Origin of the sequence: Pseudomonas songnenensis, assembly GCF_003696315.1 — a bacterium.
Lineage (GTDB): Bacteria > Pseudomonadota > Gammaproteobacteria > Pseudomonadales > Pseudomonadaceae > Stutzerimonas > Stutzerimonas songnenensis.
Window position 1 is genome coordinate 456,576 of the sequence record NZ_RFFN01000003.1, and the last position, 229,740, is coordinate 686,315.

Annotated in this window: 205 protein-coding genes, 2 tRNA genes and 1 pseudogene (1 of these 208 cut by a window edge); 107 read left to right on the forward strand and 101 right to left on the reverse strand. The window is 65.0% G+C overall.

Annotated features, from left to right (window positions below; all coding sequences use genetic code 11):
* Positions 1–26: 26 nt before the first annotated feature.
* Positions 27–935, reverse strand: coding sequence for a LysR substrate-binding domain-containing protein (locus EA798_RS10790; RefSeq protein WP_122098939.1), 909 nt, complete (start codon positions 933–935; stop codon positions 27–29).
* A gap of 162 nt (positions 936–1,097) precedes the next feature.
* Here EA798_RS10790 and EA798_RS10795 point away from each other — a divergent pair, with 162 nt between their 5' ends.
* Both EA798_RS10795 and EA798_RS10800 read left to right on the forward strand, forming a co-directional pair.
* A complete protein-coding gene (locus EA798_RS10795; RefSeq protein WP_122098940.1) occupies positions 1,098–2,522 on the forward strand; it encodes an aspartate ammonia-lyase in 1,425 nt (474 codons plus the stop codon).
* An 88-nt stretch (positions 2,523–2,610) separates the two neighbouring features.
* On the forward strand, positions 2,611–3,870 hold the full coding sequence (locus EA798_RS10800; RefSeq protein ID WP_122098941.1) for a dicarboxylate/amino acid:cation symporter: 1,260 nt from the start codon (positions 2,611–2,613) through the stop codon (positions 3,868–3,870).
* Positions 3,871–3,891: 21 nt separating this feature from the next.
* On the opposite strand, the gene pdxR is transcribed toward EA798_RS10800, so the two are convergent.
* A complete protein-coding gene (gene pdxR / locus EA798_RS10805; RefSeq protein ID WP_122098942.1) occupies positions 3,892–5,361 on the reverse strand; it encodes a MocR-like pyridoxine biosynthesis transcription factor PdxR in 1,470 nt (489 codons plus the stop codon).
* A gap of 95 nt (positions 5,362–5,456) precedes the next feature.
* Between pdxR and EA798_RS10810 the strand changes: the two genes are divergently transcribed.
* Entirely contained in the window at positions 5,457–6,089 is a 633-nt protein-coding gene (locus EA798_RS10810; RefSeq protein WP_122098943.1) for an FMN-binding negative transcriptional regulator, read from the forward strand.
* A gap of 13 nt (positions 6,090–6,102) precedes the next feature.
* Positions 6,103–6,543, forward strand: coding sequence for a GNAT family N-acetyltransferase (locus EA798_RS10815; RefSeq protein WP_122098944.1), 441 nt, complete (start codon positions 6,103–6,105; stop codon positions 6,541–6,543).
* Between the two features lie 4 nt (positions 6,544–6,547).
* On the opposite strand, the gene EA798_RS10820 is transcribed toward EA798_RS10815, so the two are convergent.
* Positions 6,548–7,366 (reverse strand): helix-turn-helix domain-containing protein, encoded by an 819-nt coding sequence (locus tag EA798_RS10820; protein WP_106156418.1) that lies wholly within the window; start codon positions 7,364–7,366, stop codon positions 6,548–6,550.
* Positions 7,367–7,536: 170 nt separating this feature from the next.
* Here EA798_RS10820 and EA798_RS10825 point away from each other — a divergent pair, with 170 nt between their 5' ends.
* The 3 genes from EA798_RS10825 to EA798_RS10835 all read left to right on the forward strand — a co-directional run bounded on the left by EA798_RS10825 (position 7,537) and on the right by EA798_RS10835 (position 10,987).
* Positions 7,537–8,958 (forward strand): alanine/glycine:cation symporter family protein, encoded by a 1,422-nt coding sequence (locus EA798_RS10825; protein ID WP_122099129.1) that lies wholly within the window; start codon positions 7,537–7,539, stop codon positions 8,956–8,958.
* 108 nt (positions 8,959–9,066) lie between these two features.
* The gene (locus tag EA798_RS10830; RefSeq protein ID WP_122099130.1) at positions 9,067–10,050 is read left to right on the forward strand and encodes an asparaginase; all 984 of its coding nucleotides are present in this window, start codon (positions 9,067–9,069) and stop codon (positions 10,048–10,050) included.
* Positions 10,051–10,177: 127 nt separating this feature from the next.
* Positions 10,178–10,987 carry a substrate-binding periplasmic protein gene (locus EA798_RS10835; RefSeq protein ID WP_122098945.1) on the forward strand — a complete coding sequence of 270 codons (810 nt, stop codon included), beginning with the start codon at positions 10,178–10,180 and terminating at the stop codon, positions 10,985–10,987.
* Positions 10,988–11,004: 17 nt separating this feature from the next.
* On the opposite strand, the gene EA798_RS10840 is transcribed toward EA798_RS10835, so the two are convergent.
* From EA798_RS10840 to EA798_RS10865, 6 genes are all read right to left on the reverse strand, one after another.
* Positions 11,005–11,703: a carbonic anhydrase gene (locus EA798_RS10840; protein WP_106156423.1), complete on the reverse strand. Its 699-nt coding sequence runs from the start codon at positions 11,701–11,703 to the stop codon at positions 11,005–11,007.
* Positions 11,704–11,742: 39 nt separating this feature from the next.
* Positions 11,743–12,651, reverse strand: coding sequence for a glutaminase B (gene glsB / locus EA798_RS10845; RefSeq protein ID WP_106156425.1), 909 nt, complete (start codon positions 12,649–12,651; stop codon positions 11,743–11,745).
* Positions 12,652–12,715: 64 nt separating this feature from the next.
* The gene (locus tag EA798_RS10850) at positions 12,716–13,018 is read right to left on the reverse strand and encodes a DUF3240 family protein (RefSeq protein ID WP_106156427.1); all 303 of its coding nucleotides are present in this window, start codon (positions 13,016–13,018) and stop codon (positions 12,716–12,718) included.
* A gap of 1 nt (position 13,019) precedes the next feature.
* On the reverse strand, positions 13,020–13,961 hold the full coding sequence (locus EA798_RS10855) for a sodium-dependent bicarbonate transport family permease (RefSeq protein WP_106156429.1): 942 nt from the start codon (positions 13,959–13,961) through the stop codon (positions 13,020–13,022).
* Positions 13,962–14,150: 189 nt separating this feature from the next.
* A complete protein-coding gene (gene oadA, locus EA798_RS10860) occupies positions 14,151–15,959 on the reverse strand; it encodes a sodium-extruding oxaloacetate decarboxylase subunit alpha (protein WP_122098946.1) in 1,809 nt (602 codons plus the stop codon).
* A gap of 10 nt (positions 15,960–15,969) precedes the next feature.
* Positions 15,970–17,385 (reverse strand): acetyl-CoA carboxylase biotin carboxylase subunit, encoded by a 1,416-nt coding sequence (locus EA798_RS10865; protein WP_106156433.1) that lies wholly within the window; start codon positions 17,383–17,385, stop codon positions 15,970–15,972.
* 252 nt (positions 17,386–17,637) lie between these two features.
* Between EA798_RS10865 and EA798_RS10870 the strand changes: the two genes are divergently transcribed.
* Positions 17,638–18,582: a LysR family transcriptional regulator gene (locus EA798_RS10870; protein ID WP_167462946.1), complete on the forward strand. Its 945-nt coding sequence runs from the start codon at positions 17,638–17,640 to the stop codon at positions 18,580–18,582.
* Here the strand turns inward: EA798_RS10870 and EA798_RS10875 are convergent.
* Both EA798_RS10875 and hexR read right to left on the reverse strand, forming a co-directional pair.
* Positions 18,527–18,739, reverse strand: a complete 213-nt coding sequence (locus tag EA798_RS10875) for a PA3496 family putative envelope integrity protein (RefSeq protein ID WP_122098948.1) — start codon at positions 18,737–18,739, stop codon at positions 18,527–18,529. The genes EA798_RS10870 and EA798_RS10875 overlap by 56 nt on opposite strands.
* 102 nt (positions 18,740–18,841) lie before the next feature.
* Positions 18,842–19,708: a transcriptional regulator HexR gene (hexR, locus tag EA798_RS10880; RefSeq protein ID WP_015278722.1), complete on the reverse strand. Its 867-nt coding sequence runs from the start codon at positions 19,706–19,708 to the stop codon at positions 18,842–18,844.
* A gap of 159 nt (positions 19,709–19,867) precedes the next feature.
* Here hexR and zwf point away from each other — a divergent pair, with 159 nt between their 5' ends.
* The 8 genes from zwf (at position 19,868) to trhP (ending at position 28,561) form a co-directional block, all read left to right on the forward strand.
* Positions 19,868–21,292: a glucose-6-phosphate dehydrogenase gene (zwf, locus tag EA798_RS10885; RefSeq protein ID WP_244221273.1), complete on the forward strand. Its 1,425-nt coding sequence runs from the start codon at positions 19,868–19,870 to the stop codon at positions 21,290–21,292.
* Positions 21,293–21,912: 620 nt separating this feature from the next.
* Positions 21,913–22,428: a diaminobutyrate acetyltransferase gene (ectA, locus tag EA798_RS10890; protein WP_122098950.1), complete on the forward strand. Its 516-nt coding sequence runs from the start codon at positions 21,913–21,915 to the stop codon at positions 22,426–22,428.
* Positions 22,425–23,702: a diaminobutyrate--2-oxoglutarate transaminase gene (gene ectB, locus EA798_RS10895; RefSeq protein WP_019407431.1), complete on the forward strand. Its 1,278-nt coding sequence runs from the start codon at positions 22,425–22,427 to the stop codon at positions 23,700–23,702. The genes ectA and ectB overlap by 4 nt, the downstream gene beginning before the upstream one ends.
* A gap of 10 nt (positions 23,703–23,712) precedes the next feature.
* Positions 23,713–24,114: an ectoine synthase gene (locus EA798_RS10900; protein WP_013981379.1), complete on the forward strand. Its 402-nt coding sequence runs from the start codon at positions 23,713–23,715 to the stop codon at positions 24,112–24,114.
* 68 nt (positions 24,115–24,182) lie between these two features.
* A complete protein-coding gene (thpD, locus tag EA798_RS10905) occupies positions 24,183–25,091 on the forward strand; it encodes an ectoine hydroxylase (protein WP_122098951.1) in 909 nt (302 codons plus the stop codon).
* Positions 25,092–25,246: 155 nt separating this feature from the next.
* Entirely contained in the window at positions 25,247–26,677 is a 1,431-nt protein-coding gene (locus EA798_RS10910) for an aspartate kinase (RefSeq protein ID WP_122098952.1), read from the forward strand.
* Between the two features lie 164 nt (positions 26,678–26,841).
* Positions 26,842–27,060, forward strand: a complete 219-nt coding sequence (locus EA798_RS10915; RefSeq protein ID WP_122098953.1) for an HP1242/YdcH family protein — start codon at positions 26,842–26,844, stop codon at positions 27,058–27,060.
* A gap of 127 nt (positions 27,061–27,187) precedes the next feature.
* Positions 27,188–28,561: a prephenate-dependent tRNA uridine(34) hydroxylase TrhP gene (trhP, locus tag EA798_RS10920; RefSeq protein WP_122098954.1), complete on the forward strand. Its 1,374-nt coding sequence runs from the start codon at positions 27,188–27,190 to the stop codon at positions 28,559–28,561.
* A 5-nt stretch (positions 28,562–28,566) separates the two neighbouring features.
* Here trhP and EA798_RS10925 read toward each other — a convergent pair whose 3' ends face one another.
* Entirely contained in the window at positions 28,567–31,398 is a 2,832-nt protein-coding gene (locus EA798_RS10925) for a putative bifunctional diguanylate cyclase/phosphodiesterase (RefSeq protein ID WP_122098955.1), read from the reverse strand.
* 251 nt (positions 31,399–31,649) lie between these two features.
* Here EA798_RS10925 and uvrD point away from each other — a divergent pair, with 251 nt between their 5' ends.
* From uvrD to EA798_RS10940, 3 genes are all read left to right on the forward strand, one after another.
* The gene (gene uvrD, locus EA798_RS10930; RefSeq protein ID WP_106156457.1) at positions 31,650–33,839 is read left to right on the forward strand and encodes a DNA helicase II; all 2,190 of its coding nucleotides are present in this window, start codon (positions 31,650–31,652) and stop codon (positions 33,837–33,839) included.
* 55 nt (positions 33,840–33,894) lie between these two features.
* Positions 33,895–34,998 carry a TRAP transporter substrate-binding protein gene (locus EA798_RS10935; RefSeq protein ID WP_106156459.1) on the forward strand — a complete coding sequence of 368 codons (1,104 nt, stop codon included), beginning with the start codon at positions 33,895–33,897 and terminating at the stop codon, positions 34,996–34,998.
* 176 nt (positions 34,999–35,174) lie between these two features.
* The gene (locus EA798_RS10940; protein WP_015278734.1) at positions 35,175–36,017 is read left to right on the forward strand and encodes a Tim44 domain-containing protein; all 843 of its coding nucleotides are present in this window, start codon (positions 35,175–35,177) and stop codon (positions 36,015–36,017) included.
* Positions 36,018–36,178: 161 nt separating this feature from the next.
* On the opposite strand, the gene EA798_RS10945 is transcribed toward EA798_RS10940, so the two are convergent.
* Both EA798_RS10945 and EA798_RS10950 read right to left on the reverse strand, forming a co-directional pair.
* Entirely contained in the window at positions 36,179–37,129 is a 951-nt protein-coding gene (locus EA798_RS10945) for an alpha/beta fold hydrolase (RefSeq protein ID WP_122098956.1), read from the reverse strand.
* 37 nt (positions 37,130–37,166) lie between these two features.
* Positions 37,167–37,595, reverse strand: coding sequence for an organic hydroperoxide resistance protein (locus EA798_RS10950; RefSeq protein WP_122098957.1), 429 nt, complete (start codon positions 37,593–37,595; stop codon positions 37,167–37,169).
* Between the two features lie 116 nt (positions 37,596–37,711).
* Between EA798_RS10950 and EA798_RS10955 the strand changes: the two genes are divergently transcribed.
* From EA798_RS10955 to EA798_RS11000, 9 genes are all read left to right on the forward strand, one after another.
* A complete protein-coding gene (locus tag EA798_RS10955) occupies positions 37,712–38,548 on the forward strand; it encodes an AraC family transcriptional regulator (protein ID WP_122098958.1) in 837 nt (278 codons plus the stop codon).
* Positions 38,549–38,703: 155 nt separating this feature from the next.
* Entirely contained in the window at positions 38,704–41,778 is a 3,075-nt protein-coding gene (gene fdnG / locus EA798_RS10965) for a formate dehydrogenase-N subunit alpha (RefSeq protein ID WP_147456783.1), read from the forward strand.
* Positions 41,778–42,716, forward strand: coding sequence for a formate dehydrogenase subunit beta (gene fdxH, locus EA798_RS10970; protein ID WP_026012601.1), 939 nt, complete (start codon positions 41,778–41,780; stop codon positions 42,714–42,716). The genes fdnG and fdxH overlap by 1 nt, the downstream gene beginning before the upstream one ends.
* 57 nt (positions 42,717–42,773) lie before the next feature.
* Positions 42,774–43,397, forward strand: a complete 624-nt coding sequence (locus EA798_RS10975; RefSeq protein WP_122098960.1) for a formate dehydrogenase subunit gamma — start codon at positions 42,774–42,776, stop codon at positions 43,395–43,397.
* 124 nt (positions 43,398–43,521) lie between these two features.
* Complete coding sequence (fdhE, locus tag EA798_RS10980) at positions 43,522–44,439, forward strand: formate dehydrogenase accessory protein FdhE (protein ID WP_122098961.1); 918 nt, start codon at positions 43,522–43,524, stop codon at positions 44,437–44,439.
* Positions 44,436–45,845, forward strand: a complete 1,410-nt coding sequence (gene selA / locus EA798_RS10985; protein WP_122098962.1) for an L-seryl-tRNA(Sec) selenium transferase — start codon at positions 44,436–44,438, stop codon at positions 45,843–45,845. Before fdhE ends, selA begins: the two co-directional genes overlap by 4 nt.
* Positions 45,842–47,758: a selenocysteine-specific translation elongation factor gene (gene selB / locus EA798_RS10990; protein ID WP_122098963.1), complete on the forward strand. Its 1,917-nt coding sequence runs from the start codon at positions 45,842–45,844 to the stop codon at positions 47,756–47,758. Before selA ends, selB begins: the two co-directional genes overlap by 4 nt.
* A 39-nt stretch (positions 47,759–47,797) precedes the next feature.
* Positions 47,798–47,893, forward strand: a tRNA-Sec gene (locus EA798_RS10995).
* Between the two features lie 132 nt (positions 47,894–48,025).
* Positions 48,026–48,343, forward strand: coding sequence for a hypothetical protein (locus EA798_RS11000; protein ID WP_122098964.1), 318 nt, complete (start codon positions 48,026–48,028; stop codon positions 48,341–48,343).
* Between the two features lie 79 nt (positions 48,344–48,422).
* Here the strand turns inward: EA798_RS11000 and EA798_RS11005 are convergent, their stop codons facing one another.
* Positions 48,423–48,887: a glycine cleavage system protein H gene (locus EA798_RS11005; RefSeq protein ID WP_122098965.1), complete on the reverse strand. Its 465-nt coding sequence runs from the start codon at positions 48,885–48,887 to the stop codon at positions 48,423–48,425.
* The gene (locus EA798_RS11010) at positions 48,884–49,258 is read right to left on the reverse strand and encodes a DsrE family protein (protein ID WP_122098966.1); all 375 of its coding nucleotides are present in this window, start codon (positions 49,256–49,258) and stop codon (positions 48,884–48,886) included. Before EA798_RS11010 ends, EA798_RS11005 begins: the two co-directional genes overlap by 4 nt.
* 149 nt (positions 49,259–49,407) lie before the next feature.
* Between EA798_RS11010 and cfaB the strand changes: the two genes are divergently transcribed.
* Positions 49,408–50,589 (forward strand): C17 cyclopropane fatty acid synthase CfaB, encoded by a 1,182-nt coding sequence (gene cfaB / locus EA798_RS11015; protein WP_122098967.1) that lies wholly within the window; start codon positions 49,408–49,410, stop codon positions 50,587–50,589.
* 39 nt (positions 50,590–50,628) lie between these two features.
* On the opposite strand, the gene EA798_RS11020 is transcribed toward cfaB, so the two are convergent.
* From EA798_RS11020 to EA798_RS11030, 3 genes are all read right to left on the reverse strand, one after another.
* Complete coding sequence (locus EA798_RS11020; RefSeq protein WP_122098968.1) at positions 50,629–51,480, reverse strand: universal stress protein; 852 nt, start codon at positions 51,478–51,480, stop codon at positions 50,629–50,631.
* Between the two features lie 14 nt (positions 51,481–51,494).
* Positions 51,495–52,982 (reverse strand): SulP family inorganic anion transporter, encoded by a 1,488-nt coding sequence (locus EA798_RS11025; protein WP_122098969.1) that lies wholly within the window; start codon positions 52,980–52,982, stop codon positions 51,495–51,497.
* A 289-nt stretch (positions 52,983–53,271) separates the two neighbouring features.
* Entirely contained in the window at positions 53,272–54,483 is a 1,212-nt protein-coding gene (locus EA798_RS11030; RefSeq protein WP_122098970.1) for a cyclic di-GMP phosphodiesterase, read from the reverse strand.
* A gap of 203 nt (positions 54,484–54,686) precedes the next feature.
* Between EA798_RS11030 and EA798_RS11035 the strand changes: the two genes are divergently transcribed.
* Entirely contained in the window at positions 54,687–56,450 is a 1,764-nt protein-coding gene (locus EA798_RS11035) for a sensor histidine kinase (RefSeq protein ID WP_122098971.1), read from the forward strand.
* A 31-nt stretch (positions 56,451–56,481) separates the two neighbouring features.
* Positions 56,482–57,825 (forward strand): sigma-54-dependent transcriptional regulator, encoded by a 1,344-nt coding sequence (locus EA798_RS11040; protein ID WP_122098972.1) that lies wholly within the window; start codon positions 56,482–56,484, stop codon positions 57,823–57,825.
* A 287-nt stretch (positions 57,826–58,112) separates the two neighbouring features.
* Here the strand turns inward: EA798_RS11040 and EA798_RS11045 are convergent, their stop codons facing one another.
* From EA798_RS11045 to EA798_RS11055, 3 genes are all read right to left on the reverse strand, one after another.
* Complete coding sequence (locus EA798_RS11045) at positions 58,113–59,354, reverse strand: RNA polymerase sigma factor (RefSeq protein ID WP_122098973.1); 1,242 nt, start codon at positions 59,352–59,354, stop codon at positions 58,113–58,115.
* Between the two features lie 2 nt (positions 59,355–59,356).
* The gene (locus EA798_RS11050) at positions 59,357–59,713 is read right to left on the reverse strand and encodes a YciI family protein (protein WP_106156502.1); all 357 of its coding nucleotides are present in this window, start codon (positions 59,711–59,713) and stop codon (positions 59,357–59,359) included.
* An 88-nt stretch (positions 59,714–59,801) separates the two neighbouring features.
* Entirely contained in the window at positions 59,802–60,260 is a 459-nt protein-coding gene (locus tag EA798_RS11055) for a YybH family protein (RefSeq protein ID WP_106156504.1), read from the reverse strand.
* Between the two features lie 290 nt (positions 60,261–60,550).
* On the opposite strand from EA798_RS11055, the gene EA798_RS11060 reads away from it, so the two are divergent.
* The 3 genes from EA798_RS11060 to EA798_RS11070 are packed head-to-tail and all read left to right on the forward strand — an operon-like array spanning position 60,551 to position 64,136.
* Positions 60,551–62,791 (forward strand): TonB-dependent receptor, encoded by a 2,241-nt coding sequence (locus EA798_RS11060; protein WP_122098974.1) that lies wholly within the window; start codon positions 60,551–60,553, stop codon positions 62,789–62,791.
* Complete coding sequence (locus tag EA798_RS11065; RefSeq protein ID WP_122098975.1) at positions 62,791–63,918, forward strand: PepSY-associated TM helix domain-containing protein; 1,128 nt, start codon at positions 62,791–62,793, stop codon at positions 63,916–63,918. The genes EA798_RS11060 and EA798_RS11065 overlap by 1 nt, the downstream gene beginning before the upstream one ends.
* Positions 63,915–64,136, forward strand: coding sequence for a hypothetical protein (locus tag EA798_RS11070; RefSeq protein ID WP_106156510.1), 222 nt, complete (start codon positions 63,915–63,917; stop codon positions 64,134–64,136). The genes EA798_RS11065 and EA798_RS11070 overlap by 4 nt, the downstream gene beginning before the upstream one ends.
* On the opposite strand, the gene EA798_RS11075 is transcribed toward EA798_RS11070, so the two are convergent.
* Both EA798_RS11075 and EA798_RS11080 read right to left on the reverse strand, forming a co-directional pair.
* A complete protein-coding gene (locus EA798_RS11075; protein ID WP_122098976.1) occupies positions 64,099–66,885 on the reverse strand; it encodes a response regulator in 2,787 nt (928 codons plus the stop codon). The genes EA798_RS11070 and EA798_RS11075 overlap by 38 nt on opposite strands.
* Positions 66,882–68,039 (reverse strand): acyl-CoA dehydrogenase family protein, encoded by a 1,158-nt coding sequence (locus tag EA798_RS11080; RefSeq protein WP_122098977.1) that lies wholly within the window; start codon positions 68,037–68,039, stop codon positions 66,882–66,884. Before EA798_RS11080 ends, EA798_RS11075 begins: the two co-directional genes overlap by 4 nt.
* A gap of 123 nt (positions 68,040–68,162) precedes the next feature.
* Between EA798_RS11080 and EA798_RS11085 the strand changes: the two genes are divergently transcribed.
* Entirely contained in the window at positions 68,163–69,356 is a 1,194-nt protein-coding gene (locus EA798_RS11085) for a lactonase family protein (RefSeq protein ID WP_122098978.1), read from the forward strand.
* 11 nt (positions 69,357–69,367) lie between these two features.
* Here the strand turns inward: EA798_RS11085 and EA798_RS11090 are convergent, their stop codons facing one another.
* The 12 genes from EA798_RS11090 to flgB are packed head-to-tail and all read right to left on the reverse strand — an operon-like array spanning position 69,368 to position 79,880.
* Positions 69,368–70,405: a hypothetical protein gene (locus tag EA798_RS11090; RefSeq protein ID WP_122098979.1), complete on the reverse strand. Its 1,038-nt coding sequence runs from the start codon at positions 70,403–70,405 to the stop codon at positions 69,368–69,370.
* Positions 70,406–70,421: 16 nt separating this feature from the next.
* Complete coding sequence (gene flgL / locus EA798_RS11095) at positions 70,422–71,330, reverse strand: flagellar hook-associated protein FlgL (protein WP_122098980.1); 909 nt, start codon at positions 71,328–71,330, stop codon at positions 70,422–70,424.
* Between the two features lie 21 nt (positions 71,331–71,351).
* Entirely contained in the window at positions 71,352–72,731 is a 1,380-nt protein-coding gene (gene flgK / locus EA798_RS11100) for a flagellar hook-associated protein FlgK (protein WP_122098981.1), read from the reverse strand.
* Positions 72,728–73,840 (reverse strand): lytic transglycosylase domain-containing protein, encoded by a 1,113-nt coding sequence (locus EA798_RS11105; RefSeq protein WP_106156526.1) that lies wholly within the window; start codon positions 73,838–73,840, stop codon positions 72,728–72,730. Before EA798_RS11105 ends, flgK begins: the two co-directional genes overlap by 4 nt.
* A gap of 8 nt (positions 73,841–73,848) precedes the next feature.
* Positions 73,849–74,961, reverse strand: a complete 1,113-nt coding sequence (locus EA798_RS11110) for a flagellar basal body P-ring protein FlgI (protein ID WP_106156528.1) — start codon at positions 74,959–74,961, stop codon at positions 73,849–73,851.
* 13 nt (positions 74,962–74,974) lie between these two features.
* On the reverse strand, positions 74,975–75,643 hold the full coding sequence (flgH, locus tag EA798_RS11115; protein ID WP_015278779.1) for a flagellar basal body L-ring protein FlgH: 669 nt from the start codon (positions 75,641–75,643) through the stop codon (positions 74,975–74,977).
* Positions 75,643–76,428 (reverse strand): flagellar basal-body rod protein FlgG, encoded by a 786-nt coding sequence (gene flgG / locus EA798_RS11120; RefSeq protein WP_014595446.1) that lies wholly within the window; start codon positions 76,426–76,428, stop codon positions 75,643–75,645. Before flgG ends, flgH begins: the two co-directional genes overlap by 1 nt.
* 14 nt (positions 76,429–76,442) lie before the next feature.
* Positions 76,443–77,171, reverse strand: a complete 729-nt coding sequence (locus tag EA798_RS11125) for a flagellar basal body rod protein FlgF (RefSeq protein WP_122098982.1) — start codon at positions 77,169–77,171, stop codon at positions 76,443–76,445.
* Between the two features lie 9 nt (positions 77,172–77,180).
* Positions 77,181–78,371 (reverse strand): flagellar hook protein FlgE, encoded by a 1,191-nt coding sequence (gene flgE, locus EA798_RS11130; RefSeq protein WP_122098983.1) that lies wholly within the window; start codon positions 78,369–78,371, stop codon positions 77,181–77,183.
* A gap of 50 nt (positions 78,372–78,421) precedes the next feature.
* The gene (locus EA798_RS11135; RefSeq protein ID WP_106156534.1) at positions 78,422–79,087 is read right to left on the reverse strand and encodes a flagellar hook capping FlgD N-terminal domain-containing protein; all 666 of its coding nucleotides are present in this window, start codon (positions 79,085–79,087) and stop codon (positions 78,422–78,424) included.
* Complete coding sequence (gene flgC / locus EA798_RS11140) at positions 79,087–79,515, reverse strand: flagellar basal body rod protein FlgC (protein WP_014595442.1); 429 nt, start codon at positions 79,513–79,515, stop codon at positions 79,087–79,089. Before flgC ends, EA798_RS11135 begins: the two co-directional genes overlap by 1 nt.
* Positions 79,515–79,880, reverse strand: coding sequence for a flagellar basal body rod protein FlgB (flgB, locus tag EA798_RS11145; RefSeq protein WP_122098984.1), 366 nt, complete (start codon positions 79,878–79,880; stop codon positions 79,515–79,517). Before flgB ends, flgC begins: the two co-directional genes overlap by 1 nt.
* Before the next feature lie 86 nt (positions 79,881–79,966).
* Between flgB and flgA the strand changes: the two genes are divergently transcribed.
* From flgA to EA798_RS11165, 4 genes are all read left to right on the forward strand, one after another.
* Complete coding sequence (gene flgA / locus EA798_RS11150; protein WP_167462938.1) at positions 79,967–80,767, forward strand: flagellar basal body P-ring formation chaperone FlgA; 801 nt, start codon at positions 79,967–79,969, stop codon at positions 80,765–80,767.
* 171 nt (positions 80,768–80,938) lie between these two features.
* Positions 80,939–81,775, forward strand: coding sequence for a lateral flagellin LafA (lafA, locus tag EA798_RS11155; RefSeq protein WP_122098985.1), 837 nt, complete (start codon positions 80,939–80,941; stop codon positions 81,773–81,775).
* A 370-nt stretch (positions 81,776–82,145) separates the two neighbouring features.
* On the forward strand, positions 82,146–82,976 hold the full coding sequence (locus tag EA798_RS11160) for a transcriptional regulator (RefSeq protein ID WP_122098986.1): 831 nt from the start codon (positions 82,146–82,148) through the stop codon (positions 82,974–82,976).
* Complete coding sequence (locus EA798_RS11165; protein ID WP_106156543.1) at positions 82,973–83,455, forward strand: hypothetical protein; 483 nt, start codon at positions 82,973–82,975, stop codon at positions 83,453–83,455. The genes EA798_RS11160 and EA798_RS11165 overlap by 4 nt, the downstream gene beginning before the upstream one ends.
* 54 nt (positions 83,456–83,509) lie before the next feature.
* Here the strand turns inward: EA798_RS11165 and EA798_RS11170 are convergent, their stop codons facing one another.
* The 17 genes from EA798_RS11170 to EA798_RS11250 form a co-directional block, all read right to left on the reverse strand.
* Positions 83,510–84,448: an OmpA family protein gene (locus tag EA798_RS11170; RefSeq protein WP_106156545.1), complete on the reverse strand. Its 939-nt coding sequence runs from the start codon at positions 84,446–84,448 to the stop codon at positions 83,510–83,512.
* Positions 84,445–85,317, reverse strand: coding sequence for a flagellar motor stator protein MotA (gene motA / locus EA798_RS11175; protein ID WP_106156547.1), 873 nt, complete (start codon positions 85,315–85,317; stop codon positions 84,445–84,447). The genes EA798_RS11170 and motA overlap by 4 nt, the downstream gene beginning before the upstream one ends.
* A 4-nt stretch (positions 85,318–85,321) precedes the next feature.
* Positions 85,322–86,056 (reverse strand): FliA/WhiG family RNA polymerase sigma factor, encoded by a 735-nt coding sequence (locus EA798_RS11180; RefSeq protein WP_015278791.1) that lies wholly within the window; start codon positions 86,054–86,056, stop codon positions 85,322–85,324.
* A gap of 11 nt (positions 86,057–86,067) precedes the next feature.
* Complete coding sequence (locus EA798_RS11185; protein WP_122098987.1) at positions 86,068–86,517, reverse strand: flagellar basal body-associated FliL family protein; 450 nt, start codon at positions 86,515–86,517, stop codon at positions 86,068–86,070.
* 36 nt (positions 86,518–86,553) lie between these two features.
* Positions 86,554–87,711 (reverse strand): flagellar hook-length control protein FliK, encoded by a 1,158-nt coding sequence (locus EA798_RS11190; protein WP_244221269.1) that lies wholly within the window; start codon positions 87,709–87,711, stop codon positions 86,554–86,556.
* Entirely contained in the window at positions 87,708–88,025 is a 318-nt protein-coding gene (locus EA798_RS11195; protein ID WP_106156554.1) for a hypothetical protein, read from the reverse strand. The genes EA798_RS11190 and EA798_RS11195 overlap by 4 nt, the downstream gene beginning before the upstream one ends.
* Positions 88,009–88,404 carry a flagellar export chaperone FliS gene (gene fliS / locus EA798_RS11200; RefSeq protein ID WP_014595430.1) on the reverse strand — a complete coding sequence of 132 codons (396 nt, stop codon included), beginning with the start codon at positions 88,402–88,404 and terminating at the stop codon, positions 88,009–88,011. The genes EA798_RS11195 and fliS overlap by 17 nt, the downstream gene beginning before the upstream one ends.
* Entirely contained in the window at positions 88,404–89,675 is a 1,272-nt protein-coding gene (fliD, locus tag EA798_RS11205) for a flagellar filament capping protein FliD (RefSeq protein ID WP_122098988.1), read from the reverse strand. Before fliD ends, fliS begins: the two co-directional genes overlap by 1 nt.
* A 470-nt stretch (positions 89,676–90,145) precedes the next feature.
* On the reverse strand, positions 90,146–90,586 hold the full coding sequence (locus tag EA798_RS11210) for a flagella synthesis protein FlgN (RefSeq protein WP_015278797.1): 441 nt from the start codon (positions 90,584–90,586) through the stop codon (positions 90,146–90,148).
* Complete coding sequence (flgM, locus tag EA798_RS11215; protein WP_122098989.1) at positions 90,583–90,858, reverse strand: flagellar biosynthesis anti-sigma factor FlgM; 276 nt, start codon at positions 90,856–90,858, stop codon at positions 90,583–90,585. The genes EA798_RS11210 and flgM overlap by 4 nt, the downstream gene beginning before the upstream one ends.
* 143 nt (positions 90,859–91,001) lie before the next feature.
* Positions 91,002–91,424: a flagellar FliJ family protein gene (locus EA798_RS11220; protein WP_106156562.1), complete on the reverse strand. Its 423-nt coding sequence runs from the start codon at positions 91,422–91,424 to the stop codon at positions 91,002–91,004.
* Entirely contained in the window at positions 91,421–92,755 is a 1,335-nt protein-coding gene (fliI, locus tag EA798_RS11225; RefSeq protein ID WP_014595425.1) for a flagellar protein export ATPase FliI, read from the reverse strand. The genes EA798_RS11220 and fliI overlap by 4 nt, the downstream gene beginning before the upstream one ends.
* A 3-nt stretch (positions 92,756–92,758) precedes the next feature.
* Complete coding sequence (gene fliH / locus EA798_RS11230; RefSeq protein ID WP_122098990.1) at positions 92,759–93,457, reverse strand: flagellar assembly protein FliH; 699 nt, start codon at positions 93,455–93,457, stop codon at positions 92,759–92,761.
* Position 93,458: 1 nt separating this feature from the next.
* On the reverse strand, positions 93,459–94,526 hold the full coding sequence (locus EA798_RS11235) for a FliG C-terminal domain-containing protein (RefSeq protein WP_106156568.1): 1,068 nt from the start codon (positions 94,524–94,526) through the stop codon (positions 93,459–93,461).
* Positions 94,498–96,174 carry a flagellar basal-body MS-ring/collar protein FliF gene (gene fliF, locus EA798_RS11240; protein WP_106156570.1) on the reverse strand — a complete coding sequence of 559 codons (1,677 nt, stop codon included), beginning with the start codon at positions 96,172–96,174 and terminating at the stop codon, positions 94,498–94,500. Before fliF ends, EA798_RS11235 begins: the two co-directional genes overlap by 29 nt.
* 20 nt (positions 96,175–96,194) lie before the next feature.
* Positions 96,195–96,515, reverse strand: coding sequence for a flagellar hook-basal body complex protein FliE (fliE, locus tag EA798_RS11245; protein ID WP_106156572.1), 321 nt, complete (start codon positions 96,513–96,515; stop codon positions 96,195–96,197).
* Positions 96,516–96,535: 20 nt separating this feature from the next.
* Positions 96,536–97,915 carry a sigma-54 dependent transcriptional regulator gene (locus EA798_RS11250; protein WP_122098991.1) on the reverse strand — a complete coding sequence of 460 codons (1,380 nt, stop codon included), beginning with the start codon at positions 97,913–97,915 and terminating at the stop codon, positions 96,536–96,538.
* Positions 97,916–98,350: 435 nt separating this feature from the next.
* Between EA798_RS11250 and EA798_RS11255 the strand changes: the two genes are divergently transcribed.
* The 7 genes from EA798_RS11255 to EA798_RS11290 all read left to right on the forward strand — a co-directional run bounded on the left by EA798_RS11255 (position 98,351) and on the right by EA798_RS11290 (position 105,646).
* Positions 98,351–99,190, forward strand: coding sequence for a FliM/FliN family flagellar motor switch protein (locus EA798_RS11255; RefSeq protein ID WP_122098992.1), 840 nt, complete (start codon positions 98,351–98,353; stop codon positions 99,188–99,190).
* The gene (fliN, locus tag EA798_RS11260; protein WP_122098993.1) at positions 99,187–99,558 is read left to right on the forward strand and encodes a flagellar motor switch protein FliN; all 372 of its coding nucleotides are present in this window, start codon (positions 99,187–99,189) and stop codon (positions 99,556–99,558) included. Before EA798_RS11255 ends, fliN begins: the two co-directional genes overlap by 4 nt.
* Entirely contained in the window at positions 99,555–100,310 is a 756-nt protein-coding gene (fliP, locus tag EA798_RS11265) for a flagellar type III secretion system pore protein FliP (RefSeq protein WP_122098994.1), read from the forward strand. The genes fliN and fliP overlap by 4 nt, the downstream gene beginning before the upstream one ends.
* A 1,034-nt stretch (positions 100,311–101,344) precedes the next feature.
* Complete coding sequence (locus EA798_RS11275; protein WP_014595416.1) at positions 101,345–101,617, forward strand: flagellar biosynthetic protein FliQ; 273 nt, start codon at positions 101,345–101,347, stop codon at positions 101,615–101,617.
* Between the two features lie 21 nt (positions 101,618–101,638).
* Positions 101,639–102,418, forward strand: coding sequence for a flagellar biosynthetic protein FliR (gene fliR, locus EA798_RS11280; RefSeq protein WP_106156587.1), 780 nt, complete (start codon positions 101,639–101,641; stop codon positions 102,416–102,418).
* On the forward strand, positions 102,411–103,553 hold the full coding sequence (flhB, locus tag EA798_RS11285; RefSeq protein ID WP_106156589.1) for a flagellar type III secretion system protein FlhB: 1,143 nt from the start codon (positions 102,411–102,413) through the stop codon (positions 103,551–103,553). Before fliR ends, flhB begins: the two co-directional genes overlap by 8 nt.
* The gene (locus EA798_RS11290; protein ID WP_122098995.1) at positions 103,550–105,646 is read left to right on the forward strand and encodes a flagellar biosynthesis protein FlhA; all 2,097 of its coding nucleotides are present in this window, start codon (positions 103,550–103,552) and stop codon (positions 105,644–105,646) included. The genes flhB and EA798_RS11290 overlap by 4 nt, the downstream gene beginning before the upstream one ends.
* 27 nt (positions 105,647–105,673) lie before the next feature.
* Here the strand turns inward: EA798_RS11290 and EA798_RS11295 are convergent, their stop codons facing one another.
* Positions 105,674–106,015 carry a PilZ domain-containing protein gene (locus EA798_RS11295; RefSeq protein ID WP_106156593.1) on the reverse strand — a complete coding sequence of 114 codons (342 nt, stop codon included), beginning with the start codon at positions 106,013–106,015 and terminating at the stop codon, positions 105,674–105,676.
* Between the two features lie 183 nt (positions 106,016–106,198).
* Positions 106,199–106,408: a hypothetical protein gene (locus tag EA798_RS11300; RefSeq protein WP_122098996.1), complete on the reverse strand. Its 210-nt coding sequence runs from the start codon at positions 106,406–106,408 to the stop codon at positions 106,199–106,201.
* A 185-nt stretch (positions 106,409–106,593) separates the two neighbouring features.
* Here EA798_RS11300 and EA798_RS11305 point away from each other — a divergent pair, with 185 nt between their 5' ends.
* Both EA798_RS11305 and EA798_RS11310 read left to right on the forward strand, forming a co-directional pair.
* Positions 106,594–108,015: an iron-containing redox enzyme family protein gene (locus tag EA798_RS11305; protein ID WP_122098997.1), complete on the forward strand. Its 1,422-nt coding sequence runs from the start codon at positions 106,594–106,596 to the stop codon at positions 108,013–108,015.
* 23 nt (positions 108,016–108,038) lie between these two features.
* Positions 108,039–108,986, forward strand: a complete 948-nt coding sequence (locus tag EA798_RS11310) for a methyltransferase (protein WP_122098998.1) — start codon at positions 108,039–108,041, stop codon at positions 108,984–108,986.
* 102 nt (positions 108,987–109,088) lie between these two features.
* On the opposite strand, the gene EA798_RS11315 is transcribed toward EA798_RS11310, so the two are convergent.
* The 4 genes from EA798_RS11315 to EA798_RS11330 all read right to left on the reverse strand — a co-directional run bounded on the left by EA798_RS11315 (position 109,089) and on the right by EA798_RS11330 (position 112,949).
* Positions 109,089–110,021, reverse strand: a complete 933-nt coding sequence (locus EA798_RS11315; RefSeq protein ID WP_122098999.1) for an AEC family transporter — start codon at positions 110,019–110,021, stop codon at positions 109,089–109,091.
* Between the two features lie 128 nt (positions 110,022–110,149).
* Entirely contained in the window at positions 110,150–110,668 is a 519-nt protein-coding gene (locus EA798_RS11320; protein WP_122099000.1) for a transcriptional regulator, read from the reverse strand.
* Between the two features lie 66 nt (positions 110,669–110,734).
* Positions 110,735–111,907 (reverse strand): zinc-dependent alcohol dehydrogenase, encoded by a 1,173-nt coding sequence (locus EA798_RS11325; protein ID WP_106156606.1) that lies wholly within the window; start codon positions 111,905–111,907, stop codon positions 110,735–110,737.
* Positions 111,908–112,088: 181 nt separating this feature from the next.
* Positions 112,089–112,949, reverse strand: coding sequence for an NAD(P)H-binding protein (locus tag EA798_RS11330; protein ID WP_122099001.1), 861 nt, complete (start codon positions 112,947–112,949; stop codon positions 112,089–112,091).
* Between the two features lie 134 nt (positions 112,950–113,083).
* Here EA798_RS11330 and EA798_RS11335 point away from each other — a divergent pair, with 134 nt between their 5' ends.
* The 3 genes from EA798_RS11335 (at position 113,084) to EA798_RS11345 (ending at position 117,559) form a co-directional block, all read left to right on the forward strand.
* On the forward strand, positions 113,084–114,004 hold the full coding sequence (locus tag EA798_RS11335) for a hydrogen peroxide-inducible genes activator (RefSeq protein WP_014822082.1): 921 nt from the start codon (positions 113,084–113,086) through the stop codon (positions 114,002–114,004).
* 4 nt (positions 114,005–114,008) lie between these two features.
* Positions 114,009–116,081 (forward strand): ATP-dependent DNA helicase RecG, encoded by a 2,073-nt coding sequence (gene recG, locus EA798_RS11340; RefSeq protein ID WP_122099002.1) that lies wholly within the window; start codon positions 114,009–114,011, stop codon positions 116,079–116,081.
* 74 nt (positions 116,082–116,155) lie between these two features.
* Positions 116,156–117,559, forward strand: coding sequence for an aminoacyl-tRNA deacylase and HDOD domain-containing protein (locus tag EA798_RS11345; protein WP_122099003.1), 1,404 nt, complete (start codon positions 116,156–116,158; stop codon positions 117,557–117,559).
* Between the two features lie 65 nt (positions 117,560–117,624).
* Here EA798_RS11345 and EA798_RS11350 read toward each other — a convergent pair whose 3' ends face one another.
* From EA798_RS11350 to gspE, 9 genes are all read right to left on the reverse strand, one after another.
* Positions 117,625–118,140, reverse strand: a complete 516-nt coding sequence (locus tag EA798_RS11350; protein WP_122099004.1) for a type II secretion system protein M — start codon at positions 118,138–118,140, stop codon at positions 117,625–117,627.
* On the reverse strand, positions 118,140–119,273 hold the full coding sequence (gene gspL, locus EA798_RS11355; RefSeq protein WP_122099005.1) for a type II secretion system protein GspL: 1,134 nt from the start codon (positions 119,271–119,273) through the stop codon (positions 118,140–118,142). Before gspL ends, EA798_RS11350 begins: the two co-directional genes overlap by 1 nt.
* A 3-nt stretch (positions 119,274–119,276) precedes the next feature.
* Complete coding sequence (gene gspK, locus EA798_RS11360) at positions 119,277–120,266, reverse strand: type II secretion system minor pseudopilin GspK (protein WP_122099006.1); 990 nt, start codon at positions 120,264–120,266, stop codon at positions 119,277–119,279.
* Positions 120,263–120,976, reverse strand: a complete 714-nt coding sequence (gene gspJ, locus EA798_RS11365; protein ID WP_106156624.1) for a type II secretion system minor pseudopilin GspJ — start codon at positions 120,974–120,976, stop codon at positions 120,263–120,265. Before gspJ ends, gspK begins: the two co-directional genes overlap by 4 nt.
* Entirely contained in the window at positions 120,973–121,392 is a 420-nt protein-coding gene (gene gspI, locus EA798_RS11370; protein ID WP_122099007.1) for a type II secretion system minor pseudopilin GspI, read from the reverse strand. The genes gspJ and gspI overlap by 4 nt, the downstream gene beginning before the upstream one ends.
* Positions 121,389–121,958 carry a type II secretion system minor pseudopilin GspH gene (gene gspH / locus EA798_RS11375; protein WP_106156630.1) on the reverse strand — a complete coding sequence of 190 codons (570 nt, stop codon included), beginning with the start codon at positions 121,956–121,958 and terminating at the stop codon, positions 121,389–121,391. Before gspH ends, gspI begins: the two co-directional genes overlap by 4 nt.
* Positions 121,959–121,961: 3 nt before the next feature.
* Positions 121,962–122,396 (reverse strand): type II secretion system major pseudopilin GspG, encoded by a 435-nt coding sequence (gene gspG / locus EA798_RS11380; RefSeq protein WP_122099008.1) that lies wholly within the window; start codon positions 122,394–122,396, stop codon positions 121,962–121,964.
* 5 nt (positions 122,397–122,401) lie between these two features.
* The gene (gene xcpS, locus EA798_RS11385) at positions 122,402–123,616 is read right to left on the reverse strand and encodes a GspF family T2SS innner membrane protein variant XcpS (protein WP_102839232.1); all 1,215 of its coding nucleotides are present in this window, start codon (positions 123,614–123,616) and stop codon (positions 122,402–122,404) included.
* 126 nt (positions 123,617–123,742) lie between these two features.
* A complete protein-coding gene (gene gspE / locus EA798_RS11390) occupies positions 123,743–125,257 on the reverse strand; it encodes a type II secretion system ATPase GspE (RefSeq protein ID WP_122099009.1) in 1,515 nt (504 codons plus the stop codon).
* Between the two features lie 521 nt (positions 125,258–125,778).
* Here gspE and EA798_RS11395 point away from each other — a divergent pair.
* The 3 genes from EA798_RS11395 to EA798_RS11405 are packed head-to-tail and all read left to right on the forward strand — an operon-like array spanning position 125,779 to position 128,671.
* A complete protein-coding gene (locus tag EA798_RS11395) occupies positions 125,779–126,900 on the forward strand; it encodes a Re/Si-specific NAD(P)(+) transhydrogenase subunit alpha (RefSeq protein ID WP_122099010.1) in 1,122 nt (373 codons plus the stop codon).
* Between the two features lie 13 nt (positions 126,901–126,913).
* Positions 126,914–127,231 carry an NAD(P) transhydrogenase subunit alpha part 2 gene (locus tag EA798_RS11400; RefSeq protein WP_003284152.1) on the forward strand — a complete coding sequence of 106 codons (318 nt, stop codon included), beginning with the start codon at positions 126,914–126,916 and terminating at the stop codon, positions 127,229–127,231.
* A gap of 3 nt (positions 127,232–127,234) precedes the next feature.
* Positions 127,235–128,671, forward strand: coding sequence for an NAD(P)(+) transhydrogenase (Re/Si-specific) subunit beta (locus EA798_RS11405; protein ID WP_013981323.1), 1,437 nt, complete (start codon positions 127,235–127,237; stop codon positions 128,669–128,671).
* A 69-nt stretch (positions 128,672–128,740) separates the two neighbouring features.
* On the opposite strand, the gene mdaB is transcribed toward EA798_RS11405, so the two are convergent.
* Positions 128,741–129,331, reverse strand: a complete 591-nt coding sequence (gene mdaB, locus EA798_RS11410; RefSeq protein ID WP_122099011.1) for an NADPH:quinone oxidoreductase MdaB — start codon at positions 129,329–129,331, stop codon at positions 128,741–128,743.
* 119 nt (positions 129,332–129,450) lie between these two features.
* Entirely contained in the window at positions 129,451–130,440 is a 990-nt protein-coding gene (locus tag EA798_RS11415; RefSeq protein WP_122099012.1) for a bile acid:sodium symporter family protein, read from the reverse strand.
* Between the two features lie 88 nt (positions 130,441–130,528).
* On the opposite strand from EA798_RS11415, the gene EA798_RS11420 reads away from it, so the two are divergent.
* The 6 genes from EA798_RS11420 to EA798_RS11445 all read left to right on the forward strand — a co-directional run bounded on the left by EA798_RS11420 (position 130,529) and on the right by EA798_RS11445 (position 134,833).
* Positions 130,529–131,329, forward strand: a complete 801-nt coding sequence (locus EA798_RS11420) for an AraC family transcriptional regulator (protein ID WP_167462940.1) — start codon at positions 130,529–130,531, stop codon at positions 131,327–131,329.
* A gap of 154 nt (positions 131,330–131,483) precedes the next feature.
* Positions 131,484–131,684: a DUF1127 domain-containing protein gene (locus EA798_RS11425; RefSeq protein ID WP_106156647.1), complete on the forward strand. Its 201-nt coding sequence runs from the start codon at positions 131,484–131,486 to the stop codon at positions 131,682–131,684.
* A gap of 114 nt (positions 131,685–131,798) precedes the next feature.
* Positions 131,799–132,116 (forward strand): DUF2388 domain-containing protein, encoded by a 318-nt coding sequence (locus EA798_RS11430; RefSeq protein WP_122099014.1) that lies wholly within the window; start codon positions 131,799–131,801, stop codon positions 132,114–132,116.
* Positions 132,117–132,224: 108 nt separating this feature from the next.
* Positions 132,225–132,521: a DUF2388 domain-containing protein gene (locus EA798_RS11435; RefSeq protein ID WP_122099015.1), complete on the forward strand. Its 297-nt coding sequence runs from the start codon at positions 132,225–132,227 to the stop codon at positions 132,519–132,521.
* A gap of 42 nt (positions 132,522–132,563) precedes the next feature.
* Complete coding sequence (locus EA798_RS11440; protein WP_106156653.1) at positions 132,564–132,884, forward strand: DUF2388 domain-containing protein; 321 nt, start codon at positions 132,564–132,566, stop codon at positions 132,882–132,884.
* Positions 132,881–134,833 (forward strand): DUF7844 domain-containing protein, encoded by a 1,953-nt coding sequence (locus EA798_RS11445; RefSeq protein WP_122099016.1) that lies wholly within the window; start codon positions 132,881–132,883, stop codon positions 134,831–134,833. The genes EA798_RS11440 and EA798_RS11445 overlap by 4 nt, the downstream gene beginning before the upstream one ends.
* A gap of 88 nt (positions 134,834–134,921) precedes the next feature.
* On the opposite strand, the gene EA798_RS11450 is transcribed toward EA798_RS11445, so the two are convergent.
* The 6 genes from EA798_RS11450 to polA all read right to left on the reverse strand — a co-directional run bounded on the left by EA798_RS11450 (position 134,922) and on the right by polA (position 146,435).
* Positions 134,922–135,875, reverse strand: a complete 954-nt coding sequence (locus EA798_RS11450; RefSeq protein ID WP_122099017.1) for a hypothetical protein — start codon at positions 135,873–135,875, stop codon at positions 134,922–134,924.
* Between the two features lie 41 nt (positions 135,876–135,916).
* A complete protein-coding gene (locus EA798_RS20755) occupies positions 135,917–137,167 on the reverse strand; it encodes a hypothetical protein (RefSeq protein ID WP_242504661.1) in 1,251 nt (416 codons plus the stop codon).
* Positions 137,164–140,373, reverse strand: a complete 3,210-nt coding sequence (locus EA798_RS11460) for a toxin VasX (protein ID WP_122099018.1) — start codon at positions 140,371–140,373, stop codon at positions 137,164–137,166. Before EA798_RS11460 ends, EA798_RS20755 begins: the two co-directional genes overlap by 4 nt.
* A complete protein-coding gene (locus tag EA798_RS11465) occupies positions 140,370–142,460 on the reverse strand; it encodes a type VI secretion system Vgr family protein (protein ID WP_122099019.1) in 2,091 nt (696 codons plus the stop codon). Before EA798_RS11465 ends, EA798_RS11460 begins: the two co-directional genes overlap by 4 nt.
* Positions 142,461–142,644: 184 nt before the next feature.
* On the reverse strand, positions 142,645–143,163 hold the full coding sequence (locus EA798_RS11470) for an Hcp family type VI secretion system effector (RefSeq protein WP_003286458.1): 519 nt from the start codon (positions 143,161–143,163) through the stop codon (positions 142,645–142,647).
* 527 nt (positions 143,164–143,690) lie between these two features.
* Positions 143,691–146,435 carry a DNA polymerase I gene (gene polA, locus EA798_RS11475; RefSeq protein WP_122099020.1) on the reverse strand — a complete coding sequence of 915 codons (2,745 nt, stop codon included), beginning with the start codon at positions 146,433–146,435 and terminating at the stop codon, positions 143,691–143,693.
* A gap of 76 nt (positions 146,436–146,511) precedes the next feature.
* On the opposite strand from polA, the gene EA798_RS11480 reads away from it, so the two are divergent.
* From EA798_RS11480 to ppnN, 3 genes are all read left to right on the forward strand, one after another.
* Positions 146,512–146,796 carry a DUF2782 domain-containing protein gene (locus tag EA798_RS11480; protein WP_003291686.1) on the forward strand — a complete coding sequence of 95 codons (285 nt, stop codon included), beginning with the start codon at positions 146,512–146,514 and terminating at the stop codon, positions 146,794–146,796.
* A gap of 25 nt (positions 146,797–146,821) precedes the next feature.
* Positions 146,822–147,775, forward strand: coding sequence for a homoserine kinase (locus tag EA798_RS11485; RefSeq protein WP_122099021.1), 954 nt, complete (start codon positions 146,822–146,824; stop codon positions 147,773–147,775).
* Positions 147,776–148,018: 243 nt separating this feature from the next.
* Entirely contained in the window at positions 148,019–149,392 is a 1,374-nt protein-coding gene (gene ppnN, locus EA798_RS11490) for a nucleotide 5'-monophosphate nucleosidase PpnN (protein WP_106156669.1), read from the forward strand.
* A 76-nt stretch (positions 149,393–149,468) separates the two neighbouring features.
* On the opposite strand, the gene EA798_RS11495 is transcribed toward ppnN, so the two are convergent.
* The 5 genes from EA798_RS11495 to EA798_RS11515 form a co-directional block, all read right to left on the reverse strand.
* Positions 149,469–150,176 carry a TSCPD domain-containing protein gene (locus tag EA798_RS11495; RefSeq protein WP_106156671.1) on the reverse strand — a complete coding sequence of 236 codons (708 nt, stop codon included), beginning with the start codon at positions 150,174–150,176 and terminating at the stop codon, positions 149,469–149,471.
* A 61-nt stretch (positions 150,177–150,237) separates the two neighbouring features.
* On the reverse strand, positions 150,238–152,385 hold the full coding sequence (locus EA798_RS11500; RefSeq protein WP_122099022.1) for an adenosylcobalamin-dependent ribonucleoside-diphosphate reductase: 2,148 nt from the start codon (positions 152,383–152,385) through the stop codon (positions 150,238–150,240).
* A gap of 203 nt (positions 152,386–152,588) precedes the next feature.
* Positions 152,589–152,744: a 50S ribosomal protein L33 gene (rpmG, locus tag EA798_RS11505; RefSeq protein WP_003284185.1), complete on the reverse strand. Its 156-nt coding sequence runs from the start codon at positions 152,742–152,744 to the stop codon at positions 152,589–152,591.
* A gap of 11 nt (positions 152,745–152,755) precedes the next feature.
* Positions 152,756–152,992: a 50S ribosomal protein L28 gene (gene rpmB, locus EA798_RS11510; RefSeq protein ID WP_015278852.1), complete on the reverse strand. Its 237-nt coding sequence runs from the start codon at positions 152,990–152,992 to the stop codon at positions 152,756–152,758.
* A 298-nt stretch (positions 152,993–153,290) separates the two neighbouring features.
* Entirely contained in the window at positions 153,291–154,916 is a 1,626-nt protein-coding gene (locus EA798_RS11515; RefSeq protein WP_122099023.1) for an AMP-binding protein, read from the reverse strand.
* 169 nt (positions 154,917–155,085) lie between these two features.
* On the opposite strand from EA798_RS11515, the gene EA798_RS11520 reads away from it, so the two are divergent.
* Positions 155,086–155,871: an IclR family transcriptional regulator gene (locus tag EA798_RS11520; RefSeq protein ID WP_058063334.1), complete on the forward strand. Its 786-nt coding sequence runs from the start codon at positions 155,086–155,088 to the stop codon at positions 155,869–155,871.
* A 3-nt stretch (positions 155,872–155,874) separates the two neighbouring features.
* On the opposite strand, the gene EA798_RS11525 is transcribed toward EA798_RS11520, so the two are convergent.
* A complete protein-coding gene (locus EA798_RS11525) occupies positions 155,875–156,453 on the reverse strand; it encodes a TetR/AcrR family transcriptional regulator (protein ID WP_102820385.1) in 579 nt (192 codons plus the stop codon).
* A gap of 99 nt (positions 156,454–156,552) precedes the next feature.
* Between EA798_RS11525 and EA798_RS11530 the strand changes: the two genes are divergently transcribed.
* Together EA798_RS11530 and EA798_RS11535 are read left to right on the forward strand one after the other, a co-directional pair.
* Positions 156,553–157,437, forward strand: a complete 885-nt coding sequence (locus tag EA798_RS11530; RefSeq protein WP_122099024.1) for an alpha/beta hydrolase family protein — start codon at positions 156,553–156,555, stop codon at positions 157,435–157,437.
* Between the two features lie 147 nt (positions 157,438–157,584).
* Entirely contained in the window at positions 157,585–158,943 is a 1,359-nt protein-coding gene (locus EA798_RS11535) for a spinster family MFS transporter (protein WP_106156680.1), read from the forward strand.
* 241 nt (positions 158,944–159,184) lie between these two features.
* Here the strand turns inward: EA798_RS11535 and EA798_RS11540 are convergent, their stop codons facing one another.
* The 5 genes from EA798_RS11540 to gabD form a co-directional block, all read right to left on the reverse strand.
* Complete coding sequence (locus EA798_RS11540) at positions 159,185–160,327, reverse strand: acyl-CoA dehydrogenase family protein (protein WP_122099025.1); 1,143 nt, start codon at positions 160,325–160,327, stop codon at positions 159,185–159,187.
* Between the two features lie 12 nt (positions 160,328–160,339).
* Positions 160,340–161,536, reverse strand: a complete 1,197-nt coding sequence (locus EA798_RS11545; protein WP_122099026.1) for an acyl-CoA dehydrogenase family protein — start codon at positions 161,534–161,536, stop codon at positions 160,340–160,342.
* 43 nt (positions 161,537–161,579) lie between these two features.
* Positions 161,580–163,685: a 3-hydroxyacyl-CoA dehydrogenase NAD-binding domain-containing protein gene (locus EA798_RS11550; protein WP_122099027.1), complete on the reverse strand. Its 2,106-nt coding sequence runs from the start codon at positions 163,683–163,685 to the stop codon at positions 161,580–161,582.
* Positions 163,686–163,907: 222 nt separating this feature from the next.
* The gene (locus EA798_RS11555; protein WP_122099028.1) at positions 163,908–165,113 is read right to left on the reverse strand and encodes an HDOD domain-containing protein; all 1,206 of its coding nucleotides are present in this window, start codon (positions 165,111–165,113) and stop codon (positions 163,908–163,910) included.
* Between the two features lie 153 nt (positions 165,114–165,266).
* Complete coding sequence (gene gabD / locus EA798_RS11560) at positions 165,267–166,715, reverse strand: NADP-dependent succinate-semialdehyde dehydrogenase (RefSeq protein ID WP_122099029.1); 1,449 nt, start codon at positions 166,713–166,715, stop codon at positions 165,267–165,269.
* A 311-nt stretch (positions 166,716–167,026) separates the two neighbouring features.
* Between gabD and EA798_RS11565 the strand changes: the two genes are divergently transcribed.
* Positions 167,027–167,479, forward strand: coding sequence for a c-type cytochrome (locus tag EA798_RS11565; RefSeq protein ID WP_011911346.1), 453 nt, complete (start codon positions 167,027–167,029; stop codon positions 167,477–167,479).
* A gap of 36 nt (positions 167,480–167,515) precedes the next feature.
* Here EA798_RS11565 and EA798_RS11570 read toward each other — a convergent pair whose 3' ends face one another.
* On the reverse strand, positions 167,516–168,217 hold the full coding sequence (locus EA798_RS11570; protein ID WP_122099030.1) for a cytochrome b/b6 domain-containing protein: 702 nt from the start codon (positions 168,215–168,217) through the stop codon (positions 167,516–167,518).
* Between the two features lie 161 nt (positions 168,218–168,378).
* Here EA798_RS11570 and EA798_RS11575 point away from each other — a divergent pair.
* From EA798_RS11575 to dctM, 18 genes and pseudogenes are all read left to right on the forward strand, one after another.
* Positions 168,379–168,455 (forward strand) — tRNA-Arg (locus EA798_RS11575).
* A gap of 98 nt (positions 168,456–168,553) precedes the next feature.
* A pseudogene (locus EA798_RS11580) lies at positions 168,554–168,916 on the forward strand (hypothetical protein); the annotation flags it as partial.
* A gap of 176 nt (positions 168,917–169,092) precedes the next feature.
* Positions 169,093–170,241, forward strand: a complete 1,149-nt coding sequence (locus EA798_RS11585; RefSeq protein WP_122099031.1) for an ABC transporter permease — start codon at positions 169,093–169,095, stop codon at positions 170,239–170,241.
* Positions 170,238–171,023 (forward strand): ABC transporter ATP-binding protein, encoded by a 786-nt coding sequence (locus EA798_RS11590; RefSeq protein ID WP_122099032.1) that lies wholly within the window; start codon positions 170,238–170,240, stop codon positions 171,021–171,023. The genes EA798_RS11585 and EA798_RS11590 overlap by 4 nt, the downstream gene beginning before the upstream one ends.
* Before the next feature lies 1 nt (position 171,024).
* The gene (locus EA798_RS11595; protein WP_122099033.1) at positions 171,025–171,963 is read left to right on the forward strand and encodes an MlaD family protein; all 939 of its coding nucleotides are present in this window, start codon (positions 171,025–171,027) and stop codon (positions 171,961–171,963) included.
* A complete protein-coding gene (locus EA798_RS11600) occupies positions 171,960–172,580 on the forward strand; it encodes an ABC-type transport auxiliary lipoprotein family protein (RefSeq protein WP_122099034.1) in 621 nt (206 codons plus the stop codon). The genes EA798_RS11595 and EA798_RS11600 overlap by 4 nt, the downstream gene beginning before the upstream one ends.
* Positions 172,581–172,697: 117 nt before the next feature.
* A complete protein-coding gene (locus EA798_RS11605; RefSeq protein ID WP_122099035.1) occupies positions 172,698–173,774 on the forward strand; it encodes an HlyD family secretion protein in 1,077 nt (358 codons plus the stop codon).
* Positions 173,771–176,512 carry a ribosome-associated ATPase/putative transporter RbbA gene (gene rbbA / locus EA798_RS11610; RefSeq protein WP_122099036.1) on the forward strand — a complete coding sequence of 914 codons (2,742 nt, stop codon included), beginning with the start codon at positions 173,771–173,773 and terminating at the stop codon, positions 176,510–176,512. The genes EA798_RS11605 and rbbA overlap by 4 nt, the downstream gene beginning before the upstream one ends.
* A gap of 1 nt (position 176,513) precedes the next feature.
* On the forward strand, positions 176,514–177,641 hold the full coding sequence (locus tag EA798_RS11615) for an ABC transporter permease (RefSeq protein WP_122099037.1): 1,128 nt from the start codon (positions 176,514–176,516) through the stop codon (positions 177,639–177,641).
* A 201-nt stretch (positions 177,642–177,842) separates the two neighbouring features.
* Positions 177,843–178,913 (forward strand): dTDP-glucose 4,6-dehydratase, encoded by a 1,071-nt coding sequence (gene rfbB / locus EA798_RS11620; RefSeq protein ID WP_122099038.1) that lies wholly within the window; start codon positions 177,843–177,845, stop codon positions 178,911–178,913.
* Positions 178,910–179,782, forward strand: a complete 873-nt coding sequence (gene rfbA, locus EA798_RS11625) for a glucose-1-phosphate thymidylyltransferase RfbA (RefSeq protein ID WP_106157144.1) — start codon at positions 178,910–178,912, stop codon at positions 179,780–179,782. Before rfbB ends, rfbA begins: the two co-directional genes overlap by 4 nt.
* Positions 179,779–180,324 carry a dTDP-4-dehydrorhamnose 3,5-epimerase gene (gene rfbC, locus EA798_RS11630; protein WP_106157141.1) on the forward strand — a complete coding sequence of 182 codons (546 nt, stop codon included), beginning with the start codon at positions 179,779–179,781 and terminating at the stop codon, positions 180,322–180,324. Before rfbA ends, rfbC begins: the two co-directional genes overlap by 4 nt.
* Positions 180,321–181,235, forward strand: a complete 915-nt coding sequence (rfbD, locus tag EA798_RS11635; RefSeq protein ID WP_122099039.1) for a dTDP-4-dehydrorhamnose reductase — start codon at positions 180,321–180,323, stop codon at positions 181,233–181,235. The genes rfbC and rfbD overlap by 4 nt, the downstream gene beginning before the upstream one ends.
* 126 nt (positions 181,236–181,361) lie before the next feature.
* Positions 181,362–183,167: a sensor histidine kinase gene (locus EA798_RS11640; protein ID WP_122099040.1), complete on the forward strand. Its 1,806-nt coding sequence runs from the start codon at positions 181,362–181,364 to the stop codon at positions 183,165–183,167.
* The gene (locus EA798_RS11645) at positions 183,164–184,558 is read left to right on the forward strand and encodes a sigma-54-dependent transcriptional regulator (protein ID WP_122099041.1); all 1,395 of its coding nucleotides are present in this window, start codon (positions 183,164–183,166) and stop codon (positions 184,556–184,558) included. The genes EA798_RS11640 and EA798_RS11645 overlap by 4 nt, the downstream gene beginning before the upstream one ends.
* Before the next feature lie 342 nt (positions 184,559–184,900).
* Positions 184,901–185,896, forward strand: a complete 996-nt coding sequence (gene dctP / locus EA798_RS11655; RefSeq protein ID WP_106157129.1) for a C4-dicarboxylate TRAP substrate-binding protein DctP — start codon at positions 184,901–184,903, stop codon at positions 185,894–185,896.
* Positions 185,897–186,158: 262 nt separating this feature from the next.
* Entirely contained in the window at positions 186,159–186,785 is a 627-nt protein-coding gene (locus EA798_RS11660; protein ID WP_106157126.1) for a TRAP transporter small permease, read from the forward strand.
* Positions 186,785–188,065, forward strand: coding sequence for a C4-dicarboxylate TRAP transporter large permease protein DctM (dctM, locus tag EA798_RS11665; protein ID WP_106157124.1), 1,281 nt, complete (start codon positions 186,785–186,787; stop codon positions 188,063–188,065). The genes EA798_RS11660 and dctM overlap by 1 nt, the downstream gene beginning before the upstream one ends.
* 68 nt (positions 188,066–188,133) lie before the next feature.
* On the opposite strand, the gene EA798_RS11670 is transcribed toward dctM, so the two are convergent.
* On the reverse strand, positions 188,134–188,742 hold the full coding sequence (locus EA798_RS11670; protein WP_122099043.1) for a 2OG-Fe(II) oxygenase: 609 nt from the start codon (positions 188,740–188,742) through the stop codon (positions 188,134–188,136).
* A gap of 156 nt (positions 188,743–188,898) precedes the next feature.
* On the opposite strand from EA798_RS11670, the gene EA798_RS11675 reads away from it, so the two are divergent.
* Positions 188,899–189,663 (forward strand): DUF2059 domain-containing protein, encoded by a 765-nt coding sequence (locus EA798_RS11675; protein ID WP_122099044.1) that lies wholly within the window; start codon positions 188,899–188,901, stop codon positions 189,661–189,663.
* Between the two features lie 13 nt (positions 189,664–189,676).
* Here EA798_RS11675 and bipL read toward each other — a convergent pair whose 3' ends face one another.
* Positions 189,677–190,615, reverse strand: coding sequence for a phospholipase BipL (gene bipL, locus EA798_RS11680; RefSeq protein WP_106157116.1), 939 nt, complete (start codon positions 190,613–190,615; stop codon positions 189,677–189,679).
* 85 nt (positions 190,616–190,700) lie between these two features.
* On the opposite strand from bipL, the gene EA798_RS11685 reads away from it, so the two are divergent.
* The 6 genes from EA798_RS11685 (at position 190,701) to EA798_RS11710 (ending at position 197,300) form a co-directional block, all read left to right on the forward strand.
* Complete coding sequence (locus EA798_RS11685) at positions 190,701–191,270, forward strand: DUF6436 domain-containing protein (protein WP_106157113.1); 570 nt, start codon at positions 190,701–190,703, stop codon at positions 191,268–191,270.
* A 115-nt stretch (positions 191,271–191,385) separates the two neighbouring features.
* The gene (locus EA798_RS11690) at positions 191,386–193,449 is read left to right on the forward strand and encodes a TonB-dependent receptor plug domain-containing protein (RefSeq protein WP_122099045.1); all 2,064 of its coding nucleotides are present in this window, start codon (positions 191,386–191,388) and stop codon (positions 193,447–193,449) included.
* On the forward strand, positions 193,449–194,441 hold the full coding sequence (locus tag EA798_RS11695) for an ABC transporter substrate-binding protein (protein WP_122099046.1): 993 nt from the start codon (positions 193,449–193,451) through the stop codon (positions 194,439–194,441). The genes EA798_RS11690 and EA798_RS11695 overlap by 1 nt, the downstream gene beginning before the upstream one ends.
* Positions 194,438–195,229 (forward strand): ABC transporter permease, encoded by a 792-nt coding sequence (locus EA798_RS11700; protein WP_106157106.1) that lies wholly within the window; start codon positions 194,438–194,440, stop codon positions 195,227–195,229. The genes EA798_RS11695 and EA798_RS11700 overlap by 4 nt, the downstream gene beginning before the upstream one ends.
* On the forward strand, positions 195,226–196,050 hold the full coding sequence (locus tag EA798_RS11705) for an ABC transporter ATP-binding protein (protein WP_122099047.1): 825 nt from the start codon (positions 195,226–195,228) through the stop codon (positions 196,048–196,050). Before EA798_RS11700 ends, EA798_RS11705 begins: the two co-directional genes overlap by 4 nt.
* Entirely contained in the window at positions 196,044–197,300 is a 1,257-nt protein-coding gene (locus EA798_RS11710; protein WP_122099048.1) for an NnrS family protein, read from the forward strand. Before EA798_RS11705 ends, EA798_RS11710 begins: the two co-directional genes overlap by 7 nt.
* A gap of 198 nt (positions 197,301–197,498) precedes the next feature.
* On the opposite strand, the gene EA798_RS11715 is transcribed toward EA798_RS11710, so the two are convergent.
* From EA798_RS11715 to EA798_RS11755, 8 genes are all read right to left on the reverse strand, one after another.
* Positions 197,499–198,401 carry an ABC transporter permease subunit gene (locus EA798_RS11715; RefSeq protein ID WP_106157099.1) on the reverse strand — a complete coding sequence of 301 codons (903 nt, stop codon included), beginning with the start codon at positions 198,399–198,401 and terminating at the stop codon, positions 197,499–197,501.
* Entirely contained in the window at positions 198,398–199,294 is an 897-nt protein-coding gene (locus EA798_RS11720; RefSeq protein WP_106157097.1) for an ABC transporter permease subunit, read from the reverse strand. The genes EA798_RS11715 and EA798_RS11720 overlap by 4 nt, the downstream gene beginning before the upstream one ends.
* Entirely contained in the window at positions 199,291–200,442 is a 1,152-nt protein-coding gene (gene potA, locus EA798_RS11725) for a polyamine ABC transporter ATP-binding protein (RefSeq protein ID WP_106157094.1), read from the reverse strand. Before potA ends, EA798_RS11720 begins: the two co-directional genes overlap by 4 nt.
* A gap of 150 nt (positions 200,443–200,592) precedes the next feature.
* Positions 200,593–201,678: a polyamine ABC transporter substrate-binding protein gene (locus tag EA798_RS11730; RefSeq protein WP_122099049.1), complete on the reverse strand. Its 1,086-nt coding sequence runs from the start codon at positions 201,676–201,678 to the stop codon at positions 200,593–200,595.
* A gap of 267 nt (positions 201,679–201,945) precedes the next feature.
* On the reverse strand, positions 201,946–203,043 hold the full coding sequence (locus EA798_RS11740; protein ID WP_106157089.1) for a polyamine ABC transporter substrate-binding protein: 1,098 nt from the start codon (positions 203,041–203,043) through the stop codon (positions 201,946–201,948).
* A 219-nt stretch (positions 203,044–203,262) separates the two neighbouring features.
* Positions 203,263–204,621, reverse strand: a complete 1,359-nt coding sequence (locus tag EA798_RS11745; protein WP_122099051.1) for an aspartate aminotransferase family protein — start codon at positions 204,619–204,621, stop codon at positions 203,263–203,265.
* An 85-nt stretch (positions 204,622–204,706) separates the two neighbouring features.
* Positions 204,707–206,065, reverse strand: a complete 1,359-nt coding sequence (locus EA798_RS11750) for a glutamine synthetase family protein (protein ID WP_106157085.1) — start codon at positions 206,063–206,065, stop codon at positions 204,707–204,709.
* A 41-nt stretch (positions 206,066–206,106) separates the two neighbouring features.
* The gene (locus tag EA798_RS11755) at positions 206,107–206,853 is read right to left on the reverse strand and encodes a gamma-glutamyl-gamma-aminobutyrate hydrolase family protein (protein ID WP_122099052.1); all 747 of its coding nucleotides are present in this window, start codon (positions 206,851–206,853) and stop codon (positions 206,107–206,109) included.
* A 237-nt stretch (positions 206,854–207,090) separates the two neighbouring features.
* Here EA798_RS11755 and EA798_RS11760 point away from each other — a divergent pair, with 237 nt between their 5' ends.
* From EA798_RS11760 to EA798_RS11780, 5 genes are all read left to right on the forward strand, one after another.
* Positions 207,091–208,467 (forward strand): glutamine synthetase family protein, encoded by a 1,377-nt coding sequence (locus tag EA798_RS11760; protein WP_085990603.1) that lies wholly within the window; start codon positions 207,091–207,093, stop codon positions 208,465–208,467.
* 59 nt (positions 208,468–208,526) lie between these two features.
* Entirely contained in the window at positions 208,527–209,177 is a 651-nt protein-coding gene (locus EA798_RS11765) for a TetR/AcrR family transcriptional regulator (RefSeq protein ID WP_122099053.1), read from the forward strand.
* A 132-nt stretch (positions 209,178–209,309) separates the two neighbouring features.
* Positions 209,310–210,191, forward strand: coding sequence for an N-carbamoylputrescine amidase (aguB, locus tag EA798_RS11770; RefSeq protein WP_122099054.1), 882 nt, complete (start codon positions 209,310–209,312; stop codon positions 210,189–210,191).
* Positions 210,192–210,285: 94 nt separating this feature from the next.
* A complete protein-coding gene (gene aguA / locus EA798_RS11775) occupies positions 210,286–211,392 on the forward strand; it encodes an agmatine deiminase (RefSeq protein WP_122099055.1) in 1,107 nt (368 codons plus the stop codon).
* Between the two features lie 41 nt (positions 211,393–211,433).
* On the forward strand, positions 211,434–211,838 hold the full coding sequence (locus EA798_RS11780; RefSeq protein ID WP_122099056.1) for a VOC family protein: 405 nt from the start codon (positions 211,434–211,436) through the stop codon (positions 211,836–211,838).
* A gap of 20 nt (positions 211,839–211,858) precedes the next feature.
* On the opposite strand, the gene EA798_RS11785 is transcribed toward EA798_RS11780, so the two are convergent.
* A complete protein-coding gene (locus EA798_RS11785) occupies positions 211,859–212,857 on the reverse strand; it encodes a GGDEF domain-containing protein (RefSeq protein ID WP_106157069.1) in 999 nt (332 codons plus the stop codon).
* Positions 212,858–212,985: 128 nt separating this feature from the next.
* Positions 212,986–214,176 carry a delta-9 fatty acid desaturase DesA gene (gene desA / locus EA798_RS11790; protein ID WP_122099057.1) on the reverse strand — a complete coding sequence of 397 codons (1,191 nt, stop codon included), beginning with the start codon at positions 214,174–214,176 and terminating at the stop codon, positions 212,986–212,988.
* A gap of 356 nt (positions 214,177–214,532) precedes the next feature.
* Here desA and EA798_RS11795 point away from each other — a divergent pair, with 356 nt between their 5' ends.
* The 10 genes from EA798_RS11795 (at position 214,533) to EA798_RS11840 (ending at position 229,466) form a co-directional block, all read left to right on the forward strand.
* Positions 214,533–217,490: a PAS domain S-box protein gene (locus EA798_RS11795; protein ID WP_122099058.1), complete on the forward strand. Its 2,958-nt coding sequence runs from the start codon at positions 214,533–214,535 to the stop codon at positions 217,488–217,490.
* Positions 217,491–217,538: 48 nt separating this feature from the next.
* Positions 217,539–217,925 (forward strand): response regulator, encoded by a 387-nt coding sequence (locus EA798_RS11800; protein WP_122099059.1) that lies wholly within the window; start codon positions 217,539–217,541, stop codon positions 217,923–217,925.
* A 74-nt stretch (positions 217,926–217,999) separates the two neighbouring features.
* Entirely contained in the window at positions 218,000–220,411 is a 2,412-nt protein-coding gene (locus EA798_RS11805; protein ID WP_122099060.1) for an ATP-binding protein, read from the forward strand.
* Positions 220,412–220,798 carry a response regulator gene (locus tag EA798_RS11810; RefSeq protein ID WP_015278921.1) on the forward strand — a complete coding sequence of 129 codons (387 nt, stop codon included), beginning with the start codon at positions 220,412–220,414 and terminating at the stop codon, positions 220,796–220,798. It begins immediately after the preceding gene.
* Positions 220,791–222,428, forward strand: coding sequence for a diguanylate cyclase (locus EA798_RS11815; RefSeq protein WP_122099061.1), 1,638 nt, complete (start codon positions 220,791–220,793; stop codon positions 222,426–222,428). Before EA798_RS11810 ends, EA798_RS11815 begins: the two co-directional genes overlap by 8 nt.
* A 128-nt stretch (positions 222,429–222,556) precedes the next feature.
* Entirely contained in the window at positions 222,557–225,433 is a 2,877-nt protein-coding gene (locus EA798_RS11820) for a CHASE3 domain-containing protein (protein WP_122099062.1), read from the forward strand.
* Positions 225,430–225,819, forward strand: coding sequence for a response regulator transcription factor (locus EA798_RS11825; protein WP_122099063.1), 390 nt, complete (start codon positions 225,430–225,432; stop codon positions 225,817–225,819). The genes EA798_RS11820 and EA798_RS11825 overlap by 4 nt, the downstream gene beginning before the upstream one ends.
* Positions 225,816–226,952 (forward strand): YaiO family outer membrane beta-barrel protein, encoded by a 1,137-nt coding sequence (locus tag EA798_RS11830; protein ID WP_122099064.1) that lies wholly within the window; start codon positions 225,816–225,818, stop codon positions 226,950–226,952. The genes EA798_RS11825 and EA798_RS11830 overlap by 4 nt, the downstream gene beginning before the upstream one ends.
* The gene (locus EA798_RS11835; RefSeq protein WP_106157048.1) at positions 226,942–228,066 is read left to right on the forward strand and encodes a HEAT repeat domain-containing protein; all 1,125 of its coding nucleotides are present in this window, start codon (positions 226,942–226,944) and stop codon (positions 228,064–228,066) included. Before EA798_RS11830 ends, EA798_RS11835 begins: the two co-directional genes overlap by 11 nt.
* A complete protein-coding gene (locus EA798_RS11840) occupies positions 228,063–229,466 on the forward strand; it encodes a glycosyltransferase family 2 protein (RefSeq protein ID WP_122099065.1) in 1,404 nt (467 codons plus the stop codon). The genes EA798_RS11835 and EA798_RS11840 overlap by 4 nt, the downstream gene beginning before the upstream one ends.
* Positions 229,467–229,563: 97 nt before the next feature.
* On the opposite strand, the gene EA798_RS11845 is transcribed toward EA798_RS11840, so the two are convergent.
* On the reverse strand, positions 229,564–229,740 hold the 3' portion of the coding sequence (locus tag EA798_RS11845; RefSeq protein WP_122099066.1) for an aldehyde dehydrogenase. 1,317 nt of this gene lie beyond the right edge of the window; the window shows 177 of its 1,494 coding nt (coding positions 1,318–1,494); the start codon falls outside the window, past its right edge; the stop codon is at positions 229,564–229,566.

The window sequence follows — 229,740 nt, forward strand, 5'->3', positions numbered from 1 at the left end:
GCGTTAGGTGCCTAGATAGAGCCTTTTCAAGAGAGCGCGGCAGCCCGGGCCTCCAGTCGTCGCCAGAGCAATCGCACCGCGCCCTTGCGCATCAGCGAGCAGCGATACAGGCGGATCTCCAGTGGCACGCGCCATTGCTCGCTGCCGCAGATCGCCAGCTCGCCGCGTTCGAGCTCCGGCTCGACGCTCAGCCGCGGCACCCAGGCAATGCCCAGCCCCTGCAGCGCCATGCTCTTGAGGCTGTCGGCCATGGCCGTCTCGTAAACGGTGGTCGAACGCAGCGCACGCTGGCGCAGCAGCAGATTCACCGAACGACCGAGAAAGGCGCCGGCGCTGTAGGCCAGCAGCGGCACCGTCTGCCCACTGTCGACGTCATACAGCGGAACGCCGTCGGCATCCACCGCACAGACCGGCAGCATCTCGGTGCGCCCCAGGTGCAGCGAGGGAAACAGTTCCGGGTCGAGCTGCAGCGCGGCATCCGGATCGTAGTAGGCGAGGATCAGATCGCAGCCGCCCTCGCGCAGCACATGCACGGCTTCGCCGACGTTGGTGGCGATCAGTCGGGTAGCCAGGTTCAGCCCGTCGTGACGCAGGCCGGCGATCCACGCCGGGAAGAAGCCCAGCGCCAGCGAGTGCGCCGCGGAAATCTGCAGCACCTCGCCCTGCTGGCCGTCGACATGGTGCAGATGGCGCACCACCTCACCGAGCTGCTCGACCATGTTGCGCGCACTGACCAGGAACAGCTGACCGGCCTCGGTCAGCTCGATCGGCGTGCGCGAACGGTTGATCAGCTGCAGGCCGAGCGCCTCTTCCAGCGAGCGTATCCGCCGGCTGAACGCAGGCTGGGTGACGAAGCGGCGTTGCGCGGCCTGGGAGAAGCTGCGGGTCGCCGCCAGTGCCACGAAATCCTCCAGCCACTTGGTTTCCAGATTCACCTGAACATCCCTCGATACGATTGTGACCGATACAAAGTCACAGCCACATTATGCCGTTTCAGCATAGGGCAGCCGCCAACGGCATTGGCCGCCAAACACCTGAAAGCCTTATTTTAGGCGCACTGCAGCACTGCCTGCGCCTACCGAAGCCACATTACCATCATGTCCGAAGTTGCATCATCGCGAGTCGAAAAAGACCTGCTTGGCACCCTACCCGTTCCTTCCGACGCCTACTACGGCATCCAGACCCTGCGCGCACTGCACAACTTCCGCCTCTCCGGCGTGCCGTTGGCGCATTACCCGAAGCTGATCGTCGCCCTGGCGATGGTCAAGCAGGCCGCCGCAGACGCCAACCGCGAGCTGGGCTACCTGCCCGAAGCCAAGCACGTGGCCATCAGCCAGGGCTGTGCACGCCTGATTCGCGGCGAATTCCATGAGCAGTTCGTGGTGGACATGATCCAGGGCGGCGCCGGCACCTCGACCAACATGAACGCCAACGAGGTGATCGCCAACCTCGGTCTTGAGGCCATGGGCCACGCCAAGGGTGAATACCAGTACCTGCACCCGAACAACGACGTGAACATGGCGCAGTCGACCAACGACGCCTATCCCACCGCCATTCGCCTGGGCCTGTTGCTCGGCCACGATACGCTGCTGGCCAGCCTGGAGAGCCTTTGCGAGGCGCTAACCGGCAAGGGCCACGCCTTTGCCCACGTGCTGAAGATGGGCCGCACCCAGCTGCAGGACGCCGTGCCGATGACCCTCGGCCAGGAATTCCATGCCTTCGCCACCACCCTCGGCGAAGACCTGCAGCATCTGCGCGGTTTCGCCCCGCAACTGCTGCTCGAAGTGAACCTCGGCGGCACCGCGATCGGCACCGGCATCAATGCCGATCCACGCTATCAGGCCATCGCCGTGCAGCGCCTGGCCCAGATCAGCGGCCAGCCGCTGCGCCAGGCCGCCGACCTGATCGAAGCCACCTCGGACATGGGCTCGTTCGTGCTGTTCTCCGGCATGCTCAAGCGCCTGGCGGTGAAACTGTCGAAGATCTGCAACGACCTGCGCCTGCTCTCCAGCGGCCCGCGCACCGGCTTCAACGAAATCAATCTGCCGCCGCGCCAGCCGGGCAGCTCGATCATGCCGGGCAAGGTCAATCCGGTGATCCCCGAGGCGGTCAACCAGGTCGCCTTCGAAGTGATCGGCAACGACCTGGCGCTGACCATGGCCGCCGAAGGCGGACAGCTGCAGCTCAACGTCATGGAGCCGCTGATCGCCTACAAGCTGTTCGATTCGATCCGCCTGCTGCAGCGCGCCATGGACATGCTGCGCGAGCATTGCATCGAAGGCATCACCGCCAACGAAGCGCGTTGCCGCGAGCTGATGGAAAGCTCCATCGGCCTGATCACCGCGCTGAACCCCTACATCGGCTACGACAACAGCACCCGCCTGGCCCGCGAGGCCCTGCTCGGCGGCCGCAGCGTGCTGGAGCTGGTGCGCGAAGAGCGGCTGCTGGACGACGCCATGCTGGCCGAGATCCTGCGCCCGGAAAACATGATCGCGCCACGCCTGGCACCGCTGGCGGTCTGATCCACACCGCGCCCGGCATATAGCCGGGCGCTTGCTTTACGGGCCGCCAGCCCGGCCCGTTCGCACAATAAAAACAACAGGAAGACCCATGACTCAGAGTACGACCCTCTCCACTCCCCTGCGCCTGCTCGTCCGCCTGCCGCTCTGGCAGCAGATCCTCATCGGCCTGGCCCTCGGCGTCGCCGCCGGCATGGCCTTCGGCGCAGACGCGCAGCTGCTGGCACCGATCGGCACGCTGTTTCTCAATGCGATCAAGATGCTCATCGTGCCGCTGGTGTTCGTCTCGCTGGTAGCCGGCATCACCTCGATGCAGGACAGCGCCAAGCTTGGCCGTATCAGTCTGAAGACCATCGCCATCTATCTGGTGACCACCGCCTTCGCGGTGAGCATCGGCCTGCTGTTCGGCGCGCTGTTCAGCCCCGGTGAGGGGATGAACATGGTCGCCAGTGGCAGCGAACAGGCCAAGCAGGCGCCCTCGCTGGTGTCCATTCTGGTGGGCCTGGTGCCGGCCAACCCGGTCACCGCCTTCGCCGAAGGCAACATCCTGCAGATCATTGTCTTCGCCATCGCCCTGGGCGTCAGCATCAACCTGATCGGCGAGCGCGGCGCGCCGGCGGTGCGCCTGTTCGATGCGCTGGCCGAGACCTTCTACAAACTCACCGACCTGGTGATGCGCGTCGCGCCGATCGGCGTCTTCGCCCTGACCGCAGGCGTGGTCGGCAGCCATGGTGCCGAAGTACTGCTGCCACTGGCGGGCGTGATCGGGGTGATCTACCTGGCCAGCATCGCCCACGTGCTGCTGGTCTACGGCGGCCTGCTCGGCCTGCTGGCGCGGCTCAACCCGCTGCGTTTCTTCCAGGGCATCGCCCCGGCGCTGGCAGTGGCTTTCAGTACGTCGAGCAGCTCCGGCACCCTGCCGGTGTCCATCGAATGCGCACGCAAGAACCTCGGCGTGTCAGAAGGTGTCGCGGGCTTCGTCCTGCCGGTGGGCGCGACCATCAACATGGATGGCACGGCGATCTATCAGGGCGTGCTGGCACTGTTCATCGCCCAGGCTTTCGGCATCGACCTCAGTGCCGGGCAGTACGCGATGATCATCCTCACCGCGACGCTGGCCTCCATCGGCACCGCCGGCATCCCCGGCGCCGGGCTGATCATGCTCGGGCTGGTGCTCACCGCCGCCGGCCTGCCGCTCGAAGGCGTGGCGCTGATCGCCGGCATCGACCGCATCCTCGACATGGCGCGCACCACGGTGAACGTCGCCGGCGACCTGATGACCACCACGCTGGTCGGTCGCAGCGAGCAGGAGCTCGACCGCGCGATCTACGACAGCAGCAACAAGGAGTGAGGGCCGTCCGAAGACCTGCCGCTAGCTCGGCAGGTCCCAGGCGTGACTCAGGCGTTGCAGCGCGGCGATGATTTCCACTTCCGGAACCGCCGCAAAGCCCAGCACCAGGCCGCCCGGTGCGCCTCTCGGCGCCTGACCGTCCAGCCAGTAGTCGGCCAGCCCGTTCATTTCCACCTCGGCCGCTCGCGCCGCAGCAACCAGCTCGGCTTCGCGGGCGTGGCTGTGCACCGGCACGCACAGATGCAGCCCGGCATCCACCGCCGGCAACGCGCCGCAACCAGGGATCGCCTCTGGCCAGTGCTGCAACAGGGTGTCGCGGCGCACCCGGGCGGCCTGGCGCATACGGCGCACGTGACGCTGAAAATGGCCGGCGGCGATGAACTCGGCCATCACCATCTGGCTGCCAACGTCCGAGTGACGCATATCCAATGCGCGGCGACGGGCGAAGGCCTCGGCCAGGCCGGGAGGCAACACCAGGTAGCCGAGGCGCAGCGCGGGGAAGGTGATCTTGCAGAAGGTGCCGACGTAGAGCACCCGCCCCTGCCGGTCCAGCGCCGCCAAAGGCGTCAACGGCGTGCCGCTGTAACGGTACTCGCCGTCGTAGTCGTCCTCGACGATCCAACCCTCGTTGCGTTCGGCCCACGCGAGCAATTCCAGGCGCCGCGCCAGCGACAGGGTCACACCGGTCGGGTACTGATGCGAGGGCGTGACATAGGCCAGCCGACAGCCTTCGATCTGCGCGAGGGCGGCGGTATCCAGTCCCTCGCCATCCACCGCGACCCCACACAGCTCGGCGCCAGCCACGGCGAAGGCATGGCCGGCGGCGCGGTAGCCGGGGTTTTCCAGCGCCACGCGATCGCCAGGCTGCACCAGCAGCTGGGCGCAGAGGCTGATGCCCTGCTGCGCGCCGCAGGTAATCACCACCTGGGACGGATCGCAGTTCAGCCCGCGGCTGCTGCGCAGGTAGGCCGCTACCAGTTCGCGCAAGGCAGGCTCACCCGCCGGGTCGCCATACCCCAGGCGCGCTGACGATGGCTTGCGCCAGAAGCGCGCCGTGAGCCGCGCCCAGGTTTCGAAGGGGAATAGATCGAAGGCCGGCACGCCGATGCGAAAGGCCCTCGGCGCACCGCTCACGGGTAGCGCAAGGTGATTGCGCTGCAGGCGCAACAGCGCCTCGGTCGGCGCCAGTTCGGAAGCAGGCGCTTGCGTCAGCGGCCGCGCGCTGCCGAGCTCCACCACGTAAGTGCCATCGCCTACACGGCCCTCGATGTAGCCCTCGGCGTAGAGCTGATCGAACGCCCGGGTAACGGTGTTGCGTGACACCGCCAGCAATGCCGCCAGATCGCGACCGGCCGGCAGCCGACTTCCTCCAGCCAGACGCCCGTCGAGGATGCGCTCGCGCAGGGCCTGATAGAGCTGGCGTGTCAGCCCCTGACTGCGCTCCAGACAAATGCCGGAAAGATCGACAGGCAATGGGGGTGTGGTCGGCATAGGTCGCATTGGCTCTATCAAAGTCACAAGTAATGGATCTTACAGCGGGCCAATATCCTGCCTAGCATGACGCCACCACGCCAGAGACTGTCGCCATGTACCTGCCCGCCGCCTTTCGCCAGGATGATCGTTATGAACTGCATCGTCAGATGCGCGCCACGCCGTTCGCCCTGCTCACCACCGCGGGCACGGACGGCGTGCAGGCCAGCCACCTGCCGCTGCTGCTGGAACCGGACGAAGGCGAGTTCGGCACGCTCTACGGGCACTTCGCCAAGGCCAATCCGCACTGGCGCAAGCTGCAGGACGGCTGCGAAGCGCTAGCCGTGTTCAGCGGCCCTGACGCCTACATCAGCCCCAGCTGGTATCCGACCAAAGCGGAACACGGCAAGGTCGTACCGACCTGGAACTACATCGCCGTGCATGCCCGCGGCCCGGTGCGGCTGATTGAGGATCGCAAGAGCCTGCTGCAGATCGTCAGCCGCCTCAGCGATCAGCATGAAGCCAGCCGCCCACAGCCCTGGGCCGTAAGCGATGCACCAGACGACTACCTGGACGCCATGCTGCGCGCCATCGTCGGCTTCGCCCTGCCGATTCGCCGACTGGAGGGCAAGTGGAAGCTCGGGCAGAACCGCTCGCCTGCGGACCAGGCCGGGGTTCGCCAGGGCCTGGCCGCCTCGCTCGATCCACGCGACCTGGCCCTGGCCGCGCGCATGCCCATCACCGACTGAAGAGGAATGCACTGTGCCTGAGATCCGCCCTATCACCGCTGCCGACCACACTGTCTGGAGAGAACTCTGGCAGAACTACCAACGCTTCTACGCCGCTGCGATTGCCGAGCAGACCAGCGACCTCACCTGGCAGCGCTTCCTCGATCCAGCCGAGCCGATGCATGCCGCGTTGGCCTGGCATGACGGCCACGCCATCGGCCTGGTGCACTGGATCTTCCATCGCAGCTGCTGGACCCGCGGTGACTACTGCTACCTGCAGGATCTCTACGTGGCCGAGGGCACCCGCGGCAAAGGCACCGGTCGGGCGCTGATCGAGCACGTCTACGCCCAGGCCGCAGCCGCTGGCGCCTCGCGCGTCCACTGGCTGACCCAGGAGACCAACTATACTGGGCGCATGCTCTACGACCGCATCGCCGAACGCTCGGGCTTCATCCAGTACCGCAAGATCCTCTGAGCCTTCACTCGATGCCGAACAGCCCGTTCTCCACATGCGGCGTCGCCAGGCGCTCGCGGATGTCCGGGTCGATGCGCGGGTCGTCCGGGCTGTAGAGCATCACCTGGCGATAGGCGCTGACCCGGTTGATCTCGCGGCCCAGGTATTCCCACACCACCGAGGTGCACGCCGGCGTGCGGCGGTCGCCGGAGGAGACGCCGGTCTTCAGGCCGTTGAGGCGCGTGATGCGGCTCTTGAAGCTGGGAATGAGGATGGTCTGGCTCATCTCGTTGAGCGTCAGCGATTCGTAGTCGATCAGGAACAGCCGGTCCTGCAGGCCGAACGCGGCACCCAGGTAGCGGCAGCGCACCCAGTCCTCGGCGTCGCCGAGGGTCGGGCTGGCGCGTTCCTGGCGTTCCTGGCGCTCGAACAGGTACAGGCCGTTTTCCTCGCGCAGGTGGACCAGCGACAGCAGGATGCTGCCCGGTACCGACATGCAGTTGGCGTATTCGAAGTAGTAGCCGCAGTAGCGCGCGAGGCTCGTGGCGTGCTCGCGCAGCGGCTGCAGCAGCGTCAGCAACGGGTCGGTTCGCGGCTGCGCCTGGGCTTCCGGATGGCGGGCGCCGACCAGCCGGGCGAACTGTTCCGGCGGCATCTCCAGCTCGTAGCCTTCGACGCCGAAGAAGTCGCCGATGCGCTTGAGATTGAACGGTGTCGGCCGGCTCTGCCCGCCCAGGTACTTGTTGAATTGCGCCCGATTGATGGCCAGCTTGCGGCACACCTCGGCAATCGAGCGGTAGTGGCTGCAGAGCAACTTGAGGTTTTCGGCAAGGTGGGAGGTCACAGCGATGCCCTGAAGTCTGGCGCGAGTGCCGCCATTCTAGCATCAGGTCGCGTCACATCGCGGCCACCTGCGAAATTGTCCTGCCGCCCCTACTGTTGAAACATCCCCCGCTTGCACGGCGCAGCGGCGCGCGCCGGCACCCTAACAACGACAACAAGGTGAACATCGCCATGCTCGACCTTCTAAACGACCTTATCTGGAGCAAGCTGCTGATCGTCATGCTGATCGGTCTCGGTCTGCTCTTCACGATTCGCTCCGGCTTCGTCCAGTTCCGCTATTTCGGCAACATGTTCACGATCTTCGGCCACGCCTTCGAGCGTCAGCCGGGACAGCTCTCTTCCTTCCAGGCCCTGATGCTCTCGGTCGCCGGCCGGGTCGGCGCCGGCAACATCGCCGGCGTCTCCGTGGCGATCATGCTCGGCGGCCCGGGCGCGATCTTCTGGATGTGGGTGGTGGCGCTGGTGGGCATGGCGACCAGCTACTTCGAGTGCTCGCTGGCACAGCTGTACAAGCGTCGCGAGCCCGACGGCACCTACCGCGGCGGCCCGGCGTTCTACATCCAGCATGGCCTCGGCCAGCGCTGGCTGGGCATCGTGGTCTCGATCCTGCTGCTGATGACCTTCGGCTTCGGTTTCAACGCCGTACAGTCGTTCACCGTCGCCAGCTCGCTGCACGACACCTTCGGCGTACCGACCGTGGCCAGCGGCATCGCGCTGACCCTGGTCATCGCCGGCATCATCTTCGGCGGCATCCGCCGCATCGCCAAGTGGGCCGACGTGCTGGTGCCGGTCATGGCGTTCTCCTACCTGGGCATGGCGCTGTTCGTCATCGGCAGTAATTTCAGCGCGATTCCGGAAACCTTCGGCCTGATCTTCCGTAGCGCCTTCGGTCTGGAGCAGGCCTTCGCCGGCGGCATCGGCGCGGCGATCCTGATGGGCGTCAAGCGTGGCCTGTTCTCCAACGAGGCAGGCCTGGGCAGCGCGCCGAACGTCGCCGCGGTGGCCGAGGTCAAGCACCCGGTAGCGCAGGGCATCGTGCAGTCACTGTCGGTGTTCATCGACACCATCATCCTGTGCAGCTGCACCGCATTGATCATCCTGCTCTCCGGCGTCTACGAGCCGGGCATGGACCAGGCTGGCGTGGTGCTGACCCAGACCGCCGTCGCGGCCGTAGTCGGCGAGTGGGGCCGGGTGTTCGTCAGCGTCGCGCTGCTGCTGTTCGTGTTCACCACGCTGATCTACAACTACTACCTGGGCGAGAACGCGCTGGGCTTCTTCACCGAGAAGCGCATGCCGGTGGTGATCTATCGCATCCTGGTGGTCATCCTCGTGCTCTGGGGTTCGGTACAGGATCTGGGCACCGTGTTCGCCTTCGCCGACGTGACCATGGGCCTGCTGGCGATCGCCAACCTGATCGCCGTGACCCTGCTGTTCAAGGTCGGCCTGCGCCTGATGCGCGACTATGATCGCCAGATCCGCGCCGGCATCGAGCAGCCCGTGCTCGATCCGAAAGACTTCGCCGACCTGGATCTCGATCCTGCCGTGTGGAAGGCCAACATGTCGGCCACGCCTGGCACCGCCGAGCACCGCTAAACGCTCGCGACGCGACCGGCCAGCCCCTGTGCTGAATTCTGCACAAGGGCTGGCACCATCCGCCCCATTTTTTTCTGATGGCCTGCGCCGACTGAGCGAGGTGTGCGCGTGAACGAATCAATCGACCGTCTGCTGGTGCTCTACACCGGCGGCACCATCGGCATGCAACAGAGCGCCGCCGGGCTGATGCCGGCCTCCGGTTTCGAAACCCGTATGCGCGAACAGCAGGCCGGCGAGCCGGGGCCGCTGCCGAACTGGACGTTCCAGGAACTGCAGCCGCTGCTGGACAGCGCCGACATGCAGCCACGCCACTGGCTTGAGATGGCACGGACCATCCGCGAGGCAGCCACACAAGGCCGTTGCGACGCGGTCCTGCTGTTGCATGGCACCGACACCCTGGCTTACAGCGCCGCTGCCTTGTCCTTTCTGCTGCTCGATCTCGAAGTACCGGTGCTGCTGACTGGCGCCATGCTGCCGGCAGGCAGCGAGGGCAGCGATGCCTGGCCCAACCTGTTCGGCGCCATGCGCGCATTGCAGGCGGGCCGCGTTAAGGGCGTACGCCTGTTCTTCAACGGCGTGCTGCTGCACGGTGCGCGGGTCAGCAAACTGCGCAGCGACGCCTTCGATGCCTTTGCCGAAGCGCCGCGCAAGCGGTCAGCGGCAGTGGTCAGCGAACGCCCGCCCGTGCTGCTACCGCAGCAGCCGGCAGAGGTCGTGGTGCTGCCGCTGTATCCCGGCGTTGGCGCTGCCCAGGTTCGAGCACTGGTGGCCAGTGGCGCCCAGGCGCTGCTGCTGGAGTGCTATGGCAGCGGTACCGGCCCGGCCGGCGACGCCGACTTCGTCGAAGCGCTGCGCACGGCGCACGGACAGGGCGTGGTGCTGGCGGCGATCAGCCAGTGCCCGGGCGGCCACGTCGACTTCGGTGTGTACGCCACCGGCAGCGGCCTGCGCGACGCCGGCCTGATCTCCGGCGGCGGCATGACCCGCGAGGCGGCGCTGGGCAAGCTGTTCGCCCTGCTCTGCGCCGGTCTCGATCAGCACCAGGTCGAGCACTGGTTCTGCCGCGACCTGTGCGGCGAAATGGCCGACTGACAACCACCGCCACCGCAGAATGCGCGCTGTCCCGCAGCGCGGGTGCTGTCGGGTAGCGGGAGTGGCCCGGCACCGCTAACCTTGCTCGCGCCAACAACAAATAAAAAAGCGTCAAGGAGCCGATGCCATGGCCAGATCCCGAACTGCCGGGGCGCTGTTCGCCCTGCTCATCAGCGCTGCGTTCACCGCCCAGGCCGAACTGCCCGCCAATTACGCAATCACCCTGCAGACCGACACATTTCCGCCCTTCAACATGGGTCCCAACAGCAAGAGCTTCGCCCGTGGCGACGACGTGCAGGGCATCGATGCCGATACGGTGCGCGACATCTTTCGCCGTGCCGGCATCGCCTACAACCTGACCCTGCGCGGCCCATGGAACCGGCTCTACGAGCAGACCCGCCAGCAGTCCGCCCACGGCCTGTTCTCGGTGGCGCGGACGCCGCAGAATGCCGGGCTGTTCAAGTGGGTCGGCCCGCTGGCCCACCATGACAGCGTGCTGCTGGCGCCGGCCGGCAAGGGCCTGAAGTTCGACAGCCTGGCACAGGCCCAGGGCTACCAGATCGGCGGCCACGCCAATGGCAGCGTCAGCCTGTACCTGGAAAGCCAGGGCATCACCACCAGCAACAGCCTCAACGACGCGGAGAACCTGCGCAAACTGCTGACCGGGCGCATCGACCTTTGGGCGGTGGCCGATCCGGTATGGCGCTATTACGCCCAGCAGCAGGGCGTGGATGAAAGCCAGTTGCAGGTGGTGCTGAGCTATCGCAGCGAGCCCATGTACCTGGCGCTCAGTCCCGACACCCCGGAGGAGGTCGTCAGCCGCCTGCAGAACGCTCTCGACGAAGTGATTGCCGAGGGCTACGCCGGTTGCAGCAAGACACCGGATCTGTGTTACCTGATCCAGAACCGCAGCAAGACCCTCGCCGGCAGCCGCTGACGCCTGGCGACTGCGTCTCAGCTCTGCTGGTAGCGCGGCCGCGGCGTGGCCATCGGCAACGGACCGTCGCCGATCACGCGCCATTCGCCGCGCTCGGCATCGTAGGCGCGGATCGCGCTGGTTTCGATGTCGTACAGCCAGCCGTGGATGAACAGCTGACCGCTGGCCAGCCGCGCCGCCACCGACGGATGAGTGCGCAGATGATCGAGCTGCGCCACCACGTTCTCCTCGGTGAGGATGCCCAGGGTGTTGTGGTCGGCACAGCCACAGTTCTGCTCGACGACGATCTTCGCCACCTCGGCATGGCGCAGCCAGGCCTTCACCGTTGGCATGCGCTTCAGCTCGGCGGGGTTGAGCACAGCCTTCATCGCGCCGCAATCGGAATGGCCACAGACGATGATGTGCTGCACGCCGAGGGCCATCACCGCGAACTCGATGGCCGTCGAAACACCGCCGTTCATCTGTCCATAGGGCGGCACCACGTTGCCGACGTTGCGCGTGACGAACAGGTCGCCAGGCGAACTCTGGGTGATCAGCTCGGGGATGATTCGTGAATCGGCGCAGGTAATGAACATGGCCCGGGGCGTCTGTTCGTGGGCGAGCTTCTTGAACAGCTCGCGCTGCTCGGGGTAGACCTCTTCACGAAAACGCCGGACTCCGGAGACGATCTGCTCAAGGGCCTCCTGAGCGGTTTCGCTCCTCCTTTCGTCACTCATTGCTCGGTTCTCTCCTTAGGGTTAACGGGTTGCGCTGCATCAGAACACCGACCAGCCGATGCGCTGCGACAGCGCCTCGAGCGCGGCCATGCCGATCAGCGAATTGCCCGCGGCGTTCAGCTCGGGCGACCACACGCAAACGGTGAAGCGCCCCGGCACCACCGCAACGATGCCGCCACCGACGCCGCTCTTGCCGGGCAGGCCGACGCGGTAGGCAAAGTTGCCGGCCTCGTCGTACAGGCCGCTGGTAGCCATGATGGCGTTGACCTGCTTGGCCTGACGCGGCGTCAGGATCACCTCGCCGCTCTGCGGACAGCTGCCTTCGCGGGCGAGGAAGGCGAACGCACGGGCCAGATCGATGCAGTTCATGCGCAGCGCACAATGATGAAAATAGCTGCGCAGCACCGCCTCCACATCGTTGTGGAAGTTGCCGAAGGCCTGCATCAGGTAAGCCATGGCGGCGTTGCGCGCACGGTGCTGGTACTCGGACTCGGCAACGCGCGTGTCCGAAACGATCTGCCGGTTGCCGGACAGATGCCGGACGAAGTCGCGCATCGACAACTCTGGGGTGGCGAAGCGCGACTGGTTGACGTCGCAGATCACCAGCGCACCGGCGTTGATGAACGGATTGCGCGGCCGGCCGCGCTCGAACTCGAGCTGCACCAGCGAATTGAACGGCTGTCCGGAGGGTTCGTGGCCGAGGCGTTCCCACAGTGACTCACCGCGGTGTCCGATGGCCTGCACCAGGCTGAACACCTTGGAAATGCTCTGGATCGAGAACGGCGTTTGCGCGTCGCCGGCCTCGAACACCTCGCCATCGGCACTGCACACGGCGATGCCGAGCTGATCGGCCGGAACGTCCGCCAGTGCCGGAATATAACTGGCCACGCGCCCCTGCCCGAGCAGCGGGCGCACCTCGTCGAGAATCTCCTGCAGCAGGGCTTGCATCGGCAGCTCCATCGGTCCTGGGTCGAAGGTGGACGTCCGCCGGTCGAGGGGCATCACAGACGATTCAGAACTTCTCGGGCCGCAATACGGCAACCTCGGCGAGGTAGCAGACCATGGCGAAATGTTCGTAGTAGCGGGCCTGCAGATGTTCGGCGATGCGCTCGGCAACCTCGCGGCTGCAGATCACCTCCACGCGGATATTGCCGTCGGTGTCCCAGCCCGCACTGCGCACGCCGCGGCTGCCGCTACCGCGGGCGTCCGATAGCGTCCAGCCGGGCGCGCCAAGGGTTTTCAGGTCGGCGACCAGTTTGTGTTCCAGCGCCGCTTCGCAGATCACGGTCAGCAGCGTTCGGTTGTGCGCGTTCATCTCAGAACCCCCAGGCGATCAGCCGCTCGGCCAGGGCCAGGTAGAGCGGTATGCCGATCAGGATGTTGAACGGAAAGGTGATGCCCAGCGAAGCAGTCAGCGACAGTGACGGATTGGCTTCCGGTACCGCCAGACGCATCGCCGCCGGCACCGCGATGTAGGACGCACTCGCCGCCAGGGTGGCGAGCATCGCCGTACCGCCCAGCGACAGGCCCATGAAGCGCGCCAGCATGGCGCCGATCAGCGCGCCGATCAGCGGCATGATCAGGGCGAAGGCGGCGAGCTTGATGCCGTAACGCTTGAGCGAGCCCAGCTGACCGGAGGCGATCAGGCCCATCTCCAGCAGGAAGAACGCCAGCACCGGTTTGAACATGCTGGTGTACAGGGGTTCGAGCGGCTTGATCGCCTCCTTGCCGGCAATCGCGCCGATCAGCAGGCCGCCAAGCAGCAGCATGATGCTCTTGCCGAGGAAGATTTCGCGGCCCAGCTCCTTCCAGTCGGTGTCGCGCGAGACGCCCTTGGCCAGCAGGATGCCGACCAGAATCGCCGGGATTTCCAGAATCGCCACGAACAGCGGCATGTAGCTCTCGAAGAAGATCTCCCGCGCGGCCAGGTAAGCCACCACCACCGCGAAGGTACCGGCGCTCACCGAACCATAGTGCGCCGCTACCGCCGCTGCGTTGACCCGGTCGAAGCGCAGGCCGCGCAGCAGGACGAAGGCCAGGATCGGCAACAGCACACCCAGCGCCAGCACCAGCATCGACTGGCCGAGCAACGCGGCACTGGCCTGTTCGGCCAGTTCCACCCCGCCGTGCAGACCGATGGCCAGCAACAGCACGATGGACAGCGTCTCGTAGAGTGCCGGGGGCAGTTTCAACTCGCTCTTCACCAGCCCGGCGAACAGGCCGAAGACGAAGAACAGCACTACGGGGTCGATACCCATCTACATTCTCCACAGCTCGGAAATTGAACCGCTCCCTGGTAGACATTGGCTCGAAAAAAAGGAGCCACCCGGGCTCCCAAAGGGGACCTGCTGCCAGCGCCTTGCGTTTCGCCGCCCGCGGCACAGTGCCGGCAAGCGGATCGAAACGACGCTGGCGTGGCGCGATCGACTCGCCACGCCACCCTTCACTCAGCCCTCGATCTCTATCAAGACTTCTCCCGGGTTCACCCGGTCACCTTTGGCGACGTGAATTGCCTTCACGGTGCCGGCAATCGGCGCCTGGATTTCGGTTTCCATCTTCATCGCCTCGCTGACCAGTACCGTCTGGCCGGCCTTAACCGCATCGCCTACGGCAACCAGCACGTCGACCACGTTGCCCGGCATGGTGGTACTCACATCACCGGGCGCACTGGCCTGCTTGCGCTGACTGCCGCCGGCACCGACGAAGGCGTTGAGCGGCTCGAACACCACCTCTTCCGGCATGCCGTCGATGGACAGGTAGAAGTGTCGCTTGCCCTCGCCCTTGACGCCGACGCCAGTGATGTCGACCCGATAGGTTTCACCGTGGACATCGATGACGAACTCGGTGGGCACGCCACCCTGCGCCGGCGCCGCGGCGGTGCCCGGAATCGGCAGCAGCACCTCCGGTTGCAGCGTACCGGCTTCGCGCTCCTCGAGGAACTTGCGCCCGATATCGGGAAACATCGCGTAGGTCAGTACGTCTTCTTCACTCTTGGCCAGCGCGCCGACTTCCTTGCGCAGCTTGTCCAGCTCGGGCGCGATCAGATCAGCCGGACGGCATTCGATCACTTCCTCACTGCCGATGGCCTGGAAGCGCAGGTGCTCGCAGACCGGCGCCGGCGCCTTGCCGTAACGGCCCTGCAGGTAGTACTTCACCTCGGTGGTGATGGTCTTGTAGCGCTCGCCGGCGAGCACGTTGAAGAACGCCTGGGTGCCGACGATCTGCGAAGTCGGCGTGACCAGCGGCGGGTAGCCAAGGTCCTTGCGCACCTTGGGGATCTCCGCCAGCACTTCATCCATGCGGTGCAGTGCGCCCTGCTCCTTGAGCTGGTTGGCCAGGTTGGAAATCATCCCGCCGGGCACCTGGTTGACCTGCACGCGGGTGTCGACGCCGGTGAATTCGCTTTCGAACTGGTGGTACTTCTTGCGCACGGCATAGAAGTACAGGCCGATCTCCTGCAGCAGTTCCAGATCGAGGCCGGTGTCGTAGGGCGTACCTCGTAGCGCGGCGACCATCGACTCGGTGCCCGGATGGCTGGTGCCCCAGGCCATGGAAGAAATGGCGGTGTCGATGTGGTCGGCACCATTCTCGATGGCCTTGAGCTGGCACATGCTGGCCACACCAGCGGTGTCGTGGGAATGGATGAACACCGGCAGGTCGATCTCGGCCTTCAGCGCGCGGACCAGATCGCCAGTGGCGAACGGGGTCAGCAGGCCAGCCATGTCCTTGATCGCGATGGAGTCGACGCCCATGTCGCGCATGGCCCGCGCCTGTTCGACGAACAGCTCGACGGTGTGCACCGGGCTGGTGGTGTAGGCGATGGTGCCCTGGGCGTGCTTGCCGGTCTTCTTCACCGCGCGGATCGCGGTTTCCAGGTTACGCACGTCGTTCATCGCATCGAAGATGCGGAACACGTCGATGCCGTTGGCCGCCGCGCGGGCACAGAACGCTTCGACCACATCGTCGCTGTAGTGACGGTAGCCGAGCAGGTTCTGCCCGCGCAGCAGCATCTGCAGGCGGGTATTGGGCAGTGCGGCCTTGAGCTGACGCAGACGCTCCCAGGGGTCTTCCTTGAGAAAGCGCACGCAGGCATCGAAGGTGGCGCCGCCCCAGACTTCCAGCGACCAGTAGCCGACGCGGTCGAGCTTGTCGCAGATCGGCAGCATGTCCTCGGTGCGCATGCGGGTGGCCAGCAGGGACTGGTGGGCGTCACGCAGGATGGTGTCGGTGACGGTGATTTTTTTCTGGGCAGTCATGGTGCGTTCCTCACAGGCCTGCGTGGGCAGCAATGGCGGCGGCAATGGCCAGGGCCAGCTCGCCCGGCTTGCGTTTGATCGAGTAGTTCAGCAGTTCCGGATGGTTGTCGACGAAGCTGGTGTTGAACTGGCCGCTGCGGAAATCCGGGTTGGCGAGAATCTGCTGGTAGTAGGTGGCGGTGGTCTTCACGCCCTGTACGCGCATGTCGTCCAGCGCGCGCGAACCACGGGCCAGCGCCTCCTCCCAGGTCAGCGCCCAGACCACCAGCTTCAGGCACATCGAGTCGTAGTACGGCGGAATGGTGTAGCCGGTGTAGATCGCCGTGTCGGTGCGCACGCCAGGGCCACCGGGCGCGTAGTAGCGGGTGATCTTGCCGAAGCAGGGCAGGAAGTTGTTGCGCGGATCCTCGGCATTGATGCGGAACTGCAGGGAGAAGCCACGATGCTGGATGTCTTCCTGCTTGACCGACAGCGGCTGGCCGGAGGCGATGCGGATCTGCTCGCGCACGATGTCGATGCCGGTGATTTCCTCGGTGATGGTGTGCTCCACCTGCACCCGGGTGTTCATCTCCATGAAGTACACCTCGCCATCGGCGAGCAGGAACTCCACGGTACCGGCGTTCTCGTAGCCCACGGCCTTGGCGGCGCGCACCGCCAGATCGCCGATGTAGGCGCGCTGCTCGGGGGTCAGCTGCGGGCTGGGAGCGATCTCGATGAGCTTCTGGTTGCGCCGCTGGATCGAGCAGTCGCGCTCGAACAGGTGCACGGTGTTGCCGAAGGAGTCGGCAAGGATCTGCGCCTCGATATGTTTGGGCTCGACGATGCACTTCTCCAGGAACACTTCGGCGCTGCCGAAGGCCTTGGTCGCCTCGGAGATCACCCGCGGATAGGCCGATTCCAGCTCCGCCTGCGAATTGCAGCGGCGAATGCCGCGACCGCCACCGCCCGAGGTGGCCTTGAGCATCACCGGATAGCCGATGCGCTCGGCTTCGCGCAGCGCCTCGGCGAGGTCCCTGACGTTGCCTTCGGTGCCCGGCGTGACCGGCACGCCGGCCCTGATCATGCTGCGCCGCGCTTCGGTCTTGTCGCCCATGCGGCGAATCACGTCTGCCGAAGGACCGACAAACTTGATTCCACGCTCGGCGCAGATGTCCGCCAGTTCGGCATTCTCGGAGAGGAAGCCGTAGCCCGGATGCAGCGCATCACAGCCGGTTTCCACCGCCAGGTTCACCAGCTTGCGCGGGTTCAGGTAACCGGCCAGCGGGTCCTCGCCGATGAAATGCGCCTCATCGGCACGTTTGACATGCAGGGCATGGCGGTCGGCTTCGGAAAATACCGCCACCGAGCGGACACCCATTTCGGCACAGGCGCGAACGATGCGCACCGCGATTTCCCCGCGGTTGGCGATCAGCAGCTTCTTGATCACGCTGTCTTCCCTCGGATCGTTGAGCAGGCGACCCGCGTGCGGGTCATGATCACTCGTATTGCAACGAGCCGTTTCACCCTACGCCCGCCGGGGTAATTACTGAAAATGAATAATTGTTTGCCTGATAATAAGTAATTACTTATACATGGCCGTCAACAGAACGTTATCTGGCCGAACGGTCAATCCCGCTGCGCCATTCGAGCGCCGTTTCGACATCAAGAAATCGCGGAGAACGTGATGCGAAAATCACTGATGCGCATGACATTGCGCCAGCTTCAGGTATTCCGCGCCGTCTGTGAGACGCTCTCCTACAGTCGCGCCGCCGAAGAAATGGCGCTGACCCAGCCAGCCGTCAGCCTGCAGATTCGCCAGCTGGAAGAACTGGTCGGGCAACCGCTGTTCGAGTACGTCGGCAAGAAGCTCTACCTGACCGATGCCGCCGACGCGCTGCAGCGCGCCAGCACGGATATCTTCGGCCGGCTGGACAGCCTCGACATGCAACTGTCGGATCTGCAGGGCTCGCTGCAGGGCCAGCTCAACCTCGCCGTGGAATCCAGCGCCAAGTACATCACGCCGCATCTGTTCGCCGCATTCAAACGCCTGCACCCTGAGGTCAGCCTGCAACTGGTGGTGGTGAACCATGCCCAGGCGGTCAAGCGCCTGTCGGTCAGCCGTGACGACCTGCTGATCATGTCCCAGGTGCCCACCGACATGGACCTGGAGTTCATGCCCTTCCTGAACAACCCGATCATCGCCGTGGCGCCCCCCGGACATCCGCTGTGCCACGCCGCCACGCTTTCCCTGCAGGACCTCACCGGCTACCCGCTACTGGTGCGCGAACCAGGCTCCGGTACACGACGGGCCGGCGAAGACTATCTGCGCCAGAAACGCGCGCATTTCGCCCAGACCATCCAGGTCGCGTCGCTGGACGCGCTGCGTGAATGCGTGGTGGCAGGCCTTGGCCTGGCACTGCTACCCCGGCACGCGGTGCACCTGGAACTGGCCAGCGGACTGCTGCGCGAACTGCCGGTGGCGGAGCTGCCGCTGTACCGCAGCTGGTGCGTGGTGCATCCGCGCAGCAAGCGCCTGAGCCCGGTGGCCCAGGCATTCTTCGCCTTCCTCCGTGAAGAGCGTGCGCAGATCAGTGTGCTGGCGGAGCGCTTCGCCGGGTCGCCGACGACGACCGCAACGAACTGAGCACCAGCGCATCGGCGTAATCGTTCAGTTCGGCATGCAGCTGGCGCTGCTCGGTGTAGCTCTCGATGGCGCGGCGAAAACGCATGCGGCGTTCATCCTGCTGCTTGCGGCGGGACTTGCTGTCGAGCTGGCTGTTGTCGTCGGTGTGCCGGAGCATGAGTGATCTCCCAGAACAGGTAACGGGAGATCAGCATCGACGCCGTGAATGACAACCTGAAGTCAGCGCCATGACGCGCCGATGAAAAGACGCGGCGCAGCTTCAGTCGTCGTGCGACTTGACCTTCTGCGGCGACAGACGAAGGCTGCGCAGGCTGCGCTTGACGCTCTTGAGGTGATTGACCAGGCTCGGCCCGCGGGCCATCGCGACACCCATCGCCAGCACGTCGATCACCACCAGGTGGGCGATGCGCGAAGTCAGCGGGGTGTAGATCTCGGTGTCTTCCTGCACGTCGATCGCCAGGTTGATGGTGGCCAGCTCGGCCAGCGGGGTCTGGCTCGGGCACAGGGTGATCAGGGTAGCGCCCGACTCACGCACCACGTTGGCGGTGATCAGCAGATCCTTGGAGCGACCGGACTGCGAGATGCAGATCGCCACATCGGTGGGCTTGAGCGTCACCGCCGACATGGCCTGCATGTGCGGATCGGAATAGGCCGCGGCCGACAGCAGCAGGCGGAAGAACTTGTGCTGCGCATCGGTGGCCACCGCACCGGAGGCGCCGAAGCCGTAGAACTCGACGCGCTCGGCCTTGGCCATCGCCGCAATGGCGCGCTGCAGCGCTTCGGGGTCGAGCCGCTCGCGCACTTCCATCAGCGTGTGCAGGGTGGTGTCGAAGATCTTCAGCGCAAAGTCGGCCACCGAGTCGTTCTCGCTGATGGCGAACTGACCGAAGCTCGCGCCGGCGGCCAGGCTCTGGGCCAGCTTGAGCTTCAGATCCTGGAAGCCGAGACAACCGATGGCGCGGCAGAAGCGCACGATGGTCGGCTCGCTGACACCGACCACATGAGCCAGGTCGGCCATCGAACTGTGCATCACCGATGCCGGATCGAGCAGGACATGGTCGGCCACTTTCAGCTCCGACTTCCGTAGCAGGCTTCTCGACTGGGCGATGTGTTGCAGCAGATTCACGTTGCGGACTCGCTATGCTCACTCTGAGGGCCGATTCAGGCGCGACAGGCGCCGCTCGGTCGTCAGCGGGTTGTAGTGGGGCGGTAGTTATACTACAAGCCTCGCCATGCCGCCCATTTTTTGGCCTCTAGGAGTGCTTCTGTGTCGATTTCCTGTGACATGCTCGTGTTCGGCGGAACCGGTGACCTGACTCTGCACAAACTGCTGCCGGCGCTCTACCACCTGCACCGCGACGGCCGCCTTCACGCCGACGTGCGCATCCTCGCCCTGGCGCGCAAGAAGCTCGACCGCGACGGCTACCTAGCCCTGGCCGAACGCCACTGCCGCGCCCAGGTCGCTCGCGCCGATTTCAGCCCGGACACCTGGCAGGCCTTCGCCCAGCGCCTCGACTATTTCGCCATGGACGCCTCCCAGCGCGGTGACTACGTGCGCCTGGCCCAGTACCTCGGCAAGGCTGAAGGTCGCGTCCGTGTGTATTACCTGGCCACCGCGCCGGATCTGTTCGAGCCCATCGCCGCCAACCTGGAAAGCGCAGGACTCGCCGGTGACGATGCGCGCATCGTGTTGGAAAAACCCATCGGCCACTCGCTGGATTCGGCCCTGGAGATCAACGAAGCGATCGGTGCGGTGTTCCCCGAAGCGCGCATCTACCGGATCGACCACTACCTGGGCAAGGAAACGGTGCAGAACCTCATGGCGCTGCGCTTCGCCAACGCGCTGTTCGAGCCGATCTGGCGCGCCGGGCATATCGACCACGTGCAGATCACCGTCGCCGAAACCCTCGGCGTGGAGAACCGTGGCGGCTACTACGACAACGCCGGTGCCATGCGCGACATGCTGCAGAACCATCTCTTGCAACTGCTCTGCCTGGTGGCGATGGAGGCGCCGGTGCGGTTCGACGCCAAGCACATCCGCGGCGAGAAGGTGAAGGTGCTCGAGGCGCTCAAGCCCATCACCGGCAACGACGTGCTGGACAAGACCGTGCGCGGCCAGTACGGCGCCGGCCGCATCGGCGGCCACGACGTGCAGGCGTACTACTTCGAGCCCAACATCGACAACGACAGCGACACGGAAACCTTCGTCGCGGTGAAGGCCGAGATCGACAACTGGCGCTGGGCCGGCGTGCCCTTCTACCTGCGCACCGGCAAACGCATGGCGCGTAAACGCTCGGAAATCATCATCACCTTCAAGCAGGTGCCGCATCTGCTGTTCAGCAAGGGCGAAGTGAATCGCCTGGTGATCAGTCTGCAGCCGGAAGAAAGCATCAGCCTGCAGCTGATGGCCAAGGCACCCGGCAAGGGCATGCAGCTCGAGCCGGTGGAGCTGGATCTGAACCTTGCGCACGCCTTCAGCAGCACCCGCCGCTGGGAAGCCTACGAGCGCCTGCTGCTGGACGTGATCGAGGGCGATTCGACCCTGTTCATGCGCCGCGACGAAGTGGAAGCGGCCTGGAACTGGGTCGACCCGATCCTGCGCGGCTGGGGCAGCTACTACCGCAAACCGCGGCCGTATCCCGCCGGCGAAGACGGCCCGGAACAGGCCCACCAGTTCATCGAGCGCCAGGGGCATCGCTGGTGGCAGTGAAGTCGGCCTGAGCAACTCCCGTGCAACTTCGCCACAGCGCCCGCATTACGTGCGCTAGAGCGGATATAGGAACTTTGCGGAACCCGGTGAATATGGCGGCGACAACTAGCCTGAGCAACTGGCATCGCCGCCTCATTATCTGCCTGCATATTCACGATATATCGGATGGACATAATTGGCCGCGCGCCGCAGGTAACTACTGATTCTCAGGCGCCGATTACTTGCCGACATGAAGCGCTACACTCCGCCGCTCTCCACCTTCCGCTCACCATTCGCACAAACGGGGGCATTCGCGGCGTCATCCCGAGCCCACAACCCAGCATGAACGCTGGCTCTCAGCCGCGTCAGCTCGTTCATCGAAGAACTTTTGCAGTTCCTCGCCATCGAACTTCCCGGGCCAGTTCAGCAAAGTATCAGCGTAACTTCTGCGTATCAAAAAGAAACAGACTGAAACATTCGCCTCGCCATAGCCGCTATCACGCGGGCTCCAGCGCTATATGCAAGTCCTCGCACTTCGCATATCGGGAAGTTCGGGTTGAGAATATTTTCTCGATATGCCTACCCTAAAAAGGAATTCAATCAACAACCCCAAAGGCATTGTTTTGAGTTTCCCCACCGTAATGCTCCGTCGCCCAACCGACGGCGACGGTTACAACCTCCATCAGCTGGTGGCGCGCTGCCAGCCCCTCGATACCAATTCGGTCTACTGCAACCTGCTGCAGTGTTCGGATTTCGCTGACACCGCCATCGCCGCAGAGAACGCCCAGGGCGAGCTGGTCGGTTTCATCTCGGGTTATCGCCCCCCTGCCCGCCCGGACACCCTGTTCGTCTGGCAGGTCGCCGTCGACAGTTCGATGCGCGGTCAGGGCCTGGCCCTGCGCATGCTGCTGGCGCTGACGGCCCGGGTGGCCCGTGAGCACGACGTGCGCTTCATGGAAACCACCATTTCCCCGGACAACGCGGCGTCGCAGGCACTGTTCAAGCGGGCCTTCGATCGGCTGGGTGCCGACTGCACCACGCGCACGCTGTTTTCCCGCGCCACGCATTTCGCCGGTCAGCACGAGGACGAGGTGCTCTACCGCGCCGGCCCGTTCACCGTTTCCCATCTAGAAGAAGAGCTCAAGGAGCACGCATGAAAACTTTTGAACTGAATGAATCCAGGGTTCGCAGCTACTGCCGTTCCTTCCCCGTGGTCTTCAAGCAGGCCCAGGGCGCCGAACTGGTCACTCAGGACGGCAAGCGCTACATCGACTTCCTCGCTGGTGCCGGCACGCTCAACTACGGGCACAACCACCCGGTGCTCAAGCAGGCGCTGCTCGAGTACATCGAGAGCGACGGCATCACCCACGGCCTGGACATGTACACCGAAGCCAAGGAGCGTTTCCTCGAGACCTTCAACCGGCTGATCCTCGAGCCGCGCGGCATGGGCGACTACCGCATGCAGTTCACCGGCCCGACCGGCACCAACGCGGTCGAGGCGGCGATGAAGCTGGCGCGCAAGGTCACCGGGCGCAACAACATCATCAGTTTCACCAACGGCTTCCACGGCTGCAGCATTGGCGCGCTGGCCGCCACCGGCAACCAGCATCACCGCGGCGGCTCCGGCATCGGCCTCTCCGACGTCAGCCGCATGCCCTACGCCAACTATTTCGGCGACAAGACCAACACCATCGGCATGATGGACAAGCTCTTGTCCGACCCATCCAGCGGGATCGACAAGCCCGCCGCGGTGATCGTTGAGGTGGTGCAGGGCGAAGGCGGCCTGAACACCGCGTCGGCCGAATGGATGCGCAAGCTCGAGAAGCTCTGCCGCAAGCACGAGATGCTGCTGATCGTCGATGACATCCAGGCCGGCTGCGGCCGCACCGGGACTTTCTTCAGCTTCGAAGAAATGGGCATCCAGCCGGATATCGTCACGCTGTCCAAGTCGCTGTCCGGCTACGGCCTGCCGTTCGCCATGGTGTTGCTGCGCCAGGAACTGGACCAGTGGAAGCCGGGCGAACACAACGGCACCTTCCGCGGCAACAACCATGCATTCGTCACGGCGGCCGCGGCGGTCGAGCACTTCTGGCAGAACGACACGTTCGCCAACAGCGTGAAGGCCAAGGGCAAGCGCATCGCCGACGGCATGCAGCGCATCATCCGTCGCCACGGCCCGGATTCGCTGTTCCTCAAGGGCCGCGGGATGATGATCGGCATCAGCTGCCCCGATGGCGAGATTGCCGCCGCAGTGTGCCGCCACGCCTTCGAAAACGGCCTGGTGATCGAGACCAGCGGCGCCCACAGCGAAGTGGTCAAGTGCCTCTGCCCGCTGATCATCAGCGATGAGCAGATCGACAAGGCACTTTCCATCCTCGACAAGGCATTTGCCGCCGTGATGAGCGAGCAGACCGAGAACCAAGCTTCCTGAGGTATCCGCCATGATCGTCAGAACCCTCGCCGAGTGCGAAAAGACCGACCGCAAGGTCCACAGCCAGACCGGCACCTGGGACAGCACGCGCATGCTGCTCAAGGACGACAAGGTGGGATTCTCCTTCCACATCACCACCATCTACGCCGGCAGCGAGACGCACATCCACTACCAGAACCACTTCGAGTCGGTGTACTGCATCAGCGGCAATGGCGAGATCGAGACCATTGCCGACGGCAAGATCTACAAGATCGAGCCGGGCACGCTGTACGTGCTGGACAAGCATGACGAGCACCTGCTGCGAGGCGGCAGCGAAGACATGAAGCTGGCCTGCGTCTTCAACCCGCCGCTCAACGGGCGCGAAGTGCATGACGAAAGCGGCGTCTATCCGCTGGAGGCCGAAACCGTCTGATACCGGTTTAACCGGGGCGGCCACCGCGCCGCCCCGCCATTACAAGAAAGGAGGTAAGCGTGAACCCTATGCAAGCCGACCTGTATCCCTCGCGCCAGGAAGACCAGCCCAGCTGGCAGGAACGCCTGGATCCGGTCGTCTACCGCAGCGACCTGGAGAATGCGCCGATCGCGGCAGAGCTGGTCGAACGCTTCGAGCGCGACGGCTACCTGGTCATCCCCAATCTGTTCAGCGCCGACGAAGTCGCGGTGTTTCGCGCCGAACTCGAGCGCATGCGCCAGGACCCGGCCGTCGCCGGTTCCGGCAAGACCATCAAGGAACCCGATAGCGGCGCAATTCGCTCGGTGTTCGCCATCCACAAGGACAACGAGCTGTTCGCCCGCGTGGCTGCCGACGAGCGCACCGCCGGCATCGCCCGCTTCATCCTTGGCGGCGACCTGTACGTGCATCAGTCGCGGATGAACTTCAAGCCCGGCTTCACCGGCAAGGAGTTCTACTGGCACTCGGACTTCGAGACCTGGCACGTCGAAGACGGCATGCCGCGCATGCGCTGCCTGTCCTGCTCGATCCTGTTGACCGACAACGAGCCGCACAACGGCCCGCTGATGCTGATGCCCGGCTCGCACAAGCACTACGTGCGCTGCGTCGGCGCCACACCGGAAAATCACTACGAGAAATCCCTGCGCAAGCAGGAGATCGGCATCCCCGACCAGAACAGCCTGAGCGAGCTGGCCGGCCGCTTCGGCATCGACTGCGCCACCGGCCCGGCCGGCAGCGTGGTGTTCTTCGACTGCAACACCATGCACGGCTCCAACGGCAACATCACGCCCAGCGCCCGCAGCAATCTGTTCTATGTCTACAACCACGTGGATAATGCCGTGCAGGCGCCATTCTGCGAGCAGAAACCCCGTCCGGCCTTCGTCGCCGAGCGCGAGAAATTCAAGCCGCTGGAAATTCAGCCGCAACAGTATCTCTGAGGCGATCGGGCGCGTCTGATGACGGGCCCGTTTCCCCGGTTAGGCCGACGCTCATACCGGCCCAGGGATGAATTCATTTTCAGCTCGTTGATCGACAGGTGCGCCAGCCGCGCCGGGCCCGTCAACGGCCTGCCAGATTCGGACGCAATATAAAGATGCATACCGTAGAAAAGATCGGCGGCACGTCGATGAGCCGCTTCGAGGAAGTTCTCGACAATATCTTCATCGGCCGCCGGGAAGGCGCGGCGCTGTATCAGCGCATCTTCGTCGTGTCGGCCTACAGCGGCATGACCAACCTGCTGCTGGAACACAAGAAGACCGGCGAGCCCGGTGTCTATCAGCGTTTCGCCGATGCGCAGAACGAAGGCGCCTGGCGCGAGGCGCTGGAACAGGTGCGCCAGCGCATGCTGGAAAAGAACGCCGAGCTGTTCAGCTCCGAGTACGAACTGCACGCCGCCAACCAGTTCATCAACTCGCGCATCGACGATGCCAGCGAGTGCATGCACAGCCTGCAGAAGCTCTGCGCCTACGGCCACTTCCAGCTCTCCGAACACCTGATGAAGGTGCGCGAGATGCTCGCCTCCCTCGGCGAAGCGCACAGCGCCTTCAACTCGGTGCTGGCGCTCAAGCAGCGCGGCGTCAATGCACGCCTGGCCGACCTCACCGGCTGGCAGCAGGAAGCGCCGCTGCCGTTCGAGGAAATGATCGCCAGCCATTTCTCCGGCTTCGACCTGAGCCGCGAACTGGTGGTCGCCACCGGCTATACCCATTGCGCCGAAGGCCTGATGAACACCTACGACCGCGGCTACAGCGAGATCACCTTCGCCCAGATCGCCGCTGCCACCGGTGCCCATGAGGCGATCATCCACAAGGAATTCCACCTCTCCTCGGCCGACCCGAACCTGGTCGGCGCCGACAAGGTGGTCACCATCGGCCGCACCAACTACGACGTCGCCGACCAGCTGTCGAACCTCGGCATGGAGGCGATCCACCCGCGTGCGGCCAAGACCCTGCGTCGCGCCGGTGTCGAGCTGCGCATCAAGAATGCCTTCGAGCCCGAGCATGGCGGCACGCTGATCAGCCAGGACTACAAGTCCGAGAAGCCCTGCGTCGAGATCATCGCCGGGCGCAAGGACGTCTTCGGCATCGAGGTGTTCGACCAGGACATGCTCGGCGACATCAGCCACGACATGGAGATCAGCAAGCTGCTCAAGCAGCTCAAGCTCTATGTGGTGAACAAGGATTCCGACGCCAACAGCATCACCTACTACGCCTCCGGTTCGCGCAAGCTGATCAACCGCGCCGCGCGGCTGATCGAGGAGCACTACCCGGCCGCCGAGGTCACCGTGCACAACCTGGCGATCGTTTCGGCGATCGGCTCGGACCTCAAGGTCAAGGGCATCCTGGCCAAGACCGTGGCCGCCCTGGCCGAGGCCGGCATCAGCATCCAGGCGATCCACCAGTCGATCCGTCAGGTGGAAATGCAGTGCGTGGTCAACGAAGAGGACTACGACGCTGCGATCGCCGCGCTGCACCGCGCACTGATCGAGCCGGAAAACCACGGCGACGTGATCGCCGCGGCCTAAGCGCAGCGTCACCTGAAGCGCCGGGCTCGTCCCGGCGTTTTGCTGTCCGGCGCATGACGCCGATCAATACCGCAGGCACCGCGCAGGATGAGTATGGAGACAAGAAGCACGTCACGCTTTACGCCTGACCTGCTCGCCGGCTTATCCACCATGCAGGAGTTGCCATGTTTCCCGAGTACCGCGACCTGATCACCCGTCTCAAGGCCGACAACAAGACCTTTGCCCGCCTGTTCGATGAGCACAACGAGCTGGATCAACGGGTCAAGAACATCGAAGCGCACATCGTGCCCGGCACCGACAGCGAGGTGGAAAACCTGAAGAAGGAGAAACTGCAGCTCAAGGACCGTCTCTACCAGATGCTCAAGGACGCGTCTGCCGCCTGACCCCCCGGCGCCCCGCCCAGGCGGGGCGTCCCTGGCCTCATTGCAAATATCGCGGACGACGCGCAATCGGCCGGCAAGCGCAGTAAAATGCCGCGCTTCTCCGATGCCCTCCTGCGAGTCACGCGCCATGAGCACCCCCTACCGCACCGAGCTGCTGTCGCCCGCCGGCACGCTAAAATCCATGCGCTACGCCTTCGCCTACGGCGCCGATGCGGTGTACGCCGGGCAGCCGCGTTACAGCCTGCGTGTGCGCAACAACGAGTTCGACCACGCCAACCTCAAGCTCGGCATCGACGAGGCCCACGCGCTGGGCAAGCAGTTCTACGTGGTGGTCAACATCGCCCCGCACAACGCCAAGCTGAAGACCTTCATCAAGGACCTGGAGCCGGTGGTGGCGATGGGCCCGGATGCGCTGATCATGTCCGATCCCGGCCTGATCATGCTGGTGCGCCAGCATTTCCCGCAGATGACCATTCACCTCTCCGTGCAGGCCAACGCGGTGAACTGGGCGACGGTGAAGTTCTGGGAAAGCCAGGGCGTCAGCCGCGTGATCCTCTCCCGCGAGCTGTCGCTGGAGGAGATCGGCGAGATCCGCGAGCAGGTACCGGGCATGGAGCTGGAAGTGTTCGTCCACGGCGCGCTGTGCATGGCCTACTCCGGCCGCTGCCTGCTGTCGGGCTACATCAACAAGCGCGATCCCAACCAGGGCAGCTGCACCAACGCCTGCCGCTGGGAGTACAAGACCCACGAAGCGAAGGAGAACGAGATCGGCGACATCGTGCACAAGTACGAGCCGATCGCCGTGCAACAGGCCGAGCCGAGCAGCCCTGAACCGACCCTAGGCGTCGGCGCGCCAACCGATGAAGTGTTCCTGCTCGAAGATAGCAGCCGTCCGGGCGAATTCATGTCCGCCTTCGAGGACGAGCACGGCACCTACATCATGAACTCCAAGGACCTCCGTGCCGTGCAGCACGTCGAGCGCCTGGTGCAGATGGGCGTGCACTCGCTGAAGATCGAGGGCCGCACCAAGAGCCACTACTACGTGGCGCGCACCGCGCAGGTCTACCGCAAGGCCATCGACGATGCGCTCGCCGGCCGGCCATTCGACAAGTCGCTGATGGATACCCTCGAATCCCTCGCCCACCGTGGCTACACCGAGGGCTTCCTGCGCCGCCATGTGCATGACGAATACCAGAACTACGAACGCGGCTTCTCGCTCTCCGAGCGCCAGCAGTTCGTTGGCGAGCTGACCGGCGAGCGGCGCAACGGTCTGGCTGAAGTGACGGTGAAGAACCGTTTCACCGTTGGCGACAAGCTGGAGCTGATGACGCCGCAGGGCAACCTGAACCTGCGCCTGGAGCAACTGGAGAACAAGCGCGGCGAAGCCATCGAGGTGGCCCCGGGCGACGGTCACACCGTCTACCTGCCGGTGCCGGAAGACGTGGACCTGCGCTACGCGCTGCTGATGCGCGAGCTCGAAGGCAGCACCACCCGCGGCTGACGCCGCTAGCGCAGCAACTCGGCGAACTGTTCGGCCGGCACCGGCGGGCTGAGCAGGTAGCCCTGAATCTCGTCGCAGTGGTTGGCCTTGAGGAAGTCCATCTGCGCCTGGGTTTCGACCCCCTCGGCCACCACCTTGCGTTCCAGGCTGTGGACCATGGCGATGATCGCCCGGGTAATCGCTGCGTCCTGGCTGGAATGCTCCAGCTCGCTGATGAAGGAACGGTCGATCTTCACGTAGTCCACCGGGAAGCGCTTGAGGTAGCTCAGCGACGAGAAACCGGTGCCGAAGTCGTCGATGGCCAACTTCACACCCAGCGCGCGCAGCTGTTCGCTGATGCTGATGGCATTGTCGATGTCGTCGAGCAGCTGGCTCTCGGTCAGCTCCAGTTCCAGCATGGTCGCCGGCAACCCGGTTTCCTCCAGCACCTGACGCACCAGGCTGACGAAGTTGCCCTGGCGTAGCTGCTTGACCGACAGATTCACCGATACGCGGATCGCGGCCAGCCCGTCCTGCTGCCACTGGCGCGCCTGACGGCAGGCCTCGCGCAACACGAACTCGCCAAGCGGAATGATCAGCCCGGTTTCTTCGGCCAGCGGAATGAATTGCGCCGGCGCCACCAGCCCCAGCTCCGGGTGACGCCAGCGCACCAGTGCCTCGGCGGCTTCCAGGCTGTCGTCCGCGAGGCTCAGCCGCGGCTGGTAGAACACCTCCAGCTGCCCCACCTCCAGTGCCTTGCGCAGCTGATTCTCCAGCTGCAGGTACTGCATGCTCGAGGCCTGCGGCCGGTCGGTGAAGAACTGCAGGGTGTTACCGCCCAGATGCTTGGCCTGCTGCATGGCGATGTTCGCCTGGCGCAGCAGCACCTCTGCATCGCGGCTGTTGTCCGGCAACAGGCTGACGCCGATGGAAGCACTGATCACCAGCTCCTGCTCGTCGATGATCATCGGCTTGCGGATCCGCTGCAGCACCCGGCTGCCGAGATGCGCCAGGCTGCTGAGGCTGCCGTAGGCATCGAGCAGCACGACGAACTCGTCGCCGGACAGGCGCGCAATGGTGTTCGCTTCCGTCAGGGTCATGGACAACCGACGCGAGACTTCGCGCAGCAACGCATCGGCCGCCTCATGACCGAGGCTTTCGTTGAGCAGCTTGAAGCGGTCCAAATCGATGTACAGCACCGCCAGATTGCGCCCGCTACGCCGGACGCGCTGGCAGGCCTCATGCAGGCGCTCCTTGAACAGGCCGCGGTTGGCCAGGCCGGTCAGGTCATCGTAATGGGTCAGGTAGCGCAGGCGCTCCTCGATCTTGCGCCGCACGCTGAGATCGGAAATGAACGCGACCACGTGGGTAACGCTGTTGCCGGCATCGCGTACTTCGCGCAGCTGCACCCACTGCGGGTAGATCTCCCCGCTCTTGCGCATCTCGATCAGCTCGCCCTGCCACTGGCCGTGGCGCTCCAGTGCGTCGCGCATCGCCGCGTACTGGCGCTGGCTTTCCGGCGAGCCGGCGATTCGCGCGATGCTGCGGCCGAGCAGTTCCTCGCGCTCATAGCCGGAGAGCGCGCAGCACGCGTCATTGACGGCCAGCACCCGGTAATTGGCGTCCATGATCACCATGCCTTCGCTGGCCGCCTCGAACACCGTGGCGGCCAGGCGTTGCTGCTCGGCCTGGCGGCGGACCTCACTGATGTCGCGGCGGGTGCCGATCATGCGCAGCGCGCGGCCGGAAGCATCGCGCTGGATCACCCGGCCTCGATCCTCGAGGCAGAGCTCGCTGCCATCGGCGCGCAGCGCGCGATATTCGACGGCGAACTGCTCGGTTTCGCCCTTCAGGTGAGCAATCAGGGTGGCACGCACGCGGTCCAGGTCGCCCGGATGGATGTCCGGCAGCGGCGAGCCATTATCGTCGTGGCGTTGCTGCCGCCCGATGCCGAACACCACTTCCAGACGGGAATAGTGCACCCGGTTGTGCTGCAGGTCCCAGTCCCACAAGCCAAGCCCGCTCGCATCCAGCGCCAGATTCAACCGGGCCTCGCTCTCGCCGAGCTCTGCGGTTCGCTCGTCCACGCGCTGCTCGAGACTGTCGTAGGCGCGCTGCAGCTGCTGCTCGGCGTGACGGCGCTGCTCGACCTCCTTGGCCAGCCTGACGTTCAGTCGCTCAGAATCGCGCCCAACCTTCTCCAGCCGCTCGATCAACTGCAGCTTGTGCCAGCGCTGCTCCAGACTGTCGCTGAGCAGACGGCTGATCTGCCAGGCAATCAGGCTGAGCGTCGCCAGCACGATCAACGCCAGCAGACCCCAGCCCTGCTGCAGCGGATGACCGCTGTTGACCAGCAGCAAGCCGGTCGGCAACAGGCTCGGCACGGCGAAACTGAAGAACGCGGGTAGGCTGACGCCATAGGCGACACTGGCGGCTACCACCACCGAGCCGATCAGACCATAGAGCAGCGCCTGGGTAACGAACGCATCGGCCGGCACCAGCGCGACCATGGCATAACAGAGACTCAGGGCAGAGGCTGCACTGCCCAGCATGAAGCGCCAACGCCAGTACGGCGCGGCCTGCAACTCGGTGCTGGCGCGGTTGAACGCCATGACTTGCTGCAGTCGCAACAGACCCAAGGCGAGCATCCATGACAGCCAGACAGCTAGCCCGACACCCGCCTGCTCGCCCCACAGCACAACGCCACAAGCCAGCGTGGTCAGCAACAGCAGCACGGCGGGGAGGCGGGAGCCGCGGTAGAGCAGCCGCGTACGCTCAGCGGTCTGATCGAACAGCGCTTGCGCATCAGGCAGAAGCTGGGCCGATGCAGGGCAAGCGGCTCTAACGAAATCGGTCATGGCTGTTGTTCTAATAGTAGCTGCACCCGAATGAGGCTCCTCGGAAACCACGGGCGATAATGGCACGTTGCTAGCGTTGCGTCATACGGCGACACGTCGGAAAAAGTGTCGAAGCTCACATTCGCCGACCGGCGGACGCAGGCTGATGCACCCTTCCCAGCCGCCCCGGGGCGCCCTTTCCGGACCCGAAACGGCGCGGCAACGGACCACAGGAACGAGCGCAGCGCGGGCATTTCCAATAGAATGCCGCGATGCATGACGATCTCTCTCTCCTCCTGAATTCCCTCAACGATGCTCAGCGCCAGGCCGTGGCCGCGCCGCTGGGACGTCAACTGGTATTGGCTGGCGCTGGCTCGGGCAAGACCCGCGTACTGGTGCACCGGATCGCCTGGCTGAATCAGGTCGAACGCGCCTCGCTGCACTCGATCCTGTCGGTGACCTTCACCAACAAGGCTGCCGCCGAGATGCGCCAGCGCATTGAGCAGTTGCTGCACGTCAACCCGCAGGGCATGTGGGTCGGCACCTTCCACGGCCTGGCCCACCGCCTGCTGCGGGCGCACTGGCAGGAAGCCAAGCTGGCGCAGAATTTCCAGATCCTCGACTCCGATGACCAGCAACGCCTGGTCAAGCGGGTGATCCGTGAACTCGGCCTCGATGAGCAGCGCTGGCCGGCACGGCAGGCCCAGTGGTGGATCAACGCGCAGAAGGATGAAGGCCTGCGGCCGCGCAACATCCAGGCCGGCGGCGATCTGTTCCTCGCCACCCAGCTGAAGATTTACGAAGCCTACGAAGAGGCCTGCGCCCGCGCCGGCGTCATCGACTTCTCCGAGCTGCTGCTGCGTGCCCTGGACCTGTGGCGCGACCACCCCGGCCTGCTCGAGCACTACCAGCGGCGCTTCCGCCATGTGCTGGTGGATGAGTTCCAGGACACCAACGCCGTGCAGTACGCCTGGCTGCGCCTGCTGGCCAAGGGCGGCGAAAGCCTGATGGTGGTCGGCGACGACGACCAGTCGATCTACGGCTGGCGCGGCGCGCGGATCGAGAACCTGCATCAGTTCAGCGCCGATTTCCCTGACGCCGAAACCATCCGTCTGGAGCAGAACTACCGCTCCACCGCCTGCATCCTCAAGGCGGCGAACGCGCTGATCGCCAACAATCAGGGCCGTCTCGGCAAGGAACTCTGGACCTCCGGCTGCGAGGGCGAGCCGATCAGCCTGTACGCCGCGTTCAACGAGCACGACGAAGCGCGCTACGTGGTCGAGAGCATCGAGAAGGCCATCCGCGACGGCATGAGCCGCAGCGAGATCGCCATCCTCTACCGCTCCAACGCCCAGTCGCGGGTGCTGGAAGAGGCGCTGCTGCGCGAGAAGATCCCCTACCGCATCTACGGCGGCCAGCGCTTCTTCGAGCGCGCCGAGATCAAGAACGCCATGGCCTACCTGCGCCTGATCCAGACCCGCGACAACGACGCGGCGCTGGAGCGGGTGATCAACGTGCCGGCCCGCGGCATCGGTGAGAAGACCGTCGAATGCCTGCGCCAGTTGGCGCGTGAGCAGGGCCTGTCGATGTGGGCGGCGCTGCATCAGGCGGTCGGCACCAAGGCGGTTTCCGGCCGTGCGGCCAGTGCACTGAACGGCTTCGTCGAGCTGGTCGACACCCTGGCGCTGAAGGTCGAAGGCATGCAGCTGCACAACATGGCGCAGCTGGTCATCGAACAGTCCGGCCTGCTGGCCTATCACCGCGACGAGAAGGGCGAGAAGGCCCAGGCGCGGGTAGAGAACCTCGAGGAACTGGTTTCCGCCGCACGCGCCTTCGACAGCTACAGCGAAGAGGACGACGACGTCCAGTCGCCGCTGGCCGCCTTCCTCGACCACGCCTCGCTGGAGGCCGGCGAACAGCAGGCCGGCGACCACGAGGACAGCGTGCAGCTGATGACCCTGCACAGTGCCAAGGGCCTGGAGTTCCCGCTGGTGTTCCTGGTCGGCATGGAAGAAGGCCTGTTCCCGCACAAGATGAGCCTGGAGGAATCCGGCCGTCTGGAAGAGGAACGCCGCCTGGCCTACGTCGGCATCACCCGCGCCATGCAGCAGCTGGTGATCACCTACGCCGAAACCCGCCGGCTCTACGGCAGCGAGACCTACAACAAGATCTCCCGTTTCGTCCGCGAAGTGCCGCCTGCGCTGATCCAGGAAGTGCGCCTGAGCAATACCGTGACGCGCTCGTTCAGTGGCAAGAGCATGAGCGGCTCCTCGCTGTTCGACGGCGCCGGCGTGCCGGAAACGCCGTTCAGCCTCGGCCAGCGCGTGCGTCATTCGCTGTTCGGCGAAGGCACCATCCTCAACTTCGAAGGCTCCGGTGCCCAGGCCCGGGTGCAGGTGAATTTCGAAGACGAGGGCAGCAAATGGCTGATGCTCAGTTACGCAAAACTTGAAGCCCTATGAGGTTGACGCTAACGTCAACGCCTCATACAACAAGAAAGACCAAGGAAACCGACCCATGAAACGCCGCCATCTGTTCGGTGCTGCCGCTGCCTTGCTTGCTACCCTCGGCCTTGCCGGCTGCAATGACGACAAGAACGTCGAAAACGCCGGCCAACAAGCCGCCAGCGAACCCGCCAAAACCTACACCTGGAAAATGGTCACCGCCTGGCCGAAGAACTACCCGGGCCTGGGCACCGCCGCCGAGCGCCTGGCCGACCGCGTCAAGGTGATGAGCGACGGCCGCCTGACCATCAAGGTTTACGCTGCCGGCGAGCTGGTGCCGGCGCTGGAAGTGTTCGATGCCGTTTCCCGCGGCACCGCCGAACTGGGTCACGGCGCCGCCTACTACTGGAAAGGCAAGGTCCCGACCGCGCAGTTCTTCACATCGGTCCCGTTCGGGCTGTCCGCCATCGAAATGAACGCCTGGCTCAGCAAAGGCGACGGCCAGAAGTTCTGGGAGGAAGCGTATGCACCCTTCGGCGTGAAGCCGATGGTGGTCGGCAACACCGGCATGCAGATGGGCGGCTGGTACAACAAGGAAATCAATGCACTGGGCGACCTGCGCGGGCTGAAGATCCGCATGCCGGGCCTGGGCGGCGAAGTGCTGGCGCGCCTCGGCGCAACCACCGTGAACCTGCCTGGCGGCGAAGTGTTCACCGCGCTGCAGACCGGCGCCATCGACGCCACTGACTGGGTCAGCCCGTACAACGATCTGGCCTTTGGTCTGCACAAGGCGGCCAAGTACTACTACTACCCGGGCTGGCAGGAGCCGCAGGCGGTGCTGGAACTGCTGGTCAACCAGAAGGCGATGGATACCCTGCCCGAGGACCTGCAGGCCATCCTCACCGAGGCAACCCGTGCGGCCAGCCGCGACATGATGGACGACTACGTCTACAACAACGCCCTGGCGCTGGAACAGCTCAAGCAGCAGGGCGTGGAGCTCAAGCGCTTCCCTGACGAAGTGCTCGACGCCATGCAGGAGCAGTCGGAGCTGGTGCTTGGCGAGCTGGCCGCGCAGAGCGAGCTGAACGGCCGTATCTGGGCCTCGATGAAAGCCTTCCAGGAACAGGTCAAGCCGATGCACGAGATCTCCGAGAAAGAACTGTACAACTGGCGTTGAGCCAGCTGCAGCACAAGAAACGGAGCCGTCAGGCTCCGTTTTCGCATCTTGCCCTGTGCTCAACCGGCGCGACCAACGGTCGCAAGCAAAAGCCGGTAACATACTGCCGCTGGCCAACCCCTGCCGGCCTCGGCAGGATGGCGCGCGTACTCCACTCTTTTCAGCGGGAACACTCAATGCAACGTGTGCTTAGCATCTTCATGGCGCTGTGTATCAGCCTGACCTTCGCGCTCGACGCCCACGCCAAGCGCTTCGGCGGCGGCAAGAGCTTCGGCTCGGCGCCCAGCCACCAGACCCGCCAGGCGCCTCAGCAGACCCAGGCAGCACCGAACCAGGCTGGCCGTCAGACGCCCGCTGCTGCCAGCGGCGCTTCGCGCTGGCTCGGCCCGTTGGCCGGCCTGGCCGCCGGTGGCCTGCTCGCCTCGATGTTCATGGGCGACGGCTTCGAAGGCATCCAGTTCATGGATATCCTGATCTTCGGCGTGATCGCATTCCTGCTGTTCCGCTTCCTCGCCGCCCGCCGTCGCCAGCAGCAGCCTGCCATGGCCGGCCATGCCCCGATGCAGCGTGAAATGCCGCAGCAGCCTGCGACCTCCATCTTCGGTGGCAGCGCCGCCCCGGTTGCCGCCGCTCCGGTGATCAACGCCCCGGCCTGGTTCAACGAGCAGAGCTTCGTCGCTGCGGCCCGCGAGCACTTCCTCTCGCTGCAGCAGCACTGGGACGCCAACGAGATGGACAAGATCTCCGAGTTCGTTACCCCTCAGCTGCTGGGCTTCCTCAAGCAGGAGCGCGCCGAGATCGGTGATGCCTATCAGTCGACCTACATCGACGATCTGCAGATCCAGCTCGACGGCGTCGACGACGATGCCGAAAAGACCACCGCCACCCTGACCTTCAGCGGTGTATCGAAGACCTCGCGCTTCGACCAGGGCGAGCCGTTCAGCGAAAGCTGGCGCATGGAACGTGCCCAGGGCGAGAACCAGCCCTGGCTGGTCGCCGGTATCCGTCAGAACGCCTGACCGGCACCATTCCGGAACCCACACCGGCCTGCCTCCGGACAGGCCACGAAGACCCCGCCCCGGCGGGGTTTTTCGTTTCTGCCGCGCCCTCCTGCGACCTTTTGCTGTGCAAAAAAAACCGGCCGCGGAGCTAACCGCGGCCGGCACAGCGACGCATCCGATCATTTCCTGAGAAAGTCCAGCAGGTCCTGATTGAAGCGCCCCTTGTGGGTGTCGGTGAGGCCGTGCGGCGCGCCGGGATAGACGATCAGCTTCGCACCCTTGATCAGTGCGGCGGATGCCTTGCCCGAGCTGTCCAGCGGCACGATCTGGTCATCGTCGCCGTGGATCACCAGCGTCGGCACGTCGAACTTCTTCAGGTCGCCGCGGAAATCGGTGGCCGAGAAAGCGGCGATGGAGTCGTAGGTGTTCTTGTGCCCGGCCTGCAGCCCCTGGGCGCGCCAGTTGTCGATCAGCCCCTGGGAAACCTTCGCACCCGGACGATTGAAGCCATAGAACGGGCCCGAGGCGAGGTCGAGATACAGCTGTGCGCGATCCTCCAGCGATGCCTTGCGGATGCCGTCGAAGACTTCCAGCGGCAGGCCACCCGGGTTATCCGCGGTTTTCAGCATCATCGGCGGCACGGCGCTGACCAGCACGGCCTTTTTTACCCGCCCAGTGCCGTGCCGACCAATGTAGCGCGCCACCTCCCCGCCACCGGTGGAGAAGCCCACCAGGGTGACCGCCTTCAAATCGAGCGCTTCGATCACCGCGGCCAGGTCATCGGCGTAGTGATCCATGTCGTTGCCTTGCCACGGCTGACTGGAGCGCCCATGACCGCGGCGGTCGTGAGCGACCACGCGATAGCCTTCGGATGCGAGGAACAGCATCTGCGATTCCCAGCTGTCCGAATTGAGCGGCCAGCCATGGCTGAAGGTGACCACCGGACCATCCTTCGGGCCCCAGTCCTTGTAGTACAGCTGCACGCCATCGGCCGTGGTGATGGTGCTGGCGGTGCGGACGCTGGCGATGCTGGATGTCGGTTGCGTCGCCTGCATCGGCTGCGCGGCGAAGGCCGGCTGCATCGCGATGGCCAGCAGCGGGAGGGTGAAGGTACGGATGATGGCATTCATGGCGTGTGTCTCCTGTTCGTAATTACGATGGGCTGGATCAATCGGCGAGGATCAGGGTTACGTCGATGTTGCCGCGGGTGGCATTGGAGTACGGGCAGACCACGTGGGCCTGCTCGACCAACTCCTGCAACACGTCGCGGGCGATGCCGGGGGCACTGATGGTCAGCTCGGCCTCGATGCCGAAGCCGGTGGGGATCTGGCCGATGCCGACCTTGCCGGTGATGCGCGTATCCGCCGGCAGCGTGACCTTCTGCTTGCCGGCGACGAACTTCAGCGCACCGAGAAAGCAGGCCGAGTAACCGGCGGCGAACAGCTGCTCGGGATTGGTGCCGGGGCCGCCAGCGCCGCCCAGTTCACGCGGCGTGGACAGTTGCACGTCGAGCGCCTGGTCGGACGAACTGGCGCGGCCTTCGCGGCCGCCGGTGGCGGTTGCAGTGGCGGTGTAGAGGATCTTCTCGATGGACATGATGGTGACTCCTGTTTCTGGTTGCCGGAGCGGTGCTGCCCGGTAAGCGCTATTCTCCTCAGCACGAAAAACTATTGGTGACGTAAAGTCTTTGAAAATTGATCAGGAGTACAAAGATGGCTGACCGCCTCGCCGCACTGATGACGCACTTCCCGATGCGCGCCCAGGTGTTCAACACCGGGCCGCTGTGCGGCATCAACACGTTGCAGAGCGATGGCGTGCACGGGCAGCTGCACCTGGTTCGCCGCGGCGAGGTGGAGGTCCGCTACGGCCGGGAGACGCTGCACGTCACGCAGCCGAGCCTGCTGCTGTTCCCGCGACCGCTGACGCATCGCTTCATCACCGCGCCGGACCGCGAGGTGGATATGGTCTGCGCGAACCTGACGTTCGAGGGGGGCAGCGCCAACCCGATCGCCTCTGCCCTGGCCGATCTGGTCTGCCTGCCGCTGGATGGCGTGTGGGGCGCCGAGCCGGTGCTCTCGCTGCTGTTCGAGGAAGCCTTCGAGCAGCGCTGCGGGCGCATGGCGCTGGTGGAGCGGCTGGTAGAGGTGGTGATGATCCAGATCCTGCGTCAGCTGATGGAAAGCGACGAGGTCAGCGGCGGCCTGCTCTCCGGCCTCGCCCATCCGCGTCTGCGCAACGCGCTGGTGGCGATGCACGAAGCGCCCGCCCAGGACTGGACGCTCGACAACCTCGCCGGCGTCGCCGGAATGTCGCGTAGCGCCTTCGCCACCACCTTCCGCGAAACGCTCGGGCAGACGCCCGGCCAGTATCTGCAGGGCTGGCGCGTGCGCCTGGCGCAGAAAGCGCTGCAGCGCGGGCGGCCGCTGAAGGTGATCGCCACCGAGGTCGGCTACGGCAGCGAAGCGGCGCTGTCACGGGCATTCAAGGCGCAAGCCGGACAAACGCCGCGGGAATGGAAGAACCAGCTTGCCGCCTCGACCAGCGCCTGAACGCGGCGCGCGACCACCACAGGCCGAACGACTGGCTACATGTGCAGCCGCGATTCCGGGAATTAATTCTTCACTTTCTGAAAGCTTGGCTAAGCTCCTTGGCAGACGCCGGCAAAGCATCGGCGTTCCAGCCTGATAAGAAAGGAGAACCTGCGATGGATATGAACCGTCGACAGTTCTTCAAGGTCTGCGGTGTGGGCCTTGGGGCGTCGAGCATGGCGGCATTGGGCATGGCCCCACCAACGGCATATGCCGAGTCGATCCGGCATTTCAAACTGACCAACACCCGTGAAACCCGCAACACCTGCCCCTACTGCTCCGTCGGTTGCGGGCTGATCCTCTACAGCCAGGGCAGCGGCGGCAAGAACGTCGCACAGAACATCATCCACATCGAAGGCGACTCCGATCACCCGGTCAACCGCGGCACGCTCTGCCCGAAGGGCGCGGGCCTGCTGGACTTCGTTCACAGCCCCAACCGCCTGACCCATCCGGAAGTCCGAGAAGCCGGCAGCAACGAGTGGAAGCGCATCGAGTGGAGCGAAGCCCTCGACCGCATCGCCCGGCTGATGAAGGACGACCGCGACGCCAACTTCATCGAGCGCAACGACAAGGGCCAGACGGTCAACCGCTGGCTGACTACCGGTTTCCTCGCCGCCTCGGCATCATCCAACGAGGCCGGCTACATCACCCACAAGGTGGTTCGATCACTCGGCATATTGGCGTTCGACAACCAGGCACGTGTCTGACACGGCCCGACGGTGGCAAGTCTTGCCCCGACGTTTGGCCGCGGCGCGATGACCAATCACTGGAGTGATATCCAGAACGCCGATCTGATCCTGATCATGGGCGGTAACGCCGCCGAAGCGCACCCGTGCGGCTTCAAATGGGTCACCGAAGCCAAGGCGCGCAACAAGGCCCGGCTGGTCGTGGTCGATCCGCGCTTCACCCGTTCGGCCTCGGTGGCCGACATGTATGCGCCGATCCGCACCGGCACGGACATCGCCTTCCTCGGCGGGCTGATCAACTACCTGCTGGAAAACGACAAGATCCAGCACGAGTACGTGGTCAACTACACCGATGTCTCGTTCATCGTGAAGGAAGGCTTCGGCTTCGAGAACGGCCTGTTCAACGGCTACGACGCCGACCGCCGCGCCTACCCGGACAAATCAGCCTGGAGCTACGAGCTGGACGAGGACGGCTTCGCCCGCGTCGACAAGAGCCTCACCCATCCGCGCTGCGTCTATAACCTGCTCAAGCAGCACTACAGCCGCTACACGCCGGAGGTGGTCAGCAACATCTGCGGCACGCCGCAGGACAAGATGCTGCAGATCTGGGAGACCATCGCCGAGACCTCGGCCCCGGGCAAGGTCATGACCATCATGTACGCCCTGGGCTGGACGCAGCACTCGGTGGGCTCGCAGATGATCCGCACCGGCGCCATGGTGCAGCTGCTGCTCGGCAACATCGGCATGCCCGGTGGTGGCATGAATGCCCTGCGCGGCCACTCCAACATCCAGGGCCTGACCGACCTGGGCCTGCTCTCCAACCTGTTGCCGGGCTACATGACGCTGCCGCTGGAGGCCGAGCAGGACTACACCGCCTACATCACCAAGCGCACCGCCAAGCCGCTGCGCCCGGGGCAGCTGTCCTACTGGCAGCACTACGAGAAATTCCACGTCAGCCTGATGAAGGCCTGGTACGGCAGGAACGCCACCGCGGAGAACAACTGGGGCTACGACTGGCTGCCAAAGCTGGATATCCCCGGCTACGACGTGCTCAAGGTGTTCGACATGATGTACCAGGGGCAGGTCAACGGCTATTTCTGCCAGGGCTTCAACCCCATCGCCTCGTTCCCCAACAAGGCGAAGGTGAGCGCGGCGCTGGCCAAGCTCAAGTACCTGGTGATCATGGACCCGTTGGCCACCGAGACCTCGGAGTTCTGGCGCAACGCCGGCGAGTACAACGACGTCGACACCGCCAGCATCCAGACCACGGTGTTCCGCCTGCCGACCACCTGCTTTGCCGAGGAGGACGGCTCGCTGGTCAACAGCGGCCGCTGGCTGCAGTGGCACTGGAAGGCCGCCGAGCCACCGGGACAGGCGAAGACCGACGTGGTGATCATGGGCGGGCTGTTCCATCGCCTGCGCGAGCTCTACCGCAAGGAAGGCGGCGCCTATGCCGAGCCACTGATGAACATCGATTGGGGCTATCGCCAGCCGGAAGAACCGAGCGCCGAGGAAATTGCCCAGGAGTACAACGGCAAGGCACTGGCCGACGTCTTCGACCTGCAGACAGGCGCCCAGCTGGCCAAGGCCGGCGAGCTGCTGCCGGGCTTCGGCCTGCTGCGCGCCGACGGCACCACCTCGAGTGGCTGCTGGATCTTCTGCGGCTCCTGGACCCAGGCCGGCAACCAGATGGCCCGCCGCGACAACGCCGACCCCTACGGCATGGGCCAGACGCTGGGCTGGGCCTGGGCCTGGCCGGCCAACCGGCGCATCCTCTACAACCGCGCCTCGGCCGATCCGGCGGGCAATCCGTGGGATGCGCAGAAGAAGCGCCTGGTGTGGTGGGACGGCGGCAAGTGGGGCGGCACCGACGTGCCGGACTTCAAGGTCGATTCACGGCCGGAAGATGGCATGAATCCGTTCATCATGAACCCCGAGGGGGTGGCACGGCTGTTCGCCGTGGACAAGATGAACGAGGGGCCATTCCCCGAGCACTACGAGCCGTTCGAAACGCCGATCGGACGCAACCCGCTGCATCCGGGCAACGCGCAGGCGATCAGCAACCCCGCCGCGCGGGTGTTCAAGAACGACATGGAGCTGTTCGGCACCGCCGAGGACTTCCCCTATGCCGCCACCACCTACCGACTGACGGAGCACTTCCACTTCTGGACCAAGCATTGCCGGCTCAACGCGATCACCCAGCCCGAGCAGTTCGTCGAGATCGGCGAGGTGCTGGCCAACGAGCTGGGCATCAAGGCCGGCGAGCGGGTCAAGGTGTCGTCCAACCGCGGCTTCATCAAGGCGGTGGCGGTGGTGACCAAGCGCATCAAGCCGCTGACGGTAGACGGGCAGACGGTGCACCAGATCGGCATCCCGCTGCACTGGGGCTTCGCCGGGGTGGCGCGCAACGGTTACCTGACCAACACGCTGACGCCGTTCGTCGGTGACGCCAACACCCAGACGCCGGAGTTCAAGTCGTTCCTGGTCAACGTGGAGAAGGCATGATGGCTACTCAAGACGTGATTGCCCGCTCCGCCACGACCACCGAGCGGCCGTCGATCCGCGAGATCGGCGAAGTGGCGAAACTGATCGACACCTCCAAGTGCATCGGCTGCAAGGCCTGCCAGGTGGCGTGCTCGGAATGGAACGACCTGCGCGACGAGGTCGGCACCAGCCACGGGACCTACGACAACCCGATCGACCTCACGGCCGAATCCTGGACGGTGATGAAGTTCGCCGAGTACGAGAACCCCGGCAGCGGCAACCTCGAATGGCTGATCCGCAAGGACGGCTGCATGCATTGCGCCGACCCGGGCTGCCTCAAGGCCTGCCCGGCGCCGGGGGCGATCGTGAAGTACGCCAATGGTATCGTCGACTTCAACCAGGACCACTGCATCGGCTGCGGCTACTGCATCACCGGTTGCCCGTTCGACATCCCGCGCATTTCCGAGAAGGACAAGAAGGCCTACAAGTGCACGCTCTGTTCCGACCGCGTGTCGGTCGGCCTTGAGCCGGCCTGCGTGAAGACCTGCCCCACAGGGGCCATCGTCTTCGGCAGCAAGGAGGACATGAAGGAGCATGCCGCCGGGCGCATCGCCGACCTCAAGGAACGCGGTTTCGACCAGGCCGGCCTGTACGACCCCGATGGCGTCGGCGGTACGCACGTGATGTACGTTCTGCACCATGCCGATCAGCCCTCGCTGTACAACGACCTGCCGAACGAGCCCACCATCAGCCCGCTGGTCAGCCTGTGGAAGGGCGTGACCAAGCCCCTCGCCCTGCTGGGCATGGGCGCGGCGGTGCTGGCCGGCTTCTTCCACTACACGCGGGTCGGCCCGATCCGCGTCGAGGAAGAGGACGACAAGGCCGAACTCAGCGAGCCCGTGGTGCACCAGGTCGATCCTTCGGTGCATGTGGTCGATCCCAAGGAGCCGCGACCCTGACCGCGCGGCCCCGTTCGCGGGGCCGCCTTCGGTGTCCGCTCGCTCAAGGAGTCAACGATGAACAACAACGAGATCGAACGCTACAACCCCTCGCAACGGACCAACCACTGGATCGTCGCGATTCTCTTCGTGCTCGCCGCGCTGTCCGGCCTGGCACTGTTTCATCCGGCGCTGTTCGGCCTCTCCGGGCTGTTCGGCGGCGGCACCTGGACGCGCATCCTGCACCCCTTCCTCGGGGTCGCGATGTTCGTCTTCTTCCTCTGGCTGGCGATCCGCTTTGCCGGGCACAACCGCATCGAGGCGCGGGATCGCCAGTGGCTCAGGCAGATCAACGACGTGGTGCACAACCGCGAGGAAAAGCTGCCGGAAGTCGGCCGCTACAACGCCGGGCAGAAGGTGCTGTTCTGGATGCTGATCCTCAGCATGCTGGTGCTGCTGCTCAGCGGCATCGTCATCTGGCGCGAATACTTCAGCAGCTTCTTCGGCATCGTCTCGCTGCGCTGGGCCAGCCTGCTGCATGCCATCGCCGCCTTCGTGCTGATCGTCAGCATCATCGTGCATATCTACGCCGCGATCTGGATCAAGGGCTCGATGGGCGCGATGCTCTACGGCACCGTCAGCCGCGCCTGGGCGCGCAAGCACCATCCGGCCTGGTACCGGGAGATCAACCAGCGCAAGTAAGCCTGCCAAGCGCCGGAGATTCCCGCCGCCGCGGGAATCTTCGCCCGTGCATGCCATCGAAAGCCGAGCGACAACCGCTGACGGACTATGCTGTTCGGCATAACCACAAGAAAAGGAGTCCTGCGTGGCAGGCACCATTCTAGAGCCCGGGCAGATCGAAGCCGCTGCCAGCAAACCACCCTTCACCAACCTGCCGCCGCGCGATCTGTTCGCCCTGCGCAGCGCGCGTCTGACCAAGCTCGCCGAAGATCATCCGCTGGCCGACTACCTGCGCCTGCTCGCCGGCGTATGCCAGGCACAGCAGCAGGTGCTGGACAACCCGCCCGCCACTGCGCCGCTCGACCCTGCGCGCAACCGCGAATGCTTCAAGCACGCCATGCCGCCGCTGGCCGCCGACACCCTGGTGCGCGAAGGGGCGTGGCTGCCGCTGCTCGATGCCTGGCTGGATGCCTTCGCGGTGCCGGACAACCTGTCGGTCATCGCTGCCATCGACCAGCTGCGCCGCGCCGACAGCGGCCAGCGCAAGGCCTGGGCCGTGGCGCTGGTCAGCGGGCAGTACGACAGCCTGCCGCCGGCGCTGGTGCCCTTTCTCGGCGCCGCGCTGCAACTAGCCTGGACCCACTGGCTGCTCCAGCTCGACCTCTCCGACCTGCGCGAACGCGAAGACCAGACACTCTGCCCCTGCTGCGGCGCACCACCCATGGCCGGCATCATCCGCCACCGCGGGCAGCTCAACGGCCTGCGCTACCTGGTCTGCTCCCTGTGCGCCTGCGAATGGCACTACGTGCGCCTGAAATGCAGCCACTGCCGCAGCACCAAGAAGCTCGACTACCTGCACTTCGAAGGCTCGCCCAACGGCATCAAGGCCGAGGCCTGCCCCGAATGCAACGGCTACCTCAAGCAGCTCTATCTGGAGCTGGCACCGGAAGGCGAAAGCCTGTCCGCCGACCTGGCGACGCTGGACCTCGACCTGCTGCTGGCCGATCAGGGCTACAACCGCCAGGCACCCAACCTGCTGCTGGCACCGGGTAACGAGGCATGAGCAGCAGCCACCTGCCCTCGGTGGACAGGCTGCTGCGTGACCCGGCCTGCCAGCCACTGCAGCAGCGCTATGGTCGTCAGGCCCTGCTGGCGACGCTGCGCGACCTGCTCGACGAACTGCGCGAACCGGCTCGCCGTGGCCAGCTGGCCGCGCTGGAACTGTCCGAAGCGGTGCTCGCCGGGCGCGCCGGCGAACGCCTGGCCAGCCAGCACAAGAGCCGCGTGCGCCGAGTGTTCAACCTCACCGGCACAGTGCTGCACACCAACCTCGGTCGCGCCCTGCTGCCGGATGAAGCCATCGAGGCGATCACCCTTGCGGCGCGCTACCCGCTCAACCTGGAATTCGATCTTGCCACCGGCAAGCGCGGCGACCGCGACGACCTCATCGAAGGACTGATCCGCGAACTGACCGGCGCCGAGGCGGTCACCGTGGTGAACAACAACGCCGCCGCCGTGCTGCTGGCCTTGAACAGCCTAGGTGCACGCAAGGAAGGCATCATTTCCCGTGGCGAGCTGATCGAGATCGGCGGCGCCTTCCGCATCCCCGACATCATGGCCCGCGCCGGCGTGAAACTGCATGAAGTCGGCACCACCAACCGCACGCACGCCAAGGACTACGAAGCGGCCATCAACCCGCGCTCAGGGCTGTTGATGCGCGTGCATACCAGCAACTACAGCGTGCAGGGTTTCACTGCCAGCGTCGCCACCGCCGAGCTGGCGCGCATCGCCCATGCCCACGATCTGCCGTTGCTGGAAGATCTGGGCAGCGGCAGCCTGCTCGACCTCTCGCGCTGGGGCCTGCCCAAGGAGCCGACGGTGCAGGAAGCGCTGCGCGACGGCGCCGATATCGTCACCTTCAGCGGCGACAAGCTGCTCGGCGGCCCGCAGGCCGGGCTGATCGTCGGCAGCAAGGCGCTGATCCAGAAGATCAAGAAGAACCCGCTCAAGCGCGCCCTGCGCGTCGACAAGCTGACCCTTGCCGCACTGGAAGCGGTGCTCAACCTCTATCGCGACCCCGACCGCCTCGCCGAACGCCTCACCAGCCTGCGCCTGCTCAGCCGCCCGCAGACGGAGATCCGCACCCAGGCCGAACGCGTCGCCCCGGCGCTGACCGCCGTGCTCGGCGAGAGCTGGCAAGTCGCAGTAACCGATGCCCTGGGCATGATCGGCAGCGGTGCGCAGCCGGTGGCCCGCCTGCCCAGCGCCGCCCTGTGCATCCGTCCGCAACAGCCCAAGCGCCTGCGCGGCCGCAGTCTGCGCCAGCTTGAAGAAGCGCTGCGCTGCCTGCCGATTCCGGTGCTCGGGCGCATTGACGACGACGCCCTCTGGCTCGACCTGCGCCAGCTGGACGACGAACCGGCCTTCCTCCAGCAACTGACGCACCTGCAAGAGGAGCTGGCCCGTTGATCGTCGGTACCGCCGGCCATATCGACCATGGCAAGACCGCACTGCTCCACGCCCTCACCGGGCAACAGGGCGACCGCCGCCGCGAGGAGCGCGAGCGTGGCATCACCATCGACCTCGGCTATCTCTACGCCGACCTCGGCGAAGGCAGCCTCACCGGTTTTATCGACGTGCCGGGCCACGAGCGCTTCGTGCACAACATGCTGGCCGGCGCCAGCGGCATCGACTGCGTGCTGCTGGTGGTCGCCGCTGACGATGGCGTCATGCCGCAGACCCGCGAACACCTCGCCATCGTCGAGCTGCTCGGCATCCGCCGGGCACTGGTGGCGCTGACCAAGATCGATCACGTCGAGCCGGCGCGCATCACCGAAGTCGCGCAACAGATCGAAAACCTGCTGGCTGCCGGAGCACTGGCCGGAACGCCGATCTTTCCGGTCTCCAGCATTCGCGGCGATGGCATCGACGCCCTGCGTGCCACTCTGATCGACGAGGCCGCGCGCACCGCCGCCCGCAGCGACAGCGGCCACTTCCGCCTGGCCATCGACCGCGCCTTCAGCGTCACTGGCGCTGGCGTGGTGGTCACCGGCACCGCCTTTGCCGGGCGCGTGCGAATCGGCGACGAATTGCTGCTCGGCCCCGCCGGCAAACGCGTGCGCGTCCGCGGTCTGCATGCGCAGAACCGCGAAGCGGACGAAGCCCATGCCGGCCAGCGCGTCGCGTTGAATCTCGCCGGTGAGCGGCTGGCAGTGGAGCAGATCCATCGCGGCGACTGGCTGCTGCACCCACTGCTGCACGCGCCGACCCAACGCATCGACGTCGACTTCCAGCTGCTGCCGGGCGAAGCCCACGAGCTCAAGCACTGGACGCCGGTGCACGTGCACCTCGGCGCCCAGGACGTCACCGCGCGTGTCGCCCTGCTCGAAGGCACGAGCCTGGCGCCGGGCGAACGCGCCTTCGCCCAGCTACTGCTCAACGCACCGAGCCACGCTGTACATGGCGACCGCATCGTCCTGCGCGACCAGTCCGCCCAGCGCACCCTTGGCGGTGGCCGTGTGCTCGACCCCTTTGCACCGCCACGCAATCGCCGTCGTGCCGCGCGGCTGGAGCAACTTCGCGCCCTCGACCAGCCGAGCCTGGAGCAGGCATTGCCGCCACTGCTCGCCAGCGCCACCAATGGCATCGACCCGCAAGGCCTGGAACGCCAGTTCAACCGCCCGCGCGATGGCTGGCAGCTGCCGCACGGCGTACTGGAAGTCGGCACGCGATTGGGGCCACGGCTTTTCGATCAGGCCCGCTGGGACGAACTCGAAGCCACCCTGCTCGCCGCCCTGCAACGCTTTCACGAAGAACAACCCGACGAACTCGGCCCCGACCGCGACCGCCTGCGTCGCTACGCCGTGCCGCAGCTGGAGCGGCCGGTATTTATCGCCCTGCTGGAGCAGGAGCTAGCCGCCGGCCACATCGAAACCAGCGGCCCGTGGCTGCACCGCCCCGATCACCGGGTGCGCCTGAGCGATGCGGAAGAAGATTTGAAAGCACGCCTGTGGCCATTGCTCGAAGCCGGCCAGTTCGACCCACCCTGGGTCCGCGACCTGGCACGCGACCTCGGCGTCGACGAAACACAGATGCGCAACCTGCTACGCAAGCTCGCCCGCCTCGGCCTGCTGCAACAGGTGGTGAAAGATTTGTTCTACCCCGAGTTCACCATTCGCCAACTCGCGGGGCATGTACTGCAACTGGAAGCACAAAGCGGCGTGATCCGCGCCGCCGCCTTCCGCGACCGCATCCAGCTCGGCCGCAAACGCAGCATCCAGCTGCTCGAACACTTCGACCGCATCGGCCTCACCCGCCGCTTCGGCAACGAACGCAAAGTCCGCCAGGACAGCGCCTTGGCGATCCAGTCAGGCCTGGGGTAGGCTGGTCGCCGCTTCCTTTCTCACATCAAGACCAGATAAGGAAGGCAATCGCACCCGGTGGTGCGGCCGGGCTTCAAACCCGGTTGGGGGCGGCAGCCGTTCCCGGGTGAGTTCGACTCTCACTGCCTTCCGCCATCCACCCCCGCTCCATCCTCGCCGTCACGCCGCGACAGCCCGCCTCACTTCGCAATATCAAAAAGCCATCGCACTCCAGCGCGAAGCGCGTCACAATCGCGGTTTTTCTTTCCAGGGACAGGAGAGGCCGTAGTGGGTAATTCGCCGGATGAGCGTCGTGCGTTGCATGCGCTGCGTGACCATATCGACTGCCTGCTGGCCGAAGGAGCGTCCGTCGTCGGGCGCGACCCGGTGCAGCTGAGCTTTCAGGGCCGGACGTTGACGGTGCAGCACGGGATACTGCTCAACGAGAACGGCCACCAGGACCTGATCGAGACGTTGGCCGAGCTGGAGTGGACGAACAAGCGCACTCGCGATCTGGCCATCGATATCTGCATCCGCCAGCTGGATCATGCGATCAAGGCGAGTTGCTTCGAGGTGCTGGACAGCTCGACGCCGGAAAAGCCCTGAGAGGTCTGGCGCAACACGGTCAGCGTCTTTGCGCGGTGTTTGAGATGGTTTGAAGTCATCTACCGCGCCTCCAGTACCGCTATTTCCACCGCAACGCCTGCACATGGGCGTTGGCCGGGTCGAAGTTGTCGAGCCGCATGCGTTCGGCGATGGCGGCTTCGGCGGCCTTGCCCAGCGGGAACTCCTCGCGCATCGCACTCCAGTCTTCCGGCCTCAGGCGGACCATCCAGCCATCGCCGTAACAATCCTGATTGATCAGCGCCGGTCTCTCGAGTAGCGCTTCGTTGACGGCCAGCAGTTCACCGGCGAGCGGGCTGCGCGCCGAGGATGCGGCCTTGGCGAATTCCACCACACCAAAGCTGCGCTCGCGCTCGATGCGGGCGCCGACGCGCTTGGGGGTGAAGGCGAATATCTGGCCGTAGAGTGCGCAGCCGTATGCAGTCAGGCCGAGGGTGACGCTGCCGTCTACCTCTTCACGCAGCCACAGGCTGTGCTCCGGGGCGTAACGCAGCGCGTCGGGGAATTCGAGACCCTGCACATTCATAGCGTCAGCACCCGGTCGTACTCAAGGATCATCTGCGCCAGCTCGCCGCCGCTGGAAATTTCGTCCAGTTCGGCGATCAGCGTCGCAGGGTCGACCTGCATGCCCGGCTGCCGGCACATCAGCAGGCGTGCGCCGGCCTGTTTGGCGTTGCGGATGAAGTGCCGGACCGGCTCGCCGCCTTCGACCGCCACCAGGGTTTCAGCAATGTCCCGCCGAGCCAGCTGCACTCCCTCGCCGGTGAGGTAGAGAGTGACTTGCGCGTCCATGCAGGCCAGCAGTGTGGCGATATGAAAGGGCGCGGCGCAGCGCGCCGGAGTGCTGGGGCCACTGGCGACCAGGATCAGCACGCGTTGTGAACAGGCGGACGCCATACGACCTCGTCTGGCAAAGCTGTGAACTCGGGCGATCGGCTGCACGTTCGCAGCCATTGAGCCCATAGCATGAAACTATCATCACCATAGCCTACAGTTTTCACTTCATGGTCTAGGATTTTCACGGATGCACTAGAAGGAGATGGAGCATGCTGGCGACATTGCTACCGGCCCTGAAAGAACTCGCCTTGCCGCTGAAGCTGCAACTGTGGGACGGCAAAGAGATCGACATCGGGCCAACCCCCTGCGTCACCCTGGTAATCAAGGACCCGAATCTGGTGACTCGGTTGGCGCAGCCAAGCCTGGACGTGCTCGGTGCGGCCTACGTCGAAGGTCAGATCGACCTGCTTGGGCCAGTGCATGAGGTGATCCGCATCGGCGACGTGATCACCCGGGCGCTGGGCGAGGACGACTTTCCACTGCCTTCGCGCGAGGCGCACGACAAGGCGACCGACGCCGAGGCCATTTCCTATCACTACGACCTGTCCAACGATTTCTACCGGCTCTGGCTGGACAAGGACATGGTCTATTCCTGCGCCTATTTCGAAACCGGTAGCGAGGACCTGGAACAGGCCCAGCAGGCCAAGCTGCGCCACCTGTGCCGCAAGCTGCGGCTCAAGCCTGGTGAACGTCTGCTGGATGTCGGCTGCGGCTGGGGCGGCCTGGCTCGCTATGCCGCCCGCGAGTTCGGCGCGAAGGTATTCGGCATCACCTTGAGCCGCGAGCAGCTCGAGCTGGCCCGCGAACGGGTGGCCGAGGATGGGCTGCAGGATCGGGTCCAGCTGGAGCTGATGGACTATCGCGATCTGCCGCAGGATGGCCGTTTCGACAAGGCCGTCAGCGTCGGCATGTTCGAGCATGTCGGCCATGCCAACCTGCCGCTGTACTGCCAGCGGCTGTTCGACGCCGTGCGCCCCGGCGGGCTGGTGATGAACCACGGCATCACCGCCCGGCACATCGACGGCCGCCCGGTGGGGCATGGCGCCGGCGAATTCATTGATCGCTACGTCTTCCCCCACGGTGAGCTGCCGCATCTGGTGAACATCAGCAGCTGCATCAGCGATGCCGGCCTGGAAATCGTCGACGTGGAAAGCCTGCGCCTGCACTACGCACGCACGCTGGATTTCTGGAGTGAGCGGCTGGAGGCGCGGCTGGAACAGGCCAAACGGATGGTTCCCGAGCGCGCGTTGCGCATCTGGCGCCTCTATCTGGCCGGTTGCGCCTATGGCTTCCGCCACAACTGGATCAACCTGCACCAGATCCTCGCCAGCAAGCCGCTGGCCGATGGCTCCCACGAACTGCCGTGGAGCCGCGCGGACCTTTACCGCTGACCGCGCCGCGCCCGCGGACGGGTACGCAGCGAACGGTGATCAGCGCAGCAACAGCAGCGGCGTGGGGGTGGTGCGGATCATGTTGGTGGTGGTGCTGCCGACGAAGAACTGGCGAATGCGCGAGTGACCGTAGGCGCCCATCACCAGCAGGTCGATATCGTGCTCGGCCTGATAGGCATGCAGGGTCGGCTCGACTTCACCGGCGCGGATGGCGATTTCCACGTTGAAGCCTGCGGCAGTCAGCACGCCACGGGCGTTTTCCAGCTGCGCCTGGTTGTCGTCGGTGTCGGCCGCGACCATCACCAGATGGATCGGCATGCCCTTGAACAGCGGGCTGCCGGCGAGCATTTCCACGCCCTTGCGGCTGGTGGCGCTGCCGTCGAAGGCAAGCATCACGCTCTGCGGTGCGCTGAAATCGTTGGGGGCAACCAGAATCGGCCGCTGCATGGTGCGGATGACGTTCTCCAGCTGGCTGCCGATGTGCTGGATGGCATCGCCGCTGTCCTCGCCCTGGCGACCGATGACCAGCAGGCGCGTCTCGTCCTGCAGATCACGCAGGGATTCGACCAGATCACCGTGGCGCTGCCGGCACTCGGGCTGGGCGACTCCGGCGGAGATCGCTCGCTGGCGTGCCGAATCGAGCATCATCCGGCCCTCTTCCAGCGCCAGCTTGGCCCGCTTCTCGTCCAGCGTGGCCAGCTCCTGCAGGAGGAACTCGCGGCTGCCCAGGCCGATGATGCCGCTCAGATCGCCCGACACCGGATACTGCTGGCGGTCGAGCACGTGCAGCAGCGTCAGAGGCGCATCCAGGCGCTTACTGGCCCAGGCCGAATAGTCGCAAACCGCCGCGGCCTGCGGTGATCCGTCGATACAAGCCATTACGTGGGTCATTATTGTTCTCCTGGTCAGTGGCTCATGAGCTGGTCGATGGCCTCGGGTTTGTCATGCACACCGAAGCGGTCGACGATGGTGGCGCTGGCTTCGTTCAGACCCAGCACTTCGACCTCGGTGCCTTCGCGACGGAACTTGATGACCACCTTGTCCAGCGCCGCCACGGCGGTGATGTCCCAGAAATGTGCGCGGGACAGGTCGATGGTGACCTTGCCGAGCGCTTCCTTGAAATCGAACGCACCGGTGAATTTGTCCGATGAGCTGAAGAATACCTGCCCGATCACCTTGTAGGTGCGCTGATTGCCGGCGGCATCCAGCTCCGCTCCGATGTGCAGGTAGTGGCCGACCTTGTTGGCAAAGAACATCGCCGCCAGCAGCACACCCGCCAGAACACCGTAGGCCAGGTTGTGGGTGAAGACCACCACCACCACGGTGACGACCATGACGATGTTGGTGGAAAGCGGATAGCGCTTGAGGTTGCGCAGCGAATCCCAACTGAAGGTGCCGATCGACACCATGATCATCACCGCCACCAGCGCGGCCATGGGGATCTGCCCGACCCAGTCGCTCAAGAACACCACCATCAGCAACAGCACCACGCCGGCGATCAGCGTGGACAAACGGGTGCGGCCGCCGGATTTCACGTTGATCACCGACTGGCCGATCATCGCGCAGCCGGCCATGCCGCCGAACAGACCGGAGACGATGTTGGAAACACCCTGCCCTTTGCATTCGCGGTTCTTGTCACTGGAGGTGTCGGTGAGGTCGTCGACGATGGTCGCGGTCATCAGCGACTCCAGCAGGCCGACCACGGCCAGCGCGGCGGAGTACGGGAAGATGATCGCCAGGGTTTCGAAGGTCAGCGGCACCTCCGGCCAGAGGAAGACCGGCAGGGTGTCAGGCAGGTCGCCCATGTCGGCGACAGTACGAATATCCAGGCCGAAGTACATGGCCACCGCCGTCATCGAGAGGATGCACACCAGCGGCGACGGGATGACCTTGCCGACCTTCGGCACATAAGGGAACAGGTAGATGATGCCCAGGCCCGCGGCGGTCATGGCGTAGACGTGCCAGGTGACGTTCGTCAGCTCCGGCAACTGCGCCATGAAGATCAGAATCGCCAGCGCGTTGACGAAACCGGTGACCACCGAGCGCGAGACGAAGCGCATCAGCGAACCCAGGCGCAGGTAGCCGGCGCCGATCTGCAGCACACCGCACAGCAGCGTTGCCGCCAGCAGGTACTGCAGGCCGTGCTCGCGCACCAGCGTCACCATCAGCAGCGCCATGGCGCCGGTGGCAGCAGAAATCATCCCCGGCCGGCCGCCGACAAAGGCGATCACCACGGCGATACAGAAAGAGGCATACAGGCCGACCCGCGGATCGACCCCGGCGATGATGGAGAAGGCGATCGCTTCGGGAATCAGTGCCAGCGCGACGACGAGGCCGGACAGCACGTCGCCACGGATGTTGGAGAACCAGTTTTGTTTGATCGATTGCAGCATCGGACTATCCAGAGCAAAAGCACCACCATGCAGACCACGGGCGGCCGGCAGCGATACAAGGCGAGTTTTTGGTGATTGATTCGGCTGTCAGTCGACAAAACGCACGGACAGCAGCGTACGACCGCCCCATGACAGGCCGTCGCAATTTGACGCGAGGGAGCGAAGCGCTATGGCGGACCAGGCAGCCAGGTCATGGGCATTACGAGCTCTTCTCTGAGCGACTCGCCGGGCGAATCGCTTTCGGGGGGCGGCATTCTAGCGGCACCGCCCCCGTTTTACGACCGTCAGTCTAGGTCCAGAGCACATCGAGGTTGCTGAAGCCCCAGGCGGCGGGGTCTTCGCGGCCGACGATGCGGTCGCTGCACTGCGGGCTGGAGAGGTCCATTTCCACCGGGACGATAGCCGCGCGGGCGCGTGTGGAATAGAACAGCTTCACGCGCGGCGCCGTCAGCTGCTGCGGGTGGTGCTCGGTCACTACGCCAAGCCGTCCCGATTGCAGCCGCACCAGCGAACCCAATGGATAGATGCCCACCGTGCGCACGAAGGCATGCAGCAGCTGGGTATCGAAATGCCCGTGCCACTGCGCCATGCGTGCCAGCGAACCGGACGCATCCCAGGCAGTCTTGTACGGGCGGTTTGAGGTGATGGCGTCATACACGTCGCAGATCGCCCCCATGCGTGCCAGCCGGCTGATCTGCTCGCCCGCCAGCCGGTAGGGGTAACCGGTGCCATCCACCTTTTCATGGTGATGCAGGCAGACATCCAGCACCGCATCGGACACCGAGGTCTGCGCCGCGAGCAACATGGCGTGCCCGCGTTCGGGGTGGCTGCGCATGACCGCGTACTCGTCGTCGCTGAGCTTGCCGGGTTTGTTCAGCACGTCCAGCGGCATGGCCATCTTGCCGATGTCATGCAGCAGCCCGGCCATGCCGGCCTCGTGCACCTGGTCTTCCGGCAATCCCAGCTGACGTGCCAGCGCGACCATCAGCGCGCAGACCGCCACCGAGTGCATGTAGGTGTATTCGTCCTTGGTCTTCAGCCGCGCCAGGCTGAGCAATGCCGAGCCATTTCGCGCCAGGGATGCGGAAATCTGTTCCACCAGCGGCTGGCATTGCTGCGGATCGACGGCTTTGCCCAGGCGCGCCTCGTTGAATACCGAGGTGACCTGCTGCCTTGAGCGTTTGAGCAGCTCGGTGGCGCGCTGCATCTCTTCCTTGGCGCTGCACTGCTGTACTGGCGGGGGGACGGCAAGCGGCACGACGGGCGTGTCAGCCCCGAGGGGCGGGGCCTCTGCCGCCGGCGGCGTTGCCGTCTCCACATCGACACCCTTGCCCGCATCGATCCAGACGGCCTTGATACCGCTGGCGCGCAGCGCCTGAAGGTCCGCGGGGTCGGTCAGCAGAAACTTGCTGCGCCAGAATGGATGGTCGAACCAGCTGCCCTCCAGCGCGTGTACGTACATTCCGAAGCGGAGTTGGCTGACCAGGATCTTTCTAAGCAAGGCGGACCTCGACTGGAACGGCGAGGCCATTCCCCTATCAGCGATCCCTGCTTGAGCTGAAGGTAACTCCCTACAGTATAGGCGTGATGGCATATTGCCTCTACAGGACCAGGTCACGACTTTGGTGCTACGTCGCCCCCCGGCAATGCACCACGTGCGCTGACTATCGCTTACCATCGGCGCGTCCCGTCGCGAGCGCCGTCATGCCTGCCCTGCCCAACCGCCTGCGTGTAACCCTGATCGTGGCGCTGATTCTCGTCGGCCTGCTGCTGAGCATGTACTGGGCCGGGCGCCTGGCCGAACAGCGCGCCTGGGCCGAGCGCGGTCAGGAGTCTCAGGGCCAGCTTGAACTCTATGCCCAGGCGATCCATACCCAGGTCGAGCGCTTCCGCTCGGTGCCGGCATTGCTGGCGCTGGACAGCGACATCCAGGGGCTCCTTGCCGACCCGGGCAACCGTGCATTGCGTCGCGAACTGAACCAGCGCCTGGAACAGCAGAATCACGCCGCCGGGTCTTCGGTGCTGTACCTGCTCGACCGCAACGGCGAGACCATTGCCGCCAGCAACTGGCGCGACTGGAGCAGCTTCGTCGGCAACAATTACGCCTTCCGCCCGTACTTCCGCGACGCCGTGGCCCATGACAGCGGGCGTTATTTCGCGGTCGGCGTCACCACCGGCATTCCCGGCTATTTCCTCTCCAGTTCGGTGAAGAACGCCGCCGGCGAAGTGCTTGGCGTACTGGTGGTCAAGCTGGAGCTGGAAGACATGCAGCGCGACTGGGTCGGCCAGCCGGGCATCCTGCTGATTGCCGATTCGCTGGATATCGTCATTCTCACCAACCGTCCGGCCTGGCGTTTCCGCTACCTGCGCCCGCTGAGTGATGAGGTGCGCAGCCGCCTGGTCGATGTGCGCCGCTATGCCGAGCAGACCCTGCAGCCGTTGCAGAGCAGCCGCGTGCAACAACTCTCCGAGAGCAGCGAGCGACGTCTGGTGGATGGCCCGGACGGCCGCCGCGAGTACCTCTGGCAACGCCTGGCGCTGCCCGAGGAAGACTGGACGCTGCACCTGCTGCACGACCCGCAGATGGTGGTGGCCAGCGTACGCAGCTACCGCCTGGCCGCGGCCGGGGTGTGGATGACCCTGGCCTTCCTGCTGCTCTACCTGGCGCAGCGGCGCAAGACGCGGCGCGTGGAAATGCGCAGCCGCAGCGAACTGGAGCATCTGGTGCATGAGCGCACCCGCGAACTTCATACCGCCCAGGATGAGCTGGTGCATGCCGCGCGCATGGCCGCCCTGGGGCAGATGTCCGCCGCCCTCGCCCACGAGATCAACCAGCCGCTGACTGCACTGCGCATGCAGCTTGCCAGCCTCCGCCTGCTGCTCGACAGCGGCCGCGACGGCGAGGTGCGCGAAGGCCTCGGGCATGTCGAAGGCCTGCTCGAACGCATGGCGGCGCTGACCGGCCACCTGAAGACCTTCGCCCGCAAGAGCCCGGCCGGGTTGCGCCAGCGCCTGAGCCTGGCCGAGGTGCTGGAGCAGGCCTTGCAGCTGCTGTCGCCGCGCATTCGCAGCGAGCAGGTCGAGGTGTTCCGCCAGGTGCCGGCCGAGGCCATGGTCAGTGGCGATGCGATCCGCCTCGAGCAGGTACTGATCAATCTGCTGCACAACGCGCTGGACGCCATGAGCGGGCGTCCGCAGCGACGCCTGCGCATCCTTTGTCAGCTCGCCGGCGACAGCTGGCAGCTCAGCGTGGGCGACAACGGCGGCGGTATTCCCAGCGAGCACCTGGATCAGGTATTCGAACCCTTCTTCACCACCAAACCGGTCGGCCAGGGCCTCGGCCTCGGGCTGGCAGTGTCCTACGGCATCGTCCGTGACATGGGCGGCACGCTGGAAGTCAGCAATGACGAGCACGGCGCGGTGTTTACCCTGACGCTGCCGGCTGCCGAAGCGCACGCCGCCGAGTAAACTGCCGCGACGCGACCGCGAGGAGCAGGCAATGAGCGGGCAGGTAATCTTCATCGACGACGAGGCGGCGATCCGCCAGGCCGTGCAGCAGTGGCTGGAGCTGTCCGGCTTTCAGGTGCGCACCTTCTCCCGCGCCCGCGAGGCGCTGACGGCGCTGGATCGGGACTTTCCAGGGGTGCTGATCAGCGACGTGCGCATGCCCGACCTCGACGGCCTCGGCCTGCTCGAACAGCTGGTGGCGCTGGACGCCGACCTGCCGGTGATCATGGTCACCGGCCACGGCGACGTGCCCATGGCCGTGCAGGCGCTGCGCCGGGGCGCCTACGACTTCATCGAAAAACCCTTCACCCCGGAACGCCTGCTCGACAGCGTGCGCCGCGCCATGGACAAGCGCCGGCTGGTCTGCGAGAACCGCCAGCTGCGCGAGCAGTTCGCCCGCAAGGGCCGCATCGAATCGCAGCTGCTGGGCGTATCCCGCGCCATGGATAACCTGCGACGGCAGGTGCTGGAGCTGGCCGGGACCGACGTCAACGTGCTGATCCGCGGCGAGACCGGCAGCGGCAAGGAACAGGTCGCGCGCTGCCTGCATGACTTCAGCCCGCGCGCCGGCGGGCCGTTCGTGGCGCTGAACTGCGCAGCGATCCCGGAGACCATCTTCGAAAGCGAGCTGTTTGGTCACGAGAGCGGCGCCTTCACCGGCGCCCAGGGCAAGCGCATCGGCCGCATCGAACACGCCGCCGGCGGCACGCTGTTCCTCGACGAGATCGAAAGCATGCCGCTGGCCCAGCAGGTCAAGCTGCTGCGCGTGCTGCAGGAAAAGACTCTGGAACGGCTGGGCTCGAACCGCAGCATCGAGGTCGACCTGCGGGTGATCAGCGCGGCCAAGCCGGACCTGCTCGAAGAGGTGCGCGGCGGGCGCTTCCGCGAGGATCTGCTGTACCGGCTGAACGTCGCCGAACTGCACATCCCGCCACTGCGCGAGCGCCGCGAGGACATTCCGCTGCTGTTCGAACACTTCGCCAGCCAGGCCGCCCAGCGCCACGGCCGCGCCGCGCCGCCGGTGACACCCGGCGAGCTGACGCAACTGCTCGCCCACGACTGGCCGGGCAACGTGCGTGAACTGATCAATGCCGCCGAACGCCACGCCCTCGGCCTCAGCGCGCCCGCCCCGGCGAGCAGCGGCGGACAGTCGCTGGCCGAGCAGATGGAAGCCTTCGAGGCGCAATGCCTGCACAACGCCCTGCAGCAGTGCAAAGGCAACATCACCGAAGTCATGACCCAGCTGCAGCTGCCGCGCCGCACCCTCAACGAGAAGATGCAGCGCCATGGACTGAGCCGCAGCGATTACCTGCCGGCAGGCAGTGCCGATAGCTGAGCGATCGGCCCGGGACGCTGAGAATTCCGCGGATGTTGCCGCAACATCGGAACGATCCGCTCAACTGCCACATCGGAGTTGACCCGCAGGCTTTAGCGGCCAGGCCATCGATGGCCAAGCGACCTTCGCTCCCAGAGCAAACCACAAGAGTGGCAGGCTCGACGCTTTGCGCAGGAGGAACGCTTTATCCGCTCCGCAGGCCCCAGCCTGGAACGTACCACCGAGGCTTAGCAGCGAAATACCGTCACGGGCTTAACTCCCATCGGCAAGCGCCTGAGCAGCCACAATCACCCGTCCAGGCTCTCCAGCTGCCTCTGCAGAAAACGCCGTTCCGGCTCCAGCTGTACCAGACGCAGCGCGCGGCGATAGGCCTCCCGCGCCTCATCCTTACGTGCCAGGCGGCGCAACAGATCGGCACGGGTGGCATGGCTGAGGTGATAGTCCTGCAGAGCACCACGCTCCAGCAGCTCATCCACCAACAGCAAGCCGGCCTCGGCACCGTCACGCATGGCCACGGCTACCGCGCGGTTCAGCTCCACTACCGGCGACGGGTTCAGCTGCAGCAGCACATCGTAAAGCCGCACGATCTGCGGCCAGTCGGTCTGCGCGGCGCTCGGCGCTTCGGCATGCACGGCGACGATGGCGGCCTGCAGCGCGTAGGCGCCGAATGCGCGACTGCTCAGCGCCAGCTGCACCAGCTGCGATCCCTCGGCGATCTGCTGGCGGTTCCACAGGCTGCGGTCCTGTTCGTCCAGGCGCACCAGCTCGCCGGTCGCATCGGTACGCGCCGCCCGGCGGGCATCGTGCAACAGCATCAGCGCCAGCAGCCCCATCACTTCGGCGTTGGGCAGCAGTTCGAGGAGCAATCGACCTAGCCGAATCGCCTCGGCACAGAGGTCGGCGCGGGTCAGCTCGGCGCCGGCCGATGCCGTGTAACCCTCGTTGAACACCAGATAGACCACCCGCAGCACGCTCTCCAGGCGCGCCGGCAACTCGGTGCGCTCGGGCACCCGATAGGGCAGCTGGGCGTCACGGATCTTCGCCTTGGCGCGCACGATGCGCTGGGCAATGGTGGCCGGCGGCGCCAGAAAGGCGCGGGCGATTTCCTCGGTGGTCAGGTCGCAGACCTCGCGCAGGGTGAGCGCCACGCGACCATCGGCCGGCAGGGCTGGATGGCAGCAGGTGAAGATCAGCCGCAGACGGTCGTCTTCCATCTCGTCCACCTCCGCCGCCTCGGCTGCGTCTTCCAGCTGCTCGGCCAGCAGCCGCAACGAGGCATCGAAGCGCGCCCGCCGGCGCAGGGCATCGATGGCCTTGAAGCGACCGGTGGATACCAGCCAGGCGCGCGGGTTATTCGGAACACCATCGCGCGGCCACTGCTGCAGGGCGGCGGCAAAGGCGTCCTGTAGCGCTTCCTCGGCACGATCGAAATCGCCCAACAGACGGATCAGCGTAGCCAGCACGCGACGCGATTCGCGCCGGTAGACCGCCTCGACCTGCGCAGCGGCGAAGGCTCCAACAAGCGGCATGCTCAGCGCTGCGGCAGCTGGCGCAACGGCCGGATTTCGACACAGCCGATACCGGCCGGCGGGATCTTCGCTGCAATGGCTTCGGCCTCGCGCATGTCCGCGGCTTCGATCAGATAGAAGCCCGCCAGCTGCTCGCGGGTTTCGGCGAACGGGCCGTCGACCACCGAGGTGACGCCGTCACGCACGCGCACCGTGCGCGCGGTACGCACCGACTGCAGCGGCTCGCCGGCCAGCATGTGGCCGCTGGCACGCAGCTCGTCGGCGCAGCTCAGGCACCGCGCGACCAGCGCATGCCACTGCTCATCGGTCATCGCATCCACACGCTGTTCGTCGTAATAGATCAGGCACAGGTAGTTCATGGCGGGGCTCCGTCTGCCGGCAACGCAGCAAAGCTAGCAGCCATTGAACGACCTCGCCCGATCACGCGACGAAGGCCGAGGGCGAGCCTCAACCGGCCTGTTGCTGCGACGGAGCCTGATCCATGCATACCTGGCCGGTCTGCATGTCGAAGGGCATCGAGAAGTGCTCGTGGATCACCTTCCACTCACCATCGCGGCGCGCCCAGACCCGCGTGCCGCGCATCCAGGCGGCCTGCATCTCGCCTTCGGCATTGGGGCCGCCACAGTGAGTGAGCATGCGGCTGCAGGCCATGTCGCCACTGACGTCCACGTGCAACTCGTGGGTTTCGAAAAAGCCTTCGCCCTGGCAGAACTCGAAACAGCGCTGCCAGTGCGCGCGATACTCGGGAACGCCCTTGAATTGCAGGGCGCCAACCGCATCGAAGGCGACTACGTCATCGGCGTACTGCGCCATGATCCGGTCCAGATCCTTGGCCGCTGTGGCCTGCTCGAAGGTTTCGTGCAGCTGGCGAATGGCGAGTTCGTCCTGGCGGGTTTCGCTGTTCATGTCCGTCTCCTGTCATCTGGTTGAACGGGTTCGTCAACTAGTCGTCCGGTGTGTCCCTCAATCGACAGGCCGGAGAATCTTTTTTTTGCAAAGTCGCTTAGGAGGGACAGGCCGCGAGCCAGACAGCCCGGGCAGGCGACAGGCCGCTGTGACGAGCCACCGCGAGGCGGAATACAGTTGCGAATTGTTATCTTTTAGATACGATACTGGCTCCCAGATGGCACAGGCTCTCAACAACCCGCGCGCCGTCCTCCGCCTTCCCCACAGCTCAACGTCCGGTCAGGTCCGTCATGTCCACTCTCCGCTTCCCGCGCAAAACTGCACTGCTGCTCGTTTGCCTTGCCGCCAGCTTCGCTGGCTCGCCGCTCATGGCCCAGGAACAACTCGAGGACAAGCCCCAGCGCACAGCAGCCGAGCCGGTGGAGCTGCAATCGATGGAGATCACCGCCAGCGCCGACGCCTCTGCAGACGGGCTGACCCAGCCCTACGCCGGCGAACAGGTCGCCCGTGGTGGGCGTGTGGGTATTCTCGGCAATCAGGACTATATGGAGACTCCGTTCACCTCAACCGCATACACCTCCAAGCTGATTCAAGATCAGCAGGCGCGTAGCGTGTCGGACATCGTGCAGAACGATCCGTCGGTGCGTGTGGCACGGGGCTTCGGCAACATGCAGGAGCTGTACGTCGTGCGCGGCTTCACGCTGTTTTCCGACGATATTTCATACAACGGGCTTTACGGCTTGCTGCCGCGTCAGTACGTAGCGGCCGAATTCATTGAGCGCGCCGAAGTCTTCCGTGGCGCCAGCGCCTTTCTTAATGGTGCGGCACCGGGAGGCTCAGGTGTTGGCGGCATGATCAACCTCGTACCCACGCGTGCTCCGAATGAGCCGCTCACGAGACTGACAGTGGGTGCCGAAAATGGCGGTCAAGGTTCGGCAGCCGTCGATCTGGGCCGCCGCTTCGGTGAAGAGGAGCGCTTCGGCTTGCGTCTTAACGCTGCCAAGCATGCCGGCGAGACGTCAGTCGACAACGAAGACCGTACTCTGGATATGTTCGCCCTCGGCCTCGACTATCAGGGCGACAACTTCCGCCTATCTGCTGATATCGGTCATCAATACCACTTCATAGATGCGCCTCGCCCCAGCGTGAGCATCGCCACCGGTATACCGCTACCAAGCGCACCAGACGCCAAAGATAACTTTGCTCAGCCATGGACGTTCTCCAAGGAAATGCAGACGTTTGGCACCGTCCGGGGCGAATATGACTTTTCTGACTCGGTCACGGGCTGGCTAGCCGTAGGCGCGCGCCGCGGCGAGGAAGAAAACCGCTTGGCCAACCCGACTTACGTCGGCGCCGACACCACGACTGCATATCGCTTCGATAACCGACGCAAGGAAGAAATATCTACAGGTGAAATTGGCCTGCGCGGCCGTGCATTGACCAGGCAGGTTTCACACCAATGGGTAATGTCTGCCGCGACCTTTCGGGCCGAGGAACGCAATGCGTTCGGTGGATCAGATTACGACAACCTTTTGGCCGGTAGCCTCGATAACCCGTATGACGTCCCTATCCCCGACTTGCTGCCGAAAAACATCAACGGTTCGTTTTCCGATCCCAATGTGATTGGCCGCACCTCCACTCAGAGCCTGGCGATCGCAGACACGCTTGGGTTCATGGATGATCGGCTACTTGTAACCCTGGGCGCACGTCGACAAGGGATCGAGACCAAGAACTACTCTGCAGCGACTGGAGATCGCGATTCACGAATCAACCGCTACGAGACCACTCCAGTTGGTGGTGTGCTCTACAAGCTGACCGATGACGTATCGATCTATGCCAACTACATCGAAGGACTTGCCAAAGGTGACACCGCCCCATGGACCACCAGGCGGCCAGATGGAACGATCGAGGCAGTTAGCAACGCCGGGCAGACGCTGGCACCACACATCGCCAAGCAAACCGAGATCGGCTTGAAGTACGACGGCATCAACCTGGGCGGCAGCCTAGCGGTGTTCCGCACCGAACGCCCTATCGGCGTAGTGACCGACTCCGTCTTCCGCGAAGGAGGCGATCAGATCAATCGCGGGATCGAACTGTCGCTGTTCGGCGAACCGGCCTCCGGGATCCGTCTGCTGGGCGGCGTCACCCTCCTCGATACCGAGCTGAGCGACACCAACAATGGCGATTACGACGGTAACCACGCTATCGGAGTGCCTAAGACCCAAGCCAACATTGGCGGAGAATGGGATGTGCCCGGGCTTGCCGGCCTCACGCTGACCAGTCGCGTCGTCTATACCGGCAGCCAGTACACCGATATCGACAATGACCGGGAAATCCCGTCCTGGACTCGTCTGGACCTCGGCGCGCGCTACGGGATGAAAGTGCAGGACCGCGACGTGACGCTCCGCGCCCGTCTCGACAACGCCACTGGCCGTGACTACTGGGCCTCCACAGGTGGCTATCCAGGCTCGAACTACCTCGTCCTCGGCGCCCCCCGCACGCTCTCGGTCAGCGCCACGGTCGACTTCTGATGCAGGCAGCCACGCTTCGTCGCTGGGGCTGGGTCCACAAGTGGTCCAGCCTGGTCTGCACGCTGTTTATCCTGATGCTGTGCCTGACCGGCCTGCCGTTGATCTTCTCGCATGAGATCGACCACCTGACCGGCAACGAGATCGAGGCGCCGGCGATGCCCGAAGGCACGCCGCGCGCTCCGGTCGATCGGGTGGCCGCCAAGGCGGTCGAGGCCTATCCGGGGCTGGTGCCGCTGTATTTCTTCGCCGAGGAAGACGATCCGGATGTCTGGTACGTCAAACTCGATACCCGCGTCGACACCGACGAGAGCGGGTCCACACTGATCCTCTCCGACGCCCGCACGGCCGAGGTTCTGGGCGCGCCGAACTTCGACGAGGGGTTCATGAGCGTGATGTACCGTCTGCACGTCGACCTCTACGCGGGGCTGGCGGGCAAGCTGTTCCTCGGCTTCATGGGCCTGCTGCTGATGGTGGCGATCATCTCCGGCGTGGTGCTCTACGCGCCCTTCATGCGCAAGCTGCGCTTCGGCGAAGTGCGTCAGGAACGCACCGCCCGCACCCGCTGGCTGGACCTGCACAACCTGCTCGGCATCGTCACCCTGGTCTGGGCGCTGGCGGTGGGCTTCACCGGGGTGATCAACACCTGGGCGGACCTGATCTTCCAGGCCTGGCAGGCCGAACAGGTCGCCGCCCTGCAGGCCGGCAAGACCCGCGTGCTGCTGCCGAAGGACGCCGGTGATGCACCCGCCGCGGACGGCTCGCTGCAGACTGCTGTCGACCGTGTACTGGCCGCCGCGCCGGGCATGGCGGTGGCGATGATCGCCTACCCCGGCACGCTGCGCGCCACGCCGGACCATGTCGCGGTGATCCTGCGTGGCGACACGCCGCTGACATCACGGCTGAGCCAGGCGCTGCTGGTGGACCCCGCCGATGGCGAGGTGCTCGAAGCCGGCGCCCGCCCCTGGTACGTCACCGCGCTGCAGCTGTCCGAGCCGCTGCACTTCGGCGACTACGGCGGCCTGCCGCTGAAGGTGCTATGGGCGCTGCTGGATATCCTCACCATCGTCGTGCTGGGCAGCGGCCTGTACCTCTGGCTCAAGCGCGGCGCGACCGAGGTGCGGACATGATGCGCATCTGGTTGTGGCCGGTGGTGATCGGCGTCGCGTCCACGCTCGGGCTGATCGCCGGGCTGGTCTCAGAAGGCGCGGGCGACTGGTTGAGCTGGCTGGCCCTGGCGGCACCCGTCGCCATCGGCCTGCAGGGCTTGTCACGTAGCGGCGCCCGCCCACCGTCACGCGGCGGCGACCTTACCCCTGCAGGATCTCGGCGAGCTGGTCGAAGCTGAACGGCTTGGGCAGTGAGCGCGCCGGCAGATTGCTTTCGATACGCCCTTCGCCGGAGACGAACACCAGCCGCAACCATGGCTGGGTGCGCAAGGCGTCGGTGGCGAAGTCGGGGCCGGAGCGGCCTGGCAGGTTGACGTCGAGCAGCAGGTGGTCGAAGCGCTGCTCGTGCATCGCCTGCGCGGCCGCTTCCGCGGTCGGATAGCCGCTGGCGCGGTAGCCCAGTTCCTCGACCATTTCGCAGGTCAGCGCAAGCAGCTGCGGCTGATCCTCCACCACCATCACCCATTGTTGCGGGGCGGCCCGTTCCTCGCTGTGCTGCGCGCCCAGCAGCTGTCGTACCTTGCGCGCCAGGTCTTCCTGGCGGTAGGGCTTGCTCAGCAGCTCCACACCCGGATCGAGCCGGCCACCATGCACGACGGCATTGCGCGTGTAGCCGGAGGTGAACAGCACCGCGATATCCGGTAGCAGCAGTCGCGCCTGGCGCGCCAGTTCGGTGCTGCTCAGCGGGCCCGGCATGACCACGTCGGTAAACAACAGGTCGATGGAAAGGCCACTCTGCAGAATGCTCAGGGCGCTCTGCGCATCATTGGCGCGCAGCACCGAATAGCCGAGGCCGGTGAGCAGTTCGATCACGGTCGCCTGCACCGGCAGGTCATCCTCCACCACCAGGATGGTTTCGCTGCCACCCACCACCGGGCCGACCGTCGGCTGCAGCGCCTGTACTTCGGGCTGTTCGGTACGCGGCAGGTAGAGCTTCACGGTAGTGCCGGCGCCCTCCTCGCTGTAAAGGCGAATGTGTCCACCGCTCTGCTTGGCGAAGCCGTAGGCCATGCTCAACCCAAGCCCGGTGCCGTGGCCCTCGGGCTTGGTACTGAAGAATGGCTCGAAGGCCTGCTCGATCACGTCGGCGGGCATGCCGACGCCGGTGTCGGACACCGCCAGCAGTACGTACTGACCGGGCGTGACATCGCTCTGGGTCTCGGCGTAATGCTCGTCGAGCATGGAATTGCCGAGTTCGAGCGTCAGCTTGCCGCCATCAGGCATCGCATCCCGGGCATTGATCGCCAGGTTCAACACCACCTGTTCGAGCTGATTCGGGTCAACCATGGTGGTCCATAACCCACCCGCCACCACGGTTTCGATCTCGATGTGCTCGCCAATGGCCTGGCGCAGCAGCTCGTCGAGATCGCGCAGCAGCCGGCCCAGATTGGTCGGTTGCGGCCGCAGCGGCTGGCGGCGGGCGAAGGCCAGCAGCTGGCGCGCCAGCTTTGCTCCGCGCTCGACCGCCGAGCTGGCAGCATCGACGCGCTTGGCCGCGCTGCGGTGCTCTTCCACCAGCGGCTGCAGCAATTGCAGGTTGCCGGCAATCACTTGCAGCACGTTGTTGAAGTCATGGGCCACGCCACCGGTCAGCTTGCCGATGGCCTCGAGCTTCTGTGACTGATACAGCGCCTGTCGGCTGAGTTCGAGTTCGCGGGTGCGCTCCTCGACCAGCTCCTGCAGGCGCTCGCTGGAGCGCCGCAGTTCCTGCTGCGCCAGCACCTGAGCGGTGACGTCATGGCCCTGGCAGAAGATCCCACCGACCTGCTCGTCTTCACTGAATATCGGCTGGAAGATGAAGTTCACGTAGCGCCGCTCGGCCTTGCCGCCAGCCTGCGGTCGTACACGCACGGCAATGTCGCGGCCGATGTAGGGCCGCCCGGTGACGTAGACCTGCTGCAGCAGCTCGGAAAGCGCGCGGCTCTCCAGCTGCGGAAACGCCTTGAAGGCCGGGCGGCCAAGCAGCTCGCGGGCACCGACCAGCTGGTGGAACGCACGGTTGGCGATCTTCAGCTGATGCTGCGGCCCTTCGGTGATGGCGATGAAGCCCGGTGCCTGGTCGAACAGCCGCTGCAGGTGCGCACGCTCCTCGCTGAGCTGATGCCCTTGCAGTTCGCTGGCGCGGCGCTCGGCAACCAGTGCCGAAACATCACGCACGGTCAGCGCCGCGCCCACCACCGCGCCATTCGCCGCGCAGACGGCGGCCACGACGATCTCCAGCGTCCGCCCACCGCCTGTGTCGTCATGCTGCAGGGTCAGTGTCTGATCGCAGTCCTGCACACGCGTCAAGGCCTGGGCCAGTTCGGCACTCCAGAACGGCAGGCCACTTGCTGGGCGCCCCAATACCTCGGCACGCGGCAAGCCGAACAGTTCGGCAGCGCCAGCACTCCAGTAAAGCACCGCGCCCGCGTGATCGAGACCGACGATGGCGTCGCGCGCCGCGTCGATGAAGTGATGCAGGTAGAGTTCCGCCGCAGGCAGCGGTCGCCGGCTCGCATTGGTGCCATCGACCGTGACGTTGGCCCGCGCCAGGGTCGTGCGCAGGCGCATCCGCCGGTGCACGCTCGCCAGCGCCTCATCGAGTTGCTGCAGCGGTCTGGTGTCGAGCGTGACGATGGACCAGTAGGGCCCCAGCAGAGGTGCCGGACCCAACTCGCGATGCAGGGCGTCGACATTCGCATCTTCGCTGAGGAACAGCAGTTGCGTGGCCTTCCAGCGACTGCGCAATTGGCGAGCCAGGGCCACCGGACGCGCCAGCCCTGGCGCCAGCAGCACCAGAGCCGGCTGATCGTCTTCGGACGGCAATGCGCCCACATCCAGAGTGTGCAGCTGCAGCCCATGGGTCACGGCCCAACTGCCTATCCGCTCGCGCAGATGGGCGTCGCCTGCCTCCAGCAGTGCGACGTGGTCGAGCAGCACCTCGCTCATAACAGCGGCAACCCGAGCAGGCTGCGACCTGTCCAGAGTTTGAGCAGGCCGGTTGTGGGGGTCATGACATGGCCGGCGCGGGCATCGCGCAGCAGACGCGCTGCGCGACTGTTCTCGCGGTACGCGGCACCGCCACACAGGGTCATCGCCTCGTTCGCCAGACGCACCGCGGTTTCCGCAGCTTCTGCCTTGCACGCCAGAATGAACGGCAGCGCCTCGGGATGCGCAGCATCACCGCGACGTGCCGCTTCGCGCACCAGGGCGCGCGTCTTGACCAGATCGGTCCAGAGCTCACCGTAGCGAATTTGCAGGCTTTCCACATCCCGCAGGGCTTCGCCGGAATGGCTGTAGCGCCGCGAGCGCAGGTGCAGGCTGGCTTCGTCCAGCGCCGCCTGGGCAACGCCGAGATAGGTGCCGGCCATGGCCATCAGAAAGAACGGTGCGACCACCTCGAACACATACCAGACCTGATCGCCCGCCTCGCCGAGCAGGTTGCGCGCGGGCACCCGAACCTTGTCCAGCCGCAGCGGCCGCGAGGAGTTGCCACGCATGCCGAAGCCGGCCCAGGCGTCGAGCCAGTGCATACCGACGCTGCCCTTGTCGACGATCAGGCAGCTGAAATCCCCGGCTTCGGCGCCCGCGGCTACCGTGGAAACAACGTAGGAATCGGCATGCCCACCGTTGGTGACAAACTGCTTTGTGCCGTCGACGACGAAGTCCTCGCCATCGGCGTCCAGGCGGGTTTCCGGCAGGTAGAAATGCGCGCCGGTGCCGTGCTCGGAAAGCGCCAGCGTGGTGAGGTGCCGCCCCGCGGCAATCTCGCGCAAGTAATGATCACGCTGATGCTCGGTGGCCTTGGCGGCGATGACCGCGGTCGCCACGCAATGCATGCCGTAGCACAGCGCCGACGACGGGCAGGCACGGGCGATCGCCTCGGTGAGCACGCACAGGCCCAGCAACCCTTGCCCAAGTCCGCCCAGTTCGCTCGGCACCTGCAGCCCCAGCAGACCGGCATCGGCAAAAGCCTGCATCGAGTGGGCAGGCCAGCGACATTCGGCATCCACCTCGGCGGCCAGCGGTGCGATCACGGTTTCGGCCAGATCAGTGGCGACGCTCTGCAACTCGGCGAGCTGAACGGGTAGCAAATGGTCCATTAATCTTCCTGAAATCAAGGGAGGCCGGCATCCGCCCGGGTGGATATCAGACCGTAATAGTCAGGTAATGTTCTGAGTGCGTATCTTGCGGGAGCGTTGTGCAGCAATGGCGGTCATAGTCGCATGACTACATTGACCAGGGGCAATCGGCCCACACTGCTTCGTCTCGCTTCCGCCCTGCTGGTCGGCGCGTTGCTGGCGTTCGGTGCGCGAGCCGCGACAGACGATATGCACATCCTCATCGGCAGCTACACACACGATAGCGACAGCCCGGGCATCCTGCGTCTGCGCTTCGATCCCAAGACCGGGCAGATCGACCCGAAGCCCGTGCAAACCCTCGCCAGCGACAACCCGTCCTGGCTGGTGCTGGATGAGGAGCGCGGCCGGCTTTACGCCACCAACGAGAACGGTCCGGCCCACGAAGATCCGGTCGGTCGTGTCAGCGCCTGGCAGCTCGACAGCACCGGCGACCATCAGCTGATCGGGCAGAACATCAGTCTGGGCGATGAACCGACCCATGCCAGCCTCAGCCATGACGGGCGCTATCTGTTTATCAGCAATTACGGTTCGCGGCCCAACCCTGGCGGCAGCCTGGCGGTGATGCCGCTGGCCAAGGATGGCCACCCGCTGCCGGTCACGCAGATGCTGGCGCATCAGTCGAGCGGCGTGCACCCCGAACGCCAGCAGTCGGCGCATGTGCACTCCGCCGTGCCGAGCCCGGACGGCAAGCGCCTGCTGGTCAGCGACCTGGGCGCCGATCGGGTATTCGTCTACCGCTACGACCCGAGCAATGCCGAGCGCCCGCTGCAGCCGGACGAGCCGGCCAGCATCGAGCTGCCAGCGGGCAGCGGCCCGCGCCATCTGGTGTTCCACCCCAATGGCAAGCACGCCTATCTCGCCCTCGAGCTGAGCGCCCAGGTGGCGAGCTTCGACTACACGAACGGCACCCTGACCCGCCGGCAATTGCTGGACCTCAAAGAGGCCGGTAGCGACGTGCGTCATTCGCCCGGCGCGATCCATACCTCGGCGGACGGCCGCTTCCTCTATGTCAGCGACCGCGGCGACTACAACCACATCATCGTGTTTGCCATCGAGGCCGACGGCACGTTGCGCGAAATCCAGCGTCGCTCCAGCGAAGGCCGCGAACCGCGGGAATTTGCCATCACCCCGGACGGGCGCTTCATGCTGATCGCCAATCAGCTGAGCGATGAACTGGTGGTGCTACGCCGCGATGCGGGCAGTGGCGAGCTGGGCGAGACGCTGCAGACCTTGCCGGCCGGACGACCGTCGGACATCAAGCTGCTCGCGCCGAACTGAGCAGGAAGGGATCAGGACAACAGGCTGACCACCGCGAAGCGGCTGATATTGGCCTGCGCCACCACTGTCTGGGTGACCGCGGCGTAGCTGGAAGGGCTGCGCTGCATCAGGTTGAACACCGAGTGGGAAAAGTCCTTGGCCCACTGCTGCTCGTCGACATCGGCCTGCTGCGCGAGAAATTCGCGGATCTCGCGCTGGCGCTGACCGAGCTGCTCGCGCAGCGCGCCGACCTTCTCCAGCCCGGCTACCACGGTATCGAGCATACGCCGCAGTTCGCGCAGCGAATCCAGGGCCGGCTCTTCGGGAAACTTCAGCAGCTGCTCTTCCTGACTCTGCACACGCTGGAAGCGACCCTTGGCAAAGAGCTTATCCTCGCCCTGCACCGCCAACTGGCCCTTGAGCTGCTGCCAGTCGCTTTCTCGCGCCGAGAACCTGAGCCGGCCACTGTCATCGAGTTCGGCGCGAATGCCGGACTGCCCGAGGCTGCCGTTGAAGCGACGCAGGATCTGCTCATCGCTCATGTCGTCATCGAGCACCACTGCCACCGGTTCGGCCAGCTGGCGGCCGCCACTGAACAGCAGCGTCTCGCGACCGGACTGGCGAATGGCCTCGAGCGACTCCAGGCCCTGCAGGCTGAAGCGACTGCGCACCGGCTCGCTCAGGCGCAGCTTCAGCGTGGCATCCAGAGAATTGGCCGAGCGCTTGCTGCGTTCACGCAACAGCTGCTCAACCTCCTGCATGGCATGACGAATCGCATCCGGCCCGGTATTCGAGGTCGGCGAGCTGATTTCGCGGCTGAGGCTGAGCTTGAGCTGCGACAGCCGGCCATGCAGGTCATTCAGGTAGCTTTCCGCAGACTGCATGGAAGACAGCTGCTGATTGAGCTGCAGGCTGAAGCTGGTGCTCTTCTTGTTGGCGACCTCCGCATGCGCGGTATCGCCCGGCACCGGCAGACGGCGCGATGGCGGCGGCACGTCGGCAAGCAATGCCTGCCGGCGTTCATGGGGGTTGATGGCGGAGACGGCGGGTAGCGGCTTGCCAATCTTCATTCAAGCGTTCCTCGCCTCAGAGCATGCCGAACAGCGACAGGCCATTGATCTTCAGATAGGTCTTCTGCGTGGCCTGCAGCGACAGCTGGTAATTGTTCAGGTCGATGCTGGCGCCGGCATAGTCCAGACGCGACAGCTCGCCTTCGATCTTCTGGTTCACCAGCGAGACGTCCTCGTTGCTGCTGCTGAGCAGGGTCAGGGTGTTCTGTCGCCCGCCGAGATCGGTCACCGCGCCGAGCAGCCTGCCGTGGGTGTCGTCCAGGCTGTTCATGGTCGCGGTGATCTGCGCGCGCACGGCCGGGTCGGTGGAATCCAGCGCCGGGTCCTTGAGCGTCTGCACCAGGCTGCGCAGCTCGTTGAGCATGCCGACGCCGGCACCGAAGATCTGCGCCGCGGTGACGTTCTCTTCCACCAGCACGCCGTTGGCCACCGCCGCCTGGCGATGCTGGTCGTTGCCCTGCAGCACGTAGGTACCGCCAACCAGGGCGATCGCCGGCTGGTTGGAGCGGGTACCGGAGAACAGGTAGCGGCCTTCTTCGTCACGCACGTTGGCGAAGCTGAGCACGGTGTTTTCCAGCGATTCCAGCTCGTTGGCGATGGCCGACAGGTCCTCGTCGGTGTTGCTGCCGTTGGCCGCCCACAGCAGCAGGTCGCGGATGCTCAGCATGCTGTCGGAGGCGGCTTTCAGATTGGCTTCCTGCTTGGACAGGTTGCCGGAGACGTTGGCGATGTTGGTGCGGTACTGCGTCAGGCTGGCTTCCTCGCGCTGGATGCGCAGCACGCGGACCGCCGAGATCGGGTCGTCGGATGGCACCAGCATGCGCTGGCCGCTGGCCATCTGCTGCATCAGCTTGCCGAGCTTCTCGGAGCTGTTGTTCAGTGAGCCGTGCATCATGGCGGTGATCTGGGCGTTGGAAATGCGCATGGTGTCTTCTCGTCAGTCGGCTCAGAACATCGCCAGTACGGCGTTGAACAGGTCGTTGGAGGTGCTGATGACCTTCATGTTGGCCTGATAGGCCTGCTCGTAGGCCATCAGGTTGACCGCTTCCTCGTCCAGGTTCACCGCGCTGACGCTGTCGCGCTGGGCCTGGGCCTGCTCGGCGACGACGGTGGCGGCGGCAAGGTCGGCCTTGTTCTGCCGGCTGGCACTGCCGACGCGGCCGACCAGGCCGGCGTAGGCGTCGTTGAGCGGTACATCGCTATCGGCCACGTTGACCTTGGCCGACTTGAGTTCCAGCAGCGCCAGCAGGTTCTGGTTGTTGCCGACTTCGCCAGTGCCGCTCTGCCCGGCGGAAGAAAAGGCCAGCTGCTCCGGGGTCAGCGCGGTCACTGCGAGCATGCCGCTGGTGCTGCCAGGGGTATGGACGAACAGCGGCTGGCCCGGATTGCCATTGAGGTCGAAGCCGCCAGCGAGGGTGTCGTTGACCATCTGCGCCAGGGCCGCGGCCATGTCGTGCAGGTCGGCCTGGGCCGGACGCAGCGCGCCATATTCCATGTCGTAGAGTGCGCCCAGCGAGCCACCGAGGCCGTCCTGCACCAGCGGGAAGGTGGTCTTGGCGAACACCAGGGTCAGCTCCTGTTCGCCGGCCAGGTTCTGCTCCACCCGCAACTGGCCGGCGGTGGTGCCCGCCACCAGCGGCTGACCGTTGGCCAGGGACACGGTCAGCGTACCGTCGGCGACTTCCTGCACACGGATACCGGCGTACTGGCTGAGGTCCTTGATCAGGTTCTCGCGGTAGTCGCGCAGGGTGGCGGTATCGCGCCCGGCCGACTCCATCTTGAGGATCTCCGCGTTCAGCTCGGCGATGTTGCCGGACAGCCCGTTGATCTCGGCAACCATCGCCACGCGCTGGCCCTGCAGGGCGTTGAGCTGGGTGCCGATGTTGCCGTTCAGGCCGTTGAAGCGCTGCGCCAGCTGCTTGGCCTCGCCGATGATCTGCTGGCGCAGGGCGATGGATTCCGGCGTGGAGCTGGCCTCGCTGAGCGCGGCGAAGAAGTTGTCCAGGCCGACGCTGACGCTGGAGCCTTCGCTGTGGATCAGGCCTTCCAGCGCGGTCAGGTACTGCTGGCTGGTGCCGTAGTAGTTCTTGTCGGTGCTGGCGCGCCAGAGCTGCTGGTTCTGGAAATCGTTGGACAGCCGGCGGATGCTGCTGACCTGCACGCCGCCGCCGATACTGGTGGCGGTCTGCCCGCCGACCGAATGCATCTCCGGCGCCAGACGGCTGAAGCCGGGCGTGTTGACGTTGGCGATGTTCTGCCCGGTCGCGGTTAGGGCGATCTGCGAGGCGCGTACGCCGCTGTAGCCAATCTGACTCAAGACACTCACGACAGGGCTTCCTTCGAATCGATGCGGATCGGTTGGGCGAACGCCACGGAGAGATGGCGAGCGACAACCGGCTGTTGTCTATCCAAGGCGACTGCCAAAGGCGCCTCATTAAGCGCGGCGGATGCCGACTGCGGCTCGCCGATGCGCTTGCCCTCCACCACCGCCAGCAACTGACCGCGCGACAGGCGCTCGGCGGTGGCGCGGCTCGCCTGCGCCGCCTGCGACCAGCCGGATGCCTGCACGGCGGCCTGCGGCTCGCGCGGCTGGCTGTTGGCCGCCTGCAGGTCCTTGAGAATGTTGCGCGTGTAGTCGCGGGTTTCCTGAAAGGGGATTTTCTGGATCCAGCCGGCCGCATCGATCTCGCCGCGGCGCGGGTCGCCATGGTTCTTCAGCCACTCGTCGACCTTGCCGGGGCCGGCGTTGTACGCCGCCAGCGCCAGCGCCTGGTGACCGTCGTAGCGCTCGAGCATCTTGCTCAGGTAGGCGCTGCCCAGGCGCTTGTTGTACTCGGCATCGCTGGTCAGCCGCGCTTCGTCGAAGGGCAGACCAAGCTCGGCGGCCATGTCGCGGGCAGTGCCGGGCATCAGCTGCATCAGGCCGCGGGCGCCCTTGGGCGAGACGGCGGCGATGTTGCCGCTGGATTCATGCTTGATGACGCTGTCCACCAGCGCACGAAAACCCGCCTTGCCCGCCGCCCAGGCGCTGTCCAGCGCTTCGACGCCACGCTGCCAGGTGCCGCGCAGCGCATGCTGGCCGCCTTGCCCGACACTGGCCAGACCGAGCGCGGCAGGCGCTGGCGCGGTGCCGTCGATACCACCGGAGAGCTGCTGCACCAGCATGTCGGCGATGCCGGTCTGGCGCTTGCCGGCCAGGGTTTCGGCGAGCACCTCGTCGTAGAAGTCGCGCATGGTGTCCAGCTCGCGGCTGCGCATCGGGTTGCCGGCCGACAGCACGTCGCCGGCCTTGCGCATCTGCTTGAGGATCTGCTGCAGGAACATGGCTTCGAACTGCTCGGAAACCATCTCCAGCTGCTGGCGGCGCGCAGCGCTCGGACCGTCGTGGCGCGCGCGCATGGCATTGAGGTGTTGGGGAAGGGATACGATGCTCATGGGCGGCCTTACATCACGATCAGTTCGGCGTTCAGTGCGCCGGCGCGTTCCAGCGACTGGAGGATGCTCATCACGTCATCCGGGGTCGCGCCCAGGCTGTTGATGGTGTTGATGATGCTTTCCAGGCTGGCGCCTTCAGGCCACTTGAACATGGCGTTGCGGTCCTGTTCGACGGCGACGTCCGATTGCGGCACCACGGCGGTCTGGCCCTGGGAGAAGGGGCCGGGCTGGCTGACCTGGGGCCGCTCGCTGATGGTCACGGTCAGCGAGCCATGGGCCACCGCGGCGGCCTTCACGCGCACGCCCTCGCCGACCACCACCGTACCGGTACGGCTGTTGAACACCACCTTCGGCCGCACGCGACCTTCTTCGACGTCCAGACGCTCGAGCATGGCCATGAAGCTCATGCGCTGGGTGCTGGTGACCGGCGCACGAATCGAGATCTTGGTGGCATTGAGCGCGGTGGCGGTGCCCTTGCCGAAGTAGCCATCGACCGCATCGACCACGCGGGTGACGGTCTGGAAGCTCGGTTGACGCACGTTGAGCATCACGTCCGGGCGCTCGGTGAAGTCGGTGGGAATCATCCGCTCCACCGTCGCGCCGTTGGGGATCAGCCCGCTGTTGGAGGTGTTGATCGCCACCTTGGAACCGCTGGCACCTTCGGCATTCACCCCACCGACCACCAGCGCACCCTGGGCCACGGCATAGATTTCGCCGTCGACGCCCTGCAGCGGGGTCATCAGCAGCTGACCGCCGCGCAGACTCTTGGCGTCGCCCAGCGAGGAGACCGTGACATCGATGCTCTGCCCAGGGCTGTAGGACGGCGGCACCGTGGCGGTAACGGTCACTGCGGCGACGTTCTTCAGCTTCGGGTCGACGTTGGCCGGCAGGTTGATGCCGAACTGCTTGATCATGTTGGCCACCGAGTGGCTGGTGAACTTCACCTGGTTCTTGTCGCCGGTGCCATCGAGGCCGACCACCAGACCGTAGCCGATCAGCTGGTTGCCGCGGATGCCCTCGATATCCACCAGGTCCATCAACGGCACGGCCTGCGCCGGCAGCTGCCAGCACAATACAAGGGAGGCGAAGAACAGCTTCACGGAGCGCAAGGGGCTAGTCATTGGGAGCTACCGCTTAAAGGGGGAACAGCGGCGACGCGAAGAATCGCGTCAGCCAGCCAGCCGAATTGCTGTCGTTGAGCACGCCGCGACCCGCGTAGGAAATCTTGGCGTTGGCCACGCTCTGCGAAGAAACCTGGTTGTAGCGGTTGATGTCATCGATCCGCACCAGACCGGTCAGGCGGATGTACTCGTCACCCTGGTTCAGGCGCAGCGCCTTCTCGCCCTTGATCAGCAGCGTTCCGTTCGGCAGCACGCGATGCACGCTGACGGCGATCGAGCCGCGCAGGGTGTTCTGCTGCGAGCTCTTGGCCGAACCCTTGAACTCGCGCTCGCCGGAAGCCGAGGTTTCCACGTCCGGGTAGGTCTTGCCGAGCACGGTGGGCACGCCGATGCCGACGCTCGATTCCTTGCCGAAGCTGGTGCCGGCGCTCTTGCTCGACTGGGTGGATTCGTCCAGCACCACGGTGAGAATGTCGCCGACCCGCACCGCGCGCCGGTCGCTGACCAGCGAGCCGCCGTAGCCGGAGCGGAACAGACCGCCGCCGGTGGTCGGTGGCAGGCTGTAGTCGAGTTCCAGGGGCTCGTACTCGCTGGAATCCTCGTCCGGCAGCAGCTCGTCGAAGCTGGCGCAGCCGCCGAGCAGCAGAAAGGCGAACAGGAGGGCGATCGGCTTCATCGGCATCACACGGTCTGGTTGAGGAACTGCTGCATGCCGCTGGCGGCATCGAGAACCTTGGCGTTGGCCTCGTAAGCGCGCTGGATGGCGATCATCGCCACCATGGCCTCCACCACCTGCACGTTGGAGCCTTCCAGTACGCCCTGCTTGAGCTGGCCGAGGCCTTCCTCGCCCGGCACGCCTTCCACCGGCTCGCCGCTGGCGACGGTTTCGCGGTACAGGTTGCCGCCCAGCGCTTCCAGTCCGCCGGGGTTGGTGAAGTTGACCAGGGTGATCTGCCCCAGTTCGGACGGCAGGGTGTCGCCGGCCAGCACGGCGGTGACGATGCCGTCGCTGCCGACGGTGAAGCCGGTGCTGCCTTCGGGTACTTCGATCGCGGGGTTCAGCGGCAGGCCCTGGGCGTTGACCATCATGCCTTCGGCGTTGAGCTGGAACTGGCCGTTCTCGGTGTAGAAGATGTCGCCGTTGGGCGCCTCGACCTGGAAGAAGCCGCGGCCGACGATGGCCAGATCCATCGGCTGGCCGGTGGTCTGGATGCTGCCCTCGGTGAACACCTTCTGTGTGCCGGCGACGCGCACGCCGCTGCCCAGCTGGATGCCGGACGGCACGGTGTTGATCTCGTCGGCCTGGGCGCCCGGCTGCTTCTCGATGACGTAGAACAGGTCCTCGAAGACCGCGCGGTCGCTCTTGAAGCCGTTGGTGTTGACGTTGGCCAGGTTGTTGGCGACGGTGGCCATGGCCTTGTCCTGGGCGGCCAGGCCGGTCTTGCTGACCCAAAGTGCGGAATTCATGCGTTATCTCCCGATCAGCTGCCGCGGATCATTCGGTTGCCGGCGTCGGAAAGGTCCTCGGCGGCTTTCATCATCTTCACCTGGGTTTCGAACAGGCGGTTCAGGCTCATGGTCGAGGCCAGCTCGTCGATCGCCGAGACATTGCTCGACTCGAGAAAGCCGCTGGCCAGCCGCACGTCCTCGCTGGGCTGCGCCGGCTCGCCGTCGCGGGTCACCAGCAGGCCGGCCTGGTTCTTCATCAGATTGGCCGCCGGCACATCGACCAGACGGATGCGATCGACCTCGGCCATCATCCAGTCGCCGGGGGCCATGACCGACACGGTGCCGTCATTGCCGATCTCCATGCGGTCGTACTCGGGCAGGACGATGGGGCCGCCCTCGCCGAGCACCGCACGGCCGTTGAGTGTCAGGCGGCCTTCGGCGTCCACCTGCATGCTGCCCTGGCGGGTATAGGCCTCGCCTTCGCCGTCCTGCAGCACGATCAGGCCGTTGCCCTTGACCGCGAAGTCCAGCTCGCGACCGGTGGCCACCATCGGGCCGGCGGCCAGGCTGACGCCGTTGTTCTCGATCAGCGCCATGTGCCGGCTGTCGTAGCCGTAGCCTTCCACCGCCACGGCCTGGGCGCGTTCGAGGTCGGCGCGAAAGCCGGGGGTGTTGACGTTGGCCAGGTTGTTCGAGCGCACCTGCAGCGACATCATCGTGCGGCTGGCGGCCGTCATCGCGGTGTATCCCAAGCGATCCATGGGTCAGCCTCAGATTGCGTTGAACAGGACCTGGGTCAGTTCCTTGTTGGTGGAAATGACCTGGGTGTTGGCCTGGTAGTTACGCTGGCCTTCCATCAGGCCAACCAGCTGCTGGGTGAGGTCGACGTTGGAGCTCTCCAGCGCGCCGGAGGCCAGGGTGCCGTACTGGCCGACGCCCGGGGCGCCGAGCATTGCCGCGCCGGAGGCAGCGGTTTCGGTCCAGGCAGTGCCGCTGATGTTCTTCAGGCCTTCGGCGTTGACGAAGCTGGCCAGCACCACCTGGCCCTGGAGCATGCGTTCGCCATTGGAATAGCTGGCGTAGACCTTGCCGTCCTTCTCCACGCTCATGCCGGTCTGCTCGCCAGCTGCGTAGCCGGTGGCGCGGTTGTTGGTGACGCTGAATTCCGAGCCGTACTGGCTGGTGCCGCTGTAGTCGAGCTGGATGGCCAGGGGTGCCACGCCGCCGGTCAGCGGAGCGGCCAGGGCGACGCTGCCGATCGGGGTGGCGAGCACGCCGGCGGTGTCGAAGGTCAGTGCCTGCGGCGCACCAGCGAGGGCGGCGCCGTCGACGTAGTAGTGGGCATTCCAGCTGTTGTCGGCGGTCTTGACGAAGTACTGGGTCAGGGTGTGTTCCTTGCCCTGGGAGTCGTACAGCTTGGTGGTGTAGGTGGAGTTGTAGCTGCCCGCCGCCAGCGGGTCGAAGGCCACGGTCGGGACTTCCTGATTGGCGTCCAGGTTGGCGACAAAGCTCAGCGCATCGGTGGCGCGGGCCGGGATGCCGCCGGAGCGCAGCTGCAGGTCACCGACAGTGCCGGTCTGCAGGTTGCCGGTGGCGTCGGCCGGATAGCCCTGCAGGCGCTGGCCGAGGCTGTTGGTGATGTAGCTGTCCTTGTCGGTGCCGAAGATGCCGGCACGGGTGTAGCCGATGTCACCGTTGCTGGCGCGGGTGACGAAGAAGCCGCCGCCGGAAATGGCCAGGTCCAGGGTGCGGTTGGTCGAGGTCAGCGCGCCACCCTGGCTGATGCTCTGGGTGGTGCCGATCACTTCCACGCCCATGGCCTGGGTTTCGGCATACAGACTGCCGAAATTGGTGCGCGAGGACTTGAACCCCACGGTGCCGGAGTTGGCGATGTTGTTGCCAATGGTGTTGAGTTGTTCGTTGACGGCGGACAGGCCGGTCAGGGCGATATTGAAGCTCATGGTTGCGTCTCGACTCTGCTGGATGAAGGTTCGGTGGCTGGCCGCCGCGCTCAGGCGCGGCCGGCACCGAACTCGAGAATGTTGTAGAACGGCACCGAGCCGACGCCGTCGATCTGCAGCACCGGGCCTTCGGCGCTGACGCGCACGTTGCCGACCAGACCGGCGACTTCCACCTGCGGGTACTCGCCGTTGTCCGATTCGATCGCCACGCTGTACTGGCCGGCCGGCAGGCCGAGGCGCTGCGGGTCGATGTCGAACGGCACCTGGCCGGGCGCGCGGGCGCCGAGCTCGAGGGTGGTCTTCAGGCCGTTGGAATCGGTCAGTACCACGGCCGTGCGGTTGGAGGCGTGGGCCAGGGTGAACTGCCCCTGCACTGGCTGCGTGCCCAGCTGCAGGCTGTCCACCGCCACCCGCACCTGCTGGCCGACCAGGCCGGCAGCGGTCAGCGTCTGCAGGTTGTCCATCAGTACCAGGTTGTTCTGCGCCAGGCTGGTCATGTTCTCCATGCTCTTGACCTGGGACATCGCCGAGAACTGGTTGAGGAACTCGGTGCTGTCGACCGGCTTGGTCGGGTCCTGATACTTGATCTGCGCGACCATCAGGCTGATGAAGTTGTTCTCCATCGTGGTGGCGTCGCTGACATTCACGGCGCGCTTGACCTGATCGATGCTGTTGCCGGCCAGGCTGGCGTCCAGCGCGGAATTGACGCTACTCATCAGACTTCTCCCAGGCGCAGCAGGCTCTGCTGCATGCTCTTGACGCGGTTGAGCACCTCGACACCGGTCTCGAAGCTGCGGGTGGCCGACATCATGTCGGTCATCTCCTCGATCTCGTTGATGTCGGGGTAGTAGACGTAGCCCTCGCCGTCGGCCAGCGGATTGCCCGGCTCGTAGCGGCGCTTGGGCTCGGCCCCGGAAGTGACCACATCGAGCACCTGCACATGGGCGCCGCCCAGGCCGACGCCGCGGGTCAGCGAGTTGTTCTCGTACACCGCGGCGAACATCGGTTTGCGCGCCTGGTAGACGTCCGCCGGGTTGGCCGCCGCCGAGTCGGTGTTGGCCAGGTTGCTGGCCACGGTGTTCAGCCGCACGGTTTGCGCGTTCATCGACGAACCGGCGATGCGGTAGATGGAATCGAATGACATCAGCGGCCCTCGATGGCCTGCTTCAGGCCACGGAATTTCATGGTCAGGAAGGTCAGGCTGGTCTGGAAATCCATGGAGTTGCGCGAGAACTGCGCCTGCTCGACCGACAGCTCGACGGTGTTGCCGTCCTGCGAAGCCTGGGTCGGTACGCGATAGAGCATGCGCGGATCGCTGCCGGCGATGCTCAGGCGCGACGAGACGCCATCGTCCAGGCGTTGCATCTCGGCGCCGAAGTCGATGTCGCGGGCCTGGAAGCCCGGGGTGTCTTCGTTGGCCAGATTCGCTGCGAGGATCTCGCTGCGCTGCATGCGCAAGCCCAGCGCCCGTTCGTGAACGCCGAGTGCGTCTTCAATCCGTATACTCATTCGCCGATACCCTTGAAGCATGAGCGGTGTGATAACCGACCATCGCTTCTGCAGCATTCGTGCCGGCCTGCCAACGAATAGGTAACATGTTGTTTTTACTGAAAAAAAACGCAAAACACCGGCGCCTGCTCAACGCCCTCCTTCCGCATCGAACGCAGCATGAAGGCGGAAGCGGAAAACGAACTTCCGCCTGGGCAGCACTGCTGTTGCTGCCAGGGTTGGTGTGGGCGCAAGGCGGTGCTGATGAGCAGATTCGCCAGGCCGTCGACCGGCATCTGAACGATGCGCTGCTGCGCGAAGCGAAGCGTCAGGGTTGGCAGGGCGCACGCCTGAGACACGACACCAGCCTGCCAGCCAGTGCCGCGCGGCTGCCGCGCTGTAACCAGCCGCTGCAGGTTCGCGATGCAGGGGGCAACTCGTCGCTGCTGGAGCGGCAACGGCTGACGATCAGCTGCGCTGATGCGAATGGCTGGACCCTGGACGTCACCAGCCAGCCCAGCGTGTGGCTACCGGCCGTGCATGCCCAGGGCATCATCGAGCGCGGGCAGACGCTGGGGCGTGACGATCTCAGGCTCGAGCCGATCAATATCGGCAAGGCCCAGCGCGGTTATTTCAATCGCCTGGAAGAGGTGCAGGGTATGGCCGCGAAACGACGCATCCGCGCCGGCCAGACCCTCACCCCGTCGCTGCTGACGCAGCCCTTGGCAGTCAAGCGCGGCCAGCCGGTAAAGATCGTGGCCAGCCACGACGGTATCGAAGCCTCCACCAGCGGCGAAGCACTGGGCGATGGGCAGCCGGGCGAAGTGATCCGCGTGCGCAACGTGCGCAGCGGCAAGGTGATCGATGCCAAGGTGGTGGAAGAAGGCGTGGTGACCAGTACGTTCTAACAGGCGAACGCGAATGATAGGAGCCGTGCAAGGGCGCTGAAAGGCCTATTGGGAGCGATGGAAAAAAATTTTGGCGCCAGGATTTAATCCTTCCTTGTGGGTTGTCGCCTTACCCCTTCAGCAGGCAGTCAAGCCAGCTCCTACAGCCCACTTAGCACGAAGGATTTTCACATGGCCCTGTCCATTCATACCAACTACTCCTCGCTGATCACTCAGACCAACCTGAGCAAGACCAACAACGCCCTGGGCACCAACCAGCAGCGCCTGGGCACCGGCCTGCGCATCAACAGCGCCGCCGACGACGCTGCCGGCCTGCAGATCGCCACCCGCCTGAACGCCCAGAGCCGCGGCATGGGCGTTGCCATGCGCAACACCAACGATGCTGTTTCGCTGCTGCAGACCGCCGAAGGCGCGTTGAACGAGATGACCGACATCGTCCAGCGCATGAAGGATCTGGCTACTCAGGCCGCGAACGATACGAACAGTGCCGACGACCGCACCGCCATTCAGGCAGAGTTCGATGCTCTAAGCGAAGAAATCACCAACATCTTTGATAACACCAAATATGCAGGGGAAGCGCTGTTCGGTGCCGGCAAATTCGGCGCAGACGCAGTAACCTTCCAGATCGGCGCCTCGACAGCCGAAACCATGGTAGTGGACGTTTCCGGTAAAGCAGACGCGCTTGATAGCCTGCTGGGCTCTGACATCTCTACTTTGGACCTGACGACCGCCGCTAACGCTGCAATCGACACCCTAGCAAGCGCCTTGAATTCCATCGGATCGCTGAGAGCGGATTTTGGCGCCAATATCAACCGCCTGAACCACACCAACAACAACCTGGCCAACATGAAGGACAACACCGAGATGGCCAAGGGTCGCATCATGGATGCCGACTTCGCCTCGGAAAGCGCCAACATGACCAAGAACAGCATGCTGATGCAGTCCGGCATCTCCATGCTCAAGCAGGCCGGCCAGATGCCGAGCATGGTCATGGGCCTGCTGGGCTGATGACTGCCGGGTTGGCCTATGGCCGACCCAATCGATACATCCAAAAAAGCCCCGACTGGTTCGGGGCTTTTTTGTTATCTCAGTTTTTTCTCATGTCCATCCGACCAACGGCTAGTGATGTCATTTTAACGGCATACAGCTCGCTTAAATTCACGCAAACCCTTCTAAACCAAGGCTTTCAGCATCATCGGTCGCTTAGCGAGCCATCACTGTCGGGACAAATGATGGCAAATAGCCATTATTCATGACCGCTATCACCTTGATTAGTTCCCTTGTAAGTTCAAAATAACGGCGCCAATATACTGCCGACCAGTTCACGGTAAACTTTTGTTCCAGATCACAGATACTTCCTTTCGCTTCTCAGGGCACCATGACTTCATCTCTGACCATGAAGGCCACCGATGGCACCGTCTGTCCGCTCCTGAAGAGTGGCCGTGACGGCTGCCTGGCTCGCTTCGATCGCTCGCTCTATCAGCTCTCGCTATCCAACGGCGATGACGTGGAAAAAGTTGACCTCGGCTTCTCCGGGAGCCGCGTTCTGGAGCGCCTGCTGCAAGTACCTGGCGAGGTCGTTTCCCGCGAGGAGCTGCTCAGCTACGCCTGGCAGGATCGGGTGGTCGGGCAAGGCAGCCTGAACCAGCAGATCTATACCCTGCGCCAGGTTCTGGGCGATGCCGACAGCCAGATCATCCAGACGTTGCCGCGTCGGGGCTATCTGTTCAACCCGAACTACCTGGTCAACATCGAGAAGGCCCCGCTGTCGCCGGTCCCGACAGCTATCGAACAGCCGATCACGGCTCCGGCACAACGCCCACCTCAAATGCCGCAGCGCTCTGCCTGGTTTGCCCCGACGATGCTTGGCACTGCGGTAGCACTGTTCCTGGCATGTGTCGCCCTGGGTTACCGCTTCATGCATGCGCCCAAGGGTTCGCTGACCTATACCCATTCCATCGGCCAGCTCGAAGTGCTGTACGTGGAAAAGAGCCAGCAGATGCTCGACCGGATGATGCAGGAAACCCGCCTGCTGGTAGCCAGCGTTGCCGGCATGAGTTCGCGGCCGGGTCGCCTGATCGTGAACATGTCACCGGGCTTCTATGAGCTGCGCTGCCTGCAAAACGATGGCCGGATCAACTGGCTGAAGGTTCACCGCAGCCAGGTGAACGCTATTCCGAATGAAACACTGCAAGGATGTCTGCGATGAATGCTTCTTTCGAAACCGGCACGGCGAGCAAGCGCCTGCTGCGCGTGATGGTGCCGACTGCGCTGGCGTTATGGGCCTTCGTTGCGATGGGTACCACCACCAACTACAGCGCCAACCTCGATGGTCGGTATTCCTCTACCGGCCAGGTATTGCTTAGCAATGGTCAATTGGTACAGGTCAGTCAGAGCGTGGTGTTCAATGATGGGCGCTTTTATTCGATGACGCGCAACAGCCCGGCCATCGTGGAGGCATCCGGCCGCGTCGAAACGGACTTTCTCGGCCGCGCCCGGCTGGTGGTGGAAGAAGGCCAGATCAGCGGGATCGCCGGCACCGACGAACTGGACGAAGAGCTGATCTTCAACCTGTTCTATGGCAAGCACAAAGGCGCCCGCATCACCCTGGAAGAGGTGGGTGCCTGCCTTTACGGCGTCGAGACCCAGCAGGTCTACTGCGCCGAACCGGCGGTGGCCCAGCTCTGACAACCCCGCTGCGCCAGACAACCTGCAGCGGGCGCGCAGCCACACGCGTTGCAATCAGATTTCGTCGGACTCAGGAGCGCTGTAGCTCGCGCCCTTCTCGGTGAAGCGCACCTTGCCGTAGCTGTCGCCGAACAATTCCTTGTACAGGTTCTCCGCCGAGTCGGTCAGCAGGAGAATCTCCACCCGTCGATTGGCTCCGTCTTCCGGTGCATCCGGACGCAGCGGCATGACATCCGCCTGCGCAGTCACTTGCAGCACCGAGCGGCCCGGCAGGCCGGCACTCACCAGCACATTGCGCGCACGCAAGGCGCGATCGCCGGAAAGATTCCAGTTGTCATAGCCCGATTGCAGCCGGTAAGGCGTGGCATCGGTGTGGCCGCTGATGATCAGCTTGTTCTCGACCTTGGCCAGTACACCGGCAAGCACACCGAGCAACCGGGCGAAGTGCGGGTTGAGCACGGCACTGCCGCGCTGGAACATGAAGCGCTGCTGGTCGTCCTTGATCAGGATGCGCAGGCCCTGGGGCACCACGTCCACTTCCAGATTGGCCAGCGCATCGACCTGCCCGGCCACTTCCTGCATCAACGCTGCCAGCGCCTGCAACTCGGCCGTCGAGGCATAGCGGCGGCTGCCTTCCTCGGGCAACTCCCCGGCGGCACGATCGCTCTCGACACGCCGACGCTCGGGTTCATCCTCATTGCGCGCCTGCCGCACTGGTACGCCATCGAGCTCCAGCGGCGAGGTGCTGGTGCCGTCGAAAATGCCGGCACCGCCATCGACCAGGGGATTGCTTTCCTCATCGCCGAATGCCGGATTGGTCAGGTTCATCTGCGGCTGAATGATCCACAGGACCATGAACAGCGCCATCATCGCCAGGGTGAAGTCGGCGAAAGCCACCTTCCAGGCGCCACCGTGCTCATCGCCGTGACCCTTCTTGGTCCGGCGGCGGACGATGATCTCGTGCTCGTTGCCGCTCTTGCCTCGGCTCTTCATGCCGCGTCCCTTTCTTCCTCGTACTGGTTGACCCAGACCTCGAGTTGACGGAAGGCCGGCTTGACGTCCTGCTCGATCAGCTTGCGGCCGGCGTCGACCGCCAGCAGCGTCGGCTTGCCGGCCAGATGCGCGACCAACGTGGTGCGCACGCATTCAAGCGCCGACAGCTCGGTCTTGACCCGCTGGCCCATGGCGTTGGAGAGCGGCTCCATCAGGCAGTAGCAGAAGAAGATGCCGAGAAAGGTACCGACCAGCGCCGCGGCCACATGGGCGCCGATCTCGGCGACGCTACCGCCGATGCTGCCCATGGTGATGATGATGCCCATGATCGCCGCCAGGATGCCGAACCCCGGCATCGCCTCACCGATCTTGAACAGCGAACGCGACGGCTGCAGCAGCGCATGCTCCATCGCCTCGAGTTCCTGCTCGAGGAAGCCCTCGAGCTCGTGGGCGGTGATCTTGCCCATGGCCATCAGGCGGAAGTTGTCGGCGATGAACGCCATCAGGTTCTTTTCCTTGAGGATCAGCGGGTAGCGTGCAAACAGCTCGCTCTGCTCCGGCTCCTCGATATGCGAGTCGAGCACCTTGAGGCCGCCCACATCGACCATTTCCAGCAGCTCATAGAGCAGCATCAGCAGCTGGCGCTGGAACTCCTCGCCACGGCGTTCGTAGATGAACACGCCGCGGATCTGCGAAAGCATTTCCACCAGCACTTCCTTGGGATTGCCGACCACCAGGCTGCCGATCGCGGCGCCGAGGATGATCACGATCTCCGCGGGCTGCCAGAGCACCCGCATGTCGCCGTTGGCCATGGCGTAGCCGCCCAGCACGCAACCGATGATGATGAACGCACCTAATACTTTCTGCATGACGTTACTGACTTCTCTCGGTTAAAAAGCGACAGGCCTTGCCGATCGCCTGCTTGCTCAACTGACAGACCCTGGCGTCGCTGACTTCCAGCACCAGGGCGATTTCCTTGAGGCTCAATTCGTGCTGGTAGTACAGCGTCAGCACCAGTCGCTCGCGCTCGTCCAGCCGGCTCAACGCCTGCTCCAGCAGACGCTCCTTGAGCAGCCGCTCCTCGAACAGCTCCGCCGTGTCGGGGAAGTGCTCATGGCCGCTCTGCAGCAGCTCGTCCAGGCTCTCGATGGCCTCGGACGAATCGGCCCAGAGGAAGGCCTGGTAATCCTTTTCATCCAGCCCGGTAAACGTCTTGATCTCCTCGTCACTTGGGCTGTGGCCCAGCTGGCGGGTGAGTTCACGAATCGCGTCGCGCACCTTGTGCGCCTGCTGCCGGACCTGACGCGGGCGCCAATCCTGCCGGCGCAGCTCGTCGAGGATGGCGCCGCGGATGCGCAACGCGGCGAAGCGCCCGAACTGCTCGTCCGGTTCGCCGTAGCGACGCAGGCCTTCGAGCAGCCCGATCATGCCGATCTGCTCCATGTCCTCGCGGTCGAGCACCTGATTCGCCTGCAACGAAAGCTGCCGCACGATGCGCTTGACCAGCGGCAGGTACTGCATCAGCCAGCGCTGCTCGGCGCCCGGTGCGAATAGCGCAGGGCTGGCCGGGCTGGCGCCGTAGTAGTCGACGGAACAGGTGGCGTTCATGGCGCGGGCCTTTACTGAACGATCATCTTGTTGACCAGTACGTGCCGGAACGGCACCACTGCGTTCTTGCTGGCGAAGTCGGCAAACAGCGCTTCCTCCAGACGGGTCTGCAACTCGCCGATCGGCATGGCACGCAGGTCGGCGAATTCGAGGCCGGAGAGGTAGCTGACCACCGAATTGCGCACCAGCGGTTCGACCTGCTCGAAGTTCTTCGGCTCGTCCGAGGCTTCCGCCTGCAGCGCCAAGTCGAGCACGAAATAGCGCTCTCGGCCCTCCCCGCGCAGGCTGACGATCACCTTTGAGACCGGATAGAACTGGTACTCCATCGGCTCGATGGTTTCCGCGACCACCTCACCACCGCTCATGCCCGGCTTGAGCAACCAGTAGGCGGCACCGACCCCGCCGGCAACGGTGACGACATTGAGTAGCAGCATCAGAAGAACCAGACGGGGCGTCGACATAACCTATTCACAATCCTGTAGTTGAAGTTGAGCCGGTCAGACCGTGACCAGCACATCACTGCCGCGACCAGCCGAACGCTTGCCGTCAGCCAATGCCGCTGGCGCGCCTGCAGATCCGGCTGCCGCGGCCAGCACCTCGTCACTGTCTGGCAACTGCTGCGGCCGATCCTGTCGGCCGGACTGCCCATCGGCCCCGACCTGCACGTTGACCTGCACGAAATGCTGCGCCACCAGCTCCTGGCGCAGCCGGTCGCTGGTCTGCTGCAGCAGCCGCGCGACATCGGCATTGGCTGCGCTGAGCTGCACGCTGAGACGACCGGACTCATGGCTGAGATGGATTTCCAGACTGCCCAGCTCCGGTGGGTCCAGGCGAATGCTGGCGCTCTGCTGCCGTTGCTGAAGCTGGATTTCGACGTGCTCGCGCAGGGCATGGAGCATCTGCTCGCCCCACTTTGCCTCAGGGCCCTGCAGCCTGAGCAGGCGCTCGGCCCCCTGAGTCACACCGCCTGCCGGACGCTCGATCAACAGCGCTGCCGACTGGCTGCCCTCATCAATACCGCCGAGCTCCACCAGTCGCTCTGGCAGCTCTGCACCGGGATCACGTGCAGCTGCGCCGGCTGCCAACAGATTCAGCGCAGCCCCTGGCTCAACGACTGGACGTATGGCCAGAGCAGCAGGCATCGGCCGGTCAGTGATCGGATCAGCCGTCTGCCGACCGGACAACTCGAGGGGCCACAGGGGTACCTGGCCCTGCAGCCGTGCTTCGGCGACGCCAGCGGCTTCACCTTCCGCTTCACCTTCCGCTTCAGCGGCTGCCTGCTGTGGCGCCACTGGCCAACCCGGGTGAACCGCTGCCTCTCGCGCCTGAACCTGCACCTGCTGCTGATCGAGCATCCCCAGCAGCCACTGTTCGACCGGCCCTTGCTCGGCCACTTCGTCGCCGCTCGCCTGGGCAACGGGTTCGGCTGGCGCCGGCGGCAGCATTTCTTGCCCGGCCACGGGCTGTTGCAGCGCTTCCATATCCAGCTCAACGGCAGCATTCAGCATGCGCGCATTGAAATCCGCGCCGAGACCGGACCGGTCCTCGGCCGCTCGCGCGGCCGCATGGCCACTCAGCGAGGCCGGACGCAGCGGTTGCGTCAACGCTTGTGCCGTGGCAGCGGTCGAGGCCGAAGCCGGGATCAACTGGATCACTCGCCGTTCCTCGCCTGATACATGTCGACTCGTTGATAAGCCGAGCGCCCTTCGGCGTACTCGAGGTGATTCACCAGCAGCAGGCGCAGGCGCTCGCATTCCTCGGCGCAGGCCTTCAAGGCCTGGCCATGCAAACGCTTGAGCTGCTGCCTGGCGCTCTGCACGGATGCGTGTGCCTCTCGCGGCAACTGTTCCAGGCACTGCCGGATCGCCTGATCGGTTTCACCGACGGCGCGCCAGTCCTGGCTTTGCAATGCCGCCGCCAGCCTCTCGTGCAAGGCTTGCAGGCGCTGCTCGTCACTTGCGTGCGGCACTGACGCCCTCCCAACCTTCACGCAGCGTGCCGAGCAGGTTCACCACCTCGTCCAGACCGTCGAGCGACAGCGTCACGCTGACGTCGGAGAGTCGGTAGATGCAGTACTCGTAAAGCCGCGCCAGCCCCTGCACGACCTCACCGCCGTTCTCTTCGTCGAGGGCGCCGTTGAGGCCGTTGAGGATGTTCATGCACTTTTCCAGCGAGGCGCCCTTCTGCTGATAGCGCTTGTGCTCGATGTGGCCACGCGCACGGGCCAGCTCGTCGAGCAGGCCATCCATCAGCACCAGCACCAGCTCATAGGGTGATGCCGAAGCGGCGCGCGCCTCCAGGTCCACCGAGCGGTAGCTGTCGTAACTGTCGTTGGGAAGGTAGGTCATCAGAACATTCCGAAGGTCTGCTCCATGCTCTGCATGGTCTGCATCATGGAGGTGAACTGCTTGAGGTAGCGGGAGTAGTGGCTGTCATACTGCTGCTGCAGCTTGTCGAACTGCTCGTTGGTACGCCGCAGGTTCATGTCCAGCGTGTCCATGCGGTTCTTCAGCATGCCGTTGGTGGTGCTGGTGTAGCTGGCGACGGTCTTGTCGATGCTGTCGAGCAGGTTGTCCTTGCCGGTGAACAGTGCCTCGAACCCGGCCGGGTCCTTCGCCACGGCTGCTTCGAAGCGTGCGGTGTCGATGGTCAGCTTGCCGTTGCGATCGGCACTGATACCGAAATTGATCAGGCTGTTGCCGCCGAAGTCGGTACGCAGCAGGGTGTTCAGGCGGCCTTCGATGGCGCGCACGCTGGAGTCACCCGCCAGTGCACCACGGGCGCTGCTGTCGCTGCCGCTGGCGGTCAGCGAGTCGAAGCTGGTCATCAGGGCATTGAATGCGTCGACGAAGCTCTGCGCCTTGCCTTTGGTGGCGCTCTTGTCCTGGTCGATGGTCAGCGTCAGCGCCGGATCGCCGTCCTTGTGCACCTTGCTGACCGACAGGCTGACGCCCTCGATGACATTGTCGAAGGTGTTGCTCGAACTGGTCAGCTCGATACCACCAACACCGTAACTGCCGCCCATGCGAATACGCGCATCGGCCGCGTCTGACAGATCGGTGGTCGTGCCGCTCGAATCGGGGCTCAATGAAATGGCGAACGCATTGGCGGCGCCGCTTTCGGCACTGGTCAGCACCAGGTTGACCTGGCCGTTGCTGCGCACCAGCGTGGCCTGCACGCCGAGGTCGGCAGTGGCATTGATGGCCTTTGCCGCGTCTTCGAGGGTGGCGTAGCCGCTCAGATCGAAATCCTGCCCCTTGAGCGTCAGCGTGCCGCTCAGGCTGCCGTCGACCAGCCCCTGCACCGCCACCTGCTGTTTGCTGGCCAGCTGCTCGACATAGAACTGATAGCTGCCGGCCTGCGCCTTGGCACCGACCGTGGCGCTGACATAGCCCTCCTGGCTGGTGGTGGCGCTGTTGACCAGCATGGTCGCCTTGCCGGTCTTCAACCCGGAAACGGCCGACTTGAAGGTCGTCAGGGAGGTGCGCAACTTGCTCAGCGCATCACGCTGAGTCTTGTAGTTGCTTTCGTTGCGATTGAGCCGGTCCAGCGAAGACTGAACTTCGTAGGTCGCCAGCTGCGTCGACATCTGCTTTATGTAATTCGAATCTATCGCCATTACCGATCCCCTTCCTGTGCTCTGTAGAGCAAGTTGAGTGCCAATTCACAAACCATTGATTTACAAGCGCTTTACGCCAAGTGGCGCAGAAGAAGCACTTCCGCCTGGCAGTCTTATGAGGAAACGGGGAAATGCCGTTTCCGCCTGACCGGATGGCGCAATCTCTCTGGTTAAAGGCGACGAATACGGAGGCAACGCTAAGGCGCGCCGAAAATATCGATGGGACGATCGCCCGGCTGTCCCGCTCGGGAGCTGCGCTCATGTGAGGAAACCCGGGCAGGACGCTGGAGTGCGCCCGAAGGGTCGGGCAATGCAGGAGCCGAGGCGCCCGTGGCCAGCAGAAAGGCTAGCGGCTGGCGAACCGCCCGGTCGCAGCGCCAACAGCATGCGTGAGCAAGCTCACCGACGAAGGCAGAGGCAGAGGCAATCGGCGGGAAGCGGAGAAACGCGGGGATCACGCCGCGCGGGTGTCAGTACATCTGCGGCTGATAGAGCCGTGCGTCATGACTGCCAGCCAGCAGCTGGCCGAGGATCTCGTGATGCATGGCAAGCAGCTTGCCGTTGCGCTCGTTGATCTGCTGGCACTGGCTGGCCAGCACGCCGAGCTGCTGCCAGGACTGCCGCAGACGCACTGCCTGCTCGTCCGGGTAAGAACCAAGCAGGCGCTGCATGCCATCGGCATCGGCCTGCAGGCGAAAGGCACTCAGCACCTTCGCCCGCCGCTGGGCCCGTGCACCGATGGTTTCGACGCGCGTGGTGATCTGCAGATTGAGTCGATCGATCTCTACACTGTCGCGTTCGAGCAGGAACGCGTAGAGCGCCTGCATCAGGTCACGCAGGGCCAGGTAGTCATCGCAATCCTGCTCGAGGTCGATGGCAACGACCGCGAGCAGCTTGTCGCGCTGGTTCACGCATCGCTTCCGCGATGGTAGGCAAGCATGCTGCCGGCCAGTTCGGCAGGATCGCTGGAGATTTCGCCGCGCTGCAGGGCCTGCTTGATGGCCGCAACCCGGTCGAGGTCGATTTCCGGCATGGCGCGCAGGGCGTCATGCATCTGCTCCAGCGGCAGGCTGGCCGGCTGGCGCACCAGCACCTCAGCCGTGGGCCGTGCGGCGGGCTGGCGATTGGTGCTGGCCTCGGCGGCCGGTGTCAGGGCGGGCTTGAAATGCCGGCTGATTTCCATGATTTCATTCCAACTCGGTGGTTACAGCCAAACAGGCGACCATCATCGGCAAGTTATTAAATCGACTTTCATCTGCATCACGCGGGGCGCGACGCAGACGTGCGCATGCAGTCTACCGGGCCGGCCTGCGCGGCGTCGCTGCCTCAATGCGTGGCGCGCCAGTGGGCCTGCGCCGCCAGTCCGTCCTGGATCTTCTGCTCCTGCTGGGCGAGCAGCTGCTGCCACTGCTGCAGCTTGCCCTCGATCATGTGCTCGACCACCTTTTCGCTGCGCATGGCCTGCAGCAGCTCGCGCTGGATGCGCTCCAGCGCCTGCTCGGCGACCGCCAGTTCACGGCGCTGCAGCTCCACCATCTTGTACAGGGTGGCCTTGTAGCGCTGCTGGTTGTCGCGCTGCAGCGGTGTGCTCATCGGCACGGAGAATCCGCACAGGCGACTCAGGCCGGTGATGTTGTTGCGGTAGCGCTGGCAGAGGTTCTGCTGGTACTGCACGCGGCCGAGCATCTGCCGCACACGGTGGCTGCGCAGGCTGGCCAGGCGGCCGAGGGTCTCGATCTGCTGTTTCATCGCGGTTTCCCGAGGATGTTCTGCAAGGTGGCGACGCTGGTTTCCAGTTCGGCGGCTTCGCCGACGTCCTGGCGCAGGAAGCGTTCGATGGTCGGCGCCAGCTGCACCGCGCGATCGGTCTTGATGTCCGCCCCCGGCGTGTAGCCGCCGAGCGGGATCAGCTCCTTGATCTTCTCGAAGGTGCTGTAGCACTCCTTGAGCTGGCGCGCCGCGCCCAGGTGCGCCGGCTGGCCGACCTGACTCATGCAGCGGCTGACCGAGGCGCAGACGTCGATGGCCGGGTAATGCCCGGCTTCGGCCAGGCGCCGCGAGAGCACGATGTGGCCGTCGAGAATCGCGCGCGCACAGTCGACGATGGGGTCCTGCTGGTCATCGCCTTCGGCCAGCACCGTGTAGATGGCGCTCAGGCTGCCATTGTCGCTGGCGCCATTGCCGGCGCTTTCCACCAGCTCCGGCAGCATGCCGAACACCGACGGCGGATAGCCCTTGGTCGCCGGCGGCTCGCCGAGGGCCAGGGCGATCTCGCGCTGGGCCATGGCGTAGCGGGTCAGCGAATCCACCAGCAGCAGCACGTCATGGCCCTGGTCGCGGAAATAGGCGGCGATGCTATGGCAGAGCTCGGTGGCCTTCAGCCGCATCAGCGGCGACTCGTTGGCCGGCGCGACCACCACCACGGCTTTCTTCAGGCCCTCCTCACCCAGCGAATGCAGCAGGAACTCCTGCACCTCGCGGCCACGCTCGCCGATCAGCCCGACCACCACCACGTCGGCCTTGGTCTGCCGGGTGATCATGCCCAGCAGCACGCTCTTGCCGACACCGGAGCCGGCGAACAGACCCACGCGCTGGCCCTTGCCCAGGGTCAGGGTGGCATTGATCGCACGCACGCCGACATCCAGCGCTTCGCTGACCGGCTTGCGCTTGAGCGGATTGACCGAAGGCAGCTCGGTCGGCAGCGGGTCACGCCCGCCGAGCTTGCCCAATTCGTCCAGCGGTTCGCCGAGGCCGTTGACCACGCGCCCCAGCCAGGATTCGTCGATATGCAGCTTGGCGTCATCCGGCGCCGGGAATACCCGCGAACCGGCGGTCAGGCCGACCGGTTTCTTGAACGGCATCAGGTAGGTGATATCGCGATTGAAGCCGACCACCTGCGCTTCCAGCATGCTGCCGTCGCCCTGCTCGACATAGCAGCGCTGGCCGGTCATGCGCTGGCAGCCGAGGCTTTCCAGCAGCATCCCGGAGACGCGCACCAACCGCCCGCTGACCTTGGCCAACTGCACGTTGTCCAGCGAGCGCAGGGCCTCGTCGAGGCGGAAGCTGTCGCGCAGGGCCATCGGTCAGCCCTGCGCCGTGATGTGTTCGGCGAGGGTTTCCATGCACGAATCCAGGCGCTGCTGGCAGCCGATGTCGGCTTCGGCCTGGGCGGTCAGCACACGGCACTCGCCGAGCGCCAGCTTCTCGTCCGGCACTAGGCGCCAGGCGGCGGCACGTTCCGGCGCCAGCTCGCGGATGCGCGCGCACTCTTCCGGATTGAGCTGGATGCGCACGTCTTCCTGATCGCCCGGCATGGCGTTCAGTGCTTCCTCGGCCAGGGTCAGCAACTGGGTCGGATGCAGGGTCAGCTCGCAGCGGATCACCTGCCGCGCAACCTTCTGCACCAGCTCCAGCAGTTCCTCGCGACGTGCCTGCTCGTATTCCTGACGAAAGCCTTCGAACGCCTCGATCAGGCGATCCAGCGGCCGACCGGCCTCGTCAAAGGCCCGGCGACCCTGCTGGCGACCCTCTTCCAGACCGAGCGTCTTGCCATCCTCGACGCCGCGCTGAAAGCCTTCGCGATGCCCGGCCTCGCGGCCCTGCTCCAGGCCTTCGCGATAGCCCTTGTCGATGCCCTCCTGAAAGCCATCGGCCACCGCCCGCTGCAGGGCTGCCGGATCGCCGGCGAACCCAGCCGCGGCCTGCGCCGGAGACTTCACCCGCGGCGGGAAGCGGAACGGCCGCCAGCTGCGATCGGCACCCTTGATCACCTTGATCGTCATCTCATTCCACCGTCTGCTCGCGGAACAGCTGCACCTGCAGCTCGCCATCGGCGGACATCTCGCGGACCACGGCCATGATGTCCTTGCGCACCTGCTCGACGCGACTCAGGGGCACCGGGCCCTGGCGTCGGTTGATCGATTCCATCTGCTGCGCCTGGCGCTTGGGCATGGCGGCCTGAATGGCCTTGACCAGCTCCGGCTCGGCGCCCTTCAGCGCAACCACCCACTCGTCCAGCGGGATGACTTCCAGCAGGGTCTGCAGCACGTCCTGGTTCTGCCGCGAAAGGATGAAGAAGTCATACATCTCATCCTCGATCTTGCCGACCAGCTCTTCGTTGTGCGCGCGCAGCAGCTCGAACATCTGATCGCGGTTGCCCTTGAAGCGGTTCATGATGTCCGCCGCCTGCTTCACGCCGCGCACCTGCGAGCCCTGGGTGCTGAGCACCTTGAGGCTGCGGTCGATCAGCTGCTCCAGCTCGGCGATCACATCGCTGTTGACCTCGGAGAGATTGGCGATGCGATACAGCAGCTCGTCCTGGCGCTCGGCCGGCATGCACTCGAGCACCTCGGTGGCCATGCCCGGCGGCAGGAAGGCGAGGAACACCGCCTGCATCTGCGCGTGCTCCTTGGCGATCAGCGCGGCGAACTGCTTGGGATCGAGCCACTCCATCTTGGCCATCTTGGCGCGGATCTCCTCGCCATAGATGGAATCGAGCAGCGAGCGGGTGATGTCGCCACCCAGCGCCTTGCCGAGCATCCCGGCCAGGTAGGAACGCGACGCACCCTTGATGCTGCTCTGCTCCTTGTAGTCGTCGAAGAAGCGGCTGATCACATCGGAAACCATCGGCTGCTTGACGTTGGACAGTCGCGCCATCGCCTGGCTGATGCTGATGATTTCCTCGCGGGAGAAGTTGCGCAGGATACCGGCGGAAATCTCGTCGCCCATGCTCAGCATGAGGATTGCCGCCTGATCCAGCGAACTGACCGAGCGCAGCTGCACCGGCCGCGGTTTGATCTCGCGGGACGACGCCTGGCTGTCTTCAGCCGGCTGGGTTGAGGTCTCTTTCATTGCGCCCTATCCAATGCTTGATGACTTCCGAGACCCGCTCGGGATCGTTCTTGGCGAGCATCTGCAAATGCTCGATCTGCAGCTCCAGCCCCGAACCCGGCGCCGGCAGGCGGATCTCCGAGAGCGGGTTGAGCTCGCCGAAAATATGCGGCCCGTTCGATTCGCGCGGGCTGGCCAGCGCCGGCCTGGCGTCGCCTTCCAGCGCGGCCGGCGCGCTCGGCTCGACCAGACTGCCTTCCAGCCCTTCGCCCTGCGGCAGCGCCTGGACGTTGCGCTGGGTGAGATTGCGTACCGCCGGGCGTACCACGATCAGCAGCAGCAACAGGGCGATCAGTCCGGCCACGCCGACCTTGGCCAGCGCATGGATCTGGCCGTTCTCCCACCAGGGCACGACCTGCTCGATCGGCTCGACGGCGGCGAACGGCAACACGCTGAGGCTCAGGAGATCGCCGCGCTCCTGCTTGAAGCCGACGGCATTGCGCACCATCGCCTCCATTTCGGCACGGGCCTCGTCTGTCCAGCCACCCTCCGGTGCCGCCGCAGAGTTGAGGACCACCGCCACGCTTTGCTGACGCAGAGCGAAGCCGGCGTGTTTGACGTGCACGACGCTCTGGTCGTAATCCATCTGCCGGGTCGATTCTTCGCGCAGCGACGTCGCGCCCTTGTTCTCGGTGGCCAGCTGCTGCGCTTCTTCGCCCTCAGGCGCCGGCGGCAGCGGCCTGTTGCTCAGCGAGCCGGGCACGCCCAGCGCCAGACGGTCCAGCGCGCTTTCGTTGCGCAGGACTTCGTTGCGCAGGCGCGGCGTGTCGCCGTAGGACTGGAAGGTCTCTTCCTTCTGGCTGAAGTCGATATCCGCCGCCACGCTGATGCGGAAGTTGCCCAGGCCCAGCACCGGCGCCAGCACCTGCTCGATGTTGCCCGCCGCCTTCTGCTGGTAGTCCTCCACGGCCTGCCAGTTCTGCGCCGGCCCGCCGCCGACGTTGAGCCCGCGCGAGAGCAGCGCGCCGTACTGGTCGACCACACCGACATCTTCCGGCTTCAGATTGGGCACGCTGTTGGCGACCAGATTGACGATGGCGCCGACCTGGTCACTGCTGAGCGTGTAGCCGGGCTCCAGCTGCAGCATCACCGACGCCTTGCTCGGCGCGCGCTTGCTGACCACGAAGGAGCTGTTCTCCTCCTGTGCCAGGTGCACCCGTGCCTGCTGTACGCCCTTGAGCGCCATCACCGTGCGCGCCAGCTCACCTTCCAGGCTGCGCTTGAGGCGCACGTCCTGGACGAACTGGCTGGTGCCCAGCGGCTCTTCCTTGTCGAACAGCTCGTAACCGGCAGGCTGCGCCACCTTCACGCCCCTGGCGTTGAGCAGCAGCCGCGCCTGGGCCAGCTGATCCTCACGCACCAGGATCTGCCCGCTCTGCGGATGGATGCGGTACTGCAGCGCCTCGCCATCGAGCACCTGCATCACCTCGGCGGCAGGAAACGACTCGCCGGCGCCATGCAGCGGCCGGAACGAGCCATTGTCGCGCCACAGGTAGAACGCCACAGCCACCGCCAGCGCGGCGGCGATCACCGCCATGCCGGCCAGCGTCACACGCGGATCGAGTTGCAGCCCGCCTTCGGGCAACCGGGATTTGAGTTTCTGCAGCACGTCTTAGCTCTCTGGGCCGATCAAAGCGGCATTCGCATGACGTCGTCGAACGCCGTGGTCAGTTTGTTGCGCACCTGCAGCAGGGCGGAGAACGACACGCTGGCCTTCTGGCTGTCGATCATCGCGCCAACCAGATCGTCGCTCTTGCCACTGTCCACCGCGGCCATCGCCGCGCTGGCCTTGTGCTGCTCGGCATCCACCGAACGCAGCGCCGCCTCGAACGAGCCGCTGATGGCGTTGGCCGCCATGCTCGACGGCCGGATCGGCTGCCCTTCGGCGGCCCCGGCCAGCTGTTGCATGCGGCCCAGCAGATCCTGCTGCACCTGAGTGATGGAACTCATGGTTGCTCTCCCCCGATCATTCAGAAATTCAGCTCGATGCCCTGCTCGCGCATCGCATTGAGGCGGTAGCGCAAGGCGCGTGAGGTCATGCCCAGGCTCGCGGCGGCCTTGGTCTTGTGGCCGTCGAAACGGCGAATGGTGTCGATGACGTGCTGGTATTCGGCCCACTTGCCACTGGCGCGCAGCGCTGCCTTGCCGCTCTCGGCCGCGAGCAGTGGCTTCTCCACGCGGGCAGAAACGGCTGCGGGAGCCGCCAGACCGAGGTCCTGCGGCTGGATGAACAAGCCATTGCGCAGCACCAGCGCACGCTGCACGGTGTTTTCCAGCTCACGGGCATTGCCCGGCCAGTCGTGCTGCAGCAGAGCGCGGCAGGCGTCCTCGGTGAGCAGCTCGTCATGGGCATCCTGCGGCGCGTACTTGCTGATGAAGCGGCGCGCCAGCGGCAGCACGTCTTCCTTGCGCTCGCGCAGCGGGCTGATGTGCAGCGGCAACACGTCGAGGCGGAACATCAGGTCGGCACGGAAGCGGCCCTCGGCCACTTCCTGCTGCAGGTCACGGTTGGTCGCGGCGATGATGCGTACGTTCAGCTCGATCTCGCGCCGCCCGCCCAGACGCTCCACGCGCTGCTCCTGCAGCACGCGCAGCAGCTTGGCCTGCAGCCCCAGCGGCAGCTCGCCGATCTCGTCGAGCAGCAGCGTGCCGCCGTTGGCCAGCTCGAATTTGCCGGGCTGCGCACTCACCGCACCGGTGAAGGCGCCCTTCTCGTGGCCGAAGAGAATGGATTCGAGCATCTGCTCGGGAATGGCCGCGCAGTTCACGGCAATGAACGGAGCATCCGGACTGGCGGAGAAGCGGTGGATGTAGCGCGCCATCAGCTCCTTGCCGGTGCCGGTCTCGCCGGTGATGAGGATCGGCGCGCGAGTCAGGGAAACGCGCTGGGCCATGGCCAGCAGCCGGCGGCCAGCCTGGGAACAGGAAACGAAGCTTTCCTGGGCGGTTTCGGCACAGACCTGGCGGCGCAACAACGCAGCCAACTGGGCTTCGCTGAAAGGCGACAGCAAGTAATCGACGCAACCGATATCGAGCAGCGCTGCCGCTTTTTCCTGATCGGCGTATTCCACCACCGGGATGACACTTACATTACGTGCCCGGCGCGTCAGCGCTTGCACCTGTGCATATAAGGAACGCGCCGGCAAACTTCCGACCACAACGAACATCAGCGCGAACTGATCGATCGCCGATTTGGCCAGTCGATCCAGATCGTCATAGCGCTCAACTTTGCAGCCCTGCCGACGCAAGCCAACCTGAAGAAAATCGCAAGCGGCCTCATGGGCACTTCCGATGATGGCGATCTTCTTCGCCGGCAATTCATCGAATAGCTCGTCGCATGAGTAATTCATTGCCTGACTGATACTCTTCAATGTGACCACCTTGCCCTTCCGGTATTGGCCGCGCTGCAAATGAGCGCGACACCAGAAACAAGCGAAAGAAAAAAGATTTAATTTTCCGGAACTGAGTGCCGCCTTCTGCATGGCAACTTCGCTGTCGAAGCGATTTACCCAACGACACTTCCCGAACAAGTGCGCGCACGCTATCAGGACGCCGGATCAACTCCCCAATCAGTTCTGCTTAATTGAAATCAACCGATGCCTGATCAGCTCAAAAAAGCTCATTTGATATCTCTTGATTTAACCCCCTCACGCGCCCAGGCCTAGGATGGCGGCACGCTAGAGCCGTGCCCGGAAGAACACCCGCGCCAGCCAGCCAATCATCTGCACGCACGGCCAACGGCAGCGCCACCGTGTTAACCGACCCCAGGAAATACAGTTCACAACATGACTGGCAATTCAAAAGTCCACCATGGCGTGCCCGCCCAAAGCCTGACTGTATTGAAACCGCAGAAGCTGGGACGGCATCACCACAAGATTCCGCAGTACATAAAGGAAAGCACCAACAAGAACCCGCGCCTGATCGGCGATTATTTCCTGCGCAACTACCGGATCAATCTCGAACTGAACAAGATTGATGTTCAGGAAGAGCGCAGCGAAGAACCGGACTGCATCTACCGATCGGCCATGGGAAAAGTTGGATTTTCGATTGATCGGGCACTACTGACCGAAGCGCTGGAGTGCTATTACGGCGGCACTGTAGTGGCCAGCCAGGACACGCCCCCGATCAGTACGTCGGAACAGCGGATGCGCAATCGTCTGGGCATGGACATCACCGATATATTCGCCCGCTCGATAATGTCCGGCGAGACATTCGGCAAACTCGACAGTTATCGCAACGACTACGAGGAAACCAGCTGGGAATACGTGGCCGAGTACGAATACATCAGCCATATCACCGGTAGCCGCTCTTCGATCTACCTCTATCTGGACACCGAGCTGGTCGACGAACTGACCAGCCGTCTCGCCGGCCCGGCCCCGGCACGCTTGCCCGGCAACCCCATCGATCACATCAAGCATCTGCCGGTACGCCTCGATTGCGTGGTCGCGTCGGCGCAGATGCCGCTGGCGCAGGTACTCGCGCTCCAGCTCGACGACATCCTCATGCTGCGCCCGCTGGACCGTTACGAAGTGCGCATCAACCAGCAGAAGCTCTATCGCGGCACCATCTTCGAAGAGGACGGGGCCCTGTTCCTTACTTCACTTGAAAGCGTGAACCCCCAATGAACGGCCATCTTTCCGACAACGAATTCGAAAACCTCATCAACGAAGGTGACCTGAGCCTGGATGCGGTTGACACCCCCGTGCTCGAGGCCCCGGCCGCCGCGCCTGCATCGCGCCAGGACCTGAGCTTCTTCGGCAAGATTCCGGTGAATGTCACCCTGGAAGTCGCTTCCGCGGAAATCTCCCTCAAGGAGCTGATGGAGTGCGACACCAGCAGCGTGATCGTGCTCGACAAACTGGCCGGCGAGCCGCTCGACGTGAAGGTTAACGGCACCCTGTTCGCCAAGGCCGAAGTGGTGGTGATGAACGGCAACTACGGCCTGCGCATCGTCGAACTGTCCGGCACCAGCCTGGACGCCTTCGCCCCATGAACCTGCGTCGCGGCCTGAGCCTGCTCGGCCTGCTGCTGATCGGGCTGATGCCCCTGGCAGCTCAGGCTGCCGGCGGCGAGATCACCCTGTTCAACCTGAACGATACCGAGAACGGCCAGGAATTCTCGGTGAAGCTGCAGATCCTGATCATCATGACCCTGCTCGGCTTCCTGCCGGCGATGCTGATGATGATGACCTGCTTCACCCGCTTCATCATCGTGCTGGCCATCCTGCGCCAGGCCATCGGCCTGCAGCAGAGTCCGCCGAATCAGGTGCTGATCGGCATCGCGCTGATCGTCACCCTGCTGGTGATGCGCCCGGTCTGGCAGGAAATTCACGGCCAGGCCTACGAGCCGTTCCAGAACGACGAGATCACCCTCGAACAGGCGCTGGACTCGGCCAAGGGCAGCCTGGCCGGTTTCATGCTGGCGCAGACCAACAAGAACTCCCTGGAAACCATGGTGGCCCTGGCTGGCGAGGAACTGCCGGAAAACCTCGACGACCTGGATTTCTCGCTGCTGCTGCCGGCGTTCGTGCTGAGCGAGCTGAAGACCGCGTTCCAGCTGGGCTTCATGATCTTCGTGCCGTTCCTGGTGATCGACCTGGTGGTGGCCAGCGTGCTGATGGCGATGGGCATGATGATGCTCTCGCCGATGATGATTTCGCTGCCGTTCAAGCTGATGGTGTTCGTGCTGGTTGATGGCTGGGCGCTGTTGATGGGTACGTTGACCACCAGTATTCAGCCGTTTTAGGTGATGGGGATGAAGGCATTGGCCGTGCGGTGGGGCTTGGAGAATGGGGAGGCAGGGCTCGTTTGTGAGAGCGACCTTGGCTGCGATGCCCTACCTTTGTCGGCCCAAACACCGGCATTCGGCGCCACGCTTTCCTCGGCTGGGACTACAGGTTGCGCCTCGCACGGCGCGTCACTTTTTCTTGTCTGGCCAAGAAAAAGTAACCAAAAAGAAGGCCACCCCTACATCCGGGTTTTGCTGCGCAAAACTTCCCTCGCTTCGGCGCGGCTCCGGGGGTCGTCGCGAAGGGCCATCCCTGGCCCATCGCTCCTCGCTCGGCATCCATGCCTCGCGACCCCCTACGCCACGCCTACGCTCAGCCTCCTGAAGGGGGCTCGGGACCGAGTCGTCTGGGAGTTTTTGAACAGCGACGGCAGCAAAGCGCTTCAACCTTTGGCAGGCTTCGTAGGGTGGAAAACTGCGAAGCATTTTCCACCGCAATCGACGCAGCGATTGGTCTCGAACGTTGCGCGCAAAAACCGGTGGGTAAGCTTCGCGTTACCCACCCTACGATCCCTTGAAGGCCGCACATCTATCTCGCTGCACGGCCTTTCAGGCGCGACCGAGTCGCCCCTTTCAGGAGGCCGAGCGCAGGTGGCGTGGAAGGGGTTGAGCGGCATGGATGCCGCGAGAGCCGCGATGGGCCAGGGATGGCCCTTCGCGGCGGGCCCCTGGAGCGTCACCGGAGCGAGGGAACCCCGGCGCAGCCGGGGCCGGATGGAGGGGCAAGCGTTTTTGCTTACTTTTTTCGCGTTTGAAAAAAGTGAGTCGCCGTGCAAGGCGAAACCTGTAGATGGCGCCGAGGAAAGCGCGGCGTCAGACGCACGTCTACGTGCCACATCGGGTAGAGAACGCTCCGCGGTTTCCCACCCTACAACGCTTGGTCAGGCAAGGACGCGCAAAGCGCATCTCAACTCGATGCAGAGCGCTAAGTCCCCATATCTGCGGCCGAGCCTAACCGGCGCTTACAAAACACCCCGCGTGATGGTGCCCCCATGCTAACCCCCGACACCGCCGTCCATATCGTCTCCAACGCCATCCACGTGATCGTCCTGGTGGTCTGCGTGCTGATCGTCCCGAGCCTGCTCGGCGGCCTCCTGATCAGCATTTTCCAGGCCGCCACCCAGATCAACGAACAGATGCTGAGCTTCCTCCCGCGCTTGCTGATCACCCTCGGCATGCTGGTGTTCGCCGGGCACTGGATCCTGCGCACGCTGAGCGATCTGTTCATCGAAACCTTCCAGCAGGCGGGTCGCCTGGTCGGCTGAATCATGCCCTACGATCCCCTCATGCACGCCGGCCACTACCTGCAATCGCTGCTCGCCTACTGGTGGCCGTTCTGCCGGATCATGGCCGTGTTCAGTCTGGCGCCGATGTTCAGTCACAAGGCGATCAGCGTGCGTGTGCGCATCCTCCTGGCGCTGGCGCTGACCCTGGTGCTGGGCGCGGCCTTGCCGACACCGCCGACACTCGATCCGCTGTCGCTGGCAGGCATGCTGGCCACCATCGAGCAGATCGCCATGGGCCTGCTGCTGGGCCTGGCGCTGCTGCTGGTGTTCACCGTGTTCACCCTGATCGGTGACGTGGTCTCGACCCAGCTCGGGCTGTCCATGGCGGTATTCAACGACCCCATGAACGGTGTGTCCTCGGCCTCGATCATCTACCAGCTGTATTTCATCCTGCTGGCACTGCTGTTCTTCGCCATCGACGGGCATCTGGTCACGGTGAGCATCATCTACCAGAGCTTCGTCTACTGGCCGATCGGCAGCGGGCTGTTCTACGACGGTCTGCAGACCATCGCCTGGTCCATGGCCTGGGTGATTTCGGCGGCGTTGCTGATCGCCCTGCCGATTGTCTTCTGCATGACCCTGGTGCAGTTCTGCTTCGGCCTGCTCAACCGCATCTCGCCGGCGATGAACCTGTTCTCGCTGGGCTTTCCCATGGCGATCCTCGCCGGGCTGTCGCTGATCTACCTGACCCTGCCGAACCTGGCCGAGGCCTACCTGCACCTGACCCGCGACCTCTTGGACAAGATCGGCGTTCTGCTCAGGAGCGGCGGCCATGTCTGAGCAGAACAGCAGTCAGGAAAAGACCGAAGAAGCCTCCGAGCAGAAACTCAAGAAGAGCCGCGACGATGGCCAGGTCACCCGCTCCAAGGACGTCGCCACCACCGTTTCGCTGCTCGCCACGCTGTTGCTGCTCAAGCTCAGCGCCGGGGTGTTCCTGGACGGCATGCAGCAGAGCTTCAGCTACTCCTATATCAACTTCCAGCAGAGCGAGATCGGCATCGATGACCTGCAGGTGATCCTGCTGCACAACCTGCTGGTGTTCGTCAGTGTGCTGCTGCCGCTTTTGCTGACGCCGATCCTGGTCATCGCCTTCGCCCTGGTGCCGGGCGGCTGGGTGTTCTCGGCCAAGAATTTCGCGCCCAAGTTCAGCAAGCTCAACCCCATTACCGGGCTGGGGCGGATGGTCGGCGCGCAGAACTGGAGCGAGCTGGCCAAGTCGCTGCTGAAGATCTCCGCGCTGCTCGGCATCGCCGGCTGGCAGCTGTACTACGCCGCGCCACGGCTGATCGCACTGCAGCGCACCGACATCTTCAACGCCATCGGTGGCGCCTTTTCGCTGACCTTCGATCTGGCGTTTTCGCTGCTGCTGGTGTTCGTGCTGTTCTCCTTCATCGACATCCCGCTGCAGCGCTTCTTCTTCCTCAAGAAAATGCGCATGACCAAACAGGAGCGCAAGGAAGAGCACAAGAACCAGGAAGGCCGGCCCGAGGTGAAGGCGCGCATCAAGCAGCTGCAGCGCCAGCTCGCGCAGCGGCAGATCACCAAGGTGATCAAGGAGGCCGACGTGGTGATCGTCAACCCGACCCACTATGCCGTGGCGCTCAAGTACGACCCGAAAAAGGCCGAAACGCCGTTCGTAATCGCCCGCGGCGTCGACGAGATGGCGCTGTACATCCGCAAGATGGCCCAGGCCAACGCGCTGGAAGTGATCGAGCTGCCGCCGCTGGCCCGCGCCATCTACTACAGCACCCAGGTCAATCAGCAGATCCCGGCACCGCTCTACACCGCGGTAGCCCACGTGCTGACCTACATCCTCCAGCTCAAGGCCTGGAAGCAGGGTCGGCGCCAGGGCAAACCGGCGCTGGCCAGCAACATCCACATCCCCGAAGAACTGTTCAACCGAGCACGCTCATGAGCCTGATCCAGAAACTCACGCCCACCTTCAGCAGCGGTCGGATCGGCATTCCGCTGATCATCCTGTCGATCCTGGCGATGATCATCCTGCCGCTGCCGCCGCAGCTGCTGGACATCCTGTTCACCTTCAACATCGCCATGGCGGTGCTGGTGCTGCTGGTCAGCGTGTCGTCGAAGAGCCCGCTGGATTTCTCGCTGTTCCCCACGGTGATCCTGGTCACGACGCTGATGCGTCTGACGTTAAACGTCGCCTCGACGCGCGTTGTGCTGCTCGAAGGCCATACCGGCACCGGCGCGGCGGGCAAGGTGATCGAGGCTTTCGGCGAGGTGGTGATCGGCGGCAACTTCATCGTCGGCCTGGTGGTGTTCGTGATCCTGATGATCATCAACTTCATCGTCATCACCAAGGGCGGCGAGCGCATCTCGGAAGTCACCGCGCGCTTCACCCTGGACGCCCTGCCGGGCAAGCAGATGGCCATCGACGCCGACCTCAATGCCGGCCTGCTGACCCAGGAAGACGCCAAGGCACGGCGCCAGGAGGTGGCCAAGGAAGCCGACTTCTACGGCGCGATGGACGGTGCCTCGAAGTTCGTCCGCGGCGATGCCATCGCCGGCATCCTGATCCTGCTGATCAACCTGTTCGGAGGTTTCGCCATCGGTGTGTTCGTCCACGACCTGGCCGCCGGCGAAGCCTTCAAGCAGTACGCCCTGCTGACCATCGGTGACGGCCTGGTGGCGCAGATTCCCGCGCTGCTCCTGTCCACCGCGGCGGCGATCATCGTTACCCGCATCAACGAATCCAGCGACATCACCAGCCAGGTCCAGCGCCAGCTGCTGGCCAACCCGGCTTCGCTGTACACCGTCGCCGGCATCCTCTTCGTGCTCGGCATGGTGCCGGGCATGCCGCACCTGGCGTTCCTCGGCTTCGCCGCGCTGATCGGCTTCATCGCCTGGCGCGTCTCGCTGCACGAGCCGCCGGCCGCCGGTGCCGACCTCAAGGAGATCCAGCAGCTCGGTCAGGCCATGGACAAGGAGCGCGCGCAATCGCTGGCCTGGGAAGACATTCCGCTGGTCGAGCGGCTGTCGGTGTCGCTCGGCTACAAGCTGGTCGGCCTGGTCAACGAGGCCTCCGGTGCGCCGCTGCCGGCGCGGGTGCGCGGCGTGCGCCAGACGCTGTCCGAGCACCTGGGCTTTCTGCTGCCGCAAGTGCAGATCCGCGACAGCCTCCGGCTCAAGGCGTCGCAGTACGACATCTACATCAACGGCGAAAAGATCGACGGCGCCGAGCTGCACGCCGACCGCCTGATGGCGATCCCCTCGCCGGAGCTGTACGGCGAGATCGACGGCATCCTCGGCACCGATCCGGCCTATCGCATGCAGGTGGTGTGGATCCAGCCGACGGACAAGTCCCGTGCGCTGAACCTCGGCTACCAGGTGATCGACTGCGCCAGCGTCATCGCCACGCACCTGAACAAGGTGATCCGCGAGCACCTGCCGGACCTGTTCAAGCACGACGACGTCGAGCACCTGATGCAGCGCCTGACCGTCCAGGCCCCCAAACTGGCCGAAAGCCTGAAGAACGCCCTCAGCTACACCCAGCAGATGCGTGTGTACCGTCAGCTGTTGCTGGAAGAAGTGCCGCTGCGCGACATCGAGACCATCGCCAGCACCTTGCTCGAATGCAGCGAAACCACCAAGGACCCGGTGCTGCTGGCCGCCGATGTGCGCTATGCGCTGCGCCGCAGCATCGTCGCGATGGTCGCCGGTGACCGCCGCGAACTGGGCGTGTTCGTCCTGGAAAATGCGCTGGAAAACACCCTGCTCAACGCCCTGGCAATCGCGCAGCAGGCCGGGCCGGTGAGCCTGGACAACATCCCGGTGGAGCCGAGCCTGCTCAACCAGCTGCAGAACAGCATGCCGGTGGTGAAGGAAAAACTGCGCAAGGACGGCCACCCGCCGATCCTCACGGTGATGCCGCAGCTGCGCCCGCTATTGGCGCGTTACGCGCGGGTGTTCAGTCCGGGGCTGCACGTGCTGTCGCAGAACGAGATTCCCGACCGCGTCGGTGTGAACATCCTCGGTACGCTGGGCTGAGGGCGACCAGCCGCGACAACGCAGGTCCTAGTAGACCTTGCGCCGCCGCGGCAGCTGCTGCGCGACCATGGCGGTGAATTGCGCCGACGGGCGATCGAGGGCGAAGCCCATCTCGAAGCTGTCCCGGCGCGAATCCTTGCGCGACCACTGACAGATCACCACCGCCTCGATCTGCCGCACCCGTTCACCCTGTTCCGGGACGTGCAGCACCATCTCATAACAACCGCCGACCGCCAGCGGCTGGCTGGATACCAGGCGCAACCCACCTAGCGAAAGATCGGCGACATAGCCCATCGGCTCGCCGTTCAGTCGGTTGGTGACCTGGATGCTGCTGATGTGGCGGAAGCTGAAGCGACTGTGCTGGCGCATGTCCGTTGCTCGGGCAGTGGGATCGGTGCCACGGCACGGATGCGGCTTATCGCGTCCCGCTGGCAGTGTATAGAGCCAGCAGGCGACCCGATCACGCGACGAATTAAGCCGATAGCGGCGCCAACGCCCGCCAGATGCGCCGAGCGTGACGCCGATCACCCGCCGGTTTCACCGAGCCGGCCGCTACGACTGCTCGGTATCCGGCAGCGCCTCTTCGTCGCTCACCTCTTCGGCCAATCCTGGCGGCACGTTGTAGGCGCCGCCCGGCACGTCGCTTTCGCTGCCACCGGCGACATCGCCATGCGTGGTGGTGGTTTCCGGATTCTGTTCGTGGGCATCGCCGCTCTGGTCGATGGACTCGATGCTTTCGCGGCCCTGTTCGTTCTCACTCATCACGTGCTCCTCGTTCGTCGCAGCGCCCGGCCGATCCGGGGCCCCTCTGGTCTAGGAAGGGTCGGGCCGGCGGAAGTTGCAGGGCCGGGCTGGCTTTCTGGACCAATGGCCGCTCGGCGGGGCAGCTGAACTAAACCCGCGGCCGGGCAGCCAAAACTCCACTAGAACTGCCATAGAACAGAATCATGCAACTGACTTCCCGCAGCCTGCCGATCGCCGCCACCCTCAATCCGGAGCAGGATCAGTCGTCCCGGGCGTTGTACTTCGCCCTGGTTCGCGATGTCGACCAGCACGCCCGCGACAGTGCTGCGGATCACCTGCGCCTGCAGCTCGATGCTGCCGCCGCATTGCCCTGCGACCTGCCGGAAGACCCGGCCGATCTGCACGCCTGGGTTGTGCAACGCACTGAAACGGTCGGCCGCCAGTACCAGGCGTATCTCGATCAGCGCCGGGCCGGAGGAGCACGTCGCTATTTCGCCAGCAAGGCCCATGCGCTGCACTTCCTGCGCGGGGTCGCGCCAACCAAGCTGGTCGACGGTGCCTGGCTCTATGGCCTGCTGCAGCGCTGGGACGATGCCCGTTTCACCGCGCTGATCCAGACCTATCTGGAAGAGCTCGGCGAAGGCCTGCCGGAAAAGAACCATGTGGTGCTCTACCGCAAGCTGCTGGCCAGCCAGGGCTGCGATGACTGGCAGGAGCTGGACGACGAACACTTCGTCCAGGGCGCGATTCAGCTGGCGCTGGCCGAACACGCCGAGCAGTTCCTGCCGGAGGTCATCGGCTTCAACCTGGGCTACGAACAGCTGCCGCTGCACCTGCTGATCACCGCCTACGAGCTGACCGAGCTGGGCATCGACCCCTACTACTTCACCCTGCACGTCACGGTCGACAACGCCGACAACGGCCACGCGAAAAAGGCCGTACAGGGCGTGCTGGATGCATTGCCGCAGGTAGGCGACGCCGCGGAATTCTATCGACGGGTGCGCAACGGCTACCGGCTCAACGATCTGGGCGCCAGCACCGTTTCGGTCATCGGCGACTTCGATCTGTCCCGCGAGGTGCAACGCATCTTCGAGAAGAAGGCTGCCGTCGGCCAGTTCGTGCATTCGGACTACTGCCGCTTTGAAGGCCGCACCGTCAATCAGTGGCTGGCCGAGGACGTCGAGCAGTTCCTCGCCGTGCTGGACAAGCGCGGCTGGATCAAGCGCGGCCACGACCCGCAGGAAAGTCGCTTCTGGCAACTGATTGTCGGCGAACAGGCGCCGATGTTCGGCGTCTTCAGCGCCTATGAACAGCAGATGATCCATGACTGGATCGCTGACGACTGGCAGGCCGACAGCAAGCGCAGCCCGCGCGGCGCCTTGCTGCAGCGACAGGCGCTGTTCAACGGGCGCCGTGCCGCCTCGGCACCCGCCATGCCGCAACCCGCAGAGCAGGTCGGCGGCAGCGATTTCGATGAAGAGCTGCAGCTGCTCGAGCAGCAGGTGGCACGTCTGCCCGATCGCGCCGCACGCATGCGCCTGCTGCTGCCGCTGCTGGCACCGCAGCGTCACCACAGCGCCGCCGGCCTGCTGGCCACGCGGCTGTTCAACGGACTCTTCAACTGAAGGCACCACCAAGGAAAGCGACAATGACCATGGACAATGCGCAGGACCGCGCGCTGCTGCACCTGGGCCAGGCCCTGCGCGATCGCGGCTATCACTTCATCACCCCCACGCCGCTGACCCATGAACGGGTCAATCAGCGTCCGGAAAATGCACTCGCCAACGACCTGCCAGGGGTCTTCGGCTGGAGCCGCCCGTTCCAGCACGAGCTGTTGCCACCGCCACTGTTCAGCCTGATGGATCAGGCCAACGTGCTGGAGCCCTACGGCTCGCGCTCGCGCTCCAAGGTGCGCCTGTCCAGCCTCGACGGTCAGCTGTTCCTGCATTCGGCCTTTCCCACCGAGGCCAGCGATGCGGTGTTCTTCGGTCCGGACACCTACCGCTTCGCCAGCGCCATCTGCAATCACCTGAATCAGCATGCCGGCGAGATCCGCCGCGTGGTGGACATCGGCTGCGGCTCGGGCGCCGGGGCGATTCTCACCGCACTGGCGCGGCCGCAAGCCGAAGTGCTGGCGGTGGACATCAACCCGCAAGCGCTGCGCCTGACCCGCATCAATGCGGCACTGGCTGGTGTGGACAATCTGCGCGCCGAACACAGTGACCTGCTGAGCAACGCGCAGGGCGAGTTCGATCTGGTCCTGGCCAACCCGCCTTATCTGGTCGACGCCGATCAGCGTGCCTACCGCCACGGCGGCGGCCCGCTGGGAGCTGGGCTGTCGCTGGCGATTCTCGACGCGGCACTGGGCCGGCTGGCACCAGGTGGCACGCTGCTGCTGTACACCGGGGTCGCCATGATCGACAACCAGGACCCCTTCCTGGCCGAGGTGCGCCAGCGCCTGGAGCGTACCGACCTGCAGTGGGGCTACCGTGAGATCGACCCGGACGTATTCGGCGAGGAGCTGCTTGGCGGGGCTTATACCCAGTGCGATCGCATCGCTGCCGTGGTGCTGGAAGTGACGCGGGCGACGGGGTGACCGTTCCCGCGTGGAAACGCTTCGCGGTTTTCCGCCCTACGACCGGCCAGGCGTAGGGTGGATAACGCCGCAGGCTTATCCACGCACAAGTGAGCGCGCCTATCAGACCGGCAACAGCACCAGGATCAGCGACAGGCTGATCAGCGAGCCCAGCGTCGACAGCAGCACCACCCGTGACACCCGCGAGCCCTCGCGCCCATAGAACTCGGCAAGCATGTACGGGCCGGTCCCGGTCGGCAGCGCGGCGAGCAGCAACGCCGAATAGGCCCACAGCGTCGGCAGCTCGAATACCTGAAAAGCCAGATACCAGGTGATCAACGGCTGCACTACCAGCTTCAGCCCCACCAGCGGCCACACGCCCTGCACCCTGCCTCCCGGCTGTGGCTGGGCCAGAAACAGCCCCAGCGAGACCAGCGCGCAGGGCGCTGCCGCCGCGCCCAGCAGCTTGAGCAAGGTCGCCAGCGGCACGGGCAACTGCAGACCGCTCGCCGCCCAGAGCGCACCGAGCATGGGCGCGATCACCAGCGGATTGCGCGCCAGTGCACTGCTCACCTTGCCCAGCGTGCGCGACACGCCCTGCCCGGCATGCAGTCCGGTCTCGACGCAGGCCAGGGCGATGGCGAACAGCACGCAGACCACCACGATCGAGGCGACCATCGCCGGCTGCAGCGCCTCGTCGCCGAGCACCAGCATGCACAGCGGGATCCCGACATAGCCGGTGTTGGCGTAGGACGCACCCAGCGCATCCAGGCTGGCGTCGACCAGCGGCTGCTTCTGCACCATGCGATACGCAAGGGTGAAGGCGAACACGCCGAGGCAGCCGATGGCGAACGCGGCAATAAAGCCCGGCTGCCAGAGCTGCTCCCAGGTCGAGGTGGCGACGACGCTGAACAGCAGCGCCGGCAGGCCCAGCCAGACCACGAAACGGTTGAGTTCGGAAGCGCCGGTCGGCCCCATCCGCCCGCTACGACGGCACAGGTAACCGAGCAGGATCAGCGCAAAGACGGGCAGGACGACATTGACGACCGAAAACATGGACTCTCATCTGCAAGCTGGCGGCGCGACGCAGGCCGCGACCGAAACGGCCGGCCACCATAGCAAATGCGGCGGATCGTCGCGCTCAGAGTCGACCAGGCAATACCCAGCCGACCCTGGGTTTCAGCTCAATGAAGCGACGGCGAATAGCCGTTGGGTTCGGCCCGTGCGGCAGCGAACTCGGCCTCGACGCTGCCACGCATCTGCGCAGTGCCGCCGGGGAAGCCGCTGCGGTCGCTGTAGTCCCACTCCACCGACGGCACCTGCTCGGCATCCAGGGCCTTGGCGCAGCTCAGGTCCAGCGCGGTGATACCGGCCACCGCGCCAGCGGCGATGGCCGCATTGGCCTGCTCGTCGCCGTGCTCGATGCTCCAGCCGAGCCCGGCCAGGTCCAGCGCATCGCCGCCGATACGGCCATAGATCCAGGGCTTGGGATCATCCGCCAGCAGGATGCCGACGCCGGTGGCGATCTCGCGCAGCCCGCAGACACGGACCAACCCTTCGCTGCCGGACATGCCGATAAAACGCGCGACCTGCCGCGGCGCGACGAGCTGGACAACACCCAGACCGATACTGAACCAGCCCAGCCCCCGCGCCAGCGTGCGCGCGGAATGGTTGGGCCGGGTGACTTGACGTGGAATGCTCATGAAGTCTCCTCGCTCGATAACGTGGCTCGGCCGATCCCTACCTTAGGGATCGGCGATCTGCAGGCTTCAGGGTTTCAGAACGACCTTGATGCAGCCGTCATGCTTGTCGCGGAAGGTCTTGTACATCTCCGGCCCCTGCTCGAGGCTGACGCTGTGGGTGATGACGAAGGAGGGATCGATCTCGCCTTCCTGGATGCGCCGCAGCAGGTCGTCAGTCCAGCGATTGACGTGGGTCTGGCCCATGCGGAAGGTCAGCCCCTTGTTCATCGCCGCGCCGAACGGGATCTTGTCGATCAGCCCGCCGTAGACGCCGGGAATCGAAATGATGCCCGCCGGGCGGCAGACGTAGATCATCTCGCGCAACACGTGCGGCCGGTCGCTCTCGAGCATCAGCGCCTGCTTGGCGCGGTCGTACATGGAGTCGATCGAACGCGCGGCGTGCGCCTCCATGCCCACCGAGTCGATGCACTTCTCCGGCCCCTTGCCGCGGGTCAGCTCCTTGAGCCGTTCGAGCACGCTTTCCTCATCGAAGTTGATGGTGATGGCGCCGCCGGCGCGGGCCATCGACAGCCGCTCGGGCACGTTGTCGATGCAGATGACCTGCTCGGCACCCATCATCACCGCGCTGCGGATGGCGAACTGGCCGACCGGCCCGGCGCCCCATACCGCCACCGTGTCGGTGGGCTGGATATCGCACTGCGCCGCGGCCTGCCAGCCGGTGGGCAGGATGTCGCCGAGAAACAGTACCTGCTCGTCGGTCAGGCCGTTGGGGATTACCACCGGGCCGACGTCGGCGTAGGGCACGCGCACGTACTCGGCCTGGCCGCCGGCATAGCCGCCGGTGAGGTGGGTGTAGCCGTAGAGACCGGCCGTGGTGTGGCCGAACACCTTGTCGGCGATGTCCTTGTTGCGATTGGTGCGCTCGCACACCGAGAAATTGCCGCGCCGGCACTGGTCGCATTCGCCGCAAACGATGGTGAACGGCACCACCACGCGGTCGCCGACCTTGAGCTTCTTGTTCGCCGAACCGACCTCCATCACCTCGCCCATGAACTCGTGGCCCATGATGTCGCCGTGCTGCATGCCGGGCATGAAGCCGTCGTACAGGTGCAGGTCGGAGCCGCAGATGGCGCAGGAACTGACCTTGATGATGGCGTCGCGCGGGTCTTCGATGGAGGGATCGGGGACGTGGTCGTCGCAGCGGATGTCGTGCTTGCCGTGCCAGCGGAGGGCTCTCATGGACAATCTCCTGTCGGGTTTCGGAAACGCCGTCTCGGTGATTCTCCTTTGCTGCCTCGTAGCTCCTCTGTAGCCGGTGCGGCGCGCTGTCAGGGTTTTAGTAAGCAGCGCCGCACCAGAGTTGCCCGATTACCGACGGGCTGCATGCCCGCCGCCCTGCGGCGAGCACAACGGCAATGCGCTAGGGGCGATTGCGCGCGAGCGACGCGTAGCCGTCGCGGTAGCTGGCGAACCTCGGCTTCCAGCCCAGGGCGCGGGCGCGGGCATTGCTGCAACGCTTGCTGCCGGCGCGGCGGGTCATGCTCTGCTCGGCCCATTGGGTGACACCCAGCAGTTCACGCAGCCAGTCGACAACTTCATGCAGCGGCGCCGGATCGTCATCGACACCGAGATAGCACGATTCGAGCGCAACACCGCGGGCGTCGGTCTGCAGCAGAAAGGCCAGCAGCGCGGCGGCGTCGTCGCGATGGATGCGATTGCTGTACTGCGGCGGATCACGTTCGACCCGCAAGCCGGCCCGCACCTGGTTCTGCAACCAGGGCCGCGATGGGTCGTAAAGGCCACCCATGCGTACACAGGTCGCCGGTACGCCACAGCCCTGGGCGAGCCGTTCGGCCTCGAGCATGACCTGTCCGGTGAAACCGCCGGGCTCGGTGGGCGAGGTTTCGTCGATCCATTCGCCGTCACGCTGGGCGTATACGCCGGTGCTGGAGACGAAAAGCAAGCGGCGGGGCTGCTGACCGTGCTGCTGCAGCCAGCCGAGCACATTGCGCAACCCCTCGACATAGGCCTGGCGGTAGCCGGCCTCGTCATGTTCGGTGGCAGAGGCGGCATAGACCAGGTAGTCCAGTCCGCCGTTGGGCCAGCTGCGCGGGCAGGCCGGATCGGCGAGGTCACCCTTGATCGGCAGGATCGGCACCGGCAGCTCGGCGGCGTTGCGCCGCAGGCCGTAGACCGTCCAGCCGGCACGACTCATTTGCAGGCCAAGACGACTGCCAACGTCGCCGCAACCTGCGATCAACACACTCAGGCGCTTGCCCATGTTCCGCTCCCTCCGTTACACCCGCCAAACCGGCCGTATGCGCTGGAGTGTACCGACTTTCGCACCATCGCCGACTGGTTGGTTCTGCGCTTCGCAAAAGGCTATGCTTGCAGGCACTTTGATGGATGCTGACTATGACTCTGACCGAACTGCGCTATATCGTCACGCTTGCCCAGGAACAGCACTTCGGCCGTGCCGCCGAACGCTGTCACGTCAGCCAGCCGACCCTTTCGGTCGGGGTGAAAAAGCTCGAGGACGAGCTGGGCGTACTGATCTTCGAACGGACCAAGAGCGCGGTGCGCCTGACCCCCGTCGGCGAAGGCATCGTGACCCAGGCGCAGAAGGTGCTGGAGCAGGCGCAGAGCATTCGCGAGCTGGCTCAGGTCGGCAAGAACCAGCTGGCCGCACCGCTCAAGGTCGGCGCCATCTACACCGTCGGCCCCTACATGTTCCCGCACCTGATTCCGCAGCTGCATCGCGTGGCGCCGGACATGCCGCTGTACATCGAAGAGAACTTCACCCACATCCTGCGCGACAAGCTGCGCACCGGCGAGCTGGACGCGATCATCGTCGCGCTGCCGTTCCAGGAAGCCGACGTACTGACCAAGCCCCTCTACGACGAGCCTTTCTATGTGCTGATGCCAGCCGACCATCCGTGGACGGCGAAGGAAACCATCGACGCCGAGATGCTCAACGACAAGAGCCTGCTGCTGCTCGGCGAAGGTCACTGCTTCCGCGATCAGGTGCTCGAAGCCTGCCCGACCACCCGCAAGGGCGAGGCGCCGAGCCACACCACCGTCGAATCCAGCTCGCTGGAAACCATCCGCCACATGGTCGCCTCGGGGCTGGGCGTGTCGATCCTGCCGCTGTCGGCGGTAGAGAGCCACCACTACTCCCCCGGTGTGCTGGAGACCCGCCCGCTGACGCCGCCGGTGCCGTTCCGCACCGTGGCGATCGCCTGGCGCGCCAGCTTCCCGCGGCCCAAGGCCATCGAGATCCTCGCCGACTCGATCCGCCTGTGTTCGGTAGGCAAGCCGCCGTCGGCGAAAGCCTGAGGCCATGAGCGAACTGGCGACCGTTCCGGTCACCGCACTCAAGGGCGTCGGCGCCGCGCTGGCCGAGAAGCTCGCCAGGGTCGGCCTGGAAACCCTGCAGGACGTGCTCTTCCACCTGCCGCTGCGCTACCAGGACCGCACCCGCGTGGTGCCCATCGGTGCGTTGCGGCCGGGGCAGGATGCGGTGATCGAAGGCGTGGTGTCCGGCGCCGATATCGTCATGGGCCGCCGCCGCAGCCTGCTGGTGCGCCTGCAGGACGGCAGCGGCACGCTGAGCCTGCGCTTCTACCACTTCAGCCAGGCGCAGAAGGAAGCCATGAAGCGCGGCACCCAGCTGCGCTGCTACGGCGAAGCGCGTCCCGGGGCCTCGGGCCTGGAGATCTACCACCCGGAATACCGCGCGCTGACCGGCGAGCCGGCGCCGGTGGAACAGACCCTGACGCCGATCTACCCGACCACCGAAGGCCTGACCCAGCAGCGCCTGCGCAACCTCAGCGAGCAGGCGCTGGCGCGGCTCGGCCCGCACAGCCTGCCGGACTGGCTGCCCGCCGAGCTGGCCCGCGACTACCGGCTCGGCCCGCTGGATCAGGCCCTGCGCTACCTGCACCGGCCACCGGCTGACGCCAATCTGGAAGAACTCGCCGAAGGCCGCCACTGGGCACAGCATCGCCTGGCCTTCGAAGAGCTGCTGACCCATCAGCTGTCGCTGCAGCGCCTGCGCGAGCGGGTACGCGCCCAGCAGGCGCCGGCACTGCCAGCGGCGAAAACCCTGCCGCAGCGCTTTCTCGCCAACCTCGGTTTCAGTCCCACCGGCGCGCAGCAACGCGTCGGTGCCGAGATCGCCTATGACCTGGCCCAGGACGAGCCCATGCTGCGCCTGGTGCAGGGCGACGTCGGCGCCGGCAAGACGGTGGTCGCCGCCCTCGCCGCCCTGCAGGCACTCGAAGCCGGTTATCAGGTGGCGCTGATGGCGCCCACCGAGATCCTCGCCGAGCAGCACTTCCTCAACTTCAGCAAGTGGCTCGAACCACTCGGCATCGAGGTCGCCTGGCTCGCCGGCAAGCTCAAGGGCAAGGCCCGCGCCGCATCGCTGGAGCAGATCGCCGGCGGCTGCCCGATGGTGGTCGGCACCCACGCGCTGTTTCAGGATGAAGTGGTGTTCAAGCGCCTGGCGCTGGTGATCATCGACGAGCAGCACCGCTTCGGCGTGCAGCAGCGCCTGGCCCTGCGTCAGAAGGGCATCGACGGCAGGCTCTGCCCGCACCAGCTGATCATGACCGCCACACCCATCCCCCGCACTCTGGCGATGAGCGCCTACGCCGATCTCGACACCTCGATCCTCGACGAACTGCCGCCGGGCCGCACGCCGGTCAACACCCTGGTGATTGCCGACAGCCGCCGCCTGGAAGTGATCGAGCGCGTGCGCATCGCCTGCAACGAGGGGCGCCAGGCGTACTGGGTGTGCACGCTGATCGAGGAATCCGAGGAGCTGACCTGTCAGGCGGCGGAAACCACGTTCGAGGACCTTTGCGCGGCGCTGATCGGGCTGCGCGTGGGGCTGATCCACGGGCGCATGAAGCCGGCGGAGAAGGCCGCGGTGATGGAGCAGTTCAAGCGCGGCGAACTGCAGCTGCTGGTCGCCACCACGGTGATCGAGGTGGGCGTCGACGTGCCCAACGCCAGCCTGATGATCATCGAGAATCCGGAACGCCTGGGCCTGGCGCAGCTGCACCAGCTGCGCGGGCGGGTCGGTCGTGGCAGTGCGGCAAGTCATTGCGTGCTGCTGTACCATCCGCCGCTGTCGCAACTGGGCCGTGAGCGGCTGGCGATCATGCGCGAGACCTGCGACGGCTTCCTGATTGCCGAAAAGGATCTGGAGCTGCGTGGTCCCGGCGAGATGCTCGGCACCCGCCAGACCGGCCTGCTGCAATTCAAGGTCGCCGACCTCATGCGCGATGCCGAACTGCTGCCGGCGGTACGCGACGCCGCGCAGGAACTGCTGGCGCGCTGGCCACAACATGTCAGCCCGCTGCTCGAACGCTGGCTGCGTCATGGCCAGGAATACGGCCAGGTCTGACAACCATCCGTCGCCACAACGCCCGCGCCCGGCGGCTTCGCTATACTCGGCAGGTCACCACAACAGGTCCGCTCATGAATACTGCTGTCGACACCGAAAGCTGCTCCGAACTGCCCCTGCTGATCACCAAGCTGTTGAAAGACCTCGGTGTGAGTTACCAGATTCAGCGCGATCGCCCCAACCTTCCCGCCGCCCAGCGGGTGCAGGCCGTGCTGCTGGACGACAGCATCGGCGCCATGCTGGTGCTCTTCCCGCAGGATCACCTGCTCGACCTGGCGCGGCTCGCCGAACTCACCGGTCGCGAGCTGGCGGCGGTGAAGCCGGAGCGGCTGGCGCGCATGCTTGCCAAGCACGAGCTGACCCGCCTGCCGGGCCTGCCGCCGTTGACCAGTTCGCCCTGCCTGTACGAAGAGCAACTGCTGCAGCAACCGCGCCTGCTGGTGGAATCCGGCCAGCCGGGGCTGCTGGTGGAAGTCGCAGGTGGAGAGTTCAAGCGCATGCTGAGCAAAGCCACGGCGGGCAGCTTCGCCGTGCCGCTGAGCACCATCCGGCCCAATCTGGACCGCCCGAACGATGACCGTGCGGAAATCACCCAGGCGGTGCAGAGTTTCACCGCACGGCGCATCCAGAAGCGCCTGGAAGAAACCATCGAAATCCCGCCGCTGCCGCATACGGCGCAGAAGATCATCAAGCTGCGGGTCAACCCCGAAGCCACCGTCGACGACATCACCGGCGTGGTGGAAACCGACCCGGCACTGGCGGCGCAGGTGATCAGCTGGGCGGCCTCGCCCTACTACGCCGCGCCCGGGCGCATCCGCTCGGTGGAAGACGCCATCGTCCGCGTGCTGGGTTTCGATCTGGTGATCAACCTGGCCCTCGGTCTGGCACTGGGCAAGACCATCAGCCTGCCCAACGACAAACCGCAGGAGGCCACACCCTACTGGCAGCAGGCGATCTATACCGCGGCGGTGATCGAGGGGCTGACCCGCGCCATCCCCCGCGAGCAACGCCCTGAGCCGGGTCTGAGCTACCTGGCCGGGCTGCTGCACAACTTCGGCTATCTGGTGCTGGCGCACGTCTTCCCGCCGCATTTCTCGTTGATCTGTCGGCACCTGGAAGCCAACCCGCATCTGTCGCACAGCCATGTCGAGCAACATCTGCTGGGCATCACCCGCGAGCAGATCGGCGCCTGGCTGATGCGCCTGTGGGGCATGCCCGAGGAACTGGCGGCCGCCCTGCGCTTCCAGAACGACCCGGGCTACGACGGCGAAGACGCGGCCTATCCGAACCTGGTCTGTCTGGCGGTGCGCATGCTGCGCAACCGCGGCATCGGCAGCGGGCCGGATGCCGAAGTACCGCAGGAACTGTTCGATCGCCTGGGTATTACCCGCGAAAAAGCCAACGATGCCGTGGCCAAGGTGCTTGCCGCCGAAGCTGCGCTACGTACGCTGGCGATGCAGTTCAATACGCCACACTGACGACCGATGCCGTCGGGTCTGCGCCAAAGGCTGCAGGCCCGGCGGCAGCTCCGGATCAGGCACCCTCAAGTGCTGGCACGAAAGCTCACCCGCGCATTCACCAACCCTTCTCCGGCGCGTTCCAGGCTGACTTCCGTAACGCTCACGCCCTGGCCCTGCAGCGCGTCGAACCAGCGCAGCAGCAGCGCGTAGGAGGCCCCGGGAAGGCTCACCTGCAGGCTGCCGTCGCTGCCGTTGTCGAAGCTCTCGATCGACAGATTGCCCTGCTGCGCGCTTTCGGTGATCACCCCCTGCAGCTGCTCCGGCGCCAGGTCGACCTGATTGCTGCGCTCCATCTGCCGCGCCAGTTCGGTGTTCTGCTCCATGTAGGCGTGCAGCTCGCGCTGCGCCTGGTAATACTCGCGCGCCTCGGCGGCCTGGCGCTGCGCCGGCAGCCACAGCCAGAGGTAGAACAGCACCGCGAGCAGGAAAGCGCCGAGCAGGCTCAACGAGGTGCGCTCGCGGGGCGCCAGCCGTTGCCAGCGCTGCCACAGCGGTGAATCGGCGAGGCGCACAGCCAGTTGTTGCTTGAGATTCATCATCAGCCTCCGATCACCACGCGCGCACTGACGCCGTCACCTTCGCGACTGGCCGAGCCCAGCTGCACGCTCTGCCCCGCTTCACCCAGACGGCGACGCAGGGTTTCCAGCGTGGCGAAGTCCATCGCCTGCACCTGCAGGGCCAGATCACCACGATCCTGGTTGTAGTCGAGCTGGCCGATGGTCACCGGAATGCCGTCCTCCAGCGCCGCGGCGGCGTGGTCGAGCAGGCGCAGAAAGCCCGCCTGCCCGCCGCTGCCGCGGGCCAGGTGATCATCGAACTGCGCGCGCATGTTGACGATGCGGATGTCCTCCGGGAACAGCTCGCGATACAGCGCCAGACTGGCCTCGGCATAGGCATCACCCTGGCGCTGGAAATACCAGGCCTGACTCAGATTGAAACCCAGCTGCACCAGCAGAATCAGCCCGGCGACGGCAAACAGCGGCTTCCAGTAGCCGAGGCCGGTGTTGCCGACCTCTACGGCGAAGTCGCCCTGAGCCAGATTGACTGCCGCCGCGCGCTGGGCGACGAGAAAGGCATACGGATCATCCACTTGCCGATAGCCGTCGAGCGCCAGCGGCGGCTCGCTTTCGCTGCCCTGGGCGTGCCAGGGCGCCGGGCAGAAGGCGGAAAGCTGTGGCCAGTCTTCGCTGGCGAAAGCGAGTCGTGTCTCACCGATGCCGCCAAGCAGACCACGCGCGCCGACGAACAATAGCTGCGTGTCCTCCCGCGGGAGCAGGTCGGCATCGACATGGATCGCCACGATCAACAGACCCAGCTCGCGCAGCTGCTCCAACCAATCGGCCAGCAGCTGGCGACGGATCGCCACGACGCGCTGGCGGCCATCCGGCAGCGTTTCGCCCAGGGCCAGGTGCAGATCATCGACGTTTTCGGCAAGCAGCTCCTCGGCGGCGTAGGCCAGCGCCTGCTGCATCCAGCGCGCCTTGCGGGTCGGCAGGCTGATCGCGAAGAAGCTGCAGACTTCGGCCGGCAGGATCAGGCTGATCGCGCCACTGCCACCGCTGCAGTCGGCCAGGGGCTGCCAGCGGCCTGGGCCGTCCTTGGGCAGCCAATAGACACGCGTATCGCCATCGAGCCTGGCAGGGCTGTCGGCAGGCAGAAACAGGCAATCCATGATCTAGCGTTCTCCATCGGATGAGCGGGCCAACCGGGCAGGCTGGCCAAGATTTCGCGCGAGCACGCGCACGCTGCCGTCCTGCTCGCGTTGCAACAGGCTGACCAGCGCCAGCCGGCGATCGCCCAGGCGCACTTCGCTGGTGGCCTGGAAGAATTGACTGCCAACTGCCAGCGCAGTGCCCTGTAGCGTAGTGCCGGCCATGGCCGGCTGCGCGAGGAACGCCGCGCTGTTGCGAAACGGTGCGACACGACGCAGCTCCACCAGCGACTCGGCCGCAGCGAGGCTGAGGTTGTCGCTCAGGCTGGAAAGCACCATCGCGCTCGCCGTGTTCACGTTCAGCGGCACGTTGGGCGGCAACGCGGCGACATGGGGCGCCAGACGCTGGAAATCCTCCTCGCGCATATCCAGCAGCAGGCGCAGCTCGGACAGGTCATGCAACCGGCGCCCGGCATTGCGGTACGGCGGGTCGAGCGCGAGATAGGCGTTGTCTTCGGCACCGAATTCGCCGCTCGCCTGCTGGTCAGGATCGAGCCAGTCCAGCAGGCGCTCGGCATACGGCGCGCTGATCTGCAGGCGCAGCAGCAGCCGGCGGAACTGCTCGACCGCTGCGGGGTTAGGCTGTTGATCACGCAGCAGGTCATTGAGGTTGAAGCGCCCGGCCAGATCCTCGATACGCACCAGGATTTCGCCCTGATCGATCTCGAACGCCGGCAGCGGCTGCGCCCAGGGTTCGAGCAGATGATCGACCGCCGCGGCCTCACCACTGGCGCCCGGCTCGCCCGTCGCGCCAGCCCGCAGATCGCGAGCGAGGATGGCCTGCGCCAGCGCCTCGCCGCCCAGCGCGTAATGCCAGGCCTGGCGCGCCTGCAGCTGGTTGCTGCTGGCACGGATGCTGAGCTGCTGGCGCGCCACCATCGCCGCGCTGACCACGGTGACGATGGCCACCACCAGCAGCACGGTGATCAGCGCCACGCCGCGCTGGCGCCTCATTGCGGCAGCTCCCCTTCGAACGGCTCGGGCACGCCCTCGGCGCCGGGCAATGCCTGCTGCGTCGCCTGCTCGGCAGCATCGGGCAGGCGCAGCACACGCGTGATCCGACCGTAGCGGGCATGTTCGATGTTCAGTTCCAGCCCGACCGGCAAGCGCTCGGCAGCGTCTTGCGGACTGCCGCGGCCGAAATCGAATGGCGGCCACTCCTCGTGCCACACGGCTTCCTCGTCCAGGTAACGCAACTGCAGGCCCTGGACGTTGTCCAGCACCCGCTGCACGCGTGGCTCACTGTCGAGGTCGCGGTCGAGCACCACCCAGTAGACGCGCTCGAGGTTGTCACCCGCCAGGCGCCAGCGTACCCGCTGCAGATTGGCACGCCGCAGGCCGGTGGGATTGCGCCAGCCGGCGCGGGTCAGCTCCAGCACGGGCGCGCCATCCTCACCACCCAGCTGGCCGATAAAGGCGTTGCGCTCGTCACCGAAGCCGTCGCGAATCGGCCGCCCGATCACCTGTTGCAGGTCGCGTTCGAAGGCCCACACCGCACGGCTCAGCTCGCGCAACTGCAGCTCCTGGGCGCGCACGGCCTCATCGCTCTGCAGCACCGCTTCGAGCATGCGGTAGGTGCCGAGGCCAAGCAGCGCGAACAGGGCGATGGCAATCAGCAGTTCGAGCAGGGTGAAACCGGCGCAGTCGCGCGGGCGAGCGTTCATTGGCGCGCCACTCCCGGGCCGACCGCAATGAAGCCGGTGAGGCTGGTCACCGCTCGCTCAGACACCGAACCGCTGCGCCCGCGCGGCGTCTGCAGCGCGACCCAGACGGTGACGCGCAGCAGGCCAGGGTCGGCGCTGGCCTCGATTTCACTGAGCGTTTGCCACTTGCGGCTGCCGTAATCCAGCTCCTGGGTTTCGCGGCCGATGGCAGGCGGGGTCTGCTGCAACTGCAGTTCGCTGATGCGGTTGTCGGCGATCCAGCCGGCCAGGGTCAGTTCCTCCAGCCGTCCGGCGTTGGTCAGGCTGCGCCCGGCCGTCGTGAGCACCACCGCCGACACGCTGGCGAAGATCGCCAGTGCCACCAGCACTTCCAGCAGAGTGAAACCGCGGCCGGCCCTGGCCGAGCGTCTGCTCATCGCCTGTCCTCGATGACTTTCGCCTCAGGCAGACGGAAGCCGTCACTGGTGACCAGCCAGCCACCACCGCGCGGCTTGCGTTCGGACAGGCGCAGGCTGAACGGCGAAAGCTCGCCGCTGGAAAGGATCAGCAACTGCGGCTCCAGCCGCGGCGCGCGGCGTGCGGTTCGCTCGCCGTCTCCGGACAGCCCGGCGCGGTCGTCCTCGCGCTGGGTCGGCGCCACCAGTTCCAGCGGCGTGCCGTCCAGTTCCAGATCCAGGCGCATCCACTCCGGCACCTTGTGCACCTTGCGCCGCTCGACTTCCAGCCAGCGCGTCGCTGCCTCGTCGTAGCGCAGTACGCGATAGCCCTCGCTGTTGACCAGCAGGCCATACTCCCGGCTGTCGAGCACCGCCTCGTCGCTGAGCACGCCGATCAGCGCGGCCAGGCGGCGCGCCTCGTCACGCAGCTCGCGCGAGGTGCTCGAGCCGCCGACGCTGAGCACCGCCACGCTGACCAGAATGCCCAGCAGGACGATCACCACCAGCAGTTCGATCAGCGTAAAGGCGCGGGCGCGCTGCCGCATCGATTAGAGGTCCCAGTTACCGATGTCGGCGTTGAGCTCGCTACCGCCGGGCTTGCCGTCGGCGCCGAAGGAGTAGAGGTCGAACTGGCCCTGGGTGCCCGGCGAGAGGTACTGGTAGTCGTTGCCCCATGGGTCCTTCGGCAGGCGTTTGAGGTAACCGTCGCGGTTCCAGTTCTTCGGCTGCGGGGTGCCGGAAGGCTTCTTCACCAGTGCATCGAGCCCCTGCTGGGTGCTCGGGTAGGCGAAATTATCCAGCTTGTACATGTCCAGCGCGGCGGCGATCGCCTTGATGTCGCCCTTGGCCACGGTGACCTTGGCCTGATCCGGCCGGCTCATCACCTGCGGCACCACCAGCGCGGCAAGGATGCCGAGGATGACCACCACCACCATGATTTCGATGAGGGTGAAGCCCCCTTGCGTGCGTCGTTGCAACTTCATTGTCGTTACCCCACCAGTTGGTTGAGAGAGAGGATCGGCATCAGGATCGCCAGCACGATGACCAGCACCACAGCCCCCATGAACACCAGCATGAACGGTTCGAACAGGCCGACCAGCAGAGACACCTGGGCGGCCAGGTCGTTCTCCTGATTGCGCGCGGTTCGCGCCAGCATCTGATCCAGTTCACCGGATTTCTCGCCGCTGGCGATCATGTGCAGCATCATCGGCGGGAATTCGCCGGTGGCATCCAGCGCGCGGGTCAGGCTGCTGCCCTCGCGCACCTTCTGCGCCGCCTCCACCACCCGCTCACGGATGCGCAGGTTGGCGATCACCGCGGCAGCGATGGACAGCGCCTCCACCAGCGGCACGCCGCTCTTGGTGAGGATCGCCAGGGTCGAGGCGAAGCGCGCCGTATTGGTCGCCCGGCTCAGCCGACCGATCAGCGGTATCCGCAAGATGAACGCATGCCAGCGCAGGCGCAGCGCCGGGTCGCGCAATGCCGCACGCATGGCCATCAAGGCGGCGACGATGCCGAGCACGATCAGCCAACCCCAGTTCTTCACCACGTCGCTGGTGGCGATCAGCCCGCGGGTCAGCGCCGGCAGTTCCTGACCGGTGTTGACGAATACCTTGACCACGTCCGGCACCACGTAGCCGAGCAGCAGCACGACGATGGCCAGCGAGGCGACCATCAGGATCACCGGATAGAGCAGCGCCAGCTGGATCTTCTGCCGCGATTGCTGACGCTGGTCGGTGTAGTCGGCCAGCTGGTCGAGCACCAGCCCGAGATGGCCGGCATGCTCCCCCGCCGCCACGGTGGCGCGGTAGAGTTCGGGAAAGGCCGACGGATATTCGCGCAGCGCCGCGGCCAGGCTGTGGCCTTCCATCACGCGCGCACGCACGGCCAGCAGCATCGACTTGATCTTTGCCGAGGTGGACTGCGCCGCTGCTGCGCGCAGGGCCTCCTCGATCGGCAGCGCGGCCTGCACCAGTGTCGCCAGCTGCCGGGTCACCAACGCCAGATCGCGCGCCGACAAGCCACGACCGAAACTAAGGCCGCCGCGGCTGACGTCTTCCTTGGACTTGGCCTGCTTCACCTCCAGCGGCGCCCACTGTTTCTCGCGCAGCAACTGCCGCGCCTGACGCGGGCTGTCGGCTTCGATCAGCCCCTTCTGCTCGCGACCACGCGGGTCGAGGGCCAGGTATTCGAAGGCAGCCATCAGACCTGCCCCAACGCTGGCGACTCACGGTCACGACCGTTTCCGCACGGACACCGCACAGCCATGAGGCCCCAGCCGCCGGGCTGCAGATGCCTGTCCAGACGAATCGGAAACAACCTCATGCCCTCATTCCTCACGCGTCACCCGCAGCACTTCCTCGATGGTAGTCACGCCTTCGCGCACCTTGCGCAGGCCGTCGTCGCGGATGCTCGGGCCCAGCACCCGGGCGTGACGTAGCATGTCCTGCTCACTGGCGCGGGTGTGCACCATCGTGCGCAAGGCGTCGTCGAACAGCACCAGCTCGTAGATGCCGGTACGCCCGCGGTAACCGAGCCCGCGGCACTGCTCACAGCCTTCGGCGTGATACAGCGTCGGCGCCTCGGCCGGGCTGACGCCGAGCAGCGCACATTCGGCGGCATCAGCGACGTAGGCGCGCTTGCAGTCATTGCACAACACCCGCACGAGGCGCTGGGCCAGCACGCCAAGCAGCGACGAGGAAATCAGAAATGGCTCGACGCCCATGTCCACCAGGCGCGTGACCGCGCCGATGGCACTGTTGGTGTGCAGCGTGGAGAGCACCAGGTGGCCGGTCAGCGAGGCCTGCACCGCCATGTCGGCGGTCTCCTGATCGCGGATCTCGCCGACCATCACCACGTCCGGGTCCTGACGCAGGATGGCGCGCAGGCCGCGGGCGAAGGTCATGTCGACCTTGGTGTTGACCTGGGTCTGGCCGATGCCCTCGAGGTGGTACTCGATGGGGTCTTCGACGGTGAGGATGTTGCGGGTGCGGTCATTGAGCGTGGTCAGCGCGGCGTAGAGCGTGGTGGTCTTGCCGGAGCCGGTGGGGCCGGTGACCAGAATGATCCCGTGGGGCTTCTTCACCGCCTGCTCCAGGTGGTCGCGGTCCTGCTCGTTCATGCCCAGATGACGCAGGGTCAGGCGCCCGGCCTGCTTGTCGAGCAGACGCAACACCACCCGCTCGCCATTGGCCGAGGGCAGCGTGGAGACGCGGATGTCGACCTCGCGGCCGCCGACCCGCAGCGAGATGCGCCCGTCCTGCGGGATGCGCTTCTCGGCGATGTCCAGCTTGGCCATGACCTTGATCCGCGACACCAGCAGCGCCGCCAGCTCGCGCTTGGGCTGCACCACTTCGCGGAGGATGCCGTCGACGCGAAAGCGGATCACCAGGCGCTTCTCGAAGGTTTCGATATGGATATCCGAGGCGTTCTCGGCAATCGCTTCGCCGAGAATGGCGTTGATCAGGCGGATGATCGGCGCGTCGTCCTCCTGCTCCAGCAGGTCCTCGGTTTCCTGGATCTGATCGGCCAGGCTGGCCAGGTCGAGGTCGTTGCCCAGCCCCTCGACCATCAGCATCGCCGCCGATGAATCGTGCTGGTAGGCCGCGCCGAGCGCCTGATCGAAATCCGCCTGGGCCAGCCATTGCATCGGCAAGCGCATACCGACCACCCGCTGCGCCTCCTGTACCGCGGTCAGCGCGGCACCTTCACGCAGGCCCAGACGCAGCTCGCCGCCGCGCTCGAGCAGGATCACGCCGTGGCGGCGGGCAAAGGCGAACGGCAGGCGGCGCTGAGCCGGCTGTTCGAGCAGCGAGGTGACTTCGTTTACATCGAGTTCGGGCATCGTCCAGCTCCACCAGCGATACGCAGCGACCCGACGTCACCGCGCTCGAAACACTCCAATCGGGTCCAACCAGCCTAGTTGGACTACAAGGATTGGATGACATTTCAACGTGCGCGCGTTTTTCCTGCATATCGACTTAACCCGACACCAAGGTCGGAGACGCTTGGCACCGCTGACGAATACCCCGTCAATGGCGCGTCATTCATGATGCGGCCGTGTCGTGTGCCTGGCGCGGACGAATTGCTCGTACGCAGAGCCAAACAGGACGCAATCTGCAGCGAAGCACGGAAAACAGGCAGTCATCCTGCGACCGGCGCGTCAAATACAATCGTTTGATTGAAACAGTTGTTTGATTTTTTCAAGGCTTGCAGAATGCCGCGCCGGGCGATCGGTTTTTGCGCATCGCTTAGCGGGCTTCACCTGTTCCAAACCCCGCCCGCCAGAGCAGCGGGCGGGTGAAAAGCACGTCGGTGCGCGGTCCGCCGCAGCACCGGTCATGATCACGCAGGAGAACAACAACAATGCACATCGGTGTTCCTCTCGAAACCCACTCCGGGGAAACGCGCGTCGCCGCGACCCCGGAAACCGTCAAGAAACTGATCGGCCAAGGGCACCGGGTGACGCTGCAAAGCGGCGCCGGGTTGCTTTCCAGCGTGCCGGACAGCGCCTATGAAGCGGTCGGCGCAACCATCGGCGATGCGGCCGCGGCATTTGCCGCCGAGCTGGTGCTGAAGGTCAATGCGCCGGACGAGGCCGAACTGGCGCAGATGCAGTCCGGCAGCGTGCTGCTGGGCATGCTCAACCCGTTCGACAATGACTGCATCGCGCGCATGGCAGCCCGCGGTATCACCGCCTTCGCGCTGGAGGCCGCGCCGCGTACCTCCCGTGCGCAGAGCCTGGACGTGCTCTCCTCGCAGGCCAACATCGCCGGCTACAAGGCGGTGCTGGTCGGTGCCCATCACTACCCGCGCTTCATGCCAATGCTGATGACCGCCGCCGGTACGGTGAAGGCCGCGCGCGTGCTGATCCTCGGTGCCGGCGTCGCCGGGCTGCAGGCCATCGCCACGGCCAAGCGCCTGGGTGCGGTGGTCGAGGCTTCGGACGTGCGCCCGGCGGTGAAGGAGCAGATCGAATCGCTCGGCGCCAAGTTCGTCGACGTGCCGCTGGAGACCGACGAGGAGCGCGAATGCGCCGAAGGCGTCGGTGGCTATGCGCGGCCGATGCCGGCCTCGTGGATGGCGCGTCAGGCGCAGGCGGTGCACGAGCGTGCGCTGCAGTCGGACATCGTCATCACCACCGCGCTGATCCCGGGCCGCAAGGCGCCGACACTGCTGCAGGAAGCCACCGTCGAGCAGATGAAGCCCGGCTCGGTGATCGTCGACCTGGCGGCCGGGCATGGCGGCAACTGCCCGCTGACCGAGATTGACCAGGTGGTGGTGCGCCACGGTGTGACCATCGTCGGCCACGCCAACCTGGCGACGCTGGTCGCGGCCGACGCCTCGGCGCTGTACGCCCGCAACCTGCTGGATTTCCTCAAGCTGGCCATCGACAAGGACGGCCAGTTCCAGCTCAACCTCGAAGACGACATCGTCGCCGCGTGCCTGATGTGCCGCGACGGCCAGGTCGTGCGGACCAACGGTTAAGGGAGACGCGAACATGGATCTGATTTCAGACGGCATCTACAACCTGATCATCTTCGTGCTGGCGATCTACGTCGGCTACCACGTGGTCTGGAACGTCACCCCGGCCCTGCACACCCCGCTGATGGCGGTCACCAACGCGATCTCGGCGATCGTCATCGTCGGCGCCATGCTGGCCGCCGCGCTCACCGTCACCCCGCTGGGCAAGGCCATGGGCACGCTCGCCGTGGCGCTGGCCGCGGTCAACGTGTTCGGGGGCTTCCTGGTCACCCGTCGCATGCTGGAAATGTTCAAGAAGAAGGACCGCAGCGCGGCCAAGGCGGAGGGCAAGTAAGCCATGAGCATGAACCTGATCACCCTGCTCTATCTGGTCGCCTCGGTGTGCTTCATCCAGGCACTGAAGGGCCTTTCCCACCCCACCACCTCAAGACGCGGCAACCTGTTCGGCATGATCGGCATGGGGCTGGCCGTGCTCACCACGGTCGGCCTGATCTTCAAGCTCGGCAGCGAGCTGGCCACCGCCGGCATCGGCTACGTGATCGTCGGCCTGCTGATCGGCGGCAGCGTCGGCACCGTCATGGCCAAGCGCGTCGAGATGACCAAGATGCCCGAGCTGGTTGCCTTCATGCACAGCATGATCGGCCTGGCCGCGGTGTTCATCGCGATTGCCGCGGTGGTCGAGCCGCAGTCGCTGGGCATCGTCGAGCAGATCGGCTACGCCATTCCCGTCGGTAACCGCCTGGAACTGTTCCTCGGCGCGGCCATCGGCGCCATCACCTTCTCCGGTTCGGTGATCGCCTTCGGCAAGCTGTCCGGCAAGTACAAGTTCCGCCTGTTCCAGGGCGCTCCGGTGGTGTTCAAGGGCCAGCACATGGTCAACCTGGCCGTCGGCCTGGCGATCGTCGGTCTGGGCCTGGTCTACACCTTCACCGGCAACCTCGGCGCCTTTGCCATTCTGGTGGCGCTGGCCTTCGTCATCGGCGTGCTGATCATCATCCCCATCGGCGGTGCGGACATGCCGGTGGTGGTGTCGATGCTCAACAGCTACTCGGGCTGGGCGGCCGCCGGTATCGGCTTCTCGCTGAACAACTCGATGCTGATCATCGCCGGCTCGCTGGTAGGCTCGAGCGGCGCGATCCTCTCGTACATCATGTGCAAGGCGATGAACCGCTCGTTCTTCAACGTGATCCTCGGCGGCTTTGGCGCCGACGCCGATGCCGGCGGCCCGGCGGGCGCCCAGCTGGAGCGCAACGTGAAGTCCGGTTCGGCCGACGACGCCGCCTTCCTGCTGACCAACGCCGACACCGTGATCATCGTCCCGGGCTACGGCCTGGCGGTGGCCCGCGCGCAGCACGCGCTGATGGAACTGGCGGAGAAGCTGACGCACATGGGCGTGACCGTGAAGTACGCGATCCACCCGGTCGCCGGCCGCATGCCGGGGCACATGAACGTGCTGCTGGCCGAAGCCGAGGTGCCCTACGAGCAGGTCTTCGAGATGGAGGACATCAACTCCGAGTTCGGCCAGGCCGACGTGGTGCTGGTGCTCGGCGCCAACGACGTGGTCAACCCGGCGGCGAAGAACGATCCGAAGTCGCCCATCGCCGGCATGCCGATCCTCGAGGCGTACAAGGCCAAGACCGTCATCGTCAACAAGCGCTCCATGGCCAGCGGCTATGCGGGCCTGGACAACGAGCTGTTCTACATGGACAAGACCATGATGGTCTTCGGCGACGCCAAGAAGGTGGTCGAGGACATGGTCAAGGCCGTCGACTGATCGCCTCGCGCTGAAACGAAAAACCCCTCCCGGCCATGCCGCGAGGGGTTTTTCTTTGCCGGTCGAAGGTCAGACGCTGAAGCCGAACACCTCACCCAGGTGCCGGCGATAGCGCTCGACATCCGCCTCGATCTGCGGCCGCTTCATCACGTCGACACAGAGGAAGGTCGGCAGACCCTGCATGCCGAGGAACTCATGGGCCTTGTGAAACGGCAGGTAGACCGCATCCACGCCCTTGCCGGCGAAGAAATCGCTGGGGTCGTCGAAGGCCTGCTGCGGCGCATTCCAGGTGGCGGAGATCATGTAGCGTTTGCCCTGCAGCAGACCGCCGCTGCCGTACTTCTGCGAGGCATCGGAGCGGGTGCGGCCATCGTTGGCGTAGAGACTGCCGTGGCCGGCGGTGAACACCTCGTCCAGGTATTTCTTCACCGTCCAGGGTGCGCCCATCCACCAGCCGGGCATCTGATAGATCAGCGCATCGGCCCAGAGGATCTTCTCGACCTCCTGCTGCACGTCGTAGCCGGCATCGATCTCGGTGGTGCGCACCTCGAAGCCAGCAGCCATGAGGGTTGCGATGGCTGCCTGATGCAGCGTTGCGTTGTACTGGCCGGCGGAATGGGCGAAGGCCTTGCCGCCGTTGAGTAGCAGAATCTTCTTCATGGAATGCCTCAGCAACAGAATGGCGCGCAGCTTAGCCACCCCTGCGCACCGCTCCCAGACCGTAGCGGGCAAATGATCTTTGCGCTGCAGTCACGAATCCACCGCTGATTGGCTTCGGGTCAACCGGCTTTTGCGACCGCTGTTGTTTCTGGTCGCGACGCATAGCGCTGCGCCAGTACCGCGCAGACCATCAGCTGAATCTGGTGGAACAGCATCAACGGCAGGATCAGCGTGCCCAGCGCACCGCCAGCGAACAGCACCTGCGCCATGGGAATGCCGGTGGCCAGGCTCTTCTTCGAGCCGGCGAAGAGAATGGTGATGCGGTCTTCCAGGTCGAAGCCCAGCCAGCGCGCGACCAGCCAGGTGATTAGCAGAGCCAACGCGAGTAGCAGACAGCAGGCCAGCACCAGACCCAGCAGCTGCGGCAGCGGCACCTGCTGCCAGATGCCCTCGACCACCGCATGGCTGAACGCGGTGTAGACCACCAGCAGGATCGAGCTCTGGTCGACGTTCTTCAGCCAGCCCTTGTTGCGCGCCACCCAGTCGCCAATCCAGCGTCGCGCGATTTGCCCGGCGATGAACGGCAGCAGCAGCTGCACGACGATCTTGCCGATGGCATCCAGGGTCGAGCCGCCTTCACCCTGGGCGCCCATCAGCAGCAGCACCAGCAGCGGCGTGAGGAAGATGCCGATCAGGCTCGAAGCCGCCGCGCTGCATACCGCCGCCGGGATATTGCCGCGTGCCAGGGACGTGAAGGCGATGGCCGACTGCACCGTAGCCGGCAGGGCGCAGAGGTAGAGCATGCCCAGGTACAGCTCTGCACCGATCATCGGCGTCAGCACCGGGCGCAGCGCCAGGCCGAGCAGCGGGAACAGCACGAAGGTGCAGCTGAACACCAAAAGATGCAGGCGCCAATGGCCCATGCCGGCGAGGATCGCACTGCCCGACAGCTTGGCGCCGTGCATGAAGAACAGCAGGCCGATGGCCAGATTGGTGATCCACTCGAACACCACCACACCCTGCCCGCGCGCCGGCAGCAGCGTGGCGATGGCCACTGCGCCGAGCAGCGCGAGGGTGAAATTGTCCGGTAGCAGGCGGGGTCTGGCCATGGGAGCTCCTGATGCGTGTGGCTTGCAGCGAATGGGTCAGGAGTCTACTGTCGGCTCGAACATCCGACTAACGCCATTGGCCAGACAAATGTCGAGAAAAGGACAAACCAGCCTCGCCCAGCGCAGCATCCCGGTCATGGATGCGCTGCCGCGACCGCTGTTCGCCCGCAGCGAATCCCTGGCCGAACGGACCACTACACCACGCCACAGCCACCCCTGGGCGCAGCTGTCCTACGCCATCAGCGGCGTGCTGCGCGTGCATACCGAGCGCGGGCGCTTTCTCGCTCCGCCGCAGCGCGCCATCCTGATCCCCCCGGGTTTGCTGCACGAGGTGATCAGTTCGCCGCAGACCGAGATGCGCAGCCTGTACATCGACCAGCGCGCCGTGCCCTGGGCGCCTGCGCATTGCCAGGTGCTGGCCGTGAGCCCGTTGCTGCGCGAACTGATCCGAGCATTCGGCACGTTGCCAGTGGACTACGACGAACAGGGCGCCGACGGCCGTCTGGCCGCGGTCATCCTCGACCAGCTACGCGCCGCCCCGGAGCTCGGCTACTCGCTGCCCTGGCCCGACGATGTACGCCTGCGCGGCATCTGCGAGGCCCTGTATGAACAGCCGGACCTGTCCCTCAGCCTGGCGCAGTGGAGCGAGCAACTGCACATATCCGAGAAGACCCTGACCCGCCAGTTCCAGCGCGACACCGGCCTCAGCTTTCGCGCCTGGCGCCAGCGTTTGCGCCTGCTCAGCGCCCTGCCATTGCTGGAGCAGGGCCAAGCGGTCACCGACGTCGCCCTGGCCTGCGGCTACGACTCCACCTCGGCGTTCATCGCCGCATTCGGTCAACAGTTCGGCACTACGCCGGGTGCGCTGGCAAGGTCGCCGCGCCCGTAAGCGAACAGTTGCTCGTCGCGCGAGCAGTACAGTTACGCTCGCCATCAAACTGCACCGGCACAATTGACTTCCCCTGTGGCTGTATCAGCCGCTGGCCGCGCGCGATCCTGTCTGCCCATAACCCGCACCCGGCTTGCCGGGAAGGATCGCGCTCATGGACCGCTCTCTGACTCGTCCATACCAGGCCAGCCTCCGTAGCCGCAGCTGGCAGCCGCTGTTGCGGCTGCTGCAGCGCTGGCAACGCAACTACCGTACCCGCCAGCAACTGGCACAGCTCGATGACCGCCAGCTGGCCGATGTCGGCATCAGCCATAGCGAGCGTGCCACTGAACTGGACAAGCCGTTCTGGCGCTGAGGCGGCTCGCACTATCACGTCTGCCGATCCCCGCCTAAGCTGGTCGGTACGGCCCTGGCGGCGGGAACGCAACGCCCATGGCACGGTCTAGAGCCTCATTACTGGAGATCTGCCATGTCCCGAATCCTGCTCCCCTTCTTCGCTGCCGGCCTGCTGCTGAGCGGCGCTGCCTCGGCAGCCAGCTTCACCGCCACCACCGACATGGTGGTCGGCGGCCTGATCAACACTGTCGATGCCACCTCGGACCTCACCTCGTCCCTGCGTGACGACAAGCTGGTGCTCGACGCCCGTGACGACGCCGCACGCTTTGTCGCCAGCCGTGGCGATCTGCGCGGTGCCCACCTCGAAGCGGCGCTGCAGCACATTCGCGGCCAGCAGCCGCAATTGCAGGCCAGCGATCTGCAGCTGGCCGAGGCGATACTCGCCCTGTGACGAGCCCGGCAGCGGACGCTGCCGAAACCTGCGGATGCAACCGGGCACTGGCTCTGAGGCAGGCGTTTCGCTAGCCTTGGCGCCGTTTTTCCCGGCTACAGGTTGCCCATGCGTTCGTTTTCCATCGCCCTTCTGCTGTTCGGCTGCAGCGCCGGCTCCGCCATGGCGTTCGATGTCACCACTGCTGCCATCGTGCGTACCAGCTACGTCAGCAGTCAGCTCACCAGCGCTCCCTTCGACAACAAGCTGATCGCCGAGGCCCGTGAAGATGCGGCGGGCTTCGTGGCCAGCGAGGGGCAGCTCGTTGCGGCACGCCTGCAGGCCGCCCTGTCGCGTCTGCGCCAGGAACATCCGGAGCTTGCCGCCAGCGACCTGGAACTGGCCGAAGCGATCCTCGTCCAATAACCGCACCGCCTGCCGGTGCCACGACCCGTGAGAGATTCATCGATGAACAAGCTATTGCTCGCCGCCCCGCTGGCGCTGGCCGTCGCCGCGGGCACAGCCCAGGCGCAGACCCTCGTCGCCACCAGCAACATCGTCGTGCGTGCCCTGGACCGCAGCATCAACTTCACCTCCGACGTGACCAGCCGCATCAGTGACATGAAGGTCGTTGTCGAGGCCCGCGAAGACGCCGCCAGCTTCGTCGCCAGCGCCGGCGAGATCCGCGGTGCCCATCTGGAAGCGGCGATCGGCACCCTGCGCAGCGAGTTCCCCGCAGCGCGCAGCGCCAGCGACCTGCAACTGGCCGAAGCCATCCTCGCGCTGTGACCCGCCTCGGCGCCTGGCTGCTGGCGAGCGGCCTGAGCCTGGCCAGCATCGCGGCTCATGCCGAGCTGCGTCTGGTGCTCGACTCACGCACGCTGGACGCCGAGCAACGCGCCGCCAGCCAGGCGCTGCTGGACGAAGCCATGGCCGCACTGCCCCCGCGCCTGGTGCAGAGCCTCGATCGCGAGGTGCGCGTGCAATGGCGCGACAACCTGCCGGAACAGGCCTATGGCCGCGCCGGCGGCAAGCGCCTGGAACTCAACCGCCGCCTGCTGCCGACGCTTACCGACGGCAGCGCTGCCGAGGAAAAGACCAATCGACCCCACGGCACGGTGCGCCGTGAGCTGCTCGCCACCGTCATTCATGAAGTGGCGCATCTGTACGATCGCGCGCGCCTGTGGTCGCCGGATCAACACCTGCTGCAGGGCCATTGCCGTCAGCGCGCCAGCAATCTCGGGCAGGTCGGGCTGCCGGACGACTGCCGCGGGCAGACCGAACGCCGCTTCACCCTCAGCGATGACCCGCGCCTGCTCGATCTGGCCGGCTGGCCGCAACGGGTTGGCAAGCGCGGCCTGCGCGAACAGGACAACGCGCAGCTGGCGCGCAGTCCCGATCCGTACGAGCTGACCAGCCCGCTGGAATTCGTCGCGGTGAACCTCGAGTACTTCCTGCTCGACCCAAGCTACGCCTGCCGCCGCCCATCCCTGCACCGCTACTTCAGCGAGCACTTCGGCTGGACACCGGAGTCTGCTGACTGCACGCCGGGCTATCCCTTCCTCAACGCCGGCCGCGAGTTCGGCCGCACGCCCCTGCTCAGCCTTGACCCTGCGCGTGTCTACGAGGTCGATTACCTGTTCGCCGAAGCCAATGACGCCTGGGTCAGCCGCTGGGGGCATAGCATGCTGCGCCTGGTGATCTGCGCCCCCGGTCGCGAACCCGGTCCCGATTGCCGGCTGGATCTGGACCACCACCTAGTGTTGTCCTTCCGCGCCTTCGTCGATGACGTGCAGCTCTCCAGCTGGGACGGCCTCACCGGCGTGTACCCCTCGCGGCTGTTCATTCTGCCGCTCGGCCAGGTGATCGACGAATACACCAAGGTGGAGCTGCGCGGGCTGGCCTCGGTGCCCTTGAAACTGCACCCCGAAGAGATTCGCCAGCTAGTCGAGCGCAGCGCCGAACTGCACTGGAGCTACGACGGCGACTACTACTTCCTGTCTAACAACTGCGCGGTGGAAACCCTGAAACTGCTGCGCAGCGGCACGGCGCGCAGCGATCTGGTCGCACTGGACAGCATCATGCCCAACGGACTGCTGGAAGTGCTGATCCACCGCGGCCTGGCCGACGCCAGCGTGCTCGACGACGCCCGCGAGGCGCTGCGCCTGGGCTATCGCTTCGACTCCTACCGCGACCGCTACCAGGCCATGTTCGCCGTGCTCAAGGAACGCCTGGGCCTACCACAGCACAGTGTCGAGCAGTGGCTCGAGCTCGACGCTGCCGAACGCCAGCCATGGATCGACCGCGCCGACCTGCGTGCCGCCGCCGCCCTGCTGCTGGTCGAACAGGCCGCCCTGCGCCGCCAGCTGCTCCTGGCCCAGGACGAGCTGAAGAACCGCTACCTCGGCGGCCGCGGCCGCGACGCCAGCCTGAATAGGGCTGACGGCGCGCTGCAGGAAATCCTCGCCAGCAGCGGCTACCTCAGCCGCCCGGCCGAACTGCTCGACGGTGACGGCTACGGCCTGCCCCAAACCCGCGAATGGACCCGTCTGGAACGCGAAAGCGAACAACGCCAACTGCGCCTGAATCAGCTGACCGAAGAGCTGGACCAGGAAGTCCGGGTGCTGCTGGGCGATGAGCGGCGGGAGGAACTCGAAGCGATCGAAGTGAACCTGGCGCAGATAGGCGAGCGACTGCGCGGGTTGCATAAGGCTGGGGGTGGGTTGGAGTTGCCGTGAGAAGTTATTTACAGCAGTTATCAATTTAGCCCAAACAATTTGATTGCGGTAATCGGAAAACTGTCTCTTGCATCGGGATACAAGCTGATCATACGTCCAATCCCCGCTCTCGTTCCAAGTCGAGCAGCCGTGTAGTCGGGCCATTGGGTTGCAGACGTTCGGTGACAATCTGTGGCCAGCGATTGCGGGAGCGACGCTTGGCAATGCTGTAGGTGAACTCCTGCAGCCAGTTCATCGGGTAGAAAAACAGGTGTCCCAGATAGAGAGCCGCATCAGTCCACTCCAAGTAGTTCTTGCCCTCGTTGGCTTCTTTTTTCTCGGCAATCCTTTGCCGCCGGTAGGCAAGAAACCCGGTGGGGTTGGTATGGGCAGAAAGCATTTTCTTGACGTAGGCGTCGGACGCGCTGTGCTGGCCGTTTTCATCGAACCAGGGACCATTGTCCATATAGGCACGTAGCCATTCCCAAAAACCCTTCTGCATTTGAAGAGTTTTACCCATTGGTAAGCCGAGGCTTACCAGCAAGGCATTGTCGGGCTCGCCCAGGCGGCGTACGAGGATTTCCAGTGAGGCATTTCGCATACCCCCGGTATGTGGACCAACCATAACGAACTCGCCTGCCAGCGCCTGTATACCGTCCCAGGGGCTGTGGTACAGCTTGCCGTTGTGATCGAAATAGACTTCTCGGGTGCGGCGGTTGAAGAGTATCGGTAAGGGGAGTGGACGGCGGGTTTCCCACAGGAACGGAATAACGAACAGAGCGGCTGCTAAGATTACCCCTGTCAAAATGCCATCTGCATTTCCGCTCAGGATGAGGATGGAACACATGAGAAGCACCGTTACCCCACCAACTCCCAGTGCTCCAGTCAGCATTCCCCTGTCGGAATCCCCGCCGGTCTTGATGGCCAGATAATGCTCGGTATGTTCATCGGTAACGAACATCTCCCAAGGCTTTTCACCAGTGGGTTCATTGGCGCGCAACAGCAAATTCGGGGCCTGCCCGAAGCGGTTACGGGCTTGCTGGATTAGGTCACTTACAGCCATGCAAGCTCCTTGAGCCAGAGCACCGAGCTTTTCCGGTAACCTCACCCCCGATGAATATTGTCGTAATCATTGCCCTTGGGCGTGGCTTGGATGCCCTTGGCTTCCTGCTGGCGGTAGTAGGTTTCGATGCTTAGGTTGGGGTCGATCTTGGCCTGCAGGATGCAAGGTTGCTCTTGCCACTTATACTCACGGTTGCGCTTGATCATCTCCGCACGGCCACGTCGCTCCCAGACCCTATAAGGCATATCGCGCCAGCGGCGCCGGTCGCGTTTGCTCTGCCGATCGTGCTCGGCAGTGGTGGGGTCGAGGTGGCGGAACTGTTCGAGGATCGGCAGTTCGGGCAAGGGCTGGGTCACGTCCATATAGCGTTGCAACGTATCCCAGAACGCCAGCGCTTCTTCCAGACTCATACCCAGGGATTGGATTTTGCCGCCAAGAAACACCTCGACCGACGTGTAGCGGTGATGCAGCCAGATGGCGAAACCACTGTTGCCATGGGCGCCGGGACGGAATTCCAAGGTGGCGTCGAACTCGTAAAAGGGGGCGCTAAACGGCTCTTGGAACCGCCTGCCAACGGTCAGCATGCCAGTCTGCCGGTTAAAGCCGCTGCCATCGTGGGTGAATATGCGCAGGTAGAGGTCTTGCAAGTAATCCCAGCCGATCAGGCCCATAAAGACGCTAAAGGCCATGGCGCCGCACATCCAGAACAGGTCGGTGCCATGGAGGTCGTCTTGAAATGTAAATAAAGAAGCAATTAGCGCAACAGCAAAACCCGATCCCGTTTGTATCAAATATTGCTTGTAGCGCGGATTGTCGGCCCACATATATCGCATACTGAAGCCGATCATGACAAAAGCAAACAAAATTACGACCATTGAAAGAGCTAAGAATTCATTGAATCCATGATCGTTAAGAACCCAAGCCAAAACGACGTCTCCGGCTGATCCTAGTACAAGAATCCAACAAAACCATGGAATAAATAAAATTGACCACCATTTGAAGTATGGAATTAAAATCAACCACCTGCTGCTGTCAAAATTCCAGCGCTTTTGATTGATATATAAATCGTCTTCTTTTTTACCATCCAGGCTATTGCGCGCTGTAGGCTGTAGCTGTGCATCCACATCCTGCCAAGGCTCCAGATTGGCGTAATGTCCCCAGTGCAATTGGGTTCGGGTCGGGCCGGTACGATTGGCATCCTGCGGCCATTTATGCGGTGGCTGGGCGGGGACAGCGTTGCTGCGATAGGCCGAGTCGGCATAAGGCGCTGTCGGTGTAACGGAGGCATTCATATTTTGGCAAAATCCCTCTGGGTGATCAGCCAGTAGGCCACGTCATCGGCATTGTCGCCGTCTGTAGGCATCTGCGCTGCAAACGCTTGCCAGTTACGCGGCTTCGGCTGGGGGAGCGTGATGCGGTTATAGCCTGGGAAGGGATCGCCTGCGTGGCAAACAGTTTCACCCAGCTGGAACTGCGCGTAGACCTTGAGGCTGTATTCGATGGCTTGCCGGTAGCGCAGCGGGTCACCCGCCGTGGGCACGGCAAACTGCGCGGGCAAGACAAAGAGCAAGCGGTTGCCAGTGAGCACCAGGGCGCCGAGTTTTTCCTTGGGGATCGGCTTGTAACGGTAGGTCCAGCCTGAGGTATGACCGCGAGTGCGTAGCACTTCCTTGGCTATCAGGCGAAAGTCGAGGCCATTGCGGAACTGGCCCAGCAGCGGGGTACTCACCTCGACCACCCAGTCCAGCGGGGCCAGGTAAACGCGTGCTTCCTTTTGTACGGCTAGCAGGCGGGCCTTGTCCGCCGCGCTGGCCTTGCTCTGCCAGAACTGCAGGCGCTCGATCCGCACGCAGGGCTCACCCAGCGCGCCGAGCAGTTGCTGGTAAGCCTGCAAGGGGTCGTTCATCTGCGGCAGGCGCCGCTTGGTGCCAAAGGGGCCATGCTTGATAGCCTGTTCTACCGCGTCATCGGCCAGTAGCACGGTCCCAATAACCCCGGCCACCAGCAAGCCGACGCCCAGGCCGAGCAGCCAGGGACTGGCCAGCAGGCCAATGGTGTAGAGCGCCCAGATACCCGAGCCGCTGGCGGCGATCATATTGGCCATGGCGACATCGTCATCGCCGTCGCGCACCGCACGGTAACCATCCCAGGCAAATAACACTGCGGTTATGCCCATGGCCGCAGCCGAGCCGACGCGCGAGGCATTTAGCCAAGTGCTGCCGGTACGTTTTATCAGGTTGTCTGCCCAGAAGCCGGATGTCTGGAAACGCCCCCGTTCCCAGAACACGTGCCAGGGATTGGCCGTCCGCTTGGTATCGGTTAGCAACTTAAGGGCGACGTTGTTTGCAGCTACCCCTAGATCAGCTAAACCGCCAACTACATTTGCAAGAGAGCGCCAATGTTCTCCGTTTTGATAAAAAATCCGAGCCGCAACCGTATTCGAAAATAAGCTATAGCCTGCACAAATAGTCGCCAGCACAGGCAGCGCCTTGCTATTGGCGAGGGTTTTAGCAGTGCTCAGGTGAGCCGCGCTGGTGCGCCATTGTTTGTAGTCGGCCACCAATGGGTCGTTGGCCTCGGCGGCCACCACCATCACTTGGCCCAGGTCTTTGCGGGCAAAGTTCAGACGCTCGGCCAGCTTGCCGCTGCTGGTGGCGAGTACCTGACCATTCTTCTTCTCCAGGCTGGCATAGAGGTAGTTGTCACGGGTCAGGGACGCACGCTCGGCGGCGGTGATGCCGAAGCTGAAACCATCGCCATGCACGCCCAGCACCACCATATTCTTGGCCAGGGCTTCGCCTTGGGGCAGGAGTTTCAGCCCCTTGGCCTGGCTATGCAGTTTTTTCAGCACATCGAAGGTGGGGGCGAAGCTGCGGTGCAGTTGCACCTGAGTAACGCTATTGCTTTCGCTGATACGTTTGACCGCGAGCACGCTGGCGGTGGCCACATGGTTGAGCAATTCGTCCAGGGCTGCAGCCAGGTTTTGCCCGGCATAGGCGGTGTTAAGAAAACTCAGTGCGCTTAGGCCCAAGCGCTCAGGCTTGACGGCAAGGCCGCCTTCCGCCAGTGCCTGCAGGCGCTTGGCGGCTTCTGGTAATTCCCCCTGAGCATCGGCCAGCAAACCTTTGGTCAATGCATGGGTAGCCTCGATCAGTTGGCGGCTGAGTTTGTCAACGGCAGCGCTGGCTTTCAGGTCTTGCGCTTCGATGCAGCGCGGGTCGCAGCCTTTGGGTGAGCGGTTGAGCACTTCCAGCAGTTCGGCTAGCTGGGCATAGGGCTCCAGCAGGCGTTCATCACGGCTGTGGAGAAAGTCGTTCCATACCGCCGGCAACCGTTCGACCAGCCTGAGCATACGTTCCTGCTGGCGGTAGAGCTGTTCGCGGGCTTGCTCGCGCTCGCTGTGCAGGGTGGCTTTCTTCAGCGCCGCTATGTCGATATGGCTTTTGAATTCCTGCAACGGGCCATCTGCGGGCATGACCTCTTGGTAAAGTACCTCGGCATAACGGCCAAAGGGTTGGTGCGCAACCAATGCATTGAGGGTTTGCAACAGCTCAGCACACAATCTCGACTGAGCGACCGCATGGCGCAGGGCAAAAATGGGGTCGTCGAGCATTATCCCGACCAATTGCGGATGGCCGCGCAACTGGTATTCGGAGAGCAAGTCTTTATTGGCGGGGAGTGCCGGCAGTGGCTCGGGTGGAGTGCTGTTGATAAAGCCGGCCAGTTCCTTTTGGCGTTGCTCAAGCTGCTTGACCAACGATGTTGCGGGTAATTCAGTGAGGCCGGCATTGAATAGCAGAGGGTCTTCCAGCAGGGTTTCAAGGTGCAGCTCACGGGCGCACATGCCTTTGCTAATGCGGGTGATCTGAATAATTGGCATCGCTTGCGTGGCTTTCCATTGCTCTGGGCCTACCACGGCGGCAGCCCAGGCCGGCGCAATGTTCTGGCAGCGTTGCTTGACCCGCGCAGAGCTGGCTTCCAGCCACTCGATGTACTCCCAGGTCCAAGGCAGTTCGCTGTAGGCCATGGCTAGCTGGTCACCGACAAAACGGCCTTGTAACAACATGGGTACAAGAATCAGATGCTGCTTGGCACCAACAGGCTTACGCCCATCTGCCTTGCCGCCACTTTTTGCAGTTTTGCGCCAGTGCGCGACATCCACCTCGAAAAGCTGACCTTTGCCGTCACTTTCCAGCTCACGCCACAGTTTACCCTGGCGAAAAACGTAAAGACGACCGGGGCGAAGTACCCCACCTTTAGGCGCCTCATCGTATTTTTCATAACCCGGTAGACGCGCCATGGGCACCACAGCAAGAAAGGTATTTTGCTGGATGTTCTCTTCTTCTTCGTGGCTGCGCATATCTGTTTCAACAACGATTTGCAGCATTCCGCCATCGCTACGCTCGATATTCAGCCCAAGCCTCGCGCGGCGGGCGTTGTCATAATCCGTGCGCTTGCGCGTGCCTTGGTTGATGGGCTGATCCTTTAGCTCGCTCATGCGTCACCGTCCGGGTTAAGCAGTTCAACTTGCCCGCCTTGCTCCGGGTCGCCCCAGACGTCCACGATCAACTGTTGCGGCCCCTTGACCCCTTTTTCTGTTGGGGCTGCTAACGGGTTCGGATTGGCAGTGCCGGGTTTCTCGCCTACCGGCGCAGTATCTGCGGGTTTGGGCAATGTCGGCGCTATGGGCGCCGCCCCCGATCCACTGCCCGGCGCTCCGCCGGAGTTGATCTTGATCACCGGCCCGACCAGGGTGGCGCCACCGCCGTCGAGCTTGATAAAGCTGCCACCAGCCTTGAAGGTCAGTTCGCTGCCGGCTTCGAGGACTACCTTCAAGCCGCTGGACAGATGAATTTCGTTGCCCGCTTCGATGAACTGCCCGGCACCGATCTTCAGGTGCTGGGTATTGCCCACGGTGAGGTGGTCGCTGGCGCGGATTTCGGTCTTGCGGTCGGCGTGGGTGGTGCGGTGTTCTTCGCCCTTGAACTCGCTATAGCTGTTGGCCTCGACGGTGTCGTGGCGCTCGTGGCCGACGCGGATCTTTTGGTCGTGCTCGATGTTCTCGTCCCAATCGCGCTGGGCGTGGAGGTAGATCTGTTCGGCGCCCTTGCGGTCTTCGATGCGCAGCTCGTTGTAGCCGCCACCACCGGGGGAGCTCAGGGTCTTGAACACCGTGCGGGTCTTGTTCGCTGGCAGGTCGTAAGGGACCTGGTGTTCCTTGTGGTACAGGCAGCCGGTCACCAGCGGTTGGTCGGGGTCGCCTTCGAGGAAGGTCACCAGCACTTCCATGCCAACGCGCGGGATCGCGATGCCGCCGTAGCGGTCGCCGGCCCAGCTTGAGCTGACGCGCAGCCAGCAGCTGGTCTTGTCGTCGGCCTGGCCTTCGCGGTCCCAGTGGAACTGGACGCGTATTCGTCCGTATTCATCGCAGTGGATTTCTTCGCCGGCGGGGCCGACCACGGCGGTCTGGCTGCCCAGCACCTTCGGTTTCGGATGGCGAAGCGCCGGGCGGAAGGGGATGGCCCAGGGGGTGGCGTTGAAGTGGTTGCGGTAGCCCTGGACGAAGCCGTCACCGGTATCGACATGACTGGTGACGGACTCCTCCAACACCTGCGGCTGCTTACCTTCATGCAGCACTTCGGTAAGCAGCCAGAGCTGGTTCCAGTCGCTGCGCAGGTGTTCGGTGAGCGGGAGGAAATGCCCGCTTGCCAGCCGCGGCTGGTCGCTTTCGCCTTCGGCCAGTTCGTAATCGTGGCGGTGGCGCTCCAGGGCGCGCTGCGACAGGTGCTTGCCGCGGGTGCGCTCGGTGAAGCGGCCAGGGTAGTCGTAGTCCTCGAGATCCGGCTGGAAATCGCTGTGGAACGCGGCCTCCATGGTCAGGCGTGGCTTCTCGAAATCGTAATCGCGGCGCGTGACCCGGCTGGTACGGGTTTCCAGGCGCAGGCCGAAGCGCTTGATCACCGGTTGGTCGGCGACCAGGCCGCTGTCCTGCTGATAGGCGGTGGCCGCGAGCCTGGGGAAGATCGTCTGGTCATCGCCAAAGACCAGCACATGGCCGCTCGCACCGTGCTGGAAGTGATAGTGAATGCCCTCTTCCTCGCACAGACGCTGGATGAAGTGCAGGTCGGTCTCGTCGTACTGCACGCAATACTCGCGCGGCGGGTAGACCACCGGGCCGAGCCCGAAGCGGTAGGCATCGGCCTGGATGCCATGTTCCTCGAGCACCTGGGCGACGATCTGCGGCACGCTGAGGTGCTGGAAAATGCGCTGGTTGGTGCGATGGGCGAGGTAGGCCAGCTGCGGCACCAGCGTGAGGCGATAGCGGGTCAGGCGCTGGCCGGATTCACCCTGGGCCGCCTGATGCACCAGCCCATGAACACCACTGCCATCCGGCGCGAAGGCGAGGAAGGCCGGGCGATGCAGCAGGCTTTCCAGATCCAGGTCGGGGCGCTCGCTGACCAGTTCCAGGTCGAAGCAATAGGGCTGACTGATGGCCTCGCGGCCCCGGAATTCGAGCACCTTGAAGTCGTGCTCGACGCCTTCGAGGGAAAGCGTGAAGTGGGCCTGGTTGGCTGGGGCGAACATCCATGTTCCTCCTGTTCAGTCCATGTATCAGCGCATGGGCGCTTGCGGAGCCCCGTTTAACACAGGCCGTCCGCTCTAGAATGCGTGGCTCGCGCATTCCGGAGCGACGTTGACGGAATCTGTTCAGTGCTTCGCAAAAAAGCGTTCGGCCAGGCGAGCCTGGCCGACGCGGGACCGCGGCGAATCAGCCGGCGATCGGGGTGCGCCAGTCGTCGGAGCCGGAGGTGCCGGATACCTCGTGGGTCCAGACGATCTTGCGATAGGTGAAGTACACGTCTTCCAGATGGGTGAAGTGCGACATGTTCGGGTCCTGGCAGTTGGGCATGCGCGACTGCACGTCGACGATCACCGCATCTTCCAGTTCGATGGTGAAGTAGTGTTCCTGAGTACCGGTGGACGAGGTGCGATACCACTCCAGACGGCACTTGTTCAGGCGCTCGCCGGACGTCAGGGCGTTGAAGATCAGCGGCGACGACTTGTCGAACACCTTGGTGATCATCAGTGGCTTGTGCACGCGCTGGCCAGTCGGCTGGCCGGACTGCGGGTCACGCGGAATGATGACCTGATGCTGGAAGGCCTGCACCAGGATCTGGTCCTCATGGCCTTCCTGGAAAATGTTGCCAACCGAGTCCTCGGTGAAGGTGCCAGCGGTGATCAGGCCTTGCTTGGTGCCTTCGAGGGACAGATACGCGGGTGTTGGCATGGGTGCTCTCCTTGTCTGAAATGAGTGCCGAATGGCCATTTCATAACAACAAGCACCATGCCATCTAATAAAAAACCTTATTTTTCAAATAGATACACAATCAACAACATACACCCAAACGGCAGGCGTGATGCCCAGCACAGAAAGCTGCGCAAGAACTTGCACAGCCGCGGCAACAACTTGCGCAACACCGCCTCAACGCGTGGCAGATCGCGCTGCGAACAGCTTACTCACAAGGTTATCCACAGGACGCCTGCGCAATAACCTGCGCAGGACCATTACTGCTGCTCAGCGTCTTGCCACTTTTCTCCAGGCAAAAAAAACCTCGAACTTCATTGGGGGAGGGGGAAGTTCGAGGTCGAATCCGGACCGCTAGGGCGGGGTCCAGAGATCTGCCAACACTTAACACAACAAGGAGCATCGAAGGGCTTTTACACCCTTCGCATGCTCTGACCGGAGCGTTGCGCGGTAAGTTCAACGCGAACGAAAAAAATTTCGTCGACTACCGACATTTTTCGGCAGCTCGATCAGTGCGCCTCGTCCCAGTTGTTGCCAACGCCTGCCTCGACCAGCAGCGGCACGTCCAGCTGGGCGGCCCCGCTCATCAGCGGGCAGATAGCTTCGCGGACCTGCTCGACCAGGTCTGCGCGCACTTCCAGCACCAATTCATCGTGGACCTGCAGGATCACCCGCGCATCCAGCCCGCTGTCCTGCAGCCAGCCGTCCACGGCGATCATGGCGCGCTTGATGATGTCCGCTGCGGTGCCCTGCATCGGCGCGTTGATCGCGGTGCGCTCGGCGCCCTTGCGCATGGCGCCGTTCTTCGAGTTGATCTCCGGCAGGTACAACCGGCGGCCGAACAGCGTCTCGACATAGCCCTGCTCGGCGGCCTGGGTGCGGGTGCGCTCCATGTAGGCGAGCACGCCGGGGTAGCGGGCGAAATAACGGTCGATGTACTCCTGCGCTTCCTTGCGGCCGACGTCGATCTGCTTGGCCAGGCCGAAGGCGCTCATACCGTAGATCAGGCCGAAGTTGATGGCCTTGGCGCTGCGTCGCTGGTCATTGCTGACCTGCTCCAGCGGCACGCCGAAGACTTCGGCGGCGGTGGCGCGGTGCACGTCCAGGTCGTTCTGGAAGGCGTGCAGCAAGCCGGCATCCTGCGCCAGGTGGGCCATGATGCGCAGCTCGATCTGCGAGTAGTCCGCCGCCAGCAGCTTATAGCCCGGCGCCGCGACGAAGGCCTGGCGAATGCGCCGCCCCTCGGCGGTGCGGATCGGGATGTTCTGCAGGTTCGGGTCGCTGGAGGACAGCCGGCCGGTGGCGGTCACCGCCTGGTGGTAGCTGGTGTGGATGCGCCCGGTGCGCGGATTGATCTGCTGCGGCAGCTTGTCGGTGTAGGTGCCCTTGAGCTTGCTCAGGCTGCGGTGCTGCATGATCACCTTGGGCAGCGGGTAATCCTGCTCGGCCAGTTCGGCCAGCACGCTTTCGGCGGTGGACGGCTGGCCGCCGGCGGTCTTGGAGATCACCGGGCAACCGAGCTTGTCGTAGAGGATCGCGCAGAGCTGCTTGGGCGAGCCGAGGTTGAACTCCTCGCCGGCGATGTCGAACGCCTCGCGTTCCAGCTGCACCAGCTTGTCGCCCAGCTCGACGCTCTGTTGGCCGAGCAGCTGTGCATCGACCAGCGCGCCGTTGCGCTCGATGCGCGCCAGCACCGGCACCAGCGGCATCTCGATCTCGGTCAGCACCTTGAGCAGCGACGGCGTCTGCTCCAGCTTGCCGAGCAGGGTCTGGTGCAGGCGCAGGGTGACGTCGGCGTCCTCGGCGGCATACGGGCCGGCCTGCTCGATGGCGATCTGGTCGAAGGTCAGCTGCTTGGCGCCCTTGCCGGCGATGTCCTCGAAGCGGATGGTGCCGCGACCGAGGTACTTGAGCGCCAGGCTGTCCATGTCGTGGCGGGTGGCGGTGGCGTCCAGCACGTAGGATTCGAGCATGGTGTCGAAGGTCATGCCGCGCATCTCGATGCCGTAGTGCATCAGCACGTTCATGTCGTACTTGCCGTGCTGGCAGATCTTGGTCTTGGCCGGGTCCTCCAGCAGCGGTTTCAGCGCGCCGAGCACGGCATCCAGCTCGAGCTGCTGCGGCACGCCCATGTAGGAATGGCGCAGCGGCACGTAAGCCGCCTGGCCCGCTTCGACAGCGAAGGACACGCCGACCAGCTCGGCGCGCTGCGCATCGAGGCTGGTGGTTTCGGTATCGAAGGCAAAGCATTCGGCCGCCTTCAGGCGCGCCAGCCAGCGCTCGAAATCGGCCTGCTCCAGCAGGGTCTCGTACTGGGCCTCGGCCTGGATCGAACAGCCTTCTGGCTGCACCTCGCAGTTCTCCCCCGCCGCCTTGGCCTCGCGCAGCAGGTCGTCGAGCCAATTCTTGAATTCCAGCTCGCGGTAGAGGGCGATCAGCGCTTCGCGGTGCGGTTCCCCGGGCATCAGGTCGCCGACCTCGACATCCAGCGGCACGTCAATCTTGATGGTCGCCAGCTCGTAGGACATGAAGGCGGCGTCGCGATGCTCCTCCAGCTTGGCGCCCAGTGACTTGGCGCCGCGGATCGGTAGCCCGGCGACCTGATCGAGATTCTCGTAGAGCCCCTTTAGCCCGCCGGGGATGCCGTTGAGCAGGCCACACGCCGTCTTCTCGCCCACCCCCGGCACGCCAGGAATGTTGTCGACCTTGTCGCCCATCAGCGCGAGGAAGTCGATGATCAGCTCCGGGCCGACGCCGAACTTGGCCTTCACGCCCTCGATGTCGTAGACGCTGCCGGTCATGGTGTTGACCAGGGTGACGTGCGGGCAGACCAGCTGGGCCATGTCCTTGTCGCCGGTGGAGATCACCACGTCACGGCCAAGTGCCGCACATTGCCGGGCCAGGGTGCCGATGACGTCGTCGGCCTCGACCCCTTCCACGCACAACAGCGGCATGCCGAGGGCGCGGACGCTGGCATGCAATGGCTCGACCTGGGAGCGCAGATCGTCGGGCATCGGCGGGCGGTGCGACTTGTAATTCTCGAACAGCGCGTCGCGGAAGGTCGGACCCTTGGCATCGAAAACCACGGCGAACGGGCTGTTCGGATACTGCCTGCGCAGGCTCAGCAACATGTTCAGCACACCCTTGACCGCCCCGGTCGGCTTGCCGGTCGAAGTGGTCAGCGGAGGCAGCGCGTGGAACGCGCGGTACAGGTAGGACGAACCGTCCACCAGGACGAGGGGGGCTTGGCTCATGAGCGGAATCAACCTTTTCGGCGGGCCCGGAGCTAGAATGCGAAGGACCACTTATCGACAAAGGGACAAGGTTACCATGCGCGCTCTCAAACACCTGATGCTGGCCAGCCTGCTGGCGTGCGCCCCTCTGGCCGGCTTCGCCCAGGAGTCGGTCGACGGCGAGCCCGACGTAACCATCCGTCAGGAAGGCGACCGTACCGTCGAGGAATATCGCGTCAACGGCTTCCTCTACGCCGTGAAAGTCACGCCCAAGCACGGCAAGCCCTACTTCCTGGTGCGGGCCGACGGCAACGACGGCAACTTCGTGCGCTCCGACCAGCCGGACATGCTGATCCCCTCCTGGAAGATCTTCAGCTGGTAGTCCATTAGTCACTGGGAGTGACAGCATGTCGGTATTCACGCCCCTGCAACGCGATGAGCTGGAAGCCTTTCTGGCACCGTACCGGCTGGGCCGGCTGCGCGATTTTCAGGGCATCGTCGCAGGCAGCGAGAACAGCAACTTCTTCATCAGCCTGGAGCAGGGCGAGTACGTCCTGACGCTGATCGAGCGCGGCCCGCGCCAGGACCTGCCGTTCTTCATCGAGCTGCTCCACGTGCTGCACCGTGCCGGCCTGCCGGTGCCCTATGCGCTGCGCACCGAACAGGGCGAGGCGCTGCGCGAGCTGGCGGAGAAGCCCGCGCTGCTGCAGCCGCGACTGCCCGGCAAGCACGTGGTCGAGCCCAACCCGCACCATTGCGCCGAAGTCGGCCGGCTGCTGGCCCGTCTGCATCTGGCCACCCGCGAACACATCCTCGAACGCGCCAGCGACCGTGGTCTGGACTGGATGCAGGAACAGGGGCCGAGCCTGGCGCTGAGCCTGTCCGAGGACCAGCTGCCGCTGTTGCGCGATGGCCTGGCAGAGATCGCCGAGCTGCGCCCGAAACTCCTCGCGCTGCCACGCGCCAACCTGCACGCCGATCTGTTCCGCGACAACGTGCTGTTCGAGGGCAGCCACCTGACCGGCGTGATCGACTTCTACAACGCCTGCTCCGGGCCGATGCTTTACGACCTGGCGATTGCCGTGAACGACTGGTGCTCGCACCCCAACGGCGAGATCGACGGTGAACGCAGCGAACCCCTGCTGGCGGCCTACTCCGCGCTGCGTCGCTTCACCCCGGCCGAAGCCGAGCTCTGGCAGCCAATGCTGCGGGTCGCCTGCGTGCGCTTCTGGCTGTCGCGGCTGATCGCGGCGCAGCGTCACGAAGGCAAGACGGACGTGCAGGTGAAAGATCCCGGCGAATTTCATCGCCTGCTCGCCGCACGCCAGCGCCCCCAGAGTGTCTTACCCTTTGCGTTCTGACGCAGCGGCCTGAAGGGTCGAAGCCACCTGACCACGACAGAACCTGGTCGATGGCTCGACCAAGCGCCAACCCGCAATGCCGCACATCACAGGTAAGATGGCGCACCTTTTTCCTGCCGTGTTCACGGCCGCTCGCCATGCGGGTGCCCTCGACACGCCATGAAGCGGCGACCCCGTAGTCTTGCAGCCCCCGGGCTCACCATCGCAATGCAGCCGATCCGGTGGCATTTCAGGGAACGACGAATGACCCAACGCAACGTAATCAACGCCTCGGTTACACCCAAAGGCAGCCTGGAAACCCTGTCGCAACGCGAAGTGCAGCAACTGAGCGAAGTCGGGTCCGGCAGCACGCACAAGCTGTTCCGCCAGTGTGCCCTGGCGATCCTCAACACCGGCACACGCATCGATAACGCCAAGACCATCCTCGAAGCCTACGAGGACTTCGAGGTGCGCATCCTGCAGCAGGATCGCGGCGTACGCCTCGAGCTGTTCAACGCGCCGGCCGACGCCTTCGTCGATGGCGAGATGATCGCCAGCACCCGCGAAATGCTCTTCAGCGCGCTGCGCGACATCGTCTATACCGAGAGCGAACTGAGCAGCGCCCGCATCGACCTGAGCACCTCCCAGGGCATCACCGACTACGTCTTCCATCTGCTGCGCAACGCCCGCACGCTGCGCCCGGGTGTCGAGCCGAGCATGGTGGTGTGCTGGGGCGGACACTCGATCAGCACCGAGGAATACAAGTACAGCAAGCGCGTCGGCCATGAACTGGGCCTGCGCAGCCTGGACGTCTGCACCGGCTGCGGGCCGGGCGTGATGAAGGGACCGATGAAGGGCGCCACCATCGCCCATGCCAAGCAGCGCCGCAACGGCAGCCGCTACCTGGGCCTGACGGAGCCGGGCATCATCGCCGCCGAGGCGCCGAACCCGATCGTCAACGAGCTGGTGATCCTGCCGGACATCGAAAAGCGCCTGGAAGCCTTCGTCCGGGTCGGCCACGGCATCATCATCTTCCCCGGCGGCGTCGGCACGGCCGAGGAATTCCTCTACCTGCTCGGCATCCTGCTGCACCCGGCCAATCGTGACGTGCCGTTCCCGGTCATCCTCACCGGGCCGAGCGATGCCGCGGACTATCTGCAGCAACTGCACGATTTCGTCGGCGCCACCCTCGGTGAGGAAGCGCAGAAGCGCTACCAGATCGTCTTCAACGACCCCACCGAAGTGGCGCGGCAGATGACCGAGGGCCTGCGTGAGGTGCGCCGCTTCCGCCGCGAACGCAACGACGCGTTCCACTTCAACTGGCTGCTGAAGATCGAGGAAGGCTTCCAGCGGCCGTTCGATCCGACCCACGAGGCGATGGCCAGTCTGCCGCTGCGCCGCGACCTGCCGCCCCACGAGCTGGCCGCCAATCTGCGCCGGGCGTTCTCCGGCATCGTCGCCGGCAACGTCAAGGACAAGGGCATTCGCCGCATCGAGCAGTACGGCCGTTACGAGATCCACGGCGATGCGGCGATCATGCAGCCGCTGGACAAGCTGCTGCAGGCTTTCGTCCAGCAGCACCGCATGAAACTGCCCGGCGGCGTGCCGTACACGCCGTGCTATCGCGTGGTGACCTGAGCGCAAGTCGCTTCGCGCGCAACAAAAAAGGCCCGGGCATCAGCCCGGGCCTTTTTTCATGAGGCCGCTTGAGCGGTCAGCCGCACTTGGAGTTGCCGCAGTTCAGGCAGGTGGCGCAGCCGTCCATCTGCACCACGGCCTGGGTGTTGCACTTGTTGCACAGCTGCGCGCCGGCCGGGAAGCCTTCGCCCGGCTCGACCGCCACCGCACCCTGGCTGGCCTCGTAGGCGGCGCGCTTCTCGGCCAGGTACTTGAGCTGGGTCTCGTCCAGCGCATGGCCTTCGAGCATGCCGATGGCGATCAGATGGCGCTCCAGCACCGCACCGATCTCGGCGACGATCGACGGCATGTAGACGCCGCCCTTCTTCAGGTAGCCGCCGCGCGGATCGAACACCGCCTTCAGTTCCTCGACCAGGAAGGTGCAGTCACCGCCCTTGCGGAACACCGCGGACATGATGCGGGTAAGCGCCACGATCCACTGGAAGTGGTCCATGTTCTTCGAGTTGATGAAGATCTCGAATGGCCGACGCTGCTCGTGCGGGGTGCCGGCGTTGAGCACGATGTCATTCACGGTGACGTACAGCGCGTGCTCGAACAGCGGTGACTTGATCTTGTAGGTCATGCCGATCAGGGTTTCCGGACGTTGCAGGCTCTCGTCCATTTCCACCACGTTAACGGCCTTGCCCGCCTTGTTATCGGTGCTGGCCGCAGCGGCCGCGGGGCGTTCGAGGGCCTCGTCGACGACCTTGAAGCCCTTGATGCGCTGGGTGATCTTTACGGTCATTGTGCAGATTCTCCTGCCGGGCGCAGCAATGGCCCGGCGCTTGTACGATTGGCAGTCCGGTTCAGTACTTGCCGTAATAGCCTTCTTTGAGGGCGTCGAACAGGTTGGCGGCGGTGTTCACCTCGCCGTCGTACTCGACTTCCTGGTTGCCCTTGAGCTCGACCACGCTGCCGTCTTCGAGGGTGAAGCGGTACAGGGTCTTCTCCAGATCGGCTTCCTTGACCAGCACGCCCTGGAAGGCCGCCGGATTGAAGCGGAAGGTGGTGCAGCCCTTGAGACCCTGGCGCCAGGCGTAGCGGTAGATGTCCTTGAACGCCTCGAACGGGTAATCGGTCGGCACGTTGGCGGTCTTGGAAATCGACGAGTCGACCCACTTCTGCGCGGCGGCCTGGATATCCACGTGCTGGGTCGGGCTGACGTCATCGGCGGTGATGAAGTAGTCCGGCAGCTTCTCGCCCGGCTCGTCGGAGCCCGGCTTGGCGCGCTCGTTGATCAACGTTCGATAGGCCAGCAGCTCGTAGCTGAACACCTCGATCTTCTCCTTGGCCTTGCGGCCCGGACGGATCAGGTTGCGCGAGTAGTGATGGGCGAAGCTCGGCTCGATGCCGTTGGAGGCGTTGTTGGCCAGGCTCAGGCTGATGGTGCCGGTAGGCGCGATCGAGCTGTGGTGGGTGAAGCGCGCGCCCTGCTCGGCCAGCGACTCGATCAGCTCCGGCGCGTACTCGGCGATCTTCTGCATGTAGCGCGAATACTTGGCGTGCAGCACGCGGCCGGCGACCTGGTCGCCGACCTTGTAACCGTCCTTGGCCATCTCCGGACGTTTGCGCAGCATCTCGGCGGTGACCTCGAAGGTCTGGCTCAGCAACGGTGCCGGGCCCTTCTCCTTGGACAGCTCCAGCGCCTGTTCCCAACCGACCAGCGCCATCTCGCGGGCGACTTCCTCGGTGAACACGCAGGCTTCCGGGCTGCCATAGCGCAGCTTGAGCAGCGTCAGTGTCGAGCCGAGGCCGAGGAAGCCCATGCCATGGCGGCGCTTGCTCTCGATCTCGTGGCGCTGCTGCTCCAGCGGCAGGCCGTTGATCTCGACGACGTTGTCCAGCATGCGGGTGAAGACGCGCACCACTTCGCGGTACTTGTCCCAGTCGAAGCGCGCATCGGCGCCGAACGGGTCGATGACGAAGTTGGTCAGGTTGATCGAGCCCAGCAGGCACGACCCGTACGGCGGCAGTGGCTGCTCACCACAGGGGTTGGTGGCGCGGATCGCTTCGCACCACCAGTTGTTGTTCAGCTGGTTGACGCGGTCGATGAGGATGAAGCCCGGCTCGGCGTAGTCGTAGGTGGACACCATGATCATGTCCCACAGATGCCGCGCCTTGACCCGACCGTAGATCTTGCAGGCCACCAGGCCGTCGTCGCGCACGATATAGCCGTCATGCACCGGCCATTCGCGCCAGAGCACATGCTCGGCGTCTGCCAGATCGAGCTCACCGGCTTCCTTGGCATGCACCGGGAAGATCAGCGGCCATTCGCCATCGGCTTCCACCGCCTGCATGAATTCGTCGGTGATCAGCAGGCTCAGGTTGAACTGGCGCAGCCGGCCATCCTCGCGCTTGGCGCGGATGAATTCGCGCACGTCCGGATGGCCTACGTCAAAGGTGCCCATCTGCGCGCCGCGGCGGCCGCCGGCCGAGCTCACGGTAAAGCACATCTTGTCGAAGATATCCATGAACGACAGCGGGCCGCTGGTGTGCGCGCCGGCACCCGAAACGAAGGAGCCGCGCGGACGCAGGGTACTGAACTCGTAGCCGATGCCGCAGCCGGCCTTGAGCGTCAGGCCGGCCTCGTGGACCTTGCCGAGAATGTCGTCCATCGAGTCGGTGATCGAACCGGAGACGGTGCAATTGATGGTCGAGGTCGCCGGCTTGTAATCCTGCGCGCCGGCGTTGGAGATGATCCGCCCGGCCGGGATGGCGCCATTGCGCAGCGCCCAGAGGAAGCGCTCGTACCAGTGCTCGCGCTGCTTGGCCGGTTCGACGTCGGCCAAGGCACGGGCGACGCGCTGCCAGGTGTCATCGACGCTCTCGTCGATGGGTGTGCCATCCTTGCTGGTGAGGCGGTATTTCTGCGCCCAGATGTCTTCGGAAGCCGCCTGCAGGGCGATGGAAGTGCTCTTGCTGTCTGCCGCGATGGGCCCGTCCGTCTTCGCCATGCGCTACGCATCCTCGTGCCGAAAGTGGGAGAAATGAGAGCTAGCACGATAGGCGAATTCGACAGGCGCCGTACATGATGCATATCAAACTAGGCAGAGCGAATGACGACCGGCGAGTGCATGCGAAGCTCGGCAGTCTTTTGTCGCTCGCCAAAACGAAAAAACCCGCCGAGAGGCGGGTTCTTTCTTCAAGGGCCGATCAATTACTTGATCTTGGCTTCCTTGTAGATCACGTGCTTGCGTACGACCGGATCGAATTTCTTGATTTCGATCTTGTCGGGGGTGGTGCGCTTGTTCTTGTCGGTGGTGTAGAAGTGGCCGGTACCGGCGCTGGACACCAAACGGATCAGGTCACGCATGATTGCTCTCCTTAAACCTTTTCGCCGCGGGCGCGCAGCTCGGACAGAACGACGTCAATGCCGCGCTTGTCGATGATGCGCATGCCTTTGGCACTCAGGCGCAGACGGACGAAGCGGTTCTCCGACTCGACCCAGAAGCGATGATGCTGCAGGTTCGGCAGGAAACGACGACGGGTTTTGTTGTTTGCGTGGGAAACGTTGTTCCCGGTTACCGGACCCTTACCGGTAACTTGACAGACTCTCGACATGCCTCAGCCCTCTAAAACCACATGCCCAACCCGGCATGGGTTGGCCGCTTGAATTCACTTGTCAGTTCGGCGCTCAGCGCCACGTTTCATGGGGGTCTTACCGGCCACGTTGCGAACGAAGATACCGGGCCCCTAGAAAAGAGCGCTGCTTTATATCAGAAACCCCCCAGAGCAACAAGCGCGGATTGTTTTTTCCGCCCGACTGCTCGCGGCGCACCGGGGCTCGACAGCATGTATGGGGGGCGCATGGCGTCGGTAGTCCCGCTCGTCGCCTCGCTCACCTATATATAAGTAGCGATTAGCTGGCAGCCGCATGCGCCTCGTCACGCAGTTGCCGACGCAGCAACTTGCCTACCGCGGTCTTCGGCAGCTCGTCGCGTATCTCAAGAAAGCTCGGCATCTTGTAGCCGGTGAGGTACTGCCGGCAATGCTCGAGCAACATCTGCTCGTTGACCCCATCGTCCTTGAGGCTGACGAAGACCTTTACCGCCTCGCCCTTGCGCGCATCCGGCACGCCCACCGCCACGCATTCACGCACGGATGGGTGCTGCATCAGCACATCCTCGATCTCGTTGGGAAAGACGTTGAAGCCGGAGACCAGGATCATGTCCTTCTTGCGGTCGACGATCTTCACGAACCCCTCGGCATCCAGCAAGGCGATATCGCCGGTCTTCAGCCAGCCCTCGGGCGTGAGCACCTTGGCCGTTTCATCCGGGCGCTGCCAGTAGCCCTGCATCACCTGCGGTCCGCGCAACCACAGCTCGCCCGGCGTTTCCGGCGCGACGTCGTTGCCCTCGTCATCCACGGTGCGCAGTTCGGTCTCGATCAGCGCCTGGCCGATATAACCCTCGCGATACGGGCTGAGCTGAGTACCGGTCGCCACCACCGGCGAGGCCTCGGTCAGGCCGAAGCCTTCGCGGATCGGTGCACCGGTGAGCGCTCGCCAGCGCCGGCCGACTTCACTGTTGAGTGGCGCGCCGCCGGAGGTCGCCCACTTGAGGTGGGAGAAATCGATGCGGTGAAACTCCGGATGATTCATCAGCCCGACAAACAGCGTATTGATGCCACTGAGCAGGCTGAACGGATGGCGCTGCATGGCGCCGATGGTTTCGTCCAGATTGCGCCCGTCACGGATGAATACGGTGTGCAGGCCCATGCCCACCGAGCTCAGGCAGTTCGTGGCAAAGGCCATGATGTGATACAGCGGCAACGGCGCGATGCGCACATCCTTTTCCGGCTCAAGCAGGCCCGGCTGGTCGAACAGCTCGATGGTCTGCAGCACGTTGGCCAGCAGATTGCGGTGGCTGAGCATCGCACCCTTGGACACGCCGGTCGTACCGCCGGTGTACTGCAACAACGCCAGGCGGTCGAGACCTGTCTCGCGCTCCACCGGCGGTTTCTGCTCGCCCAGACGCAGGGCCTGCATGAAGCGCAGCGTTCCGTCCTCCTGGCTTTCGTAGATCGGCTGTTGCAAGTCATCGACGCTGGTCAGGATGATCTGCCGCAGCGCGGTGTCCGCCTGCACCGCGCGCACCTGCGGCAGCAGGCGGTCGAGCACAAGAATCGCCCTGGCGCCGGAATCGTGGAACTGATGCCGGGCTTCGGCAGCGGTGTACTGCGGATTAGTGTTGACGATCACCAGCCCGGCCTTGAGCGCCCCGAATACGGCGATTGGATACTGCAAGCAATTGGGCAGCTGTAGCGCCAGCCGGTCACCGGGTTGCAGACCCGCGTGATACCGGAGGTAGCAGGCGAAGGCGTCGGCACGACTGCCCAGCTCGGCGTAGCTGAGGCGGTCGTCGCCGCAGGAAAATGCCGTGCGCTGCGGATGCTTCGCGCAGGCTTGAGACAGCAGGTCATGGACGTTCTGGTAGCCGCCACGGGCGAGTTCGGCAGCCACGTAGCCTTGCACGGAAGCGGACATCGACATTCTCCAAAATGAATTATTGTTTTACTGTGCGAAACTGGATGTCGAATCCGATAGTAGTAGAACGGTTTTGCCCTCGCAATGATCGCCAATGGCCGCACTGCCCGGCGTCGGGCGATCTGCTATCGTTCGCCACCGCTGCCCACTAGCCAGACAGACCGAGACCATGAGCGACGACATCGAAGACACCGGCACACCCAAGGATCGCAAGTTCGTCGAGGCCCTGGCCCGCGGGCTGGACGTGCTGCGTGCCTTCACCCATGGCTCGGTGGTGATGGGCAACCAGGACATCGCACGCATCACCGGGCTGCCAAAGCCCACCGTGTCGCGCATGACCTACACCCTGACCAAGCTGGGCTACCTCAGCTATTCCCAGCAACTGGAGAAGTACCAGCTCGACTCCGGCGTGCTGGCGCTGGGTTATGCCTACGTCTCCAACCTGCGCGTGCGTCAGCTAGCCAAGCCGTACATGGATGAGTTCGCCCGCCGCACCAACACCACCGTGGGCCTGACCTGCCGCGATCGGCTGTCGATGATCTACGTGGAAAACTGCCGCCCGGCCGAGGTCACCACCCTGCGCATGGACGCCGGCGTGCGTCTGCCCCTGGCCACCACCGCCGCCGGGCGCGCCTTTCTCGCCGCCACCCCGGAGAAGGAGCGCGAGCATCTGATGGCCGCACTGGCCGCCAAGTACGGTGATGGCTGGACTGCCATCGAGGCTTCGCTGCACGCCTCCTTCGAGGAATTCGTGCAGCACGGCTTCTGCCTGTCGCTCGGCGACTGGGACCGCAACGTGATGGCCGCCGGCGTGCCGCTGCACCTGGCCGACGGCAGCATCATGGCGCTGACCTGTGGCGCGCCGTCATTCCAGCTCAGCGAGGACACCCTGAAGAACTCGCTGGCCCACCAGCTGGAAATGCTCGCCCGCGATATCGAAAGCCTCGGCGTGTGATCGTCAGGCCCTGACGCTGGCCCAGGCGATGTCCGCGAGCAGCTCGCGGCAGTCGGCCAGTGCAGTGCGGGAACGTCCCGCCAGCCAGTTACGCGCCATGTCGTGGCAGGGTCCGATCACCACCGCGAGAAAGCAGTCGCCGGGCATCCGCCGAAAGGCTCCGCTTTCCCGATGGCGCCGCAGAATCGCTCCGACCCGCTCGCCGTGGATGCGATTGACCTCGCGCAGCCGTTCGCCCATCTCCCCCGCCTCGACCCGCCCGCGGTTGTGCAGGACGAAGCGCGCCCAATCCGGGTTCGCCACCACCCAGTCGATGTAGCTGGTGACGAACAGCCGGACGCAGGCCTCGGCATCCAGCGTCTCGATCAGCCCGGCTTCGAGCAGCGCGGCATACTCACCAATGCCTTCCAGATACAGCGCGGCGATGATCCGCTCACGATTGCCGAAGTGGTGATAGAGGCTGCCAATGCTGGCGCCGGAACGATCACGAATCATCTCGATGGTAGTCGCTTCCACGCCGAACTCGGTGAAACAGGCGAGTGCGGCCTGAAGGATTTCCTGCTTGCGGCTACTACGGGCCATCCGGCCTCCCGTCTGACTAGAATAATTTTCTAGAATTATCTTCTACCCTTCGTATACTGCACCGATCGCAGCAATCGCAGAAGCGCGGAGAACAACAAGATGGCGACGATACAGGTTGAAGAACGCACCATCGACAATGGCAATGGCCATGCCCTGTCCAGCTGCTGGTATCAGCCGAGCAGCGCGCCATATGGCGTCGTGCTGATCGCGCCGGCGATGGGCGTGCCGCAGCGCTTCTATACCGACTTCGCCACCTGGCTCGCCGAGCGCGGCTATCAGGTAGTGACCTTCGATTACCTGGGCATGGGCCGCTCGCGGCGGGTGCCGCTCCGCCAGCTGAACGTGGACATCCTCGACTGGGCGCGCCATGACTGTAGCGCGGTACTGGACAAGGCCGCCGAGGCCGCCGGTGAGCTGCCGCTGTACTGGATCGGCCACAGCGTCGGCGCGCAGATCCTGCCGCTGGTCAACGGCCATGAGCGCCTGACCCGCATCGTCACCATCGCCGCCGGCAGCGGCTACTGGCGCGAGAACAGCCCGCAGATCCGCAACAAGGCCTGGCTGCTCTGGCATGGCCTGGCGCCCGTGCTGACCGCCGTGGCCGGCTACTTCCCGGGCGGTCGTATCGGGGCGGTCGGCGACCTGCCCGCCGGGGTGATTCGCCAGTGGCGGCGCTGGTGCCTGCATCCGGACTACCTGGTCGGTGTCGAGGGCGAGCCCATGCGCCAGGCCTTCGCAGCCGTGCGCACGCCGCTGACCTCACTGTCCTTCAGCGACGACGAGATGATGTCGGCGCGCAACACCGAATCCCTGCATGGCTTCTACAGCTCGGCACCGAAAACCATGCAGCGCATCGCGCCCGCGGAAATTGGCGCCACGCGGATCGGCCACTTCGGCTTCTTCCGTCGCGGTTTCGCCGACAACCTCTGGACGCCGCGTTTGTTGCCAGAGCTGATACCAAACCAACAACAAACGGTGGTGTGAGCATACAAACACGTAAGTTTCGCAGAGCGGAACATCGCTAGTATATTTCGAAACATATGCGAGGGTTATTCACCTTGCCGGATGGCTGATCTCCGACAAAAGTGAGGATGGGCTGGTTACAGCCCTCCTCGCCAATGGAGCCTTGCCATGCACAACAACAATAACGGCTACCCCTCGAGCACCCGCGCTTGGGTCACGGTCGCCATCCTCATGCTCGCCTACGTGCTGTCCTTCGTCGATCGGCAGATCCTCAACCTGCTGGTCGAGCCGATCCGCCGCGACCTGGACATCACCGACACCCACATGAGCCTGCTGATGGGCTTCTCCTTCGCGGTGTTCTACACCATCTGCGGCGTGCCCATCGGACGCCTGGCCGACCGCAAGAGCCGCCGCGGCATCATCGCCATCGGCGTGCTGGTGTGGAGCCTGATGACCGCGCTGTGCGGTACCGCGCGGACCTTCTGGCAGTTTCTCGTGTTCCGCATCGGCGTCGGTGTCGGCGAGGCCGCACTGTCGCCCTCGGCCTATTCGCTGATCGCCGACAGCTTCCCGCCCAAGTTGCGCGGCACCGCCATGAGCGTCTATTCGATGGGCATCTACATCGGCTCCGGTCTGGCCTTTCTGCTCGGCGGGCTGGTGGTCAAGTTCGCCTCGGCCCAAGGTGATGTGGAGCTGCCGGTGCTCGGCATGGTCCGCCCCTGGCAGCTGATCTTCCTCGTGCTCGGTGCAGCCGGCGTACTGTTCACCGCCGTGCTCTTGCTGATCCGCGAGCCGTCGCGCAAGGGCGTCGGCGCCGGCGTCGAAGTGCCACTCAGCGAGGTGGCGGGCTACATCCGCCAGAACCGCCGCACCGTGCTGTGCCACAACTTCGGCTTCGCCTGCCTGGCGTTCGCCGCCTATGGCAGTTCGGCGTGGATTCCGACGTTCTTCATCCGCACCTACGGCTGGTCGGCCAGCGACGTCGGCGTGCTCTACGGCTCCGTAGTAGCGGTGGCCGGCTCGATCGGCATCATCGCCGGCGGGCGGCTGTCGGACCTGTTGCACCGCCGCGGCTATCGCGACGCGCCGCTGCGCGTGGGCATCATCTCCGCCGCGCTGACCCTGCCGCTCAATCTCGCCTACCTGGCCGGCACCGGCGAACTGGCGCTGGCGCTGATCGCCCTGCACGTCTTCACCATCGCCATGCCCTTCGGCGTCGGGCCGGCGGCGATTCAGGAAATCATGCCCAACTCCATGCGCGGCCAGGCCTCGGCGGTATACCTGTTCGTCATCACCATGGTCGGCCTCGGCATCGGCCCGACCGCGGTGGCGCTGGGCACCGATTTCGTCTTCGGCGACGACAACGCCCTGCGCTACTCGCTGCTGATCGTCACCGGCGTTGCGCTGGTCGGCGCAATTATCCTGCTAGGCATGGGGCTCAAGCATTACCGCGGCAGCCTGGACCGGCTGCAGGAATGGAAGCCTCAGGGTGCGGCGCCAGTCGGGGCAGAGGCGAAACCGGCCTGATCGGACGCGGGACGTCAGGCGCAGGGTGGATCACGCTTCAGCGATCCACCGGTGCCGCCCCAACCGCGAAGGATGTGAAACGTGCCATCCACCCTGCCAGTCCGTTCGCGTACTTGGCTCAGCGCCGGAGCCAGCAAATGCGCGGACAAGTCCTCTTCCCTAAAACAATCACCGCAACGGTATCCCTCCCACAAAAAACCCGCTCCTGAGAGCGGGTTTTTTCATGCTGCAGGCGGGACGATCAGGCCACCTGCATCAGCTTCGCATAGGCCTTCAGGTGGTGGTCGTCGTCACCGAACTGGTGGGCGATCATCACCAGGCGCTTGGCGTGGTGGGCGAGGTTGTATTCCCAGGTCATGCCGATGCCGCCGTGTAGCTGGATCGCTTCCTCGGCCACCTTGCGTGCGGCGCGGGCGCAGATGTATTTGGCGGCGGCGATGATGCGGCTGCGCTCGTCGTTGTCTTCGCCATCGGCAAAGGTCGCGGCGAGGATCGCCATGCTGGTGGCCTGCTCCAGCTCGGTCTGCATGTCCACCATGCGATGCTGCAGCACCTGGAACTTGCCGATCGGCACGCCGAACTGCTTGCGCGTCTTCAGGTAGTCAAGGGTCAGCTTGCAGGCTTCGTCCATGCTGCCCAGCGCATCGGCGCACTGCGCGGCGATGGCGCGGCCCTGCTGGTAGCGCATAGCTGAGAGCGCGTTGCCGACGTCGCCAAGCAGCGAATCAGCGCCCACCTGCACGTTGTCGAGGAACAGCTCGCAGCCCTTGCGTCCATCGATGGTCGGGTAGACGCGGCGGCTGACGCCTGGGGCGTTCGGATCGACGAGGAACAGACTGATGCCGGTTTCGTCACGGCTGTCACCAGACGTGCGCGCGGAGACGATGATCTTGCCGGCGCTGTGCCCGCCAATCACCACGGCCTTGCGCCCGGACAGGCGATAACCGCCGTCGACCGCTTCGGCTTTGGTCTGTACGTCGTGGAGGTTGTAGTGGCTCTGCGGCTCGTCGAACGCGACCGCCAGTTGCAGCGAACCGGCCGCGACCTGCGGCAGCAGATCGTCTTTCTGCGCGTCGCTGCCCAGCTGATTCAACAGCCCGCCAGCGAAGATCACCGATTGCAGATACGGCTCCAGCGTCAGACCGCGACCCAGTTCGGTCATGACCAGCATGGTTTCCACGCCGCCGCCGCCAAAGCCGCCGACGTCCTCGGAGAACGGCACCGCGGTCAGGCCCAGTTCGCCCAGCTGCGACCAGAACTCGGCGGAAAAGCCCAGCTCGGACTCGCTGAATTTCTCGCGCTGTTCGAACGGATAGGCGTCGCGCACCAGGCGCGCCGCGGTGTCTTGCAGCATTTGCTGCTCTTCAGTCAGTTTGAAGTCCATTGCGGTGCCCCCTTACAGCTCGAGAATCATCTTCGAGACGATGTTCTTCTGGATTTCGTTGGAGCCGCCGAAGATCGACAGCTTGCGCATGTTGAAGTAGTCGCCGGCCAGCGACGCGCTGTAGTCGGCGTGCAAGAGCTCACCGTCGTAGTCCAGCTGCATCTCCTCTTCGAGGAACGGCAACGCGTAGGGGCCGATGACCTTGCGCAAGAGGTGAGTGATCGCCTGGCGGATCTCGGTGCCCTTGACCTTGAGAATCGAGGACTCGGCACCGGGCACGCCGCCCTCCTTCGCCGCCGCAAGGATGCGCAGGGTGCTCATCTCGATGGCCATCAGCTGCATCTCGACCTCCGCGACCTGGGCGCGGAACAGCGGGTCTTCGAGCATGGGCTTGCCGTCGCAGACTTCCTTCATCGCGATGCGCTTGAGATGCGCCAGCACCGCCTTGGACGAGCCGATGCCGGCCAGGCCCGTGCGCTCGTGGGTCAGCAGGTACTTGGCGCAGGTCCAGCCCTGGTTTTCCTCGCCGACGAGGTTTCCCACCGGCACGCGGACATTGTCGAAGAAGACTTCGTTGACCTCGTGGTCGCCGTCCAGGGTGATGATCGGCCGCACGCTGATGCCCGGGCTCTTCATGTCGATCAGCAGGAAGCTGATGCCGCGCTGCTGCTGGGCCTCGGGGTCGGTGCGCACCAGGCAGAAGATCATGTTGGCGTGCTGACCGAGGGTGGTCCAGGTCTTCTGGCCGTTGACCACGTAGTGGTCGCCGTCACGCACGGCGCGGGTCTTGAGGCTGGCGAGGTCGGAACCGGCACCGGGCTCGGAATAGCCCTGGCACCACCAGTCTTCACCGGAGAGGATGCGCGGCAGGTAATGGTCGATCTGCTGCTGGGTGCCGAACTTGATGATCACCGGGGCGACCATGTTGACGCCGAAGGGCACGGTACGCGGCGCCCCGAAGGCGGAGCACTCCTCGTCGAAGATGTGCTTTTCCACCGGTCCCCAGGTGGTGCCGCCCAGCTCCACCGGCCAGCCCGGCGCGTACCAGCCGCGCTTGACCAGGATCTGCTGCCAGCGCTGGTGATCTTCCTTGGACATGTGCTTGCCGAGCTTGACCTTGGCGGCGATGTCCGCCGGCAGCTCGCTTTTCAGGAAGGCGCGCACTTCATCGCGGAAGGCGAGCTCTTCGGCCGTGTAGTTGACGTTCATGGGAAATTCCTCATGGTGCGTTCGGATTGCAGGCGGGTCGCTTTCATTGCCCGGCCTGCCATTCGGTGAAGGTGCGGCCTTCGGCGGCCAGTTTTTCCAGCAGTGGCGCCGGCTTCCACCAGTCGCCACAGCGGGCGTGCAGTTCCCTGACCCGCGCCAGCACGCGGTCCAGGCCAACGCTGTCGGCATAGAACATCGGCCCGCCACGGAAGGCCGGGAAGCCGTAGCCGTTGAGGTAGATGACGTCGATATCGCTGGAGCGCTGGGCGATGCCTTCTTCGAGAATCTTCGCGCCCTCGTTGACCAGCGCGAAAATGCAGCGCTCGACGATGTACTGCTCGTCCAGCGCCTTTCGCTCGATGCCCTTTTCCCGCGACGCGGCTTCCAGCATAGGCGCGAGGTCGGGATTCTCCTGCGGCGTGCGGTTGCCCGGCTCGTAGCGGTAGTAGCCGGCGCCGGTCTTCTGCCCGAGCATGCCGGCGGCGCAGAGCTTGTCGGAGACGGTGGGGAAATCCAGGTGCGCCGGCAGCGTCGCGCGCTGGCGCTTGCGGATCGCTTGGCCGATGTCGAGACCGGACAGATCGCGCATGGCAAACGGTCCCATGGCCATGCCGAAGTTGCGCAGCGCACCATCGACCTGCTGCGGCGTGGCACCTTCCTCCAGCAGGAACTCCGCCTCGCGGCCGTACTGGAAGACCATGCGGTTGCCGACGAAGCCGTCGCAGACGCCGACCACCACCGAGACCTTCTTCAGCTGCTTGCCGATCGCCATGGCGGTGGCGAGCACTTCATCGCTGGTCCGCTCGCCACGCACCACTTCCAGCAGGCGCATGACGTTGGCCGGGCTGAAGAAATGCAGGCCGACCACGTCCTCGGGGCGTTTGGTGAAGGCGGCGATGGCGTTCAAATCGAGTGACGAGGTGTTGGAGGCGAGGATCGCACCGGGTTTGCACACCGCATCCAGCTGCTCGAAGACCTGCTGCTTGACGCCCATCTCTTCGAATACGGCCTCGACCACCACGTCGGCATCGGCCAGGGCGCCGTAGTCGGTGACGCCAGCGATCAGCGCGAGGCGCTGCTCCATCACATCCTCGGTCAGGCTGCCGCGCTTGACGCTCGCCGCGTAGGTGTCGCGGGCGCGCTGCAGGCCGCGTAGCAGAGCTTCCTCATTGATCTCCAGCAGCTTCACCGGCACACCGGCATTGGCGAAGCTCAAGGCAATGCCGACACCCATGGTGCCGCCGCCGATCACCGCGGCGGCCTTGATCGACCGCGGCTTCGTATCGGATGGCAGATCGTTGATCTTGCCGGCCTGACGCTCGGCGAAGAACGAGTGGATCAGCGCGCCGCGCTGCGGTGAATTCAGGCATTCGGTGAACAACTCGCGCTCGCGCTTGAGACCTTCGGCCAGCGGCAGTCTGGTCGCGGCTTCCACCGCGGCAATGCAGCGCAGCGGCGAGAACAGCCCCGGCATGCGCTTGGCCACCTCGGCGTGCTTGGCGCGAATCAGCGCCTCGTTGTCGACGCCCTCAAGACCTTGGGTCTGCTCGCCGCTGCGGCGCGGGCCGCGCCCCTCCTCGAGCAGGCGACGCGCATAGGCCAGACCGGCCTCGATCAGATCGCCTTCGAACAGCTCGTCGACGATATGGTGCTCCAGCGCTTCTGCTGCACCGATGGGCTGGCCGCTGATGATCATCTCCAGCGCCTTCTCGACACCGGCCAGTCGGGGCAAGCGCTGGGTACCGCCGGCGCCGGGCAGCAGGCCCAGTTTCACCTCCGGCAGGCCGACCCTGGCGTCCTGTCGGGCGATGCGGTAATGACAACCCAGCGCAACTTCCAGCCCGCCACCGAGTGCGGTGCCGTGGATCACCGCGACGCTCGGCTTGTTGCAGCCTTCGATGGCCTCGATCACCTCCGGCAGGCTCGGTGCCTGTGGCGGTTTGCCGAACTCCTTGATGTCGGCGCCGGCCATGAAGGTCGGGCCTTCGCAAACCAGCACCACGGCCGTCACCTCGGGCGCCGCGTCCGCCTGTTCAAAGGCATCCAACAGGCCTTTTCGTACGGCATGGCCGAGGGCGTTGACCGGCGGGTTGTTGATCAGGATCAGAGCGATATCGCCCCGGCGTTCGAGCCGAATGACATCCGTCATGCAGGCCTCCCTTTCTGTGAAATGCTGATTGGAATTGTTATTTCACGGAACCATGTTTCGCACTGCAGAATAAATGACTCATTTCCGTGTGTCGATAGCACCGCACGGCCAGGGCATTCGGGCGAAAAGAAGGCGCAGCACCGCGCCACGCAAGGGTTGGCGGGCAACCCCGAGGCGACCGGTGGCCGCTATCAATGCAGGGAATATCGGACCAGAAGCCGGCTAGCCGCCGACGGCGTGGCGAGGGGCGCGGGCCAGAAGATCGGGGTCGATGCGCAGCAAACGTACCGTACGCTCGGTGGCCAGCGAGGCAGGTTCGGCGCCCTCGGGCAGCTCGGCCAGCAACCGCGTGACATTGAGCACCAGCGCTTCGCGGCGCAGCACACCGGCACCCAGGGCGTAGTAGGCGCTGATCACCTGACGCAGCTCCAAGGGCAGCGCCCACTGCGCCCGCAATGCCGAGCCGAAGCCGGCTGCACGCTCACGCAGGCAGCGCTGCAGCTGCGCCTCATCCAGCGCGCCGCCGCTGTCGAGCCACTCCTGCAGGCTGCGCAGGAGCGCCAGCTCGCCGATGTTCTGCAGCAATCCGGCGCTGAAGCAGAGCTCGACATCCAGCTTCAGCTGGCGCGCCAGCCAGCTCGCCAGACGCGCGGTGCGCAGTGCCTGGGCGCTGAGCTGCGCCGCCAGCTCGGCAAGGCGCGGTTCGACCAGCCGGGCGTTGTGCTGCAGGGCCAGCTCGGTCACCAGTTGCAGGGTGCGTGCCGCGCCCAGCTGCCGTTGCGCCTGCGCCAGGCTCAGACAGGGTTTCGGCGGCTGCGTCGTGCCGCTGGCGACGCTGATCAGCCGCGCCGTCACCTGCGGATCGCGGGCCAGCAGCTCCTCGAGTTGGGCGTAGTCCTGATCGCCACCCTGCAGGCGTTGCAGCGCACTCAGCACGGCCTCCAGCAGCGGTGCGCCGCGATTGTGCGGACGCATGCGTTCGAGAAAGCTGTCGAGGTCATCGACCGCGGCAAGGCGTGGCGCACCGGCGTGGCCCGCCGACCGCGGCAGCAGCTTGTCCAGCCGCTGGCGCAGGTCGTCGAGATCGTAGGGTTTGCCGAGATAGGCGGCCGGTGCGAGCGGCAGCACCGTGCGCACGCTGGCGGTATCGGTACGGGCACTGATCAGCACGCAGGGCAGGCGCTGGGTCGGACCATGACGACGCAGCTCGCGCAGGAGCTGCCGACCGTCGAGTCCATCCAGTTCGCCATCGACGATCAGCAGGCTGGGCGCCTGGCGCTGGCATGTCGCCAGGGCGGCATGGCCATCGGCCGCCGGTTGCACGCGCATGCCGGGACGCAGCTCGCGTACCAGCTGACAAAGCTGGTCCGCCCGCCACGGTTCGTTGTAGGCGACCAGTACGAAGGAGACTTGGGCCGAGACGCTCACTGCATTACTCGCTGAACAGGTCACTACAGCCTGGCCACGCGATGGCCAGGGCGACGACTGCTCCGCAAGAAATGGGCGCGCCGCTGGGGACGCGATTCTGACCGCAGGAGAACGCGACAGCCAGCCCCTGAGACCGACTGTCGCAGGGGGACGTCAGATGCCCATGCAGAGGTACTTGATCTCCAGGTAGTCCTCGATGCCGTACTTGGAGCCCTCACGGCCCAGGCCGGACGACTTGACCCCTCCAAACGGCGCCACCTCGGTGGAGATCAGCCCGGTGTTGATGCCAACCATTCCGTACTCCAGCGCCTCGGCGACGCGGAAGACTCGGCCCAGATCGCGCGCATAGAAGTAGGAGGCCAGGCCGAACTCGGTGTCGTTGGCCTTGGCGATCGCATCGGCCTCGTCCTTGAAGCGGAACAGCGGTGCCAGCGGGCCGAAGGTTTCTTCCTTGGCCACCTTGGCGCTATCCGGCACGTTCACCAGCACGGTGGGTTCGAAATAGCTGCCGCCCAGCGCATGGGCCTGGCCGCCCGCCACCAGCCGCGCGCCCTGGGCCACAGCGTCCTCGATATGCTCGCGGACCTTGGCGGCAGCGCGATCGTCGATCAGCGGACCGAGATCGGTACCCTCCTCCAGGCCATTGCCGACCCGCAGCTTGGCCACCGCCGCCTGGAATTTCTCGGCGAAGGCGTCGTAGACGCCATCCTGCACATAGATGCGGTTGACGCAGACGCAGGTCTGCCCGGCATTGCGGTACTTGGACTGCACGGCACCCTTCACCGCCTCGTCCAGGTCGGCGTCGTCGAAGACGATAAAAGGCGCGTTGCCGCCCAGCTCGAGGGAGACCTTCTTGATCCCCGGCGCGCACTGCTCCATCAGCTTGGCGCCGACCTCGGTGGAGCCGGTGAAGGAGATCTTGCGTACCTTGGGGTTGGCGGTCAGCTCGTTGCCGATGTCGCCGGCCGAGCCCGTCACGACGCTGAGCACGCCCTTGGGAATCCCGGCGCGCTCGGCCAGCTCGACCATCGCCAGCGCCGAGAACGGCGTCTGCGATGCCGGCTTGATCACCATGGTGCAGCCAGCCGCCAGCGCCGGGCCGGCCTTGCGGGTGATCATCGCCGCCGGGAAATTCCACGGGGTAATCGCCGCGGTCACGCCGATCGGCTGCTTGATGACAATGATGCGTTTGTCTTTCTGATGGCCGGGAATGGTGTCGCCGTAGATGCGCTTGGCTTCCTCGGCAAACCACTCGATAAAGGAGGCGGCATAGGCGATCTCGCCCTTGGCCTCGGCCAATGGCTTGCCCTGCTCCAGGGTCATCAGGCGGCCGAGGTCGTCCTGATTCTCCATCAGCAGCTCGAACCAGCGGCGCAACTTCTGCGAGCGCTCCTTGGCGGTCAGATCACGCCAGGCCGGAAGCGCCCGCTCGGCGGCATCAATGGCGCGGCGGGTTTCGGCGGCGCCCATCTTCGGCACCGTACCGAGAACCTCTCCGGTAGCCGGGTTGTTCACGCTGATGGTCTGGCCACTGTCGGCATCCAGCCAGGCGCCATCGATATAGGCCTGCTGGCGGAACAGCGCGGTGTCTTTGAGTTGCATGGCAGTCTCCTCGGGCATCGTAGCGGCAGGCCCGCTGCGGAAAGTTTGGCGAACGCGACGATCATCTGAACCGTCCTTCGCCGCCCGGTTCCTGCCGCCGCATTGCACTGCGAACCACCATGCTAGGACCGCAGCCGGCCGGGCGGCAAGCTCATGGCGCTTGGCATTGTTGTGCCATTGACCAGCCTGATGCCTGCGCGGCCTGTCACGCCTTGTTACCCAAACCCGGGTACGGGTCGGGGTATAGTTGCGCGCGAGCGGCACAGCCGCCGACAACCAAGGATCGATAAGGAGTTACCGTGAAAGCATTGATGACAGGCGCCGTGGCCGCCGTCCTGCTGGCCAGCACTGCCGTCCAGGCGCAGATGAAACCGGAAGAGATGGTCGAAACCCGCCAGGCCGGCTACCAGTTCATGTCGTGGAACATGGGCAAGATCAAGGCCCAGGTAGTCGACGGCAAGGAGCCCTACGACCAGGCCAAGGTGGCCGCCGCCGCCAATGCCATCGCCGCCATCGCCAACTCCGGCATGGGCAGCCTCTACAGCCCGGACACCACTACCGAGCAGCTGGGCAAGGCGACTCGTCTGAAGCCTGAGTTCTTCCAGAACCTCGACGAAGCCGGTCAGATCGGCCGCAACTTCACCGCCGCCGCCAACCAGCTCGCCAAGGTCGCCGCAGAAGGCGATCAGGCCGCGATCAAGAAGGCCTTCGGCGACGTCGGCGGCAGCTGCAAGTCCTGCCACGACAAGTTCCGCGCCGACTGATCGCGCGCAGCCAGCCGACACCTGCCGTCGGCTGGCTTACCAGTCCAGGCTGGGCGCCACCGCCGCCGGCTCAGGCCGCAGCCAATCCCCCACCGCCTGCACGCCCCAGACGCAAGCCGCACCCAGAGCGATCGCCAGAACCGCGGCGGGCAGCGAGCCGCCCCGCGCATCCTGCTGGGACGGATGCTCGCGCTGCGTCCTTCCCGCGATCATCGCCCGCACCAATGGCCGGCGCATCACCAGCGTGTAATAGATGATGGCTGCGATGTGCATGCCGATCAGCACCAGCAGCAACCACTTCGCCTGCCGATGCAGGCCGCTCAGCGCGCTGCCGGTTTGGCTGCTGACCAGCGCATGGAGCGGCCCCTGGAAGGCAATGTCGTCGGTCGCCATCAAGCCGCTGGCGACCTGGAAGCTCACCAGCAGCAACATGGCCAGTACCGAGAATGCGCCGAGCGGGTTGTGCCCGGCTTCGCGCCAATTGCCTTGCAGATAGTCCTTCACGCCGAACGTCGCGGAGAAGATGCGCGGCCAGCGGGCATACGTCGAACCGACGAAACCCCAGATCAGGCGGAACACCAGCAGCCCCAGCACCAGCAGGCCGAGCCGGCCATGCCAGGGCATCAGACTGCCGCCGATCCAGCCCGTGACAATGGCCGCGATCACCGCTCCGGCGAACAACCAGTGAAACAGCCGCAGCGGCGCATCCCAGAGTTTGATATGGCCCGACATCTCCATCCCCTTGCCATCCGAACACCCACGGCCCCCGGCCGCGACACGCAAGGGTACCAGCCGGCCCGGCCACCGGCAGCTGCGAAAAAGCCGCACCCGGGCATATCCGCCCAGCCGCACCAGCATGGACGCCCGTCAACGACATGCGTATGATTGCCCCCCGCAACGCATCCGTAGCTCAGCTGGATAGAGTACTGCCCTCCGAAGGCAGGGGTCGTGGGTTCGAATCCCGCCGGATGCGCCATATTAGATAGTCGTTTCGAGCCCCTTCGAAGCGCTCCGCAAAAGCCCGCTCGCTGCGGGCTTTTGCGTTTCTGTGGGTCCGTCAGCGATGAACGGATCGCCTGCTACACCGGCGATCTGCGCTACCAGGGTCAGGCCATTCGTATCGACGGTGGCGCGGCGATGCATTCGCTGGCCTCCACCGTACCGGCCCTGCACGGTGGCGCCTTTGGGCAGGCGCTGGGCATGAGCATGGCCTTCACCTATTACAACCCGCTCAGGTTCCGTCGCTTCGCCGAGCAGGTGCTGGGCGAGCGCTACGAGCAGGACCGCGCGCAGTTGCGCCACGACTTCAAGCAGGTGCTCGACCGTCTGCTCGGCACCGCTTACAACGACTGGCACCGCGGGCTCTACCCCACCGAAGAAGGCTTCGGCCGTACCGATGCGTTCGGCCGCATCGCTAACAGGGTGCCAGGACGAGCTGAATCGTTTGGATGTGCAGCTGTATGGCGCGCCATCCGGCCCGCTCGATCTCGACGGCCTACCGATCGGCGTGCAGGAACTGGCGGCTACAAGGCGCCGGTCCTGTCTTGCCGGGCTGAGCCCTGCTAGCATCAATCAGGACTCCATCGCCCGACATAGGCACCCGTTTGCAGAAGATGAGCGCCACCCTGTCCTCGTCTCCCGGTTCGGTGACCCTCGATCAAGGGACTTCGCCGTTGCGGGCGCGCATCGTCGGTGACTGGACCCTCGCCCATTACGCAGCACTGCGCCGAGAGGTGCAGCGGCTCAGGGCGCGGATCGACGAGCGCAGCCAGATCGAGCTGAGCGGGCTCGGGGCGCTGGATACGGCGGGCGCCGGCCTGCTGGTGGAGCTGCTGGGGCCCGAGCGGATCGCCGCCATCGAAGCCTGGGCGCCGCAGTTGCCAGCTGAACGTCTGGCGCTGCTGCGCACGGTCGCCACCGCCCTGGACCAACCGGATGCCGCCGAGCCGCCACGCGGTTATGAGTTCGGCGATGTGCTGGCGCATATCGGCCGCACGGTCGCGGCGGTGTGGAAGCAGCAGCGCGCGCTGCTCGGCTTCATTGGCCTGACCCTGCAGACGTTGCTGCTGACGCTGCCGCGGCCGCGGCGCTGGCGGCTGACCTCACTGGCCGTACATATCGAGCAGACCGGGCTGGACGCGGTGCCGATCGTCGCGCTGCTGACCTTTCTGGTCGGCGCGGTGGTGGCCTTTCTTGGCGCGACGGTGCTCGCCGACTTCGGCGCGACCATCTACACCGTCAACCTGGTGGGCTTTTCCTTCCTGCGCGAATTCGGCGTGCTGCTGGCGGCGATCCTGCTCGCCGGGCGCAGCGCCAGCGCCTTCGCCGCGCAGATCGGCTCGATGAAATCCAACGAGGAGGTCGACGCCATCCGCACCCTCGGCCTTAGCCCGATCGAGCTGCTGGTGCTGCCGCGGGTGCTGGCGATGCTGATCACCCTGCCGATCCTGACCTTCGTCGGCATGCTCAGCGGCATCGCCGGCGGGCTGGTGGTCTGCGTGCTGGCGCTGGACATCTCGCCGACGATGTTCTTCACCATCATGGCGCGCGATATAGCCGTCAGTCATTTTCTGGTCGGGCTGGGCAAGGCGCCGGTATTCGCCTTCATCATCGCGGTGATCGGCTGCCTGGAAGGTTTCAAGGTCAGCGGCAGTGCGCAGTCGGTGGGCGAGCACACCACCTCCAGCGTGGTCCAGGCGATCTTCATGGTGATCCTGCTGGATGCCATCGCCGCGCTGTTCTTCATGGAGATGGGCTGGTGACGAGCGACGACGCGCTGATTCAGGTACGCGGGCTGGTCAACCGCTTCGGCAGCCAGACCGTGCACGACGGCCTCGACCTGGACATCCGTCGCGGCGAGATTCTCGGCGTGGTTGGCGGTTCGGGCACCGGCAAATCCGTGCTGCTGCGCAGCATCGTCGGCCTGCGCCGGCCCAATGAGGGCAGCGTCAGCGTGTTCGGCGAAAATCTGCTGGAACTGTCGGCCGAGCGCCGCTCGCAGGTGGAACGACGTTTCGGCGTACTGTTCCAGCGGGGCGCGCTGTTTACCTCGCTGAATCTGCAGGAGAACGTCGCATTGCCGCTGATCGAGCACGCCGGGCTCGAGCGCCGCGACGCCGAGCACCTGGCGCGGCTGAAGCTGGCGCTGGCCGGTCTCCCGGCCAATGCCGCGTGCAAGTATCCCGACGAGCTGTCCGGGGGCATGGTCAAGCGCGCCGCCCTGGCCCGCGCGCTGGCGCTGGACCCGGAGGTGCTGTTCCTCGACGAGCCCACCGCCGGCCTCGACCCCATCGGCGCGGCAGCCTTCGACCAGCTGATCCTGACCCTGCGCGACGCGCTGGGCCTCAGCGTGTTTCTGGTAACCCACGATCTGGATACGCTCTATACCATCTGTGATCGGGTCGCCGTGCTGTCGCGCAAGCGGGTGCTGGTGGCCGATCGCCTGGAGGTGGTGGAAGCCACCGACGACGCCTGGATCCGCGACTATTTCCATGGCCCACGTGGCCGGGCGGCGCAACAGGCTGCCGACTTGCAGGAGAACTGACATGGAAACCCGCGCCCATCACGTACTGATCGGCCTGTTCACCGTCCTGGCTGTCGGCGGCGCGCTGCTGTTCGCGCTGTGGCTGGGCAAGTCGAGCATGGACCGCGAATACAACTATTACGAGATCAGCTTCAATCGCGCGGTCAGCGGGCTGTCCAATGGCAGCTCGGTGGAGTACAGCGGCATCAAGGTCGGCGACGTCGAGGCGCTGTGGCTGGAACCGGACGACCCGCGCAAGGTGCGTGCACGCATTCGCATCTATTCCGGCACGCCGATCAAGCAGGACACCCGTGCGCGCCTGGCGCTGGCCAACATCACCGGCAGCATGATCATCCAGCTGCACAGCGGCACGCCGCAGAGCCCGCCGCTGGAAGGCAAACGCGGCGAGCCGCCGCTGATCATCGCCGACCCGTCGCCGCTGAGTGCGCTGCTGGAGAACGGCGAGGACCTGATGACCAACATCAACAACCTGCTGCGCAGCGCCAACCTGATGCTCTCCGAGGACAACGCCGGGCGCATCGGCCGCACCCTGGCCAATCTGGAGCAGGCCACCAGCGTGCTGGCTGAGCAGCGCGGCGACCTCAGCCAGGCCCTGACCCAGCTCAGCCAGCTGGGCCAGCAGACCAACAGCGCGCTGGCCGAAATCACCCGGCTGACGCAGAACGCCAACGGTCTGATCGACGACGAAGGTCGCCAGCTGCTGAGCAATGCCGGCGCGTCAATGGCCGCACTGGAGCGCGCCACCTCGCGTCTGGACGCACTGCTGAGCGACAACCAGGGCGCGCTGAACAATGGTCTTCAGGGCTTCAGCGATCTGGGCCCGGCGATCAATGAACTGCGCGGCACCCTCGGCGCGCTGCGTCGCGTCACCCAGCGCCTCGAAGACAATCCCAGCGGCTTCCTGCTCGGCCGCGAGAAGATTCAGGAGTTCACCCCATGAGCCGCCTTGTGCTGTTCCGCCCTATCGCCCTCGCGCTCGTGCTCGGCACACTCGCGGCCTGCACCCTGCTGCCCGAGGCCGAGCCGATCCGTGTGTACCTGCTGCCCACCGCTGAGGCGACCGGTCAGCAAGGAGAGCGACTGCAGCAGGCGCTGCGCATCCACACCCCGCATGCCAGCCGCATCCTTGCCGGACCGCGCATCGCCGTGGTGCCGGATGGCAACCAGATCAGCAGCTACCAGGGCGCGCGCTGGGGCGATGCCGCGCCGACCCTGCTGCGTGACCGGCTGATCGAGCAGTTTCGCCAGAGCGGACCGGTGGCGGTGAGCAACGAGGACAGCAACCTGTTCGCCGAGCTGGAGCTGCTCAGTGATCTGCGCGCCTTCCAGAGCGAATACGTCGACGGCCAGCCGCAGGTACTGGTCCGCTTGGATGCTCAGCTGGCCTCGGCAACCGATCAGCGCATCCTCGCCAGCCGCCGCTTCGAGATCCGTCAGCCCAGCGCTGGCCCGCAGCTGGAAAGCGTGGTGGCGGCCTTCGGCCAGGCCAGCGACGAACTGAGCCGCCAGTTGCAACGCTGGACGATCGATGTAGCAAAAAGCCAGTCTGCGCAGTGAAGTCCGGCGAAACGGTCATATAAAAACGCTAAACAGCGGTTTTATTGATTCAGGCTAAGCGCAACCCGTACGGCCATCGCTTAGCATGCGAACTATCGCTTCACGTAAGGAACGCCCATGAAAGCCCCAGCCCAGAAAAATCTTCGCCGGGTGCTGTTCGCACTCGTCGCGCTCGTGGTCATCGGCCTGCTGGCCTGGTCGGAGCTGCGCACGGATGGCCTGGGCGACGGATTCGCCAGCGGCAACGGCCGAATCGAGGCCACCGAGATCGATGTAGCGACCAAGCTCGGCGGGCGCATCCGCGAGATCAGCGTCGACGAGGGCGACTTTGTCCAGCCCGGCCAGGTCATCGCGCGTATGGATACCGAAGTACTGGACGCCCAGCTGAACCAGGCCCGCGCCCAGGTGCGCCAGGCGGAGAACGCCATCCTCACCGCCCAGGCCCTGGTTACCCAGCGCGAGAGCGAGAAGGCCACTGCCGAGGCCGTGGTCCTGCAGCGCCGCGCCGAACTGACCGCCGCGCAGAAACGCCATCAGCGCACCGAAACCCTGGTCGGCCGCAATGCGCTGCCACGCCAGCAGCTGGACGACGACCTCGCCGCCATGCAGAGCGCCCAGGCCGCGCTGGCCGCTTCGCGCTCGCAGGTGCTCTCGGCCGATGCCGGCATCGCCGCCGCCAGGTCCCAGGTGATCGAAGCGCAATCGGCGCTGGAGGCAGCCCAGGCCAGCGTGGTGCGACTGCAGGCGGACATCACCGATAGCGAACTGAAGACCGATCGCGTGGCGCGCGTGCAGTACCGCGTGGCGCAACCGGGCGAGGTGCTCGGCGCCGGCGGCAAGCTGCTCAATCTGGTCGACCTGGCCGACGTCTACATGACCTTCTTCCTGCCCGAGCGCCAGGCCGGCCGGGTGGCAATGGGCAGCGAGGTGCGCCTGGTGATCGATGCGGCGCCGCAGTACGTGATTCCCGCCAAGGTCACCTACGTCGCCAGCGTCGCGCAGTTCACGCCGAAGACGGTGGAAACCGAAAGCGAGCGCGAGAAACTGATGTTCCGGGTCAAGGCGCGGATCGATCCCGACCTGCTGAGAAAGCACATGGAACAGGTCAAGACCGGCCTGCCGGGCGTCGCCTACCTCAAGCTGGACGCCGACGCCGAATGGCCGGCGCACCTGCAGATCAATGTCGGCCAATGAACCAGTCCCCTGCCCCGGTCGCCGAGATCAGCGGCGTCAGCCTGCAATACGGCAAGACCCGCGCGCTGGATGACCTCAGCCTGAGCCTGCCGGCACGCTGCATGGTCGGCCTGATCGGCCCGGACGGGGTCGGCAAGTCGAGCCTGCTGGCGTTGATCGCCGGTGCGCGCAAGTTGCAGCTGGGCCATGTCCAGGTGCTCGACGGCGACATGGGCGATGCTGGCCACCGCCGCGCAGTCTGCCCGCGCATCGCCTACATGCCCCAGGGGCTGGGCAAGAACCTCTACCCGACGCTGACGGTGTTCGAGAACCTCGAATTCTTCGGCCGGCTGTTCGGTCAGGACGCCGAAGAGCGCCACTGGCGCATCGCCGAACTGACTCGCAGCACGGGCCTGGCGCCGTTCGTCGAGCGCCCGGCGGGCAAGCTCTCCGGCGGCATGAAGCAGAAGCTCGGCCTCTGCTGCGCGCTGATCCACGACCCCGACCTGTTGATCCTCGACGAGCCCACCACCGGCGTCGACCCGCTGTCGCGCGCGCAGTTCTGGGAGCTGATCGAGCGCATCCGTGGCGAGCGCCCGCAGATGAGCGTGCTGGTGGCCACCGCCTACATGGACGAGGCGCAGCGCTTCGACCATCTGGTGGCGATGGACGCCGGCCAGGTGCTCGCCACCGGCACGCCGGCCGAACTCCTGGCGCGCACCGGCAGCGACTCCCTGGAGCAGGCCTTCATCCGCCTGCTGCCGGAAGCCAAGCGCAGCCAGCACCGCGAGCTGGTCATCCCGCCGCAGCCGCCGAGCGACAGCATCGCCATCGAGGCCCACGGGCTGACCATGCGCTTCGGCGATTTCGTCGCGGTGGACCGGGTCAATTTCCGCATCGCCCGCGGTGAGATCTTCGGTTTCCTCGGCTCCAACGGCTGCGGCAAGACCACCACCATGAAGATGCTCACCGGCCTGCTGCCCGCCAGCGAGGGCGAGGCACTGCTGTTCGGCAAGCCGGTGGACCCGCACGACATGCAGACCCGCCAACGCGTCGGCTACATGTCCCAGGCCTTCTCGCTGTACAGCGAGCTGAGCGTGCGGCAGAACCTCGACCTGCACGCGCGGCTGTTCCACCTGCCGGCAGAGCGGCGCGACGCGCGCATCCAGGAAATGCTCGAACGCTTCGACCTCACCGGCGACGCCGAGAGCCTGCCCAGCAGCCTGCCGCTGGGCGTGCGCCAGCGCCTGTCGCTGGCGGTCGCGGTGATCCACAACCCGGAGATCCTGATCCTCGACGAACCCACCTCCGGGGTCGACCCGGTGGCCCGTGACGGCTTCTGGGAACTCCTGGTGCAGCTGTCGCGCGAGGACGGCGTGACCATCTTCATCTCCACCCACTTCATGAACGAAGCGCTGCGCTGCGACCGCATCTCGCTGATGCACGCCGGGCGGGTACTCGACAGCGACACGCCGCAGGCGCTGATGGCCAAGCGCGGGCTGCCGACGCTGGAACAGACCTTTATCGCCTACCTGGAGGAAGCCGCCGCCGCGCATGCCGGGGAGCAGCCGGCAACGCCGCCCGCCGCACCGGGCAAGCCCATCCAGGCCACAGGCAATAACGGACGCCAGGCCCGCTTCAGCCTGCGCCGTCTGCTCAGCTACACCCGCCGCGAAGCCATGGAGCTGCGCCGCGACCCGATCCGCGCGACGCTGGCGATGCTCGGCAGCGTGCTGCTGATGTTCATCATGGGCTACGGCGTCAGCTTCGACGTCGAGAACCTGACCTACGCCGTGCTCGACCGCGACCAGACCACCACCAGCCAGCACTACCTGCTGAACATGGCCGGCTCGCGCTACTTCATCGAGCAGGCGCCGCTGGCCAACCATGCCGAGCTGGACCAGCGCATGCGCAGCAACGACATCAGCCTGACGGTGGAGATTCCGCCGAATTTCGGCCGCGACCTCAAGCGCGGCGCGGTGCCGCAAGTCGCGTTCTGGATCGATGGCGCCATGCCGATGCGCGCCGACACCATCAAGGGCTATGTGCAGGGCATCCACCTCAACTACCTGCAGCAGCTGGCCCGCGAGGCGGGCGTCGACGGCCAGCTGGCACCGGCTGACGTGGCCATTCGTTATCGCTACAACCCGGACGTGCAGAGCCTGCCAGCCATGGCACCGGCAATGATCCCGCTGCTGCTGATGATGATCCCGGCGATGCTCACCGCCCTCGGTGTGGTGCGCGAAAAGGAACTGGGCTCGATCACCAATTTCTACGTCACGCCGACCACCCGCCTGGAATTCCTGCTCGGCAAGCAACTGCCCTATATCGCCCTGGGCATGTTCAATTTCGCCACCCTGGCGCTGCTGGCGGTGTTCGTCTTCGGTATTCCGATCAAGGGCAGCATCCTCACCCTCTGCCTTGGCGCGCTGCTCTACGTCACCTGCGCCACCGGCCTGGGCCTGCTGATGTCATCGATATTGAACAGCCAGATCGCGGCGATCTTCGGCACCACCATCGTCACCCTGCTGCCGGCCATCCAGTTCTCCGGACTGATCCACCCGGTTTCGGCGATGGAGGGCGCCGGCGCCTTCATCGGCAAGCTCTACCCGACCAGCCACTTCCTGATCATCAGCCGCGGGGTATTCTCCAAGGCGCTCGGGCTGGCCGAGCTGTATCCCTATTTCATTCCCATGCTGCTGGCCATTCCGCTGCTGACCCTGCTCAGCGTCGCCGGCCTGCGCAAGCAGGAGAAATGACATGGGCGGCCTGCGACGCAAACTCGGCAACATCTTCCAGCTCGGCCTCAAGGAGTTGCGCAGCCTCTACCGCGACCCGGCGATGCTGGTGCTGATCATCTATTCGTTCACCCTGGCCATCTACGAAGGCGCCACGGCGATTCCCGAGGCGCCGCACCGCGCCAGCATCGCGGTGGTCGACGAGGACCGCTCGCAGGCCTCGCTGCGCATCATCAATGCCTTCCAGCTGCCCTATTTCATCGAGCCGAAGGCCATCAGCCTGCAGGAGATGGACAGCGGCATGGACGATGGCCTCTACACCTTCACCCTGAACATCCCGCCGCGTTTCCAGCAGGACCTGCTCGCCGGCCGCCAGCCGACCATCCAGCTCAACGTCGATGCCACCCAGGTCAGCCAGGCCTTCACCGGCGCCGGGCACATTCAGCAGATCATCGCCAGCGAGACCGCCGAGTTCGTTCGCCGCTATCGCAGCACTGACGCGCTGCCCGTCGAGGCGGTGGTGCGCACGGCGTTCAACCCCAACCTCAGCCGCGCCTGGTTCGGCGCGGTGAACGAGGTGATCAACCAGATCACCATGCTGGCGATCATCCTCACCGGTGCGGCGCTGATCCGCGAGCGCGAGCACGGCACCATCGAGCACCTGCTGGTGATGCCGGTGACGCCGTTCGAGATCATGGTCGGCAAGGTCTGGGCCATGGGCCTGGTGGTGCTGGCGGCAGCGGCGTTCGCCCTGCGCTTCGTCGTCGAGGGCTGGCTGGACATCCCGATCCAGGGCTCGCTGTGGCTGTTCGCCGGCGGTGCGGCGCTGCACCTGTTCGCCGCCACCTCGATGGGCATCTTCTTCGGCACCGTGGCGCGTTCCATGCCGCAGCTGGGCCTCTTGGTGATCCTCACGCTGATCCCACTGCAGATCCTCTCCGGCGGAGTGACGCCACGCGAGAGCATGCCGGAGCTGGTGCAGAACATCATGCTGGTGGCGCCGACCACGCATTTCGTCGAACTGGCCCAGGCGATCCTGTTCCGCAGCGCCGGCCCTTCCATCGTCTGGCCGCAGCTGCTCGCCCTGGGCGTGATCGGCACGGTGTTCTTTCTTGGCGCGCTGTCGCGGCTGCGGGTGTCGTTGCGCTAGCGTCGATATCTCAAACTCAGGGGGTTTGCGACATTCACGCTGGCTGACCGGCGAAAGGCCACTAGCCTATACTCGCGTCCGTAACCACACGGTTACCCAACGCCCCAAAGCGCTCGGGAATTTTTGTATCGAAGGCCGGTCTATCGTGCCGACATGCTAAGAGCCTGACGCTCGACAGCGCGCCAAGGAAGCCCCATCACTATGCGCATTCTCGTTACCGGTGGAGCCGGATTCATCGGCTCCGCACTGATCCGCCACCTCATTCTCGATACCGAGCACAGCGTGCTCAACCTGGACAAACTGACCTATGCCGGCAACCTGGAGTCGCTGGCAGCCGTGGAAGACAACCCGCGGTATCAGTTCCTCCAGGCCGACATCGCCGATCGTGAGCGGGTCAGCGAGGCGCTGCTGGAGTTCCAGCCGGACGCCATCATGCATCTGGCCGCCGAGTCCCATGTCGATCGCTCCATCGACGGCCCGGCCGAATTCATCCAGACCAACATCGTCGGCACCTATCAACTGCTCGAGGCCACCCGCGCCTACTGGCAGAGCCTGCCGGCCGAGCGTCGCGAGGCGTTCCGCTTTCATCACATCTCCACCGATGAGGTCTACGGCGACCTGCATGGTGTCGACGACCTGTTCACCGAGACCACACCCTACGCGCCCAGCTCGCCCTATTCGGCCAGCAAGGCCTCGTCGGACCACCTGGTGCGGGCCTGGCAGCGTACCTACGGCCTGCCGGTGCTGATCACCAACTGCTCGAACAACTACGGGCCGTTCCACTTCCCGGAGAAGTTGATCCCGCTGGTGATCCTCAACGCCCTCGATGGCAAGCCGCTGCCGGTCTATGGCGACGGCTCGCAGATCCGCGACTGGCTGTTCGTCGAGGACCACGCCCGCGCACTGTTCAAGGTGGTCAGCGAAGGCAAGGTCGGCGAGACCTACAACATCGGCGGCCATAACGAACAGAAGAACATCGAGGTGGTGCGCGGCATCTGCGCGCTGCTGGAAGAGCTGGCACCGAACAAGCCCGCCGGCCTGGCCCGTTATGAAGACCTGATCACCTTCGTCAAGGATCGCCCGGGCCACGACCTGCGCTACGCCATCGACGCCAGCAAGATCGAGCGCGAGCTCGGCTGGGTGCCGCAGGAAACCTTCCAGACCGGCCTGCGCAAGACCGTGCAGTGGTATCTGGACAACCTCGAATGGTGCCGTCGCGTTCAGGACGGCAGCTATCAACGCGAGCGCCTTGGCGCCCTGGAGAACGCATGAAAGGAATCATCCTCGCCGGAGGCTCCGGCACCCGTCTGCACCCCATCACCCTTGGCGTATCCAAGCAGCTCCTGCCGATCTACGACAAGCCGATGGCCTACTACCCGATTTCGGTGCTGATGCTTGCGGGCATCCGCGACATCCTGGTCATTTCCACGCCGCAGGATCTGCCGCAGTACAAGAACCTGCTGGGCGACGGCAGCCAGTTCGGCGTCAACTTCAGCTATGCCGAGCAGCCCTCGCCGGATGGCCTGGCGCAGGCCTTCCTGATCGGTGAAGAGTTCATCGGTGACGATTCGGTGTGTCTGATCCTCGGCGACAACATCTTCCACGGTCAGCACTTCACCGAGAAGCTGCAGCGCGCCGCAGCCCAGCCAAGCGGTGCCACCGTGTTCGGCTACTGGGTCAAGGACCCGGAGCGCTTCGGCGTGATCGACTTCGACGAGAACGGCAAGGCGCTGTCCATCGAAGAGAAGCCGAAGAAGCCCAAGTCCAGCTACGCGGTCACCGGCCTGTACTTCTACGACAACGACGTGATCGAGATCGCCAAGTCGATCAAGCCCTCGCCACGCGGCGAGCTGGAGATCACCGACGTCAACATGGCCTACCTCGAGCGCGGCGATCTCAATGTCGAACGCTTCGGCCGTGGCTTCGCCTGGCTCGACACCGGTACCCACGACAGCCTGCTGGAAGCCTCGCAGTACGTGCAGACCATCGAGCACCGCCAGGGCCTGAAGGTCGCCTGTCTGGAGGAGATCGCCTACCAGAACAAGTGGATCGACCGCGAGCAGCTGTTGCGCCGTGCCGACGCCCTGGGCAAGACCGGCTACGGCCAGTACCTGTTCAAGCTGGCGGGTGAAGACGCATGAAGGTCATCGAAACCAGCATTCCCGACGTACTGATCATCGAGCCCAGGGTCTTCGGCGACGAACGCGGTTTCTTCTACGAGAGCTTCAACGCGGCCGCTTTCGAAGCGGCCACGGGGCTCAAGCGCCAGTTCGTCCAGGACAACCACTCCAAGTCCCAGCGCGGCGTGCTGCGCGGCCTGCATTACCAGATCCAGCAGCCGCAGGGAAAACTGGTGCGCGTGGTGGCCGGCGAGGTGTTCGACGTAGCCGTCGACCTGCGCAAGAGCTCGCCAAGCTTCGGCCGCTGGTTCGGCACTCACCTGAGCGCGCAGAACCAGCGCCAGCTGTGGATACCCGAAGGCTTCGCACACGGTTTCGTGGTGCTCAGCGAGAGTGCCGAATTCCTCTACAAGACTACCGACTACTACGCGCCGGAGCACGAGCGCAGCCTGTTGTGGAACGATCCGGAGCTCGGCATCGAATGGCCGTTCGACGAGCCGCCACAGCTGTCCGCCAAGGACCAGGCTGGCAAGCGCCTCAGCGACGCGGAGCTGTTCCCATGAAGATCCTGATCACCGGCAGCCAGGGGCAGCTTGCCCGTGAGCTGCAGCTGGAACTGGCTGGCGCCGGCAAACTGCTGGCCCTTGGGCACAACGCGCTGGACCTGTCCGATCCACACCAGGTCCGTGAGCAGGTGCGCCTTTTGCGGCCGGACCTGATCATCAATGCGGCCGCCTACACCGCCGTTGACCCGGCGGAAACCCATCGTGAGCTGGCCTTTGCGGTCAACGCTCGCGGGCCGCAGGTACTTGCCGAAGAAGCTGCGCGCCTTGGTGTGCCGCTGATCCATTACTCCACCGACTACGTGTTCGACGGCCGCAAGGACGAACCCTATACCGAAGCCGACGTGCCGCAGCCGCTGAGCGTCTATGGCGCCAGCAAGCTGGCCGGGGAACAGGCGATTCAGGCGGTCGGTGGGGAATACCTGATCCTGCGCACCAGCTGGGTCTATTCACAACACGGCAAGAATTTCCTGCTGACCATGCAGCGTCTGCTGCAGGAGCGCGATGCGTTGTCGGTGGTCAGCGACGAGATCGGTGCGCCGACCTGGGCCGCGACCATCGCCCGCACCACCGCGGAAATGGTGCGCAAGCGCAGCGCTGGCGAAGCCGGCCCGAGCGGCCTTTACCACCTCACCGCGGGCGGCGAAACCTCCTGGTACGGCTTCGCCTGCAGCATCGCCGAGCACCTGCGCCAGCAGGGCCGCTTGCGCGCCGAGATCACCCCGATCCTGTCCAAGGATTACCCGACCGCTGCGCAGCGTCCGCTGAATTCGCGGCTCAATTGCGCGCGACTGCAGCATGACTGGGGCATCCATCTGCCGGACTGGGAAACCGCTCTGCATGAATGCCTTGTTCAGAGCGATGAGCAGGCTGCCGCAAGCGCGCCCCGGACTGCCACAGTCGGCCGCTGAGCTGGCTGGCGGTGGCTGCGCCCTGAGAGGTCCAATCAGAGGTTCCGCCTGACCGGCCAGCGCTATCGACGCTGAACGCCGGCACGCTCTGCGTGCATAATGCGCCGGACACCCAGGCGCCCACGCATGACCGCACTGCACCCCCCCCGTCGCCCACGCTGGCGCAACCTCGCACTTCTGGCCTTGCTGCTGGCGCCCCTGCTCTGGCCGCTGCAGCAGCTCGCCGAGCGCTACTACCGCAACGAGCTGACCGAACAGAACCGCCAGACCCTGGACCTGTACGTTGCCAACCTGCTCGGCACACTGAACCGCTATGAAGTGCTGCCCCGCATCCTCGGCGACCTGCCGGCCCTGCGCGCCGTGCTGCAGCAGGACTCGCCCCAGGTGCGAGACAACGCCAACCGGCTGCTCAAGCGCCTGCGCAACCAGACCGGTGCCGATGTGATCTACCTCATGGGAACCGACGGCAACACACTGGCTGCGTCCAACTGGGACGAGGAAGACAGCTTCGTCGATCGCAACTTCGCCTTCCGGCCCTACTTCCGCCAGGCCATGGAGGGTCGCCTCGGGCGCTTCTTCGGCCTCGGCACCACCTCCGGCAAACGCGGCTACTACTTCGGCGCGGCGGTGCGCGACGGCGACCAGGTGCTCGGCGTGCTGGTGGTCAAGGTCGATCTCGACCACACCGAGACGCTCTGGGGCAGCACCCCGGAACAGCTGCTGGTGACCGACAACTTCGGCGTGGTGATCCTCACCTCGCGGCCGGAATGGCGATTTCGCGCCACCCGCGGACTGGGCGTCGACGAGCGCGAACAGATAGCCTTCGATCAGCCCTATCCCACCCTGTACCCGCAGGACCTCACGCTGAACATCGATGCCTGGCTGATCCAGAGCCGCGAGCTGAAGGAAACCGGCTGGACGGTACGCATCCTCGCCCCCGTCAACCTGGTCGAACGCCCGGTGCGCACCGTCGTCGCCATCGGTGCCGCGACGCTGCTGGCGCTGCTGCTCTGGCTCGGCCTGCTGATGCAACGCCGCCGGCATTTCCTCGAACGGCTGGCGCTGGATGCCCAGGCACGCCAGCAGCTGGAACAGCGCGTGCTCGAGCGCACCCGTGATCTGGAGGCGCTGAACAGCCGGCTCAAGGTCGAGGTGCTCGAGCGCGAGCAGGCCCAGCAGGAACTGGTCCGCGCCCAGGACGAGCTGCTGCAGGCCGGCAAGCTGTCGGCGCTGGGCACCATGTCGGCAAGCATCAGCCACGAACTCAACCAGCCGCTGGCGGCGATCCGCAGCTATGCCGACAACGCCCGCGTGCTGCTCGACCATGAGCGCGTCGACGAGGCGCGCGACAACCTGCGGCTGATCAGCGAACTGACCGCGCGCATGGCATCGATCATCGCCCACCTGCGCGCCTTCGCCCGTCGCGATCAGCACGCACCGGAACGGGTGGCGCTGCAGCCGGCACTGGACGATGCGCTGGCGCTGCTGGCCAAGCGCCGCCAGGCCATGGGCGTCGAGCTGATCCGCGATCTGCCGGACGCGACGCTGTGGGTGCAGGCCGGCGAAACGCGGCTGCGGCAGATCCTCGCCAACCTGCTGGCCAATGCCCTCGACGCCCTCGGCGAACGTCCCCAGCCGCGGCGCATCTGGCTGCGCGCCGAGCTGGAGGGCGACGGCGTACTGCTGACCCTGCGCGACAACGGTCCGGGCTTCTCCGCCGAGGCGCTGCAGCGCGCCCGTGAGCCCTTCTTCACCACCAAGACCAGCGCCCAGGGCCTGGGCCTGGGCCTGGCGATCTGCGATACCCTCACCCGCGCCCTTGGCGGTGAGCTGCGCATGAGCAACCATCCCGAGGGTGGTGCCCAGCTTGGCCTGTTTCTGCGCAGTGCCGAGCCGGGCGTCGCCTTTCCCACCGAGGACCACTTTCAATGAGCAGCGAGCATTCGATCAGCGCCCAGACGCAGGTGCTGTTGATCGACGACGATCCGCACCTGCGCCAGGCGCTCAGCCAGACCCTCGATCTTGCAGGCCTCAAGGTAGCCAGCCTGGGCGACGCTCGCGAGCTGGCCACGCGCTTGCCGGCGGACTGGCCGGGTGTGGTGGTCAGCGACATTCGCATGCCGGGAATTGACGGCCTGGAACTGCTCCAGCAACTGCGCTCGCGCGACAGCGACCTGCCGGTGATCCTGATCACCGGGCATGGCGATATCCAGCTGGCGGTGCAGGCCATGCGCGCCGGCGCCTACGATTTTCTGGAGAAGCCCTTCCCCAGCGAGGCGCTGCTGGACAGCGTGCGCCGCGCTCTGGCGCTGCGCCAACTGGTGCTGGACAACCGCTCGTTGCGCCTGGCGCTGGCCGACCGACAGCAGCTCTCGGCACGCCTGCTAGGTCAGTCCAGGGCGATGCTGCGCCTGCGCGAACAGATCGGCGCGTTGGCCGGAACCCAGGCCGATGTGCTGATCCTCGGCGAAACCGGCGCCGGCAAGGAGGTAGTGGCGCGCGCCCTGCACGACCTCTCCAGCCGGCGTAACGGCCCGTTCGTCGCGATCAACGCCGGCGCACTGGCCGAGTCGGTGGTGGAAAGCGAGCTGTTCGGCCACGAGCCCGGCGCCTTCACCGGCGCGCAGAAACGGCGCATCGGCAAGTTCGAGTTCGCCAACGGCGGCACCCTGTTCCTCGACGAGATCGAGAGCATGAGCCTCGACGTGCAGGTCAAGCTGCTGCGTCTGCTGCAGGAACGGGTAGTCGAACGGCTCGGCGGCAACCAGTCGATCGCGCTGGATATCCGCGTCATCGCCGCGACCAAGGAGGATCTGCGCGTGGCCGCCGATCAGGGACGATTCCGCGCCGACCTGTACTACCGCCTCAACGTGGCACCGCTGGGAATTCCGCCGCTGCGCGAGCGCAACGAGGACATCCTCCTGCTGTTCCAGCATTTTGCCGAGGCGGGCGCTCAGCGCCACGGCCTGCCGGTCCGCGAACTGCAGCCGGAACAGCGGGCCGCCCTGCTGCGCCACGCCTGGCCAGGCAACGTACGCGAGCTGCAGAACACTGCCGAGCGCTTCGCCCTGGGTCTCGGCCTCGGACTGGATCAGCCAGGCGCCGAGCCGACCACCAGTCTTGCCGGCGCTGGCAACCTGAGCGAGCAGGTCGAAGCGTTCGAGCGTGCGCTGATCGCCGCCGAGCTGAACCGCCCCCACGGCTCGCTGCGCAGCGTCGCCGAAGCGCTCGGCGTGCCGCGCAAGACGCTGCACGACAAGCTGCGCAAGCACGGTCTGAATTTCAGCGATGCTGGCGGAAGCTCGCCGGAGGAAAACGATTAGATGGCGGAATCCCGCCATTCTGATCGACGAGCAGATCATTCGGCTGCCGCGTCCTGCGGTGGCCAGCGGCGTACCCGTCCCGAGCCGGATGAACGCCGCAAAGGTGCGACCTAGACGCGCTTGTTGGCAATCCGCCATTCAAACCTTCATCTGTTGCTGGGTAAACTCCCTGCCCACAGGTTGCTCTGCCGGCTGTTGGCACAGGCATTGCTCCTGATACTCAATGAACCGGACGGAACGAGTGCGATCACCCATCGCAACCTGGCCATTGCGCCTAGACTTGCCCAGCTGGTTACTGCCGGGATGCCCCGCGGCTCCCACCCACAACAAGAGGAAACATCAATGTTCAAACTGACTGCCAAGGCGCTGGCATGCGCCCTGTCGCTGAGCATCGCCGGTCTGGCCCACGCGGCTGACCCGATCACCATCAAGTTCTCCCACGTCGTCGCCGAGAACACGCCGAAAGGCCAGGGCGCGCTGATGTTCAAGAAACTGGTGGAAGAGCGTCTGGCCGGCAAGGTCGAGGTACAGGTTTACCCGAACTCCTCGCTGTTCGGCGATGGCAAGGAAATGGAAGCCCTGCTGCTGGGCGACGTTCAGCTGATCGCACCGTCGCTGGCCAAGTTCGAACACTACTCCAAGGGCGTTCAGGTTTATGACCTGCCGTTCCTGTTCGACGATATCGCGGCAGTCGACCGCTTCCAGAAAGGCGAAGCCGGCCAGAGCCTGCTGCGCTCCATGGAAGACAAGAACATCACCGGCCTGGGCTACTGGCACAACGGTATGAAGCAGCTGTCGGCCAACAAGCCGCTGCGCGAGCCGAAGGACGCCCGCGGTCTGAAGTTCCGCGTACAGGCTTCCGCCGTGCTGGACGAGCAGTTCAAGGCCGTGCGCGCCAACCCGCGCAAGATGAGCTTCGCCGAGGTCTACCAGGGCCTGCAGACTGGCGTGGTGAATGGTGCCGAGAACCCCTACTCGAACATCTACTCGCAGAAGATGCACGAAGTGCAGAAGTACATCACCGAGTCCAACCACGGCCTGCTGGACTACATGGTGATCACCAACACCAAGTTCTGGAACGGCCTGCCGGCTGATGTACGCAGCGAGCTGGAAACCATCCTGGACGAAGTGACCGTCGCAGTGAACAAGCAGGCTGACGAGCTGAACCAGGCCGACAAGCAGCGCATCGTCGACGCTGGCACCACCGAGATCATCAACCTGACTCCGGAGCAGCGCGAAATGTGGCGTGAAGCCATGAAGCCGGTCTGGAAGAAGTTCGAAGGCGAGATCGGTGCTGATCTGATCAAGGCTGCCGAAGCCGCCAACCAGGCTCAGTAAGCCTTGCCGAGGGGCGGGTGCTCCCGCCCCTTTGCTGCACCACCCGAAACACCCGACAGCTCAGTGAAAAAACATAGCAGCTGACGAAGGCGAAGCCCGCACCAAGGGCAGACAGGCCAGGCCAAGGTGATCCCCCGGCTGCGCCGCTTCGACAGTGACAACAAGAGTTTTTCATTGCTCTGTCTGCCAGCCTGCCCCGGCTGGTTCACGGCGCACCTCGTGCTGCCTTCGCACAACAGCAGTCCATCGGGAGATGTCATCCATGAACGCCCTCTGGCGCGTCTGGGACCACTTCGAGGAAGGCTTTATTGCCTTTCTGTTGGCCGCCATGACACTGGTGACCTTCGTCTACGTGATCCTCAACAACCTTTACACGCTCTTCTACAACCTGGGCGACCGGTTCGAAGGCACCGCCGACTTCTGGTTCGCCATCGGTGATTTCATCATCGGCCTGGCCCAGGCCATGACCTGGAGCACGGCGCTGACCAAGGCGCTGTTCGCCTGGCTGATCTTTTCCGGCCTTGCCTACGGCGTGCGCACCGCCGGGCACATCGGCGTCGATGCACTGGTCAAGCTGGCGCCGCGAAACATCCAGCGCATCATCGGCATCATCGCCTGCCTGCTCTGCCTGGGCTATGCCGGCCTGCTGACCGTCGCCAGCTTCGAATGGATCCAGACCCTGTTCATCGCCAACATCGGCGCGGAAGACCTGGGCCACATCGGCGTCAAGCAATGGCATATCGGCATGATCGTGCCGTTCGGCTTCGCCATGGTGTTCATCCGTTTCGCCGAAATCTTCGTGCGCATCCTGCGCAACGAGCAGACGGGCCTCGGCCTGGCCGATGAAGCGGCCGATGCGCTCAAGCACGGCGAAGAGGAGCCCAAGTAATGACCATTCTGTTCCTGTTCGTCGCCCTCTTCGTGCTCATGTTCATCGGCGTGCCGGTGGCCGTATCCCTCGGCCTGGCCGGTTCGCTGACCATCATGATCTTCAGCCAGGACTCGGTGCGCTCGCTGGCGATCAAGCTGTTCGAAACCTCCGAGCACTACACCCTGCTGGCCATCCCGTTCTTCCTGCTGGCCGGCGCCTTCATGACCACCGGCGGTGTCGCCCGTCGTCTGATCGACTTCGCCAACGCCTGCGTCGGCCACATCCGTGGCGGCCTGGCCATCGGGGCGGTGCTGGCGTGCATGCTGTTCGCCGCACTCTCCGGCTCGTCGCCGGCCACCGTGGCTGCGGTCGGCTCCATTGCCATCGCCGGCATGGTGCGCTCCGGTTACCCGCAGGCCTTTGGTGCCGGTATCGTCTGTAACGCCGGTACGCTGGGCATCCTGATTCCGCCGTCGGTGGTCATGGTGGTCTACGCCGCCGCGACCGAGACCTCGGTGGGCAAGCTGTTCATGGCCGGTGTCGTGCCGGGCATCATGCTCGGCGGCGCGCTGATGATCGCGATCTACATCATCGCCGTGAAAAAGAACCTGCCGGCACTGCCGCGCGCCACCTTCCGCGAGTGGCTCTCCGCTGCGCGCAAGGCGGTCTGGGGCCTGCTGCTGATGGTGATCATCCTCGGCGGCATCTACTCCGGCATGTTCACCCCGACCGAAGCGGCGGCGGTGGCGGCGGTGTATTCGGCCTTCGTCGCGCTGTTCGTCTACAAGGACATCAGCCTGCGCGACTGCCCGAAGGTGCTGCTGGAATCCGGCAAGCTGTCGATCATGCTGATGTTCATCATCGCCAACGCCATGCTGTTCGCTCACGTACTGACCACCGAACAGATTCCGCAGGCGATTACCGCGTGGGTCATCGAGGCCGGTCTGCAGCCGTGGATGTTCCTGCTGGTGGTGAACATCGTGCTGTTGATCGCCGGTGCCTTCATGGAGCCTTCGGCAATCATCCTGATCCTCGCGCCGATCCTGTTCCCGATCGCCATTCAGCTGGGTATCGACCCGATCCACCTGGGCATCATCATGGTGGTCAACATGGAAATCGGCCTGATCACGCCACCGGTGGGGTTGAACCTGTTCGTCGCCTCGGCGGTGACGGGAATGCCGGTCACCCAGGTGATCCGCGCAGTGCTGCCATGGCTGGCGCTGATGCTGAGCTTCCTGGTGATCATCACCTACGTGCCGTCGATTTCGCTGGCGCTGCCAAACATGCTTGGCATGTAGCGCAGAGCAATTACTTCCCTTTAGCCCGGCCTGTGCCGGGCTTTTTTTTTGCCGGAAGAACGGCTGCGTCAGAGGGCGAGAACGTCCGCCGGGCGCCGACGGAACCAGCCGGTCAGGGACAGGCGATCGGCCTGAGTGGCCAGCACCTCGTGGGGGAAATCGCCGGAGAGAAACACCACCAGATTGCCGGCCAGCGGCGGCACGTCCAGCTGCGAGCCATCGGGCATGTGCATGCGCAGCTCGCCGGCATGGGCCGGCTGCCAGTCGGGGTTGAGGTAGAGCACCGCGGTCACCGAACGGCTGTCGTCGTCGCGAAAGCGATCCAGGTGCGTCTGGTAGAAGGCGCCGGGCGGGTAGAAGGCGAAATGGCATTCGAACTCTTCCAGGCCCAGATACAGCTCGCGGTTGAGCTGTTGCCGCAGCGCATCCATCACCTCGAGGTACTGATCGCAGATCGCTGCCTGGCCCGGTTCCAGCCACTGGATATGGTCGCTGCGAATGCCTTCGCGCACCGCCTGCGCCTCGCCACGGCCGACGCCGGCCGGCGCCAGTGCGCCCTCTGCCTCGCGCCTGCGGCACTCGTCGGCCAGCTTGTGGGTCACATCACTGGGAAGGAAAGAACTCTGCAGCGACCAGCCGCGCTCGGCCAGGTCGTCGATGATCGAAGAGAACTGCAAGGAAGTGACTCCGAAGGGGGATACCGAACGAGTCTAGGGGCTGTAGAGACTCCGCCACAAGCCACGGCACTGCGCCATATCGCAGCAGCGCTCGCGCGCCTCGACAAGCATGCGTCGGGGCACGGAAAATGAACCGCCCGCCAGACAGGAGCTCCCATGCGCGCCCTTTTAGCCTGTGTACTGCTGACCTTCAGCTTCGCCAGCTTCGCCGACACCTATCAAGAGCTGTACGAAACCGCCGGCTGGACCGAACAGCGGGCCAATTTCGCCGATGCGCTGACCGCCGCCCAGCAGCGCTACAAGGACACCCTGCCGCCCGCGGTATTCCAGGCGCTGGTGACCAACAGCAATCGCCGCTTCGCCTCCCACGCCATCGACCAGCGGGCGCAGCGCGCGCTGCGCGAACACCTGGCCGACCCACAGCCGGCACTGGATTTCTTCCAGTCCCCGCTGGGCCGCAAGATCGTCTCGGCGGAGGTGCTGGCGGCACGTCGCGAGCAGCTGGCGCGCCATACCGACGGCCTGCCGCGGGTGGCGGCTGAAAGCAACCGCCAGCTGCTGATTCGCCATCTTGCCCAGGCCATCCCGGCCAGCGAGGCCGGGGCGGAAGTCAGCCTGGCACTCGCTGGCGTCGCCGCCGACAGCCTGAGCCAGATGATTCCCGGCCTGCTCGGTGGCAATCAGGCGCAGAGCCTGTTGAGCAGCCAGCGCCAGCGGATGATCGAGCAGATCGAGGCCGATCTCGACAACACGCTGCTCTTCGTCTATCGCGACCTGTCCGACGCCGAACTGGAAGAATACGTGCAGTTCGCCCAATCGGGCGCAGGCAAGGCCTATTACCAGGCTGCGCTGCAGGCGCTGCGCGCCGGACTGGCGGTGGGCATGAGCGGCGCCGATCTGGAGCCGCAGCAGGGTATCTGACCGCCGCGCCGGGCTACTTCAGGCGTTCGCGCAGGAAGTCGAAGTAGGCCTGGCGCAGCTCCTCGCGCTCATTCACCAGATGGTGACGTGCCTCGGGCAGACGCAGGACCTCGGCACCAGCGAACTTGCGCTGCAGCACCGGCAGGTTGTACTGCCAGTCCACTGTCATGTCCGCCTCGCCCTGGATGATCAGCGGCGAATGCGCGCTGCCCGCTGCACCTTCGATACGCGGAATCCAGCGTGACAGGGCGCCGACCCAGGCCGTGGGCAGGATGTCCGGCTGCAGCGGGTCCTGGCTCTGGACGAATTCGAGAAAGCGCGGATCGCTGGAGTTCTCGCTGAAGGTCCGCGGGATCTGCTGCACGAAACGCCGCACCAGCTCGTAGCTGATGCGCGAGCGCAGCCAGGCCCGCGGGCGGATCAGCGGGGCCAGCAGGATGGTGCGGCCCAGGTCCGGGTTGTCGGCCTGGTGCAGCAGGTGATCCAGCGCGATGGCACCCCCGGTGCTCTGGCCGAGCAGATGCCAGGGCCGCGGCAGATCAAGCTGACGCGCCTGCTCGAACAGCCCGCTGAGCACGGCCTGGTATTCATCGAACTCGTTGATGCTGGCCCTTGGTCCGCTGGACAGACCGTGGCCCGGCAGGTCGCAGGCAAGCACGGCGAAACCCATCTCCAGCCCCCAGTCGACCACATGCCGGTACAGGCCCATGTGATCGTAATAGCCATGCAGGATCAGCAGGCTGGCGTGGGGCTGTTCGGGCCACCAGGCCTGGGCGACGACATCGTAGTCATGCACGCGAAAACGCCCCAGCCGCCGCTGCACGTTACGCCGATGCGGCATGTCCAGGCCGTAGTAGGCCTGATAGTGCAGCGTTTCGGCGGAAGCGTCAGCCGCATCCCTTAGGGAGGACAGGCTGTTGCGCAGACGATCGGGCTGGATACGCGAAGGCATGGACTTTCTTTAAGCGGTTGGGACCCGGGATATTCAGCTCTGCGCCGCGTCATGGCAAGCTTGCGCACCCACATCGGAGCCTGCCATGAGCGCACGCCGCAAATACCTGATCGCCGCCCTGATCGCCCTGCTCTGGGGCGGCGCCATGCTGGCCGCGTTCTGGTGGTTCGAGGCGCGCTACCTGCGCACCTTCGAAGGCGAGCGCGCCGAGCTGTTTTCCGGCGACACGCTGCGCCTGCCGGCCGAACTGCAGGGTCCGGGGCCGGTGCGCTTCGTCCACTTCTGGGACCCGGGCTGCCCGTGCAACGTCGGCAACCAGCAACACCTGGAAGAGTTGCTCAAGCGCTTCGCCGGGCAGCCGGTCGAGTTCTACGAGGTGCGCAAGCCCGGCAGCAAAGGCCGCCTGCCGGCACCGCTGGCTTCGCTGAAGCCGCTTAACGACCTGTCCGGCTCCGAGCAACTGCCGGCCAGCCCCGCCGTGGGCATCTGGGATCAGAGCGGCGAACTGGTCTATATCGGGCCTTACAGCGAGGGCGCGGTATGCAGCTCGGACAACAGCTTCGTCGAGCCGATCCTCGATGCGGTACTCGCCGGGCGCAAGGTGCGCGCCACCCATTCGCTGGCGGTGGCCTGTTTCTGCGACTGGCAGCAGTAGCACGCTTGCGACAGGTAAACTTGATCGCAATCAAATGATAATTATTATCAGTTAAACGAGAATTGCTCCCATCCAAGTCGGCATCACCGCCGACGAAATATCCGGGAGCCGTTCGATGATTTTCCGCCTTCACCCGCTAGCCCTGGCCTGCCTGGCCGTCAGCACCTCTTCCGTACTCGCCGCGCCCCTGGAGTTGCAGGAAACCGTCGTCACCGCCAAGGGCTACGAGGCCGCGACGCAGGACATTCCGCAAGCCATCGAGGTGCTGCAGGCTCAGCCAACCGAAACGGCAGCGCCGGCCGGCAGCCTGTTCCGCGGCAAGCCCGGGCTCGCCGTGCATAGCGACGGCGCCTGGGGGCAGAACCCGGTGTTGCGCGGCATGAAGAAGGAAAGCGTGGTGCTGATGGTCGACGGCGTGCGGGTCAATTCCGGCCAGCCGCAGGGCTCGCTGGCCTCCATGCTCGATCTCGGCCTGCTGGAACGCGCCGAAGTGGTCAAGGGTCCGGGCTCGGTGCTGTACGGCAGCGGCGCCATGGGCGGGGTGGTCAACCTGATCACGCCACAGGCACGCTTCACCGAGCAGGACGAACGCGGCGGACGCTTCTCCACCAGCGCCAGCAGCGTCGACAAGGGCTTTACCGGCGCCACGCTGCTGCGCGACTCCAGCAGCGATCATGCGCTGGTGCTGGGCGTTGCCGGGCGCAAGGTCAACGACTACAAGAGCCCCAACGGTACCGAAGAGAACACCGGCTATAGCTCCGATACCCTGCTGCTCAAGTACAAGCAGCGCCTGGCCGAGGATGTCAGCCTCAACCTGAACGTCCAGCGCCACACCGACCGCGACGTCTGGTACCCGGGCTCGGCGCGTACCGGTGGCCAGCCGGGCGGTGCCGGCATCCCGGTACCGCTCGGCACCGCGACCATCCATTCGCCGGAACAGCAGCGCGAGCTATTCCAGATCGGCCTGGAAAACGGCCTCGGTGAAGGCACCCTGACCACCGAACTCTATCGTCAGGAGGTGTACCGGGAGATCCGCGCCTACTCCGAGCGGCTCGACCGCGACTATGTACGCAACAACGTCAGCTTCATCACCCACGGGCTGCGCTCGAGCTGGGTGGTGCCGGTCGCCGATCACCTGCTGACGGTGGGCGTCGACGGCTGGAAGATGACCGGCGATCCGGAACGCTACGTGGATGGCCCGCCGACCTTCAACAACAACCAGCGCAACGACCCCTTCAAGGATGCCGAGATCGAATCCTACGGGCTGTTCGTGCAGGACGAATTCGACCTCGGCCAGACACGCCTGACGGCCGGCGCCCGCTACGACCGCATCAGCGCCGACGCCCGAGCCAAGGGAAACGGTCCTTCATTTACAACCAGCGGCCTGGACAGCACCGACCACAACCTGTCGTGGTCGCTGGGCGCGCTGCATCCGCTGACTGACACCCTGAACCTCTACGCCAACGTCGGCCAGGCCTACCGCGCCGCCGACATGCGCGAGCGCTACGACGATGCGCCGCGCGGCGACGGCTACTTCCACGTCGGCAACCCGCAGCTGGACCCGGAGCGCTCCACCAGTTTCGAGCTCGGCCTCAAGGGTAGCGATGGCGATTTCACCTATCAGCTGGCGGCCTTCCACACCCGCATCGACGATTACATCGCCGGTCGTGTGACCGGCACCAACGCCCCCAACGGGCTGCCGATCAAGCGCACCGAGAACCTCGACAAGGTGGTGATCTACGGCCTTGAAGGCAGCGCCAGCAAGGGCGTCGGCGCCTTCGTGGTGGACGGCAGCTTCACCTGGCTGCGCGGCGAGAACAAACAGGACGACGAACCACTGCACCAGATGCCGGCCCACGAGTTGACTTTGGGCATCGGCCAGCCAGCCGAGCGCGGCCTCTACTGGCATGCGCAGCTGCGTGCCGTCGCCGAGCAGGATCGTGTAGCGACCGAGTTCACCCGCGGCGGCGAAGACCGTACCGCAGGCTTCGTTACCGCCGATGCCAGCCTCGGCTGGGGCTTCGGCAGGATCGGCGTGCTGCAGACCGCCAACCTTGATGCGCGCCTGAGCAACCTGTTCGACAAGGCCTACCATGAGCATCTGGCCGACGGCATCAGCGGCAACGAGCTGCAAGCACCCGGGCGCGGCATCACCGTCGCGCTGAGCGGGAGCTTCTGATGCTCCGCCATCTGCTGATGGTCATCCTGCTGGCGGCCGGTACACCGGCACTGGCGGACAAGCTGCCGCGCCTGGTCCTGGCCGGCCCTTCTTCGTCGGTATCGAATCCGCTGATCCACATGGTCGAATCCGGCGCACTGGACGACCTGGCGGACAAGGTGGAATTCGTCAGCTGGCGCGATCCCGACCAACTGCGCCTGCTGGCGCTGAACCAGCAGGCGGACCTGCTGGCCATGCCGGTCAACGTCGCCGCCAACCTGTACAACCGCGGCGCCAAGCTGCGCATGCTCAACGTTTCGACCTGGGGTCTGCTCTGGCTGGTGTCCCGCGAACAGGGCCTGAGCACCCTCGACGACCTGCGCGGCAAGGAAATCGCCATGCCGTTCCGCGGCGACATGCCGGACATCCTCTTCGGCCTGCTGGCCGAGCGTGCCGGCATCGATGTGCGCAAGGACCTGCGTTTGCGCTACGTCGCCACGCCCATCGACGCCATGCAGCTATTGCTGATGCGCCGTACCGACCACGCCCTGCTCGCCGAGCCGGCCATCTCCATGGCCCTGCGCAAGGCCAGCGAAGGGCCGCTGGGACTGGTCGCGCCGGATCTGTATCGCAGCGTCGACCTGCAACAGGAATGGGGCCGTCTGTTGCAACGCGAAGCACGCATCCCGCAGGCTGGCATCGCGCTGATGGCCAGCGTGAAAGACCAGCCGCAAATCGCCGCGCGAATCGCCCAGGCCTACGCCGACTCGCTGCAATGGTGCAGCGCCAACGCCGAGCGCTGCGGCCAGCTGGTCGCCAGGCATCTGCCGATGCTCAGCTCCGAAGCGGTGAGCGATTCGTTGGCCGTGGCGCAGATGGAGGCCGTGCCCGCCGCCGAGGCGCGGGCAGAAGTGGAGTATCTGTTCGAGCTGCTGTTGCAAAAGAATCCGGCGCTGATCGGCGGCAAGCTGCCGGCCGATGACTTCTACTCGCCAGTCAGCGATCAGCCATGAGCCTCCTGCGCAGCTGGCTGACCAGCCTGCCCAGCTATCTGTGGAGCGGCTGGGGCGCGCTGGCCAGCCTGTTTCTGTTGCTGGCCGCCTGGGAGGCAGTGGCCAGTCACTATGGCGCGCTGGTGCTGCCGGCGCCGCTGGAGACCTTTTCCCGCCTGCTCCAGCTGATCGATGAAGGTGCCGCCTGGCCGGAGCTGCTGGCCACCAGTCGCCGGGCGCTGCTCGGCTTTGCCCTGTCCGTGGCAGTCGGCAGCGTGCTCGGGCTTGCCGCCGGTGTCTCCATGACCGCCTCGATGATGGCGCGGCCGCTGGTCACCGTGCTCATGGGCATGCCGCCAATCGCCTGGCTGGTACTGGCGATGCTCTGGTTCGGCGCCAGCGACGGCACTCCGGTGTTCACCGTGTTCATCGCCAGCTTTCCGCTGGTGTTCGTCGGCGCACTGCAAGGCACCCGCACGCTGGATAACCAGCTCAAGGACATGGCCCTGGCATTCCGTCTGCCGCGGCGGATGCTGTTGCTCGATGTCTATCTGCCGCACGTCGTGTCCTACCTGTTCCCCGCGTGGATCACCGCGCTCGCCATGGCCTGGAAGATCGTGGTGATGGCCGAACTGCTGGCCACCCAGGATGGCGTCGGTGCCGCCCTGGCGGTGTCACGCTCGCACCTGGATACCAGCGCGACCATGGCCTGGATCACCGCGGTGGTCGGCCTGCTGCTTGCGGTGGAGTACCTGCTGCTGGAACCGATCAAGCGCGAAGTCGAGCGCTGGCGCGAGGTGCCTTCATGACGCAATTGCATATCCACGGCCTGGCCCACGCCTTCGGCCGCGACGAGATCTTCAGCGGCATCGACTTCAACCTGAGAGCGGGTGAAGTGGTCGCCCTGGTCGGCCCCTCCGGCTGCGGCAAGACCACCCTGCTGCACCTCTGTGCCGGACTGCTGGACGTACAGGAAGGACGCATCGACAACGGTTTCGGCAACCCCGCCAGCATGTTCCAGCAACCGCGGCTGCTGCCGTGGAAGACCACGCTCGACAACATCGCCCTGGGGCTCAAGGCGGCCGGCATGGCGCGGCAGCAACGCCTGCAGCAAGCCAGTTCCCTCGCGCTGCGCCTGGGCCTGGCCGCGGGCGATCTCGGCAAGTTTCCGCACCAGCTTTCCGGCGGCATGCAGAGCCGCGTGTCCCTGGCGCGGGCGCTGGTGCTGCAGCCGGATCTGCTGCTGCTCGACGAACCCTTCGCCGCGCTGGATATCGGCCTCAAGGAAGACCTTTATGCCCTGCTGCTGGCCGAGCAGGCCGCACGCGGCATGGGCGTGCTGATGATCACCCACGACCTGATGGAAGCCGTGCGCCTGGCCGACCGCATCCTGGTCATGGCGGCGGCGCCGGGGCGCATCGTCAGCCACCTGGAGCTGGATCTGCCAGCCGTGCAGCGCAGCGATGCCTGGATCTACCAACACACCGCCGAGCTGCTGCAGTTGCCGGCCGTAAGAGAGAGTTTCGGCCTGGCCACCCGCGCGCCGCAGACCTTGCCTAACGCTGCCAAAGTCGCCATTCGCGAGGCGGCACCCTTACCCCTCGCCAGCAGAGCACGCTCACGATGCTGAAAACCTTATCGCCGCGACTCGCCAACTGGTCGCTGCTGCTGTGCAGCTTCCGCCCGCTGTTTCTCGCCACCGTGCTGCTGGCTGTGGTGGGTGTTGCACTTTGGCTGGGTTTTCTCGGTTTCGGGATACCGCTGCCAGGCGTGCCGGGCGGTCCGCTGGTCTGGCATGCCCACGAAATGCTGCTCGGCTTCGGCCTTGCGGCAGTCGCCGGCTTCGTCCTTACCGCGGTGCCGGAATTTACCTCCACCGCGGCATTCGGTCGGCAGGTAGGTTTCGGCTTTCTACTGCTGTGGCTAGCGGCTCGGCTGAGCTTCTGGCTTTCCGGCGTCATCGGGCCGTGGCCGGCGGCGCTGTTCAACAGTGCCTTCGCCATCGCTCTGGTTGTGCTGCTCACACCGCGCCTGCTGGGCGACCCGCTGCGCCGACAATACGGCTTCTTCGGCGGGCTCGGCGCGCTGGCGCTGGTGACCGTGGGCTTTCATGTCGACGCCGTCGCCGGCCAGTACCCGATGCGCTGGCTGTATGCTGGCATCGGCGTGATGATGGTGCTGATCGTGGTGGCCATGAGCCGAATCTCCATGCGCATCCTCAACGACGCCATTCAGGCACGCCGGGATGCCGGGCATGAAGTGGACGAGGACTACCGCGCGCGCCCGCCACGACGCAACCTGGCGATCTTCTGCGTCAGCCTGTTCACCCTCGCCGAATGGCTGGCCCTCCCGGCGCCGCTGAACGGCTGGCTGGCCCTGGCCGCAGCCGCCGCGATGTTCAACCTGCTCAACGACTGGCACATCGGTCGCGCGCTGCTGGAGCGTTGGTCGCTGATGCTCTACAGCGTGTACTGGCTGATGGCGCTGGGCTATGGCGCACTGGGTGTCTCGCTGCTAGCCGACGGTTTTGCCAGCAGCGCAGGGCGTCATCTGCTGACACTCGGGGCCATGGGCGTCTCGATTCTCGCGGTGCTGTGCATCGCCGGGCGTACCCACAGTGGCTATGCACTGGATCAGCGGCGCTGGGTGCCGATCGCAACCTGCCTGCTGGTGCTCGCCGCGCTGCTGCGTGCCAGTGCGGGGCTGCCGGGCGCTCCCGTGCCGCTGCTGAACATGCTCGCCGGGCTCGGTTGGCTGACAGTCTTTGGCCTGGCGCTACGCTACATGGCACCGATCTGGCTGCGCCCGCGCCCGGACGGTGGTACGGGATGTGAAGAGCCGATGGATGAACGCAGCACGGGGTCGGGCTGCCGGACCTGAGCGGTGATCGGCAACTGGTCGCGGTATTCGCTGCAGGCGAACAGACAACCGAGCCGTGAATGCGAGCTCGGGGACGGAAAAGGCGCGGCGGTGGATAAGCTTCGCGTTATTCCCTACCGCTCTGCGGCAGGGGACAATCCATCTGAAACGAAAAGGGCGCATCGATGCGCCCTTTTCGTTTTGCTGCTCAAACCATCATCAGGTATGCGCCGAAGGCGGTACCAGCACCTTGCGGCTGTCGATCACCTGGCGCCAGGTGGGATTGCCAGCGGTCTCATCCATCGCCTGCTGCATGGCGCGGATGCGGCGTTTTTCGGCGCGCCGGGTGAGGTACCAGGCAAGGAAGGTCGCCAGCGACACGCTGAGCAGGATCAGGCTGGCCACGGCATTGATTTCCGGCTTCACGCCCAGGCGCACGGCGGAGAAGATCTCCATGGGCAGGGTGGTCGAGCCGGGACCGGAGACGAAGCTCGCCAGCACCAGGTCGTCCAGCGACAGGGCGAAGGAGAGCATGCCGCCCGCGGCCAGCGACGGCGCGATCATCGGCATGGTGATCAGGAAGAACACCTTCCACGGCCGCGCACCGAGGTCCATCGCTGCTTCCTCGATGGACAGGTCCAGCTCCCGCAGACGCGCCATCACCACCACCGCGACGTAGGCCGAGCAGAACGTGGTGTGCGCGATCCAGATGGTCACCAGGCCGCGCTGAGCCGGCCAGCCGACCAGTTGCGCCATGGCCACGAACAGCAGCAGCAGCGACAGACCGGTGATCACCTCGGGCATCACCAGCGGCGCCGTGACCAGGCCACCGAACAGCGTGCGGCCACGGAACACCGGGATGCGCGTCAGCACGAAGGCAGCCATGGTACCCAGCGCCACGGCGGCGACTGCGGTATAGGCGGCGACCTCCAGTGAGCGCATCACCGCGCCCATCAGCTGCGAGTTGTCGAGCAGGCCGGTGTACCACTTCAGCGACCAGCCACCCCACACCGTCACCAGCCGCGAGGCGTTGAACGAGTAGATGACCAGAATCACCATCGGCAGATAGATGAACAGCAACCCGAGCACCAGGATCAGGTTGGAAAAGCTCCAGCGCCTCATAGCTTGCCCTCCAGTTCCTTGGCTTGGTTCCGGTTGAACAGGATGATCGGTACCAGCAGGATCGCCAGCATCACCACCGCCAGCGCCGAAGCCACCGGCCAGTCGCGGTTGTTGAAGAACTCCTGCCAGAGCACCTTGCCGATCATCAGCGTCTCCGGGCCGCCGAGCAGTTCGGGGATGACGAACTCGCCCACCACCGGGATGAACACCAGCATGCAGCCGGCGATGATGCCGTTCTTCGACAGCGGCACGGTGATCTTCCAGAAGCTGGTGAGGTTGCGCGCGCCGAGATCGGAAGCGGCCTCCAGCAGGCTAGGGTCGTGCTTCACCAGGTTGGCGTAGAGCGGCAGGATCATGAACGGCAGGTACGAATAGACCACGCCGATGTACACCGCCACGTCGGTGTTGAGGATCTGCAGTGGCCGGTCGATCAGGCCCATGCCGAGCAGCAGGCTGTTGAGCAGACCATTGCTGCTGAGGATGCCCATCCAGGCGTAGACGCGGATCAGGATGGCGGTCCAGGTCGGCATCATGATCAGCAGCAGGAACACCGTCTGCAGATCCTTGCGCGCCCGGGCGATGGCATAGGCCATGGGGTAGCCGATCAGCAGGCAGAGCAGCGTGCTGAAGAAGGCGATCCTCAGCGAGCCCAGATACGCCGCCAGATACAGCTCGTCTTCGCTGAGGAAGATGTAGTTACCGAGATTGATCAGTACCTGCAGCTGCTGGTCAGCGTAGGCGAAGATGTCGGTATATGGCGGTATCGCCACATCGGCTTCGGCGAAGCTGATCTTCAGGACGATGGCGAACGGCAGCAGGAAGAACAGGAACAGCCAGAGGAAGGGCACGCCGATGACCAGTCGGCGTCCGCTATTCAACGGCGAGCGCTTCATGCCTGCAGCACCACGCCGCTGTCATCCCACCAATAGACGTACACCTGTTCCTCCCAGGTTGGCAGCTTCACGTGACGCTCGGTGTTGGCCATGAAGGCCTGCAGCACACCGCCGGACGGCAGCTTGATGTAGTACACCGAGTGGCCACCGAGGTAGGCAATGTCGTGGACCACGCCCTTGGCCCAGTTGTAGCCGGGACGCTCCAGCTCCGGCAGTTCGGTGCCGATCAGCAGCTTTTCCGGGCGGATCGCGTAGGTGATCTGCTTGTCCTCGGCACGGGTGCTGATGCCGTGCCCGACATAGATCGGATTTTCCAGGCCTGGGCTGGCGATGACGGCGTGGTCGCCCATGTCTTCAATCAGTTCGCCATCGAACAGGTTGACGTTGCCGATGAACTCGCAGACCAGGCGGCTCGCCGGAGTCTCGTAAATGTCCATCGGGCTGCCGACCTGGGCGATCCAGCCGAGATGCATGATGGCGATGCGTTCGGCCATGGTCATGGCCTCTTCCTGATCGTGGGTCACCATTACGCAGGTCACGCCGACGCGCTCGATGATCTGCACCAGCTCCAGCTGCATCTGCGAGCGCAGCTTCTTGTCCAGCGCGCCCATCGGCTCGTCGAGCAGCAGCAGCTTGGGCCGCTTGGCCAGCGAGCGCGCCAGGGCAACGCGCTGGCGCTGCCCGCCCGAAAGCTGATGCGGCTTGCGCTTGGCGTACTGGGTCATCTGCACCAGGCCAAGCATTTCCTTGACCCGCTCCTCGATCTCCGCCTTGGGCAGGCCGTCCTGCTTGAGACCGAAGGCGATGTTCTGCTCCACCGTCATATGCGGGAACAGCGCGTAGGACTGGAACATCATGTTGATCGGCCGCTCGTAGGGCGGCATGTCGGTGATGTCCTGGCCATCGAGGAAGATGCGACCTTCGGTGGGGCGCTCGAAGCCGGCGAGCATGCGCAGCAGGGTCGACTTGCCCGAACCCGAGCCACCCAGCAGCGCGAAGATCTCGCCCTGATGGATGCTCAGCGACACATCATCGACCGCCACCGTTTCGTCGAACTTCTTGGTGACACGATCGATCTTGAGCAGCACCTGCTTGTTCTTGCTCTGGCCACTGAGGGCTTTTTTGTAGGCGCTGGAGGCAACGGCCATGCGCGAACTCCCGAAATGAAAAAGGTTGGCCGGCCTGGGCCGGATATCTAGTGGTCGTTGCAACGAGCGCGTCATCGGACGCGCCCTTCGTTCAGGCCGCCCCGCTTCGTCCTGGCAGCACCGTGGACGAAATGGAGCGGACTACGGGATTCACTTGCCGGACTTCACCTTGGTCCAGGCGCGGGTCGTCAGTCGTTGGATCTTCGGCGGCAGCTCGGCCGAGACATACAGCCGATCCAGCACCTCCTGCGGCGGATACACCGAAGCGTCCTCGCGCACCTCTTGGTCCATCAGCTCGCCTGCCTTGAGATTCGGATTGGCGTAACCGACATAGTCGCTCACCGCGGCAATCACCTCGGGGCGCAGCAGATGGTTGATGAATGCATGGGCTTGCTCGACGTTGCTGGCGTCGGCGGGGATGGCCAGCATGTCAAACCAGAGGTTGGCACCCTCCTTGGGAATGGCGTAGGCGATCTCGATGCCCTTGCCGGCTTCCTCGGCGCGGGCCGCAGCCTGGAACACATCACCGGAGAACCCGGCGGCGACGCAGATATTGCCATTGGCGAGATCGGAAATGTACTTGGACGAGTGGAAATAACGCACATGCGGACGCACGGCCAGGAGCTTCTCTTCGGCCTTCTGGTAATCCGCGGCGTTCTCACTGTTGGGGTCCAGGCCCAGGTAGTTGAGCATGGCCGGGATCATCTCATCGGCCGAATCGAGAAAGGCGATGCCGCAGCTGGCCAGCTTTGCCGCGTTCTCCGGCTCGAAAATCACCGACCAGGAGTCGATTTCATCGACACCAAGGGCGGCCTTGACCTTCTCGACGTTATAGCCGATGCCATTGGTGCCCCACAGATAGGGCGCGGCATGGGCGTTGCCGGGGTCGTTCTTCTGCAGCTGCTTGAGCAGCGCCGGGTCGAGATGTTCCCAGTTCGGCAGCTTGCTCTTGTCCAGGGCCTGGAACGCACCGGCGCGGATCTGCTTGCCGAGGAAATGGTTGGAAGGCACTACCACGTCGTAGCCACTGCGGCCGGCGAGCAGTTTGCCTTCGAGGGTTTCGTTGGAATCGAAGACGTCGTAGACGGGCTTGATGCCTGTCTCCTTCTCGAACTCCTCCAGCGTCGTTTCGCCGATGTAATCCGACCAGTTGTAGATGTGCACAGAGGCGGCCTGGGCGGTCGCGGCACCGGTCATGGCGGCGGCGACGAGCAGCGACTTGAGGGTCGAGCGCATGGGGTGAGTCCTCTTGTTACAGGCCGCGCGTGATCCCGGCGGGAAAGGCGGGCTGTTTATTGGAAAAACCTCTGAAAATCAACAGATTTGGTGTAATTGCCGGTTCACTTGCGAGAAAAGGGAATGAACGGGAATGCCTGAACCGCCACCGGACGCGTTCGCCTTGTCAGTTCCACGCAACGCCCGCCCCGGCATCCAACCGGGGCGGTGGTGGCCTCCCCTGTCGGGTACGCATGCCTCATGCGACCCGACACGCGAGCGGCTGAATCAACGCCCGGATTTGATCTTGGTCCAGCTGCGGGTCATGGCGCGCTGGGTCTTGGGATCGAGGTCCGGGAAGGTATAGAGCTTTTGCAGCACCGCCTGGCTCGGGTAGATGCCTTCGTCGGTGCGGATCGCTTCGTCGAGCAGCGGAGTGGCCGCGGCGTTGCCGTTGGGGAACTGCACGTAGTTGGTGATCGAGGCCATCACTTCCGGCTTCATCAGGTAGTTGATGAAGGCATGGGCGCTATCGACGTTCTTGGCATCGGCCGGCACCGCCAGCATGTCGAAGAAGCTACCGGCACCTTCTTTCGGAATCTTGTAGCCGACGTTGACGCCGTTGGCCGCTTCCTCGGCGCGCGACTTGCCCTGGTAGATGTCGCCGGAGTAGCCGATCGCCACGCAGATGTTGCCGTTGGCCAGGTCGGAGATGTACTTGGAGGAGTGGAAGTAGGCGACATGCGGGCGGATCTGCATGAACAGGTCTTCGGCCTTCTTCAGCTCGTCAGCCTTGCCGCTATCCGGCGCATGACCCAGGTAGTGCAGCGCGGCGGGCAGCATCTCGGTCGGCGAGTCGAGGAACGCGACGCCGCAGGATTTCAGCTTCTCGATGTTCTCCGGCTTGAAGACCAGGTCCCAGGAGTCCACCGGTGCGTTGTCGCCCAGCACGGCCTTGACCTTGTCGACGTTGTAGCCGATGCCGATGGTGCCCCACATGTAGGGGATCGAGTACTGGTTGCCCGGGTCGCTCGGCTCCAGTGCCTTGAGCAGGTCCTTGTCGAGATTTTCCCAGTTTGGCAGCTTGGACTTGTCCAGCTTCTGGAACACGCCAGCCTTGATCTGCTTGGCCAGGAACGGGTTGGACGGCACCACAACGTCATAACCGGAGCTGCCGGCCAGCAGCTTGGCTTCCAGCACTTCGTTGCTGTCGAAGACGTCGTAGACGACCTTGATGCCGGTTTCCTTGGTGAAGTTTTCCAAGGTGTCTTCGGCGATGTAGTCGGACCAGTTGTAGACGTGCAGTACCTTTTCCTGGGCCTGCGCAGCCCCGGCAACGGTGCCGGCCAGCGTCATGGCAAGAAGGGTCTTGGCGAAGGGATTCATCCGTGCAGCTCCTGTTGTCATCATTAATGTCGGGGCAGTGGAACAGGCCATGAACAGCGCGGCGGCCTGGCGGTGTGCCGGCATCGACACACCCCTCGGTAGGTCTGGCTTCCAGCACGCGCGCAGTCTGGCAAGGTCAGAGGCTTTTTTTCAACAAGCCAAACGCATAGCCGTGTGCAATCGACAACCTTAGCTCAGCTGCCGCCAACTGCCGCACGCTCAGCCCAGCGCATCCCTGGCCGTTGCATCCAGACACAGACGCACCTTGCCGATCAGCTCGTCGATCTGCTCCTCACTGATCACCAGTGGCGGCGAGATGATCATGGTGTCACCGACCGCACGCATCACCAGGCCGTTGCGGAAGCAGTGCTCGCGACAGCGCATGCCCACGCCTGGGTCGGCAAAGCGCTCGCGGGTCTTCTTGTTCTTCACCAGCTCGAGCGCACCGAGCAGGCCGACACCACGCGCCTCGCCCACCAGCGGATGCTCGAGCAGTTCCTGCCAACGGGATTGCAAATAGGGTGCCGTCTTCGTCTTCACCCGCTCGACGATCTTTTCCTCGCGCAGGATGCGGATGTTCTCCAGCGCCACCGCTGCAGCCACCGGATGCCCCGAATAGGTGAAGCCGTGATAGAACTCGCCACCTTCGTTGAGCGTCTGCACCACTTCGTCGCGCACCACCACGCCGCCCATGGGGATGTAGCCGGAAGTCAGGCCCTTGGCGATGGGCATCAGGTCCGGCGTGAGGCCGTAGTAGTCACTGCCGAACCACTCGCCGGTACGGCCGAAACCACAGATGACCTCGTCGGCGATGAAGAGGATGTCGTAGCGCGCAAGGATTTCCTTGATCCGCGGCCAGTAGCTCTCGGGCGGGATGATCACGCCGCCGGCGCCCTGGATCGGCTCGGCGATGAAGGCGGCGACCTTGTCCTCGCCGACCTCGAGAATCTTCTGCTCCAGCTGGTCGGCGATGCGTACGCCGAACTCTTCCGGGCTCATGTCGCCGCCCTCGCCGAACCAGTAAGGCTGGTCGATATGCTCGATGCCCGGGATCGGGCCGTCACCTTGCTCGTGCATGGCCTTCATGCCGCCGAGGCTGGCGCCGGCGATGGTCGAGCCGTGATAGCCATTCCAGCGGCCGATGACCACCTTCTTCGCCGGCTGGCCCTTGATCGCCCAGTAATGGCGCACCATGCGCAGCACGGTGTCGTTGGCTTCCGAGCCCGAGCCAGTGAAGAACACATGGTTCATCCCGGCCGGCGCGATGTCGGCGATCGCCTTGGCCAGGGCCACGGCCGGCGGATGGGCGGTCTGGAAGAACAGGTTGTAGTACGGCAATTCGCGCATCTGCCTGGTCGCAGCCTCGACCAGCTCCTCGCGGCCATAGCCCAGGTTGACGCACCAGAGCCCGGCCATGGCGTCGAGGATCTTGTGCCCTTCGCTGTCCCACAGATAGACGCCGGACGCCTTGGTGATGATGCGCGTGCCTTTGGCGTTCAGCGCCTTGTAATCGGTGAACGGCGGCAGATGATGGTCGCGGCTCAGCGCTTGCCAGTGCAGGGTTTGCGAATCGCTCATCAGTCACCTCTCGATAAAGTTCGTGCATGTTCGGTGGAAGAAAAAAGCGTCATCCACCCTACGACCGGCTCCGACGGAAGCGGCCCTACACCGACAGCATCAGGAATTCCCGCTCCCATGAGCTGATTACGCGGTGGTAGTTCTCCTGCTCGGCACGTTTGACCGCGACGTAGCCGGTGATGAATTTCGGGCTCAGGTATTTCTCCAGCTCGCGGCAGGTCTCCATCCGCTCCAGCGCCGCTTCCAGGGTCAGCGGCAGGCGCAGGTTGCGCCGCTCGTAGCCGCGACCCTTGACCGGCTGGCTCGGCGGCAGCTGCTCGACCATGCCGATGTAGCCGCACAGCAGGCTCGCGGCGATGGCCAGGTAAGGGTTGGCGTCGGCTCCGGCCAGGCGGTTCTCGACACGGCGGTTCTGCGGATCGGAATCCGGCACGCGCAGGCCCACGGTACGGTTCTCTTCGCCCCACTCGACGTTCACCGGCGCCGAGGTGTCCGGCAGGAAGCGGCGGAACGAATTGACGTTCGGCGCGAACATCGGCAGCAGCTCGGGGATGTACTTCTGCAGGCCGCCGACGTGGTGCAGAAACAGCTGGCTCATGGAGCCGTCGTCGTTGGAGAAGATGTTGCGCCCGGTGTTGAGGTCGATGACGCTCTGGTGCAGGTGCATCGCGCTGCCCGGCTCGCCGGTCATCGGCTTGGCCATGAAGGTGGCGGCGACGTTGTGCTTGAGCGCCGCCTCGCGCATGGTGCGCTTGAACACCAGGATCTGGTCGGCCAGGTGCAGCGCCTCGCCGTGACGGAAGTTGATCTCCATCTGCGCGGTGCCTTCCTCGTGGATCAGGGTGTCCAGATCCAGGCCCTGCGCTTCACACCAGTCGTACATGTCCTCGAACAGCGGGTCGAATTCGTTGGCGGCGTCGATGGAGAACGACTGGCGGCCGGTTTCCTGGCGGCCGGAGCGGCCGATCGGCGGCTGGAACGGCAGGTCCGGGTCTTCGCAGCGCTTGGTCAGGTAGAACTCCATCTCCGGCGCGACGATGGGTTGCCAGCCGCGATCGGCGTACATCTTCAGGACGCGCTTCAAGATATTGCGCGGCGAGAGTTCGATGGGATTGCCCATCTTGTCGTAGGTGTCGTGGATCACCTGGGCAGTCGGCTCGATGGCCCAGGGCACGAGGAATACGGCGTTCGGATCAGGCCGACAGAACATGTCGATATCAGCCGGGTCGAGCAGCTCGTAGTAGATGTCGTCCTCGACGTAATCACCGGTCACGGTCTGCAGCAGCACGCTTTCCGGCAGGCGCATGCCCTTTTCGTCGAGAAACTTGTTGGTCGGGGAAATCTTGCCGCGGGCGATGCCGGTCAGGTCGCTGATCAGGCATTCCACTTCGGTGATCTTGCGTTCTTTCAGCCAGCTGGTGAGCTGGTCGAGCTGGATACTCATGTTGACCTCAATTTGCTGGGGAGGGCCGCCGGGGTCGGCCGTCAGCGTTGTCGGGCGCGGGCCGCGCACGCCTCGGCGAAACCCCTGAACAGCGCCAGATAATGCGGATGCTCATGCACCTGCCATTCCGGATGCCACTGTACGCCGAGGGCGAAGCTGCGTGCCTGCTCGACGGAAAACGCCTCGATCAGCCCATCCGGTGCCAGGGCTTCGATGCGCAGGCCGCCGCCGAGTCGCTCGACGCCCTGACCGTGCACGGAATTGACCTGAATCTGCGCCGGCAGGCCGAGCCGCTCGAGCAGGCCGCCGGGCTGCACGTGCAGCGCATGGCTGAGGCCGTATTGCACGTCCAGCGGATCATCGGGGCGCTCGCGGTGGTCTTGGTAAGGCCCGGCTTCGTGAACCTTCTGATGCAGGCTGCCACCAAAGGCCACATTCATTTCCTGGAAGCCACGGCAGATGCCGAACACCGGGATGCCGGCCTCGACCGCGGCACGGATCAGCGGCAGGGTGAGGCGATCGCGCAGCGGATCGTGATGGGTGCCCGCGTCGCTCGCAGGCCCGCCATAATGATGGGGCTCGACGTTCGACGGCGAGCCGGTGAACAACAGCCCGTCGAAACTCTCCAGCAGGGTCGCCGGGTCGATCAGCTCGTCCAGCGCCGGGATCACCAGCGGCACGCCGGCGATCGCCGCGGCACGCAGGTACTTGTCACCGGCGATGTGAAAGCTGTGGTGGCCGATCTGCCTGGTGCAGGCGGAAACGCCGATCAGTGGCTTGCGCGACATGGGATACTCGTCGTTCGGATAAGGCATACCGGAGAGTAGTCTTGTTCATTTTTATAGACAATAGCCCGAGCATTAGCTCGGCGAGCTATAACTTCAGCGCGCTGGAGATGCCCCAAAAAAGGCCTGTCATGGGCACTCATGGGGCGCTGGCGGGCTACTCTTGACAGTGAACCGGCTTTTCGATTGACTCCAAGACAAGCATCTGATGATTGAAATTTTTAACAATTAAGGTAATTCATCATGGCCCCGCCGCGTGCCGTTCAGCTCAACGAAGCTAACGCATTTCTCAAGGAACATCCGGAGGTTCAGTACGTCGATCTGCTGATCACCGACATGAATGGAGTCGTGCGCGGCAAGCGCATCGAGCGCGCCAGCCTGCACAAGGTGTACGAAAAAGGTATCAACCTCCCCGCTTCGCTGTTCGCCCTCGATATCAACGGCATCACCGTTGAAAGCAGCGGGCTGGGCATGGACATCGGCGACTCCGACCGCACCTGCTTCCCGATCCCCAACACACTGTGCAAGGAGCCCTGGCAGAAGCGTCCCACCGCGCAGCTGCTGATGACCATGCACGAGCGTGACGGCGACCCGTTCTTTGCCGATCCGCGCGAAGTCCTGCGTCAGGTGGTGAGCAAGTTCGACGAACTCGGCCTGACCATCTGCGCCGCCTTCGAGCTCGAGTTCTATCTGATCGACCAGGAAAACATCAACGGCCGGCCGCAGCCGCCGCGCTCGCCGATTTCCGGCAAACGCCCGCACTCGACCCAGGTCTACCTGATCGACGACCTCGACGAATATGTCGACTGCCTGCAGGACATTCTCGAGGGCGCCAAGGAACAGGGCATCCCGGCCGATGCGATCGTCAAGGAGAGCGCCCCGGCGCAGTTCGAGGTCAACCTGCACCACGTCGCCGACCCGATCAAGGCCTGCGACTACGCGGTGCTGCTCAAGCGGCTGATCAAGAACATCGCCTACGACCACGAGATGGACACCACCTTCATGGCCAAACCCTATCCGGGCCAGGCCGGTAACGGGTTGCACGTGCACATCTCGCTGCTCGACAAGAATGGCAACAATATATTCGCCACCGAAAATCCGCTGGAAAGCGCACCACTCCGCCACGCCATCGGTGGTCTGCAGGAAACCATGGCTGCCTCGATGGCCTTCCTCTGCCCGAACGTGAACTCCTATCGCCGCTTCGGTGCGCAGTTCTACGTGCCGAATGCGCCGTGCTGGGGCATGGACAACCGCACCGTGGCGCTGCGCGTGCCGACCGACAGCCCTGACGCCGTGCGCGTCGAGCACCGGGTTGCCGGCGCCGATGCCAACCCGTATCTGATGCTGGCGAGCATTCTTGCCGGGGTGCATCACGGCCTGACCAACAAGATCGAGCCGGACGCGCCCATCGAGGGCAACTCCTACGAGCAGGTCGAGCAGAGCCTGCCGACCAACCTGCGCGACGCCCTGCGCGAGCTGGACGACAGCGAGATCATGGCGCGCTACATCAGCCCGGATTACATCGACATCTTCGTCGCCTGCAAGGAAAGCGAGCTGGCCGAGTTCGAGCACTCGATCTCGGACCTGGAATACAACTGGTATCTGCACACCGTCTAGCGCCAGAACATCCGGCACGGCGGTTTGCATCCATCGCCGTGCTGGCTTCAAATAGGCCGATGACCAAGTCCAGTCCCGCGACGCCCAGTCGTCGCCCGCGCGCCAGCAGCCAGACGCGCATTCGCCAGATTCTCGCCAGCGCCCGCGAACTGCTCGCCGAGCAGGGCGCCACGACGTTATCCGTGTATGCCGTGGCCGAACGCGCCGGCATTCCGCCCTCTTCCGTCTATCACTTCTTCTCCGGTGTGCCGGCGCTGCTCGCAGCGCTGACGGCGGACGTCCACGCGACCTTCAGAGCCAGCCTCGAACAGCCCATCGATCACCAGAGCCTGAACAGCTGGCACGACCTCTCGCGACTGATCGAACAGCGCATGCTGACGATCTACCAGCAGGACAGCGCCGCCCGCCAACTGATCCTGGTGCAGCATGGTCTCGGCGAAGTCACTCAGACCGACCAGCGCCTGGACCTGGAACTCGGCCAGGCGATGCAGGCCGTGTTCGAACGCCACTTCGCGCTGCCGCCGCTGCCGCAGGACATCGATGTCTTTGCGCTGGCACTGGAACTCGGCGACCGCGTCTATGCTCGATCCATACAGCTGTACGGCAGCCTGACGCCGCGGATGGCCGAGGAAGGCATGCGGGTGTTCGACGCCTACCTCGGCCTGTATCTGCCGCCGTACCTGCCCAAGCGGGAACAAGCCGAAAGCTGATCGATAAATATCGATAAATGGTCGTTCCCCATCGGCTTTTCGATCATATAACCACTATCAATCCGGATAACTATCGAATAAATTTGCACCTTCGATAGCCGCCGTCCCTTCAACCGCAGCCGCGAGGTTTCCATGTCCCGAGTCGTTACCGTTGCCGCCACCCAGATGGCCTGTTCCTGGGATCGTCAGGCCAACATCGCCAATGCCGACAAGCTGGTACGCGAGGCCGCCGCCAAGGGCGCGCAGATCATCCTCATCCAGGAGCTGTTCGAGACGCCCTACTTCTGCCAGAAGCCCAATGCCGAATACCTGCAGCTGGCCACACCGGTCGAGCAAAATCCGGCTATCCAGCATTTCCAGAAGGTCGCCGCCGAGCTGCAGGTGGTCCTGCCGATCAGCTTCTTCGAGCTCGCCGGCCGCGCACGCTTCAACTCCATCGCCATCATCGATGCCGACGGCAAGCTGCTCGGCGTCTACCGCAAGAGCCACATTCCGGACGGCCCCGGCTATCACGAGAAGTACTACTTCAATCCGGGCGACACCGGTTTCAAGGTGTGGAACACCCGCTACGCCAAGATCGGCGTGGCTATCTGCTGGGACCAGTGGTTCCCCGAGACTGCGCGCAGCATGGCGCTGATGGGCGCCGAACTGTTGTTCTACCCGACCGCCATCGGCAGCGAGCCGCATGATCCGAACATCACCTCACGCGACCACTGGCAGCGCGTGCAACAGGGCCACGCCGGCGCCAACCTGATGCCACTGATCGCCAGCAACCGCATTGGCCGCGAAGAGCAGGACGGCTACGACATCACCTTCTACGGCTCGTCGTTCATCGCCGACCAGTTCGGCGCCAAGGTCGAGGAAATGGACGAAACCAGCGAAGGCGTGCTGGTGCATCAGTTCGATCTCGATCAGCTCGAGCATATCCGCAGCGCCTGGGGCGTGTTCCGCGATCGCCGGCCGAACCTCTACGGCTCGATCAAGACCCTGGACGGCCAGACGCCGTCGGAGTGAACGTAGGGTGGAAAACCATGCAGCGTTTTCCACCAGGGACGCCACGTGGTGGAAAAGGCCTGCGGCCGTTTTCCACCCTACCAGGACCTCAGCCATGACCACCCTCAGCTCCACGCCCCGCCAAGACGGCTACTTCATGCCCGCCGAGTGGGCGCCGCACAGCCAGACCTGGATGGTCTGGCCGCAGCGCCCGGACAACTGGCGTGACAACGGCGCGCCTGCGCAGGCCGCGTTCACCGCAGTCGCCAAGGCCATCGCCCGCTTCGAGCCGGTCACCGTCTGCGCCAGCGCCGAGCAGTACCTGGCCGCCCGCGCAGCACTGGACGATCCGCGCATCCGCGTGGTGGAAATCAGCACTGACGATGCCTGGGTGCGCGACACCGGGCCGACCTTCGTTGTCGACAACAACGGTGGGCTGCGCGGCGTGGACTGGATGTTCAACGCCTGGGGCGGTGAAGACGGCGGGCTCTATGCAGACTGGCAGCGCGACGACCAAGTGGCGCGCAAGATCCTCGAGATCGAGTACTGCGATCGTTACCGCACCGAGGGCTTCGTGCTCGAGGGCGGCTCGATCCATGTCGACGGCGAAGGCACGCTGATCACCACCGAGGAGTGCCTGCTCAACCGCAACCGCAACCCGCATTTGTCCTGCGAGCAGATCGAAGCGGTGCTGCGCGGGCACCTGGCGGTCGACCGCATCATCTGGCTGCCGCACGGCCTGTTCAACGATGAAACCGACGGCCACGTCGACAACTTCTGCTGCTTCGTGCGCCCGGGCGAAGTGCTGCTGGCCTGGACCGACGACGCGAACGACCCCAACTTCGAGCGCTGCCAGGCGGCCATGGCCGTGCTGCAGGCCACTCGCGACGCCAAGGGCCGTGCACTGACCGTGCACAAGATGCCGATCCCCGGCCCGCTGCATGCGAGCGCCGAAGAATGCGCCGGCGTCGCTGCGCTGGACGGCAGCCAGCCGCGTGACCCGTCGATCCGCCTGGCCGGCAGCTACGTGAACTTCCTCATCGTCAACGGCGGCATCATCGCGCCGGCCTTTGGTGACCCGCTGGACGCCGAAGCCGAACGCATCCTGGCGCAGGTGTTCCCGGAGCATCAGGTGGTGATGGTGCCGGGTCGCGAGATTCTCCTCGGCGGCGGCAACATCCATTGCATCACCCAGCAGCAGCCGGCACCGCTGTTACGCTGACGCAGCTGCCTTGAGCCTGCCTGAGGTACGAGGAGGTTTCGATGGAGTTTCTGGTGAACCTGGATGTCGACGATCTGGAGCGGGCCGTCGACTTCTACCAGTCGGTGTTCGACCTTCGTGAGGGCCGCCGCCTCGGCAGCTTCGCGGTGGAAATGCTCGGCGGCCCGACACCGATCTATCTGTTGCTCAAGGACGCGGGCAGCGCCGCAACCCCGGGAGAGGCCCAGCAGCGCAGCTACGAGCGGCACTGGACGCCGATCCATCTGGATTTTGTCGTCACCGATATCGAAGCCGCCGCGGCCAGGGCCATCGCCCATGGCGCACGCCTGGAACAGCCGATTACCGCGCAGGTCGGACACAAACTGGCGCTCATGGCCGATCCGTTCGGCCATGGATTCTGCCTGCTGCAGTTCACCGGTGGCGGTTACGACGAGCTGGCCCGCTGAGCAGCCTCCCCGGCAGGGTCTCAGCCGACGATCACCTGGTTCTTGCCCAGGCGCTTGGCGCTGTACATCGCCGCGTCGGCGCGGGCGAACACGCTGCTCAGCTCGGCGTCGCTGGCCCTGAGGTAGGTCAGGCCGAGGCTGGCGGTGACGCGGAAGCGCTCGCCGTTCTCGGCGGTGAACACCACCCGCTCGATCTCGCGCTGCAGGCGTTCGGCGATCTGCTCGGCCAGATCCGGCTGACAGCCCGGCAGCACCGCGGCGAACTCCTCACCACCGATGCGCCCGAACAGGTCGCTCTGGCGCAGCACGGATGCGCCACAGCGGGCGACCTTCTGCAGCACCTGATCGCCCATCTGGTGACCATGGGTGTCGTTGATGCGCTTGAAGTCATCGATATCCAGCAGCAGGAACGCCAGCGACGAAGCGAACTGCCGGGCACGCTCGAACTCGGCGCGGGCGCATTCGAAGAAGTGCCGGCGGTTGCTGCTCTGGGTCAGCACATCGGTGGTGGCCAGACGCTGCAGTTCGCCTTCGAGCTGCTTCTTCTCGGTGATGTCCTCGGCAATGCCGACGATGATCGGGCTCTGCCCTTTCTCGCCCGGCCGCCCGAGAAAGCACTTGTCGCTCAGCCAGCGCAGCTGGCCGTCGCCACGGATGATGCGGTATTCGCGGGTTTCCACGGCACCCTCGTCGAGCACGGCGAGCATGCTCTTCTGGGCGTACTCCACATCATCGGGATAGATCGCGTTGCGCCACTCGCCATAGTCGGCCAACAGCAGCGCCGGCGAGCGACCGAAGATGCGCTCGTAAGCCGGGCTGACGTAGATCATGCGCTGCGCCTGCCAGTCGAATGCCCAGAGGACCGCATTGACGCCGCCCAGCAGGGTGCTGAACAGCTGCTCGCGCTCCCCCAGTCGCGCTGCTTCCGCCCGCGCGTGCATCAGCGCCAGCAACGTCTGCGCGTCGCCGCCTGGAGGCATCCTCATTCCCGAATCACCCTGATTGCTCGCCAGCCGCATAGCCCATCTTCCTGAAACGACCGCCGCGCAGGGCGGCGGTACTGCATGGTTTTAGAGTGCTGTTCAGAAAGTCGGCAAGGCGCAAAGTTCCGGGGCCGCGGACGCGCGCCGCTTGAGCCGATCGAAGGTCAGGCCGGGGCGACGGATGGACGTAGCGAGTAGGTCCGCAGGTGCCCGGCGAACTCGTGCAGTGACTGGATACCGCTGGCCTCGGCTTCGTGCACCCACTGCTTGATGGCGGCGAGCATCTCATGGCCGTTCGAGCTGGTCTTGCTCCAGATCTGCTGCAGCGCCAGACGCTTCTCGTAGATCACCTTGAGTGCCTGACTCTGCGCCAGCATGACGTCGATATGCGCTTGCTGTTCCTGCTGCAAGAGACTCGGCTCACGGGACAGCAGGCGCTTGGCGCGGCGCAGCTGATGACGCAGCGTGGCGTCGGCGCGATTCAGCTCCTGGCGCACCAGCGGCACGATGACCAGCTTGCGGTACTGCGCCATGATCTGGAAACGGTTGTTGAGGATCGCCATGGCGCTGTCCATGTCCAGCTGCTGCTTGCCTTCGATGCGATGGGCAATCGGCGCGGTGCGGTTGACCTTGGCCAGTCCGAACAGGCTGAACAGACGTATCCAGGCCCAGCCCATGTCGAACTCCCACTTGCGCACCGAGAGCTTGGCCGAGTTTGGGTAGGTGTGGTGGTTGTTGTGCAGCTCTTCGCCGCCGATGAGGATGCCCCAGGGCACGAGGTTGGTCGCCGCATCGCGGCATTCGAAGTTGCGATAGCCGACCGCATGACCGAGGCCGTTGACCACACCGGCGGCCCAGAACGGAATCCAGATCATCTGCACCGCCCAGACGGTCAGGCCGAGCGCGCCGAACAGGGCCAGGTCGATCAGCAGCATGAGCACGATGCCGGTGTTGGGGAAACGCGAATAGAGGTTGCGTTCGATCCAGTCGTCCGGGCAGTTCTTGCCGTAGATACGCAGGGTTTCCTCGTTCTTCGCCTCTTCCATGTACAGCTCGGCGCCCTTGCGCACGACCGTCGAAAGGCCCTTGTGCACCGGACTGTGAGGGTCGTCAGGCGTTTCGCATTTGGCGTGGTGCTTGCGGTGGATGGCGGTCCACTCGCGGGTGTTCATCGCCGTGGTCAGCCACAGCCAGAAACGGAAGAAATGCTTGAGCGCCGGATTCAGTTCCAGCGAGCGGTGCGCCGAGTAACGGTGCAGGTAGACCGTGACGCTGACGATGGTGACGTGAGTCAGCAGCAGCGTGGTCGCGATGAGTTGCCAGACCGAAAGGTCGAGTAAACCGGTGTGCCACATAGTAACGGGGTGCCTCTTGGATTAGCCGCACCGGCGACCTCCGCCGCTGCTGACCTTCCTGCAGCCTATCACTCCCCTACGTTGGGGCGAACACGACGGCCGACCGACCGTCGCAATTCTGGTGATTTTTTGACCAGCCTCGGCTGCAATCAATCACCCGCAGCAAACTGTGGGCGCCGGCCCGCGCCGGCAATGCTCGCTATCGGCAAGTGCTGGCATAGAGCTATCATTGCTCCTTTTCCCTCAGGATGGTGCGTCACCATGCATAGGTCATACGCCGGGTACAGCGCAGAGCATGCTTATCGCTGCGCGCGTGCGATGCAGGCCGACCATCACCAGCGACGGTCGACACGTCGATGAGCGACGTCGGCACCACACCGCACTGGACCTTCGCGCTCGGCAGCCTGCTGCTCGTGCTGCTGTTCGGCAGCCTGGCGTTCAACGATTACCGCGCCCGCGATGCCGCCTGGCAGCTGGAGATCGAAACCCATGGCGAGCTACAGAGCCTGGCCTTGCGCAGTGCGCAGTCCAATCAGCAACGTCAGGCCGATATGGTCGCCAGCGCCCTGGCCGGCAATGCCGAAGTCCAGCGGCAGATGCGGCGTATCGACGGTGCGCTGCGCGCCGGCGCGACGCTGGACGACGCCCGCATCGAACTGGCCCGCCAGCGCCTGCAAGCCGCCCTGACGCCCGCCTGGACGTCGATGCAGCGCCACCAGGGTCTGCAGCTGCAGCTGTTCTGGGGCGATAGCGGACTCACCGTCTTACGCATGCAGCAACCCGAGCGTTTCGGCGACATGCAGGCAGCCCGCCGGCCGATGCTGCAACAGGCGCTGCGCGATGGTGCCGTGCAGACCGGGGTGGAGGTCGATCCGCTCGGCGCCAGTAGCCGAGCAATCATCCCGCTGTATGGTGAGGATGATCGCGCCGAGGACGTCATCGGCGCGCTGGAAGTGGGGTACAACGTGCTGCCGGACCTGGCCGAGCTGGGCGAGCAGCTCGCCGCCGGGCTCGCCCTGGTGGTCAACCGCGCCGCCTTGCAAGCAGCCGGACTGGACGCGCCCAGCGGCGTTCACCTGCACGCCGGCAGCGACTGGCAGCTCACCGGCCACTCGGCAACGCAGATCCTGCACTGGGCGCAGACCGGGATGCTGCCGGAACCGGAGAGTGGCATGGTGCTGCGCCTGCTGAGCGCTGACGGGCGCACTTACATGCTCAACCAGATTCCACTGCAGACGGATCACCAGGCCCAGCCCACCGCGCCGCTGGCAGCGGCGCTGGTCTGGCGTGACATCAGCAGCATGCAAGCGGAGCACCAGGGAGCCGAGCAGCGGCTGCTGGTCAAGTGGGGCCTGGCCTGGCTCACCACCGAAGCCCTGCTGCTGACATTGGCGTTCCTGCTGCAACGGCGCCTCAGCGTGCAACGGCAGCATCAGTTCGCCCAGCAGCAACAGAGCCGCCGCCAGCAACGCCTGTACGACCGTGCCCAGAAGATCGCCAGCCTGTTGCCAGGGATGGTGTTTCAGCTCAAGCGCTTCGCCAACGGTCGTTATGCATTCCTCTATGTCAGCGAGGGTGCCCGCGAACTCTACGGCACCGATCCGCAGCGTCTGCTGGAGGATGCTGCCCAGGCGCTATGCCGTGTGCACCCACAGGACCTGTCCCGCTTGAAGATCGCGTTGCTGCGCCTGGCCGCGCGTCCGGGCCGCGGCGCGGTGGAGTTCCGCATCCACCATCCGCAACGCGGTCTGCTCTGGGCGGAGGGTCGCGCCAGCGCCGAGCGGCTGCCCGACGGGTCGGTGCTGTGGCACGGCTTCGTCACCGAGATCACCGAACTGATGGAAACCACCCGCGCGCTGCAGAAAAGCGAGAGTCGCTTTCGCGCCATGGTCGGCAACCTGCCCGGGGTGGTCTACCGCTGCCGCAACGATGGCGAACGCACCATGAGCTATCTGAGCAATGGCATCGAGCGGCTGACTGGCCATCCGGCCAGCGATTTCGTCGGCAATCCCGTACGCAGCTATGCCAGCCTGATCCATCCAGACGACCTGGAACTGGCCCGCCTGCATCCCGAGCAGGGCATGTTCGAAGGCACCTACCGGCTCATCAACGCCGAAGGCGCTACCGTCTGGGTGCGTGAAAAGGCGCGTGTCCTGCGCGAGCGCGACGACCCGATCGGCTGGTGCGACGGCTTCGTCTGGGACGTCACCGACCAGATGCTGGCCAAGCAGGAGATGCGCGAGCGCGAGCAGTACCTGAGCATGCTGATCGATAACGTGATCGACGCGATCATCATCATCGACGCACGCGGCATCATCGAAACCTTCAACCACGCCGCCGAGCAGATCTTCGGCTACAGCAGCGCGGAAATGCTCGGCCAGAACCTGTCGATGCTGATGCCCGAACCGGACCGCTCGGCCCACGATGGCTACCTGGACAACTACACGCAGCGCGGCACCTCCCACGCGCTGGAGCAGAACCGCGAACTCACCGCGCTGCGGCGCAACGGTGAAACATTCACCATCGAGCTGCGCGTGTCGCAGATCAGCCATCACGGCGAGCGCAAGTTCATCGGTCTGGTGCGCGACATCACCGAGCGCAAGCGCGTGGAGCGGATGAAGAGCGAGCTGGTGTCCATCGTCAGCCATGAGCTGCGCACCCCGCTGACCTCGATCTCCGGTGCGCTCGGCCTGATCGTCGGCGGCGCGCTGGGCGAACCGACGCCGGGCATGCGCCAGATGCTCGACATCGCGCACCAGAACAGCCTGCGCCTTGGCCGCCTGGTCGACGACCTGCTCGACATGGACAAGCTGGTCGCGGGCAAGATGGCCCTCGCCCTGCAAGAACATTCGTTGCCATTGCAGCTGCAGCTGGCGGTCGGCGCCAACCTGGGCTACGCCACGCAGCACCACGTGCAGCTCGAACTGCTGCCGACACCGCCGCTGCGGCTGATGGCAGACGACGACCGGTTGCAGCAGGTACTGGCCAATCTCATCTCCAATGCGGTCAAATTCTCGCGCGAAGGCGGCACTGTGCTGCTGGGCGGCGAACGCCGCGGCGACTGGGTGCGCATCTGGGTACGCGACCAGGGCCCGGGCATCGCGCCGGAGTTTCGCGCGCGGATTTTCCAGAAGTTCTCTCAGGCCGACTCTTCCGACACTCGGCAGAAGGGCGGTACCGGGCTGGGTCTGGCCATCAGCAAGGAGCTGATCGAACACATGCACGGCCGGATCGGCTTCGATTCCGAACCCGGCCATGGCGCCTGTTTCTGGTGCGAGCTGCCGCTCGTGCCGGCCGCGGCCGAACTATCCTGATGCTTCCGTTGATGCGGACGCCCATGCAAACCGACCCATGGAGGCACAATGGCCGAGCTCCGGCGCATCCTGCACGTTGAAGACGATCCCTCCATCCAGGCGGTGACCAAGCTGGCCCTGGAGGCCATTGGCGGCTACCAGGTACTGTCCTGCTCTTCGGGCGCCCAGGCGCTGGAAGAGGTGGAAGCCTTCGCTCCGGATTTCATCCTGCTCGACGTGATGATGCCCGGCATGGACGGACCGCAGACGCTGCTCAACCTGCGCGAGCGCGTCGACCTGGAGCGGATTCCGGTAACATTCATGACGGCCAAGGTGCAGCCCGGCGAGATCGAACACCTGCGCAAGCTGGGCGCCCGCGATGTGATCATCAAGCCATTCGACCCGATGCAGCTGGCCGAGCAGATTCGCGCCATCTGGCTCGCTGACCGATACTAGCCAGACGCAGCCGACGTCCGGCCGCAACCTGCGGGCCGGCCGGACGACATTCACCGAGATACAAGGCATCGACGATGGAGTTACCGCAAGCAGACCCGGCGTCGACGCTATCCATGACGCCGGTGCGCGAGCTTTCACGCCTGGCGGCATTGCTGCGCTATGAAATCCTCGACACGCCCGAGGAGAGCGCCTTCGATGATTTCACCGAGCTCGCTGCACGCCTGTGCGAGACGCCCATCGCGCTGATCTCCCTGGTCGACGACCGTCGCCAGTGGTTCAAGAGCCGCGTTGGCCTGGAGGTCAGCGAAACCCCGCGGGAAATCTCCTTCTGCACCTACACCATCCTCGGCGAGGAAATCTTCGAAGTCCCCGATGCGCTGCAGGATCCGCGTTTTTGCCATAACCCGCTGGTAGTCGGCGATCCACATATCCGCTTCTACGCCGGCACTCCGCTGACGTCGCCGGATGGCTATAACCTCGGCACGCTGTGCGTGATCGACCGGGAACCGCGCCGGCTGAGTGCCGAGCAGCGCGACACGCTCGAACGCCTCGGCCGCCAGGTGATCCGCCTGTTCGAGCAGCATCTGCTGGCGCACCGTTATGCCGAGCAGGCGGCGCTGCAACAGGCCATGCTCGACAGCGCCTCCAGCGCGGTGCTGGTGACCCGCCCAGATGGTGTGGTGACCAGCGTCAACCCGACTGCCGAGCGCATGCTGGGCCACAGCGAACAGGAGCTGGTTGGCCATCAGCTGACCTCGGCGCTGTTCCGCCGGGAAGCGCTGCAGCGGCGTGCCACCCTGCTGTCCAATGAGCTGCAGACACCGATCGAGCCCGACTTTGCGGTGCTGACCGCGCCGCTGCATCGCGGCCGTCGGGAAATGTCGGAGTGGCGCCTGCGCCATCGCAGCGGTGCCGATGTGCCTGTGCTGGTCGGGGTCACCGCGATCCACGATGAGCAGGAAGAGCTGCGCGGCTATCTGGTCAACGCCTACGACCTGGCCTATCAGGAACAGCTGCAGCTGCGCTTGCAGCAGATCGCCGCCCAGGTGCCGGGCATGCTGTTCCAGTTCCACTGGCGGCCCGATGGCGCGTCCTGCTTTCCCTATGTCAGCGAAGGTGTCGAACAGATCTACGGACTGAGTCCCGGCCAGCTCGCCGGCAGCTTCGCGCCGATCATTGCGCGGGTCTATGCCCTCGACCGCAGCGCCCTGCTCGGCAGCATCCGCGAGGCAGCCGCCGAACTGGCGCCCTGGCACATCGAGCATCGTGTCGAGCATCCGCGCAAAGGGCTGATCTGGGTCGAAGCCCGTGCCACCCCGCTGCAGCAGGTCGACGGCTCGGTGCTCTGGCATGGCTTCGTCACCGACATCACCGTGCGCAAGGCCGAGCAGCTGGAGCTGGAGCGTCAGCAGGAAATGAACCGGCGCCTGCTCGAGGCACTCAGCGAAGCGGTCATTGCCTGCGATGCCGACGGCTGTCTGACCCTGTTCAATGAGAAAGCCAAGCAGTGGCACGGTACCGATGTCGCCCCGGTGCCGCCCGACGAATGGCCGACCCGCTATCAGCTCTACCACCCGGACGGCGTCACGCTGCTGCGCCCGGAGGAAATACCACTGCTGCGGGCACTGCATGGCGAGCACGTCTGCGATCACGAAATGGTGCTGCTCGGCCAGGGTGAGCCGCGTCATGTGCTGTCCAATGCCGACCCGCTGTACACCTCCGATGGCCAGCCGATGGGCGCGGTGGCGGTGCTGCACGACATCACCGAACGCAAGCGCATCGAGCGGCTGCAGCGCGAGTTCATCTCCACCGTCAGCCATGAGCTGCGCACCCCGCTGACCTCGATCACCGGCGCCCTCGGTCTGATCTGCTCGAACGTCATGGGCGAAGTGCCCGAAGCGATGCACGAGCTGCTCGACATCGCCCAGCAGAACAGCCAGCGCCTGAACGCGCTGATCGACGACCTGCTGGACATGGACAAGCTGCACGCCGGGAAGATGCGCTTCGCCCTGCTCCGCCAGCCGCTGCAACCGCAGCTGGAACTGGCCCTGCGCAGCAACCGCAACTACGCCGAACAGCATGGCGTGGTGCTGCAGCTGGGCACCTGCCCGGCCGTAACGGTAGAGATCGACGCCATGCGCCTGCAGCAGGTGCTGAGCAACCTGCTGTCCAACGCGGCAAAATTTTCCCCGGCCGGGGAGCAGGTCGAGCTGTCGGCGACCCTCAGTGACGGGCGGGTACGCATCAGCGTCCGAGACCGCGGACCGGGGATTTCCGCCGATTTCCGTGAGCGGGTATTCCAGAAGTTTGCCCAGGCCGACTCGTCCGACAGCCGTCAGCAAGGCGGCACGGGACTTGGCCTGGCGATCAGCAAGGAGCTGATCGAACGCATGGGCGGGCAGATCGGTTTCGAATCCGAGCCCGGCCATGGCGCCTGCTTCTGGTTCGAGTTGCCCAGTGAAGGGCTGGCCAAGGAGAGTCCATAGATGAAACAGCTCAAACGCATTCTGCATGTCGAAGACGTGCCCTCGATCCAGGTCGTGACCCGCATTGCCCTGGAGAAGATCGGTGGCTTCGAAGTACTCAGCTGTCCGTCGGGACAGGCTGCGCTGGAGCAGGTGCAGGCCTTCGCCCCGGATCTGATTCTGCTCGACGTGATGCTGCCGCAGATGGACGGCATCGAGCTCGTCCGCCAGCTCGGTCAACTGATCGACCTGCAGCAGATACCCGTGGTGTTTCTCACCGGGCACCTGCAGCCCGAGCGGCTGCATGAACTGCGTCAGCTCGGCGTGCGCCAGGTACTCAGCAAACCCTTCGACCCGCTACAGCTCGCTGCCCAGCTGCAGCAGGTCTGGGAGGCCGAACATGGATGAGCAGGTACGGTTCGCGCTGCAGGAACAGCTGGCCCAGCTCGAACAGCAGTTCGGCGAACGCCTGCAGGGCGATCTGGCAGACCTCGGCACGCTGGCCACAGAACTGCAGCACAACCGCGCACCCGGCAACCGCCGCCAGCTGATGCTCGGCATTCGCGAGCGCCTGCATCGGCTTGCCGGAGCCGCCGGCACTTTCGGCTTCGCCAAGCTTGGCGAACGCGCCAGGCAGCTCGAACAACGCGCCGATCGCTGGCTGGATTCGGCGAAACCCGGCAGCCGTGCGGTGGAGTCGTTCTCCCGTGCGCTGCAACAGCTGGCCAGCCAGACGCCCGGCCAGGAACGCGCGGCGGCGGAGTTGCCCGACCACCATGACGAGCCAGCCCCCGGCTGCCGCATCTATCTGCTGGAAGCCGATCCGGTCGCCGGTTGCAGCATGGCACTGACGCTGCGCAACTTCGGCTACCTGGTCAGCCAGTGGCAGGATTTCGCCGCCTTGCAGCAGGCTGTGGCAACCGAGCCGCCCGACGCGTTGATCGTCAGCGTGCAGCACGATAGCGAGCTCGAATCCGTCGCCTCGCTGCAGCAGGGCCTGGACCATCCGCTGCCACTGCTGGTGATCCACGAGCGTATCGATTTCACCAGCCAGCTGGCCGCCGTACGCGCCGGCGCCCAGGGGTTCTTCAGCCGCCCACTGGACATCACCCAGCTGGAGAACAGCCTGGAACGCTGCCTCGATCGCCAGCAGGGCGAGCCGTTCCGGGTGCTGATCGTCGATGACGATGCCGAGCTGGCGGCACGCTACAGCCTGGTGCTGCGCAATTCCCAGATGCAGGTGCAGACCCTTACCGAGCCGACTCAGGTGCTGGAGACCATGCGCAGCTTCAACCCCGAGGTGCTGCTGCTGGACGTCAACATGCCTGGCTGTTCCGGCCCGGAGCTGGCGCAGATGATCCGACTGCACGACGAGTGGCTGCGGGTGACCATCATCTACCTCTCGGCCGAAACGGATATCCAGCGGCAGATGGCGGCACTGCTCAAGGCCGGCGATGACTTCATCACCAAGCCGATCAGCGATACGGCATTGGTTGCGTCGGTATATTCCCATGCGCAACGCGCGCGCTCGCTGAGCACGGCGCTGGCGCGCGACAGCCTGACCGGGCTGCTCAAGCACGCCGACATCAAGGAGCAGCTGGCGCTGGAAGTGCAACGCGCGACGCGCAGCGGCAAGCCGGCCAGCGTGGTAATGCTCGACCTCGACCACTTCAAGCACGTCAACGACACCTACGGCCACGCCGCCGGCGACAACGTGATCCGCGCCCTGGCCAACCTGCTGCGTCAGCGCCTGCGCCGCATCGACAGCCTCGGCCGCTATGGCGGCGAAGAGTTCGTCGCAGTGCTGCCAGAATGCACGGCGCTGCAGGCCCGGCGCATTTTCGACGAAATTCGCGTGCGCTTCGCGGCGTTGAGCTTCTACGGCGGAGACAGCCAGGAGTTCTACGTGACCTTCAGCGCCGGCATCTGCCAGACCGATGGACACACCGCCGCCGGAGTGCTCCTGGAGCGCGCCGATCAGGCTCTCTACGTGGCCAAGCACAAGGGCCGCAATCTGGTACAGGTCGGCGAGCACTAAACCGCGCCCTGTATTGCGAACCGTTCCCAGTTCGTCAGGTCTGACTATATTGCGCCTATCCCGGCGAGCCGCACCGATGCGCAGCGGCCGGGATAACAAGCAGTATTTCCCGGCGAAAGGAGTTCGGTTTGCCCGCAAGACTCGCGATCGGTTGGCATTCAATCGCATTCCTGGCTGCGTTCGTGCTGCTCGCCGCCCTTGGCTGGCAGGGCGCGCGAACCCAGGAAGCGCTGCTGCAGACCAATCGGTCGGTCAGCCACAGCCTGGAAGTCATCACCTCGGTCCAGGCCATCCTCACGTCCCTGCAGGACATCGAAACCGGCTCGCGCGGCTTCATTCTGACCGGCGATGCCAGCTACCTCGAACCCTACGAGCGCGGCCTGAAGCAGCTGGAAGGCTATAGGCGCAGCCTGGAACAGCTGGTCGAGGGCCGCAGCTACCCCGATGTGCGCTGGTTCCGCACGCTGGATGCGACCATTGCTGAACGCCTGCAGGTGGCAGCTGGCAATGTCCAGGCACGCCGCGATGCCGGGCTGCAGGCAGCGGCCGATCATTTGCGCGACGCTGGCGGCAACCTGCTGATGGACAGACTGCGGGCACTGCTCAACGCGGTGGAACAACAGGAGCGGCGGCAGCTGGCGGCAGCCAGCAGTGCGGTGACACAGACCACCGAGCGCGCCCAGCGTCTGGTCCTGATCGGCAGCCTGGTGGTGGTCGCGCTGTTTCTCATCGCCTTCTGGGCGGTACACCGTAATCTGCGCATCCGCCAGCAACTGGCCGGCGCGGCGCAGGCAGGCGAGGCTCGGCTCGGCGCGCTGCTGCAGGCCATTCCGGACTACCTCTACGCAGTGGACCACCAACAGCAGGTATCCAGCCTGGCCGCGGGAACGGCGCGCCGTGCGCCCCCGCCCGCGGCCATCGAACCCCTGCTGCACGACCTGCTCCAGCAGCGCGAGGACAGCAGACTGCGGCAGACCACCTGGTGCGAGCTGCAGACCCGGCGCACCTTCGAGGTCCGTTTGATGCCCACCGGGCTGGGCGACCACCTGGCGATCGCTCGGGACATCAGCGAGCTGCAGCGCAGCCGCGACAGCCTGCACGACCAGCAGTTGTTCCTGCGCCGGGTGGTGGACACCGACGACAACCTCATCTTCGTCCGCGACGCCCAGGGCCGCTTCCTGCTCTGCAACACCGCACTCTCCGCCCTGCTCGACGTGCGCCCGCAGGATATCGAGCAGCGGCATCCCGACGAGGTGCCTTCCGCTCGCCTGTTGCGGCCGCTGCTGCTGCACGACGACGAACTGGCCGCGCTGGCAAGCGGCAGCGGGGAGCTGCGCACCACCGAGGTCGCCCTGACCGACGCCCTCGGCACCGAGCATTGGTTTCAGGTGATCAAGCGACCGCTGCGCATCTCCGCGCGCACCTGCCACGTGGTCACCGTGGCGGTGGACGTCTCCCTGCGCCGGCGCATGGAGCAGATGAAGACCGAATTCATCTCCACTGTCAGCCACGAGCTGCGCACCCCGCTGACCGCCATTCGCGGCGCGCTCGGCATGCTGATCGGCGGTATCGCCGGGCAGGTCAGCGATGAGGCCCGTCCGCTGCTGGGCATCGCCCACAAGAACAGCGAGCGGCTGGTGCGCCTGATCAACGACATCCTCGACATCGAGAAGCTGGAAGCGGGCCGCCTGACGTTCAACTTCGGCCGTCACGACGTTCGCCCGCTGGTGCAGCAGGCCCTGTCGGACATCACGCCATACGGGCAAGACTACGGTGTCAGCCTGGAATTCCTCGACGCCCCGGAACTGGCGTCCAGCGAAGCGACCCTCGACCCTGACCGCTTCGCCCAGGTGATGGCGAATCTGCTGTCCAACGCCATCAAGCACTCCCCTGCCGGTGGCTGCGTGACTGTGGACCTGCGGCGCAGCGGCAAGCTGCTCGAGATCGGTGTACAGGATCGCGGGCCCGGCATTCCTGAAGCCTTCCGCTCGCGCATCTTCGAACGTTTCGCCCAGGCCGATTCGTCCGATGCCCGCCAGCGCGGCGGCACCGGGCTGGGACTGGCCATCACCCGTTCGCTGGTCCAGCAGATGCACGGCAAGATCGGCTTCGACTGCCAGCATGATCAGGGCACGCGCTTCTGGCTGCAGCTGCCGCTGGAAGAACACACCCAAGCGGTCCAGCCGCAGGCACCGGCGCAGCCGCCAGGCCACGGCTCGGCACCGCAGCAGACGCCCCTGATTCTTATCCTCGAACCCGACAGCCACGCCGCCGAGCAGTTGGCCGCGGCGCTGCACCAGCACGGCTATGCCACGCTGATCGCCCATGCTGCCGCCGAAGCGCGCGAACTGCTCAACCAGCACCGCGTCCAGGCGCTGACCCTCAGCCCGGTGCTGGACAACGAGAACAGCGTGGCCTTCCTGCAAAGCCTGCGCAGCCAGCAGCACTACCGCAACCTGCCGGTGCTGATCGTCAGCCTGCAGCCGCAGCGCCGGGACGAGGATGACGGCCTGCTGCGCGGCGGCGCAGTGGGCGTGATCGATTGGCTGCACAAGCCGATCGACCCGACCCGGGTCATGGAAGTGATCCGCGCCTGCCTGCAGATCGGCGGCGCGAAGCCGCGCATCCTGCATGTGGAGGACGACGACGACCTGCGCGTACTGCTGGCCAAGCAGATCGCCACGCTCGGCGTCGAGCTGGCCGGTGCCGCCACCCTGCAGGAGGCGCGTCAGCTGATCAGCGCGCAACCGTTCGATCTCGCCATCATCGACCTGATGCTGCCCGATGGCGACGGCACCGAGCTGTTCGACCAGCTGGCGCAGAGCATTCCGCCCCCACCGGTGATCATCTTTTCCGCACTCGACACTCCGATCCAGGACAACCGCCTGGCGCTGCGCCAGCTGGTGAAATCCCGCCATGACGGTGACGAGCTGGCCAGACTGATCCAGCAACTGTTGCAGCACTGGCCACCGGGCCACACTCACTCTGACGAGGTTCATGCATGAGCGAATCCGCCAGCAAGCGCATTCTCATGGTGGAGGACGAAGAAGACATCGCCTTCCTCATCCGCTACATGCTCGAACGCCACGGCTTTGTCGTCGACCATGCCGCCGATGGCCGCCAGGCGCTCGATCACTTCGCCCGGGCCGAACCGCCCGACCTGACCCTGATGGACATCATGCTGCCCTATCACGATGGCCTGGAGCTGATCGAACGGCTACGGGCTCAGGCCGGCTGGGAAAGCGTGCCGGTGCTGATGCTGACCGCCAAGGCACGCGAGGTGGATATCGTCCGTGCGCTGGAGCTGGGCGCCGACGACTACGTGACCAAACCCTTCCAGCCGGAGGAACTGCTGGCGCGCATTCGTCGCCTGCTGAGGGGGCGCCGATGAAGCGCGCGCTGCTGCTGCTTGCCCTGGCGATGCCCTGCACCACGGCTTTGGCGGCTATCGCCACGGCCGAGCGACAGGTGCAGGCGCAGCAACTGGACGCTGCCGAAGCGACCCTGCGCGCACACCTGGCCCAGCACCCGGAAGACGCCGACGCACAGTTCCTGCTGGCCCGGGTGTTGAGCTGGCAGGGGCGGCCGGAACAGGCCTTGCCGATCTACCAGCGCTTGCTGCGCCAGCAGCCGGACAATGCCGACTACCTGCTCGGCGAGGGCCAGGCGCTGCTCTGGGCCGGGCGCCCGCAACGCGCGCTGGCGTCGCTGGAACGGGCCGCCAGGATCGCGCCGGACTACGCCGAGGTGCAGCAGGTAATCCAGCAGGCACGCGCCGCGCTGACCGTGCCCACCACGGCGACGGCCCCGGTACCAGTGACGGCCGCTGCGACCAAGCGCCGTCACGAGCTGGAGATCTCGGCGCGTCAGGACTGGCTGGACAACGGCTTCGACAACTGGCGCAGCCAGCGCCTGGATTACACCTCGACCCGGCCGGAAAGCCTTGGCTGGTACGGCGCGCTCACGCGTGAGCAGCGCTTCGGCGAATGGGACGAAGGCGTCGAGGCCGGCGCGGTGATTCCGCTCGACGACAACTGGACGCTGCAGCCGGAGGTCGGCTACCAGCCTTCACCCTATTTCCTGCCCGAGTGGCATGCCGATCTGCGCCTGCAACGGCGCCTGCCGGACGGCTACCTCGGTGCCGTCAGCGTTCGCCGCACCGAGTACGAGACCACCCGCGTCGACCGCCTTGCGCTGAGCGCCGAGCGTTACTGGAACGCCTGGCGCGCCGGCTACACCCTGAACGTGACCGACGTGGCCAACGCCGGCACGCCGATCGGCCACGACCTGGCACTGGACTACTACTACCGGGGCCTGAGCTATGCCGGCCTGCGCCTGACCGTGGGCGAGGAAGAAGCGGTGGAAGAGCAGCAGCTGATCACCAGCGACGTGCGCGCCATCAGCCTGCAGGGTCGTCACTGGTTCGACAGCCGCTGGGCGCTGAGCTGGGAAGTCGGCTATCACCAGCAGGGCAGCTACTACGACCGACAATGGCTGCAGATCGGTCTGCGCCATGCGTTCTGACCTGCTGGCCGGCTGCCCTCCCTGGCTGTGTGAGGCGCCCGCCCGGCTCTGGCAACATGTCTGGCCGGAAGACCGCATGCTGCAGCTGGCGCTGTACTGCGCCTTCGGCCTCGGGGCGTTGACGCTGCTGGTGCTGCTGCAGGTGCTGCTGCTCGGCGAACTGTCGCGCCGGCGAGCGGTGCGCCGGCAGCAGTTCAACGAACAGTGGCGCCCCTACTTCGCCCTCTGCAGCCTCAGCGATGACGTGCCGACTTCCCATGCGTCGCTGCCGCGGCGGCACCAGCTCTGGTTCCTGCTGCAGTGGAACCGCACCCAGCTGCAGTTGCGCGGCGCCGCCCGCGAGCGCATGAACGGCGCACTGGTCGCGCTGGGCATGGATCGTCAGGCGCTGCTCCTGTTGCGCGGGCGGGTGCGCAGCAAGCTGATCGGCCTCACCTGCCTGCGCCATCTGGCCGACCCGGCCCATTGGGACGCGGTGCAGCCGCTATTGCTCAGCCGCAACGCCATCGTCGCCCTGGCTGCCGCGCAGACGCTGGTGGCCATGGACCCGGCAAAGGCCATGCAGCTGATCCTGCCAGCGGCGGTGGAGCGCCCCGACTGGGCATTGCCGCGCCTGGTCAGCCTGTGCCAGCAGGCCGGTGAGCAGGCGGTGACCACGCCGCTGCTGATCGTGCTGGCCAGCTCGCCGGACCCGCGCCGCGAGCGGCTGGTCGGCCTGCTGGTGCATGGCGACCCGCGCCATGCCGCGCCCTGGGCGCGGGCACGGCTGGACCAGGGGGCGCCTGCCGAGCAGCTGCAGGTGGCGCTGCGCTGTCTCAGCGAGCTGGGCGACCCGCGCGACCGCCCGCGCCTGCTGCGCGCTCTCGGGCATGAGCAGGAGGGTGTGCGCCTGGCTGCCCTGCTGGCGCTGCACAAACAGGCGCGCCGGCAAGACAGCGAGCTGTTCCTGCCACTGCTCGCCGACAGCAGCTGGTGGGTGCGCCAGGCCGCCGCCGACAGCCTGGCGAAGCTGCCCGGCGCATCCCCCGAAGCGCTGCAGCAGCTGCTCGAGCAGGTGGACGACCGCTACGGCAGGGACGCCCTGCGCCGGGCGATCGCGGAGGTGCGCCGGTGACGGTCGACTGGCTGTGGTGGCTGCAGGTCGCCTTCATCTTCTATTTCCTGCTGCTCAACGGCATGTACCTGCTGCTCAACCTGCTGTCGATGGGCAGCCTGATGGGTTACATCCGCCAACGCGCGGAAACCGGCGAGCTGGCGCCCTATCTCGGCGTCGAGCCGCCGGTGTCGGTGCTCATGCCGGCCTTCAACGAAGAAGCGACGATCCGCACCTCGGTGCGCTCGATGCTGCAGCTGCAATATCCTGAATTCGAGATCGTGGTGATCAACGACGGTTCGAAGGACCGCACCCTGGCCGTGCTCATCGAGGAGTTCGACCTGGTGCCGCACCCCGAGCCGTTGCGCCAGGCTGTGGCCCACCAACCGGTGCAGGCCATCTATCGCTCGCGCCGCTACGCCAACCTGCGCGTGGTGGACAAGGCCAATGGCGGCAAGGCCGATGCGTTGAATGCCGGTATCAATGCCGCGCGCTACGGCCTGTTCTGTGGCGTCGACGCCGACTCCATCCTGCAGCGCGACAGCCTGCTACGCGTGGTCCAGCCCTTCCTCGAGGACGAACGCACCATTGCCGCCGGCGGCACGGTGCGCATCGCCAATGGCTCGCAGGTGCGCGGCGGCTTCCTGATCCAGGCCGGGCTGCCACGCAACTGGCTGGCGCGCTTCCAGATCGTCGAGTACCTGCGCGCCTTTCTCTTCGGCCGTCTCGGCTGGTCGCCGCTCAATGCCGTGCTGATCATTTCCGGCGCCTTCGGCCTGTTCGACCGCGAACGGGTGATGGCGGTCGGCGGCTATCGCACCGATACGGTCGGCGAGGACATGGAACTGGTGGTGCGGTTGCACCGTTATCACCGCGAGAAGCGCATCCCCTACCGCATCCGCTACCTGCCGGACCCGATCTGCTGGACCGAATGCCCGGAAGACCTCGGCACCCTCGGCCGCCAGCGCAGCCGCTGGCAGCGCGGCCTGGCCGAAAGCCTCGGCCGTCATGCGCGCCTGGCCTTCAGCCTGCGTGGCGGTACGCCGGGCTGGTTGGCCTGGCCGTTCATGGCGCTGTTCGAGTGGATCGGCCCGCTGATCGAACTGGTGGGCTACGGCTTCATGCTGGCGGGCTTCGCCTTCGGCGCGGTGTCCTACGCCGCGCTGGCCGCCTTCCTGCTGGTGGCGATCGGCATGGGCATCCTGCTGTCGGTCAACGGCCTGCTGCTGGAGACCATGTCCTTCCGCGTCTACAGCCGCCGGCGCGACATGCTGCAGCTGTTCCTGATGGCCGTGCTGGAGAACTTCGGCTACCGCCAGCTCAACACCCTCTGGCGCTGCCGCGGGCTCTGGCAATGGTTCTCGCGACGCAAGCACCACTGGGGCGCAATGCGTCGCAGCGGGCAGTGGGGGCAAAGCTAGTTAAGGGCTCAAAAACCGTAGGGTGGATCACGCTTCATCGATCCACCCTGGTGCAACAAGGTGGATGTAAAAGGCGATATCCACCCTACGGATGCCGTCAGAGCTGAATCCAGGTCGCCTTCAGCTCGGTGTACTTGTCGAAGGCGTGCAGCGACTTGTCGCGACCGTTGCCGGACTGCTTGAAGCCGCCGAACGGCGCGGTCATGTCGCCGCCGTCGTACTGGTTGACCCACACACTGCCAGCACGCAGCGCCCGTGCGGTGCGGTGCGCCTT

Excerpts from the sequence above, each read along its gene's own strand:
- flgH (WP_015278779.1), bottom strand. The coding sequence starts at position 75,643 with ATGCCGATGAAGCCGATCGCCCTCCTGTTCGCCTTTCTGCTGCTCGGC.
- bipL (WP_106157116.1), bottom strand. The coding sequence starts at position 190,615 with ATGCCTTCGCGTATCCAGCCCGATCGTCTGCGCAACAGCCTGTCCTCC.
- EA798_RS11020 (WP_122098968.1), bottom strand. The coding sequence starts at position 51,480 with ATGACCCACGTAATGGCTTGTATCGACGGATCACCGCAGGCCGCGGCG.
- EA798_RS11440 (WP_106156653.1), top strand. The coding sequence starts at position 132,564 with ATGAACAAGCTATTGCTCGCCGCCCCGCTGGCGCTGGCCGTCGCCGCG.
- fdxH (WP_026012601.1), top strand. The coding sequence starts at position 41,778 with ATGGCTACTCAAGACGTGATTGCCCGCTCCGCCACGACCACCGAGCGG.
- EA798_RS11420 (WP_167462940.1), top strand. The coding sequence starts at position 130,529 with ATGTCGAGAAAAGGACAAACCAGCCTCGCCCAGCGCAGCATCCCGGTC.
- rpmB (WP_015278852.1), bottom strand. The coding sequence starts at position 152,992 with ATGTCGAGAGTCTGTCAAGTTACCGGTAAGGGTCCGGTAACCGGGAAC.
- dctP (WP_106157129.1), top strand. The coding sequence starts at position 184,901 with ATGTTCAAACTGACTGCCAAGGCGCTGGCATGCGCCCTGTCGCTGAGC.
- EA798_RS11495 (WP_106156671.1), bottom strand. The coding sequence starts at position 150,176 with ATGACCGTAAAGATCACCCAGCGCATCAAGGGCTTCAAGGTCGTCGAC.
- EA798_RS11275 (WP_014595416.1), top strand. The coding sequence starts at position 101,345 with ATGCTAACCCCCGACACCGCCGTCCATATCGTCTCCAACGCCATCCAC.
- selA (WP_122098962.1), top strand. The coding sequence starts at position 44,436 with ATGAGCAGCAGCCACCTGCCCTCGGTGGACAGGCTGCTGCGTGACCCG.
- gspJ (WP_106156624.1), bottom strand. The coding sequence starts at position 120,976 with ATGAACGCTCGCCCGCGCGACTGCGCCGGTTTCACCCTGCTCGAACTG.
- EA798_RS11450 (WP_122099017.1), bottom strand. The coding sequence starts at position 135,875 with ATGGCTGTAAGTGACCTAATCCAGCAAGCCCGTAACCGCTTCGGGCAG.
- EA798_RS11320 (WP_122099000.1), bottom strand. The coding sequence starts at position 110,668 with ATGAGCATTCCACGTCAAGTCACCCGGCCCAACCATTCCGCGCGCACG.
- EA798_RS11805 (WP_122099060.1), top strand. The coding sequence starts at position 218,000 with ATGGAGTTACCGCAAGCAGACCCGGCGTCGACGCTATCCATGACGCCG.
- gspL (WP_122099005.1), bottom strand. The coding sequence starts at position 119,273 with ATGGATTGCCTGTTTCTGCCTGCCGACAGCCCTGCCAGGCTCGATGGC.
- EA798_RS11040 (WP_122098972.1), top strand. The coding sequence starts at position 56,482 with ATGAGCGGGCAGGTAATCTTCATCGACGACGAGGCGGCGATCCGCCAG.
- EA798_RS10835 (WP_122098945.1), top strand. The coding sequence starts at position 10,178 with ATGGCCAGATCCCGAACTGCCGGGGCGCTGTTCGCCCTGCTCATCAGC.
- EA798_RS11835 (WP_106157048.1), top strand. The coding sequence starts at position 226,942 with ATGCGTTCTGACCTGCTGGCCGGCTGCCCTCCCTGGCTGTGTGAGGCG.
- lafA (WP_122098985.1), top strand. The coding sequence starts at position 80,939 with ATGGCCCTGTCCATTCATACCAACTACTCCTCGCTGATCACTCAGACC.
- EA798_RS11045 (WP_122098973.1), bottom strand. The coding sequence starts at position 59,354 with ATGCCGCTTGTTGGAGCCTTCGCCGCTGCGCAGGTCGAGGCGGTCTAC.
- EA798_RS11700 (WP_106157106.1), top strand. The coding sequence starts at position 194,438 with ATGAGCCTCCTGCGCAGCTGGCTGACCAGCCTGCCCAGCTATCTGTGG.
- gspK (WP_122099006.1), bottom strand. The coding sequence starts at position 120,266 with ATGAGGCGCCAGCGCGGCGTGGCGCTGATCACCGTGCTGCTGGTGGTG.
- EA798_RS11810 (WP_015278921.1), top strand. The coding sequence starts at position 220,412 with ATGAAACAGCTCAAACGCATTCTGCATGTCGAAGACGTGCCCTCGATC.
- EA798_RS11720 (WP_106157097.1), bottom strand. The coding sequence starts at position 199,294 with ATGAAGCGCTCGCCGTTGAATAGCGGACGCCGACTGGTCATCGGCGTG.
- EA798_RS11520 (WP_058063334.1), top strand. The coding sequence starts at position 155,086 with ATGAGCGACGACATCGAAGACACCGGCACACCCAAGGATCGCAAGTTC.
- EA798_RS11220 (WP_106156562.1), bottom strand. The coding sequence starts at position 91,424 with ATGAAACAGCAGATCGAGACCCTCGGCCGCCTGGCCAGCCTGCGCAGC.
- EA798_RS11795 (WP_122099058.1), top strand. The coding sequence starts at position 214,533 with ATGAGCGACGTCGGCACCACACCGCACTGGACCTTCGCGCTCGGCAGC.
- EA798_RS11675 (WP_122099044.1), top strand. The coding sequence starts at position 188,899 with ATGCGCGCCCTTTTAGCCTGTGTACTGCTGACCTTCAGCTTCGCCAGC.
- EA798_RS11660 (WP_106157126.1), top strand. The coding sequence starts at position 186,159 with ATGAACGCCCTCTGGCGCGTCTGGGACCACTTCGAGGAAGGCTTTATT.
- flgG (WP_014595446.1), bottom strand. The coding sequence starts at position 76,428 with ATGAATTCCGCACTTTGGGTCAGCAAGACCGGCCTGGCCGCCCAGGAC.
- rbbA (WP_122099036.1), top strand. The coding sequence starts at position 173,771 with ATGAACCAGTCCCCTGCCCCGGTCGCCGAGATCAGCGGCGTCAGCCTG.
- EA798_RS11730 (WP_122099049.1), bottom strand. The coding sequence starts at position 201,678 with ATGCGCTCGACCCTCAAGTCGCTGCTCGTCGCCGCCGCCATGACCGGT.
- EA798_RS11685 (WP_106157113.1), top strand. The coding sequence starts at position 190,701 with ATGAGCGCACGCCGCAAATACCTGATCGCCGCCCTGATCGCCCTGCTC.
- EA798_RS11055 (WP_106156504.1), bottom strand. The coding sequence starts at position 60,260 with ATGAACAGCGAAACCCGCCAGGACGAACTCGCCATTCGCCAGCTGCAC.
- EA798_RS11315 (WP_122098999.1), bottom strand. The coding sequence starts at position 110,021 with ATGTTTTCGGTCGTCAATGTCGTCCTGCCCGTCTTTGCGCTGATCCTG.
- EA798_RS11585 (WP_122099031.1), top strand. The coding sequence starts at position 169,093 with ATGAGCGCCACCCTGTCCTCGTCTCCCGGTTCGGTGACCCTCGATCAA.
- EA798_RS11705 (WP_122099047.1), top strand. The coding sequence starts at position 195,226 with ATGACGCAATTGCATATCCACGGCCTGGCCCACGCCTTCGGCCGCGAC.
- potA (WP_106157094.1), bottom strand. The coding sequence starts at position 200,442 with ATGGCCGTTGCCTCCAGCGCCTACAAAAAAGCCCTCAGTGGCCAGAGC.
- EA798_RS11640 (WP_122099040.1), top strand. The coding sequence starts at position 181,362 with ATGACCGCACTGCACCCCCCCCGTCGCCCACGCTGGCGCAACCTCGCA.
- EA798_RS11595 (WP_122099033.1), top strand. The coding sequence starts at position 171,025 with ATGGAAACCCGCGCCCATCACGTACTGATCGGCCTGTTCACCGTCCTG.
- EA798_RS11425 (WP_106156647.1), top strand. The coding sequence starts at position 131,484 with ATGGACCGCTCTCTGACTCGTCCATACCAGGCCAGCCTCCGTAGCCGC.
- EA798_RS10975 (WP_122098960.1), top strand. The coding sequence starts at position 42,774 with ATGAACAACAACGAGATCGAACGCTACAACCCCTCGCAACGGACCAAC.
- EA798_RS11815 (WP_122099061.1), top strand. The coding sequence starts at position 220,791 with ATGGATGAGCAGGTACGGTTCGCGCTGCAGGAACAGCTGGCCCAGCTC.
- EA798_RS11415 (WP_122099012.1), bottom strand. The coding sequence starts at position 130,440 with ATGGCCAGACCCCGCCTGCTACCGGACAATTTCACCCTCGCGCTGCTC.
- EA798_RS11395 (WP_122099010.1), top strand. The coding sequence starts at position 125,779 with ATGCACATCGGTGTTCCTCTCGAAACCCACTCCGGGGAAACGCGCGTC.
- EA798_RS11545 (WP_122099026.1), bottom strand. The coding sequence starts at position 161,536 with ATGAACGTCAACTACACGGCCGAAGAGCTCGCCTTCCGCGATGAAGTG.
- EA798_RS11335 (WP_014822082.1), top strand. The coding sequence starts at position 113,084 with ATGACTCTGACCGAACTGCGCTATATCGTCACGCTTGCCCAGGAACAG.
- flgC (WP_014595442.1), bottom strand. The coding sequence starts at position 79,515 with ATGTCATTCGATTCCATCTACCGCATCGCCGGTTCGTCGATGAACGCG.
- fliH (WP_122098990.1), bottom strand. The coding sequence starts at position 93,457 with ATGACGATCAAGGTGATCAAGGGTGCCGATCGCAGCTGGCGGCCGTTC.
- EA798_RS10935 (WP_106156459.1), top strand. The coding sequence starts at position 33,895 with ATGAAACGCCGCCATCTGTTCGGTGCTGCCGCTGCCTTGCTTGCTACC.
- EA798_RS11515 (WP_122099023.1), bottom strand. The coding sequence starts at position 154,916 with ATGTCCGCTTCCGTGCAAGGCTACGTGGCTGCCGAACTCGCCCGTGGC.
- EA798_RS10810 (WP_122098943.1), top strand. The coding sequence starts at position 5,457 with ATGTACCTGCCCGCCGCCTTTCGCCAGGATGATCGTTATGAACTGCAT.
- EA798_RS11615 (WP_122099037.1), top strand. The coding sequence starts at position 176,514 with ATGGGCGGCCTGCGACGCAAACTCGGCAACATCTTCCAGCTCGGCCTC.
- EA798_RS10870 (WP_167462946.1), top strand. The coding sequence starts at position 17,638 with ATGCGCATGACATTGCGCCAGCTTCAGGTATTCCGCGCCGTCTGTGAG.
- EA798_RS11350 (WP_122099004.1), bottom strand. The coding sequence starts at position 118,140 with ATGATGAATCTCAAGCAACAACTGGCTGTGCGCCTCGCCGATTCACCG.
- EA798_RS10945 (WP_122098956.1), bottom strand. The coding sequence starts at position 37,129 with ATGAATGCCATCATCCGTACCTTCACCCTCCCGCTGCTGGCCATCGCG.
- ectA (WP_122098950.1), top strand. The coding sequence starts at position 21,913 with ATGCTCCGTCGCCCAACCGACGGCGACGGTTACAACCTCCATCAGCTG.
- EA798_RS11010 (WP_122098966.1), bottom strand. The coding sequence starts at position 49,258 with ATGGCGTCCGCCTGTTCACAACGCGTGCTGATCCTGGTCGCCAGTGGC.
- uvrD (WP_106156457.1), top strand. The coding sequence starts at position 31,650 with ATGCATGACGATCTCTCTCTCCTCCTGAATTCCCTCAACGATGCTCAG.
- ppnN (WP_106156669.1), top strand. The coding sequence starts at position 148,019 with ATGACCCAACGCAACGTAATCAACGCCTCGGTTACACCCAAAGGCAGC.
- EA798_RS10950 (WP_122098957.1), bottom strand. The coding sequence starts at position 37,595 with ATGTCCATCGAGAAGATCCTCTACACCGCCACTGCAACCGCCACCGGC.
- gspG (WP_122099008.1), bottom strand. The coding sequence starts at position 122,396 with ATGAAGTTGCAACGACGCACGCAAGGGGGCTTCACCCTCATCGAAATC.
- EA798_RS11405 (WP_013981323.1), top strand. The coding sequence starts at position 127,235 with ATGAGCATGAACCTGATCACCCTGCTCTATCTGGTCGCCTCGGTGTGC.
- EA798_RS11310 (WP_122098998.1), top strand. The coding sequence starts at position 108,039 with ATGACCATGGACAATGCGCAGGACCGCGCGCTGCTGCACCTGGGCCAG.
- EA798_RS11090 (WP_122098979.1), bottom strand. The coding sequence starts at position 70,405 with ATGAAGATTGGCAAGCCGCTACCCGCCGTCTCCGCCATCAACCCCCAT.
- EA798_RS11065 (WP_122098975.1), top strand. The coding sequence starts at position 62,791 with ATGCAGGCAGCCACGCTTCGTCGCTGGGGCTGGGTCCACAAGTGGTCC.
- EA798_RS11300 (WP_122098996.1), bottom strand. The coding sequence starts at position 106,408 with ATGAGTGAGAACGAACAGGGCCGCGAAAGCATCGAGTCCATCGACCAG.
- EA798_RS11825 (WP_122099063.1), top strand. The coding sequence starts at position 225,430 with ATGAGCGAATCCGCCAGCAAGCGCATTCTCATGGTGGAGGACGAAGAA.
- EA798_RS10825 (WP_122099129.1), top strand. The coding sequence starts at position 7,537 with ATGCTCGACCTTCTAAACGACCTTATCTGGAGCAAGCTGCTGATCGTC.
- aguB (WP_122099054.1), top strand. The coding sequence starts at position 209,310 with ATGTCCCGAGTCGTTACCGTTGCCGCCACCCAGATGGCCTGTTCCTGG.
- EA798_RS11765 (WP_122099053.1), top strand. The coding sequence starts at position 208,527 with ATGACCAAGTCCAGTCCCGCGACGCCCAGTCGTCGCCCGCGCGCCAGC.
- dctM (WP_106157124.1), top strand. The coding sequence starts at position 186,785 with ATGACCATTCTGTTCCTGTTCGTCGCCCTCTTCGTGCTCATGTTCATC.
- recG (WP_122099002.1), top strand. The coding sequence starts at position 114,009 with ATGAGCGAACTGGCGACCGTTCCGGTCACCGCACTCAAGGGCGTCGGC.
- EA798_RS11830 (WP_122099064.1), top strand. The coding sequence starts at position 225,816 with ATGAAGCGCGCGCTGCTGCTGCTTGCCCTGGCGATGCCCTGCACCACG.
- EA798_RS11250 (WP_122098991.1), bottom strand. The coding sequence starts at position 97,915 with ATGAATTACTCATGCGACGAGCTATTCGATGAATTGCCGGCGAAGAAG.
- gspH (WP_106156630.1), bottom strand. The coding sequence starts at position 121,958 with ATGCGGCAGCGCGCCCGCGCCTTTACGCTGATCGAACTGCTGGTGGTG.
- EA798_RS11035 (WP_122098971.1), top strand. The coding sequence starts at position 54,687 with ATGCCTGCCCTGCCCAACCGCCTGCGTGTAACCCTGATCGTGGCGCTG.
- EA798_RS11110 (WP_106156528.1), bottom strand. The coding sequence starts at position 74,961 with ATGACTAGCCCCTTGCGCTCCGTGAAGCTGTTCTTCGCCTCCCTTGTA.
- rpmG (WP_003284185.1), bottom strand. The coding sequence starts at position 152,744 with ATGCGTGACCTGATCCGTTTGGTGTCCAGCGCCGGTACCGGCCACTTC.
- glsB (WP_106156425.1), bottom strand. The coding sequence starts at position 12,651 with ATGCAAGCCCTGCTGCAGGAGATTCTCGACGAGGTGCGCCCGCTGCTC.
- EA798_RS11075 (WP_122098976.1), bottom strand. The coding sequence starts at position 66,885 with ATGAGCGAGGTGCTGCTCGACCACGTCGCACTGCTGGAGGCAGGCGAC.
- mdaB (WP_122099011.1), bottom strand. The coding sequence starts at position 129,331 with ATGAAGAAGATTCTGCTACTCAACGGCGGCAAGGCCTTCGCCCATTCC.
- EA798_RS11290 (WP_122098995.1), top strand. The coding sequence starts at position 103,550 with ATGAGCCTGATCCAGAAACTCACGCCCACCTTCAGCAGCGGTCGGATC.
- EA798_RS11550 (WP_122099027.1), bottom strand. The coding sequence starts at position 163,685 with ATGACGGATGTCATTCGGCTCGAACGCCGGGGCGATATCGCTCTGATC.
- rfbB (WP_122099038.1), top strand. The coding sequence starts at position 177,843 with ATGCGCATTCTCGTTACCGGTGGAGCCGGATTCATCGGCTCCGCACTG.
- flgB (WP_122098984.1), bottom strand. The coding sequence starts at position 79,880 with ATGAGTATACGGATTGAAGACGCACTCGGCGTTCACGAACGGGCGCTG.
- fliP (WP_122098994.1), top strand. The coding sequence starts at position 99,555 with ATGAACCTGCGTCGCGGCCTGAGCCTGCTCGGCCTGCTGCTGATCGGG.
- oadA (WP_122098946.1), bottom strand. The coding sequence starts at position 15,959 with ATGACTGCCCAGAAAAAAATCACCGTCACCGACACCATCCTGCGTGAC.
- EA798_RS11800 (WP_122099059.1), top strand. The coding sequence starts at position 217,539 with ATGGCCGAGCTCCGGCGCATCCTGCACGTTGAAGACGATCCCTCCATC.
- gspI (WP_122099007.1), bottom strand. The coding sequence starts at position 121,392 with ATGAGCAGACGCTCGGCCAGGGCCGGCCGCGGTTTCACTCTGCTGGAA.
- EA798_RS10855 (WP_106156429.1), bottom strand. The coding sequence starts at position 13,961 with ATGGGTATCGACCCCGTAGTGCTGTTCTTCGTCTTCGGCCTGTTCGCC.
- flgL (WP_122098980.1), bottom strand. The coding sequence starts at position 71,330 with ATGCGCATTTCCAACGCCCAGATCACCGCCATGATGCACGGCTCACTG.
- EA798_RS11740 (WP_106157089.1), bottom strand. The coding sequence starts at position 203,043 with ATGAATCCCTTCGCCAAGACCCTTCTTGCCATGACGCTGGCCGGCACC.
- EA798_RS10900 (WP_013981379.1), top strand. The coding sequence starts at position 23,713 with ATGATCGTCAGAACCCTCGCCGAGTGCGAAAAGACCGACCGCAAGGTC.
- EA798_RS11050 (WP_106156502.1), bottom strand. The coding sequence starts at position 59,713 with ATGAACTACCTGTGCCTGATCTATTACGACGAACAGCGTGTGGATGCG.
- fliN (WP_122098993.1), top strand. The coding sequence starts at position 99,187 with ATGAACGGCCATCTTTCCGACAACGAATTCGAAAACCTCATCAACGAA.
- EA798_RS11710 (WP_122099048.1), top strand. The coding sequence starts at position 196,044 with ATGCTGAAAACCTTATCGCCGCGACTCGCCAACTGGTCGCTGCTGCTG.
- EA798_RS11025 (WP_122098969.1), bottom strand. The coding sequence starts at position 52,982 with ATGCTGCAATCGATCAAACAAAACTGGTTCTCCAACATCCGTGGCGAC.
- EA798_RS11785 (WP_106157069.1), bottom strand. The coding sequence starts at position 212,857 with ATGCGGCTGGCGAGCAATCAGGGTGATTCGGGAATGAGGATGCCTCCA.
- EA798_RS11295 (WP_106156593.1), bottom strand. The coding sequence starts at position 106,015 with ATGCGCCAGCACAGTCGCTTCAGCTTCCGCCACATCAGCAGCATCCAG.
- EA798_RS10875 (WP_122098948.1), bottom strand. The coding sequence starts at position 18,739 with ATGCTCCGGCACACCGACGACAACAGCCAGCTCGACAGCAAGTCCCGC.
- EA798_RS11160 (WP_122098986.1), top strand. The coding sequence starts at position 82,146 with ATGACTTCATCTCTGACCATGAAGGCCACCGATGGCACCGTCTGTCCG.
- EA798_RS11500 (WP_122099022.1), bottom strand. The coding sequence starts at position 152,385 with ATGGCGAAGACGGACGGGCCCATCGCGGCAGACAGCAAGAGCACTTCC.
- gabD (WP_122099029.1), bottom strand. The coding sequence starts at position 166,715 with ATGCAACTCAAAGACACCGCGCTGTTCCGCCAGCAGGCCTATATCGAT.
- EA798_RS11480 (WP_003291686.1), top strand. The coding sequence starts at position 146,512 with ATGCGCGCTCTCAAACACCTGATGCTGGCCAGCCTGCTGGCGTGCGCC.
- EA798_RS11570 (WP_122099030.1), bottom strand. The coding sequence starts at position 168,217 with ATGGAGATGTCGGGCCATATCAAACTCTGGGATGCGCCGCTGCGGCTG.
- fliS (WP_014595430.1), bottom strand. The coding sequence starts at position 88,404 with ATGACCTACCTTCCCAACGACAGTTACGACAGCTACCGCTCGGTGGAC.
- EA798_RS11750 (WP_106157085.1), bottom strand. The coding sequence starts at position 206,065 with ATGAGTATCCAGCTCGACCAGCTCACCAGCTGGCTGAAAGAACGCAAG.
- EA798_RS11600 (WP_122099034.1), top strand. The coding sequence starts at position 171,960 with ATGAGCCGCCTTGTGCTGTTCCGCCCTATCGCCCTCGCGCTCGTGCTC.
- EA798_RS11535 (WP_106156680.1), top strand. The coding sequence starts at position 157,585 with ATGCACAACAACAATAACGGCTACCCCTCGAGCACCCGCGCTTGGGTC.
- gspE (WP_122099009.1), bottom strand. The coding sequence starts at position 125,257 with ATGCCCGAACTCGATGTAAACGAAGTCACCTCGCTGCTCGAACAGCCG.
- EA798_RS20755 (WP_242504661.1), bottom strand. The coding sequence starts at position 137,167 with ATGAATGCCTCCGTTACACCGACAGCGCCTTATGCCGACTCGGCCTAT.
- zwf (WP_244221273.1), top strand. The coding sequence starts at position 19,868 with ATGCTCGTGTTCGGCGGAACCGGTGACCTGACTCTGCACAAACTGCTG.
- EA798_RS10955 (WP_122098958.1), top strand. The coding sequence starts at position 37,712 with ATGGCTGACCGCCTCGCCGCACTGATGACGCACTTCCCGATGCGCGCC.
- EA798_RS11255 (WP_122098992.1), top strand. The coding sequence starts at position 98,351 with ATGACTGGCAATTCAAAAGTCCACCATGGCGTGCCCGCCCAAAGCCTG.
- EA798_RS11125 (WP_122098982.1), bottom strand. The coding sequence starts at position 77,171 with ATGGATCGCTTGGGATACACCGCGATGACGGCCGCCAGCCGCACGATG.
- thpD (WP_122098951.1), top strand. The coding sequence starts at position 24,183 with ATGCAAGCCGACCTGTATCCCTCGCGCCAGGAAGACCAGCCCAGCTGG.
- rfbD (WP_122099039.1), top strand. The coding sequence starts at position 180,321 with ATGAAGATCCTGATCACCGGCAGCCAGGGGCAGCTTGCCCGTGAGCTG.
- EA798_RS11005 (WP_122098965.1), bottom strand. The coding sequence starts at position 48,887 with ATGAATGTGCAGGGTCTCGAATTCCCCGACGCGCTGCGTTACGCCCCG.
- EA798_RS11565 (WP_011911346.1), top strand. The coding sequence starts at position 167,027 with ATGACAGGCGCCGTGGCCGCCGTCCTGCTGGCCAGCACTGCCGTCCAG.
- EA798_RS11525 (WP_102820385.1), bottom strand. The coding sequence starts at position 156,453 with ATGGCCCGTAGTAGCCGCAAGCAGGAAATCCTTCAGGCCGCACTCGCC.
- EA798_RS11105 (WP_106156526.1), bottom strand. The coding sequence starts at position 73,840 with ATGAGCATCGTATCCCTTCCCCAACACCTCAATGCCATGCGCGCGCGC.
- motA (WP_106156547.1), bottom strand. The coding sequence starts at position 85,317 with ATGCAGAAAGTATTAGGTGCGTTCATCATCATCGGTTGCGTGCTGGGC.
- EA798_RS11745 (WP_122099051.1), bottom strand. The coding sequence starts at position 204,621 with ATGAGCGATTCGCAAACCCTGCACTGGCAAGCGCTGAGCCGCGACCAT.
- EA798_RS11755 (WP_122099052.1), bottom strand. The coding sequence starts at position 206,853 with ATGTCGCGCAAGCCACTGATCGGCGTTTCCGCCTGCACCAGGCAGATC.
- EA798_RS11135 (WP_106156534.1), bottom strand. The coding sequence starts at position 79,087 with ATGAGTAGCGTCAATTCCGCGCTGGACGCCAGCCTGGCCGGCAACAGC.
- flhB (WP_106156589.1), top strand. The coding sequence starts at position 102,411 with ATGTCTGAGCAGAACAGCAGTCAGGAAAAGACCGAAGAAGCCTCCGAG.
- EA798_RS10795 (WP_122098940.1), top strand. The coding sequence starts at position 1,098 with ATGTCCGAAGTTGCATCATCGCGAGTCGAAAAAGACCTGCTTGGCACC.
- EA798_RS11330 (WP_122099001.1), bottom strand. The coding sequence starts at position 112,949 with ATGGGCAAGCGCCTGAGTGTGTTGATCGCAGGTTGCGGCGACGTTGGC.
- EA798_RS10915 (WP_122098953.1), top strand. The coding sequence starts at position 26,842 with ATGTTTCCCGAGTACCGCGACCTGATCACCCGTCTCAAGGCCGACAAC.
- fliE (WP_106156572.1), bottom strand. The coding sequence starts at position 96,515 with ATGAGTTCCATCACTCAGGTGCAGCAGGATCTGCTGGGCCGCATGCAA.
- pdxR (WP_122098942.1), bottom strand. The coding sequence starts at position 5,361 with ATGCCGACCACACCCCCATTGCCTGTCGATCTTTCCGGCATTTGTCTG.
- EA798_RS11715 (WP_106157099.1), bottom strand. The coding sequence starts at position 198,401 with ATGAGGCGCTGGAGCTTTTCCAACCTGATCCTGGTGCTCGGGTTGCTG.
- EA798_RS11070 (WP_106156510.1), top strand. The coding sequence starts at position 63,915 with ATGATGCGCATCTGGTTGTGGCCGGTGGTGATCGGCGTCGCGTCCACG.
- EA798_RS10800 (WP_122098941.1), top strand. The coding sequence starts at position 2,611 with ATGACTCAGAGTACGACCCTCTCCACTCCCCTGCGCCTGCTCGTCCGC.
- EA798_RS11345 (WP_122099003.1), top strand. The coding sequence starts at position 116,156 with ATGAATACTGCTGTCGACACCGAAAGCTGCTCCGAACTGCCCCTGCTG.
- EA798_RS11605 (WP_122099035.1), top strand. The coding sequence starts at position 172,698 with ATGAAAGCCCCAGCCCAGAAAAATCTTCGCCGGGTGCTGTTCGCACTC.
- EA798_RS11645 (WP_122099041.1), top strand. The coding sequence starts at position 183,164 with ATGAGCAGCGAGCATTCGATCAGCGCCCAGACGCAGGTGCTGTTGATC.
- flgM (WP_122098989.1), bottom strand. The coding sequence starts at position 90,858 with ATGGAAATCAGCCGGCATTTCAAGCCCGCCCTGACACCGGCCGCCGAG.
- EA798_RS10940 (WP_015278734.1), top strand. The coding sequence starts at position 35,175 with ATGCAACGTGTGCTTAGCATCTTCATGGCGCTGTGTATCAGCCTGACC.
- rfbA (WP_106157144.1), top strand. The coding sequence starts at position 178,910 with ATGAAAGGAATCATCCTCGCCGGAGGCTCCGGCACCCGTCTGCACCCC.
- EA798_RS11060 (WP_122098974.1), top strand. The coding sequence starts at position 60,551 with ATGTCCACTCTCCGCTTCCCGCGCAAAACTGCACTGCTGCTCGTTTGC.
- EA798_RS11695 (WP_122099046.1), top strand. The coding sequence starts at position 193,449 with ATGCTCCGCCATCTGCTGATGGTCATCCTGCTGGCGGCCGGTACACCG.
- polA (WP_122099020.1), bottom strand. The coding sequence starts at position 146,435 with ATGAGCCAAGCCCCCCTCGTCCTGGTGGACGGTTCGTCCTACCTGTAC.
- EA798_RS11780 (WP_122099056.1), top strand. The coding sequence starts at position 211,434 with ATGGAGTTTCTGGTGAACCTGGATGTCGACGATCTGGAGCGGGCCGTC.
- xcpS (WP_102839232.1), bottom strand. The coding sequence starts at position 123,616 with ATGGCTGCCTTCGAATACCTGGCCCTCGACCCGCGTGGTCGCGAGCAG.
- fliI (WP_014595425.1), bottom strand. The coding sequence starts at position 92,755 with ATGGCCCTGCGCGACAGCTTCCGCCTCGACGAGGCCCTGCGCTCGCTG.
- flgA (WP_167462938.1), top strand. The coding sequence starts at position 79,967 with ATGTTGTTTTTACTGAAAAAAAACGCAAAACACCGGCGCCTGCTCAAC.
- EA798_RS10925 (WP_122098955.1), bottom strand. The coding sequence starts at position 31,398 with ATGACCGATTTCGTTAGAGCCGCTTGCCCTGCATCGGCCCAGCTTCTG.
- EA798_RS11465 (WP_122099019.1), bottom strand. The coding sequence starts at position 142,460 with ATGTTCGCCCCAGCCAACCAGGCCCACTTCACGCTTTCCCTCGAAGGC.
- ectB (WP_019407431.1), top strand. The coding sequence starts at position 22,425 with ATGAAAACTTTTGAACTGAATGAATCCAGGGTTCGCAGCTACTGCCGT.
- EA798_RS11080 (WP_122098977.1), bottom strand. The coding sequence starts at position 68,039 with ATGGACCATTTGCTACCCGTTCAGCTCGCCGAGTTGCAGAGCGTCGCC.
- EA798_RS11170 (WP_106156545.1), bottom strand. The coding sequence starts at position 84,448 with ATGAAGAGCCGAGGCAAGAGCGGCAACGAGCACGAGATCATCGTCCGC.
- EA798_RS11185 (WP_122098987.1), bottom strand. The coding sequence starts at position 86,517 with ATGTCGACGCCCCGTCTGGTTCTTCTGATGCTGCTACTCAATGTCGTC.
- EA798_RS11540 (WP_122099025.1), bottom strand. The coding sequence starts at position 160,327 with ATGGACTTCAAACTGACTGAAGAGCAGCAAATGCTGCAAGACACCGCG.
- rfbC (WP_106157141.1), top strand. The coding sequence starts at position 179,779 with ATGAAGGTCATCGAAACCAGCATTCCCGACGTACTGATCATCGAGCCC.
- EA798_RS11235 (WP_106156568.1), bottom strand. The coding sequence starts at position 94,526 with ATGAAAGAGACCTCAACCCAGCCGGCTGAAGACAGCCAGGCGTCGTCC.
- EA798_RS10910 (WP_122098952.1), top strand. The coding sequence starts at position 25,247 with ATGCATACCGTAGAAAAGATCGGCGGCACGTCGATGAGCCGCTTCGAG.
- EA798_RS11460 (WP_122099018.1), bottom strand. The coding sequence starts at position 140,373 with ATGAGCGAGCTAAAGGATCAGCCCATCAACCAAGGCACGCGCAAGCGC.
- trhP (WP_122098954.1), top strand. The coding sequence starts at position 27,188 with ATGAGCACCCCCTACCGCACCGAGCTGCTGTCGCCCGCCGGCACGCTA.
- EA798_RS11400 (WP_003284152.1), top strand. The coding sequence starts at position 126,914 with ATGGATCTGATTTCAGACGGCATCTACAACCTGATCATCTTCGTGCTG.
- cfaB (WP_122098967.1), top strand. The coding sequence starts at position 49,408 with ATGCTGGCGACATTGCTACCGGCCCTGAAAGAACTCGCCTTGCCGCTG.
- EA798_RS11485 (WP_122099021.1), top strand. The coding sequence starts at position 146,822 with ATGTCGGTATTCACGCCCCTGCAACGCGATGAGCTGGAAGCCTTTCTG.
- aguA (WP_122099055.1), top strand. The coding sequence starts at position 210,286 with ATGACCACCCTCAGCTCCACGCCCCGCCAAGACGGCTACTTCATGCCC.
- EA798_RS11690 (WP_122099045.1), top strand. The coding sequence starts at position 191,386 with ATGATTTTCCGCCTTCACCCGCTAGCCCTGGCCTGCCTGGCCGTCAGC.
- EA798_RS11180 (WP_015278791.1), bottom strand. The coding sequence starts at position 86,056 with ATGAACGCCACCTGTTCCGTCGACTACTACGGCGCCAGCCCGGCCAGC.
- EA798_RS11470 (WP_003286458.1), bottom strand. The coding sequence starts at position 143,163 with ATGCCAACACCCGCGTATCTGTCCCTCGAAGGCACCAAGCAAGGCCTG.
- EA798_RS11430 (WP_122099014.1), top strand. The coding sequence starts at position 131,799 with ATGTCCCGAATCCTGCTCCCCTTCTTCGCTGCCGGCCTGCTGCTGAGC.
- desA (WP_122099057.1), bottom strand. The coding sequence starts at position 214,176 with ATGTGGCACACCGGTTTACTCGACCTTTCGGTCTGGCAACTCATCGCG.
- fliD (WP_122098988.1), bottom strand. The coding sequence starts at position 89,675 with ATGGCGATAGATTCGAATTACATAAAGCAGATGTCGACGCAGCTGGCG.
- EA798_RS10850 (WP_106156427.1), bottom strand. The coding sequence starts at position 13,018 with ATGAACGCGCACAACCGAACGCTGCTGACCGTGATCTGCGAAGCGGCG.
- EA798_RS11165 (WP_106156543.1), top strand. The coding sequence starts at position 82,973 with ATGAATGCTTCTTTCGAAACCGGCACGGCGAGCAAGCGCCTGCTGCGC.
- EA798_RS11325 (WP_106156606.1), bottom strand. The coding sequence starts at position 111,907 with ATGAGAGCCCTCCGCTGGCACGGCAAGCACGACATCCGCTGCGACGAC.
- EA798_RS11305 (WP_122098997.1), top strand. The coding sequence starts at position 106,594 with ATGCAACTGACTTCCCGCAGCCTGCCGATCGCCGCCACCCTCAATCCG.
- fliR (WP_106156587.1), top strand. The coding sequence starts at position 101,639 with ATGCACGCCGGCCACTACCTGCAATCGCTGCTCGCCTACTGGTGGCCG.
- flgE (WP_122098983.1), bottom strand. The coding sequence starts at position 78,371 with ATGAGCTTCAATATCGCCCTGACCGGCCTGTCCGCCGTCAACGAACAA.
- EA798_RS11085 (WP_122098978.1), top strand. The coding sequence starts at position 68,163 with ATGACTACATTGACCAGGGGCAATCGGCCCACACTGCTTCGTCTCGCT.
- EA798_RS11435 (WP_122099015.1), top strand. The coding sequence starts at position 132,225 with ATGCGTTCGTTTTCCATCGCCCTTCTGCTGTTCGGCTGCAGCGCCGGC.
- EA798_RS10840 (WP_106156423.1), bottom strand. The coding sequence starts at position 11,703 with ATGAGTGACGAAAGGAGGAGCGAAACCGCTCAGGAGGCCCTTGAGCAG.
- EA798_RS11530 (WP_122099024.1), top strand. The coding sequence starts at position 156,553 with ATGGCGACGATACAGGTTGAAGAACGCACCATCGACAATGGCAATGGC.